Here is a 179601-nt window from a genome sequence, read left to right on the forward strand (position 1 = left end):
GTCCCGGTCAGAGGCGAACTGGCTGCGCGACCGCATGGCCGAAGGTAGCGAAGGAACGCTTCTTGGCCATCTGGTGGAATACCGACCCGAGGCTGCGAGTGCCGCCCCGTGGGATGATCCAACGTCACTGGAGGCTACCGGTGCCCCGCAACAGGTCTTGCAACACGCCAAGCTGTTTTCGTTCGCAGCGCACGGCGCGGCCCTGCTCTACAACCTGATGCTGGCCGAACAGTACGAATCCGCCGGGTACAACCAGATCGTTGCGCCGGTGGACCGATACAGTGACAGGCTCAGGGAGTGGCAGCAGGAACGTGATCTCCTTGCCGATGAACTGAGCTCCTGGGACCGAACGGACTTCTGGACCAACATCGACGCGGGAAGCGGCTCGGTAGCGCCGCGATCGCGAATGTTCGTCAACGACTGGTTGGATGCGTCGCTCGTTCTGGACACTCACGACCTCTCCGGTGGTCGAGACATGATTCGGTCGCGCGAGCGCCAGCACAAGGGCGCCCAGTCACGACTTACCAATCAGAAGCTTCTGCAGTCCTGGCAAGGGGCATCCGGAGCGGGCCGCTTGGCCTTTCGCTGGCCCCAGGTGAATCAGATTCTCACCGACCTGCACGACGGATTGGAACGAACGGATGCTTGAGCCCGACGCGCGTGCTGCCCTCACCGAACAGCTCCGCCCACCCGCCGGGTATGAGTTGCTCCACGCCGTCGGCACCACGTTCACACTTGACCTCACCAGCGCTCTAGCTATCCCCCTGTCATTTGCGGCCCACCGAGTGCGCGAGAGCGACGATCCCATTGCAATTCTCGACGCGGTGCGGCGAGCCGCCGATCGGGTGGACATCTTTGCCCAGGCCGGCCAGATCGTCGCATCCCGGCAAGCTTCTGATCTCGTCGCCTTCCTCGAGCCGATGGTGCATCCGGTCACCGCCCAGCGCTCCGGTGGGCTCTTCCACCCGAAAGTGTGGATTCTTGAGTATGCCCGCGGCAGCGACCGTGCGTACCGACTGTTGTGCTCGAGCAGGAACCTCACCGCTGACCGCAGCTGGGACATGGTCGTACGCCTCGACGGCACCCCCACCGACGTAGATCAGCCGGCGAGCGCCCCGGCACGCGACTTCCTTACCGCGCTCCCCCGGCTTGCTGTCACTCCCTTGGCTGATGACCGGACGCTCCGCATCGCGGACCTAGCGCAACGCGTCAGCCGCGTGCAGTGGGAGGCCCCCGGTGACGTGCGCGAGGTCGTGTTGCATGCTCTGGGGATCGGGCGCCCGACAACTGCAGACTTCGACGGCAAGCGACACCTGATCATCTCGCCATTCCTGTCCGATGACGGTATCTCCAGGCTCGCCCCCGCCAGATCCACCAAGGTGCACGTCGTCTCCCGCGCGGAAAGCCTGGACCGGCTACGGCCGGAGACGCTGAAGCGGATCGTGCCCTATGTGCTCGACGACGCGGCCCGCGACACGGCACAGGTCGACGGCGACCCCCTCGAGGGCCTGCACGCCAAGACGTTCGTTCTCGACCGACGCGACGGCTCTCACGTCTTCATTGGCTCCGCCAACGCCACCAACGCCGCCTTCACGCAGAACGTCGAGTTCATGATCGAGTTGATCGGTGCGCTGCCCCGCATCGGCGTCGAGGCCGTCTTCGGCGAGAAATCGATGTTGTTCCAGATGGTGGTTCCGTATCCGGCCACCGGCGGCGTAGAGGACAGCGACGACGACAAGGCCGATCACGCGTTGGAATCGGCGATCCGATCTCTCGCCACCTCCCGACTGCGCAATACTGTCGTCGCATCCGACGAGTCGAACTTCGACATCCTCGTCGAATCCCTCGATTCGGCGCACCCACCGGCCAATCTCCAAATTTTCGTGCGTTTGCTGACGAGGCCAGGGAATTCGCACCCGCTCCCGGTGGTCGCTGGCGACAGCGTACGGTTCGAGGCCATGCCACTTACCGACGTGACTCCCTTTCTTGTGATTCGGGTCGTCGACACCCGTGGAGAAGAGCGCAGCACCGTGGTGCGTGCGGAGCTGGTTGGCGATCTTCCTGGACGGCGGGACGCCGTGCTCGCGCGGCAGATCGACACTCCGGAGAAGTTCCTCCGCTTCCTGATGCTGCTGCTCGCCCAGGACAGCGATGATGGGGCGCTCTTCACGGCAGGTGGCGGGGGCAGCTTCGGTGACTGGGGTGCCGACGGTGTCGGTCTCTTCGAGGCACTGGTTCGCTCGGTGGGGGCTCGCAATTCCGGACTCGACGACCTCAGCCGCCTGATCGAGCGCCTCCAAGCGGATGCCGCAACGACCGTTCTCCCCGCAGGTTTCGACGAACTCTGGGCTGCGGTCTGGTCGGCACATCTCACTTTGCAGGGAGCCGAGCTGTGACTGTGTTCGATGCGGAGGCCGTGCTCAGCGAGCTCAAAGGATTTCAGCGCGACGCCGTCGACCACGTCATTCATCGGTTCTATGGTTCTGCCGATGCGAGCCGCCGATTTCTCGTCGCCGACGAGACGGGGCTTGGCAAGAGCGTGGTGGCTCGCGGTGTGATTGCGCGGACCATTGAACAGCTACAACACGATGACACCGTCGACCGGATTGACATTGTCTATATCTGTTCAAATGCTGACCTGGCACAGCAGAATCTGCAGCGGCTCAACGTGACCGGCAACCCGCATCTTGCGTTCACCAGTCGGCTGACGTTGCTTGCTTTGGAGTCCCGACGCCTCGGCGGTACCGCGATTGACGGCAAGGTTGTGAATCTGGTGTCGTTCACTCCTGGAACGTCCTTCAACAACTCGAGTTGGCGCACCGGGTCGAAGGAAGAGCGTGCTCTGCTGCACGTGATCCTGAACGATGAGCTGCAGCACAATCTCGCTCAGAGTCACGCCTCACGGCTCTTCTTTCAAGGCACGGTGCGCACGGAGAAATCGTTCTCATACTGCGTGGACTGGATCCGACGAGTGCTAAACGGCCCGGTTCACGAGCCGATCCTCACCGCGTTTCGCAGTAACGCGTCCAGCCTCGGCGTGCTAGCTCGGTACCAGCGCATCGTCGACGACATCGTGCAGGACGGGCTGCCGACTGAGATGAACGTCATCAAGGAAATCACCGCTGAGCTGCGGGGGGCTCTAGCTCGAGCCAGTGTCGAGACACTGGAGCCCGACCTCGTCATTCTTGATGAGTTTCAACGCTTCAGCCACTTGCTCGATCCGGAAACGGGAGGCGACGCCGCCGAGCTTGCGCATCACCTTTTTGACTACGGCCACGCCAAGGTCCTGTTGCTGTCGGCGACGCCATACAAGGCGTACACAGCCTCAACCGATGACTCCGACGACGACCACTACACCGATTTCATCGCCGTACTGAGCTTTCTCGCGGGAGGAGCGACGGCGGATCTGTCCGAGGTGAAACGGCTCTTCGAAGAGTATCGTGCCGGCATTGCGGCAGGCGCGTTGGTGGCGGACATCGCGGCATCCCTGCGCATTCGCCTACTGCGCTGGATGAGTCGTACCGAACGTCCGCAGCTCGGCGCTGACGGAATGCTGCGGGAGCGCCACATTACCTCGGCGGTGCCGTCGCCAGCGGACCTCATTGGCTTCGCCGGGCTGCAACTTCTGGCCCAGGAGCTGGACGTGCCGATCCCTATTGAGTATTGGAAGTCGATCCCCTATTTCGGCAACTTTATGGAGAACTACCAGGTCTCAAGGGCGCTCGACCAGCGACTCGAGAACGCGGAATCTGCCCGAGCGATCGAGCCCTATTTGGCTGTTTTGAACGCGCTCGATGCCGAGGCATTGCGCTCGTACGAGCCCGTCCGAATTGGGAACGGACACATAGGAAACCTCGCTGAGGACATGCTCGATTCGGGGCTCTGGAAGCTGCTCTGGCTGCCTCCGTCGATGCCGTACTTTGAGCCGGGCGGGCCCTTCGCAGAGCGTGGTGTCGTATCGGCCACGAAACGGCTCGTGTTCTCGTCGTGGACTGCGACACCCACAGCGATTGCGAGTTTGCTCAGCTACGAAGCGGAACGACTGACAGCGTTCGGTTCGACCCGCCTGACCCGAAACACGGCCGATGCCCGCAAGAATCTGGCTTCCCGTCTCAACTGGGCGACGGTGGATGGACGGGCCAACGCCATGTCGACACTGGCACTTTTTTGGCCCCATCCCTCGCTCGCGCTGCAGGCCGACCCGCTGAATGTCGCTCGTCGCCATGCCGGGATTCCGGTGCGAGTGTCGGCTTTTGCTGCCGAAACTGACGTGCAGGCATCCTTCGACGGTGAGGCGGTCGCTGGTCAGGCTTGGCAGGCGTATTTCAGCACACCTGGCATGGTTCCGACCGGCCTGACTGCTGCCCACGTGACCTCAGCCTTGGAGAGTCGCGGAACTGAGCTGCACGACGATGAATCACAATCAAGCACGGGCCTGCGCATCCACGTCGATGCAGCGTTCGACGCCGGTCAGGCCGGCGATGCCTTGTCGCACGAGCATGTCGCCCGACTCGCACTTCACTCCCCGGGCAACATCGCCTACCGGGCGCTGTCCAGGCTGCGGACCATACCGGATGTCACCACCGACGCCGGACTGTGGAATGCTGCAGCGCTGCTGTCGAACGGACTCCGAAGTCTGTTCAAGCGGCTGGAGACCACGCTGCTGCTCGATCAGCTCGACTCGACCGGGGAGGACTACTGGCTTGTCGTGCTGCGGTATTGCGCTGACGGCAACCTGCAGGCATCCATGGATGAGTATCTATTTCAGCTTCGGAGCGAAACCGGTGGGATTGCGCTCACCGACGACGTGCTGCTGCAGCTCGCCGAGCGCGCCCACGACGCCGTGACATTGCGGCCGTCTACCTATCGTGCTCGGGATCTCGCGGACCCTACCAACAGCATCCCGTTCACCGCCCGATTCGCCCTGCGGTACGGAGGCAAACAACAGGAGACCGAAAGCGCTCGCCAGCCGGAGATTCGAAACGCCTTCAACAGCCCCTTCTGGCCGTTCGTTTTGGCGTCCACCAGCGTGGGCCAGGAGGGCATCGACTTTCACTGGTGGAGTCATGAAGTGCTGCATTGGAACCTGCCGTCGAACCCGGTGGACTTCGAACAACGCGAAGGCCGCGTCAACCGCTTCGCCGGCCACGCCGTGCGCAAGAACATTGCAGCGGCGCACTGGCAGGACGTCGTTGCTTCGAGCGATCTGAACCCGTGGAGGGTGGCATTTGACGCCGCCCAGACGGCGCACCCCGAACTCGGGGAGTTCGCCCCGTACTGGCTCTACCCCGGTGCGGCCAAGGTGGAGCGCCAGATCATCACTTATCCCCTCAGCCGCGATATCGAGAAGGTCGAGCGTCTCAAGGACGCACTAACTCTGTACCGGCTCGCTCTCGGGCAGCCCCGTCAGCAAGACATGCTCGAGATGATGCAGCGGCGCGGGGTCAACCCGTCGCAGGTCGCGAAGCTGGACTTGAGCCCGCCGACGCGGGATCGCTGACCGGAACAGCGGTCGGCGGGCGGGGTCTGCGATGGGGACAAGGGTGCAAGTATGTACTACCAAAAGGTAATCGGCAGCGTCTGATGACTTTTCTGTAGTGCGGCATCTAGGCGGTCGCCAGCAGGCGAGCATCCGTTTGGCCGGCCAATTTGCGGTCGAAGGTGTACAGCGGTTGATTCGATGTCAGCTCTGCCGACGTTACGAGGTAGCAGTGCTCAAAAGAGAGTTTGGGATGCCCGACGAACAGAGCCAGTGCTCTATCGAACAGGGCCGCGTTGGCGACGATTTGCGGCAGATTCACGAGACCATGAATGGCCTCTCGCTGCTGCTCACGTTTGAGCCCGTACGCGCGCCCCAATACGAACAGCGTCTCGACGAGTACGATATCCGAGACGACAAAGGAGCCACCCTCCTGAAGCAGGGACACAGCGGCGGCGTGCTGTTCGGGCACATCGTTGAGCAGCAATCGGAGAACGATATTGGCGTCCAAGGAAGCGCTCACTGTGCGCGCTCGTCGTTTCGGTGGTTCCGGTAATAGGTGTCGACGTCTGTGACGGGCTCGACGATCGTCGCGTCGCTGGACCTTCGCGTCAGTGCGAATGCGAGCAGCGGCGGCGAACCCGCAGTGAACCGGGCGACAAGCCCGGTCACTTTAGCCAGTATCGTGACGCAACGGGGATCATCCGCTGGTGAATTGGGCAAGCCGATCACGGTTGCCGCTCAGTCGGGCGGGGGCGTGCCCAGTCTGGGCATCAGGATCGGAGGCATCGGCGTTGTGATGCGCGCAGGCCTACCCGCCGCCAGATTCTGCGCCTGGCCACGAATGTAACCCGGCACGTGTTTCGAAATCGACTGGTGCGCGGGCAACTCCCGCGTCGCTGCAATCACGGCGTCCAGGGTCTGAGCGATGACCTCTCGGGCGCGCGAAGACTCGAGGCCCCAGACACGGGCCTCGTCGACCAGGTGATCGAGAGTGACCCGCGTGATGACGCGTTCGCCGCTGATGGACATTGCCAGCTCCAGCGGTGCCTCAAACCCGAGAGCGAGCGGCGCGGCATCGTAGAAGGGAGCCAGTTGTGAGCGGCCATCATTAAAGCGGAGGAGCGAAAAATTCTTCGCGTGCGCGTCGGTGTTGCCGGCCGCGACGTTGAGCACTGTGTATCGAAGCAGCTTCTCGCGGTCTGGTTCTGTGCGGTCGAAGATGCTGCGGTCGCGGTCGAGCACCGAAGCGATCGCGGCCAGGCTGGCACCGCGGTTGCTGCGCTCGAACTTGTCGTCCCCGCCCCACGGGAGCGCCAACGCCTGCGCCAAGTCCTCCTGATGAATTCGCTCGATGCTGGAATTCGTGATTCGTCGGTCATAGCGCTCGACAACCAGCACCGGCGTCTGGCCGATCGTGTCCACCCACGAATCGAAGTGAAGGAGGCCGAGCGCCCGAGCGACACCCAACACGTAGTTCTCACCCTCGACGAGATGGCGATTTTCTTCGGAGACCGGTTTGAGGATGTGGGTGGAGGGCTTCGTACCGTTACCCGCGATCCAGCGGCCATCAGAACGGGTGAGGGCGAGTTTTCGTTGGAAGCCGGGCAGCGCGGAACCGCCGCCGCCAAGAATGTAGCCGGCCGCCTGGCTCAGCAACTGCACGAGTTCGGACTCCTCGAGCAATCGGGGTTGCCCTGTCACGCGGCCCGCGCCGATCGTGAGCGCGCCGATGAGGTCTGCCCCGACAGCACCGAAGATGCCGATCAGGTCGTTGCTGCGCACCTGGAGCGCATTGGCCAGTAGGTCGAGCCAGCGCCCCTCCGGCAGTAGTGCGCCGAAGAAGGACTCCGTGGTGTCGACATTCGACGTGCCGACGGGGAGGGAGGCCGACAGCGGCGTCGAACGCAGGGGCCACCGCGCGAGGGCGTCGTTGCTCCAGTCGAACAGGGCGCGACCGCGGGGTGCGTGGGTGAGGTCGCCGATGTGTACGCCATAGAGCTCCACGCGCAGGGCGGGGTCACTCATCATCGACCGGCGACGTCGACTGCGCCGAGAGGGCAATTCCGAGCTTGGCCAGGATCTCGAAGTACCGCTCATCAGCCCTCTTGGGCTTTCCGGCCTCGAGTTCGGAGACGTAGCGCTGGGTTGTGCCGAGGGCCACCGCCAATTGCCGCTGGGTCATACCGTGCTGAAGACGGATGCGCCGCGTGAAGTCGCCGAGGTCAACCGCCGACCGAATTTGAGCGATCATCGCACCTCCGCTTCATTATTACCGAACGGTAGTAGCCTAGCATTCGATTACCGATAGGTAATGATTGGCGTGCAATTACCTTTCGGTAATACGGCTCTTAGACCGCATGCTCCGCGAGAATCCACTCCAGCGTCCTGCCCAGATATCGCGCGGACTTCTCGAACTTCTTCGTGAGCCGTGCTCGCGCCTCAGGCGACAGCCCCGTTTGGCCTACACGTGACGACGGTCTTCACGACTCACACCATAGAACGGGTAAGTCAACCTGGCGAGGGTAAGACCAAGGATCGCGGCTAGCGTCGAGCGCGCTGGCGTTGGACGGTACACAAGACTCATGAATTACACAAGATACACAGAGATATACAAGGCGCACAGCGGATGCCATGGGGTCGGTCCCTGACAGCACCGAACGTAGCTGGACACCCCAGGAACCCGGCCGTAGCGCGATCGTCACGAATGTGTACACATTCGAGACCACACATCGTCGACTCTATATATGACCGCTGCCGCCGCCTTTTCTGTTCTTCCGAGTCGAGAGATCCGCACCGAACTTCCGAAAGCCCGAGAACGATTTCGTGCTGAGCCTCGGGTCAGGTAACCAGGACAAACCCTGAGCCAAAGTAAGGAGTCTTGCCAGACTCGATTAGGGGCAGGGGATCTTGGTGTAGCGGCGACCCTTGTTATCAACGGAGGTTCCGTTGTTGCCGTAGGCGCGGCATCCGGTGTAGTTGTCGACGCTGGGGACGGCGGGCGCAACATAGGGAGCGACGTAGGGGGCAACATACGGTTGCTCGGCGGCCCGCTGGGCGGCGAGAGCTTCTGCGGTGGCGGCCGCTTGCGCATCGGCGGCGGGCGGCGGGGACGACTGGGAGGCTTTGCTCAGGTTTGGCTGGGCACAATAGAAACCCCAGCCAAACCGAAGGGCCCCCAATGAGCAATTTCCAGCGCATTCTGAGCATGGCAGCCAAGGCCCTTGACCAGAAAGGGCAGCCGTCCTCCGGCGGGTCAGGCAAGACGGATTGGCGCGCGATGGTGCGCACCGCAGCCGACAAGGTCACCGGAGACAGCAGGCCCCCGGCGAACAACGAGCAGCGCAGCGCAGCTCCCCTTGCTGGTTCGAACGTGAGCGCGCAAGACCGCGCGGCTATCGCCCGTTACGACTACCTGCTGCAGACCGCGCAGCCGCAGCAGCTCGAGCAGGTACACCGCGACGCGTTCGCGCGGCTCACTCCGACGCAACGCGACGAGGTCAATTCCCAGTTGCGCGCAGAGCTGCCCACCAACGAATACCCGGCATCGTCCAGCCCGGACGACCTGGCCCGGTCGGCCACCCGCGGCGAAGCCCAGAATCCCGGGTTCCTGAAGAAACTGTTCGCGAAGCCGTCCGGCCGAGGAGTCGGCGGCGCTCTGGCTGGAGCCGCTGTCGGGCTCGGGGCCGGCGGGCTACTCGCCGCCGTCGCCGGTGGCGCGGTGCTCAGCACTGTGGCCGGGCCTCTTCTGGAACAGGCGGCCGGCTTTGGCGTCGATTTCGAGAACCTTGCCGGCGGTCTTGAGGGAGTCACCCAGGGCGTCGATGTTGAGAGCCTCACCGGCGGTCTTGAGGGAGTCACCCAGGGCGTTGCCGACAGCGCGGGCGAGTACGCGACCGGGCTGGGCGAGCAGGTGAAAGATCTGGGATCGAACTTTGAGATCCCCGGTCTCTCAGCACTCGGCAACCTGTTTGGCCGCGACTAGGCAGTACCGCCGAAGGCGGCTTCGCTAGCAGCCGGCCGGGACTTGGCCGGGGTCTCAACCCCAAGGCTCTCGTCTTCTTCCTCGCGTTCATGCCGCAGTTCATCCAGCCGGAACAGCCGCCGCGCCCCCAATATCTCGCACTGACCGTCAGCGTAGTACTGATCGACATCGTCGTGATGTGGCTGTTCTTCGCGGTGGCGGCGAGATCGTTCCAGCGCTTCACGAACACCACTCGCGGCCAGCTCATTCTCAACCGCACGTTCGGCCTGCTGTTCATATCCGTCGCGCTGCTGCTGGCGCTGGTGCACTGAGCGGGTTTACCCGGGCGCGCCTGACCATCAGCGCTCTCGGAATGAGCCAGCCGGTCGTCGTCGGGTCCCCGCGCGGATCGCCGAGCAAGCCTCCGCCCGACCGGTTCCCTACAACGCGAGCGCAGGCTCCCCCAGCGCCCGCATGACCGAGTACAGGTCGGCTTTTCCCTCGAAGCCGATCCCGGGCAGGTTCGGCATCGTGATGAAGCCGTTTACTACTTCCGATCCATCAGGAAAACCGCCGAAGGGCTGGAACAGGTCGGGATAGCTCTCGTTGCCACCGAGGCCGAGGCCGGCCGCGATGTTGAGGGACATCTGGTGGCCGCCGTGCGGGATGCAGCGCGAGCGGGACCATCCGTTCTGCTCGAGCATATTGAGGGTGCGCAGGTATTCCACGAGCCCGTAACTGAGCGCGCAGTCGAACTGCAGCCAGTCTTTCTCGGGTCGCAGGCCTCCGTAGCGAATGAGGTTGCGGGCGTCCTGCATGGAGAACAGGTTCTCGCCGGTAGCGATGGGCTTGTCATATGCGGCGGCAACCGCCGCCTGCGCCTCAAAGTCTAGGGGATCGACGGGCTCTTCGTACCAGAACAGGTCGTACTGCGAGAGCGCCCGAGCGTATTCCACGGCGGTCGCCTGGTCGAAACGACCGTTGGCGTCTACGGCCAGCCGCTGATGCGGTTCAAGCATGCCCAGCACGGCTTCGATGCGCTGCAGGTCGTCGGCAAGCGGCGCTCCGCCGATCTTGGCCTTCACTACGGTGTAGCCGCGGTCGAAATAGCTCTGCATCTCATCGGTCAGGCCGGTGAGGCCGCGCCCGGGCTGGTAGTAGCCGCCGGCGGCGTAGACGAAGACCTCACGGTTGGGCGTTCCCGTACCGAAACGCTCGGCCAGCAGCTGAAACAGCGGCTTCTCCTCGATCTTGGCCACGGCATCCCAGACGGCCATGTCAACCGCGCCCACCGCGACGGATCGCTCACCATGCCCGCCGGGCTTTTCGTTGGCCATCAGGGTGTTCCAGATGCGTTCCGGTTCGAAGTTGTCGCGCACCGGGTCGAGCAGGTCGACCGGGTCGGCCTCGAGCAGGCGCGGCAACAGACGCTCGCGAATGATGGCACCCTGGCCGTAACGCCCGTTGGAGTTGAAGCCGTAGCCCACGACCGGGCGGCCATCGCGCACGACGTCGGTGACAACGGCGACCACGCTCAGGGTCATCTTGCTGAAGTCGATAAAGGCGTTGCGAATCGGCGAGCTGATCGGCATGGTCTGCTCGCGCACATCAACGATTCTCATCGCAGAACAGCCTCGGCCGTCACTGTCGCGAAGGCGGCGGCGAGGGCATCAGAGACCTCTTCGGTGGTGGCGCGTCCGCCGAGATCGGGAGTGCGCACATCCGTTTCGAGCAGCACGTGGCCCATTGTGTCGACGAGCGCGGCGCCCGCTTCGGAGTGGCCGAGGTGGTCGAGCATCATCGACGCCGCCCAGACCTGACCGAGCGGGTTGGCCTTTCCTCGACCGGCAATGTCCGGTGCCGAGCCGTGCACCGGCTCGAACATCGAGGGGAACTCGCCCTCGGGGTTGAGGTTGGCCGAGGGCGCGATGCCGATGCTGCCGATGATGGCCGCGCCGAGGTCGGTGAGAATGTCGCCGAACAGGTTGGAGGCCACAATTACGTCGAAGCGGCCCGGGTCCAGCACGAACAAGGCTGCGAGGGCGTCAATGTGGTATTCCGAGATCTCCAGCAACGGATGCTCCTGCCCGAGTTCGCGCAGAATCTCGTCCCAGAACGGCATGGTGTGAATGATGCCGTTGGACTTGGTGGCGCTGGCGAGTCGTCCCTCGCGCTGTTCGGCGAGGTTGATGGCATAGTTCATGGCTCGGGTCACGCCGAATCGGGTGAAGATCGATTCTTGAATAGCGACCTCCTGCGGCAGGCCGCGGTAGAGGCGACCGCCGCTTTCGGAGTACTCGCCCTCGTTGTTTTCGCGCACCACCTGAAAGTCGATGCCCCCGGCGGGCACCTTGCGCAGTGGGCTTTCAATGCCCGGGAGCAGCTTGATGGGACGCAGGTTGATGTATTGCTGGAAGGCGCGGCGGATGGGTATGAGCAGGCCCCACAGCGAGACGTGGTCTGGTACACCGGGAAACCCGACCGCGCCGAGCAAAATCTGGTCGCACTCGGCGAGCTGTTCGATGCCGTCGGCGGGCATCATGGCGCCGGTGCGGGCGTAGTACTCGCAGCTCCAGTCAAAATTTTGCCATTCGAAGGCGAACCCGAAACGGTGGCCGGCCAGCTCGAGCAGGCGCTGTGCCGGGGGCATCACTTCGGTGCCGATTCCGTCGCCGGGAATGACGGCGATGCGGTGGGTGGGAATGGTCATGGGGTTACCTCCGAGTTTGGATAGTTCGTTTGGGAAGGGTGAAGATCTGAATGCGCCACATTTCTTAGGCGCCGGCGCCCGAACCACCCTCGTGCACGCTCACGGTCGGCTCGATGCCGTCGGCACCGACCACCTCGCGCCAGGCCTCGAACCCGCCCTGGAACGCTACGATTCCAGCCTCGGGCAGCGAGATCTCGATCGCTTCCAGAATCTCGGTCGCCGACACCCCGAGGTCCAGAGCCACCCTGATGTGGCTTTGGATGTGCCCCTTCGCCGCGCGCATCACCGTGAGGCTCACGATGAAGATGAGCTCCTTGGTGCGCCGGTCCAGGGTGCGCTGGTCGAGGTACGCGGCCGACACCAGGTGGTTCGCGGCCTGCAGCACTGGAAAATCCTGTTTCGCCATCACCTTGTGGTAATCGAGCACATAACCACGCTTGCGGGCCATCTCGTCGATGTAGTCCTGCGGGTTCTCAGACATGATTCACTCCTTCATTTCAGATCGAAGCTCGACCTGGTTGACGACTTCGACATAACGCACGACCTCGGTGTGGTCTAAGGGCACAGTGTGGTCTGACGGCACGGGGTCACCGAGCACCCGGCGGGCCTCGGCGAGCACCCCCACGGTCGTGTCCGTGATCGGCGTGCTCATTCCGGCACCGAGCGCCTGGGCGATCGCCACGTCCTTGAGCATGAGGTCGAGCGAGAAACCGGAATCGAACGTGCCGTTCAATACGTGTTTGGCGTACTTCACCTCGGTGGCCTGGCTGCGCCCGGTCGACGAATTCACTACGTCCAGCATTACCGCAGCGTGGATGCCGAAGCTGCGTGCCACCGTGAAGATCTCGGCCGCAGCCGCGAGATTGGTGGCCGACAACAAATTATTGAGCGCCTTCGCGGCGTGCCCCGACCCGCTCGGCCCCACCACGGTGATGCGGGTGCCGAGCGGAGCCAGGTGCTCCATCGCCCGCTCCCGATCAGCCGCGAGCCCACCCACCATGATCGACAGCTCCCCGATGCTGGCCTTTGCCACCCCGCCGGACACCGGGGCATCCACGAACGCGATCCCGGCGGAAGCGGCCTGCGCGGCCAGCCGTTGCGTGCTCGCCGGCTCTGACGAGCCCATGTCGATCACGAGGGCACCGGGCTCGAGCTGGGCGAGCAGCGCTACCACGACGGATTCGACGATGCGGCTGTTGGGGAGCATCAGGATCACCGTGCGGATGCCCGCCGGAAGCTCCTCGAGCCCGGCCAGTGCCCGACCGCCCACCGCGGCGGCGAGCGTGGCGCTCGCCGCCGCATCCACGTCGTAGAGCAACACGTCACGACCGGGCGCGTAGCGACGAACCATCGGGTCGCCCATTTTGCCGAGGCCGATGAACAGTGTGGTCATAATGTCTCCTTTGACAGTGTGGAAAAGTACAGTGCTCAGGCCACGGGCACCGGGGGCGGAGTGGTTCGAGCCAGTACTACGGCGATGTATCCGGCCACGATCTGCACGGCGCCCACAATGATCCACAGCGCTACCTCGGGCACCGCCGCGTAGAGCAGGCCGAATGCTAGCGGGCCGGCACCGCTGCCGACGTACGTACCGATCTGCATGATGCCCGTCGCGCTTGGCGTAGCCGGACCGGCCACGCGGGACACCACAAAGTGGGTGAGTCCGGGCCAGCCCCAGCCAATGCCGAGAGCCAGCAGCATGCCCACCACGAAGGTCCACTGGGTGTCGACGGCCATTAGCAGCACCCCCACGCCGCCAACACACATCATGGTGGCCACGGTCGCGAGCGCGAATTTGCTGTTTGCCCGATCAGCGATCCGTCCCACGATGACGCGCACGGTGACGCTGAGCAAACCGCCTACGCTCAAGAGGATGCCCGCCCACGCTAGCGGCAGGCCGCGCTCGATGCCGGTGATCACCGCATACGCGGTGACGGCGCCGGTGGCCGCGGCGGAGAGCGTGGTGACGCTCGTCATCAGCAGCAGGTACTTCATCAGCGCCGGTGTCAGCGGCACGTGTGAGCCGCCCCGTCGATGGCGCGAGAGCTCCCCGCGCGGCACCGACCACCAGAACAGCACGCCCACCGCGAGCGCGAACAGGCTCGCCAGACCGAATCCCCAATGCCACCCCAGGGTGAGCGCGAGCGCGGGCACGGCCAGCCCGGCCAGGAACGCGGAGAACGGGATCGCCGATTGCTTAATACCGAACGCGGTCGCGAGCATGCCGCGCCGCACCCGCAGGTTGATCAGCTGATTCGCCGCCGGGTGGCTGATGCCATTGGACACCCCACCCACTCCAGCCCACACCAGCAGCCAGGCCCACGACGGCACCAAGAATGCGGCGCCCGCGAGGCTCAGCGCGCCGACGACCAACCCGAGGAGGGTTGCCGAGCGTATGCCCGACCACGACACGAGCCGGCCGGCCAGCAGGGACATCACCGCGGCCGCACCCCAGTAGCTGGCCACCGCCGCGCCGAGCACCCACTGTGGGGCCGGCACATCGCGCTGGATCTGCACGAACAGGGCGCCAAGCAAGAACACCGGCAGCCCGCCAGTGATGGTGGCGCCCGCCGCGAGCACCACCGCACGGGAGCCCGACTCGCGCCGGCGCATCACTTACGCACGAGAGGCAGTGAGGGTATCTCTGGGCACTGCTACGCCTCCGCCGAGCACTGTGGAGTCGTCGAGCTCGGACACGCTTGCGGCCAGTGCCTTCGCCGCGGGCGCCCCGATCAGCCCTTCCGCCTTCTGCACGATGTCGGCCCAGGTTGCCCGGTCGCCCGGCGCCCCACGGAAGGAATTTTCGCTCTTCTCGATCACGGTTCCGTTTCGGAGCACAACCTGCACTTCGGCCTGCCACCGAGCCGGGAATGCGGCCTCGAGCGAGTCGCTGCGATAGCACTCGACCTTTTCCATCCACTCCATGAGCTCCGCGGCCACGGCAGGTGCGTCGTCGAACTGGTCGACAGTGGCGCGCCCGGTTGCGAGCGCGACCGCCGCGCCGAACGGCATATTGAACTGGGCGTCCACCGGCGTGTTGACCACGAGTTTGCGTGCCGCGGGCTCAGAAACGAGCGAGGCACCGGCCCGGATCACGCCGACTCGGATGCGTGCGACATCGTCGATGCCGAGCTCAGGGTTCTGCTCGCGAATATCGCGCAGCAGATCGATGTTGCCGTGCATATAGCGGCAGCAGGGGTAGAACTTGATCGAGGTGTCGAGCGCGCTGCGGCCGAATTCGAGCGCCAGCTGTCGGCCCTCGACCACGCCCGCGCCGTACTGCACGAGAAAGCCGTCTCGGCCTTCGATGGCCGTGGCCGGTGCGGTGAATCCGGCGGCGGCGAGCTTCGCAGCGCGAATACCCGTGGCCGCGGCATGCCCGGCGTTGAGCCGTTTGGTCCATGAGCCGTCGGCCAGAAATTCGAGCGAACCAGACGCCATGTTCGCCGCCAGTCCGAGGGCATGCGCCGTCTGCTCCACCGTGAGACCGAGCAGCCGGGCCGCCGCCGCCGCGGCACCCAGGCAGCCGGCCACCCCCGTGGGGTGAAAGCCGCGCCCGTAGCTCTCGCGGGCACCGAGCAGCACGCCCACCGTGCACATCACGTCGTAGCCCACGATGGCGGCCCGTAGTACCTCACCGGTGAGCGACTGCCGCGTGCTGGCGAGAGCGAGCACTGCCGGGAAGATGACGACGCCGGGGTGCAGCGAGGACTCCTCAAAGGTGTCATCGAGTTCGAGGCCGTGTGCGGTGATGCCGTTCACCAGGGCGGCGCTTTCCACCGTGGCGAAGCCGCTCTTACCAGCTCCATCCACTCCGTGCAGGGCGGCCGGGAAGAAGGCCGTCGGCTGCTCCGATATTTCGACGGCAGCGCGGGCAGCCACCGCCGAGTCGCGGTGAAACCCGCCGCCGGTGATGGCGTGGTAGTCGAGCAGCAGCAGCCGCATCCACTCTGCAAGCTCGGGCGACACTGTGTGGTCGGCCACGGCGTGGACGGCGAGACGGTGTGAGACGGTACTCATGTCGGTGCCTTTCGTAGCAATCACGGCAGCAGGCGGGTGGGGCTGAGTCCCACGAAGGTGCGGTCGTCTTTCTGGAAGAAGTCGTTTCCTTTGTCGTCGACCACCAGGAAGGCGGGAAAGTTCTCGACCTCCACGCGGAAGACGGCTTCCATGCCGAGCTCGGCGTAGTCGATGACCTCGACCGAGCGGATGCAGTCCTGCGCCAGCCGCGCGGCCGGGCCGCCAACCGAGCCGAGGTAGAACCCGCCGTTGGCGTGGCAGGAGGCGGTGACGGCGGCGGAGCGGTTGCCCTTGGCGAGCATCACCAGCGAGGCCCCGAGCGCCTGAAACTCGGCCACGTAGCCGTCCATGCGGCCGGCCGTCGTTGGCCCAAACGACCCCGACGGCATTCCCTCCGGCGTCTTGGCCGGGCCGGCGTAATAGATGGGGTGCTTGAGCAGGTAGTCGGGCACGCCCTCGCCGCGCGCAATCCGCTCGCGAATCTTCGCGTGCACGATGTCGCGACCCACGATGAGTGTGCCGGTCAGCGAGAGCCGCATGCTCACCGTGCAGGCACTGAGCTGGGCGCGAATCTCCGCCATGGGCACCGTGAGGTCGATGGCAACGGATGCCGACGCGTCCGTTATTTCTGCCAGCCCGGTGCTCGGAATGAACCGGGCCGGGTCGCGTTCGAGTTCTTCGAGGAACACCCCCTCCGGGGTGATACGGCCGAGGACCTGACGGTCGGCCGAGCATGACACCGCGATCGCAATGGGCAGCGAGCCGCCGTGGCGCGGCAGGCGCACCACCCGCACGTCGTGGCAGAAGTACTTTCCGCCGAACTGGGCGCCGAAACCGAGCTGGGTCGTGAGCTCGAACACCTTCTGCTCGAAGTCTTGGTCGCGATAGCCGTGTCCAGCGTCGCTGCCCTGCTCGGGCAGGGTGTCAAGATAGTGGGCCGAGGCGAGCTTGGCGGTTTTCAGGGCGAATTCTGCGCTGGTTCCGCCGATCACGACGGCGAGATGGTACGGCGGGCAGGCCGCGGTTCCGATACTTTCGATCTTCGCCTTCAGGAACTCGAGCATTCTCTTCTCGTCGAGGATCGACTTGGTCTCCTGATAGAGGAAGGACTTGTTGGCGCTGCCGCCACCCTTCGCCATGAAGAGAAACTCGTATTCCAGCCCCTGCCCGAGGCCGATCTCGATCTGCGCCGGCAGGTTGTTCTGCGTATTCGCCTCGGTCCACATATCGACCGGGGACATCTGGGAGTAGCGCAGGTTGAGGTCCTGGTACGCCTGATAGACGCCGTGGCTGAGGCTGCGAGCATCCGTTCCGTCGGTCTGGATGCGATGGCCCCGTTTGGCGGAGATGATGGCCGTTCCGGTGTCCTGGCACATGGGCAGCACTCCGCCGGAGGCGACGTTGGCGTTCTGCAGCAGGTCGAGTGCCACATATCGGTCGTTCGCCGAGGACTCCGGGTCGTCGATGATGCGGCGCAGCTGGGCCAGGTGGCTGGGACGCAGAAAGTGGGCCAGGTCGCGAAAGGCCGCATCGGCGAGGGCCTCGATCGCGGACTGGTCTACCTCGAGCACGGCCTCTTCTCCGCTGCCGCGCACCCTGTAGCCGGCCACGTCGAGGCGGCGCATCGGGGTGTCGGTGGGGCCGAGCGGCAACTGATCGACATAGCTGAACTCAGCCATCACAGCACGCCCGCGCCGGTGAGCTCGTCGATGGCGGCGGCGCTGTAGCCGAGGGCGCCAAGGATCGACCGGGTGTCGGCACCCACGTCGGGCACCCGGTCCATGCGCACCGCCTGGCCCACCACGGTCACGGCCGGGAGCAAAGCCCGCACTTGTCCAGCCGAAGTCTCGACGGTGCGCCAGCGGTTTCGCGCGCTGAGCTGCGGGTGAGTGAGGACGTCTTTCACTTCGCGCTGACGTGCAAAGGCCACCGTCGACTCGGCGAGGCGGCGTTCCATCTCCGGCCCATCGTGGGCGGCGAAGACCGCATCGACCACGGCATGCAGCTCGGTGCGGTGGGTCAGGCGCACACTGCTGGTGGCGAAGCGCTCGTCGTTGATCAGATCCGGCCGTTCCAGCACACCGGCGCAGAACGACGCCCACTCGCGGTCATTCTGCACCGAGAGCACGACGTCCACGCCGTCTCCGGCCCGGAACGTGCCGTAGGGGGCGATCGACGCATGGCTGGTGCCAGCACGGGCCGGGGCGGTTCCGCCGTATTCGGTGTAGTAGAGGGGAAAGCCCATCCACTCGACCACGGAATCGAAGAGGCTCACCTCGACCTCTGACCCTTCACCGGTGCGCTCGCGGTGAAACAGGGCGGTGAGAATTCCGGAGAGGGCGTACATGCCAGCGCCAATATCCGCCGTCGGAATACCAGTCTTGGCGGGAGCCTCCGCGGTGCCCGTGATCGCCACGAGTCCGGCCTCGCTCTGAATCAGCAGGTCATAGGCCTTAGCGTCTCGGTAGGGACCACTACTGCCATATCCGCTGATGGAACAGGTAATCAGGGTCGGGTAGCGCTCGCGCAACTCGGCGGCGCCGAGACCGAGGCGAGCCGCCGCATCCGGTGCCAGATTCTGCACGAAGACGTCGGCGGTGGCAAGCAGCTCGTGCATTATCGCCAGGGCCTCTGGCCGTTTCAGGTCGAGGGCGAGGCTCTCCTTGTTGCGGTTGAGCCAGACGAAGTGGCTGGACAGCCCGTTCACCGTCTCGTCGTAGCTGCGGGCGAAATCGCCTGTGCCTAGACGTTCGATCTTGATCACCCTGGCACCCTGGTCGGCGAGGTGGCGGGTGGCCAGGGGAGCAGCCACGGCGTGTTCGCAGGAGATCACCGTGATGCCCTCGAGGGGCAGAGTCTGGGACATATTCAACCTTCAACGCTGACGATAAAATGCATGATTCTCTAAATAATGTATCATTCTGAAACGGAGGCATCTACCCCTCGTCCGGTGGATGCGGTTCGGATAGAGTGAGGCCTTTGACCGCCACCCCGCGAAAAATGCAAGGAAATATGATGGGAATGACCGAGGCGCCCCCCACAAAGCGGGATCAGATCGTCGACGAACTCCGGCGCCTGATTCTCAGCGGTAATCTGCCCCGCGGCGCAAAGCTGCCCCAAGATGAACTAGCCCGCCAGTTCAGCAGCAGCATCACCCCGGTGCGCGAGGCGCTGCGCGCCCTCGAAGCCGAGAACCTTGTGGTGAGCGAACCTCGGCGCGGAGTGCGGGTGGCCGGTATCAATTTCGAGCGGGCCAAAGCGACTTATATTATTCGTCGGCTCACCGAGAGCTACGCCATGCGGCGCGCGGCGATCCGGCTTTCGCCGCTCGAACTGCGCCAGGTCGAACTGCTGCTCGACGAACTGAACGCGGCCACTGCCCGTCACGATTCGGATGCCGTCCGCCAATTGAATAAGCGCTTCCACTTCTTCTTCTACGAGCGCTGCGGCATCCCCAGCCTGGTCGAAGAGATCGATGCTCTCTGGAGAGTATTCCCGTGGGACTTGCTGCTCGACTCCCCCGAACCGGCCGAGGACTCCGAGGCCGAGCACCGAGCGATGCTCGAAGCCGTGCGCGCCGGAGACGCCGAAGCTGCGGGGCTGGCCCTTGAGCATCACGTGTCGCGCAGCTTCATTGCGCTGAACGCGCGTTACACCGGCAAGCCGCCCGCCGACCCTTTCGACATCGCCAACGACTGACGCGCGGTTCGTTGGCCAGGGCGACGGATGCCGTACGTTGTACTGGGCGCACCGCCCGGACACGTTCACGCTTGCGCGGCTTCTGCCCCGCGGCGGGCGAGGATGCGCTCGGCCCGCACGGTGACCGGGCGGTCGATCATCTGTCCGTTCACCTGAGCTGCACCCCCGGTGGCGCCGATCACGCTGCGTGCCCAGTCGATCTCGGCCGGCGTGGGGCGGAACGCGGCCGCCACCGGTTCGAGCTGGGCGGGGTGAATGCAGAGCTTGCCGCCGAAGCCGAACTGCCGGGCGAGGGCAGCCGAATCGGTCACTGCCCCGGTGTCACTAATTTGCACGCTCGGCGAGTCAAGCGGCGCTTCGAGGCCGGCCGCGCGCGAGGCGACGACGATAGCCGACCGGGCGTAGTCGAGCACGCGGTCGCCAGCACCGGCGTTAATATCGAGGGCGTAGTCGATGGCGCCGAAGGCCAACCGAGTCACGCCCGGCACCCGGGCCAGCTCGGGCGCGTTCTGCACGCCGGCGGCGGACTCAATCAGCGCCACGAGCGCGAGCGGCGGTCCGGCAACCCCGGCAAACGCGGCCGCGACCTCGCGGAGCAGTTCGGGGTTTTCGGCCTTGGGCACGACGAGACCGAGCAACCCGTGGCCGGGCCGCGCGGCGAGGTCACGGAGAGCTGCGAGCTCCGCGGGCAAGCTCACAGCCCCCGCGGCGTTGACGCGCACGAGGGCGCGAACCGGGTCGGGGCCGGCGGCAAGGTGCTCAAGGATGGCGGCCAGGGCATTCGCTTTGGACTCGGGCGCGACGGCGTCTTCGAGGTCGATAATCACGACGTCGGCCGCTGAACCGGTGGCCTTGCGAAAGCGCTCTGGCCGGTCGCCGGGCACGAACAGGGCGGTGACGGCGCTAGCCGTGGTGGTACGGGACATAGTGTCTCCTGGATTGATCGGCACGAGACCGGTGACGCTCAGTATGAGCGGGGCAGGCCGAGCACCTTGGTGGCCACGAAACTCTTGATCAGGTTGTTGCTCACCGGAGCGGTCTGGAACATGCGTGTCTCGCGGAACTTGCGCTCCACGTCGTACTCGTCCACGAAGCCGTAGCCGCCGTGGGTGTCGAGGCACGCATTGGCGGCGGCCCAGCTGGCCTCCGAGGAGAGGTGCTTGGCCATGTTGGCCTCGGCGCCGCACGGCGCGCCAGCGTCGAAGAGGCGGGCGGCTTCGTAGCGCATCAGGTCGGCCGCGCGCACCTTCATGTAGGCGTCGGCAATGGGAAACTGCACGCCCTGGTTGCTGCCGATCGGGCGGCCGAAGACCTCGCGGCTGTTCGCGTAGGCGCTGGCCCGGGCACTGAACCAGTAGCCGTCGCCGATAGCCTCGGCCGACAGCAGAATGCGCTCGGCGTTCCAGCCGTCCAGTACGTAGCGGAAGCCGCGGTCGACCTCACCGATCACCGCGCTTTTGGGCACCCGCATGCCGCGGTAGTGCACCTGGTTGGTGGCGTAGTTGAACATGGTACGCACCGGGATGGTTACAAGGGTATGCGGCTGCTCGGCACGAACCTTGCGCAGGTCGACGAGGAACAGGGTGAGGCCCACGGTCTTGTCGGCGCCCCGGTCGCTCGTGCGGGCCAGCACCATGGCCAGGTCGGAGTCGTTGATGCGGCTGGTCCAGTTCTTGTGGCCGGTGATCACGAAATCATCGCCATCGGCCTCCGCGCGGGTGAGGATGCTCGTGGTGTCCAAACCAGCGACATCCTCGGTGACCGAAAACGCCTGCAGTCGCAGCCGGCCGGCCGCGATCTCCGGCAGATATTCGGCCTTCTGGGCTGCTGTGCCGTGGCGTAGCAGCGCGCCCATGATGTACATCTGGGCGTGACAGGCGGCGGAATGGCCGCCGGAGCGGTTGATCTCCTCCATAATCACGCTGGCCTGGGTGAGGGAGTAGCCGAGGCCACCGTACTTGGTAGGGATGAGGGCGCTGAGCAGGCGGGCCTGGGTGAGGGTCTCCACGAATTCCTGCGGGTAGCTGCGGTCGCGGTCGCTCTGGCGCCAATACTCGTCGGGGAAGCCGGCGCAGAGGTCCCTGGTGAACTGGCGAATTTCGTCGAGCGACAATCCCGGCGAGGCCTGCCGGGTGGCCGGTGCGGTGTCGAGCAGGTCTGTCATGAGGGCTCCTTGTCGAGTATCGGGCGGACCGGACGTTAATAGAGTACATAATATATTAAACCGGCGCCAGAGGTATTTGTCGTGCTTTGAGGAAGCAAATAGCTTGACTTGTCTGTGTTTCTCGCAGAAAATACCCCTAATAGATAATATATTCTGTACAAGGAGATCGACTCATGGCCGAGCACACCCTGACCCCCGAATCCACCGGACGCGTCGTCGCGGGCTGGACCGGACGCCTCTGGGAAGACTTCGCCGTCGGCGATATCTACTACCACCCGTTGGGTAAGACGGTCACCGAAGGTGACAATCAGATGTTCACGCTGATGACGCAAAACGTGGCCAAGACGCACATCGACAGCAACTTCGCGCTACGCACGGAGTACAAGCTGCCGCTCGTGAACTCCACCTTCATCCTCGCGCTCGTCACCGGGCAGTCCACGATCGACCTGTCGATGAACGTGTTCGCCAACCTCGGCTGGGACGAGGTACGAATGCCCAGCCCGGTCTTCGAGGGCGACACAATCTACTCGCGTTCCAAGGTGCTGGCTACGCGCGCCTCGAAGTCGCGCCCCACCCTAGGCCTCGTGACCGTGGCGACCGAGGGCTACAACCAGAACAGCGTCATCGTGATGAGCTACCAGCGCACGTTCATGGTCTACCGCGAGGGGCACCTGCCCGACTTGGAGGACACCCGACCGAACGAGGCGAGTCTGCCGGCGACGCTCGAAAAGAACTAGGGGATGCGCGCGCTGCCGCTGGCCGGGCTCACGGTCGTCTCCCTCGAACAAGCCGTCGCCGCGCCGTTCGCCACCCGGCAGCTCGCCGACCTCGGCGCTCGAGTGATCAAGGTGGAGCGGGACACCGGAGACTTCGCTCGCGGCTACGACGAGACCGTGCACGGCATGTCGAGCTACTTCGTGTGGCTCAACCGCAGCAAAGAAAGCATCGTGCTCGATCTGAAGAGCGACTCGGGCCTGGCCGTGCTGCGTGAACTGGTCAGCCGCGCCGACGTGCTGGTGCAAAATCTCGCTCCGGGGGCTGTGGAACGGCTCGGTCTCGGACCCGACGAGGCCCTCGCCTTCAACCCGCGGCTCATCCACGCCTCTATCTCGGGCTACGGCCGCGGCGGCAGCTATGAGCAGAAGAAAGCCTACGACCTGCTCGTGCAGTGCGAAGCCGGCCTGCTGAGCGTCACTGGCACACCCGAGGACCCTGCCAAGGTCGGCGTCTCCATCGCGGATATCTGCGCCGGCATGTACACCTTCTCGGGAATCCTCACCTCGCTGCTGCAGCGCGCCACGACCGGGCGCGGCGACGTGCTCGAGGTATCGATGCTCGAGGCGCTCGGCGAGTGGATGCAGCAGCCCTACTTCTTCGCCGAGTACGGCGGTACTCCCCCGCAGCGCAACGGCGCACAGCACGCGTCGATCGCGCCCTACGGCCCGTTCGATACCGCGGACGGCACGGTCTTCTTTGGTATCCAGAACGAGCGCGAATGGGCAGCATTCTGCACTGATGTGCTGAAACGCCCGATTCTCGGAGCGCACCCAAATTTTCTGGGCAACGCCCTGCGGGTGCAGAACCGGCCAGCGCTGCACGCGGTGATCCTCGAGGTGCTGACCACCCTCACCTCCGTGGAGGTGCTCGCTCGACTGGACCGCGCGAACATCGCCAACGCGCAACTACGTAGCATGCACGACTTCTCGGCGCACCCGCAGCTGGCCGAACGCGGCCGATGGCAGAACGTCGACTCACCGGTGGGGCCGGTGCGCAGCCTGATTCCGCCAGTGACGAGCCGTGAGACCGGGTTTCGCATGGACCCGGTGCCGGCGATCGGGCAGCACACCGAGCAGATCCTGGCTGAGCTCGGGCTCGCCCTCTGAACCAAGCATCGTGACCCTGGCTCGGCCCCGGTGATGCCGTAACTTAGGAGTGACCCTGCCCGAGAAAGGACCCGCGATGGCCTCCCGCCGCCCCTCGACCCGCGCGCGCCCCCAGCTGAGCGATGAGGCCTCAGGCTACGTGCGCGGCATGATCATGTCCGGTGAGTTGCCGCCCGGCACGGCCGTGCGCGCCGAGACCATCGGCGCGGCACTCGGCATTTCCACCACGCCGGCACGCGAGGCGTTGCAGGCGCTGCGGGTGGAAGGTTTCCTCGAGCTCGTGCCGCGGCGCGGGTTCCAGGTAGCCGTGCTCACCGGGCAAGACGTTCGGGACCTGTTCACCGTGCAGGCGCTGATCGCGGGCGAGCTCGCCGCACGGGCCGCCGTCGCCGCCACTCCCGAAGATCTCGCCGAGCTCGAGGCCCTGCACCACGAGCTGATCGCGGCGTCCGCGCGCGGCAACCTCGAGCTGCTCGAGGAGAAAAACCACGCCTTCCACCGAGAAATCAACCTGATCGCCGGTGCTCCCAAAATCATCTGGGCGCTCGGCCTGATGACGCGGTATGTGCCCCGGAAGTTCTATTCCAGCATTCCGGGCTGGCCCGAGGCCACGGCGAACGATCACGCCCAGCTCCTGACGGACATCCGTTCCCATGACGCACAGGCCACTCGCGTGGCCATGCAGGCGCACGTCGAGCACGCCGGCGAGTTGCTCGCCGCACACTTCGACGAGCGAACAAGCGCGGCGGCACTTGACGTGACACCCGGGCCGCCCGATTGAGTCGGGTGGCCCAGGCGTCAACTTAGAGCGCGAAGGTCGAGAGCTGCGGTACAAAGGTCACGATGACGAGGGCGATCAACAACACGCCAACGCTCGGCATAGCCGCCTTCGCAACTCGGAGGATATTCATTCCCGTGAGCCCACTCGCGACGAACAGGTTGAGTCCGAGCGGTGGAGTCATCATGCCGATCTCCAGGTTGAGCACCATGATGATGCCGAAGTGGATCGGGTCGACGCCGAGTTCCATCGCCACCGGCAGCAGCACCGGGGCCAGGATGAGGATGGCGCTCGAGGTCTCCATGAACATGCCCACAACGAGCAGCAGCACGTTCACCATAATCAGGAACATCACCGGGGTGAGCTCTGACGCGAGCAGAGCTTCACTCACCTGGCCCGGGATGCGTTCGGCCGTGAGCACGAACGAGAACAGGATTCCAGAGGCCACGATGAACATCACCATCGACGACGTTCGCGCGGACGCCATCAGAATCGATGGAAGGTCCTTGAGCTTGATCTCCTTGTACACGAAAATCGATACGATCAGGGCGTAGAACACGGCCATGGCTGCGGCTTCGGTGGGGGTGAAGATCCCCGTGTAGATGCCGCCGAGCACGAAGATAGGCAGAAACAGGCTGAGTGAGGCGTCGCGCAGGGCTGTGAAGCGTTCGTATTTGCTCATGCGGATGGCATTCAGGCCCATGCCGTATTTTCTGCGTCTCGAGATGACCACGGCGAGGATGAGCAGCCCGATTCCGGCCATGATTCCCGGCCCGATGCCGGCGACGAACAGGTCGCCGATCGACTGTTCGGTGGAGATTCCATAGACGATGAGCGGAATCGACGGCGGGATCAGAATTCCGAGCGACCCGGAGGTCGTGACGAGCCCGGTGGAGAAGTCCTTGCCATAGCCGCTCTTGATCATGGCCGGAATGATGAGCGTTCCCACGGCCACCACGGTCGCCGGGCTCGAGCCGGAAATGGCCGCGAAGAACATACAGGCGAGCACGGCCGTCATAGCCAGGCCGCCGCGGAACTGACCCACGAGGGCATTGGAGGCCGCGATCAAACGCTTGCTGATTCCGCCGCGGCTCATGAGGTTCGCCGCCACGATGAAAAAGGGGATCGCCATCAAGGGGAACGCATTGAGCGCGTTGAAGAGCCGCTCGGGAACTTGGGTGAGCGGGATGGCCGTGAAGAAGTAGAAGTAGATGAATGATGTGAGCCCCATGGCGACCGCGATGGGTGCGGACGTGAGCAACAGGGCAAACAAGATAACCAGGAGGGCCAGCAGTCCTTCGATCACAGTTTCGCCTCCCCTTCTCCCAGGCCGAGCGCTTCTTCTTCTCGTTCGAACTCGCTTTTGTCTCCGTCAACGGATGCCGGCAGGCCCCGGATGAGTCGCACCAGAATCTCAATCGCTCGCAGCAGCATCAGCGTGAATCCCAGTGGAACAGAGAATTCGACCACCCACAGTGGCAGTTTGAGCGTGGGGGTGACCGTGGAGGTGGAGAACGGTTCGAAGAGCAGCAGCCACGCAAAGAAGCCCACGATGGCGAGGTAGGCAATGGTGACCAGAATGCCGAGGATGTCCATCCGGCGACGGCCGATTCTGCCGAGGAACGGTTCGAAGACCTTCACGGCGATGTGTTCGTTGTGGCGCAGGGTGATGATGGCACCGAGGAAGGTGGAGTAGATGATGAGGTAAACAATGGTCTCCTCACCCCACCAGAGGTGAATGTTAAAGATGGCCCTGAGCAGCACCTGGGCGATGGCAACGAGCGTTGCCACCGCCAGACAGGTGCAGACCAGGAAGTTTTCCACCCGAGTCAAAGCGTGGCTAAACCTGATAATGGGGGCGTCCTTAAGTTGAAGGGCAGCACGACGAAACCCGTGCCGACGGGTGAAAAACGAGGGCGATGGCTAGTCGCGGTTGGCGAGCAGTTCGGCCACGATGTCCGGGCCCAGCACTTCGGAATACTCTTCCCAGACGCTCGGGATGACCGTTGCCATCAGGGCATCGCGCTCCGCGTCGGTCAGCTGAATGATCTCGGTCGACCCTTCGGCGATGATCGCCTGCTTGGCCTCTTCGTTCACCTCGGCCGCGATCTCACGGTTGTAGACACTGGATTCGTCGACAGCGTCGAGAACAAGCTGCTGGAGGTCGTCGGGCAGCGACTCGAAGAAGTCATTGTTGATAGCCGGAATGTAGCCGATGTAGCCGTGGTTGGACTCGGTGATGAAGTCCTGAACCGTGTGCATGCTCTGCGTTTCCATGTTCGACCAGGTGTTCTCCTGACCGTTAATGACGCCCTGTTCAAGCGCGCTGTAGACCTCGGCGAAGGCGAGGATAGAGGGGATGGCGTCCCAGGTTTCGAACTGACTCACCAGCACATCGGCCGGCTGGATGCGAAAGCTCAGCCCGGCCATGTCCGCTGCGGCCCGGATCGGAACGTTGGCCCCCATCTGTTTGAAGCCATTGTCCCAGAGGCCGAGCGGCTTAATCTTCGCCGCGCGCAGGTCCTCGTTCTCGAAGATCGCCTTGCCCACGACGGAGTCACGAGAGGCGATCTCTGCGATGTCCTCGCTGCTCTCAAACAGGAATGGCAGGTCGAGCAGCTGCAGCTGCGGGGCGAGAGTGGTGAACTTGGCACTCGCCGGGGCGATCATCTGGATGCTGTTGGACTGCAAGGCCTGCAGCTCATCCTTGTCGCCGTACAGCGAAGAGTTGGGGTACAGCTCGACCTCGATGCGGCCATCCGAGGATGCCTCGAGGATCTCCTTGAATTTCTCGGCGGCGGCGCCTTTGGGCGTGTTCGTCGTCGTCACATGGGAGAAGCCGATCGTGTAGACCTCGTCCTCGTCTCCGCCCGACGCGGCAGACCCGCGGGCGGATGAACAGGACCCGAGAACGAGGACGACTCCGAGCGCGATGGCCGTTGCCCCGGTCAGGCGGGATTTACGGGTATGTTGTTGCATTGTTTCTTCCTTATCGTCATTGATTAGGCGAAACGTGACGAGCATTGCGTCAAGTTCATCCAGAACAACGCTATCAAAAAAAATATGCTCTCAACCAAAATAATGCATTATTTTTATAACGAATGCATTGCTGCGGCTATCGAGTGGTGTGCACCTAGCAGGCGTTCAACGCTGTTTCGACAGCATCAGGTGAGGTGCCGACCACACCGACCTGGGCCAGTGTCTTCGCTGGTGACGCAAGCGGAGGCATCCGCCGTACCCGCGCTACGCTGACATGTGCAACTTTCCCTATGGCTGGCCCTCGTGGGCGCCGGCGTGCTGATCAGCTTCACCCCCGGCGCTGGCGCGATCAACACCATGAACAACTCGCTCACCAGCGGATTTCGCCGTTCGATCTGGGGAATTTTCGGGCAGCAGGCGGCGCTTGTCGTGCACGTGATCGTGGTGGCGCTCGGCGTTGGGGTGCTCGTCACCAGCTCACCCGTACTGTTCAACGTCATTCGGTATGCCGGGGCCGCCTACCTGGTGTTTCTGGGCATCCGTTTAATTCTGCAGAAACCCGACCCGTCTCGAGACCTGGCTGCACCGCGAGCCAGGGAACTCGCCTGGTCGATGTTTCGCCGCGGTCTGTGGGTCAACCTGCTCAACCCCAAGGCTCTCGTCTTCTTCCTCGCGTTCATGCCGCAGTTCATCCAGCCGGAGCAGCCGCTGCTCCCCCAGTATCTGGTACTGACCGTCACAGTGGTGCTGATTGACATCGTGGTGATGTGGTTCTTCTTCGCGGTCGCGGCCAAATCGTTTCAGCGCTTCACGAACACCACTCGCGGCCAGCTCATTCTCAACCGCTTGTTCGGCCTGCTGTTCATATCCGTCGCGCTGCTGCTGGCGCTGGTGCACTGAGCAGTTCACGAGCGGGAACATCGTGCGGGAGCGCGGCAGCTTGAGCGGGGGCGTGCCCAGCCTGGGCGAGGCAGAATAGAAGGATGAGCGACGCCGACGATTTCGTGGATCGCACGCTGCAGTACGAAGCAACCTGGGAACGCGCGGCCGAGTCGCGGGCTCGGTTCGGGACCGAACTGGAGTTCTACGGCGCCTCGGTCGGCGCCGTGCGCGGCACCATCCGCGATCTGGCCCGCCGATACAAGAACATGACGCACGACGAAGTAACGGCGCTGAGCTCTGAATTGTGGAAGGTTCCGGTCTTCGAACGCCGCCTCGCCGCCATCGTGCTGCTGCAATCCAACGTGACCCGACTCGACAACACCGATCTCACCCGCATTGAGGGGTTTCTACGCGGCGCGGTCCTGCCGGAGCTGGTCGATCCGCTCACCCTCGACGTCGTGCTCCCCATGGTGCGGGCGCTCAGCGGGCCGAGTCGTTTGAGAGCGGATGCCACCCTCGAACGTTGGGCGCACGACGGCGACCCCTGGCTGCGTCGCGCCGCCGACGGCGTTAGCGCGAGAATCACGCCATAGGTACAAGCCGGGTGCAGGGATTCCCCAGGCTTCGAAGGCGGCGATCGCCTCAGCGTTGAGCGAGGAACGCACCAGCGGAGTGTCGATGAAGCCAGGCCGACGGCGTTGGTGCGCACGTTCCCCGCGTCTACCGCAACACCGGAGACCACACCGGTCGTTACAGGCGGGGTCGGCCAGCCCAGCGGGCGGCTTTGAGGGCCAGGTGCAGCTCGAGACGAGCATGCCCACCCAGTGGGTCAACACCCAGCAGAGAACGGATGCGCCGCAGCCTGTTGTACACACTGGTTCGATGCAGGTGCAGGTGCTCGGCGACCTCGGCCACGGAACCGTCCTTGTCGTAGAGCAGCTCGAGCACGGGCAGCAGTTCCCCGTTCCGGTCGAGATCCCTCAACTCGGAGAACAGCGATGACTCGAACGCCGACACCTCTCGACCCACAACGGCCAGAAATTGGTAGACCCCCAGCGCGCGAAACGAGACGACCCTGCCGAGTTGGGCATCCACCCGAGCCGCCTGCACGGCGCTCCGCGCCTCGGCGTAAGCGCCCGGCAGCCCGCGCAGGTCGGTGAAGGGTTCGCTCAGCCCAAGCAGAGCGGGCGCCGCCACCTGGCCCCCACGGCGCGCGACTTCGAGCTCGAACCGTCTCAGAACCTCGGACTGGTCGAAGCCGTCGATCTCGTCGTGCAGCAGCAGCACGGCATGCGTTTCGGTGCCGGCTGAGAACAGCACGGTGTCAATGCCGAGAGTGGAGTGAAGTGCGGAGAGCCGGTGCAGCAGACCACTCTCGGCAGGGTTGCGCTGAACATTGTCACCGCGCTCCAGCAGCGTGGCGAGACGCCAGGGTCCGCGCCCGTGCAAGAATGGCCAACCGCCCACCGCCACCACGGCGTCGCGGTCGCCCAAACAGGCGGCGAGAAATTGCCCTTCGCTGGCGAGACGCCCGTTAGAATCCGCGCTCGAGCGGTTGAGAAGCATCTCCGCGAGGGCATCCAGCTCCGGGCGAATGATGCCCAACTCACGCAGAATGGACTCCGGCGTCTGCTCGTCGTCGAGCTGGAGGACCCACAGATAGCCCACCCGGAATCCACGCGCCAGCAGCGGCACGCACACGCGGCCCAACATTCCGAGATCGGCATTGGCCGGAACGGGAACCGGTTTTACCGCCGTTGCGATACCGTGGCTCAGCTGCCAGGCGCTGACGTCGGGCGGAACCAGCTTGCTCAGCAGAAAATTCGTGCGCACGCGGTCAGCCGTAGGGCGATGCGCACTATACGCAAGCAGCCCGCCGTCGAGGTCTTCGAGCGAGAGAGCACGGCCCAGATGGGCAGCGATAATAACTACCGCCTGGTCGATATCGGCCGCTGTCATAGCTTCAATCCTACGGAGCCGTGTGGACGCCTGGCGACAATCAACGAGCCGTGACGCTACAAATGTCGAGTCGGCCGCGGGGTGTCTGCCGAGTGGGACACATCGGACCCCGGCGGCGACAGCGAAGAACCCCTGTAAAGGCGGCAAATTTGAGGTGGTGAGGCGTGCTAGGACCAGCCCACGGCATCCGCTGCCCGGCCGCCCCGCCGGGAGAGCCGCGAAAACCCGGGCTTATCGTTCTTACGCCGACCAAAGTCGATCGGCCTGCGTCTACCAGGAACAGGAGTTCCCCATGATCATTGGTGTTCCCACCGAAGTTAAGAACAACGAATTCCGTGTGGCCATCACCGCCGCCGGAGTGCACGAAGCCAAGCTGCACGGCCACACCGTGCTGGTGCAGGCCGGCGCCGGTATCGCCTCCGGCTTCGCCGACGCCGACTACATGGCTGCCGGTGCCGTGATCGCCCCGAGCGCCTTCGAGGTGTGGGCAAGCGCCGACATGATCCTCAAGGTGAAAGAGCCGGTCACCGCCGAGTACGCGTATTTTCGTGAGGGCCTGATCCTCTTCACCTACCTGCACCTCGCCGCCGAGCCCGCTCTCGCCGCCGCCCTGCTTGAGGCGGGCGTCACCGCCATCGCCTACGAGACCGTGCAGAAGGCCGACCGCACGCTGCCCCTGCTCGCCCCGATGAGCGAGGTCGCCGGACGCCTGGCCGTTCAGGTCGGCGCCGCGTCGATGACTCGCCCCGGCGGCGGCCCCGGCATGCTGATGGGCGGCGTACCCGGAGTGCGCGCCGCCAAGGTGACCGTCATCGGCGCCGGCGTCGCAGGCTCCAACGCCGCCGCCATGGCGCTCGGCATGGGCGCGGACGTCACCATCCTGGACATCAACATCGACCGTCTGCGCGAACTCGACGCCCTGTACGCCGGACGTCTCAAGACCATCGCCTCCAACGCCTACGAGATCGACCGCTCGCTGACCGAGGCCGACCTCGTAATAGGCTCCGTGCTGATCCCGGGCGCCAAGGCCCCAAAGCTCGTCACCAACGAGCTCGTGTCGCGCATGAAGCGGGGCTCGGTGCTCGTCGACATCGCGGTGGACCAGGGCGGCTGCTTCGAAGGCACCCACGCCACCACTCACGAGGACCCCACGTTCCCCGTGCACGGCTCGATCTTCTATTGCGTCGCCAACATGCCCGGCGCCGTTCCGCAGACCTCAACCCTTGCACTCACGAACGTCACCCTGCCCTACGCTCTGTCAATCGCCGACCGGGGCGTGCGCGCCGCGTTCGAGCGGGACGCCGCCCTCGCCGGAGGGCTTAATATCGCCGCCGGAAAGATCACGAACCGTTCGGTCAGCGTGGCCCTCGACCTGCCGCTCGCGGACTGGACCGATTTGATCAGTCGGGTCGAGCCCGCGCTGGTCTGAGAGCGCTGTTTTCAAAGCGCTCTGCAGCGCTGTTTCAACGTGCTGCTCTAGCAGCGCTGCGTAGCGGATGCCGGGCGCGGGCCTATCGGCCGGCCCTGGCATCCGCTGCCCGCTTTGTCTCAGAGTTCGAAAGAACCCGACGCTCTGTCAATCGCCTGGACTACAAGGAAGTAACTCCGATGTCGCAATTGAAAACCAACACTCGACCCGCCCCGAACACGCAGCCACACCTGGCCCGATCGCTCTCGAACCGTCATATCCAGCTGATCGCCATCGGCGGCGCGATCGGAACGGGCCTGTTCATGGGCTCAGGAAAGACCATCTCCCTCGCGGGGCCGTCCGTGATCTTCGTCTATATGATCATCGGCTTCATGCTGTTCTTCGTCATGCGGGCCATGGGCGAGTTGTTGCTCTCCAATCTCGACTACAAGTCATTCAGCGACTTTGCTGGGGACCTGCTCGGGCCGTGGGCCGGCTTCTTCACGAGCTGGACGTACTGGCTTTGCTGGATCGTGACCGCCATCGCCGAGCTGATCGCGATCGCGCTGTATACGAGCTTCTGGTGGCCCGATCTGCCGCTGTGGATTCCGGCCCTCGGTGCCGTGTTGATTCTGCTTGGCTTCAACCTCACGAGCGTCAAGGCGTTCGGCGAGACCGAGTTCTGGTTCGCGCTGATCAAGATCGTCGCGATCGTCACGCTCATCATCGTGGGGCTCGTGATGGTGTTCACAAAGTTCCAGTCCCCCGGCGGCACGCCGGCGAGTTTCAGCAACCTGTGGAACGACGGCGGGATGTTTCCGACCGGTCCGATGGGGTTCATCGCAGGCTTCCAGCTCTCCGTGTTTGCGTTCCTCGGGGTCGAGCTCGTGGGCACGACGGCCGCCGAAGCGCAGCACCCGGAGAAGAACCTTCCCAAGGCCATCAACTCGATCCCCATTCGCATCATGCTGTTCTACGTGCTGGCCCTGATCGTGATCATGGCGGTCACTCCGTGGCGTGAGGTCACCGCCGATGTGAGCCCGTTCGTGGCGATGTTCGCCCTCGCGGGGCTCGGCGCGGCCGCAGCCGTGATCAATTTCGTCGTGCTCACCAGCGCGACATCCTCCGCGAACTCCGGCCTATATTCCACATCGAGAATGCTCTTCGGGCTGTCGGTCGAGGGTACGGCACCGGGGCGTTTTCAACGCCTGAGCCGCCACCGGGTGCCCGCCAACGCGCTGTTGTTCTCCTGCATGTTTTTGCTCGTATCCGCTGTTCTGCTGTATGCGAGCTCGTCGATCATTGCCGTGTTCACCGTGGTGACGACCATGGCATCGGTACTGTTCATCTTCGTGTGGTCCATCATCGTGGTGAGCTACATCGTGTACCGCAAGCGTCGCCCGGCACTGCACGCGGCCTCCAAGTTCAAAATGCCCGGCGGCGTCTACATGTGTTATGTCCTGCTCGCGTTCTTCGTCTTCCTGATCTGGGCGCTCACCCAGAAGGCCGATACCCTGCAGGCGCTGCTCGTGACGCCGGTGTGGTTCATCGGGCTCGGCGTCGTCTGGCTGATTATTCGCCGTCGCCCCGAACTGGCCGGCCATCAGGAACTTCACCGGGCAAATGTGCAGGCCGATCGGGCCGCGGCACTCGCCTTCCGGCGCTGATCCGGCCGGACCAGGGTCACCGTTCGTCACCAACTTCGGAGGGTCGGGCCGCGCCCGAATGATCGGTACGCTGGCGGCATGGAGAACACCGTGAAACCGCAACCGCGCCGCGCCGTCGTGGCGGCTGCCGCGGGCTTCGCGGCCGCGGCCGCCTACGCGATTGTGGGCGCCCTGCAGATTCTGGTGTGGAATCCGTTGGCGGCAGTTCCGGGCGCCACGCTCGGGCAGATCCGCGCTGAGATGGCGCGCGCGGATCAGCCGCTCACCGCGAACTGGGTTCTCGCCTGGGGCATGAGCGGAATCGTGCTCGCCACCGTCGTTCTGCTGGTGACGATCATACGGATGAACAGCCGGGTCGGGCCGGTGGTCGCGGCCTACCTGGTGCTGTTGGTATTTGCAGCTCCCGGACACTTTTTCGCGGGTTTCGGGCCTGGCATGTCGCTCGCTGACACCTTTTTAGTCTCGGGCGCAGACCACGCGCCCTGGGGCATGTTGCTCTACGTCGTTAGCGCCGCCAGTCTGCTCGCTTTGATCGTGCTGATCATTCGGGCCGGGCGCTCCGCCACCGCTCACGCAGTGAGGCACGGGTAGTTCGAGTCTTCGTCAGTCGACGACTTCGATCTGGGTGCGAATGTATTCCTTCTCACTATCGGAGAGGGCGGCCGGGCCTGGCTCGATAGTCGCGTCACACAGGCGGGCCACTTCGTCCAACGCCTCCGTGCTCAAAGGGGCATCCAGGTTCGCCAGGATCTCGTGCTTGAAGTCGATGTCAAGGTGCGGCCACCAGCGGTCAATGGGGGGCAGAACGGTCGCACTCATGAGAATCTCCTGTTCAGCGGTCAGAGTCGTGAGCCGCAATTCCATGATGCGCCGAGTTCTGCCGTCCCGATAGGGGCGAAGCATCGGTGAAGCGGATGCCCGCCCGACACCTCGGCGCCGTTGGTCGTGTCGTACCCCACGCGTAGGCTGCGAGCATGCGCGCAATTATCGTGAACTCTCCCGGTGGTCCTGAAGCTCTCACCCTGACGACGGTGCCCGATCTCGTTGTCGGGGCCTACGACATCCGTTTGGCGGTGGCTGCGGCAGGTGTGAACCGTGCGGATATCGTGCAACGGCAGGGCCACTACCCCTCGCCGGCCGACGCGCCGCAGTGGCCGGGGCTGGAGGTGTCTGGTCTGGTCATCGAGGTGGGCGAGGACGTGACCCGGTTCGGCGTCGGCGACCGGGTGTGTGCGCTGCTCGCCGGCGGCGGGTATGCCACCGAAGCCGTGGTGCACGAAGATCTGGCACTGCTGGTTCCACTGTCGATGGACCTCATCGACGCCGCGGCCCTGCCGGAAGCCCTCGCCACGGTCTGGTCGAACGTGTTCATGAGCGCTGAACTCGCGCCCGGCGAGACGCTGCTCGTGCACGGCGGCGGGAGCGGAATCGGCACGACCGCCATTCAGCTCGCCCGACTCATGGACGCCCGTGTGGCCGTGACGGCCGGATCCGCCGAGAAACTCGCCGCGTGCGCGAGCCTCGGGGCACAGATTCTGATCAACTACCACGAGCAGGATTTCGTCGCCGAGATCAACACCGCCACCGACGGGCACGGCGCCGACGTGATCCTCGACATCATGGGCGGCGCCTATGCGGCGCGCAATATCGAGGCGGTCGCGGTGAACGGGCGCATCATGGTGCTCGCCAACCAGAGCGGCGAACCGGCCACGTTCGACCCGTTTCGCCTCATGCAGAAGCGCGCCCGCTATTGGGGCACCACCCTGCGATCGCGGCCGCTGGCCGAAAAGATCGCCATTCTGCGTTCCCTGGAGTCGGCGGTCTGGCCGTGGATCGCGTCGGGCGAGTTCCGACCGGTGATCGACGGCCGGTTTTCGTTTGCGAGTGCAGCAGATGCGCACCGGCGGCTGGAAGCATCCACTCACGTCGGCAAGATCGTGCTGGTGCCGTAGCCAGCGCTTACCGGCCGGCGGGCGGCATCCGTTATTGGGATCAGTCGTGCGGTCGAAAGCTGCTCGCGCGGCCGGCCTGCCGGGGGCGCGAGCAGCTTTCGGGCACGGCCCGTTCAGCGGGTGTAGTGCGACTCCTGCAGCTCGTACACCGGAGTGTCGAGCCCCTCCATGCGCGCTTTGATCTGCAGCGCGAGGTAGTTCGAGTAGTGCCGACTCTGGTGCAGGTTTCCGCCGTGAATCCACAGCTGAGGAACGTTTGTGGGCTTCCACATGTTGCGCAGCTCACCCTCCCAGGGCCCAGGATCCTTCGGCGTATCGGACCCGTAACCCCAGCAGCGGCCCACCTGATCGGCAACCTCTGTCGAGACGAGATCGGCTAGCCATCCGTTCATGGAGCCATACCCGGTGGCATACACGATCAGGTCAGCATCCAGCTCGGTGCCGTCCGCGAGCACCACGGACTTGGGCGTAATGTGGTCGAGTTGGCCCGATTTCACAGCGACGCGACCGTCAATGAGCAACTGCGATGCCCCCACATCGATGTAGTATCCCGACCCACGGCGCAGGTATTTCAGGAACAGGCCCGAGCCATCCGTTCCAAAATCCAAATCGAACCCGACTTCGCTGAGCTGGGCATAGAAGTCGGCATCGCGCTCGGCCATCTGCTCGAAGACCGGAATCTGCGCGGACGGCAATATTCGGTAGGGCAGTGACGCGAAAAGCAGGTCGGCCTTTTCCGTGGTCACCCCGTTCGCCAGCGCCTGCTCGGAGTACAGGCCGCCGAGCGCAAGGTCCATGAGCGAGTCGCTGCGGGAGATGTGCGTCGACGAGCGCTGCACCATGGTGACGTCGGCCCCGTGCTCCCAGAGGTCGGCACAGATGTCGTGGGCCGAGTTGTTGGACCCGATCACGACCGCCTTCTTGCCGGTATAGTCCCCTCCTCCCGGGTGCTTCGACGAGTGGTGTTGCTCCCCTTCAAACAACCCAGCGCCATCGAAGACCGGCGTATTTGGGTAGCCCGAGACACCAAGCGCAAAAACCAGTTGCTTGGGTCGCAAGGTGACCGGAGTGCCGTCTCGCACAACCTGCACGACCCACTCCTGGGCGTCCTCGTCGAACGCCGCCTTAGTGCATTCGGTGCTCGACCAATAGTTCAGCTCCATGATGCTCGTGTAGTGCTCAAGCCAGTCGCCGATCTTGTCTTTCGAGGCGAAGACCGGCCAGTCCTCGGGAAACTTCAGGTACGGCAGGTGGTCGTACCATACCGGGTCGTGCAGATGCAGCGACTTGTAGCGGTTGCGCCACGAATCCCCGGCCTTCGCGTTCTTCTCGATCACAATCGTGGGAACACCGAGCCGGCGCATGCGGGCAGCCAGGCCAATGCCGCCCTGCCCACCACCCACGATGACGCAATAGGGCTGCTCTTCGTAGCCGAGGCGCGCCTCCTGTGCCGTCTTATTCTCGAGCCAGGATGTGCGGCCCTTTGTGATTTTGTGGGAGACGCCCTGGTCGCGGTTTCGGCCTTTCTTCTCTTCAAAGCCTTTGAGTTCCTGCATCGTGGTGAGCAGGGTGTAACACAGGCCATCGTTGAGCCGTAGGTGCGCATAGCCGCGGGCCTGGCCGGTTTCAAAGGTCACCCACGCTTCGACGGCACCCGCCGCGCCGGTTGCGGGTTCGGCGAGCGCCCAGCTGTACGGGCGCACTTCGTCGAGGGTGACAGCGAGCATCCGCTCTATGTCGGCCTTGCCCTCGAGAGTTTTCAGGTTCCAGGTAAACGACACGAAATCGCGCCAATAGCACTCGTCCGCGAACAACGCCACTGCGCCATCGATATCGCGGTTTTGTAACGCGGAGTCAAACCGGGCGAGCCAGTTTTCGACCACGGTGGTCGGTGAATCGGGCATGTCACTCCTTTGTGAGCTAGCGGAAGGTGAGCCCATTGTCGGACGCGACCTGTATGTTCAAGTACACGGCCGCAGGGGTTACACAGGCGTTACACCCGGTGCTCCTGCTTGGCGCCATCGTCGGATCCAATGGAGGAGACATCGCATGACCCACGGCCCGAACACCACCGTTCTCACTGCTGACCAGCGTTTCTCCTCCCCCCATGAATACGAACGGATGCTGCGCGCGGCCCATGAGGTAACACTGGCCGGTTCGCCCCCGCTCGGGATCAGCACCGAGGTTTGGGAATCCTGGCAGCGTTCGCTGGCTGCGGGCATCGACCCCGACCGACACCTGCCCCGGCATCTGCACGAGGTGGCCGACGTCGTTGCGCTGCGCCGCGGCCATGCACTAGAGGCCGTGATGCCAGCCCTCAGTGAGCTTCTCTCTGATGAGAGCTCTGATGGGCAGCATCTGCTCGTACTCGCCGACGCGAGTGGAGAGGTGCTGTGGCGGGTCGGCAGCCGCGCGGCATTGCGGCAGGCCGACAGGCTCGAGTTCGTCGAGGGCGCTGACTGGTCCGAGGCCGGGGTAGGAACGAACGCGATCAGCGAAGTCGTCCTGAGTGGGCGCGCCGCACAGTTATTCTCGGCCGAACACCTCGTGCGCACTCACCACGACTGGGCGTGCACAGCTTCACCGATTCGGGACGCGGACAGCGGCGCGGTCATCGGCGTCTTGAATGTATCCGGGCCACTCAACACGGTCACGGCCGACAGCATGCGCATGGTGAAGTGCGGGGTGCGGCTCGCCGAGGAGTTGTTGCGGGCGGCGCGACGAGAACTCGGGCGCGGGTCGCAGTTGATGACTGCTGGGCGCTCAACTGCGGTCTTGTCGGTGGCCTCGTCTGCGCCCACCTCCGTGGCATCGCTCGCTCTGCTCGGTGATAGCCCAGGGGTGGTCGGCGGCGATGGACGCCGAGTGCCGCTCTCGCTGCGCCGCGCGGAGATTCTGGCCTTGCTCGACTCACGGGATCGCGGATGGAGCGCCGACGAACTTGCCTACGCCATTCACGGGGAAACAGGCTTAGCCGCCACCATCCGCATCGAGATGCACCGTATTCGCCACGTGCTCGGCGAGTCACTGGAGTCCACGCCGTATCGCCTCGGCTCCACCCTGCGAGGCTCGTCCGACGTGGGGCGGGTACTGCGGCTCGTGCGCGAGGGCCAGGTTGCCACGGCCCTCGCGGCGTACTCTGCCCCACTGCTGGTGAGGTCGACCGCCGGGGCCATCGAACCGCTGCGCGCCGAACTCACAAGCGCGGTCGGAGCATCCGTTCGTGCAAGCGGAGACGCCGAGCTGCTGCGCCGCTGGTGCGCGACCGAGATGGGGAGCAATGATCGCGAGGCGGTGCAGGCCCTTGGCAGCTTGGCTGGCATCGACGATGCCGGCTACCTGGCATCGCTCGCGCGCCTGAGCCGCATCGACCGCGAGCTCGGCTGTTAGTTCTGTGGAGGTGACCAACGCTGTATAGACTCACGACACATGTCCGAGCCCTGACCCACAAATAAATCTAGGCAACCGGGTTCAGGTCCTGGGAAATGGACTCCACGGCGGCGCGCAGCGCGGGAATGGCGAGTTCTGCAAACGCATCATCGACCCGGGACACCGGCCCGGAGACGCTGACGGCGGTCGGCGTCGGCGCATCCGGAACCGCCATCGCGAAGCAGCGCACACCAATTTCCTGCTCACCATCGTCGATGGAGTAGCCGCGTTCCCGGATTCGGGCCAGGTCAGCCAGGAGATCGTTCACGCTGCCGATGCTCATCGTCGTGGGAGTGGGCATGCCAGCCCTGGCCACAATGGCGCGCACGGCGTCATCGCTCAGCTGGGCCAGAATCGCTTTGCCGACTCCTGTGGCATGAGTATGCGCGCGTCGGCCGACCTCCGTGAACATGCGCATGGAGTGTTTGGATGGAGCCTGGGCGATGTAAAGCGCCATGTCGGCATCGAGAACAGCCATGTTCGCCGTCTCCCCCAGTTGGTCGACAAGGGCCCGGAGTTGGGCCCCAGCCAGGGCGCCGAGCTGCTTACTGGCTGCCGTTCCGAGGCGAATGAGACCTGGGCCCAGCGCGTAACGCCGATTGGCGAGCTGACGAATGTATCCCTTCGCCACCAGCGTGCGCAGCAGCCGATGAATGGTCGGCAGGGGCAGCTCGGTGGAGGCCGCGAGCTCGCTCAGCATCACCTGCCCGCCAGCGGCCGTGATCAGCTCGAGGAGTTCAAAAACCCGCTCCACGGATTGCACACCGCTGCCAGCCGTGCGTTCTGCCATCTTTATGCCTCCAGGCCATACGTGGCAACGGATATCCGCATTGTGGAAATATCGCCAGGTTACCCAGATTACACAGAAGTTGACGCCGGGCCGCACTGACCGTAGTCTTTCCATATAACAGAAACTAACTTCCACAATACGAAACTTGATGGAATCAAGTCGCATAATCATCAACTCGAGGAGCAAGGACGCCCCCATGCTGTACACCGTAAACTGCTCCATCCTGCTGACCGAACTGCCGTTGCTCCAGCGCCCAGCCGCGGCCAAAGCCGCCGGATTCGACGCGGTCGAGTTCTGGTGGCCCTTTGCCGCCGCCGTTCCCACCGAAACGCAGATTGCCGACTTTGAGAACGCAATCACGGATGCCGACGTTCGACTGACCGGTTTGAACTTTGCGGCCGGCGACATGCCGGCCGGTGATCGAGGTCTGGTGTCCTGGCCAGCCCGATCCGACGAGTTTCGCGACAATCTGGCCGTCGCCGCTGGCATCGGCGGGCACCTCGGCTGCACGTCCTTCAACGCCCTCTACGGAAACCGTATCGACGGCGTTGCCCCAGAGGAACAAGATGAGCTCGCTATCGAAAATCTCTCCCTCGCCGCACGATTCGTCGCCCCGATCGGTGGCACCGTGTTGCTGGAGCCGGTGAGCGGGGCACCGAAGTATCCCCTGCGCACGGCGGCCGACGTGCTGGCCGTGATCGAACGGGTGAGCATCCAGAGCGGCGACACGAACATCAAACTACTCGCCGATTTTTACCACCTGGCCGTCAACGGCGACGATGTCGAGGCCGTGATCTCCGAGCACGCGCACCGATTCGGACACATCCAGATTGCCGACGCACCCGGGCGCGGCGAACCAGGAACGGGCACGCTACCCATTCACGAATGGCTCGCGCACAGTCACGGTCTCGGCTATGACGGCCCCATCGGGCTGGAATACAAGACGGTCGCAACAAATCCGTTTGCCTGGCTTGAAACCGCCTAACCGACCGCTGCGCATCCAACACCCTTGAGAAAAGGACAAATAAAATGAATAATGTCGCCGTCATCGGCCTGGGAATAATGGGCCTGCCCATGGCAATCAATCTCGTGAAGGCTGGCCACAACGTCGTCGGTTTCAACCGCAGTTCGGCACGAATTGACGAGCTGGTCGCCGCGGGCGGTCGAGGCGCGGCGAGTATCCCCGACGCCGTGCGGGATGCCAACGTCGTGATCACGATGCTGCCAGACTCGCCCGATGTCGAAGACGTCGTCAGCGGCCCGGACGGTGTCTTCGCCCATACGCCGGCCGGCGCCTATTGGATTGACGCCAGCACCATCCGGCCCGACGTTGCCGTTCGCCTGGCCGGAGCTGCGAGGGACGCCGGGCTCAAGCCCGTCGACGCCCCGGTCTCCGGCGGCGAAGCCGGCGCAATTGAGGGCACCCTGTCGATCATGGTCGGCGGGGAGTTCGCCGACGTCGAGGCCATCCGTGGCGTACTCGACGCTATGGGCAGCACCGTGGTCCACGTCGGTCCGGCTGGATCCGGCCAAACGGTCAAGGCCGCCAACCAGCTCATCGTCGCCGGCACCATCCAGCTCGTCGCCGAGGCGCTCGTGTTTCTGGAGGCGCACTCGGTCGATACCGAAGCATCCGTCAAGGTTCTGGCTGGCGGGCTGGCCGGCAATCGCATCCTGGACCGCAAGGCCGCAGGTATGGTGGCGCGCACGTTCGAACCGGGTTTCCGGGTCGACCTGCACCACAAGGACCTCGGCATAGTCACCGCAGCGGCCCGCGCGGCCGGCGTCGCCATTCCGCTTGGTTCGATGGTGGCCCAGCTAATGGGCACCCTGCGCGCCGAAGGCCACGGCTCGCTCGACCACTCCGCATTGCTGCTGTTGGTCGAGCAGATGTCCGGCCGCTCGCACGCCTGAACACCAACTTTTCAGATTCAAGGAGAATCACATGTCTAAAATGCGCGCAGTAGACGTTGCCGTCGCCATCCTCGAAAAGGAGGGGGCCACCCAGACCTTCGGTGTACCGGGGGCTGCCATCAACCCGTTCTACTCGGCCATGCGCGCCCACGGCGGCATCGACCACATCCTCGCCCGCCACGTCGAGGGTGCCTCGCACATGGCCGAGGGATTCACGCGCACGAAGGCCGGAAACATCGGCGTGTGTATCGGTACCTCCGGACCGGCCGGCACCGATATGCTGACCGGCCTCTACTCCGCGTGGGCAGATTCCACGCCCATTCTCTGTATCACCGGCCAGGCTCCGGTGAGCAAGCTGCACAAGGAAGATTTTCAGGGCGTCGACATCGCCTCCATCGCGGCCCCCGTCACGAAGATGGCCGTTACAGTGCTCGAGGCCGGGCAGGTTCCCGGCGTCTTCCAGAAGGCGTTTTATCTGATGCGCTCCGGCCGCCCTGGCCCGGTGTTGATCGACCTGCCGATCGATGTGCAACTTACCGAGATCGAATTCGACATCGACACCTATGAGCCGCTTTCGGTAGCCAAGCCCGCAGCATCCGTTGCCCAGCTCGAAAAGGCGCTCGACATGCTGCTGCTCGCGAAGCGCCCGGTGATCATCGCCGGCGGCGGCGTGATAAACGCGGACGCCTCGGCGGAGCTGGTCGAGCTGGCCGAGGTGCTGAATATTCCGGTGATTCCCACGCTGATGGGCTGGGGCAGCATTCCCGACGACCACCGGCTCGCGGCCGGCATGGTGGGGCTGATGACGTCGCACCGCTACGGCAATGCAACCATGCTCGAATCGGATTTCGTACTCGGCATCGGTAACCGTTGGGCCAACCGGCACACCGGTGGCCTCGACACATACACGAAGGGCCGCACATTCGTCCACATCGACATTGAACCCACACAGATTGGGCGGATTTTCTCGCCGGACTTTGGCATCGTCTCCGACGCCGGTGCAGCACTGCGCGGTCTGGTTGAGCTCGCACGCGAACGCAAGGCCGCCAACGCCCTCCCCGATTGGGAGAGCTGGGTTGAAGACTGCGCGCACCGCAAGGCCACGCTTCAGCGCAAGACGCACTTCGAGAACGTGCCGATAAAACCGCAGCGCGTGTATGAGGAGATGAATCGGGCATTCGGCACCGAAACCCGCTACGTGACCACGATCGGGCTGTCGCAGATTGCGGGAGCACAATTTCTGAACGTCTTCCACCCGCGGCACTGGATCAATTGCGGCCAGGCCGGGCCACTCGGCTGGACGCTTCCCGCCGCCCTCGGCGTGGCCGTGGCCGACCCGTCGAAAACGGTCGTGGGGCTCAGCGGCGACTACGACTTTCAGTTCATGATCGAAGAACTCGCGGTGGGTGCCCAGTTCCACATCCCGTATATACATGTCGTCGTGAACAATTCCTATCTCGGCCTGATCCGTCAGGCGCAGCGCCGCTTCGATATGGATTACCAGGTGTCGCTCGCGTTCGAGAACATCAATTCGCCCGAACTTGAGGGCTATGGCGTCGACCACCTCAAGGTGGCCGAGGGCCTCGGCTGCAAGGCCATCCGGGTGCGCGAAGCCGACGATTTGCAGGCAGCGTTCGCGCAGGCCCAGGCGTGGATGGTCGAGTTCAGGGTTCCCGTTGTCGTCGAAATTATCCTCGAGCGGGTCACAAATATCTCGATGGCCGCCGCCGAGATCGACGCCGTAACCGAGTTCGAAGACCTGGCCGTGACAGCGGCCGATGCGCCCACCTCGCTCTCGCTCATTGTCAGCGCCACCGAATAGTCTGTTTGCACGTGCACGTCGAAAACAAGGGAGTTTTTGTGAGTACAACAACCGTTAGCTCCGAGACTGGCACCGCGATGTTCGGCGCGCTGCGTGCCGCCGTTGGCGACCCGGCTCGGGTGAAAACTCGGGCACTCGACCTCCACGCGAACGCCCACGATGCCTCACACTTTTTGCTTATTCCCCAGGCCGTGGTGGTGGCCACGGATGCCGCGGAGGTCGGCGCCTTGTTGCGCGCCGGCGCCGCGCAGGGCGTGCACCTCACGTTTCGCTCGGGCGGCACCAGCCTGAGCGGCCAGGCCATCACCGACGGTGTGCTGGTCGACGTGCGCCGGAACTTCAAGAACATCGACGTACTCGACGACGGCCTGCGCGTGCGCGTGCAGCCGGGCGTCACGGTGCGGGCGCTCAACACCCGCCTCGCCAAGTACGGGCGCAAGTTCGGACCCGACCCGGCGAGCGAATCCGCCGCCACCATCGGCGGCGTCGTGGCGAATAATTCCTCCGGCATGGCCTGCGGCACCGTGGACAACACCTACCAGACGCTCGAATCGGTCACCGTGGTGCTGCCAAGCGGCACGGTCATCGACACCGGGGCAGCGGATGCCGATGAGCAGTTGCTGAAGCACGAGCCGGTTTTATACAACGGCCTGCTCGAACTCGCGCGGCGCACCCGCGATAACGAGGCATCCGTCGCCACCATTCGTCAGCAATTCTCCATGAAGAACACCATGGGTTACGGCGTGAACTCGCTGCTCGACTTCGACCGTGCCGTGGATATGCTCGCGCACCTGATCGTGGGCAGCGAGGGCACGCTGGGATTCGTGGCCGAGGCGATATTTCGAACGGTTCCCAAACTGCCGCACGTCACCACCGCCCTGCTCGTGTTTCCCGGGCTCGAGGCGGCCACCGCCGCTCTGCCCGCCTTGGTAGCGACCGGTGCGGCCACCCTGGAACTCATGGACGCGCTCTCGCTCATTGTGGGGCAGAAGATGCCGGGGGCGCCCGCGATCGTGGTCGATCTCATGGTGGACCAGCACGCCGCCCTGCTCGTGGAGTACCACGCCGAGTCGCCAGAGAAACTGGCGCAGATGCTCGCGATCGGCATGCAGACCGTCAACACGCTCGGTCTCACCCTGCCAGCCGATTTTACGACCGATGCCGGCATCCGCGGCCAGCTGTGGTACCTGCGCAAGGGGATTATTCCGGCTGTGGGCGGTACCCGGCCGCAGGGCACGAACGCCCTGCTCGAAGACATCGTGGTTCCGGTGCCAGCGCTCGCCCGCACCTGCATGGAGCTCATTCGGCTGTTCGCCAAGTACGAGTATGAGAACTCTATGATTTTCGGTCATGCCAAAGACGGCAACGTGCACTTCATGCTCACCGACGATTTCGGCAGTGCCGTGGGTCTCGAGCGGTTCAGCCGGTTCACCGAAGATCTCGTCGACCTCGTGCTCGCCGAAGGCGGTTCGCTCAAGGCCGAGCATGGCACCGGGCGCGTAATGGCGCCGTATGTGCAGCGCCAGTTCGGCGACGAGCTCTATGACGTGATGCGCCGCATCAAGGTGCTCTTCGACCCGGCTGGCATGCTCAACCCCGGCGTACTCATCAACGACGACCCGAACGCCCACTTGAAAGATCTCAAGGCTATCCCGGCCGTGGCGAAAGAGGTCGACCGCTGCACCGAGTGCGGCTGGTGCGAGCCGGTGTGCCCGAGCCGCAACGTGACGCTCACGCCGCGGCAGCGCATCGTATCGTTGCGTGCAATCGAACAGGCCAGGCTCGACGGTAATCTCGCTCTCGTGGCCGAGATGGAGAAAGACTACGAGTACGACGCCGTGCAGACCTGCGCCGCCGACGGCATGTGTCAAACGGCCTGCCCGGTCAACATCAACACCGGCGACCTCATGAAGAGGCTGCGCCACGACGAGGCGAATCCACTGGAAAGCGCGCTGTGGAATGTGGCCGCCAACAACTGGGGCACGGTCACTCGCGGCGCGGGGCTCGCTCTCAAGGCGATCGCCTCGGTTCCGGTGCCGCTCGTACTCGGCCCCAACCGCCTCGCGCGCACCGTGCTCGGCACCGACACCGTGCCCCTCTACTCGCCCGACCTGCCCGGCGGGGGCCGACCCCGCCACGCCCACTCCGGTCAATCCCAGAAGGAGAATCACCATGGTTGATGCAGTAGTTGCCACCGAGCGGATGCGCCCTGCCCCGCGCCAGGCGCCGGCTGCCGTCTACTTTCCCGCCTGCGTGCAAACGATGTTCGGTCCGGCCGTTGCCGGAACTCCCGGCACGCAATACAGTTTCGAGCAGCTCTGCGAGCGTGCCGGCGTGACCCTACTCGTGCCCGACGGCATCGACGCGCTCTGTTGCGGTACCCCGTGGGCCTCCAAGGGTATGACCCGCGGACTCGCCACGATCGCGGCGAAGACCCTGGCCGCCCTGCGCACCGCGACCCGCGACGGCGAGCTGCCGGTGATCTGTGATGCTTCCTCATGCACCGAAGGGCTGCGGCACATCATCGAGGGTGACCGGAGCGAGCATCCGCTGACGGTCATGGACGCGGTCGAGTTCGCCGCAACGAGCATTCTGCCCGGCCTGCCCGAATATGTGAAGATCGAGTCACTCGCGCTGCACCCCACGTGCTCGTCAACACGGATGGGCGCCAACGCTGCCCTACAGACCGTGGCTTCCAGCGTGGCCGAGCACGTTGAGATACCCGAGAACTGGGGCTGCTGTGCCTTTGCCGGCGACCGCGGCATGCTGCACCCGGAGCTCACCAAATCGGCCACGAAGGCCCAGGCCACTGACGTGCTCGCCATGGACGCCGTGGCGCACGCTTCGTGCAATCGAACCTGCGAGCTCGGCATGACCCGTGCCACCGGCAAGCCGTACCGGCACGTGCTTGAACTGCTCGAAGAGGTCACTCGACCGTAACTTCCAGGGCGCAAAACCGGAGTAGCTGCACGCAGCTACTCCGGTTTTTCGTGTGCTGGGGTCTGACGCGCGCGGGTCCACAAGCCGTCGTTTGTTTCACCTGGCACGACAAAGCGGGCGACAACGGATGTCTCCGCTGCCGCCCGCTCTCGCCTGACTGACTTAGACGCGCTCAGGTTCGGGCGCCAGCACGGCCGCCTTCTGGCGCAGCATCCACCGCACGATGAATCCGAGCGTGCTCATCAGCAGCACGAGCATGATCGTGCCGAGGTTGAAGCCGAGCCCGTAGATAAAGATGAATGAGATCGCTCCCCCGGCGATGCAATAGTACAGCGTGACGAGAATTGTCTTGCGCAGCAGGTCGCCCTCGCGCCCGAGCAGCCCCACCGTGGCTGACGCGGCCACAATGTTGTGGATGGCGATCGGGTTACCGCCAGCGCCGCCGACGGCCTGGGCAGCCACCACCTGCTCCGGGTTCACCCCGATGGCGTTGCCCGTGGAGAACTGGAACTGCGAGAACGTAAGGTTGGACACCGTGTTGGAACCGGCGACGAAGGCTCCGAGCGCACCGATAAATGGGGCGATGAACGGCCACGAGCTGCCCGAGATGGCGGCAGCGCCCTCAGCGAGCGTCACCGGCATGCTCGAGAGACCGGATGCGTTGAGCTCCGGCCCCGACTGGATCAGCACGCGCACGAGCGGCACGGCAAAAAGCAGGGCCACGGCGGTTCCAGCGAGTTGCCTGCCCGATACCTTCCACGTCTCGCGAATCTGTTGGCCATTCATGCCATGAAGTCCATACGCGAACAGCGATGCCAGAATGAGCAGGAAGGCTGGCGAGTAGAACGGCTGCACGGCGGTGGAGATGTCGGTGCCGAGAATGTTGTTGAACGGGATGGCGATACCGGTGAGGAATTCCGTGACCGGTGTAATTACCCGGCTGCCGACCAGCAATACGGCCATCAGCACGTAGGGTGACCAGGCGCTCACGATGCCGATGCGGCGAACGGATGCGGCGGGTTCCGCCGGTTCTATTGTGCCCATCCAACGCGGGCTCCAACTGGCTCGTGGGCCGAAATCGAAGGTTTTCTTCGGCATCAGGAAGCCCCTGCTTGACGTGAACATCACGACGATCAGTCCGAAGAGGCCGCCGAACAACGAGGGGAATTCCGGGCCGAGAAAGCGGGCCACGAGCACGGAGGGAATCGTCATAGCGACCGAGGCGTAGAGCGCGAATGGCCAGATGGCCAGTCCGTCGCGGAAGCGCCGCTCTGGACCGAAGAACCCGGTAAGCATGCACACCAGAATCAACGGGATGAGCAGGCCAACGATCGCGTGGATCGAGGCCACCTGAAAGCCGATCGACGCTATGAACTCGGGCATCGTCACCCCTAGCAGGGAGATTCGCTCGGCGACGGCCGGATCACCGCCGAGCCCACCGCCGACACCCACGATGATCGGCGTGCCCACTGCTCCAAAGCTCACCGGTGTGCTCTGGATAATGAGGCCCACCATCACGGCGGCCATCGCTGGAAAGCCCATCGCCAGCAGCAGTGGGGCGACGACCGCGGCTGGCGTGCCGAAGCCAGATGCTCCCTCGATGAAGCTTCCGAATAGCCAGCCGATGATGACCGCCTGAATGCGCCGGTCGGGCGAGATATTGTTAAATCCGCCGCGGATGGTGGCCATTGCTCCACCGACGGTCAACGTTGACAGCAGCAGAAGCGCCCCGAACACGATGTACAGCAGGGTTGCGGCCGTGATGACACCTTCGAGGGAGGCCGCGATGACTCCCCGAAAGTCCATCTTCCACACCGCGAGGGCCACGATTACCGCGGCGATATAGCCCAGTGGCATGGCGTATTTGGCAGGCCACCGGAATCCGGCGAGCAGTACGCCCACCACAAGAATTGGTGCCAACGCCAGAAGGCTGAGCACAGCAAGATTATCCACGATTAGGTCCTCTCTGACCAATTTTCGCATGGTGAAATTTTATTATTGTGTGGTGGATATCATCGTAGGCGTAACAGCTCTCGGGGTCAACGAATGTGCTCGCTTCGCCACTCCTACCGATTCGCCCCAGCGCATCACGATGTTCCCAATGCGCCCGGACGCGTGGAGTCCAACCGCCTGCTGCACCTGACCGTGGATGCGGCCAATTCGTGGGTTTGTGCCCCAGGTCGTCATCGATGTGTAAGTTGCTTTCCGTGACCATAATTCGTCGCCCAGGGAGTTCTGGGCGCATTCGACCGCAGCCGGAGCCGCGTTTCAGAACGAGCGGTGCCGCCGTTCACGGGCACGGCAAACGTTCCCTGGCGGGCTCCCGCCGAGTTCCTCGTCGGCGGCCTTCGGAATTGATGATTCCCAGCTGAGCCGTGCTGCCGGGGATCTCGCAGCGCCGGTGCACACAGCCACCCTTGAGCTGGGTCCGCACTCTTGCGAGCCCTCGTCGTGGGCATGCTCGCGCTGGTTTGGGCCACCCTGGAGCTCATCGATGCGCATCGTCAGGCAGTGGTGTCCCGCAATCCAGCCTGATTCGATCGGAGTTTTTCGAATATTCATGAAGGCGACTGCTGCCACGGGCGAGAGAATCGCCGTGACGGCGGCTGTACTGGAAATGATCGTGGCCGTCTGAGCGTGAATGGTCGGCCGTCGGCGCTGCGCGGGGTGACCGTGGAGAACGTGGTGGCCGCGGCGCGGCGGGCGGTCGCGCGCAGCATCCGCTTATAAAGGCGGCGGGATCTGCGCGGCCGAAATCTGCTGGCGCACGCGGCCGGCCTGCCGTGCGCTCGAGCAGCTTTCGAGCGCACGCGCTCTCGGAGGCCACCAGAAAAGGGCTTAGCTGGTGCGGGTTGCGCCCCGACCCCTACGATCGAAGCTATGGCACTTCTCTACGACGCCGTCCTGCGGCCCTCCAAGTCTGAGCTCATCGCCGCGTGGGCTCCGACGCAAACGTGGTTTGTGGGCGACGTTGGGGCCGAGGTGGAGCGCGTCGCATCCTTCCGCTTCGACGATCCTGATGGAGGGGTCGGCATCGAAACCATCCTGGTGCGCTTTGGTACCGGGCCGCTGCTGCAGATTCCGCTGACCTATCGCGGCGCGCCACTCGAGGGTGGCGAGAATGAGCTCGTCGGCACCATGTCCCACTCCGTGCTCGGTGACCGCTGGGTCTACGACGCCACCGGCGACCCGGTCTATCTGGCGGCGGTCGCTGCCGCAGCCCTGACCGGCGCGCAGCAGGCCGACCAATTCACGCAAGGGAACGGTGAACTCATTCCGGTCGCACCGACCGCTACCGTGCGCGGCAGCGGCACCCCCGGAACCCCCGTTCCGCAGGGTGCTGCGACCATCGACACCGTCTCTACGGCGGGCACCACGATCGCAACGGCGGGCGCCCTGCGCGTCACCGTCGTGCGGGTACTCGACGGCACATCTGCCAGGGCCCTCGCAACGGATGCCGCCACGGTATTGGGTACTTGGGTCGAGCAGTCCCAGCCCCAGTTGCTCCTGACAGTCGGGGTATCGCCGGACTAAGACGCGGGCCGTCTCACTGCATCCGGGGTTCCAGGACGATTGTTGCCACGTTCTCCACCAGCGGATGCCGATGGTCGCCGGCCCGGACGACTCCCTTCTCCCACCGAATGGTGAGGCCGGCGGAGGTGTCGTCGAGGCTCGCCAGACAGTTGTCGAACCAGGGCCCCTTGATGCCCGCCCAGCGGAACGGCGGCGACGCGACTCCAGCGGAACGAGCCAGCCGGGCACTCAGTCGCGTGGCGATGCCGTAGGCGAGTACGGCGGAGAACGATCGCATGGCCATGGGGAGCGGATTGCGAATCGGCGAGCAGACGGCCTGCACGATGCGGCTCCCCGAGGTTCGCTCGACCTCGGAAACGGTGGAGTAGTGCACGTCGCCCGACAGGAACGTCACCGTATCGGGCGCCATCCCGCGTCGGCCGTCGGCCACCTCGGTGGCCATCCGTGCCACCTCGCGGAAGCTGCGCTGGAAGGCGCCCCAATGCTCCAGGTCGACCAGCTGACGCAGCCGTTCGCCGACCCGCGCGGCCGGCTTGCCCCAGGCTCCTTCGGAAATGGCTTCGTCCCAGGATTCCAGGTGGTGGAGGCCGGGCGGAAGCAGAAACGGCAGCGAGGTGCCGATTAAAAGGTGGCGGAAGCCGCCTCGCATCCGCTCATCGAGCCAGCCGATCTCGTCTTCGTCCAGAAGTGCCCGCCGGGCCGGGTCGAGTTCGCGGGCTGCGCGGGAGTCCACCACGATCAGCCGAACATCGCTGACATCTCGACAATAACTCCATCGGTAGCTGGTGGGCTGCTGGTCACACCGTTCGGCAAATGCGTCGAGCGCGACGCTCAGGTCGAGTTCATCCGGGCCATCGTGGGCAGCGATCAGGCGCCAGATGTCATCGTCGGCTCGTTCGGCGGGTGACATATTGCCGAGATGCTGATAGACCCAGTAGGAGGCGAGCCCCGCGATGATCCTGCCCCGCCACCACGACGTCGCCTCCATTTGGCGCTTCCAGCTCTGCGAGGTATTCCAGTCGTCGCGAATGTCGTGGTCGTCGAAAATCATCGCGGTCGGCACTGTGGAGAGCAGCCAGCGGTTGGCCTCGTCCGACCAGGCCAGGCGATAGAGGTGCGCGTATTCCTCATAATCTGCCAGCTCTTTGCCGGGAGGCTTCGTGATATCACGCCGCGCCCTGATGAACTTTTGCATCTCCTCGGTAGTCAGGTCGGCATAAACCTGATCGCCCAGAAAGAGGATCAGATCCGGGCGCGGCACGTCGTTGTCGGGCGAGGCCAGGCGCAAAGCGCAGGCCCGCAGAGCGTCAACGCCATGCGTTCGGTTGCCGTCCTCGTCATGGGAAACACTGGTGCGGCAGGATCCAAACGACATCCGAAGCGGATGCCCGCCGCCGAGCGTCGCGATGACCGCCGCCGGATACGAGGACTTCGAATCGGGCCAGACCGGACGTCCGTCGAACTCCACCGTGTACGGCAGGGTCGTGTTGGGGTGCAGACCGTCGACGTGCACGAGGGCGTAGTGGTGTGCATGCACGGCGAAGGTACACGCCGCCCAGGAACGACCAGCCGCGGTGACCACGATCCGACCGGCATTTCGAGTCTCGAACCAGATGCTCGCCGAGACATTATCGACGTAGCGCATCATCGGTCCCAGAATTAGAGGTGAACTCGTCATGATTCACTTGTACCGCTCCAGGAGCGGGTCGCGCGAGATTGCCGACTCGTCGGGGCCGGTGATACGCGGATTCGTGGGGCGTCGCGGCGGTTATACATGGGGGCCTGCACGGCTGCGGAGAATATTGGTCTCAGTGCCGAGAGCTGTTAAGTCGATTCTGACGAAAATCTCCGCTGTTCTGCACGGCAGGTCGGGCAGTCCGGCGCCGTCTAGACTCGGCGCATGCCCCGCCTCGTTGTCGTTCTGCCGCTCACTCCGCTGCAGACCGGCGAGAGCTTCACCGTCGGGAGTTGGCCGCTGCACATTACCGTGCTCGCTCCCTTCAAAACGGATGCTGCGCCCAGCGAGATTGCGCAGGTCATTGCCGCGACGATGGCTGGGTTTCCGGCGCTCACTGTGGCAGTCGGGCCGGACGCCCTGTTTGGCCGCCGACACGATATTCCGGTGACACTCATTGACGACAACGCTTCGCTGACGAGACTGCACGACCGGCTGGTCGAAGCGCTGCTCCCCTTGGCCACAGCCCCGAACGAGCAGGCCTTCTCGGGACCGGAGTTTCGGGCGCACGTCACGGTCAAGCAGCATCGGCGCGTGCACGCGGGCGATGAGCTCGTGCTGGCCCAGATCGCGCTCGTGGATATGGCGCCGCGCGCGGCAGCGAGCGGACGCACGGTGCTCGCGACATTGGACCTGGCTGGCTGAACTAGTCGGACGACCCGAGGCTGCACGGGCGGCGAGTACTCTCGAACTGTGCTGTCCCGCGATCTGATCCGTCTGTACCCCGAGCTCTACCACGTGGCCGCCGATGGCAGTTGGCCAGCCATCGAGCGCCACGGGCTGCTCAGTCCGGCCGCGCTCGTGACCCGCTGGGGAGTCAAACAGGGCGCGCCGCAGGTGGCAATTCTGGGCAAGCGGCGCGGTGAGTCACGCGTGCTCGAGCATGCGGAATTCGGAACCGCGGTCATCCGTCATCAAAAGGCGATTCACGAGCCGTCGCTGGAGGATGCCCTCGACGATATGACGCTCGCCGAGTGGTACTCCGCGCTGAACGACCGGGTGTTCTTTCACCTGCAGCCACGCTTTCTGCAGGAACTTCTGCAGGCCCGGTCGTATCGGGATGATGCCCACACCGTGATCACCCTGAGCACCAAGAGCCTGGTCGCGGCGCACGAAGACGAGATGGAGCTGAGCACGATCAACTCCGGCTTCGCTCAGCGCCACAGCAAAGAGCCGCGCGGGCGCGACACCTTTCGGTCGATCGCGGACTATCAGCATCCGACCCGGTCGCACGCCGCGACCAAGGGGCAGGATGTCGCCGAACTCGCGATCCCGCGCGGCGTGCGCGACCTGCGTGACCACGTCGTGCGCGTCGAACGGATGCGCGAGGGCACCGTTCTCGAGCGCCTCGCCTAAATCTTGCGCCGTCATGGTGGCTAAATCAGGATCTCTGGGTCGATCATGCAGGCGGTGGCCCGAAAACACCGGACACCAGGCTGCCGGTGGTCCCGATTTGCTGATCTAGCCACCATCGCACCCCGCTTCAGGTCACAACTTCTGCAATTTGGAGGAGCGGCAGAAAAGTTGGGCGGAATTCGGCGCATCCGCTTGCGGCCGACCACAATTTGCAGGAGTTATGCCGTCCGCGGCGCCATCAGGGCCAGCCGCGGACGGCGCGCGGCACTCGGGTTAGGGGGCGGCGAGGTACTGGACGGCGGAGACGATGACGGGCAGTGTCACGATCGCCAGCAGGCTGGCGCCCAAGGCGGCGGCGAGAACCGTGAACGTGGTGCGCCGGACGCCGGCGGCCGAAACCTCCTGTTCGAGCGCGGTGAAGCGTGCGTGCAGGTGGTCCGGCGCGCTCGTTCGCACCGGCGTGTGCCACGTGGTCGGGTCGTCAATGACCGCGGTCAGGGTCGCCTGCTGCTCCGCACTAAATTGCCGCGGACGCCCCACCAGCCACCGGCGCAGCCTGGGCGAATCGATGACGGTCACGACGTCGGGCTTGCGATTGAGCCGAATTTTATGCGGGTTGACCAGCACGATCATCGGCTGAACCACGGCCGTTGCCGGCATTGCCCCGGCCAGCAGTGCCGTGATCTGAGTCGACTCGAACCGCGCATCGCGCAGGTAGGGCATGGTGTGATCGCCGACCGGAATCGTGCGCACCGACCCGGTCAGGTCGTGATCCCAGCGTGTTTTGGAGCTCAGCGCGAAAATTCCGCCGGGCCCGACGATGAGGTGATCCACCCAGAACGCGGTATTGCGAATGGGCAGCGAGTGGAAGACGCTGTAGCCCTCGGGCAGCCGGGCGAGAATCTCGCCCACCACCATCTCGGCCTGTACCGCGCGCAACCAGGCCAGGCCATTGGCATCGAGCGGGGAGAGACCGAGGGTGCGGGCTAGCCGGGAGCGCGGAGCGCGATCCTCCTGTTGCCGCAACAATTCTTCCACGAGGGATTGCCCGGCGAACCGCCCGGTGGCCGGTGACGGGTCAGAACAGGGCAGCATCGACACGGCCGGCACCGCCAAAACCACTGGCGCCGGCTCGCTGTCGCCAGCGTGCACACCATTGCCCAGCGTTGCGTTGATCACGTTCTCGCCTCACCTCGGGCTTTCGCCCGATACCATTCTGTCGCCGAGGAGTCCCCGTTCAGGGGTGACAGTCGGCCGGCGCGCGACATTGGTTAGCAAATCGGAGTAATTCTCAGACCGGTTGAGGAAGTGGCGCGCGAGGCTGGCGCGGAGCATCCGCTTGTCAATATAGGGGTACGACCCCGACCGGCGCCTCCCCCACTAAATAGGCCAAGGTCGGCTAGCCTGACAGTCACCCCACCGATTGGATTTGCCCCGTGAAACACCTGACTTTCAACGTTTGCGCCATCGCGGGCCTCGGTTTCAGCGGGATGGCCGTGCTGCTGCTGGTGGGCAACCTGATCTCGGGCAATCAGTTCGTCGACTTCATTTTGCCGGCGGCCGTCGTTTCACTCGTGATCGGCGGCGCGTTCTCGGTGCGGGCGCGCCTGCTCTCCGCGAAGGGGAACGGGCCCAAAAAGCGCTAATTCCGCACGGTACCGGGCCGCGGCAGGATAGACGGACGGATGCCCCAGGTCAGCGGGTTGTCGATGGCGGCGGCCAGTTCCATGCGTTCGATCGGACGCAGCACCTGCGGCCGGGAAGCCAGCCAGTGGCCCAGAGCGCGCGCCCCGAGAACCGCCACCGGAGCAGGACGACCCGGCGCCGCCCAACTCTGCCCAGTTTGGCCCGGGGCCCAGAGCGCGCGGGCGCCGAGCACGACAACGACGGGCTGCACCGCGGTGCGCAGCGGTACCCGCCCGCGGAGCAGCGTGGTGAGTCGTTGCGCGCCAGCCTCGGCGGTGGCCAGGTCGGGGGCCCGACGCCCCGCGACGTGCACGGTCTGGCGATACACCCAGGCGATCCGCCCGTCGCAGAGCTGCGCGTGCAGCGCAAAAACGCCGCCGGGGCCGACGATGAGCCACGCCGCACTTGGGCCGTCGCCGGTCAGGGCAGGCGAGGTGAATGCCGCCCAATGTTCGGGCAGCGTCTCCAGAAAGGTGTCGACGGCCAGCTCGCTGCGGGCTCGTGCCAGCGCCAGGTCGGTGGGCGTGGGTTCGGGTCGGCGCGGGGCGCGATCGAGCAGCCAGGCCAGGCCGGGTGTTGATCGAAGCGCTCCGGTGCGATTCGATTCGGGCAATTCCGGGGGCGTCGCGAAACGCCGCCGCGTGGAGAGTATGTGAGTCATGAGTGCTCCTCGCCGGGTTCTATATCCTGCCAGTGCGGCCCCCGAAAGAAGACCCCCAGAATGGGTGTCTTCTCATCAAACGGATGCCGCGGCCTGATCCGACGGCCGCGGCGCACGCCGTATATTCGAGGGGTCGTGCCTTTGCGGCCAGAAGGAGCACCATGGCCGTCCGTCGCCCGAAGAAGACTTTCGTGATCACGGCGGTGATCGTGGCCGCCCTCGCGGCGATTCTGGTGGGAACGTCGCTCGCGGGGACATCCGTTTCACCGGATCTGGCCGACACCGGAAGTTCCGCAAGTGCGACGCCATCAACGCATGCCACTGCGGAACCGGCCACCGCACAGCCAGCGCCCACGTCCGACTCCGCAGCCCTCGCCGTGCTCGCAACCCTGCCGGTAAAGGGTCGCGCGCCGAAAACCGGCTATGACCGCACGGAAAGCTTCGGATCAGCCTGGCAAGACGTCGACCAGAACGGATGCGACACCCGCAACGACATCCTGGCCCGCGACCTGACCGTGCTCGTCATTGCGGGCGACTGCGAGGTGCAGAGCGGCACCCTGGTCGGGCCGTTCACGGGCCGGGCCATCGATTTTGTGCGGGGCCAGGCGACCTCCTCGCTCGTGCAGATCGACCACCTCGTTGCCCTGTCGAATGCCTGGCAGACCGGGGCTCAGCAACTGTCGCAGGAGCAGCGGGTGGCGTTGGCGAACGATCCGCTCAATCTGCTCGCCGTCGACGGCGTGACCAATTCGCGCAAGGGAGACGGCGACGCGGCCACCTGGCTGCCGCCGCTGAAAAGCTACCGGTGCACCTACGTGGCCCGGCAGATCTCGGTGAAGGCGACCTACGCGCTGTGGGTGACCGCGGCCGAGCGCGACGCGATGACGCGCATCCTCTCGGATTGCCCCGACGAGCTCGCGAGTACCGGTGAGTCTGCAGTCGTCACGCCGGTCGAGGTCTATTTTCAGAACTGCACCGCCGCTCGGGAGGCCGGCGCGGCGCCGGTGCACTCCGGCGAACCCTGCTACGGCAGCCACCTCGACCGCGACGGTGACGGAACCGGCTGCGAATAGTCTCGGGCTAGGCGCGTGCCAGGGGTAGCGTCAGGACGAAGCGCGCACCCGTCGCGACCGGTTCGAGGCACTCGAGCGTACCGCCGTGCGCGCGGGCGAGGGCAAGGGCGATCGACAGGCCGAGGCCGGAGCCGCCGCGATTGCTGGCCCGTGACGGGTCGAGGCGCACGAACCGTTCGAAGATGCGCTCGCGGTCTGGCGCGGGAACGCCGGCGCCGGAGTCGTTGACCTCCAGCCGGGCGGTGCCATCAACGATTGCCAGGCTGGTGCGGATGCTGCCACCCGGCTCGGTCGCAGTGCGCGCGTTCCCGAGCAGGTTGGTCACGATCTGCGCCAGGCGCTGGGCGTCACCGCTCACCCAAACCTCGGCCGCGACCGCGAGGTCGAATTCGCGGCTGGCCCCGAGCATCCGCTGCTCGGCAACGACGTCGCGGGTGAGCGCGGACAGGTCGACCGGTTCGAAGGCCGCGCCCTCATCGCCCTGGTCCAACCGGGTCATCAGCAGCAGGTCATCGACCAGTCGGGCAGCCCTCTGGGTCTGCTGAATCATGCCGACCGTGAGGCTCTCGCGCTCAGCGCGGGCCGGATTGTCGCGCAGCAGCGTTTCAGCGCTGGCCTGCAGGCCAGCAACCGGGGTGCGCAGTTCGTGCGAGACATCGGCGAGAAGCCGGCGCATCCGTTCCTCGGCGGCAGCCGCGACCTGCGCGGCATCACGGGCCGTGATTTCTGCGGCCTGCGCATCGGCCGCGGCCTGGCGAGAGGTGTTTTCGGCGGTTTCGAGCGCCTGCAGCATGTCGTCGAAGGCGCCGGCGGTGCGCCCGATCTCGGTGCGCGGATTGCTCGGGCGCAGCCGGCCGCCGCGCCCTCCCTGGGTGATGGCGAGCGCGAGCTCGGTCATGCGGGTCAGTGGGCGCAGCGCCACCCCGACCACACCGGTCAGCAGCAGCCCGGTGACGACAATCGTGAGCGCACCGGCGACGACCTCGATCGTGCGCAGCTGGGCCAGGGCCGCGTCGATGCCGGCCTCACTCGAGCTGAGGGTGAGGGTTCCGCCGGCCACGGTCTGGGTGACCGAGAGGCGGTCGCCGCTTTGGGTGACGACGGCGCCCGGCACGGTCTCGGCGTGCGGCGGAGCGCCAGGGCCGCGGTCACCGCGGGGAGTGGGATCGGTGCGGCCATAGACGGTGTCGCCGCCGACCGAGTAGGTCACGGTGACGTCATCGCCGGTCAGCCGGTTGGCCAGGCTCTGCGCCGCCAGACCTTCCTCGGCCAGAATCTGCGCGTAGCCGGCCCGGTCGATCAGGCGCTGCTGCAGGTCGGCCCGCAGCTGACCGCCGAGCACGACGTTGATCAGAATACCGACCGTGACCAGCACAATCGTGAGCATCGCCAGAACAGCGGCGACGACTCGCAATCGTAGGGACGTGGTCCGCATGAGGGGTGCTTTCTAATGGGAGCGGGAGATAAACGGATGCGGCGAGCAAGCGGCATCCGCTGGCCGAGACGAGCCGGTCAGCCCGTGAGGCGGTAGCCGATTCCGCGCACGGTGTGGATGAGGCGCGGACCGTTGGCGTCGAGTTTGCGGCGCAGGGTACTCACGTACGCCTCGACCAGGTTGGGGTCGTAGTCGTCGTAGCCCCAGACCTGGGTGAGGATCTGGGTTTTGGAGATGGTGCGGCCGCGGTTGTGCACGAGGTAGGTGAGCAGGCGGCGTTCGGTCGCGGTGAGGTCGATCAGCTGACCGGCCCGGGTGGCTGTGGCGGCCTCCTCATCGACGACGAGGTCGGCGACCTGCATGGTCGGTGAGACCAGGCGGCCGGTGCGGCGGAGCACGGCGGTGACGCGGGCAACCAGCTCGGCCAGCACGAACGGTTTCATGATGTAGTCGTCGGCACCGGCCTCAAAGGCGGCGAGCCGGTCATCGACCGCGTCGCGGGCGGTCACGAACAACACCGGGGTGTTGCCGGCTTCCCGTAGCCGCTGGGCCAGGTGCAGGCCGTTTTCACCGGGCAGCATAATGTCGAGCACCGCGGCATCCGGTCGAAAGCGGGCGATGCGTTCGGCGAAATTCGTGCCGTCCGGCGCGGTATCGACCACGAACCCGGCCTGAGTGAGGGCTTGGCCGATCGCGGTGCGCAGCACGTCTTCATCTTCGATGACGAGGACGCGGGCAGGTTCGGTGGGCACGGTTTAACAGTGCGGGGCCAAGCTGAGCGTTTGCTATGCGCCGGCTGACCGTTTGGCGGCGTCGGGCGGGATTCAGTTCGTCTTCAGATTCGCGCCAGAAGCTAAAAACAGATCCCCCACTCACTTCACTTCGTCAGGAGACAGCATGACCCGCACCAACGATTCCCAGCCCACCGATCCCGCCGACGGTGCCGACGACACCGTCGAGCCCCGCACCACGCCCGACGCCTTGGACACCAGCGCGGACACGACAGACACTAAGAAGACAGACACTGCCCAGTCCAGTACCGATACCGCCGCGACCGAGGCCTTCGACGCGCAGTCGGACCTGCCGTACGACGCGCAGCAGACCCTGCCCTTTGACTCCAACGCGACTGTTCCCCTAATTGGAACGCCGGTCGACGCGAACGCGACGGTTCCGTTCGCGGCAGCCTCAACCGGCTACGCCACTCCGAGCGCACCCTTCGATCCCGCCGCGCCGAAGCCCCGCGCCTGGTACCGCAAGCCGGTCGCTATCGGCGGAGTCGCCGCCGCGGTCATCATCCTCGGTGGCGCCGGAATAGGCTTCGGCATTGCCGCGAATTCCGGTTCGAACGCCGAACTTGCGTCGAACAATTCCCGCATTTCCGATGGCCCCGGACACGGCGGCTCCGACTCTGACGGCGGCCCGGGGTCGTCCACCGGAAGGGCCGGCCTCGACGCTTCCGGTCCGAGCATCTCGGGCACCGTGCTGACCGTGTCGGGCGACACCATCACGATCACCGACAACGACGGGTTCGTGCGCACGATCAACGTCACCGACGACACCGAGTACGGCGACGGGCTTGCGGCCGACCTCGAAGATGGCACCGAAATTCGCGCCACCGGAACGGTCAATGACGATGACACGAGCCTCGATGCGACGTCGATCACCACAGCCTCGGCGGGCCATGGCATCGACGGCGGTATGGGTGATCCCGGCATCGGTGGTCCCGGCATGGGCGGCGGTCACGGCGGCCCCCGGGGAGCGGATGTCGGCACCAGCGTCACCCCGCCGACCGACGGCACCGCACCCGTCGCCCCGACCGACACCCCGAGCACGCCCGCCGCGTAACCGCTCACCGTTTTGCGCCGCTCGGCGGCCCCTCGCCGGGCCGCCGAGCGGTTTCTATTGCCGCCGGGCGGGCAGCTTCAGCCAGGGAATTGGGCCTCCTGACTGGCGACCAGTGAATAGGTTATGGCTTGCTCTCTCACATTAGGGGGTGTACATTGCTTCGCTTATGCTGAACCTAGCAACTTGGGCACGGCCGTTCGGTCTCCGGCTTCTGGGGGCACCGACGTAAGGCACTGCACCATGAACAAGAAGAATATTCTCATCGCCACCGCCGCTGGCGTGGTTCTGATCCTCGGCGGCGCTGGCATTGCCCTCGCCGTGAGCGACAACGACAACGACGGCCCCCTTACCGGTGAGACCCTCGACCGCGCCAGCAACGCCGCCCTGGCCGAGGTCGGCCCCGGCACCGTGACGAACGCCGACCGCAACGACGACGGCGGAAGCGCCTACGACCTCGAGGTGCGTCTGGACGACGGCACGACCGTCGACGTTGAGCTCAACGACGCCTTCGACGTGGTTTGGGTCGGCGATTACGACACCGACGACAGCAACTCATCCTCGTCGAGCGCCGCCCCGAGCGCTTCCGCAATCGCCACTCCGAGTGCCACGGCCGACACCGGCTCCGCCGACCAGGCCGCCAGCGACCGTGCCAGCGCGGAGGCCGCAGCCCTCGCCGCGATCGGCAGCGGTCGCGTCACCGACTTCGACCGCGATGACGACTGGGACCACCTCTACGAGGTTGAGGTCACCCTCGACAACGGCGACGACCGGGACGTCGACCTCGACGCCAACTTCGTCGTCGTGAGCATCGACGACGTTCTGCAGTAATTCCCTTTTTTCCGTGAAGCGCTGAGCGAATTCGCTCAGCGCTTCACGCGTTTAAGGGGTCAGCGCTCGACCAGAATGCCGTCCTCGTCGCAGTACACCGTGCGCCCGGGGGTGAAGACGACGCCGGCGATCTCGACGACGGCATCCGCTACCCCCGAACCGGTCTTGGAACTCTTGCGCGGGTTGCTGCCGAGGGCCTTGACTCCGAGGTCGAGGGCTCCGATGGCGACCCGGTCGCGCACGGCGCCGTTAATGATCGCGCCAGACCAGCCGTTCGCCACGGCGAGGTCGGCGATCATGTCGCCCATGAGCGCTGAGCCCAGCGAACCACCCCCGTCGATGACGAGCACGGCGCCGTCGCCCGGCGTGGACAGGATCGACTTGAGCAGCGCATTGTCCTCGAAGCAGGTGACCGTGCGAATCGGGCCGCTGAACCGGGCCCGCCCGCCGATCGTCTGAAACTGCAGGGGTACGGATTGCAGCTCGTCGCCACGTTCGTCGTACAAATCGGCGGTCAACACGGTCATTGTTCCTCCAGGGTTTCGTTGCTTACAGAGTAGGCCCCGGTCAAGCGTGCGCGTCCACCGAGCTACATGACGCTGTCGAGGAATGCCTTGGTGCGCGGATTCTGCGGATGGTCGAGCACGCTCGCTGGCGGCCCGCTCTCCACGACGACCCCGCCGTCCATGAACACGACCTCGTCGGCGGCACCGCGGGCGAAGCCGATCTCGTGGGTGACCACGACCATCGTCATGCCATCGGCGGCGAGCGCCCGCATCACATCGAGCACATCACCGACCAGCTCCGGGTCGAGCGCGCTCGTCGGCTCATCGAACAGCAACAGCTTCGGATCCATGGCCAGGGCGCGGGCGATCGCGACGCGCTGCTGCTGCCCGCCTGAGAGTTGCGCGGGGTACGACTGCGCCAGGTCGGCGAGTCCGACCCGGTCGAGCAGCTCCCGGCCGCGAGCCAGGGCGGCCGGCTTGGCCAGCCCGCGCACCCCGATCGGCGCCGCCGTGATGTTCTCGAGGGCGGTCATGTGCGGGAACAGGTTGAATCGTTGGAACACCATGCCGATGCCGCCGCGCTGCTTGGCGACCTCGCGCCGGTTCATCTCGAAGATGCGGCCGTGTCTGGCCGCATAGCCGATGAGTTCGCCGTCGACGGAGATGCGGCCGCCGTCGATGCGCTCGAGATGGTTGATGCAGCGCAGAAACGTGCTCTTGCCGGAGCCGGATGGCCCGAGCAGGCACATCACCTGCCCGGCCGCGACCTCGAGCGAGATGCCCTTGAGTACCTCGACACCACCGAAACTCTTGCGAACCTTGCGCGCGCTCAACAAGGGTGCAGAAACGGATGCCGTCGGTACGGCTGTTGTGACGCGCGTATCGGTCATGGGGCATCCGCTCTCGGTGTGGTCGGGCGGGGCGTTGGGCGCAGGACCGCCCAGACCCGTCCGAGTGGGGTCGGCGGCAGCGTGCGGGCGTTGCCGCGGCCGTAGTGGCGTTCCAGGTAGTACTGCGGAATTGACAGCACCGAGGTGAGAAACAGATACCAGCAGCTGACGACCACGAGCAGTTCGACCTGGCGCAGGTTCTGCGAGGAGATCTGGGTGGCGACCGTGTACACCTCGAGTACCGCGATCACCGAGAGCAGCGAGGTGTTCTTGAGCATCGAGATGGTCTCGTTGCCCATCGGCGGAATAATCACCCGCATCGCCTGTGGCAGCACAACCTTGAACAGGGTGAAGGTGGGGCTCATACCGACCGAGTAGGCGGCCTCGTACTGGCCTTCGTCGACCGAGAGCATTCCGGCACGCACGATTTCGGCCGAGTACGCGGCCTGGTTAAGGGTGAGCGCGAGGAGCCCCGCGACAAAGGCTGGAATCAGCGTGTTCGTATCGACCGAGAACAGGCTGAAGTCGGTGAACGGAATTCCGAGCGTGATCTGCGCATAGAGCAGCCCGAGGTAGCCCCAGAATACGATCTGAATCAACAGCGGCGTGCCGCGAAAAGCCCAGACGTACAGCCAGGACAGCGCGTTCATCACCGGGTTGTTGGAGAGCCGCATGACGGCCAGCAGCACGGCGAGCACCGTCGACACGACCATCGACACGACGGTGAGCACGAGCGTGAGTACGACGCCGTCGAGAATGCGCCGGTCGAAGATGAACTCGTTGATGGTCGGATGGTTCACATTGTCGTTCTGCCACAGCGACACGGCGACTCCGGCGAACGCGAGCAGGAGCAGCACCGCGATGACCCAACGCCACGGATGCCGCAGTGGCACCGCGTCGATGTCGTCAGGGTCGCGCGCCACTGGGGCTCGCGGGTTGAGCGGGTCCGGATCGCGAGAGTCTCTTTCGCGGGTGGCCACGGCGCGTGGGTTCGGCATCAGGTCACGACCCGAGGTTGAAGCCGGCCTCGTCGAGCCCGTAGTTGGTGAGGTCGTACTTGGCCAGAATCTCGGCGTAGGTGCCGTCGGCGATGGTCGCGACCAGGGCGAGACGGATGGCCTCGCTGAGTTCGCTGTTCTCCTTGAGAATGCCGATTCCGCTGTAGACCGGGCTGTACCCGTTCGGGTTGGCCTCGTCGGTGACGACCTCGAACATCTCACCGTCACCGGCGGTTTGCGCGGTGTAGGCGGCGACGGCGGAGTCGACGACCTCGGCAACGGCCCGGCCGGACCGCACTGCGGTTTGCACCTCAGTCTCGCCGGGCAATTCGGAGATGATCACCGGGCCGGGGCCGGCCGCGGTGCACTCTTCGTCGTAGCCGCGCAGAATATCCGCCTGCACGGTGGCCTTGGGCACTGCGACCTCCTTGCCGCACAGATCGAGCACCCCGGTGATGTTCTCGGGGTTGCCGGCGAGCACGAGAATCGAGAATCCGGCGTGGAAGTAGTCGACAAAGTCGAGGGTGCCCTGCCGTTCCTTGGTGTCGTTCATGCCCGACATGATCACGTCGTTCTTGCCGGCCTGCAGCGACGGAATCGCGGTCGCGAAGGACTGCTTCTGCAGTTCGAACCGCACGCCGAGCTTCACTCCGAGGGCGGCCGCGAGGTCATGGTCGAAACCGGTGATGTTCTGCTCGACGTCGTACATTTCCATCGGTGGGTAGGGAATGTCAGAGGCCGCCCTGATGATTCCGGCCGATTTGATCGATTCGGGCAGGGCGGCCGCGGCGGCCGGGTCGACGTCGCCGGTCACGGCGGCGGGTTCGGTACTGTCGACGGTGGCGGAGCATCCGCTCAGGGCCAGGCTCAGGGCCAGGCCGAGCACCGGCCAGGTCAGCCGGCGGTGCGAGCGAGTTTCGAGCTTCACGTGCAGGGTCATGACGGTCTCCTGTTGTTGGGTAAGGCTAGAAACGGATGCTGTCGGTGCTGGCGGTGACGCTGGCCAGCACCTCGGGCAATACCTCAACGCCGATGCCGGGCCCGGTGGGCACCCGCAGGTGCCCGTTTTCGAGCTCGAACGGTGCGGTGAGATCCTGCGCGAAGTAGCGGTTAGAGGCCGAGGTATCCCCCGGCAGCACGAAGTTCGGCAGCGCGGCGAGGGCCACGTTCGCGGCCCGACCGACGCCGGTTTCGAGCATGCCGCCACACCAGACCGGCACGCCGTGTGCCGCTGCGACATCGTGGATGCGCCGAGCTTCAAGGTAGCCGCCGACTCGGGCGGGCTTGACGTTGATAATGCTGCAGGCACCGAGGGTGATCGCCGTTGCGGCGTCTCTGGCCGATTCGATCGACTCGTCGAGGCAGATCGGCGTGGAGATGAGCTTGGCCAGATTGGCGTGGCCGAGCATGTCGTCCTCCTTCATCGGCTGTTCCATCAGCAGCAGGTCGAAGGGGTCGAGCAGGGCGAGGTGGCGGGCATCGGCGAGGGTGTACGCGGTGTTCGCGTCGACCTGCAGCAGAATGTCTGGCCCGAAGCGTTCGCGCACCGCGCGCACCGGGGCGAGGTCCCAACCCGGTTCGATTTTGAGTTTGATGCGTAGGTAGCCTTCGGCGAGGTAGCCGGCGACCGCGTCAAGCAGCTCGGGGATTGAGTCCATGATGCCGACAGAGACGCCGGCCGGAACGGTGTCCCGCACGGCGCCGAGGTAGCCGCCGAAGGACACCCCGGTGGTCTTGAGCTGCGCGTCGAGAATGGCCGTTTCGAGGACGGCCTTGCTCATCATGTGCCCCTTGACCGGTTCAAGCGCCGTGGCAACCAATTCGGCTGTGAGCCGGTTGCCGAGCGCCTGCAGCCGGGGCACAAGGTGGTCGCGAATGACCAGGTCGCTCGCGTCCAGAAATTCGGAGCTGTAGAGGGGGTGGGCGTCGGCGGCGCACTCGGCCCAGCCCTCGGCATCCGCTGTGATGACACGTACCAGCGTCACTTCACGCTCGGTCGACGTGCCGAACGAGGTACGGAACGGCCGCACCAGCGGCAGGTGTACACGGCGTAGCTCGATGGTCTCGATTTTCATGCTGTTCCTCCTGGTGCGAGTCGGTACCAGCCGTCACGGCTGACCCCACGGGCTATATGCCCCGAAGCGAATACGTCGGTAAAAATAGAACGGATGCTGCGCCGCCACTCGGCCGCGAGCTGCGGGTTTTGCCCGCGCAACGCCACAATGTCGGTCGGAACCCGGCACCACAGGGCGCCGGCTGCCATTACGAGCACGGGGTCGCCGTCGGGTCCTACTCCGAGCACATCGCTCGGGCCGTAGGAGGGGCCGTCGATCGGGGCCTGGCGGTTCTCGCTGCAGGCAGTCGATTGCGCGCTCGTGAGCGGCCAGACCGCGACCAGTCGGTCACTCTCGTCGTTCGCGTTCATCTCGCCCTGCATCGGGCCGTAAAAGTCGACGGCGTACTCGCCCGCCGAGGCGCCGAGTTTGGTGAGGTTGAAGCGCGCGTTGCGGCTGACCAGAGGGTCGAAGGTCCAGGTCATTTCGGTCAGGTCGCGCGCCAGGCCCCAGGCCCGCTGGTGCTGCTTCAGGGCGAAACCGACGCCGCGGTCGCTGATTCCGGGCAGAACCCCGGCAATAAGGGAGTACATCGACGCGGACTTCGGACTAACGATGGCCGCAGCGGCGCCCACGAGGCGGCCGGTCTGGTCGCGGGCCGCCGTGACGTTGCAGCCGGCGTGGCTAATGCTGCGCAAGAGTTCGGAGGGGATGGCGCTCTCGCCGGGCGGCAGCAGCCAGACCGTATTGAACAGCTGCTCGACCTCGAGAAAGCCAGCCAGGCTGGCCTCGTCACTCACCCGTACCCCGGCCGATTCGGCGGCGACCCGGGCCGCCTGCTGGGCCTGGTCCGTGAGTGCGGCGAGGGGCCGGTGCGGGGACATCTGCCTAGTGTGGTCGGGTCGCAGCCTCCGATCTTTAGCGGGCAGCACCAAGAAAGAGCATAGTCATGGTCGTGCAGCACAAAGCGGATGGGTATGGTGAACGAATGACTACCCTGGGATTGCCGGTCGGTGACCTGTTCGCGCTGGCAAATGCGATCGCCGCGATGGTCGGCGGCGCGACCGCGATCGAAGATCTGCAGACTCGGGTCCTCGCGTATTCCACGCTGCCAGACCAGCCGATCGATGACACCAGGCGCGACGGCATTCTGGGCCGTCAGGTGCCCGACCTACCCGATAACGCAGAGGCCTACGCCGCACTGTTTCGGGCATCCGGCGCGGTTCGGCTACCCGGAGCGATGACACCGAGCCTGCCCGGCGAACCCGCCGTGCCGGTGGGGCTGGCCCGACTGGCGGTCGCCGTGCGGGCCGGCGCCGAGCCCCTTGGGTCGATCTGGGTCGTCGACGTCACCGGCTCGCTCGACGATGCTGCTGCCACCGAGCTTGAACGCGCCGCAGCCATCGCGGCGCTGCATATTCTGCGCGCCCGCAGCGCGGCCGACCTGGCTCGGGCGCAACGCGCTGTGCTCCTGCGTCGGCTGCTCGACGGCGATGCGGATGCCCGACTCGTCGCCGCTCAGCTCGACCTCGACTTGGCCGGCCCGTTCGTGGCTCTGGCCTTTCAACCGCAGTTCGGCCCCGCGGGCGACGAGCTGCGCCTGAACCGGCTGGTTGATCTGGTGGCGATGGCCTGCGAAGCGCACCAGAGCGGCACGGAGTGTGTGGCCATCGGCACCACGGTCTATGCCCTTTTTTTCGGCGGTCAGCTCGACGACACGCAGCTGATCGGCATCGAGGCAATGGCAGCTCGATTGGTGACCCGGGCTACGGGAGCGATGCGGATCGTGCTGCGGGCATCCGTTGGGTCGCGGGTGACCGGTGTCGACACGATCAGCCGGTCGCGGCGGGACGCGGATTTGGTCCTCCTGTTGACGGACCATTCAGCCGATACCGGCCAGGTCGTCAGCGCGCGGAACGTCGGCAGCCGATTGAGTCTGCTCGAACTCGGGCAGGTTCTTCGGGATACCCCGCGGCTCTTTTCGGCACAGGCGCAGGCGGTGCTCAACCTCGATGCCCGCTCCGGCACCGAGTATGCCGCAACCCTGCGCAGCTACCTCGACTGCGGGCGAGACTCGGCCAGAACGGCCACCTTGCTGTCGGTGCACCAGAACACGCTGCGCTACCGACTGCGGCGGGTGCAGGAACTGTTCGGCATCGACCTCGACAACGCCGACGACACACTCATGCTGTGGCTGAGCCTGCGGGTGGGCGACTAGCTGTGCGGAGCAGAATAGTCCCGTGATACGTAAACGAGTGCTGGCCCACGGCGAGGTTCAGGGCGTCGGATTTCGTTACCACGCTACTGCCCAGGCCCGGCATCTGGGACTCGTCGGATATTGCCGCAACCGCCCGGACGGAACGGTGGAACTCGAGATCGAGGGTCGGGAGGCATCCGTTTCGCGCATGCTGCGCTGGCTCGAAACCGGCCCGCGATATGCCGTCGTGACGGCGCTCGACGTGAGCGACATCGCCGCGACCGGCGCAAGCGACTTTCAGATCACCGACTAGGGTCAAAACGCCCTTAACGCTGGCGTAGCGTTGCATTATGACCGCGCGCGAAAGCCCCGCCGGGGGACGCCAATGACGACGCGCACAGCGTTCGCTCTGGCGCGCCTCGGCCTGGCCGCAGCCGGAATATTCGCTCTGAGCGGCTATTTCTACTACACACTCGGTGTCGCAACCTTTGCCATCGCGAATTTCTTCAGCTATTTCACCGTGCAAAGCGCCATCGCAGCGGTCGCCGTGATCGTCACTGCAGCCATCGTGGCTCTGCGGCGACCGACCGACCCGGTCTGGGTCGACATGCTGCGCGCCATGGTAACGACCTACATTCTGGTCTCCGGAGTGGTCTACGGAATCATCGTCTGGCAGTCCTCCAGCGCCAATTACTCAATCGAGGTGCCGTGGTCGAGCCAACTGCTGCACTTCGTCATTCCGGCCTGCGCCCTGATCGACTGGATGGTCGACCCGTTCAAGGCTCGCCTGCCGTGGAAATATCTCGGCTGGGCCATCGTGTTTCCGGTGTTCTGGCTGTTGTTCACGCTCATTCGCGGGCCGATCGTCGGCTGGTATCCCTACTTCTTCCTCGACGCCCGGCAGGTCAGCGGCCCCGGTGAGACCGTGTTCTACTGTCTGATCATCGTGGCGATCATCACCGGAATCGCAGCGTTGCTCACCTGGATCACCCGATTGAAGCGGATGCCGCGCCACCTGCTGCCGCCGTGGGGTTCGTCCCTCTGAGCCGCGCGCCTATTCGTCAGAAACTGCCGCGTCGGGAACGGCCAGGAACGGCTCGAGCGCGGTGAGCGCCGCGGAGAGAAACTCGTCGTCATCGAGCTCGGACAGCCGAGTGGCGTTCTCGGCGGCCACGACCCCCATGAGAATGGGCTCCCCGGTGAGCGGCATCATGTTCACCCAGACCGGAAAATCGGCGTCTTCGCCGACGATGGTCCATAGCCGGGCCTCGGTGTCCCAGAACGGCTCGTCGAAGCGCAGCCAGACCTTGTCGAGTACCCCCATTCCCAGGGCAGCAATGGCACCGCGATGCGCGAAGGGCAGCGCCGGCGAAAATTCGATCGCGGCAGTCTGCAACACGCCAAGCGGCACTGTGAGAATGACCCGGTCGGCCGAGAGCGACTCGCCGGTGCCGAGACGCAGACTCACGCCACCGTCGTCGTGGGCGACCCGGTTGACCACGCTCGATAGCAATAGCTCCAGACCGTCGGCGTCACTTTTCAGCAGAGTGGAATAGCCGCCGATCACGATCTGGTCGTCGTCGGCGCTGCCCATGTCGGTGGTGTACCAGGCGGACTGCTGACTCGGCGTTGCCCCGGTTTCAACCTTGAGTTTCGTGGCGATCTCGTACTCGAGCCAGTCGGAATCCGACAGGCCGTCGGCGTTGGGCGTGCTCGAAAGTTTCGCTTCACCCGAATCGATCAGGGCACGTTCAACCGAGACATCCTGCTGCTGATCGGCTGCCCAGTCGAGGGCACCGGCGACAGCCTCGGCGCCCAGCGTCGACACCTCGACGACGGCCCCGGCCCGGGTGCGCACCTCCGGGGTGCGCACGAACGGCAGCAGGCTGACCCCGAGCGTGGTGAGTTCATCGTCGAGAAAATTGTCAGAAGTGCGGTGCACAAAGGAGGGCCCACGTTCGATCGGAAAGGGCCAGTCGCTGCTGACGGTGTCGATGCGCCCACCGATACGGTCGCGCGCCTCGACCACGACGACGTCGTAGCCGGCATTGACGAGTTGGCGGGCCGCTGTGATGCCGGCAATCCCGGCGCCGACGATGGTGATGCGTTCGCCGGGAGCCGCGACATCCTGCACCCGTCCGGCCGCAAGCAGGCCGGACGCGCGGGCGCCCTGCACCGTGCCGGGCGCGTCCACTGCTGTGGCTTCACCGGCGAAAAAAACCCGGGCATCGACGGCCTGACCGAGCGCAACGCGGTGTTCCGGGGTGGCCCCAACGGCGGCGTAGCTGAAGGATCCGCGCGAGAAGGGGTCGGTCGACCAGTTGGTGCGGGAGACGGCGAGCGGCTGAGGAACCAGTGAGGGCGTGAGCGTGGTTGGCGCCGGGGATGCCGTCGGAACCGGCGCCGGGGACACGCACGCGGCGAGAGCCAACACGGAAAAACCCGACGCCGTGCCGAGCAGAAAAGTGCGCCGCTTCACGATCGGTCTGCTTTAGAACGGCGGATCCCGGGCGCGCGCCCGCAGAGCTTCAGTACGGCGCCAGTCATGAGACCAAACTACCGCAGACCGTGCCGCTTGACATTTTCTTCTCGAGGGCGACTGGTTACCGTCGCTCCTCGGCCACGGAGTTACCGCCGTCGACGACGATCACCTGCCCGGTGACGTAGGCGGCTCCTGGCGAGGCAAGAAACGCGATGACGGAGGCGACCTCCCCCGGCGTGCCGCTTCGGCCGGCCGGAACCAGCGCACCCTCCAGAGCCTCGCTCGTGAGCTGGGAGCCGGTCGAGATCCAGCCGGGCGCGACGGCGTTCGCCGTGATGCCCACTTCGGCCTCGTCCACTGCGAGCGCCCGCACCAGCCCGACCAGCCCGGCCTTCGCTGCGGCGTAGGCGACATCATTGCGGCAGGCCATGATCGACCCGCTCACGCTCGACACCATCACGATACGACCCCATCCGGCCGCGCGCATGAACCGGATCACCGTGCGAGTGGCATGAAATGCTGTGGACAGGTTGATGGCGAGGCCGTGTTCCCACTCGGCCGGACTGGTCAGGATATCTCCGTGGCCCATCTCGGCGTCGCCGACCGCGACCATGCCCGCGTTGTTCACGAGAATCGTCGGCTCGCTCCCGGTCGCGGCGAGCGCCACCCGCAGTCCCTCGGCACCGTCGACCGAGTCGAGGGAACAGACGATTCCGCTCGCATCGAGTCCGTGTGCCGTCAGTTCGCGCGCCCGGTCGTGCACCCGCGCCGTCGTGCCGGTGAGGATCACCCGGCAACCGAGTTCACCCAGCATCCGTGCTGCGGCGAAGCCGATACCGGTGGCGCTGCCCGCTCCGGTGATGAGTGCGGTGTGCCCGCCGAGGTTGAAGGCGGCCGGGAGCGCGGGTGCGGGAGTCATGGCGTCAGGTTAGTGCCCTCTCACCGCAGACCGCGCCGGTTGACATTTTCCCCTGAAGGCAACTAGTTAGTCACATGACCAACTAACCAGTGAACCGGCGGGGACTGGGAATCGGGCAGCAGCATCCACTGAAAGCAGACAGTCCTTGATCGAAGCGGGCAAACCGATCTTCGTGCAGATCGCGGAGCAGATCGAGAACGACATCGTTGATGGCGTCCTTGAGGAAGAAATATCCGTTCCGTCGACCAACGAATTCGCGGCCTTTCACCGCATCAAGCCGGCGAGAGCTGACAAGGGCGTCAACTGTCTGGTCGAAGACGGCATTCTCTGCAAGAGGCGAGGAATAGGAATGTTTGTAGCAACCGGAGCTCGGCAACGACTGGTCGTCGCCCGCACCGAACAGTTTCGGGCCAACTTCGTCGGCCCCCTGCTGAGTGAAGCCGCCAAGCTCGGCATCACCCCGGAACAGGCAGGCCATCTCCTTCGGATTTCCGCTCGTGCTCGGTTTCGGCGTCACCCGCCGGGACTTCTACCTCGGAACAGCGCTGCTGTTCGTACTGATCTCGGCCGCCAACGCCCTCGCGTTCGCCCTGCTGACCCAGCTCGAACAGCTGACCGAGGAGTGGTTCATCGACACCTATATGTTCAACGCGCTCTGGCTCGGCAGCGACGGGTTCTGGGTTGACCTTTTCTCGTTCTTCGTGATGCAGCTGCTCGTGTTCTTCATTGGGGCGTCGATCGCGACCATCTATATGCGCTGGCGCATGCCCGGCATGCTCGTGTTCTGGAGCTCGCTGGCCTTGGCCATCGTCGGCGCGGTCACGATCATCACCTTCACGAGCAGCTGGCCGGCAGTTGCTATCTGGTTCGGCGCCCAGGGAATCGGCGGCATCTTCGCCTGGCTGCTTCTGCCCGCAGCGGTCGCCGGATTCGGCGGCTTCCTGGCTCTGCGCCGCGCGATCCCCAAGAACTAGCTACGTCAGGAAGCCGTCGACGAGCAGGGCGCGCACCTTGGGCAGCAGTTCGGCGGCAAGCGCTGGCTCGTCGGCGTCGAGCAGCTGGGCGAGCGCGCCGATGATGGCACCGACCCCGAGGTCGCCGTCGCAGGCACCGACCAATCCGGCCAGGGCCGTGTCGAGCGGCACCGAGCGGCCGAATCCGCTGCCCTGGTGCAGGGTCATGAGCGTCGGATCCGACTGGCCGGGCCAGTAGTGGCGCTCTTCGGTGACGTCGGAGGCCACGGTGAGGTTCGTGCGCAACAGGCGCGCATCATCCGTTTGAGCCTGCCAGTCGTGCGCGGCGAGACACTCGGCGAGGTGCGCGCCGAGCCCGGCCGGGTTGTGGCCCAGGGCATCGGGCAGGCGCTCGAGGCGACGCAGCGTCGGGGCGGAGATGGGCGCCTCACCGCCAGCGGTGGGTGCATCGCCGGCGGGCAGGCGCAACAGCAGGTATCCAAACCCGACGCGGCGCACGCCGCGCGCTTCGAAGTCGTTCAGCCAGGCGTTGTACAGCCGGTCGAAGTCGGGGCCGGGTCGGGTGCCGCCGTCGCGGATCCAAGTCTCGGCGTACTCGCCCGGCGTCTGCACCTCGCGCTCAATGATCCACGCGTCGAGGGCACCCGGCGTGAGCCAGCGCTCGAGTCGTTCGAAGGCATCCGTTTCATCGTGGTATTCCCAGTTGCCGAGCAGCTGCACGACGCCGCCGGGGGTGAGATGGTCGGCGGCCCCGCGCACGACGGCCTCGACCAGGGCGTCGCCGACCATTCCGCCGTCCCGATACTCGTAGCTCGGCACACCCTCGGCGCGCGGCGTGATCACGAACGGCGGGTTCGAGATAATGTGATCGAACCGCTCCCCCACCACCGGCTCGAACAGGCTGCCAAAGCGAAACTCGATATTGTCGATCTCGTTGAGCTCGACGTTCAGCGCCGCAAGCTCGAGCGCCCGCACCGAAATGTCGGTCGCGACGACCTGCTCGGCGTGCCGCGAGGCGTGCATGGCCTGGATTCCGCAGCCGGTTCCGATGTCGAGCGCCCGCTCCACCGCCGTCGGCATCATGAGTCCGCTGAGGGTGCGCGAGGCTCCGCCGATGCCGAGAACGTGCGTTTCGCCCAGCGGATGCCCGAGCGCCAGCTCCCCCAGATCGCTCACGATCCACCAGCTGCCGGCGCCGTGCGCGTCGATGAAGCTGTACGGGCGCAGGTCGACGAGCGGGCATACGTCGGCCGAACCGTCCGCCGCCACGAGCCCGAGCTCCGCGGCGCCGACCGCCCCGAGCGTCGGAAGCGCGGCGTCGAGGTCGGCTCGCGGCACCGCGTCGCCGAGCAGGAACAGCCGGGCGAGGGTCGCGGCGGGCTCGTTCCGGCCGAGCTTCGCGGCGAGCGTGGCGAGCGCCCGCTGGGCCGGAACCCGCTGGTTGCGGCGGAGGGCAGCATCCGCTTCAATGCCCCATAATCCGGTCAGGCCGGGAACCGAGAAGTGGGCGGCAGCGAGGTCGGTGCGGAGGCGGGGAACGAGAGTTACAGAAGTCACCCGTCTATTCAACTCGATCTGCGGCCCACGCCCGAACGTCAGGCCGGTGAATCTGCGCCCCGCTGAGCGGAGCCGGCATGTCGTGCATTAGACCGGCGACCTACCCGTCAGGTCACAGCCAGCGCATCGTGAACGCGCGGGCGACGAGTTCGTTGGCCGGCGGCAGGGTGAGCGAACGCACGAGGGCGTTGCGGGCACCGAGCCGCAGGCCACGGGCCGGCCGACCCATATTCATGTTGAATCCGGCCTGCACGGCCGCGCGGTGAGCGGCACTCCGGCGGGACCGGTCATAACCACCCAGAACGGATGCCGCCACCGCCGGCTCGAGCAGCGCCCGCTGCAGAGCCGGCGCGAGCGCAACGGCGTCGAGCCAGCCCAGGTTCATGCCCTGCCCGCCGATCGGACTAATCTGATGCGCTGCATCGCCGACCAGCACGATGCGGCCCGCCTGCATGCGCCCTGCAAGCCGCTGCTGCACTCCGAAGGCGCTCGCTGCCCCGAGCGGTTCGGCCACCCTGACGTCGGTTCGATGACGGACGAGCGCGGCCAGGTCGGCGCTGTCGGCTTCCGTGGCGAGAAAATCGGTCATCGCCACCCAACGGCGCCGGCCGCCGGGCAGTGGAAAGGACTCCACCACGCCGCCGCGCTCGAAATAGAGCACCGCACCGGTGTCGCCCGGATCAGGGTCGGCGAAGTCGCCCATGAGATAGGTTTCGCTGCGGCCGAGCTGCCGCCAGGTGATGCCGGCCGCCGCCCGCACCTGGCTGCGGGCGCCGTCCGCGCCAATCACATAGCGCGCCTCGATTGGGCCGGCGTCGGTCGAGAGCACGACGGCATCGCCGCGATCGTGCACTCCGGTGACCGTCACACCGCTGCGATACTGCCCCGGCCTGAGCTGGTCGAACCGGGCGCGCAACAGGGCCTCCGTCTCGTATTGCGGCACCGCGACCACGAATGGATATTCCGGCGCTGCCCGCTCGAACGACAGCTGCCCGAGCCTGCGGCCGTCGCAGCGTACCTCCCCCTGGTGAATGCGTACCGCCCGGTCGAGCAGGGCGTCGGCGACACCGATAGAGGCGAGGGCGCGCAGCGACGGCGGGTGGATGCCGATCGCCCGCGAGCGCAGCGACGGCAGCTCGCGCTGCTCGACCACCTCAACATCGAGCCCGCCGACTGCGAATACGCAGGCGAGCATCGTACCGACCGGCCCGCCACCCACGATGACAACGTCACGCATCAGGCCGCATCCCAGCCCAGCACGAGCCGCGATGGCCTGCCGCGCGAAACGGTCCATCCGACCGGAACCGCGGCCCGCAGCTCGACGGCGGTGTAGCTGCGTTGAATCGAGGTGAGCCCGTCCGGCCGAATATAGGAGTGTCGAAAGAACGGCCAGGTAGCCGCCGCGAACCCGAGGTAGGCGAAGTTCGAGCGTTCGAGATCGGCGTGCAGCACCCGACGCCGTGCGAGCGATTCGGAGTCCACGAGCAGCCCCTTGAGCTCGTCGACGCTCAGGTGGTGCAGCACATGGTTGGAGACCACGAAGTCATAGTGCTCGCCCTCCGCGACAAGATCCGAGCTCAGCGCCCGCCGAAAAGTCAGCCCGGCAATCTTCGGCTGCGACGTCGCGAACACGTGCGCGCGGGCATCCGGGTCGATGCCGGTCACCCTCAGCCGCAGGCCGTCACGCACCGCCCAGCCGGCCAGCGCCCGCGACACATCGCCGCCGCCCGATCCGACATCGAGCAGCGTCAGTTCGGTCGTGGTTGACAGGGCGGGGCGGATGCTGCGGCGATAGATCCCCCACCAGCCCGAGACGACCGCATTGACCACCCGAAAATCCTGATAGGTGCGGGTGAGCATGGTCGGGTCACAGAGCGGGGAATCCATGATCTCCACCGCGTCGTGGGCGCGCACGCGCAGGGAGGGAAGGACCATTCAGCCCTCGGTCACGGTCATCAGGCCGGACTCCACGGTGAGTCCGGGGCCGAACGCCATGGCGCAGACCCGCTCGCCGTCGGCCGTGGCCGGACCGTCCAGAATAGCCTTCATCACGAACAAAATGGTCGCGCTGCTCATATTGCCGTTGGTGCGCAGCGTCTGGCGCGAAGGCAGCAGCTGGTCGGGGCGCAGCTCGAGCTTCGCCTCGGTCTTGTCGAGAATGCTGCGGCCGCCGGGGTGGATCGCCCAATGCTCGATCACCGAACTGAGCGAGGCGGGGGGCGCGAGGGTGAGCACTGCCGCGCCCAGAGTCGAGCCGACGGCATCCGCTTCGAGGGAAGCAGTGGCTGCGAGCTGCCCGGTGATCGACACATCGCGGGCGAACAGTGGGGCGAGCGCGCCCTCGATGTGCTCGTCGATGATGTGCGGAACGTAGGTGCTCAGAATCATCTCGAAGCCCTCGTCGCCGATTTTCCAGGCCATGTCGCCCTCGCCGACCGGCGTGATCACCGTTTCGAACAGGTCGAGGCCCAAGGCCTTCTCGCCCGCGAGCGGGGCCCGCGCGCTGACGATGCCGGCGGCCGCGCCGTCGGAGAATAGCGAGGAGGCAACGATGGTATCTGGATCGCTCGAGGTACGCAGGTGCAGCGAGCAGAGTTCGGCGCTGACCACCAGCACGACCGCGTTCGGGTCGGCCTCAACGAACTGCTTCGCGATGCGGAGGGCCGGCATCGCTGCGTAGCAGCCCATGAATCCCAGGTGATAGCGCTGCGTGCTGGCGTTCAGGCCAAGCTCCCGCACGAGCATATAGTCGGGGCCGGGCGCGTAGAATCCGGTGCAGGAAACGGTGACAACGTGCGTTATGTCTTCGGGACGAATGTCGGGGCAGGCGGCGAGCGCCCGGCGGCCGGCCTCGACGAACAGTTTGGTGGCCTCTTCAATGTAGAGCTCGTTGCGCACCCGGGTGCTCGGCATGAGCAGCAGCTGTTTGTGCGCGTCGAAGAACTGCGGTTCGGTCGAATCGTTGTCGAGGGTCAGCTCGGCGATCACGGTATGTCGCGTCTCGATACCCGACACGTTGAAACTGGTGCTGACCAGCCGTTGAGCTAGTCGGCTAAGTCCGGGCTGGGCGGCGAAGATATCGCGCACCTGCTCTTGGATCAGAATCGTCGGGGGTACTACGGTCTGGAGCGCTCTCAGCGTGACGGCCATAAATCAGTGTTGCACGCGACTTCTGTTCCGTACAGCCCTAGTGCGCCGAAAAATCGGCCCGCCACAGCTTTTCGGGGGCGCCAGGCCACAGAATTCCCAGCTGCCGTGCATAACTGCGGAGATTGTCGGAACACCCTCTGCGTCAAGCTGGTTGTGAACGGGCAGCGAGCGAAATCTACGGAAGGCGGGCGAACAGCCGCGTTCCGCTGAGCGCAAGCAGCAGGCCTGCGGTAACGATGGCCGCGACGCCACCGAAATAGGCGACGACGGTGCCCAGCGTTCCGACGCTGTCGAACAGGCTGCTGTTCACCACGAGGGTAGCGACAAAGGCCAGCACGGAGACAGCACCGAAGCCGACCGACAGCCAGCGAATAACGCGAATGGTGGATCGGCGCAGGCCGATGAAGGCGGGCCACCGTGAGCTGGAGCCGTCGCCGGCGGCGCGGGGCAGCGCCCCGGCCCGCGGCCAGGCCAGCACGGCACCGGCCAGGCAGCCCCAGAAGGCAACCCAGAGCAGCCCGGCAATCACGTCACTGGGCCGATGCCACTGGTTGGCGAGCGTTGCGACCCCGGCCAGCACGGCGAAGGCGGTGCCCCAGCCGGCGACTATTGGCCGGGTGCGCGGGCTCGCCACCAGAAACACCACGAGAGCGGATGCCGCCGCCACCGTCGTATGCCCCGACGGGAAAGAGTTTCCGGCGTAGCCCTCGACGGCCAGATCGGGGCGGGCCAGGATGCCGTACTTGAGCAGCTGCGCGGTCGCCGTCGCTGCCCCGGCCGCCACCAGGGCGACGAGCAGGGTGCGCCAGTTGCGGCGCACGAGCGCGATGATCGCGGTCAGCACGACGCCGAACACCACGGCCACATCGGGCACAGAGTCGAGCACCCGACCGGTGAACGGGGTGATGCTGCGGCGGCCGAATTCGGCGCCGTTATAGGCGAGCTGGTCGGCCTCCTGGCCGGCATGGCCCCGCACGAAAAATAGGTAGAGACCGACGAATACGAGCGCGATCAGCGCGGCTCCGGCGAGGTAGCCATACGCCCCCTGTAGCGGAGCGTTCGGTTTGAATCTGGTGCGCACGGTCAAGCATGCCACAACCGGCTGGAAGCCCGAGCGGGTCGGCCTGGAACGGCCACGTCTCCGGAACAAATCGCAGACCAGCCAGCGCGCCGCGCCGGCGAGCCCCTTTCCCGGCCAGGAACGGCCGGACCGCGGCCCCGAGCACCCGGGACTCGCCTACCGGGTCGCGAGCACGACCTTGCCGCGCAGGTGCCCGGCCATCAGGTGACGGTAGGCGCCCTGCACCTGCTCGAGCGGAAACACCCGGTCGATCGGCAGCACGATCTCCCCGCTCCCGATCAGCGCGGAGAGGGCACGGAGGTCATCAATATCCGCGGCCTGACCGCCCACCTCGGTGATGCCGGCGCCAGCCCGGTGGCCACGCGCGGCGATCGTGTTGATCCGACCGCCGGGAACGCCCAGCTCGAGTGCCGCATCGATGGTCGCAGCGCCGTTGCAGTCGAGGGCGGCAGCCACAACCGGCGCGGCTGCTCGTCGTGCACGATGGTCAGAACGCTGGGCCACCAAATTCCTCAATGCGTACGTATCGAGCCATGCGGCCAGCCTCGGGTACGGATCCTGAGCACGATTCAATGACGGCACTTGCCCATTTACCCCGACCGATGCAGGATTAAGGTGTGGCGTACACCGGTTGTTCAAGTACATCTGATCGAATAGGTCCAAACATCGTGAAAGCGCGCCGGCAAAGCGCGTCCGCGACAAACGAATGGACGCTCCGTGAGCTTTCGAACGGCTGAATACCCCCGGCCGGATCATTTCCTGTTACACCTGAGCGACACCCACCTGCTGGCGGGGGGCTCGAAACTCTATGGCAGCGTCAACGTTGAAGCCCACCTGGCCGAGCTGTTTGCCGAGGTCGAGGCCTCCGGAGCCCAGCCAGAGGCCATCGTCGTCACCGGTGATCTCGCCGACAAGGGTGAGCCCGGCGCCTACCAGCTGCTGCGTCAGATCGTGGAGCCGGTCGCTGAGCGTCTCGGCGCCCGAATCGTCTGGGTCATGGGCAACCACGACAATCGCTCGGCTTTTCGCATCGAACTGTTCGGTGAGGTGGCCAGCGACGCGCCGATCGACCGGTCCTACGACCTCAACGGCCTGCGCCTGATCACCCTCGACACCTCGGTGCCCGGTCACCACTACGGAACAGTGACCGACCAACAGCTGCAGTGGCTCGCTGAAGAGCTGCGCGTACCGGCCCCCGACGGCACGATTCTGGCGATGCATCACCCGCCCATTCCGAGCGTGCTCGACCTGGCCACCGCCGTCGAGCTGCGCGACCAGGACCGTCTGGCCGACGTGCTGCGCGGCACCGATGTGCGCAGCATCATTGCCGGCCACCTGCACTATTCATCGATGGCCATGTTCGCCGGCATCCCCGTGTCGGTAGCGTCGGCAACCTGCTACACGCAAGACCTCAACGTTCCCATCGGCGGAACCCTCGGGCGCGATGGCGCCCGAGCGTTCAACCTGGTGCACGTCTACCCCGGCACGGTTTTGCACTCAGTTGTTCCGCTCGGCCACTACCCAACGCTCGACTACGTGGATGCCGCCGAAAGCGCGCGTCGTCTGCACGCTTCCGGCGTCGAGATTACGCCGTCGGAAACTCTGCCTGCACTGCGTGAGCCGCCAATGACACGGCCGATTCCGGTTCTGCGCTAGCGGCTAGGCTGGTCCGCTCCCACGGTGCCACGATCGGAAAGTACAGGTTCAGAAACGCAGTTACCGCGTCCCGGCGCACATCGGGCGTGATTTCCGGGTGGCTCCCATCATTGAGACAGAACATGTCCTGATCGCGGTGCTTGCGCAAATGGTTCATCTGCCGCAGGGCGATGCGCAGGGTCGTCTCGACGTAGAGCGAGCGCACCTGGGTCTGCGCAACCGCACGGCCGGTCATCAATGCGTAGTAGTGATACAGCGAATTGGTGACCGAGATGTCGGTCGCCGAGCGGAACCGGCTGGCTGCCGTGCGGCTGAAGTCCTCGGGAAACTCCCGCTCCAACTCAAGCAGCACGCTTTTGCGCATAGGCGCCGGCGTGTGCTCAAGGTGGCGGGTAGTGACTTTGCCGAAGCGGCCACGAAGCAGGGCACGGTTTACCCGTGCGGCGTTCTCAAACCCGCTGCGCGTCGGGTCGTTCTCGCCTAGACCGATTCGAGTGGCTGCTTCCACAAACTTGGTCACGCCGCCCGGCGAGAAGAACAGCTCGGGCCCGACCGGACGGCCGAAGAACATGTCATCGTTCGAATACAGAAAGTGCTCCGCAAGCCCCGGAATGTGCTGCAGCTGGCTTTCCACGGCGTGCGAATTGTGGATGGGCAGCACGCTCGTGTCGACGAAGAAATCTTCGCTGCGCATGATCGTCACGCGCGGATGCTCAGCGAGCCACTCCGGTGCCGGAGAATCGGTCGCGATGAAAATGCGACGAATCCACGGGGCGAACATGTAAACACTGCGGAGGGCGTACTTGAGCTCGTCGATCTGGCGAAAACGGGCATCCGAATCGTCGCCCTCGCCAACGACATAGGCCTGCATGCGCTTGGCACGTTCCCGCTGAAACTCGTCGCTCGAGCCGTCGACCCAGCTGAATACGAGATCGATGTCAAATGTGACGTCACTCGCCAGGTCGTCGAACATGTTCTGCAGGGTCAGCCAGGTGCGCCCGTACAGGTCGATCGTCGTTTCGCGGGCCTCGGAGCGCGGCAGCCGGGTGCGCATGAGTGCGTTCTCGACCGGCGCGATGATTTCGTCTTCACCGAAACGCCACAATTCGAGCTGAAACGCGGTCTGAGCCCCGTAGCGCAGGCGTCCAATCGGTTCGATCCGCGGGCGGTAGACCCGAAAAACCGACGACTTGCGTAACACCGTAAGAGCGCCGTCGGCGAGGAGAAATTGCTGGTTCACGTTGCCGCCCTGCGGCTTGGCGTAGAAGGGCTCATTGGCGAACGCCTCGCTAAGCACCTGGGTGATTTCCTTGCGACGCTTGCGGTCAACAGCGATGACCGGACGGTTGTGGTCGCCGCGCACGAGCAGAAAGTCGATTCCACCGCGGGTGAGGGCGTCGTAGACGGCGACGAGGTCTTTGACCATGGACTCGTGTGGCGTGTAGTGGCCATTGATCAACGCGATCTCGCCCTTGCGCACGACTACGTCATCCCGGTTGAAGCGGCGGGTGCGGGCATCCGGTGTGATCAACACCAATTCGGGCTCGTTACTCAGGGAAAGAGTCGGGATCAAGCCGGTGTTCGTTGGCGGTTCGGGTTCGTTCGAGTCGTAGCCGACGGAGTCGGGGCGAAAAGCGTCGGTATCAAAAATGTCACCGCCGGAGGAATCGGGGTAACCGACTTTTGGGGATTCCGTGCGCGCATCCGGTTGTGCGTCTGGAATATCGAGTGTCGCCATGGTCCTCCTTGAAAAAGTGGAGCACTCAAACACGGGGCAATTCGAGCCTGTCCCGGGGAGTGCGGCCGAAAAAGCCGGCATGAACGCTGCTCTGCCTGTGTCTCGAACAGCTGATTCGCAGGAAACATGGTGCCGCCGAGATTCTCGATGAGCGACCAGCGGCCGGTGACACGCAGGGGCGTTCTCCTCAGTGTACGTCCCTGATGCCGGTAGTTTGCTGCACCCGCGCAACGGCGGGCGGGCCTCAAAAACGAATGCTGCGGCATCCGTTTCGCACAGTCGGTGCACGTTAGAGGGCGGAGATGCCGAACAGGCCGATAATCAAGGCCATGAGCAGAATGGTCACGAGTTCGTGGGCCAGGTTGAGCACGGTGAGGCCGGCCGGGCGGCGGTCGAAGGCGTCGTGGGTGACCATGCGGGCTGCGGTGAATCCGACCCAGAGGATGAGCCCGGTGAGCAGGGTGTTGAACAGAAAGTTGCCGCCGTAGAAGTGCTGGGCGATCGCCGCGGCGCCGGCCAGCACGGAGGCGGTGACGAAGCTGACGATGACCGTGATGATAATAGCGCCGGTGCCGCTGCCCTTCATGCTTTCCTGGGTGTGTCCGACGGCTTTCATCCAGTACCGGCCGAAGACCGCGCGGGTGTACCAGATCAAGCCGACGACCATGCTCGATGCGGTGGCCAGGAGCACAGCCCAGATGTTGATTTCGGGAACCATGAGGGATCCTTTCGGCTGGTCCTGAACGTGGGGCGTAGGCGGTATCCCGATGTTAGTGCTTGTGTGGCCCGCCCAATTGTTGCTGTTCAGCGGCAATTTTGGCCAGAAGCGCGGCGGTGGCGTCGATCGGCGGCAGTTGAGCCGGGTCGGTGACTGGCAGTTGGCAGACGAAGTCGCGGCAGAGGTACGCGGTGGGCTGGCCGGTCTGCGCTGTTCGCGCGGCAAAGAGGTCGAATCCCGCGTCGTCGAAGGCGCAGGCCTGCGATTCGGTCACGGCGACGACTACGCCAGCCGGATGGCGCCGGGCGAGGTCGAGCAGGGTGGGGTTGAGGCCGGTGGCGCCGTGGGCGGTGGCGTCAGGGTTGGTGGGGTTGGTGGGGTCGGCGCGGACTCCGTCTGGCTCGTCTGGCTCGTCTGGCGAGACGATGACGAGCTGCTGGATCGGGGCGTTGAGCTCGTCGAAGAGGCGCAGCGCGGCGCCGAAGGCGAGCGGACGCTGCGGAGCGAGGGTGGCGACCAGGCTGAGTCCAGCCGTCGCGGCTCGGCGGTAGCGGTCGTCGCCGGTGAGCTGGTGGAGTAGTACGGCCGCGTCGACCGTGGCGGATAGTCCGGAGGGGTAGGCGCCCTCCGCCGGGTCAATGGCGCTGACCAGGCCCTGCGCGGTGAGTACGGTATCCGAGCCGTGCGGCGGGCGAAAAGCGGGGCTCGATGCCGTCGTGCTGACACCGGGGTCGGTCACTGCACCGGCCCAATCAGCAGCGTCGGTGGTGTCCGATAGCGTTCTGTCGAGCAGGTGACGAGCCCGGGTGGCGTATGTGACGTCACCGGTGACGAGAGCAAGTTCAAGGAGTCCCCGTGAGTACATGCCGTAGTCCTCCAACGTGGCCTTCGCATCCGAGGAACGTTCGCCGGAGGCAGATCCGCTGACGGAGGCCCGTACCAGCGTGCCATCAGCGCGCTCGTGGCGCACGCGCAGATAGTCGGCCGCGCGGCGGGCGGCGGCGATCAGGTCGGGCTGGTCGAAGGCGAAGCCGGCTCGGGCCAGTGCTTGGATGGCGAGGCCGTTCCAGCCGGTGAGCACCTTCTCGTCGCGGGCTGGCGGGGTCTGCCGGAGGCGGTCGCTCGCTTCGAGGGCGTAGTAGCCGCCCTCGACGCGCTGGCCGTCGACTGTGCTCTCCGAATCCTGGGCACTCGCGAAACCGCCGCTCGGCAGCTGCATCACGTCGCAGAGAAAGCGTGCGATTCCCTCGGCGACGTGGCGTGCCCACGGCGCTTCGGTGAGCATCCAGGCGCGGGTGTAGAGGCCGAGCAGTTGAGCGTTGTCGTAGAGCATGCGTTCGTAGTGCGGATCGCTCCAATCGCGATTGACGGCGTACCGAAAGAAGCCGCCCTCGATCGGGTCCCGCAGGGGTGACGCTCCCATGAGTTTGAGCGTGCGCACGGCGAGCTCGGGGCCTGGGTCGTCGATCCCACCGTGCCCGAGCAGAAAGGAGAGTGCCGGCGCCACCGGAAACTTCGGCGCGCCGCCGAAGCCGCCGAACGAAGCGTCCTCGTAGGCGACCAGTTCGGCCACCGCCTGGTCGAGCCGGTCGGCATCGGGTCCGGCGCCGGGCCCGCCGCCGGACGCGGAGCCGACTCCCGCGGCCAGGTCACGCGCCGACTCGGCGAGCATCTCTGCGACCCGAGCCGCGCCCGCAGTCAGGTCCGCGCGGCGCGTGAGCCACGCATCCGTCACCGCGGTCAGTACGTCGCGAAATGACGGATGCCCCGGCTGCCCGACCGGCGGAAAGTAGGTTCCGGCATGAAAGGCCCGCCCGTCGGGCGTGACGAACACGTTGAGCGGCCAGCCGAGCCCGTCGATAAACGCGCTTGCCGCGGCCAGGTAGCTCGCGTCGACGTCGGGGTGCTCCTCACGGTCGACCTTGATGCTCACGAAGTGGGCGTTGAGGTACTCCGCGATGGCCGGGTCGCTGAAGCTCTCCCTGGCCATGACATGACACCAATGGCAGGTGGAATAGCCGATCGAGACAAGCACCGGCACGTCCCGCTCGAGCGCTTCGGCGAAGGCCTGCTCGCCCCAGCCGAACCACTCCACCGGGTTGTCAGCGTGACTGCGGAGGTAGGGGCTGATGGCGTCGGCGAGGTGATTGGGCATGTTCCATTCTGCTCCCGCTTGGCCAATTCGAGCGAGCCGGGCCTAAACGACGCCGAGTAGTGCACTCCGGCGGCGTTGTACCCGAACCCAGACGATGAACCCGATGATGGTGAACGCCCCGTAGAACAGATACAGCACGGCGGATGCATAGTAGCCGGCGCTGATCAGCAGCGGCACCCCGACTACGTCGACGGCCACCCAGATCAGCCAGAACTCGGTCCACCCCTTGGCCATACCATAGGTCGCGAGCAGCGAACCCGTGAAGATCCAGGCATCTGCCCAGACCGGTTCGAACGAGCCGAGCGCACGAAAAATCGGGGTGAGCACGAGGGTGCCGGCGATCAGCCCAGCGGCGAGCAGAATGCGGGTGCGGTTGCCAGCCCAGTGCGGCGCGACGGCAACGTGCACGGCGGAATTGCGGCTGCGCTGCCACTGCACCCAGCCGAAGATCGACACGACGATGAACATGATCTGACGGCCGGCCTGCCCAAGCAGGTTGACCGGGTTCGGCGTCCCGAACACGGCGCCGAGGAACACTGTGAACAACAGCACGTTGCCGACGATCCCGACCGGCCAGGCCCAGATCTTGCGGCGCATGCCCCCGACGGCGCTCGCAATTCCGAAGGCGTTGCCGATGACCTCGCGCCAGAGAATGGTCTGGGTGCCAAGCTGCAGCTGCGCGTCGAATAGCCATTCAATGGGATTCATGGGATCTTTTCTGCCAAACGGCACGCACTCGCGCACCGGCGCGGGGAAAACGCAGCACACCCCAATGTACGCCGTTGCACAGCCGTGGCCCCACGGACCGTCGGTCGCCGGGGCCACTCATAAGCGGATGCTGCGGGCTAGTTCACCTCGTTAAGGTGAGCCGAGTCGCGGGCCAACCCGCCGCGCTCCCGCGACCTGGCTAGTTCACCTCGTTAAGGTGAGCCGAGTCGCGGGCCAACCCGCCGCGCTCCCGCGACCTGGCTAGTTCACCTCGTTGGGGTGAGCCGAGACTCGGCCGGCGCGCTCGAGCGCGGAGATCATGGTCACCTCGGTGTGGGTCAGTTCGAAGTCGAACACGTCGAAGTTCTCCGTCATGCGCGTGAGGCGGTTCGACTTGGGGAACAGAATGTTGCCGATCTGCAGGTGCCAGCGAATGACGACCTGCGCTGGCGACTTGCCGTGCGCGTCGGCAGCATCCGCTATCACCTGCTCGTCGAACAGGGGATACTTGCCCTGGCCGAGCGGGCCCCAGGCTTCAATGTTGATGCCGTTCTCGCGAGCGAAAGCGATGACCTCCGGCTGCTGATGTGCCGGGTGCAGCTCGATCTGGTTGACGGCGGGCACGATGCTGGTCTCGTGCAGCAGCCGGTCGAGGTGCGGCACCAGAAAGTTGGACACGCCGATGGAACGGGAACGGCCCGACTCCTGAATCTTTTCGAGGGCCTTCCAGCTCTCGACAAACTTGTCGTTGGCCGGAGCCGGCCAGTGAATGAGGTACAGGTCGACGTAGTCGAGGCCGAGCTTCTCGAGGCTCTCCTCGAAAGCGTCAAAGGCTGATTGGGCGCCCTGACGGTCGTTCCACAATTTGGTTGTGATGAACAGCTCGGAACGGTCGATGGCCGAAGCGGCGAGTGCCTTGCCCACACCCTCCTCGTTACCGTAGATGGCAGCGGTGTCGATGTGGCGGTACCCGACCGACAGCGCGTCGGCCACAATGCGGGTGGTTTCGTCGGGCTCGACCTTGAACACGCCGAAACCGAGCTGAGGAATCGTGTGGCCGTCGTTGAGGGTGATGGTGGGAACAGATTTCGTCATCGCCCCAGCCTATAAGCCGGGGTCCTCGACACTCTCTCCCAACCCCCAATGTTCACTGACCGCGAAAGCGCCCGCGCTGGCCAGCACGGGCACTTTCACGTCGCGGGTGGGGGCGAAGTAATATTGAGACTTCATGGAAACGCTCAATATCACCTTCCCGCCCGAACTGCCGGTCAGCCAGCGCCGGGAGGACATCGCCCGCGCGATTCGCGACAACCAGGTCGTGATCGTCGCCGGATCGACCGGGTCGGGCAAGACCACCCAGCTGCCCAAGATCTGCCTCGAGCTCGGCCGCAAGAACATCGGCCACACCCAGCCGCGCCGGCTCGCCGCGCGCACCATTGCCGAGCGCATTGCCGAGGAGCTCGGCCAGGAGGTCGGGCAGCTCGTCGGCTACCAGGTGCGGTTCACCGACAAGGTCGGCGCGGATACCCGCATTAAGTTGATGACCGACGGCATCCTCTTGAATGAAATTCACCGCGACCGGATGCTGCGCAAGTACGACACGATCATCATCGACGAAGCGCATGAGCGCAGCCTCAATATTGACTTTCTGCTCGGGTATTTGCGGCAGTTGCTGCCCAAGCGACCCGATCTCAAGCTCATCATCACCTCGGCGACGATCGACCCGGCCAGTTTCGCGAAGCATTTCGCGGCCGCCGACGGTACCCCGGCGCCCGTCGTCGAGGTGTCAGGGCGCACCTTCCCGGTGGCGATTCGCTACCGCCCGCTCGTGGCCGAGCCCGGCATCGACGACGATGACGACACGACGGATGCCGCTCCCCCGGTTGACCGCGACTACATCGAGGGCATCACCACGGCTCTCGACGAGCTCGAGCGGGAGTCGAATGGTGACGTGCTGGTCTTCCTTTCCGGCGAGACCGAGATTCGCGACGCCGCCGACGCGCTGCAGGGCAAGTACGCCTCCTCGGCCAGCCGCAATCCCACCGAGGTGCTGCCGCTGTACGGCCGGTTGTCGTCGGCGGACCAGCACCGGGTGTTCCAGCCGTCGACCGTGGCCGGGGTCAAACGACGCATCGTGCTCGCGACCAACGTGGCCGAGACCAGTCTGACGGTGCCGGGCATCCGTTATGTGATCGACGCCGGAACGGCGCGGATCAGCCGCTACAGCGTGCGGTCCAAGGTGCAGCGGTTGCCGATCGAAGCGATCTCGCAGGCCTCTGGCAACCAGCGCAGCGGCCGCAGCGGCCGCACCAGCGACGGTATTGCGATTCGGTTATATTCCGAAGAAGACTATATGCGCCGCCCGGAATATACCGAGCCGGAGATTCTGCGCACGAACCTCGCCGCGGTCATTCTGCAGATGATCTCGCTCGGCCTCGGCGATATTGCCTCGTTCCCGTTTCTCACCCCGCCGGACAGCCGCAATATCAAGGACGGCCTCGACCTGCTCGCCGAACTAGGCGCCATCGAGGCGGAGGGTACCGGTCGCACCAAGAGCGGTCGCCGCCCGGTTGAAACGGATGCCGCCCCCGCCGCCGGCCCGGCCACCCCTCGCCTGACCCGCATCGGCCAGCAGCTCGCGCAGCTGCCGATCGATCCGCGCTTTGGCCGCATGGTGATCGAGTCGAAAACGCAGGGAACCAGTAGGGAAGTCATGGCGATCGTCGCCGGGCTGACCATTCAGGATCCGCGGGAGCGCCCACTCGAACGGCGCGCGCAAGCCGACCAGTTTCACGCTCGGTTCGCCGACCCGACGAGCGACTTTCTCAGCCTGCTCAACCTTTGGAACTACCTCGAGAAGCAACAGTCCGAACTCGGCTCGAGCGCCTTCCGTCGACTGTGCAAGAACGAGTACCTGAACTACCTGCGGGTGCGCGAATGGCAAGACGTCTTGCGCCAGTTGCGCCAGCTCGCCAAGCCGCTCGGCCTGCACCTCGGTGAACCGAGCGCCAACCCCGACGGCGTGCACCGGTCGCTGCTGGCCGGACTGCTCTCGCACATCGGGCTGAAGGACGTCGCCAAGAAGGACTATGTCGGCGCCAGACAGCAGCGCTTCGTGCTGTTTCCCGGCTCAACCCTGGCCAAGAAGCAGCCGAACGCGGTGATGAGCGCCGAACTGGTCGAAACCAGCCGATTGTTCGCCCGCATGAACGCGGTCGTCGACCCGGCCTGGGCCGAACCGCTCGCCGGCAACCTGTGCAAGCGCAGCTACTCCGAACCGCACTGGGAGATGAAGCAGGGCGCCGCCGTCGTCTACGAACGGGTCACCCTGTACGGCGTACCGATCGTGGCCCGCCGCCGGGTGCAGTTCTCCCGGGTCGACCCGGCGTATGCCCGCGAGTTGTTCATTCGGCACGCGCTGGTCGAGGGCGAGTGGGACCGCGCGTCTGGACCGCAGTCTGCTTCGGCCGAGAAGGAAGCGGATCGCGGCTCCCGCGGACCATCCCGCAACGAACGCGTCAGCATCTCAACCGACGGCGGCGACGCCAGCGGTGGGCGCGGCGCTGGCCGCGCACCCGCCGTTGGCTCGAGCGCCAGCCGCGGCGGACGTCCCGGCCAGACGGGCGACCCCGGCATGTGGGCGTTCGAACGGGCCAATGCTCGGCTGCGGGAGGAACTGGCCGAGCTGGAGGAGCGCACCCGGCGCCGGGACATCCTCTTTGATGATGAAGCGGTGTTCGACTTCTATCAGCGTCGCATTCCGGCCGACGTGTCGTCGACCAAGAGCTTCGAGGGCTGGTGGCGCACTGCCCGGTTCGACACCCCCGACCTCCTGACCATGACCGCCGACGCGCTCGTCGCCGAGGACTCCCCCGAGATCGACGAGGGGCTCTTTCCGCCGAGCTGGCAGCAGGGTGACCAGCGTCTGACCCTCGGCTACCGCTTCGAACCCGGCGAAGAAGACGACGGCGTGACCGTGCGCATTCCGCTCGCGCTGCTCGCCCGCCTCTCGCCGAACGGTTTCGACTGGCAGGTGCCCGGCCTCCGCGCCGAGCTCGTGACCGCCATGATCAAGTCGCTGCCGAAAAGCATCCGGCGCAATGTCGTGCCCGCCGCCGACTGGGCAGCTCGGCTGCTCGGCGAGCTGCCGAGCGAGCCCGGAATCGTGGAGGCGCTGCCGACGCCGGTGCCGCAAGGCTCGTTCGCCGAGACGCTCGCCGCGCTGATTCAGAAGCTCACCTATGTGCCGGTTTCCGCGCGCGACTTCGCGCTGGGCCGGGTTCCGTCGCACCTGCGCATGACCTTCGTCGTCACCGACGAACGTGGGCGCACGGTCGCCGCCGACAAGGACCTCGCCGACCTGCAACGGCGGCTCGGTACCCGCGTTCGGGAGAGCGTCGCGAAGGCGACGAGCGCCGCGGCTCCCAGCAACGCGATCGAGCGCGGAGGCATCACCACCTGGGACCTCGGCGAGCTCCCGCGCTTTCTCGACACGAAGCAGGGTGACAACACGATTCGCGGGTATCCGACGCTGGTCGATGATGGGGCATCCGTTTCTATTCGCATGATGAGCACCGAGTTGGAGCAGGCGCGCGCGCTGCCCCGCGGGGTGCGCCGGCTGCTGCTGCTGGCGACGCCGTCGCCGGCCGCGTATGTGCAGCAACATCTGACCGCCGCCGAGAAGCTTTCGCTCGCGACCAGCCCGTATAAGAGCACGCAAGCCCTGTTCGAGGATTGCCTCGCCGCCGCGGTCGACGACGTGCTGTTTCGGGTGCGGCCCGACGGGCAGGTGTTCATGAAGGCCGAGTTCGACACCATCCGCGACCGGGTGTCGGGAGTCGTGATGGACTCCATGTTCGAAACGGTCGGCCTGGTCGCCCGCATTTTGACCGCTCATCGGCTGGCCGACAAGGCGCTCAAGGCCGCGACCAGCATGGCCTTGCTGCCCGGAATCAGCGATGCCCGCCAACAGCTGACGGCGCTGGTCTACCCGGGATTCGTCAGCGAGACCGGTCTGGCCCAGCTGCGGCACCTGCCGCGCTACCTCAGCGGAATCAGCGCCCGGGTGCCGAAACTGGTCGACAACCCCAGTCGCGACCGGGTCTGGATGAACGAGACCCAGGCCGCGACCACGCGGTTCGAGAACGCCGGCGGCTCGATGCCGCTCAAAGCGGATGCCGCGGCGCCGGTCCTGCGCGCCCGCTGGATGATCGAGGAGCTGCGCATCAGCCTGTTCGCGCAGGAGCTGAAGGCTGCGGAGTCCGTCTCGCTGCAGCGGATTCAGAAGGTGCTCGCCGGGTAGTTTGCCGCTACGGCCGTATTCTGCTGCCCGGGCCCACCTTACGAAACCGGGCCCGGGCCCGGAAAGTAGAGAGCGGGGGCTAGAGGACCTTGGAGAGGAAGGCCTGGGTGCGGTGGTGCTGGGGGTTGGCGAGCACCTCGGTGGGGATACCGCTCTCGACGACGACTCCGCCGTCCATGAAGACGAGCGAGTCGGCGACCTCGCGGGCGAAGCCCATCTCGTGGGTGACCACGATCATGGTCATGCCATCGCGGGCCAGGCCCTGCATGACGTCGAGCACCTCACCGACGAGCTCGGGGTCGAGCGCGCTGGTCGGCTCGTCGAACAGCATGAGCTTGGGCTCCATCGCGAGGGCACGGGCGATCGCGACCCGCTGCTGCTGGCCGCCGGAGAGGTGCGCAGGGTAATAGTCGGCCCGTTCGGCAAGCCCGACCCGGGCCAGCAGGGCGCGGGCGTTGGCCTCGACCCCGGCCCTGGACAGGCCCTTGACCCGGATCGGCGCTTCCATCACGTTTTGCAGCGCGGTCATGTGCGGAAACAGGTTGAAGCGCTGGAACACCATGCCGATATCCCGGCGCTGCCGAGCGGCCTCCTTGGGGCGCATCTCGTAGAGCTTGTGGTTGGCCTCGCGGTAGCCGATGAGCTCACCGTCGACGCTGAGGCGCCCCGCCGAGACCACTTCGAGGTGGTTGATGCAGCGCAGGAACGTGGACTTGCCGGATCCGCTCGGCCCGACCAGGCACATGACCTCGCCGCGCTTGACCTCAAGCGAGATGCTCTTGAGCACCTCATTGGAGCCGAAGCTCTTGGAGACACGGTCGGCGACCACCATGGGCGTCTCAATAACAGCGGACATCAGCGGTCCCCCTTCGGCGAGTCGGTCGGCGGCGTTTCGCGCGGCAGCTGCGGCGGCAGGACCACGGTCGGTTGGCCGCTGCCGACGACATGGGTGACGCCGGTCGTGACGCCCGTGATCGACGAGGTGGCGTCATCCGCTTTCTTGTTCGGACGACGGTCACCGATGCCGCGGGCGAACCGCTTCTCGAGAAAGTACTGACCAACCATGAGAATCGAGGTGAAGAACAGGTACCAGATCGACGCGACGATGAGCATCGGCACCGTCTCGAAGGTGATGGCGGCAATGTCGCGCGAGCGCGTGTAGAGCTCAAGAGTGAAGGGGATGGCGACCACGAGCGAGGTCGTTTTCAGCATCGAGATGACCTCGTTGCCGGCCGGTGGAATGATCACCCGCATCGACTGCGGAACGACCACGCGCACCATGGTCTGGAACCAGCTCATGCCGAGGGCCTTGGCCGCCTCTTCCTGCCCACTGTCGACCGAGAGCAGGCCGGCGCGCACGATTTCAGCCATGTAGGCGGCTTCGTTGAGGGCCAGTCCGATGACTGCGAGGATGAAGGCGCTCAGCGCGACCCGGGTCGGGAACGATACCCACGGGTCGGTGAACGGCAGCCCGATGTCGATCGACTGGTAGATCGTGCCGATCAGGCCCCAGAAGGCGAGCTGAACGTAGACCGGGGTGCCCCGGAAGATCCAGAGGTACACCCAGGCCATGCTATTGACCACCGGGTTGGGCGACAGCCGCATGATCGCCAGGGTCACGCCGAGAATGATCGCGATGACCATCGAGTAGACCGTGAGCTGCAGGGTGACGAACGCCGCCTGCGAGATGCGCTGGTCGAACAGGTACTTGCCGACGGCTGGCCAGTCATAGGCCGGCCGCATCGCCGCATCGGCGATGAAGAGCGCAACGAGCAGCAGTAACACGACCGCGAAGGTATTGCGCCACGGGTGGCGCAAGCGAATCGCCTTGATTCCGGGCTCCGTCTTGCCGCCGGGCGCGGCCGTGTTCGTCATGATGCGGGTCGCTTATTCTCTAGCCGTTGGATGCGGCGTTGATGGTGATAATGTCGATGCCACCGTCGGTGACTCCCCACTCGGAGAGGATCTTGCCGTAGGAACCGTCGTCAACCATGGACTGCAGGGCAGCCTGCACGGCTTTGGTCAGTTCCGAACCCTTGTCGACGGTGATGCCGTACGGCGCCACATCGAAGCTTTCGCCGGCGGGCTCCAGCTTGCCCTCGGCCTTGGAGATGGCATACAGGGCGACCGGCGAGTCGGCGCTGAGGGCATCAGCCTTGCCGAGCACGACCGCGTTGGTCGCTTCGTCCTGCGATGGGTAGGGCAAGACCTCGATTGCCTCCAGCCCGGCGGCGGCACAGGCCGCGTTCTTGGCGGGAAGTTCGTCGGTGTGCTCAACCGTGTTGGCCTGTACAGCGACGGCCAGGCCGCAGGCGTTGTCGGGGTCGACGGTACTGCCGACGGGCGCGGCCCAGAGGATGCCGGCGTTGAAGTAGTTGACGAAGTCGACCTGCTTCTCGCGTTCGAGGTTGTCGGTGAACGAGGATTCGCCGATGTCGACGGTGCCGCCGGTGATTTTGGGAATGATGGTGTCAAAGGACGCGATCTCGTACTCGGTGTCCAGGCCGAGCTTGGCCGCGATGCCGTTGGCGAGTTCAATGCCCCAGCCGATCGGTGCGCCGGACTCGTCCTTGTACTCGTTCGGCGGGTACGCCGCGTCGGTTCCGATAATGAGCACGCCCGCGCTCTTGATGTCTTCGGGGAGCAACGCGACGGCTGCGGCATCCGCTTCGATCGTGGTTCCGGAGCCTGAGGGCGTCGTGGCGGTCGTGGTGGTGTTGTCGACACAGCCGGTCAGTAGCAGAACGGCGGTGGCGGCGAAAGCCGGAACGATGTAGCGTGCGCGCATGGCACTTCCTTCTTCATTTGGTCGAAAATGCGTGGATTCTACGGTGAATCCACACGCGAGTAAGACCTAACGAGCCTAGTGCAACCGCAGCCGACTGTTTTCGAGCCCCTGGCATTCAAGCGATTTTGACCAGTGGATGCTGCGGATCTATCGTCAAAAGGTGCCCAACTTGAGACCGAACATCCTGTACACCTCACCGACCGACCCGCTCGCGGCAACGCTGGTGGCCGAACTCTCGCGGGAGTATGACGAGCGCTACGGCCTGAACAACGGGATTCCCGCGTCGGTCGAGCTCAGCCGGTATCCGGCCCGGCGCTTTCAGCCGATCGATGGCGGCACCTTTTTGCTGCTCGTCGAGAACGGAAAAGCGATTGCCGGCGGCGCGTTCATGCGGGGCGAGAATGATTCCGTCGAGGTGAAGAGAGTCTGGACGCACTCCGCGCATCGCCGCCGTGGCCTGGCCCGCCAGGTGATGGCCGAGCTGGAGGCCGAGGCGGGGCGGCGGCGCATCCGTTCTATTGTGCTGACCACGGGAGCACGACAACCCGAGGCCGTGGCGCTGTACCTCTCGCTCGGGTATGAGCCGCAGTTCGACCTTGACGACGATTGGGAATCGATCGGGTATTTGGAGTTTCGCAAGCAGCTCGCCGTGGTCGACGAGCAGTTCAGCTAGTACATGCTGAATACGGAATATGTGTACGAGGCAGCCGATTGGGCGGCTTCGAGCAGCTGCACGGTCTGGTCGACGACCTCGGTGAAGGGCAGGTTGTGCGCCAAGAGTGTGCAGAGCGGGCACTAGCCCGGTGGTTGACCGGCCAGCCGGGCCCTGCGGCTGTGCGGCGTGCAGCGCCTCGATAACGAGAATCTCAAGCAAGAGCGCGACGACCCGGTCGGCCGCATTCGAGAGCCGGTCCTTGGCCGAACCACCGGGGTTACGTCCTTCGAGCTTGACCAGCACCCGGGCCGGCAGCCCGGCGGCGAGCACCCGCAGCTCAACCAACGGGGTATTACCCACAAGGTCCGCGACGCTCGCGAGCACGTCTTCGCGCAGCGGTTCTTCCGCCGACGGCATCGGTGCCGCGAGGTGCCCGGTGCTGCTCATCTCTCCATGGTAAATCTCCCGGCGCACACTGACCCCAGGGGTGCGACCATTACCGGCACGCCGAAAACGGATGCCGCGGCGCCTGCTGGCTTAAGCTGCATCCGTTCTGAGAAAAGTTACTGAATAGCGGCGGAGAGCAGGGCGACGTAGTCGTCGAGTCCCCAGCTCAGCGAGAGTCCGGTGGGCGGAGAAACGGACGAGATGAAGGCCGCGCCGACCGGGCTTGCGACCGTGCCGGCCTGCACCTGCGGCATGGCCTGGGCGTAGCTCGCGTTCAGGAACGCGTCGGACTCTTCCTGGGTGGAGCCGAAGTTGACCAGCAGGTCGCTGTCGAGCTGGTCGAGCTGCTCGTAGCTGAGCGTGTAGTAGAAGCTCGCCTCGTCGGTCGCGAGGTCGTCGACGGCGGGAGCGCTGACGAAGCCGAGGTCGAGGGTGAAGTCGACGCGCGGGTCTTCCTTCTTATAGATGTAGAAAGTTCCGGCGCTGTCGCTGGTGAGGGCGATGGTCTTGCCGGCGAATTCAGGGTGCGCGGCGGCCTGATCGGCGATTTCGGTGTCGATCGATGCGAGCAATTTGTCGGCCTCATCGGTCTTGCCGAGCGCGGTTCCGGTGATTTCGATCAGTTCGCGCCACGGGGTGGCCCAGGCGTCGCCCGGGTAGGCGACGACCGGGGCGATCTCGCTGAGCAGGTCGTATTCCTGCTCGGTAATGCCGGAGTACGCGGCGAGAATCACGTCCGGCGCGGACGCGGCGATGTCTTCGTAGGGCGGCTCCTGGGTGTCGGGCAGAATGACGGGCATCTCTTCGCCTTCGAGCGCCTCGTTGATCCACGGCAGCACGCCGTTTTCATCGCCGGCGTAGCTTTGGAACGGCATCGCCACCGGAGTCACGCCGAGCGCGATCGCGTCGTCTGCGCTGCCCCAGCCCCAGGTCACGACGCGGGTCGGCTGCTCGTCGATCGTGGTTTCGCCGAACGCGTGCTCGATAGTGACGGGAAAGCTGCCGGATGCCGCGGTGTCCGCGGCAGGGTCGGTCGCGTCATCCGCGGCGGCCGTGCAACCGCTCAGGGTCAGAGCGAGAATGCTGGCGGCGGCAGCCAATGTGACGGTGAGGCGTCGGGACACGAAAATCTCCAGTTCGTCGGGCGCGGGCGACATTCTCGCCCTGCTTGATAAGGGTAGCCTACCCTAAATTCAAACGCGTTCGATTTGTCGGGATTCGGGCGCAGCCTCTGGGACCGCTGTCGGAGGGGCAGCAGGCGCAGCGCTGGGGACAGCGCTGTCCGACCCTGAAGCCGGCGCCCGGCCGTGGAACCGACCGATCGGTACGACCATGGGCGAGCCGCAGACCGGGTCGGGTCTGATGAGCGCCTCGAGGTCGAAGGCCTCGCGCACGATCTCGGCCGTGAGCGTCTCGGCCGGCGCGCCATTGGCGACGATGCGTCCAGCCCGCATAACGACAAGGTGATCGGCATAACGGGCGGCCAGGTTGAGGTCGTGCAGCACCATCACAACGGTCGTGCCGCGCTCACGATTGCGTTCGAGCAGTAAGTCGAGCACCTCAATCTGGTGGGTGACATCGAGAAAGGTGGTCGGTTCGTCGAGCAGCAGAATCTCGGGATCCTGCGCAAGCGCCATGGCAATCCAGACGCGTTGGCGCTGGCCGCCGGAGAGGTCCTCAAGGCGGCGGGAGGCGAGCTGGTCGGTGTTGGTGGCGGCCATGGCCGCGGCGACGGTCTCTCCGTCGGTGCTTGACCACTGCCGAAACCAGCCCTGGTGCGGGTAGCGCCCACGCCCGACGAGGTCGGCCACGGTGATGCCGTCCGGGGCGACCGGCTGCTGGGGCAGCAGGCCCACGACGGTCGCGACTTTCTTGCCGGGGAGCGCGGCGATGTTGCGACCATTCAGGGTGACCTGGCCGGCATCCGGTTTCAGCAGCCTGGCGAGGCCCTTGAGTAGCGTGGATTTGCCGGAGGCGTTGGCCCCGACGATGACGGTGATCGCGCCGGGAACCACCTCGAGGTCGAGGTTGTCGATGATGCGGGTCTGGTCGTAGCCGAGGCTGACGCCCTCGGCGCGCAGGAGCTGGGTCATCAGGCGCCCTTTCCGGTTGTATTGCTGGTGGCGAGCAGCCAGAGCAGGTAGGGGGCGCCGATCGCGCCCGTGATGATTCCGGCCGGCAGTTCGAGCTGCCCCGGCAGCAGGTGTTGGGCGGCGAAGTCGGCGGCCGTGGTGATCAGCGCTCCGATCAAGGCGGCCGAAATCAGGGCGAGCCCCCCGGAGCCGACGATGCGACGGGCGATCGGCGCCGCGACGAACGCCACAAAGGCGAGCGGGCCGACCGCCGCTGTCGCCGTCGCGGCGAGGGCGACCGCGATCACGAGCAGCACGAGTCGGGTGCGTTCGGCGCCAACGCCGAGGCTCGTTGCAAGATCGTCACCAAGCTGCAGGGCGCGCAGGCGGCCACTCAGCAGCCGAATGATGGGCAGCAGCACGAGCAGCACCACGGCGACGACCGAAATATCCTGCCAGCGGGCACCGCTCACACTGCCGACCAGCCAGAGCAGGGCGCCCTGCGCGTCGTTCAGGTCGGCGCGGGAGAGCAGATAGCCGAGCAGCCCCTGCACCATGAACGCGACCCCGACACCGATCAGCACAAAGCGGTAGCCGACAACTCCCCCGCGCCAGGCCAGCAAATAGATAGCGCAGGCGACGATAATGGCCCCGGCAAACGCCGCGAGCGAGGTGGCGACGGCACCGAAGCCGAGAATGAGCATGCCGAACACTGCGGCAGCGCTCGCTCCCCCGGTCACTCCGATAATGTCGGGGCTCGCGAGCGGATTGCGCAACACGGTCTGGAACAGTGCGCCCGAGATTGCGAACGCCACGCCGACGAGCACGGCGAGGGTCAGCCGCGGCAGACGCAGCGACAGCACGATGAAGTTCTCGCTCTGCGTTCCCTGCCCGGTGAGCGTGCGCAGCAGGTCGGGCACGCTGAGCGAATACGCTCCGATCGCGAGGCTGAAGGCACCGACGATGACGAGGGCACCGAGCAGCCCGAGCACGATCCGGCGCTCGCGTCTGCGGAGCTGCGCGCGCGTGTGGGCCAGCGGTGCGGCATCCGCTTTTAAACCGAATACTGTCGTCCCGGCCATCACAGGCCGGCCAGTTTCACTCGGCGCACGAGCGCAATGAGTACCGGCGCGCCGAGGAAGGCGACGACGAGGCCGGCCTCGATTTCGCCGGGCTGGGCGATGATGCGGCCGAGCACATCCGCCGCGACGAGCAGGGTGGGGCCGAACAACGCGGAAAACGCAATAATGAGGCGGTAGTCCGGGCCGGTGATCCAGCGTGCCACGTGCGGCACAGCGAGTCCGACGAACACAATCGGGCCGGCCATCGCGGTCGCCGAGCCGCACAGCAGCACGATCGCGACGGCGCAGACGATGCGAGCGGTGACCAGATTTTGGCCGAGACCACGGGCGAGATCGTCCCCGAGGGCGAGGGCATTGAGCATACGTGCAGCCACGATGGCGAGAATCGCGCCGACCAGAATGAACGGGGCCAGCGGCAGGGCAGCGTCGAGGCCACGCGCGACGAGGGAGCCAGCCGCCCAGAACCGGTAGCGGTCGAAGGCCTCCGAGTCGGCCAGCAGCACGATGGTAATGAGCGAGGTGAACGCCGCCGTCAGCGCGGTTCCGGCGAGGGCCAGCTTGACCGGGGTGGCGCCTTCACGGCCGAGCGAGCCGATTAGATAGACGATCGTCGCGGCCACCGCGGCGCCGGTAAAGGCGAACCAGACGTAGCCGAGCGCGGTGGTGACACCGAACCAGCCGATGCCGGCGACGACGAACAGGGAGGCGCCGGCGTTGACGCCGAGCAGACCCGGGTCGGCGAGCGGGTTGCGAGTGACACCCTGCATGAGGGCCCCGGCCAGGCCGAGGGCCAGGCCGGCGAGCAGTCCGACGACGGTGCGCGGCACGCGCAGGTCCAGGATGACGGTGCGGTCAGTCAGCGCAGTGTCGGTCAGGGTTCGATCGGGGTCGATCAGGGCATCGAGCACGGTGCCGAGGGCGATCTCCCGGGTGCCGACGACGAGCGACGCGGCGATGGTCAGAACGAGCAGCGCGAGCGCGAGGGCGAAGCCGATGACGACGCGGCGCGGCCGGGTTCGGGTTCGCTCCGGCCGTGCCAGAACCAGAGTCACTGAGCTTCGGACCGGCCGAGCCGCCAGTAGCCCATGAAGGCCACGCGCTTTCGGTCGATGCCGGTTTCACTCACCAGAAAACGGCGCAGCAGCTTGATCATGCAGGATTCACCCGCGAGCCAGGCGTAGAAACCGGTGCCGGTTTCATCGTTGGGCGATTCCCAGAGCAGGTCGCAGTCCACGTCGATGTCCGCCCAGGGCTGCGGGGTGGCGGCGACCGCCGTCTTGACGAGCGAACGATTGTTCGCCACCCAGCCGCGCACCGCGGCGTCGAGTCGCTCACCGTGCGGGGCGGTGTCGCGAGCCAGCCAGGTGATTTCGCAACCGGAGGGGAGGTCGAGGGGTGGGGCATCCGCTTCGGTGGGCACTTCGACGAAGGCGCGCGCGCGGCGGCCGGCCGGGAGACTCTCGAGGATGCTGCAGATGGCTGGAGCTGCGGTTTCGTCGCCGGCCAGCAGCAATTCGGTCGCCTGCGCCGGGTGCCAGTCGAGGCCGATGGCGCGGCCCGGGCTACGCTCGTCGGGCCCGATGATGAGCACGTCACTGCCGACCGACGCCGTGTACAGCCAGCGCGCAGCCGGGCCGAGCGAGCCGTGACCGTTGTGGGTGACGAAATCCACGTCGATTTCACGCAGTTCGGGGCGCACAGCGCGAACCGTGTAGGTGCGAAACGGGTTGCGATCGGCGTCCGGCAGCGCGCGCCAGCGGGCGTACCAGCTTCCGTCGGCGATGGTGGACTCGTCGTTTGCACCAATGTCGGACAGGCCACGGCCGAGCAGCGGCAACACGATCTTGACCCTCTGGTCGAGCCCGGCGGTACTGAAGGTGTCAAACTGCTCACCGAAGAAGGTCACCCGAGTGAAATGCTTACTCAGGGAACGGATGCCCACTACCGTGGCCCGATAGGGTCGATAGGCCGGACGATCCAGGACCGCAGTCGCACTCTCGTTCGGTAAGGTAAGCATTGCCTTAGTATGGCATGCCTTAGCTGGGGTTTGTCCAGCACCGCAATTTTCGCGGTCAGCTGCCCGCCCCGGTTTTCAATCGGCCCCGCCGTAGACTGAAATCGTGAAAAGCTACTGGACCCTTCTGCGCACGCCCGGCGTATCCCGCCTTATCGCTGCGCAGTTGACGGCCCGTTTTCCCTTCGGAATGCTCTCCCTCGCTTTTCTCATTCACATTGAGCGGATCTTTGATTCCTACGGCGCGGCCGGACTGGTTCTCGGTGCCATGAGCATCGGTCAGGCCATCGCCGGGCCGCTCACCAGCCGACTGATGGGCCGACTCGGTATGCGCCCGGTGATTATCGCCACCATGTTCATCTGCGCGGTGTCGATCATCGTGATGGCGCTGATTTCGCTGTCGGTGCTGAACCTCATGCTGATCGGATTCGTCGCCGGCCTGTCCACCCCGCCGATTCAACCGGCCGTGCGCACGATTTACCCCAAAATCGTCAACTCCCGCCAGCTCACCCCGCTCTTCTCGCTGGATGCCTCGGCGCAGGAGATCATCTGGGTGCTCGGCCCGGTGATCGCTACCTTCGTGGCGCTGCAGGTATCGACGACCGCGGGCATCCTGCTCGCCGCATTCTTCCTGGTCGCCGGCGGAATCTGGTTCGTCGCCCTGCCCGAGGTAGGCCGGGTGCGCATCCCGCGCAGCCGCCGCAAGCTCGGCGTTGTGCTCAAAAAACCCGAGGTTCTGCTCAGCACGGTCGTTGGTTTCACGCTCGTTGCCGCCTGCGCCGCGGTCGAAGCCGGTGTGGTTGCGGTGTTCGGCCACGGCAGCGCCGACGCCGGCTGGGTGCTCGGCATCTTCGCGATCGGTTCGCTCATCGGCGGCCTGGCACTCGGACACGCTCCGATCGGCCCTTGGGCCCTCGCCGCCCGCATGCTCATCGTCACCATCGGGTTAATTCTGGCCAGCCTGTGGCTCACCTTTTGGTGGCTCTCCCTCGCGCTGCTCCTGGCCGGGGTCGGCATCGCGCCCGCCTTCGCTGTTCTTTTCGGCATCGTCTCGGCGAGCGTGAAATTCAGCGACACCGCCGAAGCCTATGGCTGGGTCGGTACCGGCCAGCTGATCGGCGCAGCCATGGGCTCCGCCATCGCCGGGTTCTCGATCGACCATTCCGGCCCGGTGTCGGCGATCTACGTCGCCGCCGGTTTCGCGGGCCTCGGCTGCATCATCCCAGCGCTCGGCCGCCGCTGGCACCCGGACCTGCGCGGGCGCGATATCAGCCCCATTCCCGACACCGAGCCCATCCAGGTGCAGGTCTCGTAACATTGAGGGATGACTTCCCTCAGGTTCAATGACGGCCACGTGATTCCGCAGCTCGGTCTCGGGGTGTACAAGGTAGCGGATGCCATCGCCGCCGACACCGTGCAGGTCGCGCTCGAGGCCGGGTACCGTCACGTCGACACCGCAGCACTCTATGAGAACGAGGTCGGCGTCGGGCAGGGGCTCGCGCGTTCCGGGGTGCCCCGGGAGGACGTGTTCGTCACGACCAAGGTGTGGAATGACCGCCACGGCTACGACGAAACGATGAAGGCCTTCGACGAGAGTCTGGCCAAGCTGGGCCTGGACTACGTCGATCTGTACCTGATCCACTGGCCGGCACCGCAGCAGAACCGCTACGTCGAAACCTATCGCGCCCTCGAAGCCCTGCGCGCCGACGGCCGGGCCCACTCGATCGGGGTCTCGAATTTTCACCCGCACCACCTCGACCGACTCCTGGCCGAAACCGACGTCGTGCCGGTGCTCAACCAGGTGGAGTTGCACCCGTGGCTGCCGCAAACGGAGGTTCGCGCTTATGACGCGGCCCACGGCATCCGTACCGAAGCGTGGTCGCCTCTGGCCCGCGGGCGCGCAATCGGCAACCCGATCCTCGATGCGATCGGCGCCCGGCACGGCAAATCAGCCGCGCAGATCGTGATCGCCTGGCACCTCGCGCTCGGCAACATCGTCATTCCCAAGTCGGTCACCCCGGCGCGCATTCGCGCCAATATCGACGTGTTCGACATTGTGCTCGAGCCGGACGATCTTGCGCAGATTGCGGCGCTCGAAAGCGGCGAGCGCACCGGCACGGACCCCGACGACCTCGACTGAACTAGAGGTGATCGGCCGACGTATTACCAGCGCGGGTGAATCTGCTCCCGCAGGAGCCGGTCATAGATGTCCTGAACGCCCTCGTTGAAGGCGATGTCGAGCGGTTCGGCTACGCCAGCGGTCGCGTTTCCCTGCGCCTGGGCGACCGAGCGGGCTCCCGGAATGACGGCGCTCACCCCGTCGATCTGGGCTACCCAGGCCAGGGCGGCCTGGGCTGGCGTGAGGCCGACGGGGGCCAGGGCTGCGAACTCCGTGGCGGCCTGCAGGCCCACCTCGAAGTCGACGCCGGAGAAGGTCTCCCCGACGTCGAAGTGGCTGCCGTCCCGGTTGAAGTTGCGGTGGTCGCTCTCGGCGAAGACCGTGTCGGCGGTGTATTTGCCGGTCAGCAGCCCGCTGGCCAGCGGAACCCGGGCGATGATGCCCACCCCGGCGGCGCGTGCGGCCGGCAGCACCTCGTCGAGCGGTTTGAGGCGAAAAGCGTTCAGGATGATCTGCACCGTGGCGATGCCGGGGTGGCTGATAGCGGCGAGGGCCTGGTCGCAGGTCTCGACGCTCACCCCGTAATTGGCGATGACGCCCTCGTCGACGAGGGTGTCGAGCGCGTCGTAGACCTCGCCGGAGTCGAACACCGCGCTCGGCGGGCAGTGCAGCTGCACCAGGTCGAGGGTGTCCATGCCGAGGTTGACCCTGGACCGATCGGTCCACTCACGAAAGTTAGCGAGAACGAAGTTCTCCGGCACCTGTTGCGCGCGACGACCCATCTTCGTGGCGACCGTGATCTCTACGCCCGGGGCATCATTCGCGAGAAAATTCCCGATCAGTCGCTCGCTGCGGCCGTCACCGTAGACATCCGCTGTGTCAAAAAAGGTGATGCCGGCATCAGCGGATGCAGCCAGCACGCCGGTCGCGTCGGCGTCAGAAACGGCGCCCCAGTCGGCGCCCAGCTGCCAGGTGCCCAGGCCGATCACGGAAACGGTGCGGCCGGTACGTCCAAGGGTGCGTTTTTGCATATCCCTAGCTTAGGCACCCGCCGCACATCGCTGCCGCACCATTTGGCCGTAGCGAAGCAATGTGACGCGGTCACACGCGGTGCGCCACGACAACGCGAACCCTACGGGCGCCACCCCCTGGACCGCAGCGCCGCATGAACTGGCACCACGCCGAGATCGGCTCGAGCACCGGCAGCCCCGCCACGCTGCTCAATCCCGGAGGATTCGCCGCGCGGTGTCCGCTGACCCCGGCTGTTTGCAGAGTCCGATCCGCGTCAACCAACTGAGGTGCCACCTTCTGCCCCATCGACCTCACCTCCCCACGCGAGGTGCCACCTTTAGCCCCATAAACGCTCGTCAAGGGGCTCGTCGAGGGGCCAATAGTGGCACCTCACAAAATACCAAGGGGCCAAAGATGGCACCTCACACCCTGAGACTCGTGTGGCGAGCCCCCCCATATGTGTCGAGCGGACGCTGCTAGCGACTCCCGATCCGCTCCGCGATTAGCGAACCGCCATCCTGCACGGGCTCCCCCACGTCGCCGATGCGCCAGGCACCCTCAACGGCCTCGAGCGCACGGGCGAACCGGGCGGGCTCGTCGGCGCTCAGCGTGAACAGCGGCTGGCCCTTCACCACGGTGTCGCCGGGCTTGGCGTGCAGGTCGATTCCGGCGGCATGCTGCACCGGATCCTGCTTACGGGCGCGCCCGGCACCGAGTCGCCAGGCACCGATACCAAAAGGCAGCGCCTGCTGTTCCACCAGCACGCCGCTCCGCTCGGCGAGCACAACGTGAGTCTCGCGCGCGACCGGCAACGCGGCATCCGGGTCGCCACCCTGCGCGCGAATCACGGCCCGCCATTTGTCCATGGCTCGGCCATCCTTCAGAGCCGCGCCCACATCGACACCGGTGATTCCGGCGAGCGAGAGCATCTCCTCGGCCAGCGCCACGGTGAGTTCAACCACGTCGGCGGGCCCGCCGCCGGCGAGCACCTCCACCGATTCGCGCACCTCGTTGGCATTGCCGATGGCAAACCCAAGCGGAACGTTCATATTGGTCAGCATTGCGGATGTCGCCACCCCGGCATCCTCGCCCAGCTCGACCATCGTGCGGGCCAATTCCCGCGACCGCTCGATGTCCTGGAGAAAGGCGCCCGAGCCGAACTTAACGTCGAGTACGAGGGCCTGAGTACCCTCGGCGATCTTCTTCGACATGATCGACGATGCGATCAGCGGGATCGCCTCGACCGTTCCGGTGATGTCACGCAGGGCGTAGAGCTTGCCGTCGGCCGGCGCCAGGCCGCTGCCGGCCGCGCAGACCACGCCGCCGAGCTCCTGCAGCTGCTGAAGCATTTCGGCGTTGCTCAGGTTGGCGCGCCAGCCCGGAATCGACTCGAGCTTGTCGAGCGTTCCGCCCGTGTGACCGAGGCCACGGCCGGACAGCTGCGGCACGGCCGCGCCGAAGACGGCGACGAGCGGCATCAGGGGCAGCGTGATCTTGTCACCGACGCCTCCGGTGGAGTGCTTATCGGTGGTCGGCTTGCCGAGGCCGTCGAAGCTCATCCGCTCACCGCTCGCGAGCATTGCCATGGTCAGAGCCCGAATCTCGCTGCGGCTCATGCCGTTCAGAAAGATCGCCATGGTCATGGCGGCCATCTGCTCGTCGCCGACGTAGCCACGGGTGTACGCGTCGATCAGCCAGTCAATTTGCGGTGTGGTCAGCTCGCCGCGGTCGCGCTTGGTGTGAATTAGGTCGACGGCGTCAAACGCTTCGATGGTGCTCATGGTGCACTCCTTCAGAGCTGATTACACAATGGAAAATCCTCACGACCGGGCTGAACGAGCCCAACGGCTACGACGAAGCTGCGCTGGCGCGATAGTCGGCGAGTTGGCGCGGCCCGAAGGCATCCGGCAGCACCTCGTCGATGGTTTTGACGCCGGAGACCGTTTCGAGCAGCATGCCCGGCGCGGAGTGTTCGTAGAGCAACTGGCGGCAGCGGCCGCACGGCATGAGGATGCCGCCATTTCCGTCGACACAGGTGAACGCGACGAGCTGGCCGCCACCACTGAGGTGCAGCGCGGAGACCAGGCCGCACTCCGCGCAGAGGGTGAGGCCGTAGGAGGCATTCTCCACGTTGCATCCGCTGATCACTCGCCCGTCATCGACGAGCGCCGCGACGCCGACCGGAAACTTCGAGTACGGCACATAAGCTGTGGCCATAGCGGCGAGGGCTTGCGCGCGCAGCAGCGGCCAGTCGATGCTCACATCACTCACTTGATGTACGGCTTTCCGTCAGCGGCGGGTGCCCTTGAGCGGCCGACGAACCCGGCAACGGCGAAGATCGTCACGACGTAGGGCAGCATGAGCATGAATTCGCTCGGTACCGGCGAGCCGATGATGCCCAGTACGTTCTGCAGGTTCGTCGCGAATCCGAACAGAAGCGCTGCGAGGGTCGCCTTGATCGGATGCCACTGGCCGAAGATCACCGCGGCGAGGGCGATGAAGCCCATGCCGTTGGTCATCTCCTTGTTGAACGCACCGACCGCGCCGAGGGTGAAGTACGCCCCGCCGAAGCCCGAGATGACACCGCCGAGGGTGACGGCAATGAAGCGAGTGCGGTTGACGTTGATGCCAACCGTATCGGCGGCCTGTGGATGTTCACCCACGGCGCGCACGCGCAGGCCCCACTTGGTGCGAAACAGGGCAAAGAACACGAGCGCGACCGCAACGTACATGGCGTAGACGATGATGGTCTGGCGAAACAGCACCGGGCCAATGATGGGGATTTCGCTGAGCAACGGAATGTTCAGCCGGGGAAAGACGTCCGGTGAGTTGAGGGTGGCGCTGGGTGCGAGCACCTGCGAGTACAAAAAGCTGGTGAGCCCGATCACGAGAACGTTGAGCACGACACCGACGATGACCTGGTCGACGAGGTACTTGAGCGCGAACCCGGCCAGCACCATGGAGACGAGCGCCCCAGCCACCATCGCCGCAAGCAGGCCGAGGTAGGGGTTCCCCGTGGCGGATGCGACGACCGCGGAGCTGAAGGCTCCGGCCAGGAGCTGCGCCTCGATGGCCACATTGACGACGCCGGCGCGTTCGGACAGCACCCCGCCGAGGGCACCGAAGATGAGTGGGGCGCTCAGGGTGACCGTTCCAATCAGCAGTCCGGGCACCGGAATGGTCGAACCCGATGCCGCCCAGGCCAGAAAGCCCACCAGGAATAGCAACGCGAACAGGATGGTCAAAACGATCGGGATCTTGGTGTGACGATAGACCAGCCAGGCCGACGCCACAGCCATGAGCACGAGCGCGATGGCCACGAACACTCCGGTAGCCAAGGTTGGCAGGGCCACCTCTGGCAATTGGATCAGGTCGCGCGCTTCCGAGAGGCGGAACGTGCTCAGCTCACCGCGCTGGCCGCGTCCGAGGAACACGAACAGGATCAGCGACAGCGCGGCAAATCCGCCGAAGGTGATCGGAATCTTCCAGCTGCGAATCTGCGCCGTCAGCTTCACGATCGGGGCCGAAGCCGGAGTGGGGGTCTGTGTGATCGTGCTCATTTCGCCACCACCTCGTTGGTCTTGCGAATCCTGGGTTTCTTGGTGGTGCCCGGTGTCGGAAGGTGGAACATGGCACGCACCAGCGGCGGCGCGGCGATGAACAGCACGATCAGCGCCTGCACGACGACGACGATGTCGATTGGCACACCCTCAGCCGCCTGCATGGCGAACCCGCCGGCCTTGAACGCACCAAAGAGAATGCCGGCGGCGAAGATACCCCAGGGCTTTGAACGACCGAGCAGGGCGACGGTGATGGCGTCGAAGCCGATGCCGGCGTCGATTCCGGAACTGAAGCCCGTGGTCAGGGTCCCCAGCACCTGGTTGACGCCGGCCAGGCCGACGAGCGCTCCCGAGATGGCCATGGCGTAGAAGTAGACGTTCTTCACGTTGATGCCGGCGACCCTGGCTGCGCCGGGGTTCTGCCCGACGGCACGAAACTGAAACCCGAGGTTTGAGCGGCTGAGTAGCCACCAGACGAAGATGGTGGCCGCGATGACGGTGAGAAAACCGGCGTGCAGGTTGTAGCGCGGCCCGAACAGATCGGGGAACACCGCGGTCGCTGCCATGGCCGGTGTCTTCGGGTTGTTACTGCCAGGCGCCTGCAGCGCACCGGGGGTGCGCAGCAGGAACTGAATCAGGTACAGCGCGACGAAGTTGAGCATGATCGTGACGATCACCTCGTGGGCACCGGTACGAGCCTTGAGCAAGCCCACGATGCCGCCCCAGATAGCCCCACCAAGCAGGCCGGCCAGAACGGCGACGATCAAGTGGATACCGGCTGGCAGCTCAACCGCGAAAGCGACCCAGCCAGCGGCCCCAGCGGCGATGAGCATCTGCCCACGACCACCGATGTTAAACATGCCCACGCGAAAAGCGAGCCCCACACCGAGCCCGGCCGCGATCAGCGGCGTCGCAAAGGTGAGTGTCTCGGTCAGCGGGCGAATCGCGGTGAGAAAGCTGCTCGCCCGGAAGTTGTAGATTGCCCCCTGGAACAGCGCGGAATAGGCGCCCGCGACGGAGTCCCAGACAGCCTGCAGCAGGTCGGTCGGTCGGGAGAAGAAATATCCGGCCGTCTCCTGCACGCGTTCGTTGGTGAACGCGATCAGAATCGCCCCAACCACGAGAGCGACGAGGACGGCCAGTACAGAGATCATGGCGCTGCCGCCGGTGATGTCGCGCAGGGTTTGGTTCCAGCGCTCGGACCCATCCTTCCTTCCCTCGCCGGACCCGGGAGCGACCGGAGCCGCCGGTACGGTGGCGTCGCTCACAGCGCGCCCTCCATCTCCGGAGCGTGCTCGCCGGCCATCATGAGGCCGAGCGTGGCGCGGGGGGTGTTGCCTGGCACGATTCCAACGATCTCTCCTCGATACATCACCGCGATGCGGTCTGCGAGAGCGACGACCTCGTCGAGCTCGGTGGATACCACGATGACCGGAATTCCGGAGTCGCGAGTTTCGATAATGCGGGTGTGCACGAATTCGATCGAACCCACGTCAAGACCGCGGGTCGGCTGGGCCGCAACGAACAAACGCAGATCACGGCTCAGTTCACGAGCGAGCACGACCTTCTGCTGGTTACCACCCGAGAGCCGTCCGGCCTCCATATCGCTGCCCTGCGATCGAATGTCGAACTCCGCAATTTTCTCGGCGGCGAACCTCGCTCGAAACCCCAGCTGCAGGTTGCCCGCCTTCACGAACGGCGCTCCGGAGCTGCGGTCGAGCATGAGATTCTCGGCGATGCTGAAGTCGGCGATGAGGCCGTCTTCGGTGCGGTCTTCGGGCACGAAACCGACTCCGGAATCGAGGATGTGCCGCACGCTGTAGCCGCGCAACGGCTTGCCGTCGAGTTGGATCGACCCGGTGACGTGCTGCTGTAGTCCAAGCAGCGCTTCGGTGAGTTCGGTTTGGCCGTTGCCTTGGACGCCGGCGATGGCAAGTACTTCACCAGCCTGGACGTCGAAGCTCACGTTGTTGACGACGATCTGGTTGCGGGCATCGATCACCGAGAGGTTTTTCACCGACAGGGCGGTTCCACGCAACTCTGGCGCGTTCTTGTGTACGGTCAACTCGACAGCGCGCCCGACCATGAGCGAGGCCAACTCCGCGTTAGTCGCGGCCGGCGACGCCTCACCGACGACGGTTCCCAAGCGGATGACCGTGATACGGTCCGCGACGGCGCGCACCTCCCGCAGTTTGTGCGTGATGAACACGATCGAGGTGCCAGACTCGGCGAGCTGGCGCATGATGGTCATGAGCTCATCGGTCTCCTGCGGGGTGAGCACCGCCGTCGGTTCGTCGAACACCAGCACCTTGGCGTCCTGGGACAGTGCCTTGATGATCTCGACGCGCTGCTGCACGCCGACCGGCAGGTCTTCAATGACGGCATCCGGGTCGATGTCGAAGCCGAACCGGTCAGAGATCTCCCGCACCTTGGCTCGGGCCGCACTGAGGTCGAGGCGGCCGCCGAAGGTGGTCTGTTCGTGGCCGAGAACGACATTCTCAGCAACGGTGAACACCGGAACGAGCATGAAATGCTGGTGCACCATACCGATCCCGGCTTTCATGGCGTCGCCCGGCCCGGCGAATTTCTGCACCACGTTATCGAGCAGGACCTCGCCCTCTTCGGCGACGTACAGGCCATACAGCACGTTCATGAGCGTGGACTTACCAGCGCCGTTCTCGCCCAGGAGGGCATGAATTTCACCCGACTCGACGACGAGCGAAATGTTGTTGTTGGCGACCAGCGCACCAAAGCGCTTTGTGATGCCTCGAAGTTCGAGCTTCATTGATCCTGAATTCCTGGGTCGAGCGCGACGGGGGAAAAGCGCGGGGGAACTGAAATGGGGAGGCCGACAATCCGGCCTCCCCAGGTCACTACAGCGTATTACTGCTTCGGCGAGGAAGGCGATTCGACCGTGATCGAACCGTCGATGATTCCTGCTCTGATGGCGTCGAGCTCGTCGGCCAGGGTCGCGGGGACCTTGGATTCGAAGTCGTGGAACGAGGCAATGCCCACGCCGTCGTTGTCCAGAGTTCCGATGTACGGGGTGGCGTCGAAGGTGTCGTCGGCCGCGCCGGAAACGACGTCGAAGACGCTGACCTTGATCCCCTTGAGGATGCTGGTGAGGAACAGGCTCTTGTTCGTCGCGTCGGTCTCATAGAGGTCAGCGTCAACGCCCAACATGGCGATGTCCTTGCCCGAGCTCTTGATCGCTTCAATCGCGCTCAAAAAGATCGGTCCACCAACGGGCAGCAGCACGTCGGCATTCTGGTCGATGAGGCCTTGCGCATTGGCAAGCGATTCGACGCCGGCGGCGAAGCCACCCGTGAAAGAACCGGTCTGCGAGGCGACGTCCCAGCCGATGGTCTTGACGGAGGTGCCGTTCTGCTCGTTGTAGTACGCAACGCCGTCAGCGAAGCCATCCATGAAGATGGTGACGGTCGGAAATTGCATTCCGCCGTAGGTTCCAACGACGCCGGTCTTGCTGTAGCCGGCTGCCGCATAGCCGGCCATGAAGGCGGCCGGGGCGGTGTCGAAGATGATCGGCTTGATGTTCGGGGCGTCGACCTTGCCGTCGAAGTCGAGGTCGGCATCATTGTCAATGATGGCGAAGTTGACTTCGGGGTTAGCCAAGGCAGACTCAACGGTCGCCGCGGCGAGGTTGAATCCGACGGTCACGATGAGGTTGCAGCCCTGGTCGACAAGGTTCTGCACGTTGGACTGGTAGTCGGTCTCGGACGTTGACTCCACGGTTTTCGGCGTCACACTGAGTTCGGCCGCAGCCTCAGTGAGGCCCTCGAAGCCGAGCTGGTTGAACGACTTGTCGTCGAATCCACCGGCGTCCGACACCATGCAGGGCAGAAAGTCGCTCGCGGCGGCGGAGCTGGTGTCGTCGGTCGTTGCGGGTGCCTGAGCACAAGCGGCGAGCATCGCCACGGTACCGAACATTGCAAGACCGGCAAGTACGGTCTTACGGGTCGAAATTGTCAAGATGACCTCCAGGGTGCTGCCCAGCGAGATCGCACGGGCGTGGTGCGATCCACGTTACCCAATGAGACGCTGCGCAGATGAGCATTGTGCGTGCGCGACCGAGTCGTTACCAAGCCGCGACATTGGCGAAACAAATTTTCCCTATTGGGGTGAACTGGGGCCGGTCACTGTGATGATCCCCGCTATAATCGCGGCACGAATCTGTTCGAGTTCGTCCACCAATTCGGCTGAGACCAGGGCGGACTGATCGTGGAAATCGGCGATCTCGACGCCGCCGTTCTTGAGCGTGCCGACGAAGGCCTCGTTGTCAAAGCTGCCCTCGAGGTCAGCCCCGATCGTCTCGACGACCGCCGCTGACGTGTTTTTCAGCACGCTGGTGAGCACGACCGACTGAAACTGGGCCGGCAGGGTGACATACCCGTCGCTGTCGACCCAGATGATCGATACGCCCGGGTTCTCGATGGCAGCGGCCGCCGCGCCCTGGCCGACCTGACCGGCCACCGGCAGAATGATGTCCGCGCCCTGATCGATCAGCGTCTGGGTCAACGACTTGCCCTTGTTCACGTCCTCAAAGTCGCCGGTGAAGGAGCCGTCCTGGGTGTCCTTGTTCCAGCCGAGTACCTCAACCGTCGTCTCGTGCTTGTCGTTGTACATGGCTACACCATCGACGAAACCGTCCATGAACAGCGTGACCGGTGGCTGGTTGCCGCCGCCGAATGTTCCAACCTTGCCGGTTTTGGTGACGCCGGCCGCGAGGTACCCGGCTAGGAACGAGGCCTGGGCGGTATCAAACACGATCGGCTTCACGTTCGGCGCGTCAACGAACTCGTCAACGATCGCAAAGTGCACGTCGGGATTTTTGGTGGCTTCGGCGAGGGTCGCATCGGCGAGCTCGAAACCGACGGTGAGCACGAACTGGCATCCGGTCGCTACGGCCTGGCTCACGTTCGGTGCGAGGTCGGTCTCCGCCGTCGACACGATCGCGTCGGTGTCAATGTTGTACTTCGTCGCCGCTTCCTGCAGCCCCTCCCAGGTGGACTGGTTGAAGGAGCGGTCGTCGAGACCGCCCGAGTTTGTGACCATGCGCGCGCAGTACTCCGGCTCCGTCACATCCGGTGTCGCGGTCGGTGTCGGTGCGGGCGCGCAGCCGACCAGCAGCACAGCGGATGACACGAGGGCAAAAACGGCAATCAAGCGGCGCATAGACACTTCCTCTAGCATGAACTGGAATTCTAGTCAGGTTGGGCCTAGAGCACGTCGCTCGAACCCGACAGCTTGAGCGCGTCGACGACCGCCTTGACCTTCTGGGCATTGGCACTCGTCGTCACCAGCAGGGCGTCGGGGGTGTCGACGACGACGATGTCCTCGACGCCGATCAGCGCGATCATGCGCCCGGTGTGGCTGACCACGATGCCGCTCGACGAGTCGGCGAGCACCCGGGCACCCTCACCCAGGATGGCGAGGTTGGCTTTGCGTCCGCCGGAGTGCAGCTTGGCGATCGAGGCGAAGTCGCCCACGTCGTCCCAGTCGAACTGGCCGGGAATGACGACGAGTTTGCCGGCGGCGGCGGCGGGTTCGGCCACCGAGTAGTCGATGGCGATCTTCTTCAGGCGTGGCCAGACCTGGTCGACGACGGCGCCGCGGGCCGGTGTGTCCCAGGCCTCGGCGAGTTGTATGAGGCCGGCGTGCAGTTCCGGCTCTGCCGCTTCGATTTCCGCGAGCAACCGGTCGGCGCGGGCAATGAAGATGCCGGCGTTCCAGAGGTAGTTGCCGTCGGCGAGATAGCCTTCGGCGATATAGGGGCTGGGCTTCTCCACGAAGGAGTCGACGGCGAGAGCGGTCGACGCACCTTCAATATCGAGCGAGGCTGCGCTCTTGATATAGCCGAAGCCGATTGCAGCCTCGGTCGGCTGAATGCCGATGGTGACGATGTAACCGGCGTCCGCCGCGGCGACAGCCTCGGTCACAGCCGACCGGAACTGGGCATCGCCCTTGATGACGTGGTCAGCCGGAAACGACCCGATGATGACGCCGGGTTCGCGCAGCTGCAAAATCGCGGCCGCGAGGCCGATCGCAGCGGTCGAGTCGCGCGGTTCGCTCTCCAGCACAACATTCGGGTCGGTCAGTTCGGGCAGCTGCAGCTCGACGGCGGCGCGGTGGGCGCGCCCGGTGACGACCATGATGCGCTGCTCCGTGGAGAGCGGAACGAGGCGATCCCAGGTATCGCGCAGCAGGGTATGACCGGAACCGGTGAGGTCATGCAGAAATTTCGGGGCATCCGCTCGTGACAGCGGCCAAAGCCGGGAACCGATGCCGCCGGCGGGGATCACGCTGTACAGGCGATCGAGGGGCTCACTGGACGTAATCATCGCCCCAGACTATCGCTGAGGTCGCTACGACTGTTCACCCACCGGCCACCCGACGGCAACGCCCGCGGCCTACTTTCGAACCATGCGGATCGCAGTCATCAGCGAAAGTTTCCTCCCCACCATCAGCGGGGTGACCACGAGCGTCTGCAAGGTGCTCGAGCACCTCGCGGCCACCGGGCACGAGGCTATGGTGATCGCACCCTACGGCGCCCCGGCGGAATACGCGGGCTTTCCCGTGCACACCGTTTCAGCGCTCAACTACCGCCAGTTTCCGGTCGGTATCCCCAGTCCCCAGGTGCAGAAACTGCTCGCCGATTTTCGGCCGGACGTGCTGCACGCGGCCTCCCCCTTTCTGCTCGGAGCACAGGGCATCAGCGCCGCGAATCGGCTCGACATTCCCTCGGTCGCGATTTTTCAAACGGATGTCGCCGGTTACGCCCACCGCAATCACCTCGGCCCGGCCACCGCGCTCGCCTGGCGCTTCGTGAAGTGGGTGCACGAGGGCGCCACTCGAACTTTGGTGCCGTCGTCGTCGTCGATGGCCGCCCTGCTGCGGCTCGGCGTACCACGCCTGGCGATGTGGACCCGTGGCGTTGACCTCAACGGGTTCCACCCGAACGTCAAGAACGACCCGGCCGTCGCGGCGCTGCGCGAACGCATTTCGCCAACGCCCCCCATCGGCGCACGGCGCGACGTGATCGTCGGCTACGTCGGTCGGATGGCTCCGGAGAAACAGGTCGAGCGGTTGCGCGCCCTGCGCGGGCTGCCGGGCATCCGTTTGGCGCTGGTCGGTGACGGGCCGAGCGTACCGTCTATAGGTCGAGCGCTGGCCGGCATGTCCGTGACCTGGCTGGGCCGGCTCTCGGGCGCAGAGCTGGCCGTTGCCTACGCGAGCTTCGACCTGTTCGTGCATGCCGGTACCGAAGAGACCTTCGGGCAAACCATCCAAGAGGCCCACGCCGCCGGGCTGCCGGTGGTCGCGCCCTACGCCGGTGGGCCGATCGACCTGGTCGCCCACGGAGAAAACGGCTACCTGTTTCGGCCGGACGACGACCGGGACCTGAGACACTGGGTATCTCAGCTGGTCGGCGACCCGGCGCTGCGGGCGCGCATGGGGGAAGCCGGGCGCCGCGCCGTGCTCGGACGCTCCTGGCCGACGGTCTGCGCGGACCTGGTCGATTACTACGAACAAGCCATTGACGAGCGTCGTGCGGTGCGGGCCCACACGCATGTACCCCCGTCTATGCAGCGTTAGGGTAACCTAACCGGCACGATGTGGCGGCGCACTTGTAGACTAACGCTATGTGCTCACAGCACATTCTCGGTCTCACTAAAGAGCCATAATTCAGCCAGGGAGGGTTGTTCATGCCACAGAAGGCAGGAACCCTAGATTCTCAGCAGAAGACGACATCACGTCGCCCCGCCGGCACCCTGTATCGGGGTAACACGGGCATGTGGTCTTGGGTCTTACACCGCATCACCGGTGTCGCGATCTTCTTCTTTCTGCTCGTCCATATTCTCGACACGGCACTCGTGCGGGTCAGCCCCGAAGCGTACAACGCGGTCATCGGGCAGTACCAGACGCCGATCATGGGTCTCGGTGAGGTCGCACTCGTCGGCGCCATCGTGTTCCACGCCTTCAACGGGCTGCGCATCATTCTGATCGACTTCTGGAACGCCAAGTACCAGCGCGTACTGTTCTACGTCGTCATCGGCCTGTGGGTCGTCACCATGCTGGCCTTCGTGCCGCGCCACCTCATCAACGTGTTCAGCCACTAGGGGGCGATCGACATGACTTCAACAATCGAAGCTCCCCGCAGCCCGTACACCCGTTCTACCAGGAAGAGCGGCGTCAACTGGGAAAAGTGGGGCTGGATCTACATGCGCGTTTCCGGCGTCGTGCTGGTCGTGCTCATCTTCGGCCACCTGTTCGTCAACCTCATGATCGGTGAGGGCGTCAGCGCCCTGAACTTCGCGTTCGTCGCCGGTAAACTGACCAACCCGTTCTGGATGGTCTGGGACATCATCATGCTGTGGCTCGCCCTAATTCACGGCGGCAACGGCATGCGCACCCTCGTCAATGACTACGCGACGTCACGGATCAGCCGCGGCATCCTGAAAGTCGCGATCCTGGTCAGTGTTGTTTCGCTGATCGTGCTGGGCACCCTCGTGGTGTTCACCTTCGATCCCTGCCCCGCCGGTGCGCCTGCCGACCTCGTGGCCTCGTTCTGTAAGTCCCTATAGGAGCTGCACACAAAAAAATGACATCCTCCACAGCACCCGCCGGCGCAAACCCGGAGTCCACCGTCGTAGACGGTGTGCACTACCACCAGCACGACATCGTCATTGTGGGAGCGGGTGGAGCTGGCATGCGCGCCGCCATCGAAGCCGGCCCCCATGCCAGCACGGCTGTCATCTCCAAGCTCTACCCGACGCGTTCGCACACCGGTGCGGCCCAGGGCGGCATGGCCGCGGCGCTGGCCAACGTCGAGGAAGACAACTGGGAATGGCACACCTTCGACACGATCAAGGGTGGCGACTACCTGGTTGACCAGGATGCCGCCGAGATCCTGGCCAAGGAAGCCATCGACGCGGTCATCGACCTCGAGAACATGGGCCTGCCGTTCAACCGCACCCCAGAGGGCAAGATCGACCAGCGGCGTTTCGGTGGCCACACCCGCGACCACGGCAAGAGCCCGGTGCGCCGGGCCTGCTACGCCGCGGACCGCACCGGCCACATGATTCTGCAGACGCTGTACCAGAACTGCGTCAAGCGCGGCATCAACTTCTTCAACGAGTACTACGTGCTGGACCTCGTCATGACCAACGTCGACGGCGTCGACCAGCCGTCGGCCGTGGTCGCCCTCGACCTGTCGAGCGGCGAGCTGCACGTGTTCCAGGGCAAGGCGTTCATTTTCGCCACCGGTGGTTTCGGAAAGATCTACAAAACCACCTCGAACGCCCACACCCTCACCGGTGACGGCGTCGGTATCGTCTGGCGCAAGGGCCTGCCGCTGGAGGACATGGAGTTCTTCCAGTTCCACCCGACCGGCCTGGCCGGGCTGGGCATCCTCCTTACCGAGGGCGCCCGCGGTGAGGGAGCAATCCTCCGCAACGCCTCCGGTGAACGCTTCATGGAACGCTACGCGCCGACCATCAAGGACCTCGCCCCGCGTGACATCGTCTCACGCTGTATGCTCAAGGAGGTCGCGGAGGGTCGCGGTGCCGGTCCGGAGAAGGACTACCTCTACCTGGATTGCACCCACCTCGGCAAGGAACTGCTCGAGACCAAGCTGCCCGACATCACCGAGTTCGCCCGCACGTACCTCGGCGTCGACCCGGTCACCGAGCCTGTCCCGGTCATGCCGACCGCGCACTACGCGATGGGCGGCATCCCGACCAATGTGAAGGCCGAAGTCTGGCGCAACAACGAGGTCGTCGTCCCCGGGCTGTACGCCGCCGGCGAATGCGCCTGCGTCTCGGTGCACGGCTCCAACCGCCTCGGCACCAACTCGCTGCTAGACATCAACGTGTTCGGCAAGCGCGCCGGTATCAATGCGGTCGAGTATGTGAAGACGGCGTCATTCGTTCCGCTGCCGACAGACCCGGCCGGGGAAGTGCGCGAACTGCTGGAAGGCATCCGTTCATCGACCGGAACCGAACGCATCGCCGTGCTGCGCAAGATTCTGCAGGAGGAGATGGACAAGAAGGCTCAGGTGTTCCGCACCGACGAGTCCCTGGCCGAGGTCACCGAGACCATCCACCTGCTGCGTCAGCGCTACAAGAACATCGGTGTGCAGGACAAGGGCCGCCGCTTCAATACCGACCTGCTCGAGGCCGTCGAACTCGGCTTTCTGCTCGACCTGGCCGAAGTTGTCGTCTATTCCGCCCGCAACCGCAAGGAAAGCCGCGGCGGCCACCAGCGTGAAGATTACCTCGTTCGCGATGACGAGAATTATCTGAAGCACACCATGGCGTACCTCAAGGGTGACGCGATGTCGGCGGACGCCGCCGACCACATCAAACTCGACTGGAAACCGGTTGTCATCACCCGTTACCAGCCGATGGAGAGGAAGTACTAGTGAGTACCGCCACGATCGACAACAAGCCCATCGTTCCCGAAGAGATCAAGTCGTTCACCGCCACGATAATCGTGCGTCGGTTCAACCCCGAGGTCGACGACGAACCGCACTGGCAGGACTTCGACGTGCAGCTCTACCCGACCGACCGGGTGCTCGACGCGCTGCATAAGATCAAGTGGGAGCAGGATGGTTCACTGACCTTCCGTCGTTCCTGCGCGCACGGGGTCTGCGGTTCGGATGCGATGCGCATCAACGGCCGCAACCGCCTGGCCTGCAAGACGCTCATGAAGGACCTCGACGTCACGAAGCCGATCTACGTGGAGGCCATCAAGGGCCTTCCGCTGGAGAAGGACCTCATCGTTGACATGGAGCCGTTCTTCGCGTCGTTCAAAGAGGTGCAGCCGTTCCTCATGAACAGCGTCACCCCGGTCAAGGGCAAGGAACGCATTCAGACCGTCGCCCAGCGCGCGCGCTTCGACGACACGACGAAATGTATTCTCTGCGCCGCCTGCACCTCGGCCTGCCCGGTGTTCTGGACCGACGGCCAGTACTTCGGCCCAGCCGCCATCGTGAACGCCCACCGCTTCATCTTCGATTCGCGGGACGATGGCGCCCAGGTGCGCCTCGACATCCTCAATGACAAAGAGGGCGTGTGGCGTTGCCGCACGACCTTCAACTGCACGGATGCCTGCCCTCGCGGCATCCAGGTGACCCAGGCTATCGCCGAGGTCAAGCAGGCCATCATGCGCGGCAAGGCTTAACTGCCTTCTTATAGGAAAGACACCCCCGTCACTTCGACGGGGGTGTCTTTGGTTAAGCTGACACTGTGAAAGAGCTTGTAGCCCGCATCCTCACCTGGCGACCCGTGCGGGTGGTGACCCACTTCAACAACGTGGGTGGCAGCATCCTCGCCGCTGGAATGTCCTATCAGGCGATCTTCGCCATTTTCGCGGCTGTCTGGGTGGGCTTTTCGATTGCGGGGCTCTTTCTGACCGCGAATCAGGGTCTGCTGAACGCGCTCTACGCGATCATCAACCAGTCGATTCCGGGACTGATCGGCACCGACGGCATTATCGACCCCGAGCTACTCGCCACCGCCGGCATTCTCACCTGGACCGGAGCAATCGCCCTGGTCGGACTGCTGCTGACCGCGCTCGGCTGGCTGTCGGCGACGGCGCAGGCGGTGCGCACCGTCTTTGACATGCCGCAGCAGACGACGTTCTTTTTGCTGGTCAAGCTGCGCGAGCTCGGCCTCGGGCTGGTCTTCGGCCTGGCCCTCGTGTTGTCGGCGATCGTCTCGCTCGCGAGCACCGCGCTGCTCGGCCTGCTCTTTGGCATCTTTCAGATACCGCAGGACTCGTTCTTCTACGAAGCCTCGGCCCGCGCCATCGGCCTGGCCGTCGTGCTCGTCATCGATACTTTCACCCTAGCGGCCCTGTTCCGGGTGTTGTCGCGGGTACGCATTCCGGTACGGCGGTTGTTCGCCGGCGCGCTGCTGGGCGGGTTGGCGCTCGGCCTACTCAAAATTCTCGGTGGTGCGCTACTCGGCGGCGCCAGCCGCAACCCGCTGCTGGCGACCTTTGCGGTAATCATCGGGCTACTGATCTGGTTCAACCTGGTGAGCACGGTCACGTTGATCGCGGCGTCGTGGATTGCGGTGGGGATGGACGATGCGGGGATTCCGCCCCACACGCTCAGCGCCGATGAGGCGGCGGAAGACCAAGCGCAGCGGATGCACGATGCCCTGAGGCTGACCGCGCAGGCCGAGCTCACCGCCGCCAGAGCGGATCTCGATGCCTCGCCCTGGTATGCCCGGTGGGGTGCCCGGCGGCGGCTCAGGGCTGCCGAAGCTGTCGTCGAAGGCTTTGCCCGGGCAGATGCGGCGGACACCCCAAACTAGACTTGACCCATGTCTGCAGCCAAACCTCTCCGCATTGCCAGCATCAACACGAACGGGGTACGAGCCGCGTACCGCAAGGGAATGGGCGACTGGCTGAATGCCCGTGACATCGACATTCTGGCCATCCAAGAGGTGCGTGCATCCACCGAAGACCTCGAGGGGCTGCTCGGCCCGGACTGGAATATTCTGCACGACGCCGCCACCGCCAAGGGCCGCGCCGGGGTTGCCCTGGCAAGCCGCGCGGGGGCATCCATTCATCGCGTTGCCCTCGGTGCTGAGGAATTCGACAGCGCCGGCCGCTGGCTCGAAGCCGACTACGAGGTCAACGGCCAGATCATCACCGTGGTGAGCACGTATGTGCACTCCGGCGAGACGGACACTCCCAAGCAGGTGGAGAAGTACAAGTTTCTGGACGCCATGATCGCTCGGCTGCCGGAGCTGAGCACGCACAGCCCGCTCGCGCTCGTGCTCGGCGATCTCAACGTCGGGCACCGCACGCTCGACATTAAGAACTGGCGCGGCAACAAGAAGCATGCCGGTTTTCTGCCGGAGGAGCGTGAGTATTTCGACCGTATTCTCGGCGCTGAAGGCGACGATTTGTACAACGCGGGCGCCGGACTCGGCTGGGTGGACGTCGGACGCAAGTGGGCCGGCGAGGTTGAGGGTCCATACACCTGGTGGTCTCAGCGCGGCCAGGCATTCGACAACGACACCGGATGGCGATTGGACTACCACCTGGCCAGCCCGGAGCTGGCGGCATCCGTGGTGTCGTATGCGGTCGACCGGGCCGCAGCGTACGACCAGCGTTGGAGCGACCACTCCCCCGTCGTTGTCGACTATGACCTTTCTGGAGCGTTGAACTCATGACCAAACCCCGCCTCTATTCGGGCATGCAGCCCTCCGCCGAGTCCCTGCAGATCGGCAACTACATTGGCGCGCTGCTGAACTGGAAGTCGCTGCAGCAGACCCACGACGCATTCTTCAGCATCGTCGACCTGCACGCGATCACCGTCGCGCAGGAGCCTTTGAAGCTGCGGGAGAACACCCGCGGCACGGCGGCGCAATACATTGCGGCCGGGATCGACCCGTCGGCGTCGACGCTGTATGTGCAGTCGCATGTCGCGGCGCACGCGCAGCTGGCCTGGGTACTGAACACCATCACCGGGTTCGGTGAGGCCAGCCGCATGACCCAGTTCAAGGACAAGTCCGCGCGGCACGGCGCCGACGCGACGACGGTGGGCCTGTTCGCCTACCCGACACTGATGGCGGCGGATATTCTGCTCTACCAGACCACGGTGGTGCCGGTCGGAGAGGACCAGCGCCAGCACGTTGAACTCACCCGCGACCTCGCGCTGCGCTTCAACTCACGGTTCGGCGACACCTTCACGATTCCCGAGGTGGCGATCGTGAAGGAGACCGCGAAGATCTACGACCTGCAGAATCCCACGTCGAAAATGTCGAAGTCGGCCGAGTCGCACGCCGGAGTGATCTGGCTGCTCGACGAGCCCGGGGTCACCAGGAAGAAGATCATGCGGGCCGTGACGGATGCCGACGGCGGCGTGGTCTTCGACCGCGAGAACAAGCCGGGCGTGGCGAACCTGCTCACGATTTACTCCGTGTTGGCCTCCCGCACGATCGAGTCGCTGGAGAACGAGTACGCCGGGCGAGGCTACGGCGATCTGAAGAAAAGTCTCGTCGAAGTTGTACTCGGCACCTTCGACCCGATTCGCGAGCGCGTCGCCGAGCTGCTCGGCGACCCGGCCGAACTCGACCGGGTGCTGGCGTCGAACGCCGCCCGGGCTGACGCTGTAGCGAACGAAACCCTGGCCACCGTCTACGACCGCGTCGGCTTCCTCCCCCGCCGCTGATGCCCGTCCCGAGCTCTGCGCCTGCTGGCGAGAGCGCAAAAAGTGCCCGATTGGACCCGTCAAACGGGCACTTTTTGCGCTCTCGGCGACCTGGGGTGGTGCTGTTCGACCTCGACGATACCCTGTTCGAGCACCGCGGAGCTGTGGCAGCGGGAATCCTGCTGCACCTCGACCGGATCGGCGGTGCATTCGCGACCGGCGACCGCAATGCAGCAATCGTGCTCTGGGACGCGCTCGAGGAGGAGCATTACCACTCCTACCTCGCCGGCGCTCTGGACTTTGCCGGCCAGCGGCGCGCCCGGGCCCAGGACTTCGCCGCATCGTTCGACATCTCGCTGACCGACGCCGAGGCCGACGCCTGGTTTGACGAGTACTTTCTGAGCTACCGGGCCAGTTGGCGGCTGCACGACGACGCGCTCCCCTGCCTCGACGCGCTGGCGGAGGTTCTGCCCGGGGTGCGCTTTGGCCTCATCACGAACGGCGACCCGGTGTTTCAGGGCGAGAAGATTCGGCGGGTCGGGCTGACCCACCGGTTCGAGCACGTCGTCACCTCCGGTGCTCTCGGCTTCGCCAAGCCGGACGCGCGCATCTTTCAGCACGCCTGCGCGCTGTTCGACATTCCGGTGGAGGGGGCGGTGTACGTGGGCGATCGGCTTCGCACGGATGCCGTGGGCGCGGCCGCTGCGGGGCTGACGGGTGTCTGGCTGGACCGCGCCGGCGCATCCGCTGCCCCCGTTGGAATCCTCCGTATCGAATCCCTCCACGACCTTCCGCCCCTATTGGCACAGTAACGCGAGAGCGCAAAAAGAGCCCGATTGGATAGTCCAATCGGGCACTTTTTGCGCTCTCGCGAGAAGAGCTAGCGCACGTCTTCGTCTACCCAGTCGAGGGTCTTCGTTACGGCCTTCTTCCAGTTGCGCAGGAGGCGATCGGCCTCGTCCTTGTCCATGGACGGCTCCCAGCGGGAGTCCTCCTGCCAGTTGGCGCGGAGGTCGTCGAGGCCACTCCAGAAGCCGACGGCCAGGCCGGCCGCATACGCGGCGCCCAGGGCGGTGGTCTCGGCGACGACCGGGCGCACGACGGGCACGCCAATAATGTCGGCCTGGAACTGCATGAGCAGGTCGTTGGCCGTGGCACCACCGTCGACCTTGAGTTCGGTCAGCGGAACCCCGGAGTCGGCGTTGACCGCATCGAGCACCTCCCGCGTCTGGTACGCGATGGCCTCGAGCGCGGCGCGGGCGATGTGGCCCTTGTTCACGTAGCGGGTGAGACCGACCAGGGCGCCACGGGCATCCGACCGCCAGTACGGTGCGAACAGACCCGAGAAGGCCGGCACGAAGTACGCCCCGCCGTTGTCCTTGACCGTCTTGGCGAGGTCTTCGATCTCGGAGGCGTTCTTGATGATGCCGAGCTGGTCCCGCATCCACTGCACGAGCGAACCGGTCACGGCGATCGATCCCTCGAGCGCGTAATGCACGGGGGCGTCGCCGAGCTTGTAGCCCACGGTCGTGAGCAGGCCGTTCTTGGAGTGGATGATCTCGGTGCCGGTGTTGAAGATCAGAAAGTTTCCGGTGCCGTAGGTGTTCTTGGCCTCGCCCTGGTCGAACGCGGCCTGGCCGAAGGTCGCGGCCTGCTGGTCACCCAGGATGCCCGCAATCGGCACCTCGCGCAGCAGGCTGTGCCCGCTCGCGATGCCGTAGACCTCGGACGAGCTCTTGATCTCGGGCAGCATCGACTTGGGCACGTCGAAGATGGCCAGGATCTCGTCGTTCCACTGCAGGGTTTCGAGGTCCATGAACATCGTGCGGCTGGCGTTGGTGACGTCGGTCGCGTGCACGCCACCCTCGATGCCGCCGGTCAGGTTCCAGAGGACCCAGGAGTCGGTGGTACCGAACAGGAGGTCGCCGGCATCCGCTTTCGCGCGGGCGCCCTCGACGTTCTCGAGGATCCAGACGATCTTGGTGCCGGAAAAATAGGTGGCCAGCGGCAAGCCGACCTTCTGCTTGAAACGCTCGACACCGCCGTCGGCCGCGAGGCGGTCGACGATTGCCTGGGTGCGGGTGTCCTGCCAGACGATGGCGTTGTAGACGGGCACGCCGGTGTTCTTGTCCCAGACGACAGCGGTTTCGCGCTGATTGGTGATGCCGATGGCCTCGATGTCGTGCCGGGTGATGTTCGCTTTGGACAGCGCCTGGCCGATGGCCTCACGGGTGTTGTCCCAGATTTCTTTCGGGTCGTGCTCGACCCAGCCGGCCTGCGGCAGAATCTGCTCGTGCTCAAGCTGACCGGTCGAAATGATCGACCCGGCCTTGTCGAAGATGATCGCGCGGGAACTCGTGGTTCCCTGGTCGATGGCGAGAACGTACTTGGCCATTTGTAACTCCTTTGTTGTTCCAGGTGGGATGAATCAGTTTAAAGCGGATGCTGCAGAATGCGTCGACAGGGTTAGCCCAGGATGGGCAGCAGCACACCAGAGGAGGCACCGGCGAGCACGCCGCCGATGATCGGGCCGACGACGGGTACCCAGGAATACGACCAGTCGCTTGAGCCCTTGCCCTTGATCGGCAGCAGGAAGTGCGCGATGCGGGGGCCGAGGTCACGCGCCGGGTTGATGGCGTAGCCGGTGGGCCCACCGAGCGAGGCGCCGATCGCGATCACGAGCAGGGCCACCGGCAGTGCACCGAGGGCCGCGAGCCCGCCGCCGTCGCCGTTGCGGCCGAAGCCGATGACGACGAAAACCAGCACGAAGGTGCCGATGATTTCGGTGACCAGGTTCCAACCGTAGGAGCGGATGGCCGGCCCGGTCGAGAAGACACCGAGCTTGTTGGCGGCTTCCGGCTCCTGATCGAAGTGCTGCTTGTAGGCAAGCCAGACCACGACAGCACCGAGGATCGCGCCGATCATCTGCGCGCCGATATAGGTCATGATCGACACGAAGTTGACCGGAACGCCGGAGCCGAACGTGTCGGCGCCGCTCGCGACAAGGCCGAGCGTGACGGCCGGGTTCAGGTGCGCGCCCGAGTTGTACGCGGCGATGACACCGGCGTAGACCGCGAGGCCCCAGCCGATGGTGACCATGAGAAAACCGCCGCCAAAGCCCTTGTTCTTGGCGAGCGCGACGTTGGCGACCACGCCACAGCCGAGGAGTACGAGGATGGCCGTTCCCACGACCTCTGACATAAATACGACACCGAGATTGTCCACATTGACCTTTCAGATGGGGTGCTGCCGACTGACCTAATTGTCGAGTGCGACGGTCGTGCTGTTTGTTACCTGTGTAAAAACGTATCGGCGCCCGGCCCGGCGATGGTCGCTTTGAGCTGCACGTTTGTGCAGATTGTCGGCAATCGCCGGCCAGGGCCGAACGCGTCAGGCGACGCGAATGGGAGTTTGGCTGACCGGGGCCAGCGTGACCCCGTGCACGTCGCTCAGGATGCTGCGGGCCAGCTCGATCTCTTCGGCCAGCCGCCCAGCATCCCACCCCAAAACCGGGGCGACGACACCGCTGAGCTCCTCGATCAGCGGCGTGGTGACGTATCCGACGAAGGCCATGCTGGTGCGACGCAGCAGCACGTCGATCAGGCGCACGACACTCTCGGTTGAGGCCAAAAACTCGATCTCGCGCCGGCTATAGGCGGAGTTTTGTACGAGCGGGGCATCCGCTGGAGCGGTCGGGTCGGTGAGAAAGTCGATGACCTCGCTCGCGCGGGTGCCGTACCGGGCGAGCAGGGCTGCGGCGCGGTCTGCGCCCACTTCGTCACCGTGGGCGGTGACCCAGACCTGGTGGGCGGCATCCGTTGCAGGGAAGTTGCGTCCGCCGCCGATGGCCAGGCCCTCGGTGGAGACGGTGCGCGGCAGGCCGAGCAGCTTCAGGATGTCGGTACTCAGGTGCTCGGCCAGGGCGCGGAAGGTGGTCCATTTGCCGCCGACCAGGCTGAGCAGGGTGCCGTCTTCGGTACCGGCGCGGGGCAGCGGACGCGACTCGATGCGGTAGTCGCGGGAGACGAATCCGGGGGCTTCTTCGTCGTGGCGCGGGAGCGGGCGTACGCCGGCGAAGCGGAACACGATGTGCGAACGGTCGACCTTCACGGTTGGGAAAACGTGCGCGACCAGGTCGAAGAAGTAGTCGATCTCGTCTTCGGTGCAGCGAATCGGCTTGCTCATGTCGTGTTCGAGGTCGGTGGTGCCGACCAGAACGCGGCCCTTGAGCGGGTAGATCAGCACGATGCGGCCGTCTTCGTGTTCGAAGAAGATCTCGCGGCCACCGGTCGCCGCGAGCAGCTCCGGGTTGTCGAGGACGATATGGGAGCCCTTGGTGCCGCCCATGAACGTGCTCGGCTGCCCGAGAGCGGTGTTGGTCAGGTCGGTCCATGGCCCGCTCGTGTTGACGACGACATCTGCTGTGAAGGTGAACTCTTCGCCGGTGATGCTGTTGCGCAGCAGCACGCCGTTCTCACTCATGCCCGCGGCTTCGACGTAGTTGGCGGCGCGAGCATGCGGGCCAGCGTCGAGGCCGTCGCGCAGCACGTCGAGGGCGAGGCGCTCAGGGTCGTGCATCGCGGCGTCGTAGTACGTTGCCGTGTACTTGAGGCCGGGGTTCAGCAGCGGCAGAGCGGCGAGCGCCTGACCGCGACCCTTGAACTCGTGACGCGGCACCGAACCGCCGTCGCGGGAGAAGGCGTCGTAGATCATCATGCCGAGTTTGATCAGCAGGGCGCCACGCTCCACGTGCTTGGAACCCTGCTTGTGGGTGAGGAAACGCAGCGGCGCGGCCATCACTCCGGAGAAGGTGGAAAAGATGGGGATGGTGGTCTGCAGCGGCTTGACGTAGTGCGGCGCGATCTTGAGCAGGCCGTTGCGCTCGGTCACCGACTCCTTGACCAGGCGGAACTCGCCGTTTTCGAGATAGCGCACCCCGCCGTGGATCATGTGCGAGCTCGCCGACGAGGCGCCGGAGACGAAGTCGTTCTTCTCGACGATGACCACGTCAACGCCCTGCAGGGCCAGATCGCGGAAGGTTGCGATGCCATTGATGCCGGCGCCGATAATGAGCACCTGGGCGTTGGGACGATCGTTGAGTGCCGACGAAGTTTGTGAGTTTAAGAACGACATTGTTGTCACCTCTGTCTGGGGCTTGCATTGCGACAAGCCATATGAATAAATACAGTCTGACAGTCCGACACAATTTCTCAACCGGATTGAACATACGTGCAAGGAGCCGTTGTGACCCTCGATATTGATCCCGTGCAGTCCGATCGCAGCCGCGACGCCCTCACCGCGGCGCACCTGTACTATCTGCAGGACCTCACCATGGATGCCATCGCTCGGGAGCTGCACACCTCCCGCTCCTCCGTCTCTCGCCTGCTCAGCCATGCTCGGGAGACCGGCTTGGTCGACATCCAAATCAAGTCGCCATTGGATGCCCCGAGTCACCTCGAGCAGCAGCTCGAGGCTCGATTTCGGATCGAAGCGCACGTCGTTCCGGTGCCAGACAGCGCGAGCGACGTCGATCGCCTAGAGCGCGTGGCCCTGTCTGTTGCACGGATTCTCGGTCAATACTTCGACTCGAACATGACCATGGGCATCGCCTGGGGCTCCACCATGAACGCGATCAGCCGACACGTGACGCCCAAACAAACCCACAACTCGCAGATCGTGCAGCTCAACGGTGCCGGAAACATGCGCACGACCGGCCTCGGCTACGCGAGTGAAATTCTCGGACGCTTCGGCACGGCGTTCGGCGCACACATTCAACAGTTTCCGGTGCCGGCGTTCTTCGACGACCCGGCCACCAAGAAGGCGCTGTGGCGGGAGCGCAGCATAAGCCGCCTGATCGACATGCAAGCCACCATGGATATCGCCCTGTTCGGCCTCGGCTCTCCGTTTTCCGGTGTGATCAGCCGTGTCTACGCCGGTGGCTACCTGGAAAAAGCCGAATTCGATGCACTCAGCGCCGCTCAGGTGGTCGGCGACGTGGCCACCGTGTTTTACCGCGCCGACGGTTCGACAGACGGCATTGCTCTGAACGAGCGTTCAACCGGCCCGGAATTCACCGTATTGCGCCGCACCCCGCGCCGCATCTGCGTCGTGGCCGGCCGCTCCAAGCTCGCGAGCCTGCGCGGGGCCCTCGCCGCCCGGCTGATCACCGACTTGTTCGTCGACGAAAGCACGGCCCGGGCCCTGGTCGAGGCCTCCTGAGCCCCTGACCGGAACAGCGGATGTCGCCGGGAATAGTACTGCGCGCGGACTGTTGCACTATAACTAGAAGTAGTACACGTGCTCCGGGGTCGGTGTGATTCCGAACCGGCGGTTAAAGTCCGCGACCCGTTAGCCCCTTGAGAGAGAGGCGAAACGGTTGAGCTGGTGAAACTCCAGCACCGACGGTCAAAGTCCGGACGGGAGGCGCACGAGTCGGTTGGCCCCTACGGTCGACCGGCGGGTTTGTGCAGGTCTGCACCCCCATACCCCCGGAGCTCGTCCAATACGGATGAGGGCGGGATGACCAACAACGCGGCAGTGCACACCCTGCACAGCGCCATGCGTCGCGCGCTCGAACTTGCCGCCCAGGGTCCGTCCACCGGCGTCAACCCCCGGGTCGGCTGCGTCATTGTGAACGCTGAGGGCGACACCCTCGCCGAAGGCTGGCACCGCGGAGCCGGCAGCAAGCACGCCGAGGTCGACGCGCTGTCCCAGCTCGCCCCCGGCGCTGCGCGCGGCAGCACCGTCGTGGTCACCCTGGAACCCTGTAACCATGTCGGCCGCACGGGACCCTGCGCCGAGGCCCTGATCGAGGCCGGCGTCGCTCGCGTCGTTTACTCGGTGACCGACTCCGGCGAACGTTCCTGCGGCGGAGCCGACCGGCTGCGCGCTGCCGGAGTCGACGTGCAGGGCACCCTGCTCGTGGCGGAGGGCGAAGAATTCCTGGGCGACTGGCTCGTTGCCGCCCGCCTCGGGCGCCCGTTCGTCACGCTCAAGTGGGCGTCGAGCCTCGACGGTCGTGCGGCAGCGGCCGACGGCTCCAGCCGTTGGATCACCGGCGGCGCAGCCCGCGTCGACGTGCACCAACGGCGTGGTGCCGCCGCCGCGATCCTGGTCGGCACCGGGACCGTGCTCGCCGACGATCCGGCCCTGACCGCGCGCGACGCCGATGGCGCGCTGCTCAAGCAGCAACCGGTGCCCGTGGTGCTGGGCCGACGTCCGCTGCCGGCATCCACTGCCCTGATCAACCACCCGCAGTCACCGCTGTTTTTTGACGGACGCGACCTTCCCGGCGTTCTCGCCGACCTGCACGGCCGAGGTCTGCGCAGCGTGTTCATCGAGGGTGGACCGACCGTGGCGAGCGCCTTCGTCGCCGCCGGGCTGGTCGACGAATACCTCATCTACCTGGCTCCGACGCTCATCGGCGGCCCCCGGCTCGCCCTCACCGACATCGGTGTGGCCGCGATCGGTGAGCAGCGCCGCCTCGCCATTCTTTCCCTCGACCGCCTCGGTGACGATGTTCTCATCGTCGCCCGACCGCAGACTAACTAAGGAACCCATGTTCACCGGAATCATCGAGGAGCTCGGCCAAATCGTGCGCATCGAGCAGACAGCGGATGCCGCCCGCCTCACCATCCGCGGCCCGCTCGTGATCGACGGCGCGCTGCGAGGCGACTCCATCGCCGTGCAGGGCGTCTGTCTCACCGTGGTCGAGCGCACCGCCGAAACCTTCACCGCCGACGTGATGGCGCAGACCCTGTCGATGTCGACACTGTCCGCGGCCCTCGTCGGCTCCCCGGTCAACCTCGAACGCGCCGCCCTCGTCGGTGGACGCCTCGGCGGCCACATCGTGCAGGGCCACATTGACGGCACCAGCACGGTGCTTAGCCTCACGCCCGGTGATGCCTGGCGAGTGCTGCGGTTCAGCCTCAGCGCCGAACTCGCGCCGCTCGTCGTCGGCAAGGGTTCGATCGCCATCGACGGCGTCTCCCTCACGGTGAGCAACATCAGCCCCGCCACCGAGACGGATCAGTGGTTTGAGGTGTCGCTCATTCCCGAGACCCTCACGGTGACCACCCTCGGCGAGCGCGCCGTCGGCGACCGAGTCAACATTGAGACGGACATTCTGGCCCGCCACGTTGAACGGATGCTCGCCCTGACGGCGACCCACAATTCCCAGCACGTCACCACCCCAAGGAGCGCATCATGAGCCTCGCCGATATTCCCTCCGCACTCGACGCCCTACGCCTCGGTCGACCGGTCATCGTCGCCGACGACGAGGGCCGCGAAAACGAGGGAGACGTCATCATCTCGGCCCAGCTCGCCACGCAGGAGTGGATCGCCTGGACCGTGCGCTACTCTTCCGGCTTCATCTGCGCGCCGATGACGAATGAGATCGCTGACCAGCTCGACCTGCCGGTGATGGTCTTGAACAACGAAGACCCGCTCGGTACCAACTACACCGTGAGCGTCGACGCGGCCGATCGGCTGTCGACCGGGATCAGCGCCGCCGACCGGGCCCACACCTTGCGAGTTCTGGCCGATCCGGCGTCGGCACCGGCCAGCCTGCACCGCCCCGGCCACATCCTGCCGCTGCGCGCCCGCGACGGCGGTGTGCGCGAGCGCAGCGGCCACACCGAAGCCGGCGTCGACCTGATGAAACTAGCCGGTCTGGTTCCGGTCGCGGCGATCGCTGAGATCGTCGCCGAAGACGGCGAGATGATGCGACTGCCCGGCCTGCTCGAACTCGGCGAGCGCGAGGGGCTGCACGTCATCACGATTAAAGACCTGATCAGCTACCTCGACGAGTTCCACCCCAACGCAGCGCTGCCGACGATCGCGCCACTGATCGAGGCGCCGCGGGTCGACTTCGAGGTGGAGACCACCGTCCCCACCCGGCACGGCCTCTTTCGGGTGCGCGCCTACCGAGACCGTTCCACCGGCGCCGACCACGTCGCCTTCGTCGCCGGCAACCCGGCCAATGGCGCCATCGTGCGGGTTCACTCCGAGTGCCTCACCGGCGAAGCGTTCGGCTCACTCAAGTGCGAGTGCGGACCACAGCTCGACGCCTCACTCGACATCATCCAGGAGGAAGGCGGCGTGGTCGTCTACCTGCGCGGCCAGGAGGGGCGCGGCATCGGCCTTATCAATAAGCTGCGCGCCTACGAGCTGCAGGAAGACGGCCTCGACACCCTCGACGCCAACGTGGCGCTGGGTTTGCCCGTCGATAGCCGCGAGTACGGCGCGGCCACCAGCATCCTGCACCAACTAGGGTTGAGTTCGGTGCGGCTGCTCACCAACAACCCCGAGAAGGTACGTCAACTCGAACTGCACGGCGTCGCTGTGACCGAGCGCGTGCCACTCGTCGTGGGGATCGGCGAATACAACGAGGAATACCTCGCCACCAAGCGCGACCGCATGGGGCACCACATCACCGACACCGAAATCATGAACGGAATCGCCTAATGGCCGGCACAGGACCCACCCTCAGCGTTGACGGCACCGGCTTGCGCGTCGTCATCGTCGCGGGCCTCTGGCACGACGTGATCACCGACGGCCTCATCGCCGGCGCAACCCGCGTGCTCGAAGCGAGCGGAGCCTCCTGGTCGCTCGTGCGCGTACCGGGCAGCTTCGAACTGCCCGTTGCCTGCAAGGTCGCGCTCGAAAACGGGGCCGACGCGGCCGTCGCCCTCGGCGTGATCATCCGGGGCGGCACTCCACACTTCGAGTTCGTCTCCAATGCGGCAACGGATGGTCTCACTCGCGTTGCGCTCGACACCGGCAAGCCCGTGGGCTTCGGCGTGCTGACCCTCGACGACGAACAGCAGGGCCTCGACCGGGCCGGACTGCCCGGATCGAAGGAAGACAAGGGCGAGGAGGCGGCATCCGCTGCCCTGGCCACCGCAATTCTGCTGCGCGAGCTGCGCAGCTAGCTTGTAGCGCATCGTCGTCACCTAGGCTGAACGCATGGACCTTCTGCGCAATATTCTGCTCATTCTGCACTTCGTCGGCCTCGCCTCGCTACTCGGCGGCTTTCTGGTGCAGATCAAGGCGATCATTGCCGGCAAGGGCACGATCGTCGCCGCCATGTTCCACGGTGCGCTGACCCAGCTGGTCACCGGCCTGCTCCTCGTCGGCGTCATCCAGGTGGGTACCCTCGGTCACATCGACAACACCAAAATCGGCATCAAGCTGCTCGTGCTCATCGTGATCACCGTGCTGGTCATCGTGAACCGCAAGAAGCCGAGCGTCTCATCGCTCGTGCTCTGGGCCATTGGAGCCCTCACCCTGGTCAACGTGGTCATCGCGGTACTCTGGAAATAGCTTTTTCTCCGCGAAAGTCGGCACACCAGTGCTTCACGCGTAGTATCCGCTGTCGCGCGTTGACCCAGACCCCCCGGGGGTAGGGTAATTGGTGACCTCTACACGCGGCCACACCATCATTCGTGCGTAAACGCTACCGCGGGAAGTCCGATCGACTTGCGGGTTTCGTTGGCGCTCAGCCATCACACCGGAGCGTTCCACCCCCATGTCAACAACCACAGCGTCAATTCCGACGCCGACCACACCGCTCAATCCGAAGAGCCGCGTCATCATGGCGAGCCTCATCGGCACGACCATTGAGTTCTACGACTTCTACGTTTACGCCACCGCCGCCGTCCTCGTGTTTCCGCACCTGTTCTTTCCCACCGGCAACGAGACCACCGCGTTGCTCGCCTCCTTCGCCGTGTTCGGCGCCGCCATGGTCGCCCGCCCGATCGGCGCCCTGTTCTTCGGCCACTTCGGTGACCGCAAGGGACGCAAGGCCACCCTTGTCGGTGCACTGCTCACCATGGGCATCGCGACGTTTTTGATCGGCCTACTGCCGACCTACGACATGATCGGCTGGTGGGCACCGTTCATGCTCGTCATTCTGCGCCTGGCCCAGGGCTTCGCCCTCGGCGGGGAATGGAGCGGCGCTGCACTCGTGGCAACCGAAAACGCCCCGGTCGGCAAGCGTGCCTGGTACGGCACCTTCCCCCAGGTCGGCGCCCCGCTCGGCTTCATCATCGCCAACAGCCTATTTCTCGGCCTCGCGCTCGCACTGCCGTCGACCGACCCGACCCGCCCGTCCGAGGCATTCCTCGAATGGGCCTGGCGCATCCCCTTCCTGTTCTCGGCCGTCATGGTCATCGTCGGACTCTGGGTGCGTCTGCGCCTGGTCGAAAGCGAGGTCTTCACGAAGGTCGTCCAGGCCAAGCGTGTCGAGAAGCTGCCGCTCGCTGCGGTATTCAAGTCGAACTGGCGCGAACTCATCCTCGGCACGTTCATCATGCTCGCCACCTACGTGCTGTTCTATCTGATGACCACGTTCACTCTCAGTTACGGCCGTGCCGCAACGGATGCCGCGCTGCCGGGGCTCGGATTCAGCTACAACACCTTCATCCTCATGATGATTCTCGGCGTGGTGTTCTTCGGAATTTTCACCCTCGCCTCCGGCCCGTGGGCCGACAAGCACGGGCGCCGCAAGACGCTCATCATCGTGACCATGTTCATCATCGTGTTCGGGTTTCTCTTCGTGCCCCTGCTCGGTGCCGGCGACCTCAGCGTCATGCTGTTCCTCATCGTCGGATTCTCACTCATGGGCATGACCTTCGGGCCGATGGGCGCGCTGCTGCCCGAGCTGTTCCCGACCAGCGTGCGCTACACCGGCTCCGCGTTCGCCTACAACATGAGCTCCATTCTCGGCGCGGCCGTCGCCCCGTTCATCGCCGTCTGGCTGTGGACAATCGGCGAGGGCAGCCCGTTCTGGGTCGGCATCTACCTCTCGATCATGGGCACCATCACCCTGATCGCGCTGATCCTGAGCCGCGAAACGAAGGACCTCGACCTGCACCGGTAGGTCCAGCCGCACCAGCATCCGCTCCCCCTTGCCGCTTGCGAGGGGGAGCGTTGTCTATGTCAGGAACAGGGCCGTCAGGCGACGGGTGGTCATGACCACGCCGATCACGATCATGACGGCGTAGTAGAGCACGTGCCAGAGCAGGCCAGCATCCACCTGGCCGGTGGTCAGGCCGCGCACGAGCTCGACACCATGCCAGAGCGGCAGCGCCTGAATCACATACTGAACGCCCGGCGGATACACGCTCAGCGGGTAGAACGTGGCCGAGAACAAAAACATCGGTAGCAGCACGAAGGTGATCCAGTCCATCTGCTGGAACGTCTTCATATAACTGGTCACCGCCATGCCGACGGATGCGAATCCAAACGCGATCAGCAGCACCGCCGGCAGCGCGAGCAGCGCCCACCAGGACAGGTTCAGGCCGAGCGCCTGCATCACGAGCAGGAATCCGGTCGCGTAGAGCAGCCCCCGCGCCAGGGCGAGCGAGATCTCGCCGAGGGCCACGTCGAGCGGGCCAAGCGAGGTGGCCAGCATCCCCTCGTAGAGTTTGGCGAATTGCATCTTGAAGAAGACGTTCCAGGTCGAATCGTAGATGGCACCGTTCATCGCGGCGACGGCGAGCAGCGCCGGGGCGATGAAAGCGGCGTACGGCACGCTCTGGCCGTCGTCGGTCTGTACCTGGCCGATCAGCGCCTCCAGGCCGAGGCCCATCGACAGCAGGTAGAAGATCGGCTCGACCATTCCGCTGAGCACAACGAGCGAGTTGGTGCTGCGCGTCGCACGCCAGCCGCGCGCCATCACGCTGCGCGCATTACCGGCGTAATACTTACCGACACCACGGCTTCCGAACAGCCGTGGCGGGCGAGCAGCAGTGACGAGCGTCGACGAAAACCGCATTTGTTCAACCTCGCGGCCGTGAGGCGACGCGCCCAGATCCAGCCGACAGCGAGCAGGGCGGCCAGATAGAGCGCGTGCAGGACGCTCAGCCAGATCGGTTCCGGTCGGCCATAGGCGAAGACGCGGGACAGTTCGGTGCCGTGCCAGAGCGGTGAGATCCAGCCGAGCCACTGCAGGTAGGTCGGCAGCACGTCGAGCGGAAAGAACGTGCCGGAGAACAGCGTCATCGGCAGAATCACGAAGCGCTGCACCATGGCGAGCTGGCCGGTGTCGTCCTTGAGGGTGGCCGTGTACGCCATCAGGAGCGCGCCGAACGAGAGGCCGGTGAGTAGCGCCACGAGCACCGCCACGGCACCGAGCGGGCCAGGAACCGCACCAAAAATGAGCATGAAGACAGAGAAGATGGCGCAGGTGAGCAGCATGCGTGCCGCTACCGAGATGACGATGCCGTTGATGATCTGACCGGGTTGAATCGAACTCGCGTTCATACCGAAGAAGGTCGGGTTCCATTTGAAGCCGAGCATGATCGGGTAGCTGAACTCCTCGGAGGCGACTGCAATCGCGCTGCTCGCGAGCAGCGCCGGTGCGAGAAATTCAAGGTAGCTGACCCCGTTGACGGCGTTGTCGCCGAGATTGCCGTCGACCAGGCTGGCCAGGCCAACGCCCATCGCGTAGAGGTAGACGAGCGAGCTGCCGATCGCGGTGAACAGCACCGTCTGCGCGTACGACCGCATGACCCGAAACCGGTGCTCGGCCACATACCAGGAGCCGTAGCGGCGGGTGCGGGCGGCCGAGACGACAGCCGCCGCGACTGCCTGCGAACGGATGCTGTCGGTCGCCCCGCCAGCATCCCGAGCGTTGTCGAAATCGCCCGCGCTCATTCGATCAGGTTTCGGCCGGTGAGACGGAGGAACACGTCCTCGAGGCTGGAACGGCGTACCAGGCTCGTGATCGGGTGCAGGCCGGCCGCGGTCATCCGCTCTAATTCTCGCTCGCCGCTATCGCTGTAGACCAGAATGCGGTCGGGCAGCACGTCGACCCGTTCGCCGAAACCGCTCCCGCCGAAGCTTTGAAGGCGGTCGGCGACCTCGGCATTCTGGGCTGAGCCGAAGCGCACCTCGAGGACCTCGCGGGAGGAATACCGGCGGATCAGGTCGGCCGGAGAACCCTCGGCCATGATGCGGCCCTTGTCGACGACGATGAGGCGGTCGCAGAGCTGCTCGGCTTCGTCCATGTAGTGGGTGGTGACGAGCAGCGTCGTGCCCTGTTCCTTGAGTCGAAACAGGCGGTCCCAGAGAATGTGGCGTGCCTGCGGGTCGAGTCCGGTGGTCGGCTCGTCGAGCAGCAGGATGCGCGGGTCGTTAATAAGCGCCCGGGCGATGGTGAGGCGCCGTTTCATGCCACCGGAGAGGTCGTCGACCTTGGCTGTGGCCTTGTCCTGGAGCTGGGCGAACTCGAGCAGTTCGTCGGCCCGGCGGGCGACTCGGGCGCGCGGCAGCCCGAAGTAGCGGCCGTAGACCAGCAGATTTTCCCGCACCTTCAGCTCGAGGTCGAGGTTATTCTCCTGCGGCACCACGCCGAGTTGGGAACGAATCTCGGGACCGTACCGGTTCGGGTCGAGGCCGAGCACCGTGAGGTCGCCACTCGTGCGGGTGGACACCGCGCCGATCAAGCGCATCGTCGTGGATTTTCCGGCGCCGTTGGGGCCGAGCAACCCGAAGGACTCCCCCGGGGCCACTTCGAAACTGATCCCGTCGACGGCGACGAAGTTTTTCGAGCCGTTGACGGAATAGCTCTTGACGAGATTTCGGGTGACAATGACAGGTTCCGGCACAGTGCCCCACTGTAGACCGATGGCGGGATTGCGGGGAGGCTCGGACGCCGAACGGTTAAGATGAATCAGTGACCACCGCAACCCGCACGCCCGATTCATCCGCTGCCCAGAAGGCCGTCAAGCCGCCGCGCGGCCGACGCGGCCGGCCAGCCCCGACCGGTCCGCGCGCGAAGTTCAGCCAGCTGCTGCCCTACCTCTTCGAGCACAAAAAGGTGCTCGGCGTCGTCATCGTCCTGAGCGTGCTCGGTGCGGCCGCGAGCCTGGCCCAGCCGCTGCTGGTGAGTCAGGTCATCACGATCGTGCAGGCCGGTGACCCGCTCGGTTCGCTGGTTGGAGTACTCATTGCGCTCGTGGTAATTTCGGGCCTGATCAGCGGGTACCAGCACTACCTACTTCAGCGCACCGGTGAGGGAGTCGTGCTCTCCAGCCGCCGCAAGCTGGTCGGACGCCTGCTGCGCCTGCCGATCAGCGAATTCGATGCGCGCCGCACCGGCGACCTCGTCTCCCGCGTCGGCAGCGATACCACCCTGCTGCGCGCGGTGCTCACGCAGGGGTTGGTCGAAGCGATCGGCGGCTCGCTCACCTTCATCGGCGCGCTCGTGGCCATGCTCATTATCGACCCGGTTCTGCTCGGGCTGACCGTGCTCGTGATCGCGGTGTCGGTGGTCACCGTCACCCTGTTGTCCCGGCGCATCCGCACCGCGAGCCAGGCCGCGCAGGCGAAGGTCGGTGACCTCGCCGCGAGCGTCGAGCGTGCCATCAGTGCCATTCGCACCGTGCGCGCCGCGAACGCGACCGAGCGTGAGACGTCCGTGATCGAAGAAGACGCCCGCGGCGCCTGGCGCATGGGTATCAAGGTCGCCAAGATCAGTGCCCTCGTCGTGCCGATCGCCGGCATCGCCATGCAGGTGTCTTTCCTGGTCGTGCTGGGCGTCGGCGGTTTTCGCGTTGCGAGCGACGCCATCACCGTGGCCAACCTGGTCGCGTTCATTCTGTTCTTGTTCATGATGATCATGCCGCTCGGCCAGTTCTTCGGCGCGATCACCTCGGTCAACTCGGCTCTCGGAGCGCTCGGCCGCATCCAGGAGATCATCGACCTGCCCACCGAGGATCAATTCGACCGCGACATCGCGCCGCTCGCCATGACCGTCGGCGCCGCCAACGACAAAGTCAACCCGGAAGCCGCCGCGATCAGCTTCGAGAACGTGCACTTCGGCTACGCGGTGGCTCCGGCTGAGGTCGCCGCTGGTTCAGACGCTGCGCCGACAACGGATACTGCCGGCTCGGCCGAAACGGAGGCTGATCTCGACGCCGATTCCATCGGGGAGTCTTCCCTGGGCCCGCGCCCGGTGCTCAAGGGAGTCTCGTTCAGCGCTCCGCGCGGGCTGCGCACCGCGCTCGTCGGGCCCAGCGGCGCTGGCAAGAGCACCATCCTCGCCCTGATCGAGCGGTTCTACGATGTCTCGGACGGCACCGTGCGGCTCGGTGGGCTGGATATTCGTTCGCTGGATCGCACCGCGCTGCGCGCGCAGATCGGCTACGTCGAGCAGGACGCCCCGGTCCTGGCCGGTTCGCTGCGCGACAATCTCACGCTCGCCACCCCCGATGCCACCGATGAGGACTGCATCAAGGTGCTGCAGGCGGTCAATCTGGGTGAAGTGCTCGACCGCGACCCAGCCGGGCTCGGCGCGGCGGTCGGCGAATCGGGTGTGAAACTCTCCGGCGGAGAACGCCAGCGGCTCGCAATCGCCCGGGCGCTGCTCGCGGCCCCGCCGATTCTTCTGCTCGATGAATCTACTTCCAGCCTCGACGGCAAGAACGAGCAGATGATGCGCGAAGCCATCGACGCCGTCGCGGTGGACCGCACGCTCATCGTGATCGCGCACCGCCTGTCCACCGTGGTCGACAGCGACCAAATCGTGGTGCTCGACCACGGCGAGGTCGTCGGCGTCGGCACCCACTCCGAACTCGTCGTCTCCACCCCGCTGTACCGCGACCTGGCCAAGCACCAGCTGCTGGTCTAACACCCCGCGAGAGCGCAAAAAGTGCCCGATTGGAACTCTCAATCGGGCACTTTTTGCGCTCTCGCGTTCAATGGATGGAAGGGTAGCGCAGCGTCACGAGCTGGAAGGGGCGCAATTCCAGGGTCAGGACGGCGTCATCCGTCGCAATGATGGCGGCCGGTGCGACTGGGCGCTCGAGCAGGTCCGTCTCGTGTGCTTCGGCTGCGGCGAATGAGCGGATGACCCGGGCCCGGGACCGGGTCCCGTGCGCCTCGTAGATCCGCACGATCACGTCGCCACTGCCGTCTTCGGCGAGCTTGACCGCCTCGATGACCACGGCAGGGTTGTCGACCGTGAAGAGCGGCTCGATCGGCGTAGAGCCGATGCCCGCGACGGTGCGCAGCGGTAGGTTCAGCCGGTAGCCCTCATATACCGCGTCGGGAATACTCGCGCCGACGCGGAGGGCGACGCGGAATTCGTGCTCGCCCTGATCGGCGGTCGGGTCGGGATAGACGGCGGCCCGTAGCAGAGTCAGTGCAACGGTAGTGCCGATGCGGGCCGCCGCTGCGGGCGGGGCCGTATCCGTCACCCGGTCGGGGCTGGCGGTGCTGCCGACGCGGACTTCTCCGTCACGGCTGGAACCCTGGCTGACGCTGGCATCCTCGCCGGGGCTGGAATACCCAGCTGCGTTCGCGTCCTGCCCGGTGCCGGGGTCACGCCGTGGAGCATCCGTTTCGCCTGGAGCAAACGCGGTGCGGATGATCGCGTGGCCATAGGTGGAGTCGTTGGCAACCGCGACGCCGAAACCCGGTTCGCCGACGTGGACCCAGCGGTGGGCGACGGTTTCGAAACGGGCAGCATCCCAGGAGGTGTTCGCATGCGTCGGGCGGAATATGTGCCCGAACTGGATCTCGGAGGAGGCCCGGTCAGCCTTGACGTCGAGCGGAAAGTTCAGTCGCAGCAGCTTCTGCCGCTCATGCCAGTCGATTTTGACGTGCAGGTCGATCGCGCTTGAATCCGACGCGAGAGTCACATCTTCGACGACCGAAGACTCGCCAAATCGTCGTGTGACGCGCACGCCGACCTGGCCGACCGGACGCTGGTCGAACTGCTCAACCGAGTCGGCATCGGTGAGTGCCTCGAACAGGCGCGCGTGCGGGGTGTCGATGTCCCAGGCATCCCACTGAGTGGGGGTGTCCCGGTGCAGGGTGAGCAGGTTGGCTCGCGCTCCGGCCGGCACGACCTGGCGGTCAACGTGCCGATCGTAAACCGAGGTGAACAGTCCGTCGTCGTCGATCGTGACGGAGACGTGCTCGTTCGTCAGGACCCAGCCGGCCGGAGTGCGTGAGATTATGGCCCCGGCGTGCGCGGCGGCAGCGTCCCCCACCGCAGTCGCGGAAGCGCGCACGGGAGCAGTCTCCCCAGCATCCCGGCCCGTACCCTCCGCGCTCGTCGCCTCGTCACCCGCAGCACCGGCGGCGAGAGCATCGACACCCTGAGTATCGGCGCTCGCGCTGCCGCCGAGCGCCGGCACGCCCGCCCGCGCATAGGGCCCCGCATTGAGCACGACCGCGCCATCGCCCGGCCCGACGAGCGCACGAACGGATGCCACAATCACCCCATCGAGCACGCCAGCGACCCGCACATACTCGCGCTCGGCCTGCGCGTGCACCCAAGCGATCGATGACCCCGGAAGGATGTCGTGAAATTGTTGCAGCAACACCGTCTGCCACGCGTTCTCGAGTGCCGCCCGCGGATACTGCGCCCCCACGCGCACGGCGGCCGTCGTCGCCCACAGTTCCGCCTCCCGCAGCAGGTGCTCGCAGCGCCGATTCCCCTGCTTGGTGCGAGCCTGGGAGGTGAGCGTGCCGCGGTGAAACTCCAGATACAACTCGCCCGACCACACCGGCGGCGCCGCATACTCGGCCTCCGCCGCTTCAAAGAACCGCCGCGGGCTGGACAGTTCGACCGTCGGCGATCCCTCAAGCGACGCGGTACGGTGGGCAGCGGCGATCATCTCCTCGGTCGGACCGCCGCCACCGTCGCCCCAACCGAACGGCACGAGCGAGGTATTGGCCACGCCCTTCTCCGCGAACAACCGCTCGGCCCTGGCCAGTTCCAGACCGGAGAGCTGCGCGTTGTAGTCGGCAACCGGTGGAAAGTGCGTGAAGACGCGGCTGCCGTCGAGCCCCTCCCAGAGAAAGCTGTGGTGCGGAAACAGATTCGTGTCGTTCCAGGACAGCTTCTGGGTGAGAAACCAGCGACTGCCGGCGGCACACACGATTTGAGGAAGTGCCGCGGAGTAGCCGAACGAGTCGGGCAGCCAGACTTCGAGCGGTTCCACCCCGAACTCGCGCAGAAAGAACCCCTTGCCGGCCACGAATTGCCGGGCCAGGGCCTCGCCGCCGGGCATATTCGTGTCGGATTCAACCCACATCCCTCCGACCGGAACGAAGTTGCCGGCCGCGACGGCTTTACGCACGCGTTCGAACAGCTCCGGGTAGAACTGCTGGAGCCAGGCATACTGCTGCGCCGACGAGGCCGCGAACACAAAGTCGGGGTGCCGGTCGATCAGGTCGAGCACGTTGGACCAGGTGCGTGCGACCTTGCGCACGGTCTCACGTACCGGCCAGAGCCACGCGCTGTCGATGTGCGCGTGGCCAACCGCGTGCACCCGGTGCGCGCTGGCGTTGGCTGGGCTGGCGAGCACCGGAGCCAGGGCGGCGCGTCCGGCTTCCGCGGTGCCGCCCACATCGTTGGGGTCGAGCAGATCGAGGCAGCGTTCCAGGGCGCGTAGAATGTTCGCCCGCCGCGGCGATGCGGCCGAAAGCTCGCGGCGCAGTCCGTCGAGTGTGAACACGTCCTGGGCGAGCTGCCAGACCTGCGTGTCGCGCTGGGCGACATCCGCTTGGCGAAGCAGGTAGAGCGGTGTGCTGCCGGCGGTGCCAAGATCGCCGAGCAGGGTGGGAGTGAAGCTGAAGTCGGCGGCGATATTAGGGTTGGCGGCGGCCTCGATATAGAGGTCAATGGTGTCGCCGACCACCGTCACGGTGCGATTTAACGATTCCACGCCCTTGAGGACCCGGCCATTCGAGCTATAGGCGGTGCCCTCGGCCTGGAAGCCCGGCACAGCGACGGTGAACCCGAGGTCGACGACGACCTCGATGCGGGTATCGGCCAGGCCGGCCCATTTGGACGGTACCACTCCGGTGAGATGAAACCAGACAGTGCCCCACGGCCTTCCCCACGACTCGCCGACGACGAATGGTTCAAACGGATGCGAGACCGCCTCGGCAAACGAGACCGGCTCCCCCGGCGCGACCCAGGCGGTGACCGTGAGCGGCGCGGTGGCCCGGTAGATCGCTGGCTGCAACCGTTCGCGAACAAAACGGTTCAGCCGGGCCTCGACCAGTGCGCTGTCGTCATGCATGCTGGCATCCTACGACCGCCGCGCGCGGGCCGTTCGGCCGGTTCCCGGCGGGTTCCTGCGCGATGCCGGTCTATGAGGCCCTGGGCCCACCTTGTGACACCCGGCCCACGATAGATCATGGGCCCGCTTTCCGGGCCCGGAAAGTAATGCACGCACGGGAGGAACACGAACGGCCCCGCCACCTGCGTGACGGGGTCGTTCGCACTGCAGGAACTAGTCCTTGAGGTGGTAGCGCACGCTTGCGAGTTCGGCGCGCAGTGCCGGCGGAACCTTGTCGCCGAACTTGTCGAAGTATTCCTCGGTCAGGTCGCACTCGGCGAGCCAGCTGGTCTGGTCGATCGCAAACAGCTGGTCAACGGATTCCTTGGACAGGTCGAGACCGTCCAGGTTCAGCGCACCTTCGGCCGGCAGCAGTCCGATCGGGGTGTCGACGGCGTCGGCGCTGCCCTCGATGCGACGAATCATCCATTCGAGAACCCGCGAGTTCTCGCCGAATCCGGGCCAGATGAAGTCGCCGTCCGGGCCCTTGCGGAACCAGTTCACCTGGAAGATCGCCGGGGCGTTGGTGCCGAGTTCCTTGCCGACCTTGAGCCAGTGGCCCCAGTAGTCGGCCATGTTGTAGCCGCAGAACGGCAGCATCGCGAACGGGTCCCGACGCAGCTCGCCGACGATGCCGTCAGCGGCCGCGGTCTTCTCGGAGGAGATCGTCGCTCCCATGAAGACGCCGTGCTTCCAACTGCGGGCCTGGGCGACCAGCGGAACGTTGGTCGCCCGACGGCCGCCGAAGACGATGGCGTCGATCGGCACGCCGCCGGCCGCTTCCCAGTCGTCGGCGATCGACGGGCACTGGGCGGCCGCAACGGTGAAGCGCGAGTTCGGGTGGGCGGCGGTTCGACCGGAGTCGGGCGTCCAGTCCTTACCCTGCCAGTCGATCAGGTGATCGGGAGCCTTGTCGGTGAGCCCTTCCCACCAGACATCTCCGTCGTCACGCAGGGCGACGTTGGTGAAGATCGTGTTGCCCCACATGGTGGAGACGGCGGTCGGGTTGGTGGTTTCACCGGTTCCGGGGGCGACTCCGAAGAAGCCGGCTTCCGGATTGATCGCCCAGAGGCGTCCGTCTTCGCCCTGGCGCAGCCACGCGATGTCGTCGCCGATGGTCTCGACCTTCCATCCGGGAATGGTCGGGCGCAGCATCGACAGGTTCGTCTTGCCACAGGCGGAGGGGAAGGCAGCGGCCACGTGGAACACGCCACCCTCGGGTGAGATCAGCTTGATGATCAGCATGTGCTCGGCCAGCCAGCCCTGATCGCGGCCCATCACCGACGCGATGCGCAGCGCAAAGGACTTCTTGGAGAGCAGGGCGTTTCCGCCGTAGCCGGAGCCGTAGGACCAGACCTCGCGGGTATCGGGGAACTGCACGATGTACTTGTCATCGTTGCAGGGCCATTCCACATCGGGACGGGTGATTCCCGATGCGTCGACGAGCGGGTACCCGACGCTGTGCACGGTGTGCACCCACGGGTCGCCGGCTTCGATCATAGTCAGCACGGTCTCGCCCATCCGCGTCATAATGCCCATGTTGAGCACGACATAGGGGGAATCGGTGATCTCAACGCCCAGCTGCGAGATGGGTCCGCCGAGCGGGCCCATCGAGAACGGCACGATGTACATTGTCCGACCGCGCATGCTGCCGGCGAAGACACCACGCAGTTCGGCGCGCATCTTGACCGGTGCGGCCCAGTTATTGGTGGGGCCGGCATCCGCTTCATCGTTGGAGCAGATGAAGGTGCGGTTTTCGACGCGGGCAACGTCTTTCGGGTTGGTGCGGGCGAGAAAGCTGTTGGGGCGCCATTCCGGGTTTAGGCGGATGAGCTGGCCGGAGGCGACGAGCAGTTTGGAGAGCTCGTTGGCCTCGCGCTTGGAGCCGTCGCACCAGACGATCGCGTCGGGCTCGGTCAGGCGGGCAATCTCATCAACCCAGGCCTGCAGGTTGGGGTCGGTGCTGCCCGTGCGCGTCGGGTACGAATCCCCGTTGGTCTGGAGGGAAGATTTGGTGAGAGTCATATGCTGGCCTTTCCGGTCGCCGGGTATCGAGAAAAAGTTGCGAAGTGGTCAAAAACGTCGGGCCCCGTTGCTGTCAGACGCTCTGCAAAACCATAATTTCGTCTTACACACCAACAATGGCCCTGCTTTGAGCCCCAAACCTGCAATATTGCTACTTAAGAAATGCAGTTCTTTAGATATCGTTAAGGAATGTCGCCTCAAGCCTCCGATCTGATCCTGCTCGGCCATCGCATCCGTCACTTTCGGGGGGAGCGCGGTCTCACCCTCGACCAACTGGGTGCGCTCGTTCACCTCGCCGGCAGTCAGCTGTCGCTGATCGAGAACGGCCGCCGCGAGCCGAAGCTGTCGACCCTGCAGGATCTCGCGACGGCCCTCGCTGTAGACCTGGCCGAGCTGCTGCGCCGCGAAGCTCCAAACAATCGGGCGGCGCTCGAGATCGAACTGGACCGTGCCCAGAAAAATCCGCTCTACGGGGCGCTCGGCCTGCCCGTCGTAAAAGTCACTAAGGGGATGCCGCTGCCCGCCATCGAATCGCTGCTCGGCCTGCACCGGGAGCTGTCCCGCCGGGCCAGCGAAGCCATCGCGACGCCGGAAGAGGCGCGGCGAGCCAACACCGAACTGCGCGAGCGGATGCGGGAACAGGGCAACTATTTGCCGGCCATCGAGGAACTGGTCGAGGAACGGGTGCGCGCGAGCGGCCACGTCTCAGGCGCACTCACCCACCGCGAGGTCAGCGTCATGGCCGATCAGCTCGGATTCAGCCTGATCTACGTGAACGATCTGCCCAACTCCACCCGCTCGGTGACAGACCTGGCCAATGGGCGCATCTACCTGCCGCCCGCGTCGATTCCCGGCGGGCACGGCCTGCGGTCGATGGCCCTGCAGGCGATGGGGCACCGGCTGCTCGGGCACGAACGGCCCGGCAGCTACGCGGAGTTCCTCTGGCAGCGGCTCGAGATCAACTACTTCGCGGCGGCCTGTTTGATGCCGCGCGAGGCATCCGTCGCCTTTCTGTCGAATGCCAAGCAGGAGCGCGAGCTGTCGGTGGAGGACTTTCGCGACACCTTCGGCGTGACCCATGAGGCTGCAGCGTTGCGACTGACCAACCTCGCCACCTCGCACCTCGATATGACCCTGCACTTTCTGCGCGTCAACGGCGACGGCGCTCTGCAGAAGGGGTACGAGAACGACGATCTGCCGTTTCCGGTGGACGTGACCGGGTCGATCGAGGGCCAGTACGTCTGCAAGCAGTGGAGCGCCCGCAGCGCCTTCACCCACACCAACCGCACCACCGAGTACTACCAGTACACCGACACCCCGGCCGGTACGTTTTGGTCGGCGACGCAGACCGGGTCAACGGATGCCGGTGAGTTTTCGATCAGCGTCGGCGTGCCGTTTGCGCAGGCGAAGTGGTTTCGCGGGCGGGAGACCACGCAGCGTACGGTGTCGCGCTGTCCCGATGAGTCGTGCTGTCGTCGGCCGAACTCGGATGCGGCCGCGCGCTGGGCCGGCCGGGCCTGGCCGAGCGCCCGGCTGCACGCACACGTGCTGTCGCCGCTGCCGTCCGGCACGTTTCCCGGGGTCGACGACTCCGAGGTCTATGCGTTTTTGGAGGCGCACGCGGCAAAGTAGCCGGGTTATATAGATTGGGATCAGGTTTGATCGCCAATAATACCCAGGAGACCGCATGAGACTGATCGAGGCCCCGATTAGCCCCGCCTCGCCCACCCGGGTGCGCGAGCCCGACCGGACTCCCCTGCGCGTCGGTCTCGTGCAGCATCGCTGGCACGCGGACGACGCGACGCTCGAGGCGGAGCTGGCCGAGGGCATCCGTTTGGCGGCTGAGGCTGGCGCCCGCATCGTGTTTCTGCCGGAACTGACCCTTAGCAAATACCCCGGCAATGTACGAGCCACCGGCATTCCCAAAGCGGATGCCGAGCAGCTCCTGGGCGGCCCCACCTTCGCTTTCGCGGCCGAACAGGCACGGCTGCACAGCGTCATCCTGCACGCCTCGCTGTTCGAGCAGCCGGCTGAAGCCGACGAACCGAACGACCCACGCGGTTACAACACGGCCATTCTGGTGTCGCCGGCCGGCGAACTCCTCGGTCGCACGCGCAAAATGCACATCCCGGTCACGGCCGGGTATTACGAGGACACCTACTTTCGGCCGGGGAGGGCCGAGGACGCGTACCCGGTCTACCACGTGGCCGGTGCGCGCCTGGGGCTACCCACCTGCTGGGACGAGTGGTTTCCCGAGGTCTCCCGGCTGTACGGGCTCGGCGGCGCCGAAATTCTCGCCTACCCGACCGCGATCGGATCTGAACCGCTGTTTCCGAACTTCGACACCCAGCCGATCTGGCAGCAGGTCATCGTGGCCAACGGCATCACGAGCGGACTGTTCGTGGTCGTGCCGAACCGGCACGGCGACGAGGGCGACCTCACCTTTTACGGCTCGTCGTTCATCTCCGACCCGTTCGGACGGGTGCTCGTGCAGGCGCCTCGCGGCGAGTCGGTGGCGCTCGTGGCCGACCTGGACCTGACCCAGCGCGAGGAGTGGCTCGCCCTGTTTCCCTTCCTGATGACTCGACGCCCGGACAGTTATGCCGGGCTGGTCGCGCCGGTCGACCCGGCGCATCCGTTTGGATCGGCGATCGCATGACCTGGTGCATGCCGGCCGAAACCGCGCCGCAGGACCGTGTGTGGATGGCGTTTCCGGTGGGCGGCTACACCCTCGGCTACACTGCGACTGAAGCCCACGAAGCCCACCGCACCTGGGCCGCCGTCGCCCACGCCGTGGCCGAATTCGAACCCGTGCGCATGGTCGTCGACCCCGCCGAGCGCGCCGTAGCCCGGCGCTATCTGTCGGCCGAGATCGAGGTGCTCGAGGCTCCGCTGAACGACAGCTGGATGCGCGACATCGGCCCGAGTTTCGTGCACGACGACACCGGCCGGCTCGGCGCCGTCGACTGGACCTTCAACGGCTGGGGCGGCCAGGACTGGGCCACCTGGGACCACGATTCGAAGATCAGCCGATTCGTAGCAAATGCCGCCGGTGCGGCAGTCGTGTCGTCCGCGCTCGTGAACGAGGGCGGCGGAATCCACGTCGACGGCGCAGGAACCGTGCTGGCGACGGAGAGCGTGCAACTCGATTCGGGTCGCAACCCCGGCGCCACGCGCGCCTCGGTCGAGGAGGAGCTTCGCCGCACGATCGGCGCGGAGCACGTCGTCTGGCTGCCACGCGGCCTCACCCGCGACCACGAGCGATTCGGCACCCGTGGGCACATCGATATGGTCGCCGCGCTGCCATCGCCGGGCACGATTTTGCTGCACGCCCAGAACGATCCGGGTCACCCCGACTACCCGCTCACCCGCGAATTTCGCGGTCTGCTGGCCGGCGCGCACGACGCGGCCGGGCGATCGTTCACAATCATCGACCTGCCGGCGCCCGCTGTGCTGCGCGACGACGAGGGGTTCGTGGACTACAACTACGTCAATCATCTCGTCGTCAACGGCGGCGTCATCGCCTGCAGCTTCGGCGAGGAGCGGTCCGATTCCCTGGCCCGCGACGTGCTCGCGGCCGCCTATCCCGGGCGCCGCTTGATGTCGGTCGACGCGCGGCCGCTGTTTGCGCGGGGCGGCGGCATCCACTGCATTACGCAGCAGCAGCCGTCTACGCCGCTGCCAGCCTGATCAGGCTTCGACCGGTCGGCGCCTGTTGCGCCACAGGGCGAAGATCAACGGCAGAACGACGACGATTCCGAACATGAGATAGGCCACAGTGCCCAGCTCGTTGTGCAGTAGCTGGACGCCGAAAACCAGTAGGCCGACGTGGAGAATTCTCCAGCCCAGCATGGGCAGCTTCTGGCGAACCGTGGGATTCACATAGTTTCCCGAGCCTCGATTCTGCCCCGATATTCTCGCAGCTCCTGCCAGACCGAGGGCGGTCGAGATGGCGACGAGAACGGTGCCCAGCAGAAGCTCCATCAGCGCTGTGACCCTCGGGCGACCCGCCCATTGTGCCAGGCGCGAATCACGATGAACGGTCCCAGCACGGCAATGGTGAGCAGCACGAAAGCCCAGGCACCGATCTCCGGCGTCATGAGGTTCGCGCCCCAGATCACCAGCGCGACGGCTCCGACATTCAACAAAACGGATGCCCGTGGCCGGCTCGGTGCGCTGGTGAACATGGGCAGCGGCGTCGTTGGGTTCGCCCAGGCCACGAGCAGTACTCCGTAGACGGCACAGGCGAACCCGGCCAGAACGAGGATCGTGCCGAATATCACTGCCATACGAGGGTTCCCCTAAAGAGTCGTTCCTTCGAACCTACAGCTCTACTTCGGCTGCATCCGAATCGCCCCGTCAAGTCGGATAGTTTCTCCGTTGAGCATGGGATTTTCGATGATATGCCGAACCAGGAATGCGAACTCCTGAGGGTCACCGAGCCGGGACGGATGCGGCACCTGGGCTCCGAGAGAATCCCGCACCGGCTGCGGCAGCCCCTGCAGCATGGGCGTGTCGAAGATGCCGGGCGCAATCGACATCACTCGAATCAGGCTCTGCGCGAATTCGCGGGCGAGCGGAAGCGTCATCGCGGCGACGCCGCCCTTGGACGCGGCATAGGCGGCCTGCCCGATTTGCCCGTCGAAAGCAGCGACCGAGGCGGTGTTGACGATGACGCCGCGTTCGGCGCCGCCCTGGCGGCCCGGGTCTCCGACGGGTTCGGTGAGCTGCATCGCGGCGGCAGCCAGCCGCACGACGTTGAAGGTTCCGATCAGGTTGATGCGAATCGCCCGCTCAAAATCTTCAAGCGGCAGCGGGCCGTCGCGGCCGACCGTGCGGGCGCCGGGCGCGATGCCGGCGCAATTGATCACGATGCGAAGCGGCGCTTGGGCCACCGCCGCGTCGACGGCGGCCTGCACGTCGCCGGCGCTCGTCACGTCGCCCGCCACGAAGCGGGCCCGGTCGCCGAGCTCGGCGGCAATTGCGTCGCCGGGAGCGCCGGGGAGATCCAGCAATACGACGGATGCGCCGGCTTCGTGCAGGGTGCGAACGCAGGCCAGGCCGAGGCCGGAGGCGCCTCCGGTAATGAGGGCGGAGCATCCGTCAATCTGCATCAGAGCCTCTCAATCAAGGTGGCGTTGGCCATGCCGCCGCCCTCGCACATGGCCTGCAGGCCCCAGCGACCGCCGGTCATTTCGAGGTGATTGAGCAGCGTGCCGAGCAGGCGCGTGCCCGAGGAACCGAGCGCGTGGCCGAGGGCGATGGCGCCGCCGCGCGGGTTGAGGCAATCGGGGTCGGCGTGAAGTTCGCGCAGCCAGGCCAGCGGCACGCTCGCGAAGGCCTCGTTGATCTCGTAGGCGTCGATATCGTCGATGCCGAGGCCGGCCCGCCAGAGGATGCGCTGGGTCGCCGGAATCACGCCGGTCAGCATGAGCATAGGGTCGCTTCCCATCACGGTGAAGCTGTGAAACCGGGCGCGGGGGTTCAGACCGAGCTGCGCGGCCCTCTTGGCGCTCATGATCAGGGTCGCCGAGGCGCCATCGGTGAGCGGTGAGGAGTTACCGGCCGTGACGTGCCAGCCGAGCTTCGGAAAGCGTTCCGCGAGCGTGTCGGTACGAAAGGCGGGGCGCAGTCCGGCGAGTGAAGCATGCGAGGTGCCCGGGCGGATGGTCTCGTCCTCGCTGATCACGCTGCCGTCCGGCCGGGTGACGGCCACGATTTCGCCGACGAAATCACCCCGGTCAGCCGCCGCTGCGGCGAGCCGGTGCGAGCGGGCCGCGTAGTTGTCGAGGGCGTCGCGGCCCAGGTTCCACTTCTGATTGATGAGCTCGGCCGACACCCCCTGGTTGACCAGGCCGTCGGGGTAACGCTCGTGCATGAGCGTGCCGAACGGGTCCTGCCCGCCGGCCGTAGACCCGAGGGGTACCCGACTCATCGACTCGACGCCGCAGGCGATGACCACGTCGGCGTTGCCGCTCATCACGGCCTGGGCGGCGAAAGTGGCGGCCTGCTGGCTCGAGCCGCACTGCCGATCGATCGTCGTACCGGGCACGGTGTGCGGAAAGCCGGCACTCAACAGGGCGGTGCGGGTCACGTTATTGCCTTGCTCGCCGGCCTGGCTGACACAGCCGCCGATCACGTCATCGATCAGTGCCGGGTCGAGGTTGTTGCGGCTGACCAACTCACGCAGCACCGTGGCCAGGAGGTCGGCCGGATGGATGCCGTCCAGGGCTCCACCGGGTTTGCCCCGGCCCGACGGGGTGCGCAGAACGTCGATGATGACAGCTTCATTGCTCATGCCCCCAGCCTAGGCCCGACGGGCTCGGGTGGCAGAAGGGGTTACCCGGACAGCGCCCACATCGCGACGGCACTCGCGGCGGCGACGTTGAGGGAGTCGATGCCGTGCTTCATCGGAATCTGCACGACGGTGTCCGATGCGGCGAGCGCCTTGGGGGTGAGTCCCTCGCCCTCGGCGCCGAGCAACAGGGCCAGACGTTCGTGTGCGGTACCGTCAAAATCGCGCAGGCTGACTGCATCCGGCGTCAGCGCGAGGGCCGCCACATGAAAGCCGTGCCGGGTGAGTAGGGCGCGGGTCTCGGTCCAGTCGCCGGCCCGGGTCCACGGCACCTGCAGCACCGTGCCCATCGAGACCCGGATGGCGCGACGGTAGAACGGGTCGGAACAGCGCGGCGTGACCAGAATGGCATCCGCTCCGATGGCGCCGGCCGAGCGAAAGATGGCGCCGACGTTGGTCGGGTCGGCCACGTTTTCGAGGATGACGATGCGACGCGCATCGGCCAGCAGGCTGTCGGCGCTCGGCAGTTCGGGTCGGTGCATCGAGGCGATCAAGCCGCGGTGCAGAATGTAGCCGGTGAGGTCGGCGAGCATTTCGCCGGGGCCGACAAAGACGGGCACCTCGGCCGCGTAATCGCCGAGCACCGCGAGCGCCTCATCGGCTGTGTTGCCGAGCGCGAGCACGGATCGTGGAATGTGCCCGGCGCGCAGGGCCCGCTCCAAAACCAGGGCTGATTCGGCGATGTACAACCCGTGTTTGGTGCCGCGGACCTTCTTGAGGGCCACGTCGGTGAGGTGGGCATAGTCGACCAGTCGCGGGTCGCTCAGGTCGTTGATCGCGATCAGGGGCATCCGCAAAGTCTAGCCAGCGGCGCGGTGCACCCGGCTCGAGCGGCATAACTCCTGCAATTTCACGGACCCGGCCGCGCGGGCCCCGGAAATCCGGGGCCCGCGCCGGGTCGACGCTCAGATTGCAGGAGTTATGCCGGACGAAGCTACTTCGTGGACACCGTCTGCACAGCCAGGGCGAGCGTGCCGTCAGCGAGGCTGCCCCAGGCGTAGACGATGGTGTTGGTGCGCGGGGCGATCGTGACTTCCGCCGGGCCGAGCAGCGGCGCGGTCGTTCCGGCGGCGGCCACGACGGCGCTGATCGTGCCGACCGGCAGATCGAGCACGGCCTGCGACGGATTGGTCAGGCCGGCGACGGCAACGGCGCCGTTGGCGAGAACGTCAACGGCCGGAGCGGCCGCAACGTGGCGCACGGTGAGGCGGCCCTGTCCGGCGGCCAGCGGCTTGGTGTCATCGTTGCACAGGGTGGCGGCGGGAAGGCCGGCATCCGTGAGGTGGGCAACCGCCGTGAAACTGCGATTGGCCGTGACCGTGACTGTCGTCGAGCCGCTCACGGCGATCGACGGAAGTGGCGAGCCGTTGGCGCTGCCGCCGACTTCGAGGGAATCTGCCGCGGAGATTCCGACGGTGTGGGTGCCGGCCGTGAGCTTCAGCGGGCCGAGCAGGGTTCCAGGCATGAAATCGGCGACGACGACGCGACCGTCGACCGAGATGTCGAGGGTCAGTCCGGGAATGGCGTGCAGCACCGACACGGATGCCATACCCGGTGAAGCGGATGCCGCGGTAACGGCCGCCTGCGCCGGCGCGAGCCCGGCGAGTGCGACGAGAAGGCCGGCGGAAATTCCGACGGCGATGGACTTGCGCATTGCTACCTCCAGGTTGGTCGTTACGGAAGGCGGCTGTGCCTCCCTGGTAACAACTTCTCCGGTCGGGCGCGTTTCGGATGCACCACGGCGACTTATTTAGAGAAACGACTCAGAGCGGGTGTAATTCGCCGCGCACGATTGAGTCGCCGGAGTGTGCCGGGTCGCCGTCGGCGGGTTCGGCGGACACGTCCACCAGTGGGTATTGGGCGAGGTCGACGCTCGCGGGGATAGTGAAACGACCGAAGGAACCGTCGAGGAATCCGATGCTGACCAGGCCGGACGCATCCGCTTTGAGCAGCCAGACCTCGCGCAGGCCGGTGCCCGGCGGATTCGGCGCGTCGAGGTCGACGACGACCGCGCGGCGGCCGTCGGCGGCTTGCTCGACCCGGACCGACCCGCTCGCGGTTCATCCCGGCAGGGCGTCGAGGGCGCCTTCGGCCACGACTTGCTCGGGTGGCGGGCCGGCGGTGCTCGCCACGCCGATGGCGATGCCGCCGATCATGCCGGCGGCTGCCGCGAACGGGACCCAGCGGCGGAGGGACAGCAGACGCACGGGTGCTGGTTCGACCGACGACTCGGCCGTCGGTTCGGCCGCCGCCGGGTCGGCGACCGGCGAAGCAGGTGCCTGGGGCGGGGCCGCAGCATCCGTCGCGTCAGAGGTTTTCGTGAAGGGGGGGGTGGTGTGTGCACCGCGTTGCTCAGCCCGAGTTCGGCCTGGATGCCTGCCCAGACGCCCGCAGGCGGGGTGAGCCGCGAATCGAACCCGACGGAACGACCGAGTTGCACGACCTGCCACAGGGCGAGGTATTCCCCAGGGCACTCGGCGCAGGCGGCGAGGTGGGCCCGTTCCGCCGCGCTCGCGTCGACCTCGGCCAGCGCGAGCAGGTGCAGGTCGTCCGCGGCGATGTGGGTGCCATCAAGAGGAGTCATCGGACACCTCCAACCGGGTGCGGAGGCGGGTCAGGCTGCGCCGCATGTGGCTCTTGACCGTGCCGAGCCCCAGCCCCAGGCTATCGGCGATCTGCACCTGGGTGAGATCGTCGAAGAAGGCGAGGCGCATCACCTGTCGGGGCACGGGTTCGAGTCGGTCGATTTCGTCGCCGACCAGCACCCGGTTGACGACACTCAAACTGTCATCGACGCGGTGTGCCGGGATGGTCGCGGCGAGTGAGTCTTCGAGCCGCCGCTGGCGACTGCGTGCCTCGTGGGTGTCGGCAATCACGTGCCTCGTAATGCCGATCAGCCACGCCAGCAGCCGGGAACGGGCCGGGTCGAACCCACCGCGCCCCCGCCAGGCGGCAATGAAAACCTTCTGGGTGACGTCTTCGGCGTCGGACGCATTGGCGAGCGAGCGCACGGCGATCGTAAATACCAACGGTGACCAGCGGTCATACGCCGCGGCCAGGGCGCGCTCATCACCGTCCTGAAAGGCGCGGTCGAGGGACGCGTCATCGTCGGTAGGTGCGCTCACGTGAGGGTGGGTCCTTCGGGCCGAAACACATACCGGGCAGGGGCACGGTGATCGCACTGTGAGAGTGACAACCTCCGCGCGCACCAGCATAGTGAGTTTCCTTCGACTCGGTTGCAGTTCCCCCTGCCAGCAGAAGGGGCCACAGCAGCAAACCCGACGTCGCGTGCTGCGGCCCTCCCCTGGGCGGGAAACCACTTACTTATCTATTTCTCTCCTCGAGGGCGAAACGGATGCGCCCTGCGGCAATTTGCCGCTTTAGGGCGTCGGCGTGAGTGTGTACTTCGTCGACAGATACTCGTGAATGCCCTCGAGCCCGCCCTCGCGACCGAGGCCGGACTGCTTGACGCCGCCGAACGGTGCGGCCGCGTTGGAGACAACGCCGGTATTCAGGCCCATCATGCCGGTCTGCAGCTTGTCGATCATGCGCTGGCCACGGGCCAGATCGGTCGTGAACACGTAGCTGATCAGGCCGAACTCGGTGTCGTTGGCGAGGCGCACGGCATCCGCTTCGTCGGTGAAGGTACTGATCGCGAGCACCGGGCCGAAGATTTCGTCGCGCAGAATGTCGCTGCCGGCCTTGACGTCGGTGAGCACGGTGGGTGCGTAGAAGGTGCCCTCGCGCTCGATTGCGGCGCCGCCGGTGAGCAGGGTCGCGCCGCGGGTGAGCGCATCTTGTACGAGCGAGTCAGCCTTGGCGACGGCTTTGCCGTCGATCAGCGGGCCGATGGTGATGCCAGCCTCTGTGCCGCGGCCGATCTGGAACGCTTCGACCCGCTCGGTGACCCGGCGGGCGAATTCTGCGGCGATGGACTCGTGCACAATGAAGCGGTTGGCGGCGGTGCAGGCCTGCCCGATGTTGCGGAACTTGGCGATGAGCGCGCCGTCGACAGCCTTGTCGAGGTCGGCGTCGGCGAACACGACGAACGGGGCGTTACCACCAAGTTCCATCGAGGTGCGCAGCACGTTCTCGGCGGAGAGCTTGATGAGCGACTTGCCGACCGCGGTCGACCCGGTGAAGCTGAGTTTGCGGAGGCGTCGGTCGGCGATGATCGGCTCGGAGACCGCGCCGGACTGCGACGTCGTGATGACGTTGACGACGCCGGCGGGCAGGCCGGCCTCTTCGAGCAGGGCCACGAAGTGCAGGGTGGTCAGCGGGGTGAGCGCGGCCGGCTTGACGACGACGGTGCAGCCCGCGGCGAGCGCCGGGGCGATCTTGCGGGTCGCCATGGCGAGCGGAAAGTTCCACGGGGTGATCAGAAAGCAGGGTCCGACCGGCTGCTGGGTGACGATCATGCGACCGGTGCCCTCGGGGTTGGCACCGTAGCGGCCGCTGATGCGCACGGCTTCTTCGCTGAACCAACGCAGGAACTCGCCGCCGTAGGCGACTTCGCCGAGCGCCTCGGGCAGCGGCTTGCCCATTTCGATGGTCATCAACAGGGCAAACTCCTGCTTGCGTTCCTGCAGCAGATCGAATGCGCGGCGCAGAATTTCGCCCCGCACGCGAGCCGGGGTCGCCGCCCAGTCGGCCTGGGCAGCGTCGGCCGCATCGAGGGCAGCGGTACCGTCGGCCACGCTCGCATCGGCGATGGTCTTGATGACGCGGCCGGTGGCCGGGTCTGTGACATCGAGGGTGCGGCCGCCGGTGGCGGCAACCCACTTGCCGTTGATGTAGAGCTGGTTCGGCACGCGAGCGAGCAGCTCGGCTTCGTTCGTGTTCGTGTCTGTAACAACCGTCATTGGTTCTCCCCTACTTTGCCTGCCCGTCGATCTGACGGTATTAGCCTAGCTGCGCCCGCCGACAGGGCGGCTGGCTAACCGAGAGGACCTGGCCGAGTGCGAGAATACCAGCGTGTCGATTCCAGAATTCGCGGACCCCAAGGCTGCACCCGCCCACTCGCAAACCCTGTCGCGCGGCATCCGCATGCTGGAGATTCTCGCCGACACCGACAAACCCATGACGATCGTCGAACTCGCCGCCGCCCTCGACGTGCACCGCTCGATCGCCTATCGCATTCTGCGCACCCTGGAAGATCACGGTCTCGTTGTTCGCGACCCGGCGGGACTGGTACGGCTCGGCGCGCGACTGGCTGCCCTGGCGCGCGGGGTGTCCCGCGATCTGCAGGCCACTACCCGGCCTGTGCTCACCCGCATCGCCAACGAGCTCGGCATGACCGCCTTCGTCGCGGTACTCGACCAGGGCGAGATCTTCACGCTCGTGAGTATCGAGCCGCGGCAGGCCCACGCGACGGTCGCACAGCAGCCTGGCACGCGGCATCCGCTGCACATGGGTGCACCGGGAATCGCGATCCAGTCAGGCCTGAGCGCGGCGCAATGGGCCGCGCTTGGCCACCCGGAAACCCGCCGCAGCGAGGCCGGGGAGGTCGTTGCTCTCGGCTACGCCTCGAGCCACAACGAGGTCATTCCGGGCCTGTCGTCGATTGCCGTTCCGTTGCTCGTGCCCGGGGAATCACCCGCCTCCCTCGCCGTCGTGTACATCTCGAGCCTGCACTCCCCCACCGACATCGGTGCTGTGCTCACCGCGGCCGCCCGCACGATCGTCGCAGAGCTCAGCTAGTCACCCCGCGACCGGAAAAACAACAATACTGACCAAAAGGTAGGTAATCGTAAAAAATCCTGCCATACTGCCGCAGTGCCGGTTTTCTCCGCACGATCCACAGACTTTGCAGCACCACCCGCCCAGCACCGCAGTGAGATACGAGGGAGTATTCCATGGCTATTACGACCGAGCGCACGCCAACGGCCAGCGCCAAACGCAGTGAGGAACGGCGGGTTCTCGCCGGCACCATGGTGGGTACCACCATCGAGTGGTACGACTTCTTCATCTACGCCCAGGCCGCCGGACTCGTGCTTGCCGGCCTGTTCTTCGCCCCGCTCGCCGGCGAGAACGCTCCGCTGGCCCAGCTGATCGCCTGGGCCTCGCTCGGCATCAGCTTTCTGTTTCGCCCGCTCGGCGCTATCGTCGCCGGACACCTCGGGGACCGCCTGGGCCGCAAGGCGATGCTGGTCTTCACGCTCGTCATGATGGGCGCCGCCACAGCGCTCATAGGTCTGCTGCCCACCTTTGACCAGATCGGCGTCTGGGCACCGATCCTGTTGATCGTGCTGCGCATCCTTCAGGGCTTCTCTGCCGGCGGCGAATGGGGCGGTGCGGCACTGATGAGCGTCGAGCACGCACCGATCAAAAAGCGCGGCTTCTTCGGTGCCTACCCGCAGATCGGCGTTCCGGTCGGCCTCATTCTCGCCACCGGAGTCATGATCGCCGTGACCACCTCAATGAGCCCGGAGGACTTCCTCGCCTGGGGCTGGCGAATCCCGTTCCTCGTCTCCGTGCTGCTCATCGTCGTCGGCTGGGTCATCCGCCGCGCGGTCGCCGAGAGCCCCGTCTTCAAGGAGATGCAGACGCGCAAGAAGGAATCTGCGGCACCGCTCAAGCTACTGTTCAAGAACCACTCGCGCCAGGTCATCCTCACCGCACTCATCTTCATCGCCAACAACGCGGCCGGCTACATGCTTATCGCGTTCTTCAACTCCTACGCCACCAAGCCCGCTGAAGCTGGCGGACTCGGCATGGAGCGCACCCCGGTGCTCATCGCGAGCACCGTCGCCGCGTTCTTCTGGCTGGCATCGACGATGATGGGGGGCATCCTCTCCGACAAAATCGGTCGCGTGCGCACATTCCAGCTCGGCTACGCCTTCCTGTTCCTCTGGGCCATTCCGATGTTCCTGCTGATCGACACCGGCGACATCGTCTGGTTCTCGACGGCCCTCATCGTGCTGGCGGCCGGGCTCGGCTTCTCCTACGGCCCGCAGGCCGCGCTCTACGCCGAGATGTTCCCGGCCCAGGTGCGCTACTCGGGCGTGTCCATCGGCTACGCCCTCGGCGCTATTCTCGGTGGCGCCTTCGCCCCGCTCATCGCCCAGCTGCTGCTCGATGAGACCGGATCCACCACCTCAATCGGCATCTACCTCATGGGCCTCGCCGCGATTTCCTTCGTCGCGGTCACCCTCGTGAAGGAGACCCGCGGAATTCCGCTGGGCATCAGCACCCACGAGTAGGCAGTTCAGTTTCAGACCGTGCCGCCCGAGTTTCGACCCGGGCGGCACGGTTTTTCTCTGCCCATCTCAGGCAAAACGAACCCTCGACATCCGCTCTCGAATCGTATATGGTTTCATATATAACCACCTGCAACGACGCGATTGGACGCTTATGACTCCCGAATCCCTGCCCGAACTGGGCCGGCCCGGCAAAGTGATCGCCGTGCACATCAATTACCCGTCCCGGGCCGCCCAGCGCGGGCGCACCCCCGAGCAGCCGTCCTACTTTCTCAAGCCCTCGACCAGCGTCGCGGCCAGCGGCGACACCATCGTTCGTCCAAGCGGATGCGAACTGCTCGCCTTCGAAGGCGAAATCGCGCTGGTCATCGGTCGCCGGCTGCGCGGCGTCAGTGTCGAGGAGGGTTGGGCCGGCGTCGCCGGGGTCACTGCCGCGAACGACTTCGGCGTCTACGACCTCCGTTACGCCGACAAGGGCTCCAACCTCAAGTCCAAGGGCGGAGACGGCTTCACCCCGCTCGGCCCGCGAGTCCTTGCCGCCGAGACCGTCGACCCGGCCAACCTGCGCATCCGCACCTGGGTCAACTCCGAGCTCGTGCAGAGCGATACCAGTGCTGACCTGCTCTTTAACTTCGGTCGCCTCGTCGCCGACCTCTCCCAGCTGATGACGCTCGAGCGCGGCGATGTCATTCTCACCGGAACACCGGCCGGCGCCTCCGTCGTCGGGCCGGGCGACACTGTCGAGGTCGAGGTTGACGCCCCGACCATGCCCGGCGCGCCGACCACAGGCCGCCTGATCACCCGGGTCGCCGAGGGCACCCAGAAGTTCGGCACGTTCGGCTCCGGCCCGAAGGTGGACGACTTGCAACGGGCCGAAGCCTGGGGCTCGGCCGAAGAGGCCGGCCTCGAACCGGCGTTCGTGCTCACCGATGAACTGAAGGCCCGCATCAACAGCGTCGGCACCGCCACCCTGAGCGCCCAGCTGCGCAAACGCGGCCTGAACAACGTGTCGATCGATGGCCTGCACTCGACCCGCCCGAACGCCCGGCTGGTTGGCCGGGCTCGCACCCTGCGCTTCATTCCCAATCGCGAAGACCTGTTCGATGCTGCCGGCGGCGGCCACAACGCCCAGAAGCGCGCCTTCGACAGCCTCGGCGTCGACGACGTGCTCGTGATCGAAGCCCGCGGAGAAACCGGCACCGGCACCGTCGGCGATATCCTCGCACTGCGCGCCCAGGTGCGCGGCGCCGCCGGCATCGTCACCGACGGCGGAGTGCGCGACCTCGCCGCGGTCAGCGCCCTCGATATGCCCACCTATCACCACGGCGGCCACCCGGCGGTGCTCGGCCGGCGCCACGTTCCGTGGGACTTAGGCCTCACGATCGCCTGTGGCGGGGCATCCGTCCAGCCCGGCGACGTGATCGTCGGCGACGCCGACGGGCTGCTCGTCATTCCGCCGCACCTCATCGATCAGCTCGTCACCGACAGCATCGAGCAGGAACGCGAAGAAACCTTCATCGCCGAGATGGTCGGCGAAGGCTTCAGCGTCGACGGCCTCTACCCGATGAACCCCGCCTGGAAGGAGAGGTACCGCGCATGGCTCGCCAGTCGATAGTGGATGCCGCCCCGCCGACCATCGGCAAGGCCCAGTTCGCCTACGACTGGCTGAAAACCCGCATCAACGATGGCACCTTCGGCCCCGGTTTTCGACTGGTCCTCGACCAGATCGCCCGGGATACATCGATGAGTCCCGTTCCCGTGCGGGAAGCCATCCGCCGCCTCGAAGCCGAGGGTCTGGTGACCTTCGCCCGCAACGTCGGGGCGCAGGTGGCGATGCTCGACCCCACCGAGTACCAGCACACCATGCAGACCCTCGGCCTGGTCGAGGGCGCGGCCACCGCGCTTTCGGCGCCGACGCTGAGCCCGGCAGCGATAGCGCGCGCCCGGCAGATCAACGCGCAGATGCGCGACACGCTGCGCCACTTCGACCCGACCAGATTCACGTCGCTCAACCGTGACTTTCACTCCGAGCTGTACAGCACCTGCCCCAACCCGCACATTCTCGACCTCGTTCACCGCGGCTGGAACCGGTTGTCGGTGCTGCGCGAATCCACCTTCGGCTTCGTGCCGGGGCGCGCGGCCGAATCGGTCGCGGAGCACGACCATATTCTCGACCTGATTGAGCAGCACGCCTCGGCTGCAGAAATCGAACACGCGGCCCGCGACCACCGGCTGGCCACCCTGAACGCGTTTCTTTCATCTCGCAATAAGGAAGGCATTTCATGAAGTTCCGCAGCAACCCGAGCCAGATTCGCGGATCCATCGCCGCACTGATGACCCCGTTTACCGAAGGCGGCGCCGTCGACCATGCGGGCCTGACCAACCTGGTCAACTGGCAGATCGCCTCCGGCTCGCACGGCATCTCGATCGGCGGCTCGACCGGCGAGCCCAGCTCGCAGACCATCGCCGAACGCGCCGCCGCCATTCGCACCGTTGCGACCGCCATCAACGAGCGCGTGCATTTCATGGCCGGAACCGGTTCCACCAAGCTCGACGAGACCCTCGAGCTAACCGCGGCCGGCCGCGACGCCGGCATCGACGCCGCGCTCATCATCACGCCGTACTACGCCCGCCCCACCCAGGAGGCGCTCTACGTCTGGTACAAAACCGTCTGTGAAGAGTTCCCGGATCTGCCGATCGTGGCCTACAACGTGCCGAGCCGGACCGCCGTCGACATCGCGCCCGACACCGTGTACCGCCTCTACCGTGATTTCGATAACTTTGTCGGCGTGAAGGAAACCACGAAGGACTTCGAGCATTTCTCCCGCGTGCTGCACCTCTGCGGCCCGGACCTGCTGGTCTGGAGCGGCCTCGAACTGCTCTGCCTGCCGCTCATGGCCCTCGGCGGCGCCGGCTTCGTCAGCGCCACGAGCAATATCGCGCCTGCCGCCGTCGCGCAGATGTTTGAGGCCTGGGAACAAGGCGATTTCGCCACCGCCCGCAAGATTCACTATGGCCTGCACCCGCTCGTCGACCTGCTATTCGTGGAGACCAACCCGGCGCCGGGCAAGTGGGTCATGGCCCAGCGCGGCCTGATCGAGAGCGGCTTTGTGCGTCCGCCGCTGATCGAACCGACCCCCGGAGGCCTCACCAAGATGCGCATTTTGATGGATGCCGGCTCCGAGTACCTGACATCGACCGCCGGCTTCACCCTGACCGGGGCCTCCAAATAATGACTCATTACGTGCCCGCGGGCCTGCCCACCAGCATCCGTCATTTCATCGGTGGAGAATTTGTCGACAGTGTCGGTGGGGAGACCTTCGATGTGCTCGATCCGGTGTCGAACCAGACCTACGCCACCGCAGCCGCCGGCCAGCAGGCCGACATCGACCTGGCCGTCGCCGCCGCGAAAGAAGCATTCGATCACGGACCCTGGCCGCGCCTGCTGCCCCGCGCCCGGGCCCGGGTGCTGCACCGCATCGCCGATGCCGTCGAGGCCCAGGACGCCCGGCTCGCCGAGCTCGAAACCTTCGACACCGGACTGCCGATCACGCAGGCGCTCGGCCAGGCGCAGCGCGCGGCCGAGAATTTTCGCTTCTTCGCCGACCTGATCGTGGCGCAGGCGGACGACACCTACAAGGTGCCCGGCAAGCAAATCAACTACGTCAATCGCAAGCCGGTCGGGGTGGCCGGGCTGATCACCCCATGGAACACCCCGTTCATGCTCGAGAGCTGGAAGCTCGCTCCCGCGCTGGCCTCGGGCTGCACCGTCGTGTTGAAGCCGGCCGAATTCACGCCGTTGTCGGCGAGCCTGTGGGCGGAGATCTTCGCCGCCGCGGGGGTGCCCGACGGCGTGTTCAACCTGGTCAACGGTATCGGTGAGGAGGCCGGCGATGCGCTGGTCAAGCATCCGGATGTGCCGCTCATCTCGTTCACCGGCGAGACCACGACCGGCCAGACGATCTACCGCAACTGTGCCGCGAACCTCAAGGGCATGTCGATGGAGCTCGGCGGCAAGTCACCCGCCGTGGTCTTCGCCGACGCCGACCTCGACGCCGCGATCGATTCGACCCTGTTCGGTGTGTTCTCGCTCAACGGCGAGCGCTGCACGGCATCGAGCCGCATCCTGGTCGAACGCTCGATCTACGACGACTTCTGCGCCCGTTACGCCGCCCGCGCCGCGAGCATCGTGGTCGGCGATCCGCACGACCCGGCGACCGAGGTCGGCGCCCTCGTGCACCCCGAGCACTACGCGAAGGTCATGAGCTACGTCGAAATCGGCAAGTCCGAGGGGCGTCTGCTTGCCGGCGGCGGCCGCCCATCCGGCCTGCCGGAGGGTAACTACGTCTCTCCCACCGTCTTCGCCGACGTCGCCCCGACCGCCCGCATCTTTCAGGAGGAGATCTTCGGCCCGGTCGTGGCCATCACCCCCTTCGAAACGGATGCCGACGCGCTCGCGTTGGCCAACGGGGTCAAGTACGGGCTGGCCGCCTACATCTGGACCACCGACCTGACCCGCGCCCACAACTTCGCCCAGTCCGTCGATGCCGGCATGGTCTGGCTGAACTCGCACAACGTGCGAGACCTGCGCACCCCGTTCGGTGGCGTCAAGGCGTCCGGCCTCGGCCACGAGGGCGGCTACCGGTCGATCGACTTCTACACCGACTCCCAGGCCGTGCACATCACCCTCGCCCCCGTGTACACCCCCCGCTTCGGAGCCCACTAGCTCGCCCCTTTGGGGACGGGGCCTGGGCCCCGTCCCCGGGCCCCGTCCCCGGGCCCCGTTTAGAAACTGAGCCCAGGTTCATAAGGTGGGCCCAGCCGCACCGCCCACCGACTCTTGCGGCCTCGAGAACCAGCCGTACGCATCCGCTTGACTCAATGAGGAGAACCCCATGACAATCCCCACCGCCACCCCGCCCGACATCCTGCGCTGCGCCTACATGGACATCGTCGTGACCGACCTGGCGAAGTCGCGCGAGTTCTACGTCGACATTCTCGGCCTCGTCGTCACCGAAGAGAGCGACACCGAGATCTACCTGCGCAGCTTCGAAGAATTCATTCACCACAACCTCGTGCTGCGTCAGGGGCCGATTGCTGCCGTCGCCGCGATGGCTTTTCGGGTGCGCAGCCCCGAAGACGTCGACCTCGCCGAGGCCTACTATAAGGAGCTCGGCTGCCGCACCGAACGTCGCACCGAGGGCTTCGTGACGGGCATCGGCGACAGCGTGCGCGTCGAAGATCCGCTGGGTTTTCCGTACGAGTTCTTCTACGCCACCACCCACGTTGAACGCCTCGCCTGGCGCTACGACCTGCAGGGCCCGGGCGCGCTCGTGCGGCTCGACCACTTCAACCAGGTCACCCCCGATGTCGGCCGTGGTCGCAAATACCTCGAGGACCTGGGCTTTCGCGTTACCGAAGACATTCAGGACTCCGACGGCGTCACCTACGCGGCCTGGATGCGGCGCAAAGACACCGTGCACGACACCGCCCTCACCGGCGGCAATGGCCCGCGCATGCACCACATCGCGTTCTCGACCCACGAGAAGCACAACATCATCTACATCTGCGACAAGCTCGGCGCCCTACGCAAGAGCGATCTGATCGAGCGGGGACCTGGCCGCCACGGCGTCTCGAACGCGTTCTACCTCTACCTGCGCGACCCCGACGGGCACCGCATCGAGATCTACACACAGGACTATTACACCGGCGACCCCGACAACCCCGTCGTCACCTGGGACGTGCATGACAACCAGCGCCGCGACTGGTGGGGCAACCCCGTCGTACCCAGCTGGTACACCGACGCCTCACTCGTGCTCGACCTCGACGGCAACCCGCAGCCGGTGATCGAGCGCACCGAGCCTCGCGAAATGGCCGTGACCGTCGGCGCCGACGGCTTCTCCTACACCCGCAAGGACGACGCCCTGGCTGGCTTCAAGCTCGGCACGACCCTCTGATTCCGACCGGGCCCGGGCCCGGAAAGCGGGCCCATGATTGATCATGGGCCCGCTTCCTTAAGGTGGGCCCGCTCCGCCCAGATGGCCCGAGGTCCGCACGGTGGCGGATTCAGGATGGAGGTCGTGGCCGGGACGATACCGCCGCGTGTTTTCGCGGGGTGGGCGCACGCATCCGTTCTCGTTACCTGAATTCGCCACCGACCGGTGAGGAAACCGACACCGGAATGGGCCCCGCCGAAGCGAGAACCCGTGCCCGAAGACCCCACACCGCCGAACGGGGCATTGGCCTCGTCGGCAACGGTCTACGCAGGTCGCGGCTCAGACCAGAAACTCCAGCGCGGCCTGCTTGAACGCACGCGCACTCAGCGCGTTCAGGTGGGTGCAACCGGGCAGCTCGAGGTACTGCGCGCCGCGTTCGGCAGCGAGAGCCGCCACCCCGGCCGGAATCGAGTCGGCACCACCGGCTACAAACAGCTGCGGGATGCCCGCGGGCACGTCGAGCGTGCAGCCCGCGACCCCCTGCACGCACGCCAACAGCGCCTGGCGGTCGGCACCGGCGGCGATGGAGGGGCCGAGCACCCCGGCAATAGTCGGATCTGCGGGAAGCGCGCCCGAAACGACGAACCGGTTGACCTCGTCAAGGTCCCAGGTCTCGAACAGCTCGACCGGACCGGCCCCGCCGAGCACGAGCCGCCGTACCCGTTCGGGCGCCAGCCGAGCCAGGGCTGCCACGACCCGCGACCCCATGGAGTAGCCGATCACGTCGACCCGTTCCAGTTCGAGGGTGTCCAGCACGGCCACGAGGTCGGCGGCCAGCTGGCGCGGGGCGTAGTCGGCCGCCCGATGCGGCTTGTCACTCTGGCCGTGGCCACGCAGGTCGGGCGTGATCGCGCCGCGCCCAACCTCGGCGAATGCTCGCACCCAGCCGGATCCGCCCCAGGTCACCGCGGCGGTCGACGCAAAACCATGCACGAACAGCACCGGTCGCTCCCCCGGCGTGGCCTCGAAGGCGATGCGTATCCCGTCGAGACGCCGAGCGAACCGGGTCATTCGACGGCGTCGCTCGCGGCGAACACCGCGCCGGCGTGCGCCATCTCGGCGAGGGCGGTCTCGGTCGATTGCGCGGCGACTCCGGCGACCAGATCGGTCAGTACCCGCACATGCTGGCCGTGCTCGAGCGCGTCGAGGGTGGAAGCGCGCACGCAGTAATCGGTGGCGAGACCCACCACGTCGATCTCGGTCACCCCGTGCTCGGTCAGCAGCGACCCCACGGTCTGTCCGGCCTCGGTGGTGCCCTCGAAGATGGAGTACGCGGGCTTGCCCTGGCCCTTACGAATGTGAAAGGTCACGGCATCCGTTGTGAGAGCCTGGTGATATTCGGCGCCCGCGGTGCCGGCCACGCAGTGCACCGGCCAGGTCGTGACGTAGTCGGGTGCCGTGTCGCGGGCAAAATGGCCACCGTTGTCATTGCCGATATCGTGCCAGTCGCGCGACGCGAAGACGTATTTATAGGCAAGCGGATGCTGCGCGAGCAGCGCGCTCACGCCCGCTGCGACGGTCGCCCCGCCGTCAACGCCCAGGGCACCGCCCTCGGTGAAATCATTCTGAACGTCGATGATGAACAGGGCGCGGGTCACTGTGGCTCCTTTTGGACAGTCAGTTGTTACATGGTCAGTTGTTCGACAGATTATCGCCACAGTGGAAGAAACCGGTGGTCAGTGTGTCGATGGCGATTTTCGCGTTCGAGCTGACGTTGCCGATCGCGTAGATGGCGAAGGTGAGCGGGGTACCGTCGGCGGCGTGGATGATGCCGGAGAGCGTGTAGCCGGTATCGATCCAGCCGGTTTTGGCAAAGATGGCGCCGTCGGCGGCGGAATTCGCACCGGCGAAACGGTCAGCGTAGGAGAGCGATCCGCGCGGCCCACCGGCGATCGGCAGGCCATCGAACAGCATGCCGAGGTTGCCCTCGCGGGCGTTGACCTTGACGAACAGGGCGGTCAGGTAGGCCGGCGACACGGCGTTGTGTGGGCTGAGGCCCGATCCGTCCTTGATGATCATGCCAGTGGTGTCGATGCCGTAGGCGGCGAGTCCGCCGACGATGCCCTGCTGCAGGGCTGAAAAGGAGTTGCCGGCACCGTTTTCGATCGCCACGAGGCGGGCGAGCATCTCGGCCAGGGTGTTGTCGCTCACGATCAGGGACTGCTGAATCAGGGTCGACACCGGCGCGGACTGCACGGCGCCCAGTTGGGCTGCACCGGCCGGGGCGGTGGCCTGGCTGATTTCGAGGCCACCGCCGAGAGCGTCAGCGAAGGCCTGGCCGGCGCGAGCGATCGGGTCTTCGCTGCGGGCGGACGTGCTGCGGGTGGGGTCGTTCCGGTCGCCGTCGACCATCAGCGCCGTAATTTCGGGCATGTAGCCGAGGCCGAGTTCGGTTCGGGCCCAGCCTTCGTCCCAGTCCGGGCCGGAGAAATAGGAGGAATCGAGCACGAGTGAAGTGATCGGCGGGTTGGCCGGGTCGGCAGCCCAGGAAACCATGGTCTGGGTGGCAAGGTCATCGAGGTGCGCGGCGCCGGTGTAGAACGGTTCCTGGCCGGTCGGCAGCCGCGACAGGGTGAGGTCTCCCCCGCCAACGAGCACGACCTGGCCGGGTTCGGAGCCCCGGACGACGCGGGTCGTGGCGCGGTAGTCGCTGCCGAGAACGTTGAGCGCCGCGGCCGAGGTGAGCACCTTCATGACGCTGGCCGTGCGCGAGGAGGTCGTGCCGCCCCGATCGAACAGCACCTCGCCGGTGTTGGCGTTGACCACCTGCGCCTGAAAATCGGCGAGTCTCGTGTCGGCGGCGAGCCCGGCGACCGAGCAGGTGCGCAGTCGGCTGGCTGCAGTCGCCTCGGCGGGCACCGGCCGCGCCGGGTCGACGGTCGGCGTGGGACTCGGCGTCGCCGTGGGTGTTCCTACAACGGATGCCACCACCGGCTCATTCGCGCCGGTCTGCGTTCCCGCGAACACGGCGCCACTGCCGAGCAGCACGAAGACGAGGGTGCCGGCGGCGATCAGCCAGGCGCGGCGGCGATCAGCGCTGACAGCAGCGATCCCGCCACGCGGGACGTCAACCGCGGGGGACGCGGGTGTCTGCACTGGTTCTTCCACCTCCGTATGGTAACCGACCCGCCTCCAGGCCAGCTATTCGCCCGGGTAGCGCAGCCCGATCTGGGCCCGAACCGCGTCAAGGGTCGTCATCACGGCGACCGATTCTTCGGCCGGCATGATGTCGCTCGAGATTTTGCCGGCCCGAATCAGCTCCTCAACCTCGACCGCTTCGAACTGCATACCGCGGCCGGTGAACTCGGCCCGGGCGAAGGCCTCGAGCACGGTGCCCCCGTTGTCGAGCACTCGAAAACTGGTCGGCGCGTACCAAACGCCATCGATGTCGATGCGCCCGTGCGTGCCGATGATCGACGCCGTGGTCGGGCCGAGGGTGTCGCTGGACGAAAATGTCGTGGCAATCTGGCCACCGGGGTAGCGAAAAATCGTCGCGACCTGGGCATCCGCTCCCGTCGCCTTAAATGAGGCGCTCGCCAAAATCGTGTCGGGCGACCCGAATACGGCGTGCGCGAAGTTCACCGGATACACCCCGAGGTCGAGCAGCGCGCCACCGCCGAGCTCGAGCGAGTTCAGGCGGTGCGCCGGGTCGTCGGGCAGGTCCTGGGTATGGTCGGCGATCAGGCTGCGCACCTCGCCGAGCGTGCCGGCGGCGAGGATCTCGCGGATGCGCACCAGGTGCGGCAGGAATCGGGTCCACAGGGCCTCCATCACGAGCAGATTCTTGCTCGCGGCGAGGTTGACGATCTGCCGGGCCTCGCCGGCGTTGATCGCGATCGGCTTCTCGATCAACACGTGCTTGCCGGCGTTCAACGCGAGGGCTGCGTGCTCGGCGTGAAACGGATGCGGCGTCGACACGTAGATGACGTCGACTTCGGGGTCATCGACGAGTTCGGCATAGCTGGCATGCGCGGTGGGGATGCCGAATTCGGCAGCAAACGCATCTGCCGAGGCCTGACTGCGCGACCCGACGGCCTGCACCTTGTGGCCGTTCTGCACCAGATCGCTCGTGAACGCGTGGGCGATGCCACCGGTGGCCAAGATTCCCCAGCGAATCGATTCCGTCATGCTTGCAGTTTATCCAGGGCCACCGACACGCGCCGACACGGCAACATATAGGTCAAACTAGATCAATGATCACCCTGCAGCAGGATGCCGATGGTTTCATCCGCATGAACCGGCACTTTCCCGACAACTCGCTCATCAGCATCAGCTTTACCGAGGGGGCTGCGGAGGAATTCACCGGCGCACAGCTCAACGTCATCTTCGACGATGCCCTGGCCGAGTTTCGCGGGCAGAACCGTCTCGAGGGGGCGAAGGGCTTCTCGCGCGCGCCCGCGAAAACCGTGCATCCGACCAAGAACATCACCTTCGTGAAGGTGCACCCCGGAATGGCCAGCTAAGAGACGGTCGCCAACGCGGTGAGCGCCGCAAGCCGATCGACCCCGATCGGTTCGTCGGCCAGCAGCGGCACGATCGCGACCCGGTCGGCGCGGGCGACCACGATATCGATCTGAGTGGCCTCGCTGGCGGCGCGCGCCTGCAAAAAGGGCGTCTCGGGGTGCGCTGCCGCGATGGAATTGTTGACCACCCAGCCCCAGGGCTGAATTCCGGCGCGCTGCAGATCCTGCTGCAGGCCCTCCGCTTCGAGCACCGGCGTGGTCTCGGCGAGCGTCACCAGCAAAACCTTGGTCAGGGCCGGATCCTGCAGCCGCATCAATGGCGTCACGAACGCCATTCCGTCCCCCATCTGGCGCGCGATTTCGCGATGGTACGACCCGGTGGCATCCAGCAGCAACAGGGTGTGGCCGGTCGGCGCGGTGTCGACGACGACGAATTCGTGCCGTGATTCGTGCACGGCCTGGGAGAACTGCCGAAACACCGCGACCTCGTCAGTGCACGGGGAGAGCAGGTCTTCGGCCAGGGCTGCCCGGCCATCGGCGTCGAGATTCTTGCCCTTGGTCGCCATCACGTGCTCGCGATAATCGCGAATCGCCTCGTCGGGGTCGATGCGGGAGACGCGCAGCCCTGGCAGGCTCCCGTGCAGGGTCTCGACCAGATGAGCTGCCGGGTCGGTCGTGGTCAGGTGAACGGCGTGACCGCGCTCGGCCAGAGCCACGGCCAGAGCCACAGCGATTGTGGTCTTGCCCACGCCGCCCTTGCCCATGCAGAGGATCAGACCGTGCCCGGTCTGCTCCAGCTCGTCGACGAATTGGCCGAGTGGGGCGTCCGGAACGTCGACCACAGCGTGCAATTGCCCGGGGCCGTCGCGGTCGGTGCGAAACAGGGTGCGCAGCGCGTCGATGCCCATCATGTTGCCGGCCTTGAGCTCCAGAATGTCCCTCGGCAGTGCAGCGATGGCCGCCGGAATACCCGTCAGCGCCGCCGATTCGCGATTGCGCACCGCTACGGCGATCGGCTCGGTTCCCGCGCTGGCTGGCAGCACTCCATTAATGACAACGTAGCTGCCGCGAATTCCGATCTGCGCCAACTCAGCGTGCGTGCGCTCGATCTCCGTCAAAGCGGATGCCTGCGCTCGCGCCACGAGCACCAGCCGCGTTCGCTCGGGGTCGGCCAGCGCGGCGACGGCCGCTGCGTACACCGCTTTGTGCTTGTCGAGCCCGGACAGCGGTCCGAGGCAGGACGGATCGCCCTTGCCGGCGTCGAGAAACTCGGTCCAGGAACCGGGAAGCTGCAGAAGCCTAATGGTGTGCCCGGTCGGCGCGGTGTCGAACACGATGTGGTCGTACGTCGTGAGCAGACCGTCATCGGTGAGCAGGTTCGTGAACTCGTCGAACGAGGCGACCTCGGTCGTGCACGATCCGGACAGGCCCTCGGCGATACTCGCGAGCTCGCGCTCCGGCAGGAGCCCCCGAACCGGGGCGATAATGCGTTCGCGATAGGCATCCGCTGCCTGCTCCGGGTCGATTTCGAGTGCGCTCAGGCCGGCAATGGCGCCAATCGGAGTGACCGTATTGCCGATCGTGAGCCCGAACACCTGCCCGATATTGGAGGCCGGATCGGTGCTCACCAGCAGCACCCGGCGACCCCGTTCGGCCAGTTCGATGGCCGAAGCGCAGGCAACGGATGTCTTCCCCACGCCGCCCTTACCGGTGAAAAAGAGAAACCGAGGCGGGTCTGCCAGGAACTTCATGTGTTAGCAGCAGCCGGTGGCGCCGCCGCAGCATCCGCTTGCCGATTTCTCGGTCAGGCCGAGCTGGGGCCGGTCGGTCGGCGCTACGGCAGCGAGGCCGGCGAAGGCGAGTAGCTGGGATTTCGATGGGTAGGCGCCGGTCACCACGGTGACGCCGTCGACGACGGTGAGCGGCAGGCCGGTAGAGCCGACGACGTGCATGAAGGCGCGCACGGTCTCATCCGTGGTGAAGGCGAGAGGATCGGTGGCCAGGTTATGGCGCTGAATGTCGGCGCCAAGTTCCTGCAGGCTGCGCACGGTGGCGGTCACCTCGACCAGGGACTGATCGACGTCGACACCACAGACTCCGGTGTCGCAGCACAAGGCCGGTTCGTAGATTCGGATGGCAGTCATGTCGATCTCCCTAGTAACGTCTGCAGCTATATCGATAAGTATCAATGTAGCAGTAGGCTGGTGCCGCGACCTACAGGAAAGGATCAACTTATGGACAAGACATCTGAGATCACGGAGCGCGTGCGAGAGCGCTACGCCGCCGCCGCCCTCCAACTGACCGACGTCTCGAGCACGTCGTGCTGTGCCCCCACCGATCTGATAAACGGCGATGTGTTCGGATCCACCCTGTATACCGCCGAAGAAGGTTCGGAGATTCCCGAGGAAGCCTTTCTGGCCAGTCTCGGCTGCGGCAATCCAACCGCGGTCGCCGACCTCCGCCCGGGAGAAATCGTGCTCGACCTCGGCTCCGGTGGCGGCATCGACGTGCTGCTCTCCGCGCGCCGCGTCGGGCCGACCGGGTTCGCCTACGGACTCGACATGACCGATGAAATGCTCGAACTCGCCCGCGCCAACGCCGCCAAAGCCGAGGCCACCAATGTGGAGTTCATCAAGGGCCAGATCGAGGCCATCCCCCTGGCCGATGACACCATCGACGTCATCATCTCCAACTGCGTCATCAATCTCTCGGCCGACAAGAACGCGGTCATCGCCGAGATGTTCCGAGTGCTCAAGCCCGGCGGGCGCCTCGGAATCTCCGACGTCGTCGCCGAAAACCAGCTGAGCGCAGAGGACCGCATCCGCCGAGGCAGCTACACCGGCTGCATCGCCGGAGCCCTGTCGCACCAGGAGTACCTCGATGCCCTGCACCAGGCCGGTTTCGCCGACCCGAGCGTTCTCTACACCCACGAGGTCGCCCCCGAAATGCACGGGGCCATCGTGAAGGCGGTCAAACCCGCCCGGTAGCCTCTACTGGACCCGCAGCAGCTCCAGAAACTCGTCGGCCATTCCCAGCTGATCCTGCAGTTTTTGCCGACGCTCGACCGCCTGGGCGATGAAGGTCTCGAGCTCGGCGCGTACCTCCGGAACGTCAGATCCGGTCAGCCCACCCTGCAGCGTGTCGATGACCTTCAGCAGGGCCATCATCTCGTCGAGCGTGAAGCCGAGCGGTTTCATGCGGCGAATGAGCATCAGCCGGGTGAAGTCATCGGGCGAGTAGAGCCGAAAACCACCATCGGTGCGAGCGGATGCATTCAGCAGGCCGACCTCGTCATAGTGGCGGATCGTGCGCAGCGACAGCCCGGTCTTCTCGGCGAGTTCGCCGATGTGCATCGTGACCGCGGATCCAATCGCGCCTGACGTCACCGGATGCATTCTTTCCCTGAAATTTACGATCAACCCTTACGTCAGGGTAGTGTTGCAGAAGTCGGCTGACATTCATCTGTGAGCCCACTCTCCCACCATTGTCCTCGATGGCCTTGTCCTCAACGACCGGTGGAGGTGCGCACCGCGGCGCCCACCCAACTCTTCTGCATCCACTTCGGCCGCACCCCGGCCCAGCTTCTGGAGGCCTCATGGCCATTGTTCAAAAATCCGCTTCAGCCAATCGATACCAAGCTGAGCCCTCGGTACTCACCGCGCTCCGCACGCCCCGCCTGCTCACCCGCGAGGTACTCGCCGGCCTGGTCGTGGCCATGGCCCTCATCCCTGAGGCGATCGCCTTCTCGATCATCGCCGGCGTCGACCCGCGCGTCGGCTTGTTCTCCTCCTTCGTCATGGCTGTGACCATCTCCTTCGTCGGTGGGCGCCCGGCCATGATCACCGCCGCCACCGGCGCGATCGCGCTTGTCATCGCCCCGGTCGCGCGGGAATATGGCATGGAGTATTTCATCGCCACCGTCATCCTCGCCGGGGTGCTCCAAATCGTGCTGAGTCTGGTCGGCGTCGCCAAACTCATGCGCTTCATTCCGCGAAGCGTCATGGTCGGCTTCGTCAACGCCCTCGCCATCCTCATTTTCGGTGCCCAACTCCCCCAGCTGCTCGGCGTGCCGTTCATGGTCTACCCGCTCGTCGCCGCCGGATTGATCATCATGATCGTCATGCCGCGCATCACCAAGGTGATCCCGGCACCGCTCGTAGCCATCGTCATGCTCACCGTCGCGACCGTGGTGACCGCCATCGCCGTCCCCACCATCGGCGACCAGGGCGAACTGCCCGAGAGCCTGCCCGAGCTCTTCCTCCCCAACATCCCGCTCAACTGGGACACGTTCACGATCATCGCCCCCTATGCCCTCGGCATGGCCCTGGTCGGAATTCTCGAATCTCTCATGACCGCGAAGTTCGTCGACGAGATCACCGACACCCACTCCAACAAAACCCGCGAGACCTGGGGCCAGGGCGTCGCCAACGTCATGAGCGGCCTGTTCGGCGGCATGGGCGGCTGCGCCATGATTGGCCAGACCATGATCAACGTGAAGGCCTCCGGCGCTCGCACCCGCATCTCCACCTTCCTCGCCGGCGTCTTCCTGCTCGTTCTCGTGCTCGGCCTCGGCGACGTGCTCGCCGTTGTGCCCATGGCTGCCCTGGTCGCGGTGATGATCATCGTGTCCTATCTCACATTCGACTGGCACAGCATCCGCTTGTCTACTCTTAAGCGGATGCCGAAGAGCGAGACCACCGTCATGGTCGCCACGGTCGTCGTCATCGTTCTCACCCACAACCTCGCGATCGGCGTCGTCGTCGGTGTCATCGTCGCAATGGTCGCGTTCGCGCGTCGCGTCGCCCACCTCGCCAGGGTGGAGCGCACCGTCGAGCTCGACCAGCCCGTGCCGACCGCCTACTACACGGTGACCGGGGCGCTGTTCTTTGCCTCGAGCAACGACCTGATGACCCAGTTCGAGTACGCCGACGACCCCGACCGCATCGTCATCGACCTGTCGGCCTCACACATCTGGGACGCCTCCACCGTCGCGACCCTCGACGCCATCTCCTACAAGTATGAGCGGCAGGATAAGTACGTCGTGATTGAGGGGCTCAACGAGGCCAGCCACGAGCTGCACAGCCGCTTGGCCGGGAACCTCGGCGGCGGCCACTAACAAAGGGGCTCTCGGCCTTCATCGGGCCGAAGCCGGAAAAACCGGACCTGACTCTTGTAGCGCTCATTGGCAAGAGCATCGATTGAAAAAGTCCCGATAATGGGGGCCGGCGGTGGTACGAATCCACCTTCCACCGTCCGCCCCTCCACTCTGACGGCCGCTACAATTTCCCACCCCGTAAGGTCTCCGGTGCGCTTCCGGTAGCCGTGAACGACGCCTGTCGCTTTATTCCGGAGCGGCGTCGCTTGGCTAGTCGATTGCTCGAATCGTCCAGGAGGCGCGTGCGGGATCTGCTGGCTGAAGGACGTTCAGGTCTATTCCAGAGTTGAAAGCATCCGGAGGACAGGTCATTGGTTCGACGGCTAGTCCAATCCTGTCAGTCAAGGGTGCGGTTTGATCAGCAGTATGCACCTGAACCCACGGGCATTCGCTATCCCAGCTCAGGGCCACTCCACTGCCGCCGTTCGTCGTCACGCGAACTGTCGCGTTGCCTTCATAATCCCGGTCGAGGCCGGTGAAGGCGTGATCGATGAAAGTGTTATCGATAGTCCGTGGCGTACGAAAATCAAAGGCGGCAAGATCACTATCATCGACGTCACGAAGGCGAAGGGGAATGAGACGGTCAGGAGTCACAGTCAGTATTTTCCTGGCGGGGAGTTCGAGCGTCCAGTCGTTGATGCGGCCAGCCCCGGCAACAAGGTAGGGGTGCGGAGCGACCCCAAAAGGGGCAGCTTTTGGACCGGAATTCACTGCCGTCACTTTCGTTCGAAGGCCCTCGCCGTCAAGCGCAAAATCTACCTCTAGCGTCACCCGGTGAGGATACCCAGGTTGCGCCTCGACGGTTGCCTCTAGAACGAGCCGATTGGACGTCTGCCTCACCGCAGCAAAGTCCAGCCAGGACGCGAGTCCATGGAGCGCGTGTCCCCTCGACGGCTCGGTGATGCTGAGCTGTTGCTCGATGCCATCGAATGTGTACCTTCCATCCACGACTCGGTTCGGCCACGGTGCCAGGATGGCGCCGCGAAAGAAGGGCCGCACTTGATTGGCGTCGAAAGGCACGATGAGGTTGCGCCCGTGGTATCGGAGCGATCGAAGGCTCGCGCCGATGCTGGCGATCGAGGCGGTGTAGCCGTGAGCCTCAAGAACGAATTGTGTTCCCGACAGCGGCCTGAGCGATATGGAGTTTCCCATGTGGCACCATTCAGTTAACGTTGGATTGCTTCGTTGGGAATCACGATTCGAGGAATGTCGGCGCCCCAATCGACCTCGGCAACGTGCAGGGCGCGGTACGTGTAATCCTTGTCCCACGCGTGGAAAACGAGGTAGTCCTGACCATCCACATCCATGACCAGGTCTTGGCCACCGGGGCCACGATATAGACCCCCGGAGCTGTCCGTCGATAGGATCGGACCAATTTCCTTCGTCCATGGGCCGTCGATTGAGGCAGCCGATGCAGCACCGACCGCGTATCTGGCGTCTCCGTAGGAGTTCGCGGAGTAGAGCATCACAAGTCCTGAACCGCGAGTTATAACGGTCGGCGCCTCGATAAGGCTACCCTCCCAATCTTCGGTTTGCATTAGGAGCATGATGGGATCGCCCGTGACGCTGAGCCCATCGGGAGAGAGCGTGGCAGCCTGAATCCAGGTATCGAGTTCACAACAGTTCCCGTCATTTTTCCAGACGAGATACAAGACGTCGTCGATGACCACGGTGCTCGCATCGATCGCGCCGCCTTCGTCTTCTGGACAGATGATCATGGCGTCGCCCTGAACGGTGAACGGTCCGGCTGGGTCGCTGGCGGTGGCAACACCGATGCACTGCAGCGTTGGCGCAAAATTCGTCGCCGTGAAGTACATGACGAAGGAATCATCGGAGAGTCTCGTTACCTCAGGTGCCCAGGTCTTTCCCGGAATGATCCAGCTCGGAAGCTTCGGCAACGCGTCGGGCAGCACCTCCCAATCGAGAAGATTGGCGGAGGAGGCGACCTGCACGTTGCGGTTGTTGTCGTTGGTGGCATACGCGAAGTACGTGCCGTCGACCTGTACCACGTCGGGATCAGCGAAATTCACGTTGAGTACCGGGGCTCCTGGTATGGCGTCCGCTGGGGATCCCGAATGCTCCACCGCCGCCGTGCAGCCACTCACCGCGAGGGCCGTCATGATGGCGGCGGACACGCACGCCAAAAATGCACGGCGAGCCGAGTTCATCAGGTGCTATCCCTTCACGCCAGAGCGCGAAACGCCCTCGATGATGAAGCGCTGGAGAAAGATGAACAGCGCCAGCACTGGCACGCTCGCGACGACCGCGCCGGCCATCAGCAGGTCATAGCGGACCGCATTTGCGGATTGAAGCGTGGACAGGCCTGCGGGCAGAGTTTGCACCTCTGGGCTGAACAAGACGTAGACGGGCCAGAGGAAGTCATTCCAGTTGGCGAGGAAGGCGAGCAATGCAAGTGTCGCAAGAGCGGGTTTGGCGAGCGGCAGAACGACCTGCGTAAAGATCACGAATCGGTTAGCCCCATCGAGCCGGGCGGCCTCCTCCAACTCCACGGGCAGCCCCACGAAGAACTGTCGCATGAAAAACACTCCAAAAGCGGATGCCGCCGTTGGAATGATGATCGCGACGAGCGAGTTGAGCCACCCCAGTTCACTCACGATGAGGTAATTGGGAATCACCAGAATAACCGGCGGCACCAGCAGGGTCGCGACGATGATGACGAAGACGAAATTCTTGCCGCGAAACTGCATCCGTGCGAGCGGATACGCCGCGAGGGACGCCGTGATGACGACCAGCGCGGCATTGAGCGCTGCTGCAACCATGCTGTTTGCGAACCATTGCAGCACCGGCGTCGCGGTCCCGGGAGCGAGGATAGACGCGAAAGCCTGCAGAGAAATCGGATTCGGAATCCACGACGGTGGAATAGCAGTCGCGTCGGCCCGGGTTTTGAGGCTGGTCACGATCATGAAGATAATCGGGCTAATGAACGCGATTGCGATCGCGCCGAGAACGGCGACGCGAGCAATACCGCCGCTCCGCCGGCGTGCACGGCGTGCGCGGGATCCCGCACTGATCGTGCTCGTGACATTGCTCACGAGAGAACCTCTTTCTCTTGCTTCTTGGGCTTTTTCTCGCGAAAGATATAGAAGACAAAGGCGCTGATCGCCATGAGGAAGATGGTCAGTACGTAGCTCATCGCTGCGGCGCTGCCCATCTGAAAGTTTCGCAATCCCGTGTCAGCGATCTGATAAATGGCTGTGCGCGTCTCGCGTCCGGGGCCGCCCTGGGTCATGAGATAGGACTGGCCAAACATGTTGGCGGAGGCAAGGAGGGTGATGATCGTGATGAACGACAGGATGGGCTTGAGCCCCGGAATCGTCACGTGCAGAAACTGCATCCACGGCCCGGCACCATCAACACGGGCGGCTTCGTAGAGCTCAATAGGGATGTCCTGAAGGCCAGCGAGATAGATAATGGCATTGAATCCAAGCGTCCACCAGACAGTCACTCCCACGAGTGCGACCCAGGCCGCGGGCGTCGTTGTCGTCCACGCGGTGTCGTCCGGGAGTCCGAGGAGTCCCAGATAGTGGTTCACGAGGCCAATGTTGTTGTCGAGCAGGTACCGCCAAAGTACCGAAATGACAGCGACGCCGAGCACGTAGGGGGCGAAGTAGATGGCTCGGAGAAAGTCCCGTCCGGGAAACTTCTTGCTCATGAGTAGGGCGACAGCGAGCGGGACAACCAGGAGCAGCGGCACGCTGAGTACGGTGAAGATTCCGGTGGCCCGCATGGATCCCCAGAACGGGCCAGAAATCGTCGTCCCAGGGGAGAACAAGGCGACGTAGTTGCCGAGGCCGACGAAGGGTTTGTTTGGCAGCGTGTAGTCCCAGGAATGAAGACTGATCCACACCCCGAGAACTGCCGGGAGGATGACGAAGCTGCCAAACAGCAGCAGGTAGGGGGCGAGAAAAAGCCAGGGCGTTGCTATCCCCTGTTGCCGAGTGCCCGCTCGTACTCCACGTTTCTTCTGCGACTCCGGTTCGGAAGTCGAGGGGCGGCGCGCCCTACCCTTAGGAAGAGCGCGCTCACCAACCTTCGTCGACATTGGTCAGCCCCCGAACGAGGCTTTGTTGTCGTCCATGAGTTGCGTCGCCGTGGCGGCGGCTTTTTTGAGCGACTCACTCGGCGTTGTTGTTCCCTGAACCCCGTCGGCGACGGCGATTTCGAGTGTCTCAGTCTGCACCTGGCCGATCCCGGGAATGGGCGGCAGGAAACGCATCGAATCGATCGTCTCGGCGATTGATTCCTGCGGGAGTCCCTCAAGGGCGCCCGCATCGCGTACTGACTGACGAGCGGGGATCATGCCCGAGCCTGCCCACTCGGCCGATTGCTCGCTTATCCAGGCGATAAACACCTTCGACGCGTTGACCTTGTTCTGGTCAGCGCTGCTCTGGCGTGGGAGGAAGAAGTTATGGGAGTTGGCCCAAACGGCGTCTGTTTCGCCGATTGTGGGAATCGGGGCAACCGCGTACGGAAGTCCTGACTCGGCGAGATCGTTGATCTGCCAGATGCCGTCCCAGGTGATGGAGGTCTCACCGTTCTTGAAAGCGACGTACTGGGAGTCGATGGCAACGTCACTCGGGCTATATCCGTCGTCCACGATGGAGCGCTGCCACTCAAGTGCATCTATCCCGGCCGCTGAATCGAACGTTGCTCCGTCGTCGCCATACGGTTCACCGCCGTTCTGCCAGAGCACGGAGAGATTCATGAGGTGGCTTGGCCACCGCGTCGGCATCCAGAAGGGAGTTTCATAGCCAGCTGCCTGAAGCTTGTCGAGCGCATCTTGGAAAGAAGCAGCGTCGGTCGGGGCTTCCGTGATCCCCGCCGCGGCGAAATGTTCGGTGTTGTAGTACATGCCCAGGGAGTGCACGTCGAGGGGAATGCCGTAACGGGCGTCCTTATAGACGCCGGCATCCCAGACTTCCTCGGTGAAGTCAGCCGACGTCAGACCCAACTCCTCGGCGAGATCGTCGATCGGCACTATGACGTTTCGCGCGGCATTCGACGCGAGCTGGTCCAGGTGCATCACGCCGACGTCCGGGCCCTCGCCAGCGGTAACCGCTGCGGGAAGGCGCTGGTAGAAGTCAGCCCATTGCATCGTGTTTGAGACAACCTTGATGTTGTCGTGCTCCGCGTTGAACTCGGAGACCATCGTTTCCATAAACGGGCCATCACCACCGGTGAATCCGTTCCAATAGGACAGCTCGACTTCAGGTCCGGTGTATTCACCGGTGAAGGGCTCACTCGCCAACTGTCCGCTTTCACCCGCAGAACACCCGGCAAGTACCAGCGTGAGTGCGGCGCCGAGAGCGGTGACTGCAATAGCTCGCCACCCCAAGAAGTCTTTCTGCTTCATGATCGTTCGTCCTCCTCATCGAAAACATCGCTCCGCGACCCATGCGCAAAGCCGGTCACACACTCCCCGCACGCAACGGTGCAGCAAACGAGTGCCTCCCGATAATGTACAGCGCTAGAAAGATATTTGTCTACACCAGAAGAATTCAACTCCTAGGGCGTTTCCAGCGCCAACGGCAGTCCCCCCTAGGATGGACCGGACCGGACTGGACGGAACAAACATGGCAAGGGTTCGACTAATTGACGTTGCAGAACTTGCGGGCGTGTCCATGAAGACCGTCTCGAACGTCGTCCACAGCTATCCCCACGTGGCCCCTGCCCTTCGCGAGAAGGTGCAAGCAGCAATCGACCAGCTCGGGTATCGCCCTAACCTGACGGCACGGCGTCTGGCTACCGGGAAAACCGGAATGATCGCCCTGGCCATCCCGGAAATCGACCACCCGTACTTTTCAGAGCTTTCACGTCAAATGGCCGAAGAAGCCACTCGGCGGGGATACCGCGTCATCATCGAGCAGACTTTGAGCGATCCTGATTTGGAGCGCGCGGTACTCAGCGATCGCGAAGCCGGGCTGGTCGACGGCGTGATCTTTCACCCTGTCCGCATGGGGACGCTTGACATTGCCAAGCTCGATGCCGGCACTCCACTAGTTTTGCTCGGCGAGGCCGCTATGCCAGTTATGACCGACCACGTGATGATCGACAACGTCTCGGCTGCTCTCGATGCTACGCGGCATCTCCTGGCAAGCGGATGCCGACGCATCGCTTTTCTCGGCGTCATCGCGGCGGACATCACTGGTTCGACAAGTCAGCGTCTTCTTGGCTACCAGCAGGGTCTGCTTGAGGCACGGATTCGATTGGATCCTGAGCTGGTCTTCACCGCGCTGGAATTCACTGCGGAAGCCGGCCTTCGCTCAGTCACTGATGCCATCGAGCGCGGGGTGCGTTTCGACGGCGTGGTCTGCCGCGACGACCGATTCGCGATCGGCGCGCTGAAGGCCCTCCACGATTCTGGGCGATCGGTACCTGAAGATGTGGCCGTGGTCGGCTGGGACAACACCTTCCTGGCTGCCTACACGTCCCCGACACTCACCTCGGTGGCGCCGAAAAAGACCGCACTGGTCGCGGCTGCCTTCGATCTTCTCGAGGAACGCATTGGTGGATACCGGGGCGTCGGCCGACACGTAATCGTGGGGCATTCGCTCGAGGTGCGCGAGAGTGCTCCGCACGCTTTTTAGCGTTTCCAATCTCGCAAAACTTTACAGCGCTGTAATTTATCGGCATGATTGCGGTATGTCGCGTTCTCTCCCGATTTCTGCCAGTGCCCAGGGTGGCGTGTACCCCCGCCCCCAACTTGTCCGCCCTAACTGGCACGACCTCGCCGGCGAGTGGGCATTCGAACACGACGACCAAGACATTGGCGGGAAAGAGCGTTGGTTCGCCAATGCTTCGCACCTTGGCCGGGTCATCAAAGTTCCGTTCCCACCGGAGTCGGAGATGTCCGGCATCAGCGATCCTGGCTTCCACCCTGTCGTCTGGTATTCACGCGTCATTAGCCCGGAAGACGTGGCCGCTAGTGGTCTGTCGCCAGAACGCGACCGGGTGGTATTGCACTTTGGAGCGGTCGACTACCGCGCATCGGTATGGATCGATGGTCAGTTCATCGGGTCACACGAGGGCGGCCAGACGCCCTTCTCCTTTGACGTCACCGAAGCGCTGACGCTCCAAAAGGACTGCGTGCTAGTGGTGCGGGCCGAGGATGACCCTCACGACGTCGCCCAGCCGCGCGGCAAACAGGATTGGCTCGAAGAGCCGCACGTGATTTGGTACCACCGTACGACGGGCATTTGGCAACCGGTCTGGCTTGAGTCCGTACCGGACCAGCGCATCGAGTCACTGAATTGGACCCCGAATGCGCAGGCTGGGAACGTTGAGATCGACGTGGGCTTGGCCCGGCGACCGGCGACCGGCGTAACCGTGCAGGTGGAACTTTCCATCGCGGGCGAAATCCTCGCCAGGCAGTCTTTCCTGACCCTGGAGCCGCGATCTCTAGCAACCATTCAGATTGCGCGACAGGCCAACGGTCAGGCCTTCGAAACTCTGTTGTGGTCGCCGGAAAACCCGCGGCTGATTGACGCGCATGTGTCAATCATTGCTGACGACGGGAGCATCCTCGACGATTCATACTCGTATTTTGGGCTACGCAGCGTCAGCATTCACGGCGGTAGGTTCCTGCTCAACGACCGACCCTATTTCGTGCGATCGGTGCTCGAACAGGGTTACTGGCCACAGTCGCACCTCGCTGCCCCGTCCGCCGAGGCGCTGCGTGACGAGGTGGAGCTCATCAAGGCCCTCGGATTCAACGCAGCAAGAATTCACGAAAAGGTCGAGGACCCCCGCTTTCTTTATTGGGCGGATCGGCTCGGACTTCTCATTTGGGGCGAAATGGGGAGCACCTATGAGTTCTCATCGGCGGCAGTGTCGCGAGTTACCCGCGAATGGACGGATGTGGTGCGCCGCGACCGATCGCATCCGTCAATCGTCACCTGGGTGCCCCTCAACGAAAGCTGGGGTGTTCAACAGATTTCCCACGACGAGGCCCAGTTGAGCTTCGCCCAGTCGCTTTACTTTCTGACTCGCGCGCTCGATCCGAGCCGCCCCGTCATCTCCAATGACGGCTGGGAACACGCCATTTCTGACATTCTCACGATCCACGATTATGCCGGCACGGCCGAACAACTCGACGCCAACTACAAAAACATCGACGCCATCCGCGCCCTCGTTGCGGGCATGGGTCCAGCAGGTCGTCGCCTGCAGCTCATTCCCCGCGAAGTCGAGGGTCAGTCGATTATGGTCACCGAATTCGGCGGGGTCAGCTTCGCGCCCGACGCGGCCGATGACTCCTGGGGCTACACGACAGCAACGAGCCATGAGGACTTCGAAAGTCGCGTGTCAGGTCTCGTGGGCAGCCTTCGGGACAACCCACTACTGTCCGGCTTCTGCTACACCCAGCTGACGGACACAATGCAGGAAACTAACGGGTTGACCGACGCGAACAGGAAGCCCAAACTGCCGATCGCCGTCATTCGCAGCATCGTGTCGGGGAAGGACGCACCTCGCTCCAAGTGACGGCGGTTCTTGGCTACGGTTGCACTGCGTCGCACGTGCGCCAAGCCGCCGACTGGTGACGTAGACAACGGCAATGCCTCGGATACCGCCCAGTTCAGTGAGATTGGCCTTGACCCCGTTGTGTGGACACCTCACAAGAGAGAATGTTCACTATGGCAAGATCACGTCGGGACTTCACCCCTGAGTACAAAGACGAGGCCGTGAAGCTGGTC

General features: G+C 65.3%; 158 protein-coding genes, 4 pseudogenes and 1 riboswitch (1 of these 163 running past the window's edge). Of the genes and pseudogenes, 69 read left to right on the top strand and 93 right to left on the bottom strand.

Annotation, left to right across the window (positions count from 1 at the left end):
• The 3 genes in view from E3O11_RS00555 to E3O11_RS00565 are tightly spaced (each overlapping or abutting the next) and all read left to right on the top strand, a layout consistent with a single transcriptional unit that may run on beyond the window.
• Nucleotides 1-649, top strand: the 3' portion of a protein-coding gene (locus tag E3O11_RS00555) for a DUF6361 family protein (protein ID WP_092448828.1). 554 nt of this gene lie to the left of the window's left edge; the window shows 649 of its 1203 coding nt (coding positions 555-1203); its start codon lies beyond the left edge, outside the window; its stop codon occupies nt 647-649.
• Nucleotides 642-2396, top strand: a complete 1755-nt coding sequence (locus tag E3O11_RS00560) for a phospholipase D family protein (RefSeq protein WP_092448829.1) — start codon at nt 642-644, stop codon at nt 2394-2396. Before E3O11_RS00555 ends, E3O11_RS00560 begins: the two co-directional genes overlap by 8 nt.
• A complete protein-coding gene (locus E3O11_RS00565) occupies nt 2393-5500 on the top strand; it encodes a helicase-related protein (RefSeq protein WP_198415522.1) in 3108 nt (1035 codons plus the stop codon). Before E3O11_RS00560 ends, E3O11_RS00565 begins: the two co-directional genes overlap by 4 nt.
• Nucleotides 5501-5606: 106 nt before the next feature.
• Here E3O11_RS00565 and E3O11_RS00570 read toward each other — a convergent pair whose 3' ends face one another.
• The 4 genes from E3O11_RS00570 to E3O11_RS00585 form a co-directional block, all read right to left on the bottom strand.
• The gene (locus E3O11_RS00570; RefSeq protein ID WP_166787441.1) at nt 5607-6002 is read right to left on the bottom strand and encodes a PIN domain-containing protein; all 396 of its coding nucleotides are present in this window, start codon (nt 6000-6002) and stop codon (nt 5607-5609) included.
• 218 nt (nt 6003-6220) lie between these two features.
• Entirely contained in the window at nt 6221-7507 is a 1287-nt protein-coding gene (locus E3O11_RS00575) for a type II toxin-antitoxin system HipA family toxin (protein WP_166787442.1), read from the bottom strand.
• Nucleotides 7500-7733, bottom strand: coding sequence for a helix-turn-helix domain-containing protein (locus E3O11_RS00580; protein WP_092448833.1), 234 nt, complete (start codon nt 7731-7733; stop codon nt 7500-7502). Before E3O11_RS00580 ends, E3O11_RS00575 begins: the two co-directional genes overlap by 8 nt.
• A gap of 640 nt (nt 7734-8373) precedes the next feature.
• Nucleotides 8374-8661, bottom strand: coding sequence for a hypothetical protein (locus tag E3O11_RS00585; RefSeq protein WP_092448834.1), 288 nt, complete (start codon nt 8659-8661; stop codon nt 8374-8376).
• On the opposite strand from E3O11_RS00585, the gene E3O11_RS00590 reads away from it, so the two are divergent.
• Both E3O11_RS00590 and E3O11_RS00595 read left to right on the top strand, forming a co-directional pair.
• The gene (locus E3O11_RS00590) at nt 8661-9464 is read left to right on the top strand and encodes a hypothetical protein (protein WP_092448835.1); all 804 of its coding nucleotides are present in this window, start codon (nt 8661-8663) and stop codon (nt 9462-9464) included. The genes E3O11_RS00585 and E3O11_RS00590 overlap by 1 nt on opposite strands.
• Before the next feature lie 53 nt (nt 9465-9517).
• Nucleotides 9518-9775, top strand: a pseudogene (locus tag E3O11_RS00595) (LysE family transporter); the annotation flags it as partial.
• 108 nt (nt 9776-9883) lie between these two features.
• Here the strand turns inward: E3O11_RS00595 and E3O11_RS00600 are convergent.
• The 8 genes from E3O11_RS00600 to E3O11_RS00635 form a co-directional block, all read right to left on the bottom strand.
• Nucleotides 9884-11065, bottom strand: a complete 1182-nt coding sequence (locus E3O11_RS00600) for a mandelate racemase/muconate lactonizing enzyme family protein (protein ID WP_092448837.1) — start codon at nt 11063-11065, stop codon at nt 9884-9886.
• On the bottom strand, nt 11062-12153 hold the full coding sequence (locus tag E3O11_RS00605; protein WP_170851544.1) for a tartrate dehydrogenase: 1092 nt from the start codon (nt 12151-12153) through the stop codon (nt 11062-11064). The genes E3O11_RS00600 and E3O11_RS00605 overlap by 4 nt, the downstream gene beginning before the upstream one ends.
• A gap of 64 nt (nt 12154-12217) precedes the next feature.
• Nucleotides 12218-12634 (bottom strand): carboxymuconolactone decarboxylase family protein, encoded by a 417-nt coding sequence (locus tag E3O11_RS00610; protein WP_092448838.1) that lies wholly within the window; start codon nt 12632-12634, stop codon nt 12218-12220.
• Between the two features lie 3 nt (nt 12635-12637).
• On the bottom strand, nt 12638-13546 hold the full coding sequence (locus E3O11_RS00615) for an NAD(P)-dependent oxidoreductase (protein WP_092448839.1): 909 nt from the start codon (nt 13544-13546) through the stop codon (nt 12638-12640).
• Nucleotides 13547-13581: 35 nt separating this feature from the next.
• Nucleotides 13582-14733 carry an MFS transporter gene (locus tag E3O11_RS00620; protein WP_166787443.1) on the bottom strand — a complete coding sequence of 384 codons (1152 nt, stop codon included), beginning with the start codon at nt 14731-14733 and terminating at the stop codon, nt 13582-13584.
• A 36-nt stretch (nt 14734-14769) separates the two neighbouring features.
• On the bottom strand, nt 14770-16173 hold the full coding sequence (locus E3O11_RS00625) for an MmgE/PrpD family protein (protein ID WP_092448841.1): 1404 nt from the start codon (nt 16171-16173) through the stop codon (nt 14770-14772).
• 20 nt (nt 16174-16193) lie between these two features.
• Nucleotides 16194-17852 carry a FumA C-terminus/TtdB family hydratase beta subunit gene (locus E3O11_RS00630; protein ID WP_092448842.1) on the bottom strand — a complete coding sequence of 553 codons (1659 nt, stop codon included), beginning with the start codon at nt 17850-17852 and terminating at the stop codon, nt 16194-16196.
• Nucleotides 17852-19039, bottom strand: coding sequence for a CaiB/BaiF CoA transferase family protein (locus E3O11_RS00635; protein ID WP_092448843.1), 1188 nt, complete (start codon nt 19037-19039; stop codon nt 17852-17854). Before E3O11_RS00635 ends, E3O11_RS00630 begins: the two co-directional genes overlap by 1 nt.
• A gap of 155 nt (nt 19040-19194) precedes the next feature.
• On the opposite strand from E3O11_RS00635, the gene E3O11_RS00640 reads away from it, so the two are divergent.
• On the top strand, nt 19195-19872 hold the full coding sequence (locus E3O11_RS00640) for a GntR family transcriptional regulator (protein WP_194087756.1): 678 nt from the start codon (nt 19195-19197) through the stop codon (nt 19870-19872).
• Between the two features lie 65 nt (nt 19873-19937).
• Here E3O11_RS00640 and E3O11_RS00645 read toward each other — a convergent pair whose 3' ends face one another.
• Nucleotides 19938-20798, bottom strand: a complete 861-nt coding sequence (locus tag E3O11_RS00645; protein WP_092448845.1) for an HpcH/HpaI aldolase/citrate lyase family protein — start codon at nt 20796-20798, stop codon at nt 19938-19940.
• A gap of 38 nt (nt 20799-20836) precedes the next feature.
• Nucleotides 20837-22036 carry an acyl-CoA dehydrogenase family protein gene (locus E3O11_RS00650; RefSeq protein ID WP_092448846.1) on the bottom strand — a complete coding sequence of 400 codons (1200 nt, stop codon included), beginning with the start codon at nt 22034-22036 and terminating at the stop codon, nt 20837-20839.
• 173 nt (nt 22037-22209) lie between these two features.
• On the opposite strand from E3O11_RS00650, the gene E3O11_RS00655 reads away from it, so the two are divergent.
• The 3 genes from E3O11_RS00655 to E3O11_RS00665 all read left to right on the top strand — a co-directional run bounded on the left by E3O11_RS00655 (nt 22210) and on the right by E3O11_RS00665 (nt 24700).
• A complete protein-coding gene (locus E3O11_RS00655) occupies nt 22210-22773 on the top strand; it encodes a MaoC family dehydratase (RefSeq protein ID WP_092448847.1) in 564 nt (187 codons plus the stop codon).
• Between the two features lie 3 nt (nt 22774-22776).
• The gene (locus E3O11_RS00660) at nt 22777-23919 is read left to right on the top strand and encodes a CaiB/BaiF CoA transferase family protein (protein ID WP_092448848.1); all 1143 of its coding nucleotides are present in this window, start codon (nt 22777-22779) and stop codon (nt 23917-23919) included.
• Nucleotides 23920-23995: 76 nt separating this feature from the next.
• Complete coding sequence (locus E3O11_RS00665; RefSeq protein ID WP_092448849.1) at nt 23996-24700, top strand: GntR family transcriptional regulator; 705 nt, start codon at nt 23996-23998, stop codon at nt 24698-24700.
• Between the two features lie 22 nt (nt 24701-24722).
• On the opposite strand, the gene E3O11_RS00670 is transcribed toward E3O11_RS00665, so the two are convergent.
• The 3 genes from E3O11_RS00670 to E3O11_RS00680 all read right to left on the bottom strand — a co-directional run bounded on the left by E3O11_RS00670 (nt 24723) and on the right by E3O11_RS00680 (nt 27676).
• Nucleotides 24723-26003 (bottom strand): TRAP transporter large permease, encoded by a 1281-nt coding sequence (locus E3O11_RS00670; protein WP_198415523.1) that lies wholly within the window; start codon nt 26001-26003, stop codon nt 24723-24725.
• Nucleotides 26000-26521 (bottom strand): TRAP transporter small permease, encoded by a 522-nt coding sequence (locus E3O11_RS00675; protein ID WP_158251701.1) that lies wholly within the window; start codon nt 26519-26521, stop codon nt 26000-26002. The genes E3O11_RS00670 and E3O11_RS00675 overlap by 4 nt, the downstream gene beginning before the upstream one ends.
• A 99-nt stretch (nt 26522-26620) precedes the next feature.
• A complete protein-coding gene (locus E3O11_RS00680; protein WP_166787444.1) occupies nt 26621-27676 on the bottom strand; it encodes a DctP family TRAP transporter solute-binding subunit in 1056 nt (351 codons plus the stop codon).
• Nucleotides 27677-27952: 276 nt separating this feature from the next.
• Between E3O11_RS00680 and E3O11_RS00685 the strand changes: the two genes are divergently transcribed.
• Both E3O11_RS00685 and E3O11_RS00690 read left to right on the top strand, forming a co-directional pair.
• Nucleotides 27953-28576, top strand: a complete 624-nt coding sequence (locus E3O11_RS00685) for a LysE family transporter (protein ID WP_092448852.1) — start codon at nt 27953-27955, stop codon at nt 28574-28576.
• 83 nt (nt 28577-28659) lie between these two features.
• The gene (locus E3O11_RS00690) at nt 28660-29151 is read left to right on the top strand and encodes a DNA alkylation repair protein (protein ID WP_092448853.1); all 492 of its coding nucleotides are present in this window, start codon (nt 28660-28662) and stop codon (nt 29149-29151) included.
• A 157-nt stretch (nt 29152-29308) separates the two neighbouring features.
• Here the strand turns inward: E3O11_RS00690 and E3O11_RS00695 are convergent, their stop codons facing one another.
• The gene (locus tag E3O11_RS00695) at nt 29309-30517 is read right to left on the bottom strand and encodes a PucR family transcriptional regulator (protein WP_092448854.1); all 1209 of its coding nucleotides are present in this window, start codon (nt 30515-30517) and stop codon (nt 29309-29311) included.
• A 292-nt stretch (nt 30518-30809) separates the two neighbouring features.
• On the opposite strand from E3O11_RS00695, the gene ald reads away from it, so the two are divergent.
• From ald to E3O11_RS00710, 3 genes are all read left to right on the top strand, one after another.
• Entirely contained in the window at nt 30810-31946 is a 1137-nt protein-coding gene (gene ald, locus E3O11_RS00700; protein ID WP_092448855.1) for an alanine dehydrogenase, read from the top strand.
• A gap of 179 nt (nt 31947-32125) precedes the next feature.
• A complete protein-coding gene (cycA, locus tag E3O11_RS00705) occupies nt 32126-33592 on the top strand; it encodes a D-serine/D-alanine/glycine transporter (protein WP_092448856.1) in 1467 nt (488 codons plus the stop codon).
• A gap of 78 nt (nt 33593-33670) precedes the next feature.
• Nucleotides 33671-34183: a hypothetical protein gene (locus tag E3O11_RS00710; protein WP_241994603.1), complete on the top strand. Its 513-nt coding sequence runs from the start codon at nt 33671-33673 to the stop codon at nt 34181-34183.
• Nucleotides 34184-34195: 12 nt separating this feature from the next.
• On the opposite strand, the gene E3O11_RS00715 is transcribed toward E3O11_RS00710, so the two are convergent.
• The gene (locus E3O11_RS00715) at nt 34196-34411 is read right to left on the bottom strand and encodes a hypothetical protein (protein WP_134495345.1); all 216 of its coding nucleotides are present in this window, start codon (nt 34409-34411) and stop codon (nt 34196-34198) included.
• Nucleotides 34412-34566: 155 nt separating this feature from the next.
• On the opposite strand from E3O11_RS00715, the gene E3O11_RS00720 reads away from it, so the two are divergent.
• Nucleotides 34567-35544: an NAD(P)H-quinone oxidoreductase gene (locus tag E3O11_RS00720; protein ID WP_092448858.1), complete on the top strand. Its 978-nt coding sequence runs from the start codon at nt 34567-34569 to the stop codon at nt 35542-35544.
• Between the two features lie 113 nt (nt 35545-35657).
• Here the strand turns inward: E3O11_RS00720 and E3O11_RS00725 are convergent, their stop codons facing one another.
• Nucleotides 35658-37448, bottom strand: coding sequence for an NAD(P)/FAD-dependent oxidoreductase (locus E3O11_RS00725; RefSeq protein WP_092448859.1), 1791 nt, complete (start codon nt 37446-37448; stop codon nt 35658-35660).
• A gap of 145 nt (nt 37449-37593) precedes the next feature.
• Between E3O11_RS00725 and E3O11_RS00730 the strand changes: the two genes are divergently transcribed.
• Nucleotides 37594-38934 carry a sigma-54-dependent transcriptional regulator family protein gene (locus tag E3O11_RS00730; RefSeq protein ID WP_092448860.1) on the top strand — a complete coding sequence of 447 codons (1341 nt, stop codon included), beginning with the start codon at nt 37594-37596 and terminating at the stop codon, nt 38932-38934.
• 67 nt (nt 38935-39001) lie between these two features.
• On the opposite strand, the gene E3O11_RS00735 is transcribed toward E3O11_RS00730, so the two are convergent.
• Nucleotides 39002-39763, bottom strand: a complete 762-nt coding sequence (locus tag E3O11_RS00735) for an IclR family transcriptional regulator (RefSeq protein WP_092448861.1) — start codon at nt 39761-39763, stop codon at nt 39002-39004.
• A 196-nt stretch (nt 39764-39959) separates the two neighbouring features.
• Between E3O11_RS00735 and E3O11_RS00740 the strand changes: the two genes are divergently transcribed.
• From E3O11_RS00740 to E3O11_RS00755, 4 genes and pseudogenes are all read left to right on the top strand, one after another.
• A complete protein-coding gene (locus E3O11_RS00740; RefSeq protein WP_092448978.1) occupies nt 39960-40748 on the top strand; it encodes a hydroxypyruvate isomerase family protein in 789 nt (262 codons plus the stop codon).
• Between the two features lie 44 nt (nt 40749-40792).
• Nucleotides 40793-41677 carry a 2-hydroxy-3-oxopropionate reductase gene (locus E3O11_RS00745; RefSeq protein ID WP_092448862.1) on the top strand — a complete coding sequence of 295 codons (885 nt, stop codon included), beginning with the start codon at nt 40793-40795 and terminating at the stop codon, nt 41675-41677.
• Nucleotides 41678-41708: 31 nt separating this feature from the next.
• Nucleotides 41709-43499: a glyoxylate carboligase gene (gcl, locus tag E3O11_RS00750; protein WP_092448863.1), complete on the top strand. Its 1791-nt coding sequence runs from the start codon at nt 41709-41711 to the stop codon at nt 43497-43499.
• Nucleotides 43500-43576: 77 nt separating this feature from the next.
• Nucleotides 43577-46439: pseudogene (locus tag E3O11_RS00755) on the top strand (FAD-binding and (Fe-S)-binding domain-containing protein).
• 162 nt (nt 46440-46601) lie between these two features.
• Here E3O11_RS00755 and E3O11_RS00760 read toward each other — a convergent pair.
• Nucleotides 46602-48392, bottom strand: coding sequence for an L-lactate permease (locus E3O11_RS00760; protein ID WP_092448864.1), 1791 nt, complete (start codon nt 48390-48392; stop codon nt 46602-46604).
• Nucleotides 48393-49319: 927 nt separating this feature from the next.
• Between E3O11_RS00760 and E3O11_RS00765 the strand changes: the two genes are divergently transcribed.
• On the top strand, nt 49320-49973 hold the full coding sequence (locus E3O11_RS00765; RefSeq protein ID WP_092448865.1) for a CG0192-related protein: 654 nt from the start codon (nt 49320-49322) through the stop codon (nt 49971-49973).
• Nucleotides 49974-49986: 13 nt separating this feature from the next.
• Here the strand turns inward: E3O11_RS00765 and E3O11_RS00770 are convergent, their stop codons facing one another.
• The gene (locus tag E3O11_RS00770; protein WP_092448866.1) at nt 49987-51651 is read right to left on the bottom strand and encodes an alkaline phosphatase D family protein; all 1665 of its coding nucleotides are present in this window, start codon (nt 51649-51651) and stop codon (nt 49987-49989) included.
• Between the two features lie 222 nt (nt 51652-51873).
• Between E3O11_RS00770 and E3O11_RS00775 the strand changes: the two genes are divergently transcribed.
• Together E3O11_RS00775 and E3O11_RS00780 are read left to right on the top strand one after the other, a co-directional pair.
• Nucleotides 51874-52353, top strand: coding sequence for a 2'-5' RNA ligase family protein (locus tag E3O11_RS00775; protein ID WP_092448867.1), 480 nt, complete (start codon nt 51874-51876; stop codon nt 52351-52353).
• 48 nt (nt 52354-52401) lie between these two features.
• A complete protein-coding gene (locus E3O11_RS00780) occupies nt 52402-53064 on the top strand; it encodes a DUF7002 family protein (protein WP_092448868.1) in 663 nt (220 codons plus the stop codon).
• A 273-nt stretch (nt 53065-53337) separates the two neighbouring features.
• Here E3O11_RS00780 and E3O11_RS00785 read toward each other — a convergent pair whose 3' ends face one another.
• Nucleotides 53338-54243, bottom strand: a complete 906-nt coding sequence (locus E3O11_RS00785) for a nuclease-related domain-containing protein (RefSeq protein WP_092448869.1) — start codon at nt 54241-54243, stop codon at nt 53338-53340.
• Between the two features lie 257 nt (nt 54244-54500).
• Between E3O11_RS00785 and E3O11_RS00790 the strand changes: the two genes are divergently transcribed.
• Nucleotides 54501-54710 (top strand): hypothetical protein, encoded by a 210-nt coding sequence (locus tag E3O11_RS00790; protein WP_092448870.1) that lies wholly within the window; start codon nt 54501-54503, stop codon nt 54708-54710.
• On the opposite strand, the gene E3O11_RS00795 is transcribed toward E3O11_RS00790, so the two are convergent.
• Nucleotides 54707-55411 (bottom strand): hypothetical protein, encoded by a 705-nt coding sequence (locus E3O11_RS00795; RefSeq protein WP_092448871.1) that lies wholly within the window; start codon nt 55409-55411, stop codon nt 54707-54709. The two genes, E3O11_RS00790 and E3O11_RS00795, sit on opposite strands and share 4 nt — an antisense overlap.
• Before the next feature lie 161 nt (nt 55412-55572).
• Here E3O11_RS00795 and E3O11_RS00800 point away from each other — a divergent pair, with 161 nt between their 5' ends.
• Nucleotides 55573-56484, top strand: coding sequence for a GmrSD restriction endonuclease domain-containing protein (locus E3O11_RS00800; RefSeq protein ID WP_092448872.1), 912 nt, complete (start codon nt 55573-55575; stop codon nt 56482-56484).
• A gap of 7 nt (nt 56485-56491) precedes the next feature.
• Here E3O11_RS00800 and E3O11_RS00805 read toward each other — a convergent pair whose 3' ends face one another.
• The gene (locus tag E3O11_RS00805; protein ID WP_092448873.1) at nt 56492-57919 is read right to left on the bottom strand and encodes a sensor histidine kinase; all 1428 of its coding nucleotides are present in this window, start codon (nt 57917-57919) and stop codon (nt 56492-56494) included.
• A 77-nt stretch (nt 57920-57996) separates the two neighbouring features.
• Complete coding sequence (locus tag E3O11_RS00810; RefSeq protein ID WP_092448874.1) at nt 57997-58671, bottom strand: response regulator transcription factor; 675 nt, start codon at nt 58669-58671, stop codon at nt 57997-57999.
• Nucleotides 58672-58816: 145 nt separating this feature from the next.
• Between E3O11_RS00810 and E3O11_RS00815 the strand changes: the two genes are divergently transcribed.
• Nucleotides 58817-59764 carry a hypothetical protein gene (locus tag E3O11_RS00815; protein ID WP_092448875.1) on the top strand — a complete coding sequence of 316 codons (948 nt, stop codon included), beginning with the start codon at nt 58817-58819 and terminating at the stop codon, nt 59762-59764.
• A 240-nt stretch (nt 59765-60004) separates the two neighbouring features.
• Nucleotides 60005-60592 (top strand): PepSY domain-containing protein, encoded by a 588-nt coding sequence (locus tag E3O11_RS00820; protein ID WP_092448876.1) that lies wholly within the window; start codon nt 60005-60007, stop codon nt 60590-60592.
• Between the two features lie 59 nt (nt 60593-60651).
• On the opposite strand, the gene rraA is transcribed toward E3O11_RS00820, so the two are convergent.
• The 6 genes from rraA to E3O11_RS00850 form a co-directional block, all read right to left on the bottom strand.
• Nucleotides 60652-61119, bottom strand: coding sequence for a ribonuclease E activity regulator RraA (gene rraA, locus E3O11_RS00825; RefSeq protein ID WP_092448877.1), 468 nt, complete (start codon nt 61117-61119; stop codon nt 60652-60654).
• Between the two features lie 62 nt (nt 61120-61181).
• Nucleotides 61182-61988: an amino acid ABC transporter ATP-binding protein gene (locus E3O11_RS00830; RefSeq protein ID WP_092448878.1), complete on the bottom strand. Its 807-nt coding sequence runs from the start codon at nt 61986-61988 to the stop codon at nt 61182-61184.
• A complete protein-coding gene (locus E3O11_RS00835; RefSeq protein WP_092448879.1) occupies nt 61985-62986 on the bottom strand; it encodes an amino acid ABC transporter permease in 1002 nt (333 codons plus the stop codon). Before E3O11_RS00835 ends, E3O11_RS00830 begins: the two co-directional genes overlap by 4 nt.
• A 4-nt stretch (nt 62987-62990) precedes the next feature.
• Entirely contained in the window at nt 62991-63926 is a 936-nt protein-coding gene (locus tag E3O11_RS00840; protein WP_092448880.1) for an ABC transporter substrate-binding protein, read from the bottom strand.
• 25 nt (nt 63927-63951) lie between these two features.
• Nucleotides 63952-65061, bottom strand: a complete 1110-nt coding sequence (gene menC, locus E3O11_RS00845) for an o-succinylbenzoate synthase (protein ID WP_092448881.1) — start codon at nt 65059-65061, stop codon at nt 63952-63954.
• The gene (locus E3O11_RS00850) at nt 65058-65924 is read right to left on the bottom strand and encodes a hypothetical protein (RefSeq protein WP_092448882.1); all 867 of its coding nucleotides are present in this window, start codon (nt 65922-65924) and stop codon (nt 65058-65060) included. Before E3O11_RS00850 ends, menC begins: the two co-directional genes overlap by 4 nt.
• A gap of 104 nt (nt 65925-66028) precedes the next feature.
• Between E3O11_RS00850 and E3O11_RS00855 the strand changes: the two genes are divergently transcribed.
• From E3O11_RS00855 to E3O11_RS00865, 3 genes are all read left to right on the top strand, one after another.
• A complete protein-coding gene (locus tag E3O11_RS00855; RefSeq protein ID WP_134479293.1) occupies nt 66029-67258 on the top strand; it encodes a PucR family transcriptional regulator in 1230 nt (409 codons plus the stop codon).
• Nucleotides 67259-67280: 22 nt separating this feature from the next.
• A complete protein-coding gene (locus E3O11_RS00860; RefSeq protein ID WP_092448884.1) occupies nt 67281-67550 on the top strand; it encodes an acylphosphatase in 270 nt (89 codons plus the stop codon).
• Between the two features lie 72 nt (nt 67551-67622).
• Nucleotides 67623-68282, top strand: coding sequence for a Pr6Pr family membrane protein (locus tag E3O11_RS00865; RefSeq protein ID WP_092448885.1), 660 nt, complete (start codon nt 67623-67625; stop codon nt 68280-68282).
• Nucleotides 68283-68291: 9 nt separating this feature from the next.
• On the opposite strand, the gene E3O11_RS00870 is transcribed toward E3O11_RS00865, so the two are convergent.
• Entirely contained in the window at nt 68292-69716 is a 1425-nt protein-coding gene (locus E3O11_RS00870; protein ID WP_092448886.1) for a flavin monoamine oxidase family protein, read from the bottom strand.
• A gap of 124 nt (nt 69717-69840) precedes the next feature.
• Entirely contained in the window at nt 69841-70638 is a 798-nt protein-coding gene (locus E3O11_RS00875) for an SDR family NAD(P)-dependent oxidoreductase (RefSeq protein WP_092448887.1), read from the bottom strand.
• A gap of 145 nt (nt 70639-70783) precedes the next feature.
• Between E3O11_RS00875 and E3O11_RS17970 the strand changes: the two are divergent.
• Nucleotides 70784-71134 (top strand): annotated as a pseudogene (locus E3O11_RS17970) (GntR family transcriptional regulator); the annotation flags it as partial.
• 1 nt (nt 71135) lies between these two features.
• On the top strand, nt 71136-71612 hold the full coding sequence (locus tag E3O11_RS00885; protein WP_166787446.1) for a hypothetical protein: 477 nt from the start codon (nt 71136-71138) through the stop codon (nt 71610-71612).
• Here E3O11_RS00885 and E3O11_RS00890 read toward each other — a convergent pair whose 3' ends face one another.
• From E3O11_RS00890 to E3O11_RS17400, 6 genes are all read right to left on the bottom strand, one after another.
• The gene (locus E3O11_RS00890) at nt 71613-73169 is read right to left on the bottom strand and encodes a DUF7059 domain-containing protein (RefSeq protein ID WP_092448889.1); all 1557 of its coding nucleotides are present in this window, start codon (nt 73167-73169) and stop codon (nt 71613-71615) included.
• Nucleotides 73170-73281: 112 nt separating this feature from the next.
• Entirely contained in the window at nt 73282-74406 is a 1125-nt protein-coding gene (locus tag E3O11_RS00895) for an FAD-dependent oxidoreductase (protein ID WP_158251703.1), read from the bottom strand.
• Nucleotides 74406-75104 carry a class I SAM-dependent methyltransferase gene (locus tag E3O11_RS00900; protein ID WP_092448891.1) on the bottom strand — a complete coding sequence of 233 codons (699 nt, stop codon included), beginning with the start codon at nt 75102-75104 and terminating at the stop codon, nt 74406-74408. The genes E3O11_RS00895 and E3O11_RS00900 overlap by 1 nt, the downstream gene beginning before the upstream one ends.
• The gene (locus E3O11_RS00905) at nt 75105-76319 is read right to left on the bottom strand and encodes a type III polyketide synthase (RefSeq protein ID WP_092448892.1); all 1215 of its coding nucleotides are present in this window, start codon (nt 76317-76319) and stop codon (nt 75105-75107) included. It abuts the gene before it with no gap.
• A 175-nt stretch (nt 76320-76494) separates the two neighbouring features.
• Nucleotides 76495-77400, bottom strand: coding sequence for a phosphatase PAP2 family protein (locus tag E3O11_RS00910; protein ID WP_166787447.1), 906 nt, complete (start codon nt 77398-77400; stop codon nt 76495-76497).
• Nucleotides 77401-77556: 156 nt separating this feature from the next.
• The gene (locus E3O11_RS17400; RefSeq protein ID WP_166787448.1) at nt 77557-77904 is read right to left on the bottom strand and encodes a zinc-binding dehydrogenase; all 348 of its coding nucleotides are present in this window, start codon (nt 77902-77904) and stop codon (nt 77557-77559) included.
• A gap of 213 nt (nt 77905-78117) precedes the next feature.
• On the opposite strand from E3O11_RS17400, the gene E3O11_RS00920 reads away from it, so the two are divergent.
• The gene (locus E3O11_RS00920; protein WP_092448894.1) at nt 78118-79056 is read left to right on the top strand and encodes a phosphodiesterase; all 939 of its coding nucleotides are present in this window, start codon (nt 78118-78120) and stop codon (nt 79054-79056) included.
• On the opposite strand, the gene E3O11_RS00925 is transcribed toward E3O11_RS00920, so the two are convergent.
• The 5 genes from E3O11_RS00925 to E3O11_RS00945 all read right to left on the bottom strand — a co-directional run bounded on the left by E3O11_RS00925 (nt 78986) and on the right by E3O11_RS00945 (nt 85470).
• On the bottom strand, nt 78986-80794 hold the full coding sequence (locus tag E3O11_RS00925; protein WP_092448895.1) for a stealth family protein: 1809 nt from the start codon (nt 80792-80794) through the stop codon (nt 78986-78988). The genes E3O11_RS00920 and E3O11_RS00925 overlap by 71 nt on opposite strands.
• 289 nt (nt 80795-81083) lie before the next feature.
• The gene (locus tag E3O11_RS00930; RefSeq protein WP_092448896.1) at nt 81084-81512 is read right to left on the bottom strand and encodes a DUF1761 domain-containing protein; all 429 of its coding nucleotides are present in this window, start codon (nt 81510-81512) and stop codon (nt 81084-81086) included.
• Nucleotides 81513-81564: 52 nt separating this feature from the next.
• Entirely contained in the window at nt 81565-83667 is a 2103-nt protein-coding gene (locus E3O11_RS00935; protein WP_092448897.1) for a thioredoxin domain-containing protein, read from the bottom strand.
• A 42-nt stretch (nt 83668-83709) separates the two neighbouring features.
• Complete coding sequence (gene pnuC / locus E3O11_RS00940) at nt 83710-84375, bottom strand: nicotinamide riboside transporter PnuC (protein ID WP_092448898.1); 666 nt, start codon at nt 84373-84375, stop codon at nt 83710-83712.
• A gap of 261 nt (nt 84376-84636) precedes the next feature.
• A complete protein-coding gene (locus E3O11_RS00945; protein WP_092448899.1) occupies nt 84637-85470 on the bottom strand; it encodes an aldo/keto reductase in 834 nt (277 codons plus the stop codon).
• A gap of 133 nt (nt 85471-85603) precedes the next feature.
• Between E3O11_RS00945 and hrpA the strand changes: the two genes are divergently transcribed.
• Nucleotides 85604-89677, top strand: coding sequence for an ATP-dependent RNA helicase HrpA (gene hrpA, locus E3O11_RS17870; RefSeq protein ID WP_198415524.1), 4074 nt, complete (start codon nt 85604-85606; stop codon nt 89675-89677).
• Between the two features lie 79 nt (nt 89678-89756).
• On the opposite strand, the gene E3O11_RS00960 is transcribed toward hrpA, so the two are convergent.
• From E3O11_RS00960 to E3O11_RS00970, 3 genes are read right to left on the bottom strand one after another with little or no spacing between them, the layout of a single operon-like run.
• A complete protein-coding gene (locus tag E3O11_RS00960) occupies nt 89757-90533 on the bottom strand; it encodes an amino acid ABC transporter ATP-binding protein (RefSeq protein WP_092448900.1) in 777 nt (258 codons plus the stop codon).
• Nucleotides 90533-91552 (bottom strand): amino acid ABC transporter permease, encoded by a 1020-nt coding sequence (locus E3O11_RS00965; RefSeq protein WP_092448901.1) that lies wholly within the window; start codon nt 91550-91552, stop codon nt 90533-90535. Before E3O11_RS00965 ends, E3O11_RS00960 begins: the two co-directional genes overlap by 1 nt.
• Before the next feature lie 19 nt (nt 91553-91571).
• Nucleotides 91572-92465 (bottom strand): ABC transporter substrate-binding protein, encoded by an 894-nt coding sequence (locus E3O11_RS00970; RefSeq protein WP_092448902.1) that lies wholly within the window; start codon nt 92463-92465, stop codon nt 91572-91574.
• Nucleotides 92466-92625: 160 nt separating this feature from the next.
• On the opposite strand from E3O11_RS00970, the gene E3O11_RS00975 reads away from it, so the two are divergent.
• Complete coding sequence (locus tag E3O11_RS00975) at nt 92626-93138, top strand: GNAT family N-acetyltransferase (protein ID WP_373866147.1); 513 nt, start codon at nt 92626-92628, stop codon at nt 93136-93138.
• A 545-nt stretch (nt 93139-93683) separates the two neighbouring features.
• Here the strand turns inward: E3O11_RS00975 and E3O11_RS00985 are convergent.
• The 5 genes from E3O11_RS00985 to E3O11_RS01005 are packed head-to-tail and all read right to left on the bottom strand — an operon-like array spanning nt 93684 to nt 98738.
• On the bottom strand, nt 93684-94724 hold the full coding sequence (locus tag E3O11_RS00985; protein WP_092448905.1) for an iron-siderophore ABC transporter substrate-binding protein: 1041 nt from the start codon (nt 94722-94724) through the stop codon (nt 93684-93686).
• 36 nt (nt 94725-94760) lie between these two features.
• Nucleotides 94761-95660, bottom strand: coding sequence for an ABC transporter ATP-binding protein (locus E3O11_RS00990; RefSeq protein ID WP_092448906.1), 900 nt, complete (start codon nt 95658-95660; stop codon nt 94761-94763).
• On the bottom strand, nt 95660-96721 hold the full coding sequence (locus tag E3O11_RS00995) for a FecCD family ABC transporter permease (protein ID WP_092448907.1): 1062 nt from the start codon (nt 96719-96721) through the stop codon (nt 95660-95662). Before E3O11_RS00995 ends, E3O11_RS00990 begins: the two co-directional genes overlap by 1 nt.
• Nucleotides 96721-97773 (bottom strand): FecCD family ABC transporter permease, encoded by a 1053-nt coding sequence (locus E3O11_RS01000; protein WP_092448908.1) that lies wholly within the window; start codon nt 97771-97773, stop codon nt 96721-96723. The genes E3O11_RS00995 and E3O11_RS01000 overlap by 1 nt, the downstream gene beginning before the upstream one ends.
• Nucleotides 97770-98738 (bottom strand): siderophore-interacting protein, encoded by a 969-nt coding sequence (locus E3O11_RS01005; RefSeq protein ID WP_092448909.1) that lies wholly within the window; start codon nt 98736-98738, stop codon nt 97770-97772. Before E3O11_RS01005 ends, E3O11_RS01000 begins: the two co-directional genes overlap by 4 nt.
• A 103-nt stretch (nt 98739-98841) precedes the next feature.
• On the opposite strand from E3O11_RS01005, the gene E3O11_RS01010 reads away from it, so the two are divergent.
• Together E3O11_RS01010 and E3O11_RS01015 are read left to right on the top strand one after the other, a co-directional pair.
• Nucleotides 98842-100050 carry an MFS transporter gene (locus tag E3O11_RS01010; protein ID WP_092448910.1) on the top strand — a complete coding sequence of 403 codons (1209 nt, stop codon included), beginning with the start codon at nt 98842-98844 and terminating at the stop codon, nt 100048-100050.
• Nucleotides 100051-100059: 9 nt separating this feature from the next.
• Entirely contained in the window at nt 100060-100875 is an 816-nt protein-coding gene (locus E3O11_RS01015) for an aldo/keto reductase (protein ID WP_092448911.1), read from the top strand.
• A gap of 23 nt (nt 100876-100898) precedes the next feature.
• On the opposite strand, the gene E3O11_RS01020 is transcribed toward E3O11_RS01015, so the two are convergent.
• From E3O11_RS01020 to E3O11_RS01060, 9 genes are all read right to left on the bottom strand, one after another.
• Nucleotides 100899-101885 (bottom strand): aldo/keto reductase, encoded by a 987-nt coding sequence (locus E3O11_RS01020; protein WP_092448912.1) that lies wholly within the window; start codon nt 101883-101885, stop codon nt 100899-100901.
• 456 nt (nt 101886-102341) lie between these two features.
• Nucleotides 102342-103646, bottom strand: a complete 1305-nt coding sequence (locus tag E3O11_RS01025) for a thymidine phosphorylase (RefSeq protein ID WP_092448913.1) — start codon at nt 103644-103646, stop codon at nt 102342-102344.
• A 67-nt stretch (nt 103647-103713) separates the two neighbouring features.
• Complete coding sequence (locus E3O11_RS01030) at nt 103714-104127, bottom strand: cytidine deaminase (protein WP_092448981.1); 414 nt, start codon at nt 104125-104127, stop codon at nt 103714-103716.
• A gap of 5 nt (nt 104128-104132) precedes the next feature.
• Nucleotides 104133-105425 (bottom strand): ABC transporter permease, encoded by a 1293-nt coding sequence (locus tag E3O11_RS01035; protein WP_092448914.1) that lies wholly within the window; start codon nt 105423-105425, stop codon nt 104133-104135.
• Complete coding sequence (locus E3O11_RS01040; protein WP_233195452.1) at nt 105422-106693, bottom strand: ABC transporter permease; 1272 nt, start codon at nt 106691-106693, stop codon at nt 105422-105424. Before E3O11_RS01040 ends, E3O11_RS01035 begins: the two co-directional genes overlap by 4 nt.
• The gene (locus E3O11_RS01045) at nt 106690-108210 is read right to left on the bottom strand and encodes an ABC transporter ATP-binding protein (protein WP_092448915.1); all 1521 of its coding nucleotides are present in this window, start codon (nt 108208-108210) and stop codon (nt 106690-106692) included. Before E3O11_RS01045 ends, E3O11_RS01040 begins: the two co-directional genes overlap by 4 nt.
• 98 nt (nt 108211-108308) lie before the next feature.
• Entirely contained in the window at nt 108309-109415 is a 1107-nt protein-coding gene (locus E3O11_RS01050; protein WP_092448916.1) for a BMP family lipoprotein, read from the bottom strand.
• 141 nt (nt 109416-109556) lie between these two features.
• A complete protein-coding gene (locus tag E3O11_RS01055; RefSeq protein WP_092448917.1) occupies nt 109557-110618 on the bottom strand; it encodes a BMP family lipoprotein in 1062 nt (353 codons plus the stop codon).
• A 44-nt stretch (nt 110619-110662) separates the two neighbouring features.
• On the bottom strand, nt 110663-111784 hold the full coding sequence (locus tag E3O11_RS01060; RefSeq protein WP_092448918.1) for a mannose-1-phosphate guanylyltransferase: 1122 nt from the start codon (nt 111782-111784) through the stop codon (nt 110663-110665).
• Between the two features lie 82 nt (nt 111785-111866).
• Between E3O11_RS01060 and E3O11_RS01065 the strand changes: the two genes are divergently transcribed.
• The 9 genes from E3O11_RS01065 (at nt 111867) to E3O11_RS01105 (ending at nt 120425) form a co-directional block, all read left to right on the top strand.
• Complete coding sequence (locus E3O11_RS01065; protein ID WP_092448919.1) at nt 111867-113039, top strand: glycosyltransferase family 4 protein; 1173 nt, start codon at nt 111867-111869, stop codon at nt 113037-113039.
• A gap of 110 nt (nt 113040-113149) precedes the next feature.
• A complete protein-coding gene (gene sdhC, locus E3O11_RS01070; RefSeq protein ID WP_092448920.1) occupies nt 113150-113563 on the top strand; it encodes a succinate dehydrogenase, cytochrome b556 subunit in 414 nt (137 codons plus the stop codon).
• Nucleotides 113564-113575: 12 nt separating this feature from the next.
• Complete coding sequence (locus tag E3O11_RS01075; RefSeq protein WP_092448921.1) at nt 113576-114028, top strand: succinate dehydrogenase hydrophobic membrane anchor subunit; 453 nt, start codon at nt 113576-113578, stop codon at nt 114026-114028.
• Between the two features lie 17 nt (nt 114029-114045).
• Nucleotides 114046-115866, top strand: coding sequence for a succinate dehydrogenase flavoprotein subunit (gene sdhA / locus E3O11_RS01080; RefSeq protein ID WP_092448922.1), 1821 nt, complete (start codon nt 114046-114048; stop codon nt 115864-115866).
• Nucleotides 115866-116627 (top strand): succinate dehydrogenase iron-sulfur subunit, encoded by a 762-nt coding sequence (locus E3O11_RS01085; RefSeq protein ID WP_092448923.1) that lies wholly within the window; start codon nt 115866-115868, stop codon nt 116625-116627. The genes sdhA and E3O11_RS01085 overlap by 1 nt, the downstream gene beginning before the upstream one ends.
• Nucleotides 116628-116692: 65 nt before the next feature.
• Nucleotides 116693-117766, top strand: a complete 1074-nt coding sequence (locus E3O11_RS01090; protein ID WP_134495349.1) for a YihY/virulence factor BrkB family protein — start codon at nt 116693-116695, stop codon at nt 117764-117766.
• Nucleotides 117767-117775: 9 nt separating this feature from the next.
• The gene (locus tag E3O11_RS01095) at nt 117776-118633 is read left to right on the top strand and encodes an exodeoxyribonuclease III (protein ID WP_092448925.1); all 858 of its coding nucleotides are present in this window, start codon (nt 117776-117778) and stop codon (nt 118631-118633) included.
• Complete coding sequence (gene trpS, locus E3O11_RS01100; RefSeq protein ID WP_092448926.1) at nt 118630-119634, top strand: tryptophan--tRNA ligase; 1005 nt, start codon at nt 118630-118632, stop codon at nt 119632-119634. Before E3O11_RS01095 ends, trpS begins: the two co-directional genes overlap by 4 nt.
• A 95-nt stretch (nt 119635-119729) precedes the next feature.
• On the top strand, nt 119730-120425 hold the full coding sequence (locus E3O11_RS01105; protein ID WP_233195453.1) for an HAD family hydrolase: 696 nt from the start codon (nt 119730-119732) through the stop codon (nt 120423-120425).
• 68 nt (nt 120426-120493) lie between these two features.
• On the opposite strand, the gene glpK is transcribed toward E3O11_RS01105, so the two are convergent.
• From glpK to E3O11_RS01120, 3 genes are all read right to left on the bottom strand, one after another.
• Nucleotides 120494-122008, bottom strand: a complete 1515-nt coding sequence (gene glpK, locus E3O11_RS01110; protein ID WP_092448928.1) for a glycerol kinase GlpK — start codon at nt 122006-122008, stop codon at nt 120494-120496.
• A gap of 71 nt (nt 122009-122079) precedes the next feature.
• Nucleotides 122080-122814 carry an MIP/aquaporin family protein gene (locus E3O11_RS01115; RefSeq protein ID WP_092448983.1) on the bottom strand — a complete coding sequence of 245 codons (735 nt, stop codon included), beginning with the start codon at nt 122812-122814 and terminating at the stop codon, nt 122080-122082.
• Nucleotides 122815-123003: 189 nt separating this feature from the next.
• Entirely contained in the window at nt 123004-124746 is a 1743-nt protein-coding gene (locus E3O11_RS01120) for a glycerol-3-phosphate dehydrogenase/oxidase (protein WP_092448929.1), read from the bottom strand.
• Nucleotides 124747-124857: 111 nt separating this feature from the next.
• Here E3O11_RS01120 and E3O11_RS01125 point away from each other — a divergent pair, with 111 nt between their 5' ends.
• From E3O11_RS01125 to E3O11_RS01155, 7 genes are all read left to right on the top strand, one after another.
• Complete coding sequence (locus E3O11_RS01125; RefSeq protein ID WP_255411870.1) at nt 124858-125832, top strand: sugar-binding transcriptional regulator; 975 nt, start codon at nt 124858-124860, stop codon at nt 125830-125832.
• Between the two features lie 75 nt (nt 125833-125907).
• Nucleotides 125908-126045, top strand: a riboswitch (FMN riboswitch).
• 87 nt (nt 126046-126132) lie between these two features.
• A complete protein-coding gene (gene ribD, locus E3O11_RS01130) occupies nt 126133-127164 on the top strand; it encodes a bifunctional diaminohydroxyphosphoribosylaminopyrimidine deaminase/5-amino-6-(5-phosphoribosylamino)uracil reductase RibD (protein ID WP_241994605.1) in 1032 nt (343 codons plus the stop codon).
• A gap of 7 nt (nt 127165-127171) precedes the next feature.
• Nucleotides 127172-127822 carry a riboflavin synthase gene (locus tag E3O11_RS01135; RefSeq protein ID WP_092448930.1) on the top strand — a complete coding sequence of 217 codons (651 nt, stop codon included), beginning with the start codon at nt 127172-127174 and terminating at the stop codon, nt 127820-127822.
• On the top strand, nt 127819-129078 hold the full coding sequence (gene ribA / locus E3O11_RS01140) for a GTP cyclohydrolase II (protein ID WP_092448931.1): 1260 nt from the start codon (nt 127819-127821) through the stop codon (nt 129076-129078). Before E3O11_RS01135 ends, ribA begins: the two co-directional genes overlap by 4 nt.
• The gene (gene ribH / locus E3O11_RS01145; protein WP_092448932.1) at nt 129078-129545 is read left to right on the top strand and encodes a 6,7-dimethyl-8-ribityllumazine synthase; all 468 of its coding nucleotides are present in this window, start codon (nt 129078-129080) and stop codon (nt 129543-129545) included. The genes ribA and ribH overlap by 1 nt, the downstream gene beginning before the upstream one ends.
• A 34-nt stretch (nt 129546-129579) precedes the next feature.
• Nucleotides 129580-129936 carry a hypothetical protein gene (locus E3O11_RS01150; RefSeq protein WP_092448933.1) on the top strand — a complete coding sequence of 119 codons (357 nt, stop codon included), beginning with the start codon at nt 129580-129582 and terminating at the stop codon, nt 129934-129936.
• A 205-nt stretch (nt 129937-130141) separates the two neighbouring features.
• On the top strand, nt 130142-131494 hold the full coding sequence (locus E3O11_RS01155) for an MFS transporter (RefSeq protein WP_198415525.1): 1353 nt from the start codon (nt 130142-130144) through the stop codon (nt 131492-131494).
• Between the two features lie 54 nt (nt 131495-131548).
• Here the strand turns inward: E3O11_RS01155 and E3O11_RS01160 are convergent, their stop codons facing one another.
• Genes E3O11_RS01160 through E3O11_RS01170 form a run of 3 tightly spaced genes read right to left on the bottom strand, consistent with a single transcriptional unit; the run spans nt 131549 to nt 134225 of the window.
• On the bottom strand, nt 131549-132391 hold the full coding sequence (locus E3O11_RS01160) for an ABC transporter permease (protein WP_092448934.1): 843 nt from the start codon (nt 132389-132391) through the stop codon (nt 131549-131551).
• Entirely contained in the window at nt 132292-133272 is a 981-nt protein-coding gene (locus E3O11_RS01165) for an ABC transporter permease (RefSeq protein ID WP_092448935.1), read from the bottom strand. Before E3O11_RS01165 ends, E3O11_RS01160 begins: the two co-directional genes overlap by 100 nt.
• Complete coding sequence (locus tag E3O11_RS01170) at nt 133269-134225, bottom strand: ABC transporter ATP-binding protein (protein WP_092448987.1); 957 nt, start codon at nt 134223-134225, stop codon at nt 133269-133271. The genes E3O11_RS01165 and E3O11_RS01170 overlap by 4 nt, the downstream gene beginning before the upstream one ends.
• A 68-nt stretch (nt 134226-134293) precedes the next feature.
• Here E3O11_RS01170 and E3O11_RS01175 point away from each other — a divergent pair, with 68 nt between their 5' ends.
• Complete coding sequence (locus E3O11_RS01175; protein ID WP_092448936.1) at nt 134294-136249, top strand: ABC transporter ATP-binding protein; 1956 nt, start codon at nt 134294-134296, stop codon at nt 136247-136249.
• A 67-nt stretch (nt 136250-136316) separates the two neighbouring features.
• Here E3O11_RS01175 and E3O11_RS17405 read toward each other — a convergent pair whose 3' ends face one another.
• Both E3O11_RS17405 and E3O11_RS01190 read right to left on the bottom strand, forming a co-directional pair.
• On the bottom strand, nt 136317-139658 hold the full coding sequence (locus tag E3O11_RS17405) for an alpha-mannosidase (protein ID WP_166787449.1): 3342 nt from the start codon (nt 139656-139658) through the stop codon (nt 136317-136319).
• 213 nt (nt 139659-139871) lie between these two features.
• Nucleotides 139872-141722 (bottom strand): phosphoenolpyruvate carboxykinase (GTP), encoded by a 1851-nt coding sequence (locus E3O11_RS01190; protein WP_092448937.1) that lies wholly within the window; start codon nt 141720-141722, stop codon nt 139872-139874.
• Nucleotides 141723-141911: 189 nt separating this feature from the next.
• On the opposite strand from E3O11_RS01190, the gene E3O11_RS01195 reads away from it, so the two are divergent.
• Genes E3O11_RS01195 through E3O11_RS01205 form a run of 3 tightly spaced genes read left to right on the top strand, consistent with a single transcriptional unit; the run spans nt 141912 to nt 145412 of the window.
• Nucleotides 141912-143354 (top strand): helix-turn-helix domain-containing protein, encoded by a 1443-nt coding sequence (locus E3O11_RS01195; RefSeq protein ID WP_092448938.1) that lies wholly within the window; start codon nt 141912-141914, stop codon nt 143352-143354.
• Nucleotides 143355-143409: 55 nt separating this feature from the next.
• On the top strand, nt 143410-144381 hold the full coding sequence (locus tag E3O11_RS01200) for a nitrilase-related carbon-nitrogen hydrolase (protein ID WP_092448939.1): 972 nt from the start codon (nt 143410-143412) through the stop codon (nt 144379-144381).
• Nucleotides 144378-145412, top strand: coding sequence for an agmatine deiminase family protein (locus E3O11_RS01205; RefSeq protein ID WP_092448940.1), 1035 nt, complete (start codon nt 144378-144380; stop codon nt 145410-145412). The genes E3O11_RS01200 and E3O11_RS01205 overlap by 4 nt, the downstream gene beginning before the upstream one ends.
• On the opposite strand, the gene E3O11_RS01210 is transcribed toward E3O11_RS01205, so the two are convergent.
• The 10 genes and pseudogenes from E3O11_RS01210 to E3O11_RS01255 form a co-directional block, all read right to left on the bottom strand.
• Nucleotides 145413-145706, bottom strand: coding sequence for a hypothetical protein (locus tag E3O11_RS01210; RefSeq protein ID WP_092448941.1), 294 nt, complete (start codon nt 145704-145706; stop codon nt 145413-145415).
• Nucleotides 145706-146011, bottom strand: a complete 306-nt coding sequence (locus E3O11_RS01215) for a hypothetical protein (RefSeq protein WP_092448942.1) — start codon at nt 146009-146011, stop codon at nt 145706-145708. Before E3O11_RS01215 ends, E3O11_RS01210 begins: the two co-directional genes overlap by 1 nt.
• Before the next feature lie 42 nt (nt 146012-146053).
• A complete protein-coding gene (locus tag E3O11_RS01220) occupies nt 146054-146836 on the bottom strand; it encodes an SDR family NAD(P)-dependent oxidoreductase (protein WP_092448943.1) in 783 nt (260 codons plus the stop codon).
• Entirely contained in the window at nt 146836-148020 is a 1185-nt protein-coding gene (locus tag E3O11_RS01225; RefSeq protein WP_092448944.1) for a thiolase family protein, read from the bottom strand. Before E3O11_RS01225 ends, E3O11_RS01220 begins: the two co-directional genes overlap by 1 nt.
• Before the next feature lie 41 nt (nt 148021-148061).
• Nucleotides 148062-148868, bottom strand: coding sequence for a TrmH family RNA methyltransferase (locus E3O11_RS01230; protein WP_092448945.1), 807 nt, complete (start codon nt 148866-148868; stop codon nt 148062-148064).
• Between the two features lie 143 nt (nt 148869-149011).
• Complete coding sequence (locus E3O11_RS01235; RefSeq protein ID WP_092448946.1) at nt 149012-149731, bottom strand: DUF4397 domain-containing protein; 720 nt, start codon at nt 149729-149731, stop codon at nt 149012-149014.
• Nucleotides 149732-149840: 109 nt separating this feature from the next.
• Nucleotides 149841-150119: pseudogene (locus tag E3O11_RS18630) on the bottom strand (anti-sigma factor domain-containing protein); the annotation flags it as partial.
• An 18-nt stretch (nt 150120-150137) separates the two neighbouring features.
• A complete protein-coding gene (locus tag E3O11_RS17410) occupies nt 150138-150284 on the bottom strand; it encodes a hypothetical protein (RefSeq protein WP_166787450.1) in 147 nt (48 codons plus the stop codon).
• Nucleotides 150285-150647: 363 nt separating this feature from the next.
• The gene (locus tag E3O11_RS01250) at nt 150648-151202 is read right to left on the bottom strand and encodes an RNA polymerase sigma factor (protein WP_241994606.1); all 555 of its coding nucleotides are present in this window, start codon (nt 151200-151202) and stop codon (nt 150648-150650) included.
• Between the two features lie 255 nt (nt 151203-151457).
• Nucleotides 151458-152939: an NAD-dependent succinate-semialdehyde dehydrogenase gene (locus tag E3O11_RS01255; protein WP_092448949.1), complete on the bottom strand. Its 1482-nt coding sequence runs from the start codon at nt 152937-152939 to the stop codon at nt 151458-151460.
• 112 nt (nt 152940-153051) lie between these two features.
• Here E3O11_RS01255 and E3O11_RS01260 point away from each other — a divergent pair, with 112 nt between their 5' ends.
• The 7 genes from E3O11_RS01260 (at nt 153052) to hpaD (ending at nt 161233) form a co-directional block, all read left to right on the top strand.
• Entirely contained in the window at nt 153052-153777 is a 726-nt protein-coding gene (locus tag E3O11_RS01260; protein WP_241994607.1) for an IclR family transcriptional regulator, read from the top strand.
• A gap of 155 nt (nt 153778-153932) precedes the next feature.
• A complete protein-coding gene (locus E3O11_RS01265) occupies nt 153933-155279 on the top strand; it encodes an MFS transporter (RefSeq protein WP_092448950.1) in 1347 nt (448 codons plus the stop codon).
• A gap of 151 nt (nt 155280-155430) precedes the next feature.
• Complete coding sequence (locus E3O11_RS01270; RefSeq protein WP_170851549.1) at nt 155431-156891, top strand: fumarylacetoacetate hydrolase family protein; 1461 nt, start codon at nt 155431-155433, stop codon at nt 156889-156891.
• A complete protein-coding gene (locus E3O11_RS01275) occupies nt 156873-157562 on the top strand; it encodes a GntR family transcriptional regulator (RefSeq protein WP_092448951.1) in 690 nt (229 codons plus the stop codon). Before E3O11_RS01270 ends, E3O11_RS01275 begins: the two co-directional genes overlap by 19 nt.
• Complete coding sequence (gene dapA, locus E3O11_RS01280; protein ID WP_092448952.1) at nt 157559-158509, top strand: 4-hydroxy-tetrahydrodipicolinate synthase; 951 nt, start codon at nt 157559-157561, stop codon at nt 158507-158509. The genes E3O11_RS01275 and dapA overlap by 4 nt, the downstream gene beginning before the upstream one ends.
• Nucleotides 158509-160002 carry a 5-carboxymethyl-2-hydroxymuconate semialdehyde dehydrogenase gene (hpaE, locus tag E3O11_RS01285; RefSeq protein WP_092448953.1) on the top strand — a complete coding sequence of 498 codons (1494 nt, stop codon included), beginning with the start codon at nt 158509-158511 and terminating at the stop codon, nt 160000-160002. Before dapA ends, hpaE begins: the two co-directional genes overlap by 1 nt.
• Before the next feature lie 169 nt (nt 160003-160171).
• A complete protein-coding gene (gene hpaD / locus E3O11_RS01290; RefSeq protein ID WP_092448954.1) occupies nt 160172-161233 on the top strand; it encodes a 3,4-dihydroxyphenylacetate 2,3-dioxygenase in 1062 nt (353 codons plus the stop codon).
• Between the two features lie 318 nt (nt 161234-161551).
• Here hpaD and E3O11_RS01295 read toward each other — a convergent pair whose 3' ends face one another.
• From E3O11_RS01295 to E3O11_RS01310, 4 genes are read right to left on the bottom strand one after another with little or no spacing between them, the layout of a single operon-like run.
• Nucleotides 161552-162283 (bottom strand): alpha/beta fold hydrolase, encoded by a 732-nt coding sequence (locus E3O11_RS01295; protein WP_092448955.1) that lies wholly within the window; start codon nt 162281-162283, stop codon nt 161552-161554.
• Entirely contained in the window at nt 162280-162870 is a 591-nt protein-coding gene (locus E3O11_RS01300) for an isochorismatase family protein (protein ID WP_092448956.1), read from the bottom strand. The genes E3O11_RS01295 and E3O11_RS01300 overlap by 4 nt, the downstream gene beginning before the upstream one ends.
• A 34-nt stretch (nt 162871-162904) precedes the next feature.
• Entirely contained in the window at nt 162905-164380 is a 1476-nt protein-coding gene (locus E3O11_RS01305) for a D-alanyl-D-alanine carboxypeptidase/D-alanyl-D-alanine-endopeptidase (protein WP_241994608.1), read from the bottom strand.
• A gap of 33 nt (nt 164381-164413) precedes the next feature.
• Nucleotides 164414-165400, bottom strand: coding sequence for a Gfo/Idh/MocA family protein (locus E3O11_RS01310; RefSeq protein WP_092448958.1), 987 nt, complete (start codon nt 165398-165400; stop codon nt 164414-164416).
• 65 nt (nt 165401-165465) lie between these two features.
• Here E3O11_RS01310 and E3O11_RS01315 point away from each other — a divergent pair, with 65 nt between their 5' ends.
• Nucleotides 165466-165735 (top strand): hypothetical protein, encoded by a 270-nt coding sequence (locus E3O11_RS01315; protein ID WP_092448959.1) that lies wholly within the window; start codon nt 165466-165468, stop codon nt 165733-165735.
• On the opposite strand, the gene arsA is transcribed toward E3O11_RS01315, so the two are convergent.
• Both arsA and arsD read right to left on the bottom strand, forming a co-directional pair.
• Nucleotides 165732-167486, bottom strand: coding sequence for an arsenical pump-driving ATPase (arsA, locus tag E3O11_RS01320; protein WP_104133340.1), 1755 nt, complete (start codon nt 167484-167486; stop codon nt 165732-165734). The two genes, E3O11_RS01315 and arsA, sit on opposite strands and share 4 nt — an antisense overlap.
• 3 nt (nt 167487-167489) lie before the next feature.
• Entirely contained in the window at nt 167490-167879 is a 390-nt protein-coding gene (gene arsD / locus E3O11_RS17415; protein ID WP_166787451.1) for an arsenite efflux transporter metallochaperone ArsD, read from the bottom strand.
• Nucleotides 167880-167969: 90 nt separating this feature from the next.
• Here arsD and arsM point away from each other — a divergent pair, with 90 nt between their 5' ends.
• A complete protein-coding gene (gene arsM / locus E3O11_RS01325) occupies nt 167970-168722 on the top strand; it encodes an arsenite methyltransferase (RefSeq protein ID WP_092448960.1) in 753 nt (250 codons plus the stop codon).
• Between the two features lie 3 nt (nt 168723-168725).
• Here the strand turns inward: arsM and E3O11_RS01330 are convergent, their stop codons facing one another.
• The gene (locus tag E3O11_RS01330; RefSeq protein ID WP_241994610.1) at nt 168726-169088 is read right to left on the bottom strand and encodes a MerR family transcriptional regulator; all 363 of its coding nucleotides are present in this window, start codon (nt 169086-169088) and stop codon (nt 168726-168728) included.
• A 242-nt stretch (nt 169089-169330) separates the two neighbouring features.
• On the opposite strand from E3O11_RS01330, the gene E3O11_RS01335 reads away from it, so the two are divergent.
• Entirely contained in the window at nt 169331-170851 is a 1521-nt protein-coding gene (locus E3O11_RS01335; RefSeq protein WP_092448962.1) for a SulP family inorganic anion transporter, read from the top strand.
• Between the two features lie 249 nt (nt 170852-171100).
• Here the strand turns inward: E3O11_RS01335 and E3O11_RS01340 are convergent, their stop codons facing one another.
• The 5 genes from E3O11_RS01340 to E3O11_RS01360 are packed head-to-tail and all read right to left on the bottom strand — an operon-like array spanning nt 171101 to nt 176264.
• Nucleotides 171101-172042 (bottom strand): aldose 1-epimerase family protein, encoded by a 942-nt coding sequence (locus E3O11_RS01340; protein WP_092448963.1) that lies wholly within the window; start codon nt 172040-172042, stop codon nt 171101-171103.
• A gap of 14 nt (nt 172043-172056) precedes the next feature.
• Nucleotides 172057-173058 carry a glycoside hydrolase family 43 protein gene (locus E3O11_RS01345; RefSeq protein WP_233195458.1) on the bottom strand — a complete coding sequence of 334 codons (1002 nt, stop codon included), beginning with the start codon at nt 173056-173058 and terminating at the stop codon, nt 172057-172059.
• A gap of 6 nt (nt 173059-173064) precedes the next feature.
• On the bottom strand, nt 173065-173943 hold the full coding sequence (locus E3O11_RS01350) for a carbohydrate ABC transporter permease (RefSeq protein WP_233195459.1): 879 nt from the start codon (nt 173941-173943) through the stop codon (nt 173065-173067).
• Nucleotides 173940-174953 (bottom strand): carbohydrate ABC transporter permease, encoded by a 1014-nt coding sequence (locus tag E3O11_RS01355; protein WP_092448964.1) that lies wholly within the window; start codon nt 174951-174953, stop codon nt 173940-173942. Before E3O11_RS01355 ends, E3O11_RS01350 begins: the two co-directional genes overlap by 4 nt.
• A 3-nt stretch (nt 174954-174956) precedes the next feature.
• A complete protein-coding gene (locus E3O11_RS01360) occupies nt 174957-176264 on the bottom strand; it encodes an ABC transporter substrate-binding protein (protein WP_092448965.1) in 1308 nt (435 codons plus the stop codon).
• Between the two features lie 220 nt (nt 176265-176484).
• On the opposite strand from E3O11_RS01360, the gene E3O11_RS01365 reads away from it, so the two are divergent.
• Together E3O11_RS01365 and E3O11_RS01370 are read left to right on the top strand one after the other, a co-directional pair.
• Entirely contained in the window at nt 176485-177498 is a 1014-nt protein-coding gene (locus E3O11_RS01365) for a LacI family DNA-binding transcriptional regulator (protein ID WP_092448966.1), read from the top strand.
• A 55-nt stretch (nt 177499-177553) separates the two neighbouring features.
• On the top strand, nt 177554-179389 hold the full coding sequence (locus E3O11_RS01370) for a glycoside hydrolase family 2 protein (RefSeq protein ID WP_092448967.1): 1836 nt from the start codon (nt 177554-177556) through the stop codon (nt 179387-179389).
• The last annotated feature ends 212 nt before the right edge of the window (nt 179390-179601 follow it).

The organism is Cryobacterium levicorallinum (assembly GCF_004402405.1).
GTDB lineage: Bacteria > Actinomycetota > Actinomycetes > Actinomycetales > Microbacteriaceae > Cryobacterium > Cryobacterium levicorallinum.

Excerpts from the sequence above, each read along its gene's own strand:
- E3O11_RS00560 (WP_092448829.1), top strand. The coding sequence starts at position 642 with ATGCTTGAGCCCGACGCGCGTGCTGCCCTCACCGAACAGCTCCGCCCA.
- E3O11_RS00575 (WP_166787442.1), bottom strand. The coding sequence starts at position 7,507 with ATGAGTGACCCCGCCCTGCGCGTGGAGCTCTATGGCGTACACATCGGC.
- E3O11_RS00580 (WP_092448833.1), bottom strand. The coding sequence starts at position 7,733 with ATGATCGCTCAAATTCGGTCGGCGGTTGACCTCGGCGACTTCACGCGG.
- E3O11_RS00590 (WP_092448835.1), top strand. The coding sequence starts at position 8,661 with ATGAGCAATTTCCAGCGCATTCTGAGCATGGCAGCCAAGGCCCTTGAC.
- E3O11_RS00600 (WP_092448837.1), bottom strand. The coding sequence starts at position 11,065 with ATGAGAATCGTTGATGTGCGCGAGCAGACCATGCCGATCAGCTCGCCG.
- E3O11_RS00605 (WP_170851544.1), bottom strand. The coding sequence starts at position 12,153 with ATGACCATTCCCACCCACCGCATCGCCGTCATTCCCGGCGACGGAATC.
- E3O11_RS00610 (WP_092448838.1), bottom strand. The coding sequence starts at position 12,634 with ATGTCTGAGAACCCGCAGGACTACATCGACGAGATGGCCCGCAAGCGT.
- E3O11_RS00615 (WP_092448839.1), bottom strand. The coding sequence starts at position 13,546 with ATGACCACACTGTTCATCGGCCTCGGCAAAATGGGCGACCCGATGGTT.
- E3O11_RS00625 (WP_092448841.1), bottom strand. The coding sequence starts at position 16,173 with ATGAGTACCGTCTCACACCGTCTCGCCGTCCACGCCGTGGCCGACCAC.
- E3O11_RS00630 (WP_092448842.1), bottom strand. The coding sequence starts at position 17,852 with ATGGCTGAGTTCAGCTATGTCGATCAGTTGCCGCTCGGCCCCACCGAC.
- E3O11_RS00635 (WP_092448843.1), bottom strand. The coding sequence starts at position 19,039 with ATGTCCCAGACTCTGCCCCTCGAGGGCATCACGGTGATCTCCTGCGAA.
- E3O11_RS00640 (WP_194087756.1), top strand. The coding sequence starts at position 19,195 with ATGACCGAGGCGCCCCCCACAAAGCGGGATCAGATCGTCGACGAACTC.
- E3O11_RS00645 (WP_092448845.1), bottom strand. The coding sequence starts at position 20,798 with ATGTCCCGTACCACCACGGCTAGCGCCGTCACCGCCCTGTTCGTGCCC.
- E3O11_RS00650 (WP_092448846.1), bottom strand. The coding sequence starts at position 22,036 with ATGACAGACCTGCTCGACACCGCACCGGCCACCCGGCAGGCCTCGCCG.
- E3O11_RS00655 (WP_092448847.1), top strand. The coding sequence starts at position 22,210 with ATGGCCGAGCACACCCTGACCCCCGAATCCACCGGACGCGTCGTCGCG.
- E3O11_RS00660 (WP_092448848.1), top strand. The coding sequence starts at position 22,777 with ATGCGCGCGCTGCCGCTGGCCGGGCTCACGGTCGTCTCCCTCGAACAA.
- E3O11_RS00665 (WP_092448849.1), top strand. The coding sequence starts at position 23,996 with ATGGCCTCCCGCCGCCCCTCGACCCGCGCGCGCCCCCAGCTGAGCGAT.
- E3O11_RS00680 (WP_166787444.1), bottom strand. The coding sequence starts at position 27,676 with ATGCAACAACATACCCGTAAATCCCGCCTGACCGGGGCAACGGCCATC.
- E3O11_RS00690 (WP_092448853.1), top strand. The coding sequence starts at position 28,660 with ATGAGCGACGCCGACGATTTCGTGGATCGCACGCTGCAGTACGAAGCA.
- E3O11_RS00695 (WP_092448854.1), bottom strand. The coding sequence starts at position 30,517 with ATGACAGCGGCCGATATCGACCAGGCGGTAGTTATTATCGCTGCCCAT.
- ald (WP_092448855.1), top strand. The coding sequence starts at position 30,810 with ATGATCATTGGTGTTCCCACCGAAGTTAAGAACAACGAATTCCGTGTG.
- cycA (WP_092448856.1), top strand. The coding sequence starts at position 32,126 with ATGTCGCAATTGAAAACCAACACTCGACCCGCCCCGAACACGCAGCCA.
- E3O11_RS00710 (WP_241994603.1), top strand. The coding sequence starts at position 33,671 with ATGGAGAACACCGTGAAACCGCAACCGCGCCGCGCCGTCGTGGCGGCT.
- E3O11_RS00715 (WP_134495345.1), bottom strand. The coding sequence starts at position 34,411 with ATGAGTGCGACCGTTCTGCCCCCCATTGACCGCTGGTGGCCGCACCTT.
- E3O11_RS00720 (WP_092448858.1), top strand. The coding sequence starts at position 34,567 with ATGCGCGCAATTATCGTGAACTCTCCCGGTGGTCCTGAAGCTCTCACC.
- E3O11_RS00725 (WP_092448859.1), bottom strand. The coding sequence starts at position 37,448 with ATGCCCGATTCACCGACCACCGTGGTCGAAAACTGGCTCGCCCGGTTT.
- E3O11_RS00730 (WP_092448860.1), top strand. The coding sequence starts at position 37,594 with ATGACCCACGGCCCGAACACCACCGTTCTCACTGCTGACCAGCGTTTC.
- E3O11_RS00735 (WP_092448861.1), bottom strand. The coding sequence starts at position 39,763 with ATGGCAGAACGCACGGCTGGCAGCGGTGTGCAATCCGTGGAGCGGGTT.
- E3O11_RS00740 (WP_092448978.1), top strand. The coding sequence starts at position 39,960 with ATGCTGTACACCGTAAACTGCTCCATCCTGCTGACCGAACTGCCGTTG.
- E3O11_RS00745 (WP_092448862.1), top strand. The coding sequence starts at position 40,793 with ATGAATAATGTCGCCGTCATCGGCCTGGGAATAATGGGCCTGCCCATG.
- gcl (WP_092448863.1), top strand. The coding sequence starts at position 41,709 with ATGTCTAAAATGCGCGCAGTAGACGTTGCCGTCGCCATCCTCGAAAAG.
- E3O11_RS00765 (WP_092448865.1), top strand. The coding sequence starts at position 49,320 with ATGGCACTTCTCTACGACGCCGTCCTGCGGCCCTCCAAGTCTGAGCTC.
- E3O11_RS00770 (WP_092448866.1), bottom strand. The coding sequence starts at position 51,651 with ATGACGAGTTCACCTCTAATTCTGGGACCGATGATGCGCTACGTCGAT.
- E3O11_RS00775 (WP_092448867.1), top strand. The coding sequence starts at position 51,874 with ATGCCCCGCCTCGTTGTCGTTCTGCCGCTCACTCCGCTGCAGACCGGC.
- E3O11_RS00795 (WP_092448871.1), bottom strand. The coding sequence starts at position 55,411 with ATGACTCACATACTCTCCACGCGGCGGCGTTTCGCGACGCCCCCGGAA.
- E3O11_RS00800 (WP_092448872.1), top strand. The coding sequence starts at position 55,573 with ATGGCCGTCCGTCGCCCGAAGAAGACTTTCGTGATCACGGCGGTGATC.
- E3O11_RS00805 (WP_092448873.1), bottom strand. The coding sequence starts at position 57,919 with ATGCGGACCACGTCCCTACGATTGCGAGTCGTCGCCGCTGTTCTGGCG.
- E3O11_RS00815 (WP_092448875.1), top strand. The coding sequence starts at position 58,817 with ATGACCCGCACCAACGATTCCCAGCCCACCGATCCCGCCGACGGTGCC.
- E3O11_RS00820 (WP_092448876.1), top strand. The coding sequence starts at position 60,005 with ATGAACAAGAAGAATATTCTCATCGCCACCGCCGCTGGCGTGGTTCTG.
- rraA (WP_092448877.1), bottom strand. The coding sequence starts at position 61,119 with ATGACCGTGTTGACCGCCGATTTGTACGACGAACGTGGCGACGAGCTG.
- E3O11_RS00830 (WP_092448878.1), bottom strand. The coding sequence starts at position 61,988 with ATGACCGATACGCGCGTCACAACAGCCGTACCGACGGCATCCGTTTCT.
- E3O11_RS00835 (WP_092448879.1), bottom strand. The coding sequence starts at position 62,986 with ATGCCGAACCCACGCGCCGTGGCCACCCGCGAAAGAGACTCTCGCGAT.
- E3O11_RS00840 (WP_092448880.1), bottom strand. The coding sequence starts at position 63,926 with ATGACCCTGCACGTGAAGCTCGAAACTCGCTCGCACCGCCGGCTGACC.
- menC (WP_092448881.1), bottom strand. The coding sequence starts at position 65,061 with ATGAAAATCGAGACCATCGAGCTACGCCGTGTACACCTGCCGCTGGTG.
- E3O11_RS00850 (WP_092448882.1), bottom strand. The coding sequence starts at position 65,924 with ATGTCCCCGCACCGGCCCCTCGCCGCACTCACGGACCAGGCCCAGCAG.
- E3O11_RS00855 (WP_134479293.1), top strand. The coding sequence starts at position 66,029 with ATGACTACCCTGGGATTGCCGGTCGGTGACCTGTTCGCGCTGGCAAAT.
- E3O11_RS00865 (WP_092448885.1), top strand. The coding sequence starts at position 67,623 with ATGACGACGCGCACAGCGTTCGCTCTGGCGCGCCTCGGCCTGGCCGCA.
- E3O11_RS00875 (WP_092448887.1), bottom strand. The coding sequence starts at position 70,638 with ATGACTCCCGCACCCGCGCTCCCGGCCGCCTTCAACCTCGGCGGGCAC.
- E3O11_RS00895 (WP_158251703.1), bottom strand. The coding sequence starts at position 74,406 with ATGCGTGACGTTGTCATCGTGGGTGGCGGGCCGGTCGGTACGATGCTC.
- E3O11_RS00900 (WP_092448891.1), bottom strand. The coding sequence starts at position 75,104 with ATGGTCCTTCCCTCCCTGCGCGTGCGCGCCCACGACGCGGTGGAGATC.
- E3O11_RS00905 (WP_092448892.1), bottom strand. The coding sequence starts at position 76,319 with ATGGCCGTCACGCTGAGAGCGCTCCAGACCGTAGTACCCCCGACGATT.
- E3O11_RS00925 (WP_092448895.1), bottom strand. The coding sequence starts at position 80,794 with ATGGCGACACTCGATATTCCAGACGCACAACCGGATGCGCGCACGGAA.
- E3O11_RS00930 (WP_092448896.1), bottom strand. The coding sequence starts at position 81,512 with ATGGTTCCCGAAATCAACATCTGGGCTGTGCTCCTGGCCACCGCATCG.
- E3O11_RS00935 (WP_092448897.1), bottom strand. The coding sequence starts at position 83,667 with ATGCCCAATCACCTCGCCGACGCCATCAGCCCCTACCTCCGCAGTCAC.
- pnuC (WP_092448898.1), bottom strand. The coding sequence starts at position 84,375 with ATGAATCCCATTGAATGGCTATTCGACGCGCAGCTGCAGCTTGGCACC.
- E3O11_RS00945 (WP_092448899.1), bottom strand. The coding sequence starts at position 85,470 with ATGACGAAATCTGTTCCCACCATCACCCTCAACGACGGCCACACGATT.
- hrpA (WP_198415524.1), top strand. The coding sequence starts at position 85,604 with ATGGAAACGCTCAATATCACCTTCCCGCCCGAACTGCCGGTCAGCCAG.
- E3O11_RS00960 (WP_092448900.1), bottom strand. The coding sequence starts at position 90,533 with ATGTCCGCTGTTATTGAGACGCCCATGGTGGTCGCCGACCGTGTCTCC.
- E3O11_RS00965 (WP_092448901.1), bottom strand. The coding sequence starts at position 91,552 with ATGACGAACACGGCCGCGCCCGGCGGCAAGACGGAGCCCGGAATCAAG.
- E3O11_RS00970 (WP_092448902.1), bottom strand. The coding sequence starts at position 92,465 with ATGCGCGCACGCTACATCGTTCCGGCTTTCGCCGCCACCGCCGTTCTG.
- E3O11_RS00985 (WP_092448905.1), bottom strand. The coding sequence starts at position 94,724 with ATGTCGCCCGCGCCCGACGAACTGGAGATTTTCGTGTCCCGACGCCTC.
- E3O11_RS00990 (WP_092448906.1), bottom strand. The coding sequence starts at position 95,660 with ATGACCCAGCTCCTGCGCGCCGAGGGCGTCAGCCTCGGCTACGACCAG.
- E3O11_RS00995 (WP_092448907.1), bottom strand. The coding sequence starts at position 96,721 with ATGGCCGGGACGACAGTATTCGGTTTAAAAGCGGATGCCGCACCGCTG.
- E3O11_RS01005 (WP_092448909.1), bottom strand. The coding sequence starts at position 98,738 with ATGCTTACCTTACCGAACGAGAGTGCGACTGCGGTCCTGGATCGTCCG.
- E3O11_RS01015 (WP_092448911.1), top strand. The coding sequence starts at position 100,060 with ATGACTTCCCTCAGGTTCAATGACGGCCACGTGATTCCGCAGCTCGGT.
- E3O11_RS01020 (WP_092448912.1), bottom strand. The coding sequence starts at position 101,885 with ATGCAAAAACGCACCCTTGGACGTACCGGCCGCACCGTTTCCGTGATC.
- E3O11_RS01025 (WP_092448913.1), bottom strand. The coding sequence starts at position 103,646 with ATGAGCACCATCGAAGCGTTTGACGCCGTCGACCTAATTCACACCAAG.
- E3O11_RS01035 (WP_092448914.1), bottom strand. The coding sequence starts at position 105,425 with ATGAGCACGATCACACAGACCCCCACTCCGGCTTCGGCCCCGATCGTG.
- E3O11_RS01045 (WP_092448915.1), bottom strand. The coding sequence starts at position 108,210 with ATGAAGCTCGAACTTCGAGGCATCACAAAGCGCTTTGGTGCGCTGGTC.
- E3O11_RS01055 (WP_092448917.1), bottom strand. The coding sequence starts at position 110,618 with ATGCGCCGCTTGATTGCCGTTTTTGCCCTCGTGTCATCCGCTGTGCTG.
- E3O11_RS01060 (WP_092448918.1), bottom strand. The coding sequence starts at position 111,784 with ATGATTACGTCCAGTGAGCCCCTCGATCGCCTGTACAGCGTGATCCCC.
- E3O11_RS01065 (WP_092448919.1), top strand. The coding sequence starts at position 111,867 with ATGCGGATCGCAGTCATCAGCGAAAGTTTCCTCCCCACCATCAGCGGG.
- sdhC (WP_092448920.1), top strand. The coding sequence starts at position 113,150 with ATGCCACAGAAGGCAGGAACCCTAGATTCTCAGCAGAAGACGACATCA.
- E3O11_RS01075 (WP_092448921.1), top strand. The coding sequence starts at position 113,576 with ATGACTTCAACAATCGAAGCTCCCCGCAGCCCGTACACCCGTTCTACC.
- sdhA (WP_092448922.1), top strand. The coding sequence starts at position 114,046 with ATGACATCCTCCACAGCACCCGCCGGCGCAAACCCGGAGTCCACCGTC.
- E3O11_RS01095 (WP_092448925.1), top strand. The coding sequence starts at position 117,776 with ATGTCTGCAGCCAAACCTCTCCGCATTGCCAGCATCAACACGAACGGG.
- trpS (WP_092448926.1), top strand. The coding sequence starts at position 118,630 with ATGACCAAACCCCGCCTCTATTCGGGCATGCAGCCCTCCGCCGAGTCC.
- glpK (WP_092448928.1), bottom strand. The coding sequence starts at position 122,008 with ATGGCCAAGTACGTTCTCGCCATCGACCAGGGAACCACGAGTTCCCGC.
- E3O11_RS01115 (WP_092448983.1), bottom strand. The coding sequence starts at position 122,814 with ATGTCAGAGGTCGTGGGAACGGCCATCCTCGTACTCCTCGGCTGTGGC.
- E3O11_RS01120 (WP_092448929.1), bottom strand. The coding sequence starts at position 124,746 with ATGTCGTTCTTAAACTCACAAACTTCGTCGGCACTCAACGATCGTCCC.
- ribD (WP_241994605.1), top strand. The coding sequence starts at position 126,133 with ATGACCAACAACGCGGCAGTGCACACCCTGCACAGCGCCATGCGTCGC.
- E3O11_RS01135 (WP_092448930.1), top strand. The coding sequence starts at position 127,172 with ATGTTCACCGGAATCATCGAGGAGCTCGGCCAAATCGTGCGCATCGAG.
- ribA (WP_092448931.1), top strand. The coding sequence starts at position 127,819 with ATGAGCCTCGCCGATATTCCCTCCGCACTCGACGCCCTACGCCTCGGT.
- ribH (WP_092448932.1), top strand. The coding sequence starts at position 129,078 with ATGGCCGGCACAGGACCCACCCTCAGCGTTGACGGCACCGGCTTGCGC.
- E3O11_RS01150 (WP_092448933.1), top strand. The coding sequence starts at position 129,580 with ATGGACCTTCTGCGCAATATTCTGCTCATTCTGCACTTCGTCGGCCTC.
- E3O11_RS01155 (WP_198415525.1), top strand. The coding sequence starts at position 130,142 with ATGTCAACAACCACAGCGTCAATTCCGACGCCGACCACACCGCTCAAT.
- E3O11_RS01160 (WP_092448934.1), bottom strand. The coding sequence starts at position 132,391 with ATGCGGTTTTCGTCGACGCTCGTCACTGCTGCTCGCCCGCCACGGCTG.
- E3O11_RS01165 (WP_092448935.1), bottom strand. The coding sequence starts at position 133,272 with ATGAGCGCGGGCGATTTCGACAACGCTCGGGATGCTGGCGGGGCGACC.
- E3O11_RS17405 (WP_166787449.1), bottom strand. The coding sequence starts at position 139,658 with ATGCATGACGACAGCGCACTGGTCGAGGCCCGGCTGAACCGTTTTGTT.
- E3O11_RS01190 (WP_092448937.1), bottom strand. The coding sequence starts at position 141,722 with ATGACTCTCACCAAATCTTCCCTCCAGACCAACGGGGATTCGTACCCG.
- E3O11_RS01195 (WP_092448938.1), top strand. The coding sequence starts at position 141,912 with ATGTCGCCTCAAGCCTCCGATCTGATCCTGCTCGGCCATCGCATCCGT.
- E3O11_RS01200 (WP_092448939.1), top strand. The coding sequence starts at position 143,410 with ATGAGACTGATCGAGGCCCCGATTAGCCCCGCCTCGCCCACCCGGGTG.
- E3O11_RS01205 (WP_092448940.1), top strand. The coding sequence starts at position 144,378 with ATGACCTGGTGCATGCCGGCCGAAACCGCGCCGCAGGACCGTGTGTGG.
- E3O11_RS01210 (WP_092448941.1), bottom strand. The coding sequence starts at position 145,706 with ATGGAGCTTCTGCTGGGCACCGTTCTCGTCGCCATCTCGACCGCCCTC.
- E3O11_RS01215 (WP_092448942.1), bottom strand. The coding sequence starts at position 146,011 with ATGGCAGTGATATTCGGCACGATCCTCGTTCTGGCCGGGTTCGCCTGT.
- E3O11_RS01220 (WP_092448943.1), bottom strand. The coding sequence starts at position 146,836 with ATGCAGATTGACGGATGCTCCGCCCTCATTACCGGAGGCGCCTCCGGC.
- E3O11_RS01225 (WP_092448944.1), bottom strand. The coding sequence starts at position 148,020 with ATGAGCAATGAAGCTGTCATCATCGACGTTCTGCGCACCCCGTCGGGC.
- E3O11_RS01230 (WP_092448945.1), bottom strand. The coding sequence starts at position 148,868 with ATGCCCCTGATCGCGATCAACGACCTGAGCGACCCGCGACTGGTCGAC.
- E3O11_RS01235 (WP_092448946.1), bottom strand. The coding sequence starts at position 149,731 with ATGCGCAAGTCCATCGCCGTCGGAATTTCCGCCGGCCTTCTCGTCGCA.
- E3O11_RS01255 (WP_092448949.1), bottom strand. The coding sequence starts at position 152,939 with ATGACGGTTGTTACAGACACGAACACGAACGAAGCCGAGCTGCTCGCT.
- E3O11_RS01265 (WP_092448950.1), top strand. The coding sequence starts at position 153,933 with ATGGCTATTACGACCGAGCGCACGCCAACGGCCAGCGCCAAACGCAGT.
- E3O11_RS01270 (WP_170851549.1), top strand. The coding sequence starts at position 155,431 with ATGACTCCCGAATCCCTGCCCGAACTGGGCCGGCCCGGCAAAGTGATC.
- E3O11_RS01275 (WP_092448951.1), top strand. The coding sequence starts at position 156,873 with ATGGCTCGCCAGTCGATAGTGGATGCCGCCCCGCCGACCATCGGCAAG.
- dapA (WP_092448952.1), top strand. The coding sequence starts at position 157,559 with ATGAAGTTCCGCAGCAACCCGAGCCAGATTCGCGGATCCATCGCCGCA.
- hpaE (WP_092448953.1), top strand. The coding sequence starts at position 158,509 with ATGACTCATTACGTGCCCGCGGGCCTGCCCACCAGCATCCGTCATTTC.
- hpaD (WP_092448954.1), top strand. The coding sequence starts at position 160,172 with ATGACAATCCCCACCGCCACCCCGCCCGACATCCTGCGCTGCGCCTAC.
- E3O11_RS01295 (WP_092448955.1), bottom strand. The coding sequence starts at position 162,283 with ATGACCCGGTTCGCTCGGCGTCTCGACGGGATACGCATCGCCTTCGAG.
- E3O11_RS01310 (WP_092448958.1), bottom strand. The coding sequence starts at position 165,400 with ATGACGGAATCGATTCGCTGGGGAATCTTGGCCACCGGTGGCATCGCC.
- E3O11_RS01315 (WP_092448959.1), top strand. The coding sequence starts at position 165,466 with ATGATCACCCTGCAGCAGGATGCCGATGGTTTCATCCGCATGAACCGG.
- arsA (WP_104133340.1), bottom strand. The coding sequence starts at position 167,486 with ATGAAGTTCCTGGCAGACCCGCCTCGGTTTCTCTTTTTCACCGGTAAG.
- arsD (WP_166787451.1), bottom strand. The coding sequence starts at position 167,879 with ATGACTGCCATCCGAATCTACGAACCGGCCTTGTGCTGCGACACCGGA.
- arsM (WP_092448960.1), top strand. The coding sequence starts at position 167,970 with ATGGACAAGACATCTGAGATCACGGAGCGCGTGCGAGAGCGCTACGCC.
- E3O11_RS01330 (WP_241994610.1), bottom strand. The coding sequence starts at position 169,088 with ATGCACATCGGCGAACTCGCCGAGAAGACCGGGCTGTCGCTGCGCACG.
- E3O11_RS01335 (WP_092448962.1), top strand. The coding sequence starts at position 169,331 with ATGGCCATTGTTCAAAAATCCGCTTCAGCCAATCGATACCAAGCTGAG.
- E3O11_RS01340 (WP_092448963.1), bottom strand. The coding sequence starts at position 172,042 with ATGGGAAACTCCATATCGCTCAGGCCGCTGTCGGGAACACAATTCGTT.
- E3O11_RS01345 (WP_233195458.1), bottom strand. The coding sequence starts at position 173,058 with ATGAACTCGGCTCGCCGTGCATTTTTGGCGTGCGTGTCCGCCGCCATC.
- E3O11_RS01355 (WP_092448964.1), bottom strand. The coding sequence starts at position 174,953 with ATGTCGACGAAGGTTGGTGAGCGCGCTCTTCCTAAGGGTAGGGCGCGC.
- E3O11_RS01360 (WP_092448965.1), bottom strand. The coding sequence starts at position 176,264 with ATGAAGCAGAAAGACTTCTTGGGGTGGCGAGCTATTGCAGTCACCGCT.
- E3O11_RS01365 (WP_092448966.1), top strand. The coding sequence starts at position 176,485 with ATGGCAAGGGTTCGACTAATTGACGTTGCAGAACTTGCGGGCGTGTCC.
- E3O11_RS01370 (WP_092448967.1), top strand. The coding sequence starts at position 177,554 with ATGTCGCGTTCTCTCCCGATTTCTGCCAGTGCCCAGGGTGGCGTGTAC.